This is a genomic window from Caballeronia sp. SL2Y3, assembly GCF_022879575.1.
Taxonomy (GTDB): Bacteria; Pseudomonadota; Gammaproteobacteria; order Burkholderiales; family Burkholderiaceae; genus Caballeronia.
On record NZ_CP084262.1, the window covers coordinates 172,385 to 403,070 of the forward strand.

General features: G+C 63.8%; 178 protein-coding genes and 16 pseudogenes (2 of these 194 cut by a window edge). 114 read left to right on the forward strand and 80 right to left on the reverse strand.

Annotation, left to right across the window (positions count from 1 at the left end; genetic code table 11):
- Positions 1-504, reverse strand: the 5' portion of a protein-coding gene (locus LDZ26_RS19805; protein WP_244851100.1) for a hypothetical protein. 417 nt of this gene lie to the left of the window's left edge; 504 of the gene's 921 nt are visible here — the first part of the coding sequence; the start codon lies at positions 502-504; the stop codon falls past the left edge of the window.
- A gap of 299 nt (positions 505-803) precedes the next feature.
- On the opposite strand from LDZ26_RS19805, the gene LDZ26_RS19810 reads away from it, so the two are divergent.
- From LDZ26_RS19810 to LDZ26_RS19825, 4 genes and pseudogenes are all read left to right on the forward strand, one after another.
- The gene (locus tag LDZ26_RS19810; protein ID WP_244850952.1) at positions 804-1,016 is read left to right on the forward strand and encodes a DUF2964 family protein; all 213 of its coding nucleotides are present in this window, start codon (positions 804-806) and stop codon (positions 1,014-1,016) included.
- An 82-nt stretch (positions 1,017-1,098) separates the two neighbouring features.
- Positions 1,099-1,356, forward strand: coding sequence for an RNA-binding protein (locus LDZ26_RS19815; protein ID WP_244850953.1), 258 nt, complete (start codon positions 1,099-1,101; stop codon positions 1,354-1,356).
- Between the two features lie 69 nt (positions 1,357-1,425).
- Entirely contained in the window at positions 1,426-2,244 is an 819-nt protein-coding gene (ppk2, locus tag LDZ26_RS19820; protein WP_244850954.1) for a polyphosphate kinase 2, read from the forward strand.
- A gap of 48 nt (positions 2,245-2,292) precedes the next feature.
- Positions 2,293-3,998 (forward strand): annotated as a pseudogene (locus LDZ26_RS19825) (SulP family inorganic anion transporter).
- A gap of 120 nt (positions 3,999-4,118) precedes the next feature.
- On the opposite strand, the gene LDZ26_RS19830 reads toward LDZ26_RS19825, so the two are convergent.
- Entirely contained in the window at positions 4,119-4,709 is a 591-nt protein-coding gene (locus LDZ26_RS19830; RefSeq protein ID WP_244851101.1) for a YSC84-related protein, read from the reverse strand.
- 420 nt (positions 4,710-5,129) lie between these two features.
- On the opposite strand from LDZ26_RS19830, the gene LDZ26_RS19835 reads away from it, so the two are divergent.
- The 10 genes and pseudogenes from LDZ26_RS19835 (at position 5,130) to LDZ26_RS19875 (ending at position 13,425) form a co-directional block, all read left to right on the forward strand.
- Entirely contained in the window at positions 5,130-6,230 is a 1,101-nt protein-coding gene (locus LDZ26_RS19835; protein WP_244850955.1) for an AI-2E family transporter, read from the forward strand.
- Positions 6,224-6,370, forward strand: a pseudogene (locus LDZ26_RS19840) (hypothetical protein); the annotation flags it as partial. The gene LDZ26_RS19835 and the pseudogene LDZ26_RS19840, both read left to right, overlap by 7 nt.
- A gap of 123 nt (positions 6,371-6,493) precedes the next feature.
- On the forward strand, positions 6,494-7,327 hold the full coding sequence (locus tag LDZ26_RS19845) for a class II glutamine amidotransferase (protein WP_244850956.1): 834 nt from the start codon (positions 6,494-6,496) through the stop codon (positions 7,325-7,327).
- 334 nt (positions 7,328-7,661) lie between these two features.
- Positions 7,662-8,222 (forward strand): hypothetical protein, encoded by a 561-nt coding sequence (locus LDZ26_RS19850; protein ID WP_244850957.1) that lies wholly within the window; start codon positions 7,662-7,664, stop codon positions 8,220-8,222.
- Between the two features lie 43 nt (positions 8,223-8,265).
- Complete coding sequence (locus tag LDZ26_RS19855) at positions 8,266-8,778, forward strand: MOSC domain-containing protein (protein WP_244850958.1); 513 nt, start codon at positions 8,266-8,268, stop codon at positions 8,776-8,778.
- 373 nt (positions 8,779-9,151) lie between these two features.
- A complete protein-coding gene (locus LDZ26_RS19860; RefSeq protein ID WP_244850959.1) occupies positions 9,152-9,988 on the forward strand; it encodes an alpha/beta fold hydrolase in 837 nt (278 codons plus the stop codon).
- Between the two features lie 561 nt (positions 9,989-10,549).
- Positions 10,550-10,933 (forward strand): annotated as a pseudogene (locus LDZ26_RS25565) (AMP-binding protein); the annotation flags it as partial.
- A 113-nt stretch (positions 10,934-11,046) separates the two neighbouring features.
- Complete coding sequence (locus LDZ26_RS19865) at positions 11,047-12,039, forward strand: AMP-binding protein (protein WP_255775098.1); 993 nt, start codon at positions 11,047-11,049, stop codon at positions 12,037-12,039.
- Positions 12,040-12,298: 259 nt separating this feature from the next.
- Complete coding sequence (locus tag LDZ26_RS19870; protein ID WP_244850960.1) at positions 12,299-12,847, forward strand: TetR family transcriptional regulator; 549 nt, start codon at positions 12,299-12,301, stop codon at positions 12,845-12,847.
- A 236-nt stretch (positions 12,848-13,083) separates the two neighbouring features.
- Positions 13,084-13,425, forward strand: a complete 342-nt coding sequence (locus tag LDZ26_RS19875; RefSeq protein ID WP_244850961.1) for a BON domain-containing protein — start codon at positions 13,084-13,086, stop codon at positions 13,423-13,425.
- A 103-nt stretch (positions 13,426-13,528) separates the two neighbouring features.
- Here LDZ26_RS19875 and LDZ26_RS19880 read toward each other — a convergent pair whose 3' ends face one another.
- From LDZ26_RS19880 to LDZ26_RS19900, 5 genes are all read right to left on the reverse strand, one after another.
- Positions 13,529-14,995 carry a tyrosinase family protein gene (locus tag LDZ26_RS19880; RefSeq protein ID WP_244850962.1) on the reverse strand — a complete coding sequence of 489 codons (1,467 nt, stop codon included), beginning with the start codon at positions 14,993-14,995 and terminating at the stop codon, positions 13,529-13,531.
- 399 nt (positions 14,996-15,394) lie between these two features.
- Complete coding sequence (locus tag LDZ26_RS19885) at positions 15,395-16,048, reverse strand: hypothetical protein (RefSeq protein WP_244850963.1); 654 nt, start codon at positions 16,046-16,048, stop codon at positions 15,395-15,397.
- Positions 16,049-16,064: 16 nt separating this feature from the next.
- Positions 16,065-18,092 (reverse strand): alkaline phosphatase family protein, encoded by a 2,028-nt coding sequence (locus tag LDZ26_RS19890; RefSeq protein ID WP_244851102.1) that lies wholly within the window; start codon positions 18,090-18,092, stop codon positions 16,065-16,067.
- Positions 18,093-18,650: 558 nt separating this feature from the next.
- Positions 18,651-19,832 carry a diguanylate cyclase domain-containing protein gene (locus LDZ26_RS19895; protein WP_244850964.1) on the reverse strand — a complete coding sequence of 394 codons (1,182 nt, stop codon included), beginning with the start codon at positions 19,830-19,832 and terminating at the stop codon, positions 18,651-18,653.
- A gap of 235 nt (positions 19,833-20,067) precedes the next feature.
- Positions 20,068-20,370 (reverse strand): hypothetical protein, encoded by a 303-nt coding sequence (locus tag LDZ26_RS19900; RefSeq protein WP_244850965.1) that lies wholly within the window; start codon positions 20,368-20,370, stop codon positions 20,068-20,070.
- A 203-nt stretch (positions 20,371-20,573) separates the two neighbouring features.
- Between LDZ26_RS19900 and LDZ26_RS19905 the strand changes: the two genes are divergently transcribed.
- Positions 20,574-20,966 carry a hypothetical protein gene (locus LDZ26_RS19905; protein ID WP_244850966.1) on the forward strand — a complete coding sequence of 131 codons (393 nt, stop codon included), beginning with the start codon at positions 20,574-20,576 and terminating at the stop codon, positions 20,964-20,966.
- Between the two features lie 615 nt (positions 20,967-21,581).
- On the opposite strand, the gene LDZ26_RS19910 is transcribed toward LDZ26_RS19905, so the two are convergent.
- The 3 genes and pseudogenes from LDZ26_RS19910 to LDZ26_RS19920 form a co-directional block, all read right to left on the reverse strand.
- Positions 21,582-22,316, reverse strand: coding sequence for a Crp/Fnr family transcriptional regulator (locus LDZ26_RS19910; RefSeq protein WP_244851103.1), 735 nt, complete (start codon positions 22,314-22,316; stop codon positions 21,582-21,584).
- Positions 22,317-22,963: 647 nt separating this feature from the next.
- Entirely contained in the window at positions 22,964-24,505 is a 1,542-nt protein-coding gene (locus LDZ26_RS19915) for a methyl-accepting chemotaxis protein (RefSeq protein WP_244850967.1), read from the reverse strand.
- 28 nt (positions 24,506-24,533) lie between these two features.
- Positions 24,534-25,021 (reverse strand): annotated as a pseudogene (locus tag LDZ26_RS19920) (chemotaxis protein CheW).
- Between the two features lie 343 nt (positions 25,022-25,364).
- Here LDZ26_RS19920 and LDZ26_RS19925 point away from each other — a divergent pair.
- From LDZ26_RS19925 to LDZ26_RS19940, 4 genes are all read left to right on the forward strand, one after another.
- The gene (locus LDZ26_RS19925; RefSeq protein WP_244850969.1) at positions 25,365-27,086 is read left to right on the forward strand and encodes a methyl-accepting chemotaxis protein; all 1,722 of its coding nucleotides are present in this window, start codon (positions 25,365-25,367) and stop codon (positions 27,084-27,086) included.
- Positions 27,087-27,209: 123 nt separating this feature from the next.
- Complete coding sequence (locus tag LDZ26_RS19930) at positions 27,210-27,473, forward strand: hypothetical protein (RefSeq protein WP_244850970.1); 264 nt, start codon at positions 27,210-27,212, stop codon at positions 27,471-27,473.
- The gene (locus tag LDZ26_RS19935; protein ID WP_370650756.1) at positions 27,463-27,900 is read left to right on the forward strand and encodes a response regulator; all 438 of its coding nucleotides are present in this window, start codon (positions 27,463-27,465) and stop codon (positions 27,898-27,900) included. The genes LDZ26_RS19930 and LDZ26_RS19935 overlap by 11 nt, the downstream gene beginning before the upstream one ends.
- Positions 27,901-28,918: 1,018 nt before the next feature.
- Positions 28,919-31,222 carry a filamentous hemagglutinin N-terminal domain-containing protein gene (locus tag LDZ26_RS19940; protein ID WP_244850972.1) on the forward strand — a complete coding sequence of 768 codons (2,304 nt, stop codon included), beginning with the start codon at positions 28,919-28,921 and terminating at the stop codon, positions 31,220-31,222.
- A 158-nt stretch (positions 31,223-31,380) separates the two neighbouring features.
- Here LDZ26_RS19940 and LDZ26_RS19945 read toward each other — a convergent pair whose 3' ends face one another.
- From LDZ26_RS19945 to LDZ26_RS19960, 4 genes are all read right to left on the reverse strand, one after another.
- On the reverse strand, positions 31,381-33,366 hold the full coding sequence (locus LDZ26_RS19945; RefSeq protein ID WP_244850973.1) for a hypothetical protein: 1,986 nt from the start codon (positions 33,364-33,366) through the stop codon (positions 31,381-31,383).
- Between the two features lie 323 nt (positions 33,367-33,689).
- Complete coding sequence (locus tag LDZ26_RS19950) at positions 33,690-34,760, reverse strand: DUF3443 family protein (RefSeq protein ID WP_244851104.1); 1,071 nt, start codon at positions 34,758-34,760, stop codon at positions 33,690-33,692.
- A 477-nt stretch (positions 34,761-35,237) separates the two neighbouring features.
- Positions 35,238-36,572: a TAXI family TRAP transporter solute-binding subunit gene (locus LDZ26_RS19955; protein WP_244850974.1), complete on the reverse strand. Its 1,335-nt coding sequence runs from the start codon at positions 36,570-36,572 to the stop codon at positions 35,238-35,240.
- A gap of 528 nt (positions 36,573-37,100) precedes the next feature.
- Positions 37,101-37,541 carry a diacylglycerol kinase gene (locus tag LDZ26_RS19960; RefSeq protein WP_244851105.1) on the reverse strand — a complete coding sequence of 147 codons (441 nt, stop codon included), beginning with the start codon at positions 37,539-37,541 and terminating at the stop codon, positions 37,101-37,103.
- A 220-nt stretch (positions 37,542-37,761) separates the two neighbouring features.
- Here LDZ26_RS19960 and bcsB point away from each other — a divergent pair, with 220 nt between their 5' ends.
- The 9 genes from bcsB to LDZ26_RS20005 are packed head-to-tail and all read left to right on the forward strand — an operon-like array spanning position 37,762 to position 52,480.
- Positions 37,762-39,993 (forward strand): cellulose biosynthesis cyclic di-GMP-binding regulatory protein BcsB, encoded by a 2,232-nt coding sequence (gene bcsB, locus LDZ26_RS19965; protein WP_244850975.1) that lies wholly within the window; start codon positions 37,762-37,764, stop codon positions 39,991-39,993.
- A 3-nt stretch (positions 39,994-39,996) separates the two neighbouring features.
- The gene (gene bcsZ / locus LDZ26_RS19970; RefSeq protein ID WP_244850976.1) at positions 39,997-41,181 is read left to right on the forward strand and encodes a cellulose synthase complex periplasmic endoglucanase BcsZ; all 1,185 of its coding nucleotides are present in this window, start codon (positions 39,997-39,999) and stop codon (positions 41,179-41,181) included.
- A complete protein-coding gene (locus tag LDZ26_RS19975; RefSeq protein WP_244850977.1) occupies positions 41,181-45,191 on the forward strand; it encodes a cellulose synthase subunit BcsC-related outer membrane protein in 4,011 nt (1,336 codons plus the stop codon). Before bcsZ ends, LDZ26_RS19975 begins: the two co-directional genes overlap by 1 nt.
- Before the next feature lie 18 nt (positions 45,192-45,209).
- Positions 45,210-47,108 (forward strand): cellulose biosynthesis protein BcsE, encoded by a 1,899-nt coding sequence (gene bcsE, locus LDZ26_RS19980; protein ID WP_244850978.1) that lies wholly within the window; start codon positions 45,210-45,212, stop codon positions 47,106-47,108.
- Position 47,109: 1 nt separating this feature from the next.
- Positions 47,110-47,319: a hypothetical protein gene (locus LDZ26_RS19985; protein WP_244850979.1), complete on the forward strand. Its 210-nt coding sequence runs from the start codon at positions 47,110-47,112 to the stop codon at positions 47,317-47,319.
- Complete coding sequence (gene bcsQ / locus LDZ26_RS19990; RefSeq protein ID WP_244850980.1) at positions 47,316-48,107, forward strand: cellulose biosynthesis protein BcsQ; 792 nt, start codon at positions 47,316-47,318, stop codon at positions 48,105-48,107. Before LDZ26_RS19985 ends, bcsQ begins: the two co-directional genes overlap by 4 nt.
- A complete protein-coding gene (gene bcsA / locus LDZ26_RS19995) occupies positions 48,104-50,632 on the forward strand; it encodes a UDP-forming cellulose synthase catalytic subunit (protein WP_244850981.1) in 2,529 nt (842 codons plus the stop codon). Before bcsQ ends, bcsA begins: the two co-directional genes overlap by 4 nt.
- A 55-nt stretch (positions 50,633-50,687) precedes the next feature.
- Entirely contained in the window at positions 50,688-52,244 is a 1,557-nt protein-coding gene (gene bcsG / locus LDZ26_RS20000) for a cellulose biosynthesis protein BcsG (RefSeq protein WP_244850982.1), read from the forward strand.
- Complete coding sequence (locus tag LDZ26_RS20005; RefSeq protein WP_244850983.1) at positions 52,241-52,480, forward strand: hypothetical protein; 240 nt, start codon at positions 52,241-52,243, stop codon at positions 52,478-52,480. The genes bcsG and LDZ26_RS20005 overlap by 4 nt, the downstream gene beginning before the upstream one ends.
- A gap of 101 nt (positions 52,481-52,581) precedes the next feature.
- On the opposite strand, the gene LDZ26_RS20010 is transcribed toward LDZ26_RS20005, so the two are convergent.
- The 3 genes and pseudogenes from LDZ26_RS20010 to LDZ26_RS20020 form a co-directional block, all read right to left on the reverse strand.
- Positions 52,582-53,046 carry a DUF2269 domain-containing protein gene (locus LDZ26_RS20010; protein ID WP_244850984.1) on the reverse strand — a complete coding sequence of 155 codons (465 nt, stop codon included), beginning with the start codon at positions 53,044-53,046 and terminating at the stop codon, positions 52,582-52,584.
- Positions 53,043-54,383 carry an NAD(P)H-binding protein gene (locus tag LDZ26_RS20015; RefSeq protein WP_244850985.1) on the reverse strand — a complete coding sequence of 447 codons (1,341 nt, stop codon included), beginning with the start codon at positions 54,381-54,383 and terminating at the stop codon, positions 53,043-53,045. The genes LDZ26_RS20010 and LDZ26_RS20015 overlap by 4 nt, the downstream gene beginning before the upstream one ends.
- Before the next feature lie 533 nt (positions 54,384-54,916).
- Positions 54,917-55,804, reverse strand: a pseudogene (locus LDZ26_RS20020) (LysR substrate-binding domain-containing protein); the annotation flags it as partial.
- A 108-nt stretch (positions 55,805-55,912) separates the two neighbouring features.
- Between LDZ26_RS20020 and LDZ26_RS20025 the strand changes: the two are divergent.
- The 4 genes from LDZ26_RS20025 to LDZ26_RS20040 all read left to right on the forward strand — a co-directional run bounded on the left by LDZ26_RS20025 (position 55,913) and on the right by LDZ26_RS20040 (position 59,324).
- Entirely contained in the window at positions 55,913-56,782 is an 870-nt protein-coding gene (locus LDZ26_RS20025) for an aldo/keto reductase family oxidoreductase (protein ID WP_244850986.1), read from the forward strand.
- A gap of 310 nt (positions 56,783-57,092) precedes the next feature.
- The gene (locus LDZ26_RS20030; protein ID WP_244850987.1) at positions 57,093-57,818 is read left to right on the forward strand and encodes an SDR family NAD(P)-dependent oxidoreductase; all 726 of its coding nucleotides are present in this window, start codon (positions 57,093-57,095) and stop codon (positions 57,816-57,818) included.
- Between the two features lie 137 nt (positions 57,819-57,955).
- Complete coding sequence (locus LDZ26_RS20035; RefSeq protein ID WP_244850988.1) at positions 57,956-58,348, forward strand: helix-turn-helix domain-containing protein; 393 nt, start codon at positions 57,956-57,958, stop codon at positions 58,346-58,348.
- A gap of 226 nt (positions 58,349-58,574) precedes the next feature.
- The gene (locus tag LDZ26_RS20040) at positions 58,575-59,324 is read left to right on the forward strand and encodes a glucose 1-dehydrogenase (protein WP_244850989.1); all 750 of its coding nucleotides are present in this window, start codon (positions 58,575-58,577) and stop codon (positions 59,322-59,324) included.
- A gap of 100 nt (positions 59,325-59,424) precedes the next feature.
- Here LDZ26_RS20040 and LDZ26_RS20045 read toward each other — a convergent pair whose 3' ends face one another.
- The 3 genes and pseudogenes from LDZ26_RS20045 to LDZ26_RS20055 all read right to left on the reverse strand — a co-directional run.
- A complete protein-coding gene (locus LDZ26_RS20045) occupies positions 59,425-61,050 on the reverse strand; it encodes an MFS transporter (RefSeq protein ID WP_244850990.1) in 1,626 nt (541 codons plus the stop codon).
- 97 nt (positions 61,051-61,147) lie between these two features.
- Positions 61,148-62,752: an ABC transporter substrate-binding protein gene (locus tag LDZ26_RS20050; protein ID WP_244850991.1), complete on the reverse strand. Its 1,605-nt coding sequence runs from the start codon at positions 62,750-62,752 to the stop codon at positions 61,148-61,150.
- Positions 62,753-62,925: 173 nt separating this feature from the next.
- Positions 62,926-63,138, reverse strand: a pseudogene (locus tag LDZ26_RS20055) (hypothetical protein); the annotation flags it as partial.
- A gap of 305 nt (positions 63,139-63,443) precedes the next feature.
- Between LDZ26_RS20055 and LDZ26_RS20060 the strand changes: the two are divergent.
- The 20 genes from LDZ26_RS20060 to tagF all read left to right on the forward strand — a co-directional run bounded on the left by LDZ26_RS20060 (position 63,444) and on the right by tagF (position 90,689).
- Positions 63,444-65,066, forward strand: coding sequence for an ABC transporter substrate-binding protein (locus tag LDZ26_RS20060; protein WP_244850992.1), 1,623 nt, complete (start codon positions 63,444-63,446; stop codon positions 65,064-65,066).
- 1 nt (position 65,067) lies between these two features.
- Positions 65,068-66,006 carry an ABC transporter permease gene (locus tag LDZ26_RS20065; protein WP_244850993.1) on the forward strand — a complete coding sequence of 313 codons (939 nt, stop codon included), beginning with the start codon at positions 65,068-65,070 and terminating at the stop codon, positions 66,004-66,006.
- On the forward strand, positions 66,003-66,845 hold the full coding sequence (locus LDZ26_RS20070; RefSeq protein ID WP_244850994.1) for an ABC transporter permease: 843 nt from the start codon (positions 66,003-66,005) through the stop codon (positions 66,843-66,845). Before LDZ26_RS20065 ends, LDZ26_RS20070 begins: the two co-directional genes overlap by 4 nt.
- On the forward strand, positions 66,842-68,593 hold the full coding sequence (nikE, locus tag LDZ26_RS20075; protein ID WP_244850995.1) for an ABC transporter ATP-binding protein: 1,752 nt from the start codon (positions 66,842-66,844) through the stop codon (positions 68,591-68,593). The genes LDZ26_RS20070 and nikE overlap by 4 nt, the downstream gene beginning before the upstream one ends.
- A 622-nt stretch (positions 68,594-69,215) precedes the next feature.
- On the forward strand, positions 69,216-70,229 hold the full coding sequence (locus LDZ26_RS20080; RefSeq protein ID WP_244850996.1) for a hypothetical protein: 1,014 nt from the start codon (positions 69,216-69,218) through the stop codon (positions 70,227-70,229).
- Positions 70,230-70,323: 94 nt separating this feature from the next.
- The gene (locus tag LDZ26_RS20085) at positions 70,324-70,827 is read left to right on the forward strand and encodes a DUF3455 domain-containing protein (protein ID WP_244850997.1); all 504 of its coding nucleotides are present in this window, start codon (positions 70,324-70,326) and stop codon (positions 70,825-70,827) included.
- An 83-nt stretch (positions 70,828-70,910) separates the two neighbouring features.
- A complete protein-coding gene (gene tssA, locus LDZ26_RS20090) occupies positions 70,911-71,933 on the forward strand; it encodes a type VI secretion system protein TssA (RefSeq protein ID WP_244850998.1) in 1,023 nt (340 codons plus the stop codon).
- 37 nt (positions 71,934-71,970) lie between these two features.
- Positions 71,971-72,495: a type VI secretion system contractile sheath small subunit gene (tssB, locus tag LDZ26_RS20095; RefSeq protein ID WP_244850999.1), complete on the forward strand. Its 525-nt coding sequence runs from the start codon at positions 71,971-71,973 to the stop codon at positions 72,493-72,495.
- Positions 72,496-72,505: 10 nt separating this feature from the next.
- Positions 72,506-74,023, forward strand: a complete 1,518-nt coding sequence (gene tssC / locus LDZ26_RS20100) for a type VI secretion system contractile sheath large subunit (protein WP_244851000.1) — start codon at positions 72,506-72,508, stop codon at positions 74,021-74,023.
- 50 nt (positions 74,024-74,073) lie between these two features.
- The gene (locus tag LDZ26_RS20105; RefSeq protein ID WP_014193150.1) at positions 74,074-74,565 is read left to right on the forward strand and encodes a type VI secretion system tube protein Hcp; all 492 of its coding nucleotides are present in this window, start codon (positions 74,074-74,076) and stop codon (positions 74,563-74,565) included.
- 13 nt (positions 74,566-74,578) lie between these two features.
- Positions 74,579-75,082 (forward strand): type VI secretion system baseplate subunit TssE, encoded by a 504-nt coding sequence (tssE, locus tag LDZ26_RS20110; RefSeq protein ID WP_244851001.1) that lies wholly within the window; start codon positions 74,579-74,581, stop codon positions 75,080-75,082.
- Positions 75,079-76,941 carry a type VI secretion system baseplate subunit TssF gene (gene tssF, locus LDZ26_RS20115; RefSeq protein WP_244851002.1) on the forward strand — a complete coding sequence of 621 codons (1,863 nt, stop codon included), beginning with the start codon at positions 75,079-75,081 and terminating at the stop codon, positions 76,939-76,941. Before tssE ends, tssF begins: the two co-directional genes overlap by 4 nt.
- Positions 76,926-77,942 (forward strand): type VI secretion system baseplate subunit TssG, encoded by a 1,017-nt coding sequence (gene tssG, locus LDZ26_RS20120; protein ID WP_244851003.1) that lies wholly within the window; start codon positions 76,926-76,928, stop codon positions 77,940-77,942. The genes tssF and tssG overlap by 16 nt, the downstream gene beginning before the upstream one ends.
- Before the next feature lie 4 nt (positions 77,943-77,946).
- Positions 77,947-80,556: a type VI secretion system ATPase TssH gene (gene tssH, locus LDZ26_RS20125; protein ID WP_244851004.1), complete on the forward strand. Its 2,610-nt coding sequence runs from the start codon at positions 77,947-77,949 to the stop codon at positions 80,554-80,556.
- Positions 80,543-82,516: a type VI secretion system Vgr family protein gene (locus LDZ26_RS20130; RefSeq protein ID WP_244851005.1), complete on the forward strand. Its 1,974-nt coding sequence runs from the start codon at positions 80,543-80,545 to the stop codon at positions 82,514-82,516. The genes tssH and LDZ26_RS20130 overlap by 14 nt, the downstream gene beginning before the upstream one ends.
- 9 nt (positions 82,517-82,525) lie before the next feature.
- Positions 82,526-83,953: a type VI secretion system-associated FHA domain protein TagH gene (gene tagH / locus LDZ26_RS20135; protein WP_244851006.1), complete on the forward strand. Its 1,428-nt coding sequence runs from the start codon at positions 82,526-82,528 to the stop codon at positions 83,951-83,953.
- A gap of 8 nt (positions 83,954-83,961) precedes the next feature.
- On the forward strand, positions 83,962-85,296 hold the full coding sequence (gene tssK / locus LDZ26_RS20140; RefSeq protein WP_244851007.1) for a type VI secretion system baseplate subunit TssK: 1,335 nt from the start codon (positions 83,962-83,964) through the stop codon (positions 85,294-85,296).
- Positions 85,297-85,324: 28 nt separating this feature from the next.
- On the forward strand, positions 85,325-86,659 hold the full coding sequence (gene tssL / locus LDZ26_RS20145; protein WP_244851008.1) for a type VI secretion system protein TssL, long form: 1,335 nt from the start codon (positions 85,325-85,327) through the stop codon (positions 86,657-86,659).
- Positions 86,656-90,165 (forward strand): type VI secretion system membrane subunit TssM, encoded by a 3,510-nt coding sequence (tssM, locus tag LDZ26_RS20150; RefSeq protein ID WP_244851009.1) that lies wholly within the window; start codon positions 86,656-86,658, stop codon positions 90,163-90,165. Before tssL ends, tssM begins: the two co-directional genes overlap by 4 nt.
- The gene (gene tagF, locus LDZ26_RS20155; protein ID WP_244851010.1) at positions 90,162-90,689 is read left to right on the forward strand and encodes a type VI secretion system-associated protein TagF; all 528 of its coding nucleotides are present in this window, start codon (positions 90,162-90,164) and stop codon (positions 90,687-90,689) included. The genes tssM and tagF overlap by 4 nt, the downstream gene beginning before the upstream one ends.
- A 2-nt stretch (positions 90,690-90,691) precedes the next feature.
- On the opposite strand, the gene LDZ26_RS20160 is transcribed toward tagF, so the two are convergent.
- The 8 genes and pseudogenes from LDZ26_RS20160 to LDZ26_RS20195 all read right to left on the reverse strand — a co-directional run.
- Positions 90,692-92,059 (reverse strand): serine/threonine-protein kinase, encoded by a 1,368-nt coding sequence (locus LDZ26_RS20160; RefSeq protein ID WP_244851011.1) that lies wholly within the window; start codon positions 92,057-92,059, stop codon positions 90,692-90,694.
- Positions 92,060-92,061: 2 nt separating this feature from the next.
- The gene (locus LDZ26_RS20165; protein WP_244851012.1) at positions 92,062-92,955 is read right to left on the reverse strand and encodes a DUF3365 domain-containing protein; all 894 of its coding nucleotides are present in this window, start codon (positions 92,953-92,955) and stop codon (positions 92,062-92,064) included.
- A 29-nt stretch (positions 92,956-92,984) separates the two neighbouring features.
- Positions 92,985-93,809, reverse strand: coding sequence for a hypothetical protein (locus LDZ26_RS20170; protein ID WP_244851013.1), 825 nt, complete (start codon positions 93,807-93,809; stop codon positions 92,985-92,987).
- 103 nt (positions 93,810-93,912) lie between these two features.
- Positions 93,913-94,908 carry an anti-sigma factor gene (locus LDZ26_RS20175; RefSeq protein WP_244851014.1) on the reverse strand — a complete coding sequence of 332 codons (996 nt, stop codon included), beginning with the start codon at positions 94,906-94,908 and terminating at the stop codon, positions 93,913-93,915.
- A 161-nt stretch (positions 94,909-95,069) separates the two neighbouring features.
- A complete protein-coding gene (locus LDZ26_RS20180; protein ID WP_244851015.1) occupies positions 95,070-95,981 on the reverse strand; it encodes an anti-sigma factor in 912 nt (303 codons plus the stop codon).
- On the reverse strand, positions 95,978-96,523 hold the full coding sequence (locus LDZ26_RS20185) for an RNA polymerase sigma factor (protein ID WP_014193166.1): 546 nt from the start codon (positions 96,521-96,523) through the stop codon (positions 95,978-95,980). Before LDZ26_RS20185 ends, LDZ26_RS20180 begins: the two co-directional genes overlap by 4 nt.
- A gap of 166 nt (positions 96,524-96,689) precedes the next feature.
- Complete coding sequence (locus LDZ26_RS20190; protein ID WP_244851016.1) at positions 96,690-97,757, reverse strand: catalase family peroxidase; 1,068 nt, start codon at positions 97,755-97,757, stop codon at positions 96,690-96,692.
- Between the two features lie 146 nt (positions 97,758-97,903).
- Positions 97,904-98,044, reverse strand: a pseudogene (locus tag LDZ26_RS20195) (helix-turn-helix domain-containing protein); the annotation flags it as partial.
- Positions 98,045-98,458: 414 nt separating this feature from the next.
- On the opposite strand from LDZ26_RS20195, the gene LDZ26_RS20200 reads away from it, so the two are divergent.
- Positions 98,459-98,641 carry a hypothetical protein gene (locus LDZ26_RS20200; RefSeq protein ID WP_244851017.1) on the forward strand — a complete coding sequence of 61 codons (183 nt, stop codon included), beginning with the start codon at positions 98,459-98,461 and terminating at the stop codon, positions 98,639-98,641.
- Between the two features lie 77 nt (positions 98,642-98,718).
- On the opposite strand, the gene LDZ26_RS20205 is transcribed toward LDZ26_RS20200, so the two are convergent.
- The 3 genes and pseudogenes from LDZ26_RS20205 to LDZ26_RS20215 all read right to left on the reverse strand — a co-directional run.
- Positions 98,719-100,698, reverse strand: coding sequence for a PhoX family phosphatase (locus LDZ26_RS20205; RefSeq protein WP_244851018.1), 1,980 nt, complete (start codon positions 100,696-100,698; stop codon positions 98,719-98,721).
- A 585-nt stretch (positions 100,699-101,283) separates the two neighbouring features.
- Complete coding sequence (locus LDZ26_RS20210; RefSeq protein ID WP_370650759.1) at positions 101,284-101,688, reverse strand: hypothetical protein; 405 nt, start codon at positions 101,686-101,688, stop codon at positions 101,284-101,286.
- 10 nt (positions 101,689-101,698) lie between these two features.
- Positions 101,699-101,947 (reverse strand): annotated as a pseudogene (locus LDZ26_RS20215) (LysR family transcriptional regulator); the annotation flags it as partial.
- A gap of 250 nt (positions 101,948-102,197) precedes the next feature.
- Between LDZ26_RS20215 and LDZ26_RS20220 the strand changes: the two are divergent.
- The 3 genes and pseudogenes from LDZ26_RS20220 (at position 102,198) to LDZ26_RS20230 (ending at position 105,334) form a co-directional block, all read left to right on the forward strand.
- A complete protein-coding gene (locus LDZ26_RS20220) occupies positions 102,198-102,596 on the forward strand; it encodes a hypothetical protein (protein WP_244851019.1) in 399 nt (132 codons plus the stop codon).
- Between the two features lie 474 nt (positions 102,597-103,070).
- Positions 103,071-103,981: pseudogene (locus LDZ26_RS20225) on the forward strand (LysR substrate-binding domain-containing protein).
- 84 nt (positions 103,982-104,065) lie between these two features.
- Entirely contained in the window at positions 104,066-105,334 is a 1,269-nt protein-coding gene (locus LDZ26_RS20230) for an MFS transporter (RefSeq protein WP_244851020.1), read from the forward strand.
- 110 nt (positions 105,335-105,444) lie between these two features.
- Here LDZ26_RS20230 and LDZ26_RS20235 read toward each other — a convergent pair whose 3' ends face one another.
- The 3 genes from LDZ26_RS20235 to LDZ26_RS20245 form a co-directional block, all read right to left on the reverse strand.
- The gene (locus tag LDZ26_RS20235) at positions 105,445-106,743 is read right to left on the reverse strand and encodes an MFS transporter (protein ID WP_244851021.1); all 1,299 of its coding nucleotides are present in this window, start codon (positions 106,741-106,743) and stop codon (positions 105,445-105,447) included.
- Between the two features lie 71 nt (positions 106,744-106,814).
- The gene (locus tag LDZ26_RS20240; RefSeq protein ID WP_244851022.1) at positions 106,815-107,585 is read right to left on the reverse strand and encodes an enoyl-CoA hydratase/isomerase family protein; all 771 of its coding nucleotides are present in this window, start codon (positions 107,583-107,585) and stop codon (positions 106,815-106,817) included.
- A gap of 49 nt (positions 107,586-107,634) precedes the next feature.
- Entirely contained in the window at positions 107,635-109,143 is a 1,509-nt protein-coding gene (locus LDZ26_RS20245) for a CoA-transferase (RefSeq protein WP_244851023.1), read from the reverse strand.
- A 207-nt stretch (positions 109,144-109,350) separates the two neighbouring features.
- Between LDZ26_RS20245 and LDZ26_RS20250 the strand changes: the two genes are divergently transcribed.
- The 4 genes from LDZ26_RS20250 (at position 109,351) to LDZ26_RS20265 (ending at position 113,082) form a co-directional block, all read left to right on the forward strand.
- Entirely contained in the window at positions 109,351-110,031 is a 681-nt protein-coding gene (locus LDZ26_RS20250) for a TetR/AcrR family transcriptional regulator (RefSeq protein WP_244851024.1), read from the forward strand.
- A gap of 186 nt (positions 110,032-110,217) precedes the next feature.
- Positions 110,218-110,988: a 3-ketoacyl-ACP reductase gene (locus LDZ26_RS20255; RefSeq protein ID WP_244851025.1), complete on the forward strand. Its 771-nt coding sequence runs from the start codon at positions 110,218-110,220 to the stop codon at positions 110,986-110,988.
- A 15-nt stretch (positions 110,989-111,003) separates the two neighbouring features.
- The gene (locus LDZ26_RS20260) at positions 111,004-112,167 is read left to right on the forward strand and encodes a dihydrodipicolinate synthase family protein (protein WP_244851026.1); all 1,164 of its coding nucleotides are present in this window, start codon (positions 111,004-111,006) and stop codon (positions 112,165-112,167) included.
- A gap of 69 nt (positions 112,168-112,236) precedes the next feature.
- A complete protein-coding gene (locus LDZ26_RS20265; protein ID WP_244851027.1) occupies positions 112,237-113,082 on the forward strand; it encodes a sugar phosphate isomerase/epimerase in 846 nt (281 codons plus the stop codon).
- 261 nt (positions 113,083-113,343) lie between these two features.
- On the opposite strand, the pseudogene LDZ26_RS25600 reads toward LDZ26_RS20265, so the two are convergent.
- Positions 113,344-114,756, reverse strand: a pseudogene (locus LDZ26_RS25600) (methyl-accepting chemotaxis protein); the annotation flags it as partial.
- Between LDZ26_RS25600 and LDZ26_RS20275 the strand changes: the two are divergent.
- A pseudogene (locus tag LDZ26_RS20275) lies at positions 114,745-115,402 on the forward strand (LysR substrate-binding domain-containing protein); the annotation flags it as partial. The pseudogenes LDZ26_RS25600 and LDZ26_RS20275 sit on opposite strands and share 12 nt — an antisense overlap.
- Before the next feature lie 297 nt (positions 115,403-115,699).
- Positions 115,700-116,485, forward strand: a pseudogene (locus LDZ26_RS20280) (zinc-binding dehydrogenase); the annotation flags it as partial.
- Between the two features lie 136 nt (positions 116,486-116,621).
- On the opposite strand, the gene LDZ26_RS20285 reads toward LDZ26_RS20280, so the two are convergent.
- From LDZ26_RS20285 to LDZ26_RS20325, 9 genes are all read right to left on the reverse strand, one after another.
- Entirely contained in the window at positions 116,622-117,404 is a 783-nt protein-coding gene (locus LDZ26_RS20285; RefSeq protein WP_244851106.1) for an SDR family oxidoreductase, read from the reverse strand.
- A gap of 28 nt (positions 117,405-117,432) precedes the next feature.
- Positions 117,433-118,893, reverse strand: coding sequence for an FGGY family carbohydrate kinase (locus LDZ26_RS20290; protein ID WP_244851029.1), 1,461 nt, complete (start codon positions 118,891-118,893; stop codon positions 117,433-117,435).
- Between the two features lie 10 nt (positions 118,894-118,903).
- On the reverse strand, positions 118,904-119,986 hold the full coding sequence (locus LDZ26_RS20295) for an ABC transporter permease (RefSeq protein ID WP_370650750.1): 1,083 nt from the start codon (positions 119,984-119,986) through the stop codon (positions 118,904-118,906).
- 19 nt (positions 119,987-120,005) lie between these two features.
- On the reverse strand, positions 120,006-121,553 hold the full coding sequence (locus LDZ26_RS20300) for a sugar ABC transporter ATP-binding protein (protein WP_244851030.1): 1,548 nt from the start codon (positions 121,551-121,553) through the stop codon (positions 120,006-120,008).
- Positions 121,550-122,185, reverse strand: coding sequence for a DUF2291 family protein (locus tag LDZ26_RS20305; protein WP_244851031.1), 636 nt, complete (start codon positions 122,183-122,185; stop codon positions 121,550-121,552). Before LDZ26_RS20305 ends, LDZ26_RS20300 begins: the two co-directional genes overlap by 4 nt.
- 74 nt (positions 122,186-122,259) lie before the next feature.
- Positions 122,260-123,204, reverse strand: a complete 945-nt coding sequence (locus LDZ26_RS20310) for a D-ribose ABC transporter substrate-binding protein (protein WP_244851032.1) — start codon at positions 123,202-123,204, stop codon at positions 122,260-122,262.
- A 48-nt stretch (positions 123,205-123,252) separates the two neighbouring features.
- Positions 123,253-124,050 (reverse strand): GolD/DthD family dehydrogenase, encoded by a 798-nt coding sequence (locus LDZ26_RS20315; protein WP_244851033.1) that lies wholly within the window; start codon positions 124,048-124,050, stop codon positions 123,253-123,255.
- Positions 124,051-124,064: 14 nt separating this feature from the next.
- On the reverse strand, positions 124,065-125,009 hold the full coding sequence (locus tag LDZ26_RS20320; RefSeq protein WP_244851034.1) for a transketolase family protein: 945 nt from the start codon (positions 125,007-125,009) through the stop codon (positions 124,065-124,067).
- The gene (locus LDZ26_RS20325) at positions 125,002-125,856 is read right to left on the reverse strand and encodes a transketolase (protein WP_244851035.1); all 855 of its coding nucleotides are present in this window, start codon (positions 125,854-125,856) and stop codon (positions 125,002-125,004) included. Before LDZ26_RS20325 ends, LDZ26_RS20320 begins: the two co-directional genes overlap by 8 nt.
- 178 nt (positions 125,857-126,034) lie before the next feature.
- Between LDZ26_RS20325 and LDZ26_RS20330 the strand changes: the two genes are divergently transcribed.
- On the forward strand, positions 126,035-126,802 hold the full coding sequence (locus LDZ26_RS20330; RefSeq protein ID WP_244851036.1) for a DeoR/GlpR family DNA-binding transcription regulator: 768 nt from the start codon (positions 126,035-126,037) through the stop codon (positions 126,800-126,802).
- A gap of 282 nt (positions 126,803-127,084) precedes the next feature.
- Here the strand turns inward: LDZ26_RS20330 and LDZ26_RS20335 are convergent, their stop codons facing one another.
- The 8 genes from LDZ26_RS20335 to LDZ26_RS20370 form a co-directional block, all read right to left on the reverse strand.
- Positions 127,085-128,503: an aspartate aminotransferase family protein gene (locus LDZ26_RS20335; RefSeq protein WP_244851037.1), complete on the reverse strand. Its 1,419-nt coding sequence runs from the start codon at positions 128,501-128,503 to the stop codon at positions 127,085-127,087.
- 44 nt (positions 128,504-128,547) lie between these two features.
- Positions 128,548-130,026 carry an NAD-dependent succinate-semialdehyde dehydrogenase gene (locus tag LDZ26_RS20340; protein ID WP_244851108.1) on the reverse strand — a complete coding sequence of 493 codons (1,479 nt, stop codon included), beginning with the start codon at positions 130,024-130,026 and terminating at the stop codon, positions 128,548-128,550.
- A gap of 130 nt (positions 130,027-130,156) precedes the next feature.
- Positions 130,157-130,636: an Lrp/AsnC family transcriptional regulator gene (locus LDZ26_RS20345; protein ID WP_244851038.1), complete on the reverse strand. Its 480-nt coding sequence runs from the start codon at positions 130,634-130,636 to the stop codon at positions 130,157-130,159.
- The gene (gene doeB / locus LDZ26_RS20350) at positions 130,636-131,664 is read right to left on the reverse strand and encodes a N(2)-acetyl-L-2,4-diaminobutanoate deacetylase DoeB (protein ID WP_244851039.1); all 1,029 of its coding nucleotides are present in this window, start codon (positions 131,662-131,664) and stop codon (positions 130,636-130,638) included. The genes LDZ26_RS20345 and doeB overlap by 1 nt, the downstream gene beginning before the upstream one ends.
- A 4-nt stretch (positions 131,665-131,668) precedes the next feature.
- Positions 131,669-132,886, reverse strand: a complete 1,218-nt coding sequence (gene doeA, locus LDZ26_RS20355) for an ectoine hydrolase DoeA (protein ID WP_244851040.1) — start codon at positions 132,884-132,886, stop codon at positions 131,669-131,671.
- An 11-nt stretch (positions 132,887-132,897) separates the two neighbouring features.
- Entirely contained in the window at positions 132,898-133,902 is a 1,005-nt protein-coding gene (locus LDZ26_RS20360; protein WP_244851109.1) for a cyclodeaminase, read from the reverse strand.
- 5 nt (positions 133,903-133,907) lie between these two features.
- Complete coding sequence (eutB, locus tag LDZ26_RS20365) at positions 133,908-134,870, reverse strand: hydroxyectoine utilization dehydratase EutB (protein WP_244851041.1); 963 nt, start codon at positions 134,868-134,870, stop codon at positions 133,908-133,910.
- Positions 134,871-134,945: 75 nt separating this feature from the next.
- Positions 134,946-136,343, reverse strand: a complete 1,398-nt coding sequence (locus tag LDZ26_RS20370; protein ID WP_244851042.1) for a PLP-dependent aminotransferase family protein — start codon at positions 136,341-136,343, stop codon at positions 134,946-134,948.
- 235 nt (positions 136,344-136,578) lie between these two features.
- Between LDZ26_RS20370 and ehuB the strand changes: the two genes are divergently transcribed.
- The 4 genes from ehuB to ehuA all read left to right on the forward strand — a co-directional run bounded on the left by ehuB (position 136,579) and on the right by ehuA (position 139,729).
- Complete coding sequence (gene ehuB, locus LDZ26_RS20375) at positions 136,579-137,433, forward strand: ectoine/hydroxyectoine ABC transporter substrate-binding protein EhuB (RefSeq protein ID WP_244851043.1); 855 nt, start codon at positions 136,579-136,581, stop codon at positions 137,431-137,433.
- 49 nt (positions 137,434-137,482) lie between these two features.
- Entirely contained in the window at positions 137,483-138,166 is a 684-nt protein-coding gene (ehuC, locus tag LDZ26_RS20380; protein WP_244851044.1) for an ectoine/hydroxyectoine ABC transporter permease subunit EhuC, read from the forward strand.
- Positions 138,163-138,831, forward strand: coding sequence for an ectoine/hydroxyectoine ABC transporter permease subunit EhuD (gene ehuD / locus LDZ26_RS20385; protein WP_244851045.1), 669 nt, complete (start codon positions 138,163-138,165; stop codon positions 138,829-138,831). The genes ehuC and ehuD overlap by 4 nt, the downstream gene beginning before the upstream one ends.
- 73 nt (positions 138,832-138,904) lie before the next feature.
- Entirely contained in the window at positions 138,905-139,729 is an 825-nt protein-coding gene (gene ehuA, locus LDZ26_RS20390) for an ectoine/hydroxyectoine ABC transporter ATP-binding protein EhuA (protein ID WP_244851046.1), read from the forward strand.
- A gap of 160 nt (positions 139,730-139,889) precedes the next feature.
- Here the strand turns inward: ehuA and LDZ26_RS20395 are convergent, their stop codons facing one another.
- The gene (locus LDZ26_RS20395; RefSeq protein ID WP_244851047.1) at positions 139,890-140,759 is read right to left on the reverse strand and encodes a LysR family transcriptional regulator; all 870 of its coding nucleotides are present in this window, start codon (positions 140,757-140,759) and stop codon (positions 139,890-139,892) included.
- A 120-nt stretch (positions 140,760-140,879) separates the two neighbouring features.
- On the opposite strand from LDZ26_RS20395, the gene LDZ26_RS20400 reads away from it, so the two are divergent.
- On the forward strand, positions 140,880-142,271 hold the full coding sequence (locus LDZ26_RS20400; RefSeq protein ID WP_244851048.1) for an MFS transporter: 1,392 nt from the start codon (positions 140,880-140,882) through the stop codon (positions 142,269-142,271).
- Between the two features lie 92 nt (positions 142,272-142,363).
- Entirely contained in the window at positions 142,364-143,482 is a 1,119-nt protein-coding gene (locus LDZ26_RS20405; RefSeq protein ID WP_244851049.1) for an FAD-binding oxidoreductase, read from the forward strand.
- An 83-nt stretch (positions 143,483-143,565) separates the two neighbouring features.
- Here the strand turns inward: LDZ26_RS20405 and LDZ26_RS20410 are convergent, their stop codons facing one another.
- Together LDZ26_RS20410 and LDZ26_RS20415 are read right to left on the reverse strand one after the other, a co-directional pair.
- Complete coding sequence (locus tag LDZ26_RS20410) at positions 143,566-144,318, reverse strand: aldolase (RefSeq protein WP_244851050.1); 753 nt, start codon at positions 144,316-144,318, stop codon at positions 143,566-143,568.
- A gap of 64 nt (positions 144,319-144,382) precedes the next feature.
- The gene (locus LDZ26_RS20415; RefSeq protein WP_244851051.1) at positions 144,383-145,702 is read right to left on the reverse strand and encodes an aspartate aminotransferase family protein; all 1,320 of its coding nucleotides are present in this window, start codon (positions 145,700-145,702) and stop codon (positions 144,383-144,385) included.
- Between the two features lie 171 nt (positions 145,703-145,873).
- On the opposite strand from LDZ26_RS20415, the gene LDZ26_RS20420 reads away from it, so the two are divergent.
- Both LDZ26_RS20420 and LDZ26_RS20425 read left to right on the forward strand, forming a co-directional pair.
- Positions 145,874-147,214 carry an FAD-binding oxidoreductase gene (locus LDZ26_RS20420; RefSeq protein WP_244851052.1) on the forward strand — a complete coding sequence of 447 codons (1,341 nt, stop codon included), beginning with the start codon at positions 145,874-145,876 and terminating at the stop codon, positions 147,212-147,214.
- A gap of 27 nt (positions 147,215-147,241) precedes the next feature.
- Positions 147,242-148,819 (forward strand): aldehyde dehydrogenase family protein, encoded by a 1,578-nt coding sequence (locus tag LDZ26_RS20425; protein ID WP_244851053.1) that lies wholly within the window; start codon positions 147,242-147,244, stop codon positions 148,817-148,819.
- A 165-nt stretch (positions 148,820-148,984) separates the two neighbouring features.
- Here the strand turns inward: LDZ26_RS20425 and LDZ26_RS20430 are convergent, their stop codons facing one another.
- A complete protein-coding gene (locus tag LDZ26_RS20430; RefSeq protein WP_244851054.1) occupies positions 148,985-150,121 on the reverse strand; it encodes a branched-chain amino acid ABC transporter substrate-binding protein in 1,137 nt (378 codons plus the stop codon).
- 165 nt (positions 150,122-150,286) lie between these two features.
- Here LDZ26_RS20430 and LDZ26_RS20435 point away from each other — a divergent pair, with 165 nt between their 5' ends.
- The gene (locus LDZ26_RS20435; RefSeq protein ID WP_244851055.1) at positions 150,287-151,090 is read left to right on the forward strand and encodes an IclR family transcriptional regulator; all 804 of its coding nucleotides are present in this window, start codon (positions 150,287-150,289) and stop codon (positions 151,088-151,090) included.
- Positions 151,091-151,153: 63 nt separating this feature from the next.
- Here the strand turns inward: LDZ26_RS20435 and LDZ26_RS20440 are convergent, their stop codons facing one another.
- The 6 genes from LDZ26_RS20440 to LDZ26_RS20465 form a co-directional block, all read right to left on the reverse strand.
- Entirely contained in the window at positions 151,154-152,002 is an 849-nt protein-coding gene (locus LDZ26_RS20440; RefSeq protein WP_244851056.1) for an IclR family transcriptional regulator, read from the reverse strand.
- Positions 152,003-152,076: 74 nt separating this feature from the next.
- The gene (locus tag LDZ26_RS20445; protein WP_244851057.1) at positions 152,077-153,618 is read right to left on the reverse strand and encodes an AMP-binding protein; all 1,542 of its coding nucleotides are present in this window, start codon (positions 153,616-153,618) and stop codon (positions 152,077-152,079) included.
- Between the two features lie 23 nt (positions 153,619-153,641).
- On the reverse strand, positions 153,642-155,423 hold the full coding sequence (locus tag LDZ26_RS20450) for an ABC transporter permease subunit (protein ID WP_244851058.1): 1,782 nt from the start codon (positions 155,421-155,423) through the stop codon (positions 153,642-153,644).
- A gap of 9 nt (positions 155,424-155,432) precedes the next feature.
- Positions 155,433-156,494, reverse strand: coding sequence for an ABC transporter ATP-binding protein (locus LDZ26_RS20455; RefSeq protein WP_244851059.1), 1,062 nt, complete (start codon positions 156,492-156,494; stop codon positions 155,433-155,435).
- A 10-nt stretch (positions 156,495-156,504) separates the two neighbouring features.
- The gene (locus tag LDZ26_RS20460; protein WP_244851060.1) at positions 156,505-157,566 is read right to left on the reverse strand and encodes an ABC transporter substrate-binding protein; all 1,062 of its coding nucleotides are present in this window, start codon (positions 157,564-157,566) and stop codon (positions 156,505-156,507) included.
- A gap of 51 nt (positions 157,567-157,617) precedes the next feature.
- The gene (locus LDZ26_RS20465) at positions 157,618-158,379 is read right to left on the reverse strand and encodes an enoyl-CoA hydratase/isomerase family protein (RefSeq protein ID WP_244851061.1); all 762 of its coding nucleotides are present in this window, start codon (positions 158,377-158,379) and stop codon (positions 157,618-157,620) included.
- A gap of 689 nt (positions 158,380-159,068) precedes the next feature.
- Here LDZ26_RS20465 and LDZ26_RS20470 point away from each other — a divergent pair.
- Positions 159,069-160,277: a S9 family peptidase gene (locus tag LDZ26_RS20470; protein ID WP_244851062.1), complete on the forward strand. Its 1,209-nt coding sequence runs from the start codon at positions 159,069-159,071 to the stop codon at positions 160,275-160,277.
- A gap of 278 nt (positions 160,278-160,555) precedes the next feature.
- Here the strand turns inward: LDZ26_RS20470 and LDZ26_RS20475 are convergent, their stop codons facing one another.
- A complete protein-coding gene (locus LDZ26_RS20475; protein ID WP_244851063.1) occupies positions 160,556-161,500 on the reverse strand; it encodes a LysR family transcriptional regulator in 945 nt (314 codons plus the stop codon).
- Between the two features lie 104 nt (positions 161,501-161,604).
- Here LDZ26_RS20475 and LDZ26_RS20480 point away from each other — a divergent pair, with 104 nt between their 5' ends.
- From LDZ26_RS20480 to LDZ26_RS20495, 4 genes and pseudogenes are all read left to right on the forward strand, one after another.
- On the forward strand, positions 161,605-162,372 hold the full coding sequence (locus tag LDZ26_RS20480; protein ID WP_244851064.1) for an SDR family oxidoreductase: 768 nt from the start codon (positions 161,605-161,607) through the stop codon (positions 162,370-162,372).
- A gap of 144 nt (positions 162,373-162,516) precedes the next feature.
- Positions 162,517-163,043 (forward strand): annotated as a pseudogene (locus tag LDZ26_RS20485) (PLP-dependent aminotransferase family protein); the annotation flags it as partial.
- A 368-nt stretch (positions 163,044-163,411) separates the two neighbouring features.
- Positions 163,412-164,206: an SDR family NAD(P)-dependent oxidoreductase gene (locus tag LDZ26_RS20490; protein WP_244851065.1), complete on the forward strand. Its 795-nt coding sequence runs from the start codon at positions 163,412-163,414 to the stop codon at positions 164,204-164,206.
- A gap of 191 nt (positions 164,207-164,397) precedes the next feature.
- Complete coding sequence (locus LDZ26_RS20495; protein ID WP_244851110.1) at positions 164,398-165,090, forward strand: alpha/beta family hydrolase; 693 nt, start codon at positions 164,398-164,400, stop codon at positions 165,088-165,090.
- 37 nt (positions 165,091-165,127) lie between these two features.
- Here LDZ26_RS20495 and LDZ26_RS20500 read toward each other — a convergent pair whose 3' ends face one another.
- From LDZ26_RS20500 to LDZ26_RS20515, 4 genes are all read right to left on the reverse strand, one after another.
- Positions 165,128-165,718, reverse strand: a complete 591-nt coding sequence (locus tag LDZ26_RS20500; RefSeq protein ID WP_370650751.1) for a hypothetical protein — start codon at positions 165,716-165,718, stop codon at positions 165,128-165,130.
- Positions 165,719-165,728: 10 nt separating this feature from the next.
- Entirely contained in the window at positions 165,729-166,913 is a 1,185-nt protein-coding gene (locus tag LDZ26_RS20505; protein WP_244851112.1) for a zinc-dependent alcohol dehydrogenase, read from the reverse strand.
- A gap of 295 nt (positions 166,914-167,208) precedes the next feature.
- On the reverse strand, positions 167,209-167,556 hold the full coding sequence (locus LDZ26_RS20510; RefSeq protein ID WP_244851066.1) for a hypothetical protein: 348 nt from the start codon (positions 167,554-167,556) through the stop codon (positions 167,209-167,211).
- Positions 167,557-168,648: 1,092 nt separating this feature from the next.
- A complete protein-coding gene (locus tag LDZ26_RS20515; RefSeq protein WP_244851067.1) occupies positions 168,649-169,326 on the reverse strand; it encodes a GntR family transcriptional regulator in 678 nt (225 codons plus the stop codon).
- Between the two features lie 255 nt (positions 169,327-169,581).
- Here LDZ26_RS20515 and LDZ26_RS20520 point away from each other — a divergent pair, with 255 nt between their 5' ends.
- From LDZ26_RS20520 to LDZ26_RS20535, 4 genes are all read left to right on the forward strand, one after another.
- Entirely contained in the window at positions 169,582-169,740 is a 159-nt protein-coding gene (locus LDZ26_RS20520; protein ID WP_244851068.1) for a hypothetical protein, read from the forward strand.
- A gap of 174 nt (positions 169,741-169,914) precedes the next feature.
- On the forward strand, positions 169,915-171,204 hold the full coding sequence (locus LDZ26_RS20525; RefSeq protein WP_244851069.1) for an MFS transporter: 1,290 nt from the start codon (positions 169,915-169,917) through the stop codon (positions 171,202-171,204).
- A 49-nt stretch (positions 171,205-171,253) separates the two neighbouring features.
- Positions 171,254-172,546 carry an FAD-binding oxidoreductase gene (locus LDZ26_RS20530; RefSeq protein ID WP_244851070.1) on the forward strand — a complete coding sequence of 431 codons (1,293 nt, stop codon included), beginning with the start codon at positions 171,254-171,256 and terminating at the stop codon, positions 172,544-172,546.
- A 127-nt stretch (positions 172,547-172,673) separates the two neighbouring features.
- Positions 172,674-173,612: a glyoxylate/hydroxypyruvate reductase A gene (locus LDZ26_RS20535; RefSeq protein WP_244851071.1), complete on the forward strand. Its 939-nt coding sequence runs from the start codon at positions 172,674-172,676 to the stop codon at positions 173,610-173,612.
- 147 nt (positions 173,613-173,759) lie between these two features.
- Here LDZ26_RS20535 and LDZ26_RS20540 read toward each other — a convergent pair whose 3' ends face one another.
- Both LDZ26_RS20540 and LDZ26_RS20545 read right to left on the reverse strand, forming a co-directional pair.
- Complete coding sequence (locus LDZ26_RS20540; protein ID WP_244851072.1) at positions 173,760-174,647, reverse strand: alpha/beta fold hydrolase; 888 nt, start codon at positions 174,645-174,647, stop codon at positions 173,760-173,762.
- A gap of 24 nt (positions 174,648-174,671) precedes the next feature.
- A complete protein-coding gene (locus LDZ26_RS20545) occupies positions 174,672-175,580 on the reverse strand; it encodes an alpha/beta fold hydrolase (protein WP_244851073.1) in 909 nt (302 codons plus the stop codon).
- 86 nt (positions 175,581-175,666) lie between these two features.
- Here LDZ26_RS20545 and LDZ26_RS20550 point away from each other — a divergent pair, with 86 nt between their 5' ends.
- Positions 175,667-176,053 carry a MerR family transcriptional regulator gene (locus LDZ26_RS20550; RefSeq protein ID WP_244851074.1) on the forward strand — a complete coding sequence of 129 codons (387 nt, stop codon included), beginning with the start codon at positions 175,667-175,669 and terminating at the stop codon, positions 176,051-176,053.
- A 272-nt stretch (positions 176,054-176,325) separates the two neighbouring features.
- Here LDZ26_RS20550 and LDZ26_RS20555 read toward each other — a convergent pair whose 3' ends face one another.
- Positions 176,326-176,655: a helix-turn-helix transcriptional regulator gene (locus LDZ26_RS20555; protein WP_244851075.1), complete on the reverse strand. Its 330-nt coding sequence runs from the start codon at positions 176,653-176,655 to the stop codon at positions 176,326-176,328.
- Positions 176,656-176,743: 88 nt separating this feature from the next.
- Here LDZ26_RS20555 and LDZ26_RS20560 point away from each other — a divergent pair, with 88 nt between their 5' ends.
- The 3 genes from LDZ26_RS20560 (at position 176,744) to LDZ26_RS20570 (ending at position 179,846) form a co-directional block, all read left to right on the forward strand.
- Positions 176,744-177,841 carry an NADH:flavin oxidoreductase/NADH oxidase gene (locus LDZ26_RS20560; protein WP_244851076.1) on the forward strand — a complete coding sequence of 366 codons (1,098 nt, stop codon included), beginning with the start codon at positions 176,744-176,746 and terminating at the stop codon, positions 177,839-177,841.
- Between the two features lie 172 nt (positions 177,842-178,013).
- Complete coding sequence (locus LDZ26_RS20565) at positions 178,014-178,247, forward strand: MarR family transcriptional regulator (protein ID WP_244851077.1); 234 nt, start codon at positions 178,014-178,016, stop codon at positions 178,245-178,247.
- Between the two features lie 300 nt (positions 178,248-178,547).
- Entirely contained in the window at positions 178,548-179,846 is a 1,299-nt protein-coding gene (locus LDZ26_RS20570; protein ID WP_244851078.1) for an NRAMP family divalent metal transporter, read from the forward strand.
- A gap of 116 nt (positions 179,847-179,962) precedes the next feature.
- Here LDZ26_RS20570 and LDZ26_RS20575 read toward each other — a convergent pair.
- Positions 179,963-180,182 (reverse strand): annotated as a pseudogene (locus tag LDZ26_RS20575) (ABC transporter permease); the annotation flags it as partial.
- Between the two features lie 472 nt (positions 180,183-180,654).
- Here LDZ26_RS20575 and LDZ26_RS20580 point away from each other — a divergent pair.
- The gene (locus LDZ26_RS20580; protein WP_244851079.1) at positions 180,655-181,209 is read left to right on the forward strand and encodes a hypothetical protein; all 555 of its coding nucleotides are present in this window, start codon (positions 180,655-180,657) and stop codon (positions 181,207-181,209) included.
- Between the two features lie 33 nt (positions 181,210-181,242).
- Positions 181,243-181,782 (forward strand): hypothetical protein, encoded by a 540-nt coding sequence (locus tag LDZ26_RS20585; RefSeq protein ID WP_244851080.1) that lies wholly within the window; start codon positions 181,243-181,245, stop codon positions 181,780-181,782.
- 900 nt (positions 181,783-182,682) lie between these two features.
- Here LDZ26_RS20585 and LDZ26_RS20590 read toward each other — a convergent pair.
- Positions 182,683-182,879 (reverse strand): annotated as a pseudogene (locus tag LDZ26_RS20590) (glyoxalase); the annotation flags it as partial.
- Between the two features lie 224 nt (positions 182,880-183,103).
- On the opposite strand from LDZ26_RS20590, the gene LDZ26_RS20595 reads away from it, so the two are divergent.
- Entirely contained in the window at positions 183,104-186,292 is a 3,189-nt protein-coding gene (locus LDZ26_RS20595; protein WP_244851081.1) for an EAL domain-containing protein, read from the forward strand.
- A 224-nt stretch (positions 186,293-186,516) separates the two neighbouring features.
- Positions 186,517-186,741 (forward strand): annotated as a pseudogene (locus tag LDZ26_RS20600) (methyl-accepting chemotaxis protein); the annotation flags it as partial.
- A gap of 305 nt (positions 186,742-187,046) precedes the next feature.
- On the opposite strand, the gene LDZ26_RS20605 reads toward LDZ26_RS20600, so the two are convergent.
- The 3 genes from LDZ26_RS20605 to LDZ26_RS20615 form a co-directional block, all read right to left on the reverse strand.
- Entirely contained in the window at positions 187,047-188,144 is a 1,098-nt protein-coding gene (locus LDZ26_RS20605; protein ID WP_244851113.1) for a branched-chain amino acid ABC transporter substrate-binding protein, read from the reverse strand.
- Between the two features lie 175 nt (positions 188,145-188,319).
- Positions 188,320-189,675, reverse strand: coding sequence for an amidase (locus tag LDZ26_RS20610; RefSeq protein ID WP_244851082.1), 1,356 nt, complete (start codon positions 189,673-189,675; stop codon positions 188,320-188,322).
- 5 nt (positions 189,676-189,680) lie between these two features.
- The gene (locus LDZ26_RS20615) at positions 189,681-190,364 is read right to left on the reverse strand and encodes a DUF2848 domain-containing protein (RefSeq protein ID WP_244851083.1); all 684 of its coding nucleotides are present in this window, start codon (positions 190,362-190,364) and stop codon (positions 189,681-189,683) included.
- 186 nt (positions 190,365-190,550) lie between these two features.
- On the opposite strand from LDZ26_RS20615, the gene LDZ26_RS20620 reads away from it, so the two are divergent.
- The 3 genes from LDZ26_RS20620 (at position 190,551) to LDZ26_RS20630 (ending at position 193,984) form a co-directional block, all read left to right on the forward strand.
- Entirely contained in the window at positions 190,551-191,495 is a 945-nt protein-coding gene (locus LDZ26_RS20620) for a LysR family transcriptional regulator (RefSeq protein WP_244851084.1), read from the forward strand.
- A 29-nt stretch (positions 191,496-191,524) separates the two neighbouring features.
- On the forward strand, positions 191,525-192,067 hold the full coding sequence (locus LDZ26_RS20625) for an ureidoglycolate lyase (protein WP_244851085.1): 543 nt from the start codon (positions 191,525-191,527) through the stop codon (positions 192,065-192,067).
- A 498-nt stretch (positions 192,068-192,565) separates the two neighbouring features.
- Entirely contained in the window at positions 192,566-193,984 is a 1,419-nt protein-coding gene (locus LDZ26_RS20630) for a hypothetical protein (protein ID WP_244851086.1), read from the forward strand.
- Positions 193,985-194,155: 171 nt separating this feature from the next.
- On the opposite strand, the gene LDZ26_RS20635 is transcribed toward LDZ26_RS20630, so the two are convergent.
- Complete coding sequence (locus LDZ26_RS20635) at positions 194,156-194,368, reverse strand: hypothetical protein (protein WP_244851087.1); 213 nt, start codon at positions 194,366-194,368, stop codon at positions 194,156-194,158.
- A complete protein-coding gene (locus LDZ26_RS20640) occupies positions 194,343-194,708 on the reverse strand; it encodes an EAL domain-containing protein (RefSeq protein ID WP_244851114.1) in 366 nt (121 codons plus the stop codon). Before LDZ26_RS20640 ends, LDZ26_RS20635 begins: the two co-directional genes overlap by 26 nt.
- A gap of 607 nt (positions 194,709-195,315) precedes the next feature.
- Between LDZ26_RS20640 and LDZ26_RS20645 the strand changes: the two genes are divergently transcribed.
- The 14 genes from LDZ26_RS20645 (at position 195,316) to pelG (ending at position 217,855) form a co-directional block, all read left to right on the forward strand.
- The gene (locus tag LDZ26_RS20645; protein ID WP_244851088.1) at positions 195,316-200,136 is read left to right on the forward strand and encodes an autotransporter outer membrane beta-barrel domain-containing protein; all 4,821 of its coding nucleotides are present in this window, start codon (positions 195,316-195,318) and stop codon (positions 200,134-200,136) included.
- Positions 200,137-200,343: 207 nt separating this feature from the next.
- On the forward strand, positions 200,344-201,654 hold the full coding sequence (locus tag LDZ26_RS20650) for an SGNH/GDSL hydrolase family protein (RefSeq protein WP_244851089.1): 1,311 nt from the start codon (positions 200,344-200,346) through the stop codon (positions 201,652-201,654).
- A gap of 176 nt (positions 201,655-201,830) precedes the next feature.
- Positions 201,831-202,130: a hypothetical protein gene (locus LDZ26_RS20655; protein ID WP_370650752.1), complete on the forward strand. Its 300-nt coding sequence runs from the start codon at positions 201,831-201,833 to the stop codon at positions 202,128-202,130.
- A 122-nt stretch (positions 202,131-202,252) separates the two neighbouring features.
- Entirely contained in the window at positions 202,253-202,537 is a 285-nt protein-coding gene (locus tag LDZ26_RS20660) for a hypothetical protein (RefSeq protein ID WP_244851090.1), read from the forward strand.
- 214 nt (positions 202,538-202,751) lie between these two features.
- The gene (locus LDZ26_RS20665) at positions 202,752-203,357 is read left to right on the forward strand and encodes a response regulator (RefSeq protein WP_244850354.1); all 606 of its coding nucleotides are present in this window, start codon (positions 202,752-202,754) and stop codon (positions 203,355-203,357) included.
- A gap of 200 nt (positions 203,358-203,557) precedes the next feature.
- Positions 203,558-203,737, forward strand: a complete 180-nt coding sequence (locus LDZ26_RS20670; protein ID WP_159834173.1) for a CsbD family protein — start codon at positions 203,558-203,560, stop codon at positions 203,735-203,737.
- Positions 203,738-203,821: 84 nt separating this feature from the next.
- On the forward strand, positions 203,822-204,283 hold the full coding sequence (locus tag LDZ26_RS20675; RefSeq protein ID WP_244850356.1) for a response regulator: 462 nt from the start codon (positions 203,822-203,824) through the stop codon (positions 204,281-204,283).
- Positions 204,284-204,449: 166 nt separating this feature from the next.
- Entirely contained in the window at positions 204,450-207,371 is a 2,922-nt protein-coding gene (locus tag LDZ26_RS20680; RefSeq protein ID WP_244850358.1) for a bifunctional glycoside hydrolase 114/ polysaccharide deacetylase family protein, read from the forward strand.
- Positions 207,346-211,773, forward strand: coding sequence for a tetratricopeptide repeat protein (locus tag LDZ26_RS20685; protein WP_244850359.1), 4,428 nt, complete (start codon positions 207,346-207,348; stop codon positions 211,771-211,773). Before LDZ26_RS20680 ends, LDZ26_RS20685 begins: the two co-directional genes overlap by 26 nt.
- Before the next feature lie 49 nt (positions 211,774-211,822).
- Positions 211,823-212,368: a penicillin-binding protein activator LpoB gene (locus tag LDZ26_RS20690; RefSeq protein WP_244850360.1), complete on the forward strand. Its 546-nt coding sequence runs from the start codon at positions 211,823-211,825 to the stop codon at positions 212,366-212,368.
- Between the two features lie 4 nt (positions 212,369-212,372).
- Entirely contained in the window at positions 212,373-213,839 is a 1,467-nt protein-coding gene (locus tag LDZ26_RS20695; RefSeq protein ID WP_244850361.1) for a PelD GGDEF domain-containing protein, read from the forward strand.
- Between the two features lie 82 nt (positions 213,840-213,921).
- Positions 213,922-214,890, forward strand: a complete 969-nt coding sequence (locus tag LDZ26_RS20700) for a lipopolysaccharide N-acetylglucosaminyl transferase (RefSeq protein WP_244851115.1) — start codon at positions 213,922-213,924, stop codon at positions 214,888-214,890.
- Positions 214,887-216,479: a GT4 family glycosyltransferase PelF gene (gene pelF / locus LDZ26_RS20705; RefSeq protein ID WP_244850362.1), complete on the forward strand. Its 1,593-nt coding sequence runs from the start codon at positions 214,887-214,889 to the stop codon at positions 216,477-216,479. The genes LDZ26_RS20700 and pelF overlap by 4 nt, the downstream gene beginning before the upstream one ends.
- Positions 216,480-216,484: 5 nt before the next feature.
- Positions 216,485-217,855, forward strand: a complete 1,371-nt coding sequence (pelG, locus tag LDZ26_RS20710; RefSeq protein ID WP_244850364.1) for an exopolysaccharide Pel transporter PelG — start codon at positions 216,485-216,487, stop codon at positions 217,853-217,855.
- Positions 217,856-217,861: 6 nt separating this feature from the next.
- Here the strand turns inward: pelG and LDZ26_RS20715 are convergent, their stop codons facing one another.
- Positions 217,862-218,785 (reverse strand): LysR family transcriptional regulator, encoded by a 924-nt coding sequence (locus LDZ26_RS20715; RefSeq protein ID WP_244850366.1) that lies wholly within the window; start codon positions 218,783-218,785, stop codon positions 217,862-217,864.
- 114 nt (positions 218,786-218,899) lie between these two features.
- Between LDZ26_RS20715 and LDZ26_RS20720 the strand changes: the two genes are divergently transcribed.
- The 3 genes from LDZ26_RS20720 (at position 218,900) to LDZ26_RS20730 (ending at position 221,605) form a co-directional block, all read left to right on the forward strand.
- On the forward strand, positions 218,900-219,643 hold the full coding sequence (locus LDZ26_RS20720; protein WP_244850368.1) for an SDR family oxidoreductase: 744 nt from the start codon (positions 218,900-218,902) through the stop codon (positions 219,641-219,643).
- A 197-nt stretch (positions 219,644-219,840) separates the two neighbouring features.
- Positions 219,841-220,293, forward strand: a complete 453-nt coding sequence (locus LDZ26_RS20725; RefSeq protein ID WP_244850370.1) for a DUF2231 domain-containing protein — start codon at positions 219,841-219,843, stop codon at positions 220,291-220,293.
- Between the two features lie 25 nt (positions 220,294-220,318).
- Positions 220,319-221,605, forward strand: a complete 1,287-nt coding sequence (locus LDZ26_RS20730; RefSeq protein WP_370650757.1) for a sorbosone dehydrogenase family protein — start codon at positions 220,319-220,321, stop codon at positions 221,603-221,605.
- An 85-nt stretch (positions 221,606-221,690) separates the two neighbouring features.
- Here the strand turns inward: LDZ26_RS20730 and LDZ26_RS20735 are convergent, their stop codons facing one another.
- The gene (locus LDZ26_RS20735; protein WP_244850372.1) at positions 221,691-221,882 is read right to left on the reverse strand and encodes a hypothetical protein; all 192 of its coding nucleotides are present in this window, start codon (positions 221,880-221,882) and stop codon (positions 221,691-221,693) included.
- 1,017 nt (positions 221,883-222,899) lie between these two features.
- On the opposite strand from LDZ26_RS20735, the gene LDZ26_RS20740 reads away from it, so the two are divergent.
- The 3 genes from LDZ26_RS20740 to LDZ26_RS20750 all read left to right on the forward strand — a co-directional run bounded on the left by LDZ26_RS20740 (position 222,900) and on the right by LDZ26_RS20750 (position 226,021).
- Positions 222,900-223,961, forward strand: coding sequence for a sugar-transfer associated ATP-grasp domain-containing protein (locus LDZ26_RS20740; protein WP_244850374.1), 1,062 nt, complete (start codon positions 222,900-222,902; stop codon positions 223,959-223,961).
- 102 nt (positions 223,962-224,063) lie between these two features.
- Positions 224,064-225,365: a 3-oxo-tetronate kinase gene (otnK, locus tag LDZ26_RS20745; RefSeq protein ID WP_244850376.1), complete on the forward strand. Its 1,302-nt coding sequence runs from the start codon at positions 224,064-224,066 to the stop codon at positions 225,363-225,365.
- Complete coding sequence (locus LDZ26_RS20750; RefSeq protein ID WP_244850378.1) at positions 225,362-226,021, forward strand: aldolase; 660 nt, start codon at positions 225,362-225,364, stop codon at positions 226,019-226,021. The genes otnK and LDZ26_RS20750 overlap by 4 nt, the downstream gene beginning before the upstream one ends.
- Positions 226,022-226,037: 16 nt before the next feature.
- Here the strand turns inward: LDZ26_RS20750 and LDZ26_RS20755 are convergent, their stop codons facing one another.
- On the reverse strand, positions 226,038-229,031 hold the full coding sequence (locus LDZ26_RS20755; protein WP_244850380.1) for a response regulator: 2,994 nt from the start codon (positions 229,029-229,031) through the stop codon (positions 226,038-226,040).
- A gap of 261 nt (positions 229,032-229,292) precedes the next feature.
- Here LDZ26_RS20755 and LDZ26_RS20760 point away from each other — a divergent pair, with 261 nt between their 5' ends.
- Together LDZ26_RS20760 and poxB are read left to right on the forward strand one after the other, a co-directional pair.
- Positions 229,293-230,363, forward strand: coding sequence for an SDR family oxidoreductase (locus LDZ26_RS20760; protein ID WP_244850382.1), 1,071 nt, complete (start codon positions 229,293-229,295; stop codon positions 230,361-230,363).
- Positions 230,364-230,444: 81 nt separating this feature from the next.
- On the forward strand, positions 230,445-230,686 hold the start of the coding sequence (poxB, locus tag LDZ26_RS20765) for a ubiquinone-dependent pyruvate dehydrogenase (RefSeq protein ID WP_244850384.1). 1,480 nt of this gene lie beyond the right edge of the window; 242 of the gene's 1,722 nt are visible here — the first part of the coding sequence; the start codon lies at positions 230,445-230,447; the stop codon falls past the right edge of the window.

A 230,686-nucleotide genomic window follows, 5' to 3' on the forward strand; every position in this document is an offset into this window, starting at 1 on the left:
GTTGAGCACGCCGTCTTCGAGGAATTGCAGGTTCGCATCGGCCACATGGTTGAAGACGGTTTGCGCGATGCGCAGGTCGCTTGCCACGCGGCCCACCATGCCGTTCACGATGGGCCGCAAGCGCAGTTCGTCGGTAATGGGGAAGTCCCAGCCGATGCCTACCGTCGTGCTCGCCGTGTTCCATTTGGTCGGCACGGGACGCTCCTGATTGCCGTCCGTCGCGATGAAGGTCGGATCATAGCGGCTATAGGCGACCGTGCCTTCGAGATAGAGAGGAAACGACCTGCTGAGGGTAAAGCCGCCGCCGAATTGCGTCTGACCGAATCCGGGGTTGCCGGTCGTGCCGCTATTGATGGAGAGCGAACTCGTGGTCACGTCGGGCACGGCCGTGTACGACATGATGGCGAGCACTGCATCCGCGTACTGCTTGACGTTCGCGCCGACGAATGTGCGGCCCGGCGTCTGCGGTGGCGCGTTCTGAGCCTCTGCGTGATCCATCGGCATCGAGAGAACGAACGAGAGCAACGAAGCCACGAATCCATGCAATCGGCCGTGCTTGAGAATCGCGTTCGGCATGTTCGGCCTCTGTTGGAATGCACGGCTGTTCAAGTCGTGCCTGCATCCTTTCGCGCCGCGCGCGGCGCTCGCAGGACCTGCGCAGTGGCTCCATTTCAGTGGCAATACGCTAGCAATTTAGTCCAACGCGCCGAACGCGCCAAGCGGATTGCAGCAAGTGTGTCCACAGGACCACTCAGAATTTCCTAAACTGAAGTATCCGATGCATGGCAACCGTGGAGGCATGGATGAGACGAACCGAGCTTCGAAGCGTGTGTGCCGCAATCGGCGTTTTCATCTGGCTGGGCGGACTGTATGCCACGATTCATGGTCTTCTGTATGACACCGCGTCCGAATTTCGCTATGGCATGTTGGCGCTCGCCATCGGCATCGTCATATTCGTGAGCGCGCTCAATCCGCTCACGCAGCGCAAATCGAAGACGCGGGACGAACACGGTTGATTCGTTAAGCGCATCACACAGCGGGCGCGCGGCTCGTCGAACTTATTTGGCTGTAACCGGTGCATTGAGGGAGGACATTGCGATGAGTGATCTCTGGCTAGGCAATGTGGAACCGACCACGACGGACGATGAGATCCGCGAGTTTCTTTGCAAGTACGGGTTTCCTAGCTTCGATGCCATCGAGCGCGTTCCCGGCACCGGCGAACGTCCCGCCGCGGTCGTGAGCTTCCATTCGCTTGAGCCGCACATGTTGCGCGCGCTGCAACCGCGCGTCCACAACATGTTCTGGAAGGACCGCACGCTCGTGGTGCAGGTCATGCCCGAGCGCAACGAAACGTGAAGCGCGTGCGTCGCTTGAATCGAGCGCCGCGCTTGAGTGCAGAGCGAGTACCAATGGGGAGCCAACGCGATGGAAGACAAGGTTGCCGGGGAATCGGAAGGCGCGCGCACGGGAAATCGTCTGAGCGGGAAGCAGTATGAGAAGGAACTCGCGCGCCTGCATGTAGAACTCGTGAGGTTGCAGCAGTGGACCGTGCATACCGGCGCGAAAATCTGCGTGGTGTTCGAGGGACGCGACGGCGCGGGCAAGGGCGGGACCATCAAGGCACTCACGGAGCGCGTGAGCCCGCGTATCTTTCGCGTGATCGCGCTGCCCGCGCCCACGGAGCGCGAGAAAACACAGATGTACTTTCAGCGGTATATCCCGCATCTGCCGGCTGCAGGCGAAATCGCGCTATTCGACCGCAGCTGGTACAACCGCGCGGGGGTGGAGCGCGTGATGGGCTTCTGCACGCCCGAGCAAGTGCAGACCTTCCTCAAGGGCGTGCCGCTCGTCGAGCGCGCGATCATCGACTCGGGAGTGATTCTGCTGAAGTACTGGCTCGAAGTGAGCGAAGAAGAGCAGACCCGCCGCCTCGAAGCGCGCATTCACGATGAGCGCAAGATCTGGAAGCTCTCGCCGATGGACCTGCGCTCGTATAGCCGCTGGTACGACTATTCGCGTGCGCGCGACGACATGTTCGCCGCCACCGATACAGACGATGCACCGTGGTACGTGGTGCGTTCGGACGATAAGCGGCGCGCGCGCCTCAATCTCATCAGTCACCTGCTTCAGAACATCCCTTACACCGCGCTTCCCCGCGAGAAAGTGAAGCTGCCGAAAAGGCAGAAGGCGGAGGGTTATCGCGAGAGCGATCATCCGCTCAGGTACGTGCCCGAGCGGTTCTGAAGTCTGTTTCCGTCGACACCGCACCGCCCGCTCACCGAGGGAGCCGCCATGCCGGAACGCGCATCCGCCGCTCGCGCCAGCCGCGCCGGGATGATTCCCGAGTGGCTGTCGCACTACGACAGGCAGTGGGCGCATGCGGACGTGGTCGCGGGCGCGACGGCTGCGGCTGTCGTCATTCCGAAGGCGCTCGCTTACGCGACGATTGCAGGCTTGCCCGTGCAAGTGGGACTCTATACAGCATGCGTGCCGATGCTTATCTATGCGCTCACGGGCGCGTCGCGGGTGCTGAGCGTCAGCACCACCACCACGCTTGCGATTCTTGCGGGCGATACGCTCGGCATGAAGACCAGTGCAGGCGATCCGCAGATGCTCGCGACCCTGAACGCCACGCTCACCGCTCTCGTCGGCGGCATGCTCCTGGCGGCGGCGGTGTTGCGGATGGGCTTCGTCGCGGACTTCATTTCCGAGCGGTGCTAGTGGGATTCAAGGCAGGCGTGGCCATCGTGATCGTCGTGGATCAGTTGCCGAAGCTATTCGGGATTCATTTCCCGAAGGAATCGTTCTTTCACAACGTGGCGTCGTTGATCGGCGGCCTGCCGCACGCGTCGCCGGTCACGATGGCGCTGGCCTTCGCCAGCATCGCCGGGTTGGTCGCGTTAGAGCGATTCGTGCCGCGTGCGCCGGCGCCGCTCATCGTCGTCGCGGCGGCGATCGCGGCCGTCGCCGTTTTCGGCTTGCGCTCGCATGGCGTGGAGACCGTGGGCGCGGTTCCCGCTGGACTGCCCTCGTGGGTGAGGCCGGACCCGGCGCTTGCGCTCGCGCTCTGGCCGCACGCACTGGGCATTGCGCTGATGAGTTTCACCGAGAGCATCGCGGCGGGCCGCGCGTTCGCACGCAACGACGAGCCGCCGCCCAACGCCAACCGGGAACTCTTCGCGACAGGGATTGCGAACGTCGGAAGCGCGCTCTTCGGAGGGATGGTATCCGGAGGCGGCACGAGTCAGACCGCGGTCAACCGGCAGGCCGGCGCGCGCACGCAATGCGCGCAGATCGTCACGGCACTCATCGCGCTCGCCGTCATGCTGATATTCGCGCCATCGATGGCGTTGATGCCGCACGCGACGCTTGCCGCAGTCGTCGTGTTCTATTCGGTCGGCCTTTTCAGCGTGGCCGAATTCCGCGCGATCCTGAGAGTGCGCAAGACCGAGTTCGTCTGGGCGCTCACCGCATGCGTGGGCGTCGTGTTGCTGGGAACGCTCGCGGGCATTGTCGTCGCTATCGTGGTCTCGCTGCTGATGCTCGCGCATCAGGTGTCGAATCCGCCGCTGTACGTGCTCAAGCGCATACCCGGCACGAACGTATTCCGGCCTGCGTCGCCCAGACATCCCGACGACGAAACGTTTCCCGGCATGCTCCTGCTGCGCCCCGAAGGACGAATCTTCTTCGTCAACGCGCAGCGCGTGGCCGACAAGATCCGTCCGATCGTTCAGGAATCCGATGCAAAAATCGTCGCGCTGGATCTGAGCCGCGTTTTCGATCTCGAATACACCGCGCTCAAGATGCTTGCGGAAGCCGAACAGCGCCTCAGCGCAAACGGCACCGTGTTCTGGCTCGCGGGCCTGAACCCGAGCGTGCTCGACAGCGTGCGACGTTCGCCGCTTGGTGAGTCGTTAAGCGAGGCGCGGATGTTCTACAACCTGGAGCATGTCGTCGCGAGGTATCGAGACACCGTTGCGACGAGCGAGGCGCGCTGACCGCGTCGATTCCCCGCGCCCGTGGAGCTCGATGGCGTAGCGGACCGCAATCCGCGCATGCCGAGCATGCCGTCGATGCCGGTGCTACGCGATCTCACGCTCTCGCAACCCGATGCGCTCTTATTCGTCCAGTCGGCTTACTTTCGTGCCCTGTAGCGAAGCATCGGCCATCAGGCCGGCGTTCGTCAGTACTATCGCATTCACCGGCTTGGTGGCCGTGGTGGTATCGATCTTGCCGTTCGCGCCCATCTTGAGAAGCGCCACCGATGCATCCGCTCCCGCCGACCACCCTTTGGAATTGCGGAAGCTATCGAGCGCGTCCTGCGTCATGAACAGGAAGATGAGTGCCTTCGATTGCGCGCCCGCCTGCAGCCCGAAGGAGCCGGAAGTCGTACTGTAGTAGCCGACGGTGTGGCCGCCTACGCGAAGCGCGCCCTTGCCGTATTCCGCGCCGACCACCAGGCCGGCCTGGAGCACAGACGGAAACACGAGTACCCCACGGGCCTTGCCGACGAGTTCGCGCGACCCGGGAACGGTGGTGTAGAGCCGCTGGATCGTGCTGTCCACATCGGCGTCGATGGAGCGCCGCTGATCGGCGGCACCCGCCGCTTGTTCGGTGCCCGCGTTTCTGTTCATGGTGCAGCCATTCAGTGCGAGGCAACTGAGCGCGAGGACGGCGGAAGATGCCGTCACGAGAATTCGTCTTTGCATCATGGTTTCCACCGTTTGGCTAACGAAGCATTGAATGGAGACACGGGGGTGCAACAAAAGTTATAGCACATGGACCCGGAACCGCGACCCTCGCTTGCCCCTAGGGCGCGTTAAGTTGTGCTGTGAATGCCATGCGCGTGTCGCGGTTCGTTTTTCTCCGCGATGAATTACATCGTAAGGCTTCCCATCAGTGCGTTACAGTGATTTCTTGGAGAAGTCGGACTGTCCGTCCTAGACTTGGACGGGGAACGCTTTCTCAAACGCCTCTGCGCGTGAATGTCCTGTCCGCGTCGTGTCATTGGTGGTCGTATGTTGTCGTAGCGGCACTGTTTGCGATCCGGCGCGCTAATAAGTCGATGATCCCGCCAACAGTGGCTAGCCGTGCGTCACGCTCCGCGGCAAGCCGCGAGGAGGCACGAAATGCTAACGCCCGTTACCGAACGCACGCTCTCGCGCGAGCTGCTCGATGTCCTGATTCGCGCCGGTCTCATCGCCGTTCTAGCCGTCTTCTGCTTTCGCGTCTTCGTGCCGTTCCTCAACCTGATGGTCTGGGCGCTCATCCTCGCGGTCACGCTGTATCCGCTACAGGTGAAACTTCGCGGCCCTCTCGCGGGCAGAAACGGCCTCATCGCGTCGCTCATCATTCTCGTCGCGTTCGCTGTGATTCTGGTGCCGACGTACCTGCTCGGCGTCGCGATAGCGAATTCGATGGAACACGCCATGTCCGTCATCAGGAGCGGCACGCTGCAAATTCCGCCACCGGCGGAATCGGTGGCCGCGTGGCCGCTCGTGGGCCGGCATGTCTACGACTTCTGGGCGCAGGCGTCCACGGATATCACCGTTCTCGCGCAAAAGTTCACGCCTCAACTGAAGCAAGCGGGTCTCGCGGTGCTCGGCACGATTACGGGTCTCGGCGCGGGACTCGTCGTGTTCTTCCTGGCTTTGATCGTCGCCGGAATCTTCATGGCTCACGGCGAGAAGGGCTATCAAAGCGCAGTGTTGATCGCATCGCGGATTTCGGGACCGGAGAACGGACGACAGATCGCCGATCTGTCCACGGCGACAATCCGTGCCGTCGCGCAGGGCGTGGTCGGCATCGCGTTCATTCAGATGTTGTTGATCGGCATCGCATTCATCGTGATGGACATTCCCGGCGCCGGTCTGCTCGCGCTGGCCGTGCTGCTCATCGGCATCATGCAGCTTCCCGCGACCTTCATCACACTGCCGGTCATCGTTTATGTGATGCTGACTCAGGGCTTCAGCGCGGCGACGATTGCTTTCGCGGTCTATGTCTTCATAGCGGGCCTCGCCGACAACGTGCTCAAGCCCTTGCTGCTGGGCCGCGGCGTGGCGGTGCCGATGCCCGTGGTGCTGATCGGCGCGCTGGGCGGCATGGTGACGGGCGGGGTGATCGGACTCTTTATCGGCCCGGTCATGCTCGCAGTGGCTTACAAGCTCTTCTGGCGTTGGGTGAAGGAGCAGCCTGAACGCGAGCCGATCGTGCAAAAGGAAAAGGTTTGACCGGCGCAGTCATCACCGTCAAGGCCGTTCAGGAACTGCAGCGCATCAACGGACGCTACGCGCTCGTGACCATGTGCATCGGCGGCGGGCAGGGCATCGCGAGTGTCTTGGCTGAGCGCCAAGCGCGGCACACATCCTGAGACGAAGGCAGCGCGCGAACATTCGGTGTATCGTCGATGCTGCCGGCGCGGCTCGAACTGATCGTCCGGCCCGCTGCGGCAGACATCGGCGGCCGACTCACGCCCCCTTCCACAGGAACGATCATGTGCCGCTGGCTCGCCTATTCGGGCAACCCGCTTCAGCTCGAAACCGTGCTCTTCAACGCGAAGCATTCGCTGATCGACCAGAGCCTGCATGCCCGGCTCGGCCAAACCACCACCAACGGCGACGGCTTCGGAATCGGATGGTACGGACATCCGACCGACATTCCGTTTCGCTATCGTTGCATTCAGCCGGCGTGGAGCGATCGCAACCTGCGCGAAGCCGCGCGCGCCATCCACGCGCCGCTGTTCGTCGCGCACGTGCGCGCGGCGACCGGCACGCCGTCGCAGGAAACGAACTGTCATCCCTTCCGTTACGGCCGGTGGCTCTTCGTGCATAACGGCCTCGTGCGCAACTATCCGGTGTTGCGCCGCGATCTGATGGTGGCGGTCGCGCCCGAACTGTTCCCGTCGATCGAAGGATCGACCGATTCGGAAGTGCTGTTCTTCCTCGCGCTGACGTTCGGGCTGGCGCATGCGCCTGTGACCGCGCTCAAGCGGATGGTGGCATTCGTCGAGGACACCGCGCGCCGCCATGCCGTGGCGGACCCGCTGAACATGACGGTCTGCGCGACCGACGGCGAGCAAATCGTGGCAGTCCGCTATTCGAGCGAAAGACAGTCGCGCTCGCTCTTTCACAACACGTCGTTCCGCCACTTGCACGAGTTGTATCCCGACGATCCGCGCATCGCGATGGCCGGAGAGGATGCGTTTTTGGTCGTGTCCGAGCCGCTCGCCGATCTACCCGGCTGGTGGCAGGAGATTCCGGAAAGCACCGTGGTCGTCGCGCAGGGCGGCGAAGTCGAGCAGTTTCCGTTCGAGCCGCAAGCGGCTTGAGTCGTGCGTCCGGACGCGCGGTTTAACGTCTGATCACTGCGCAGCGCGGGCGTAATTGTCGGGCTTTCCTTCGTGCATCCGCGATGCTTGCATTCGATTAAAGCGGCCCGCCTCAGGCACGATCACCAGACGTATTCGACTTAACTGCGTTCGACTTGATCGGCGGCGCGCTTGTGCTGTCGATCGCATTGCGCCCAGTTCGACTCCGGCCTCGCGTTTCGTCGCGCCGACCGCCGGCCCGCGCGAATCCGCATGATGACTGGCGCCACGCGCCTCGCATCTTGGGCACGCGCCATGCTCCCTGCCTCAGCCTCAACATCTAAAGCGAAGCGGCATGAACATCGTCTGTGTGGCTTGGGGGTCGTTGCTATGGAACCTGAAAGGGTTCCCCATCGACGGGGAATGGCGCGAGGGCGGTCCGCTGCTTCCGCTCGAGTTCGCGCGCCATTCGGACGGCGAGATCGTGAGCCTCGTCGTCCTCGAATCAGGACCCCTGCAACCCACGTTCTGGGCGCGGGTCGCTCTCGACTCGCTCGACGCCGCGCGTGAAGCGTTACGCGCGCGCGAGGATGTACGCGCCAATGTCGTCGATTGGATCGGGAGCATTCCCGCGCCTCACGGCATGACGTATCCGCAGTCGCATGCCATCGCGTCATGGCTCGAACGCAACGGCGCGGACGCCGTGGTCTGGACCGCGCTGCCGCCCAAATCGCGCGAGCGCAACGGTCGCATGCCGAGTGTCGATGAAGCGGTGACCTATCTCCGATCGCTCGGCGGAGATGAACGCGACCGCGCCGAAGCCTATGTCCGGCAATCGCCCGCCGGCATTCGGACGCCGTTTCGCGAGCGCTTCGAGGACGTGTTCGGCTGGACGCCGACAAGCGCCGATAGCTGAAGCGCGCGAGAATGGCCGACTGCCGCGCTGCGCTCATTCACCGATGCCGCTCAATCCCGATTCCCCTCTGACTCGCCTCATGCTCGCGCCGGTCCGCTCGGGCCATGTCGTCTGGATCGGCCTGCGCGCCGCGCGGCGCGCGCCGCTCTTGGAAGTGCGCTCGGTTCACGCATCGACAGACAAGGGGCTCGAAGGCGATCACTACAGCCGCACGCGCGGCAACCGGCAAGTCACGCTGATCGCAGCCGAAAGTCTGCGCGCCATCGCCAGTCATCTCGGGCGCGAGCATGTCTCGCCACTCGACCTTCGTCGCAACATCGTCACCGAGGGCATCAACCTCAGCGCGCTGAAGAACCGGCAGATCCGCATCGGCAGCGCGGTTCTTCTCGTGACGGGCGAATGTCATCCCTGTTCGAGGATGGAAGAAACGTTCGGCGTCGGCGGATACAACGCCGTGCGGGGCTTCGGAGGCGTCACGGCGCGCGTCGTCGAAGAAGGCATCATCGAGACGGGCAGTGCGGTCGAGCCGGTCGGTGTTCTGGCCGGCGCATCGTGAGTCAACCGGCTCGGTGCTGGTGCATGAAAGGCCCGGCAATCATGCAGAGATCGCCGGACCGGTGAGAAAGCGCACCGCCTCCGAGCGCGTCGACGTGTTCGTGCGCAAGAGGCCGCCCCGGTCATTGCGTATGCGTTCGACATCGCATCTTGCCCGACTCCGGTATCCGGACACCTGCGTTGCAAGGTACGTGGCACCAGTGCAACAATGCATTGCATCCGCCGCTCTTCCGTCAAGATGCCGGCGTCCGTAATCTCCCCACATCGCGTTGCGCACTTCGTCGTACCAGCCGCCACTCACGGTAGCGGCTGTCATATTGGCGCCGGAGAATGATTGCCGGCTCATGCTCTATAACGTCAAAAAGGAACCGACCATGCCGTACGTCACAACGAAAGACAACGTCGAAATCTTCTACAAGGACTGGGGTCCGAAGGATGCGCAGCCGATCGTCTTCCATCACGGCTGGCCGTTGTCTTCCGACGACTGGGACGCGCAGATGCTCTTCTTCGTGCAAAAGGGTTATCGCGTGATCGCTCATGACCGGCGCGGTCATGGCCGCTCGACGCAGGTGTCGGACGGGCACGACATGGACCACTACGCGGCGGACGCCTTTGCCGTCGTCGAGGCGCTCGACGTGCGCAACGCGGTGCATATCGGCCATTCGACGGGCGGCGGCGAAGTGGCGCGGTACGTGGCGAAGCACGGCGAACCGGCGGGGCGCGTGGCCAAGGCCGTGCTCGTCAGCGCCGTGCCGCCGCTCATGCTGAAGACCGAAGCGAATCCCGAAGGTCTGCCGCTCGACGTGTTCGACGGCTTTCGCACGGCGCTCGCCGAGAACCGCGCGCAGTTTTTCGTCGATGTTCCCGCGGGCCCGTTCTACGGATTCAATCGTCCGGGCGCGACCGCGCATCAGGGCGTGATCCAGAACTGGTGGCGCCAGGGCATGATGGGTAGCGCCAAGGCGCACTACGACGGCATCAAGGCGTTCTCCGAGACGGACCAGACGGAAGACCTGCGCGCCATCTCCGTGCCGACGCTCGTGCTGCACGGCGAAGACGATCAGATCGTGCCCATCGCCGATGCCGCGCTCAAGTCGATCAAGCTGCTCAAGAACGGCACGCTGAAGACGTATCCCGGCTTCTCGCACGGCATGTTGACGGTCAACGCGGAAACGCTCAACGCCGACCTTCTCGCGTTCATCCAGTCCTAAGCGACGGATGTAGCCGACAGATGTAATCGACCCATGCCGGGCTTGCGCAAGCAGGCCCGCGCTGGACGCGGCGGCGCGCGGCTCGGTAACAGGGTTGCGGCTGCCGCGTTCGTCATTCAGGCACCCCTTCGCGCCTTCGTGTCTCGGCCGCATAATCCGCCAAATAAAATCCCGAGCTCGCGACAGGCTGCGCCGCTCCTGCTTAAGCACGCGCTCATCCATTTCCGCTGCCGCGTCCCCCCTATTTACGGGTGGGCGACGCAGAACCGTATCAGCGTATCGTTGTATCGGTTCGCGCATAACGGCGGCGCCCGCTCCGGCGAGCGAGCGTCAGCCTTCGGCCGAGGCAACGCGTGCGGCAGACGCCTGCCAGGTCCGGACGCGGCACTTCCTCGAAAAGATAATGGAGACATCATGAGCGGTACGAATTCGGGAACTCTGGTTCATCGCTTTCTGCACTGGGAACAGGCGCAACCCGATGCGATCTATCTGACCGAACCGACGCCGGACGGACAGGTCGTCGACTATACGTGAAAGGACGTCGGCGACGAGGCCCGGCGCATGGCCGGCTGGCTGCGCTCGTTACAGTTGCCGCCAGGCAGCTCTATCTCCATCGTGGGGAAGAACAGCGCGCACTGGATCATCGCGGATCTGGATATCTGGCTCGCTGGGCACGTTTCGGTGCCGCTCTATCCCACGATCAGTCCCGATACCGCCCGATACGTCTTCGAGCATTGCAACGTGCGCGTGGTATTCGTCGGCAAGCTCGACGGCTTGACCGATGCATGGAACGCCATCGCCAAGGTCGTTCCTGCGAACGCGCGGCTCGTCGGGCTGCCGATGTCGCCGCCCACGCCCGAAGCGTCGTGGTGGAGCGATATCGTCGCCGACACCGCGCCGCTTGAAGACGTGCATCTGCCGTCGCCAGGCGAACTCGCGACGATCATCTACACCTCGGGCAGCACCGGGCGTCCGAAGGGCGTGATGCACAGCTTCGCCACCATCTTCGGTACGCCACGCGCGCGGGCGACTTCTGCGGCTACACGCCGGCCGAGCGCGTGCTCTCCTATCTGCCGCTCGCGCATACGGCCGAGCGTTCGTTCGTGGAGGCCAATTCGCTGTGCTACGGCTTTGGCGTGTTCTTCAACGACAGCCTCGCCACCTTCGTACAGGATTTACTGCGAGCGCGGCCCACGGTCTTCATCTCCATGCCGCGCCTTTGGACGAAGTCTTATCAGGGCATCTGCGCGAAGCTGTCGCCAGAGCAACAGGCGTTGCTGCATAAGGACACACCCGAAGCCGGCGCGCTCAAGCGCCAGATTCTGACCATGCTCGGCCTGGACGCAACGCGGCTTGCGTTCACCGGCTCCGCGCCGCTGCCGGAGGAGATCACGAATTGGTACCGCGCGCTCGGGCTCGAACTACTGGACGTCTACGGGATGACGGAAAACTTCTCGTATTCGCACTACAGCCGCCCGGGCCTGGTGCGCCTCGGGTATTCGGGTCAGGCGATGCCCGACGTCGAATGCAGGATCGCCGAGAACGGGGAGATCCTGTTGCAATCGCCCACGATGATGCTCGGGTACTATCGCCAGCCCGACCTGACCGCCGAGAGTTTCACGGAAGACGGATTCTTCAAGACGGGCGATCGAGGCGAACTCGATGAGATCGGCCGCCTGAAGATAACGGGTCGCGTGAAGGAGATCTTCAAGACGAGCAAGGGCAAATACGTGGCGCCCGCGCCGATCGAAAACCGGCTGAGTCATCCGAAGGTGGAAGCCGTCTGCGTCACGGGGCCGGCGTTCGCGCAACCGTTCGCGCTCATGATGCTGTCGGCGGCGGCGCAGGGTGAGCTCGACGCCCCCGCGACGCGCGAGGCGTTGCGGGCGGAACTGCGCGCGTTGCTTGAAAACGTGAATGCGACGCTGGAAGACCACGAGAAGATGGACTTCATCGTGGTCGTCAAGGATTCGTGGCGGATCGACAGCGGCCTGCTCACGCCGACGATGAAGATCAGGCGCGGCAGTCGACTTAGCGCGTGCCGGTACTGACCGGCATGGTGGCAAAGAGAGCCGATGCTGCCGCCCCTCGAAACGAGGGGTGAACGCGCGCGCGGCTGCCTATAGTTGGAGCGGACGTGCCGCAGGTCGGAGCGGACGTGTCGCAGGCCGCAGCGCAAGAACGCGGCCGCCATCATCGGGGGCGGGGATGCATCGAACGGATTGTCCAGGGACACTGGCCGGGCACGACTGCGTGGTCCGCGTGAAGCGGCCGCCGGGGCTACGCAAGGCGCCGCGCCAGGCGCGCTCCGTGGCGCTCGTCACGGCATTGAAGGAGACCGGCCGCAGCATTCTGGAAAGCGAAGGGCGCGAAGCGCTGACGGCGCTGCGCGTGGCGGAAAGCCCGGGCGTCGCCATCAGTTCGCTCTACGAATACTTTCCGACCATGGATTCGCTGATCGGCGCCGTGTTCGACGACTACCGCAGGGAATCGCGCGATGCACTGCTCGCGGCGATCGCGGCGTTGCCGGCAAGCGCGACGCTGTTCGACGGCATCCTGCTCACGCTGACGGTCGGGCTCGGCGTGCATCGCAAGAAGATGCTGCTCGATCCGGCCTGCAACGCGCGCTCGATTCACTACGACGAACTCGTGCGACTGGATCTCGTGAAGGCGGAGGATATCTGGCATCCGGGCGCGACGCCGACACGAAGGGCGCGCTTCGAGTCCGAAATCCGCGTGCGGGATGCGAAAAAGGCGCGGTTCATGGCGCTTCACACGTTACTGGCGCTGCCCCGCGCGATGGTGCTCGATTTGCTCGCACGAATGATTCATGCGCTGCTTACGACCGCATCGCGGTAAGGCGCGGCCTTCCGTACCGCGCTGATCAGTCGCGCCCCCTATTCACGAGGGGGCGGGACAGCGGTCAATGCGTCTATGCTTGCGGTGCAAACAGGATCGTAGGCGACGGCGTTTCGCTGTACGAATGAGTTCGCGTTCGACAGCGCGCGCGTTGCCGGTCCAGCGTTGAAGCACATCTGCCGCGCTTGCTTTGGCTGGCGCGGTCATTTCAGGGGAACATGGTGAAGCAATTGAAGATGTACTTCCTTCTCCCGGCCTTGTGCGCGACCCTCGCCCTGTCGCATGCCCACGCCGCGAGCGACGTTCCCGCGAGCGCCGAGGCCGCCTCCGCCCCTCGTCAGCAAGACAAGGCCGCTGATCGCGCACTGCGCAAGGACGTCATCCGCTCGCTCACTCGCACGAAGGGGCTCAACACTGCGCGCATCACGGTGCGCGTGAAGAACGGCGTCGTGATGCTGCAAGGGTCCGTTCCCAACCAGTCGGAGATCGACCTGGCGACACGCGCGGCGTGGAGCACGCCGGGCGTCGCGTCCGTCCGGAACAGCCTCACCATCCAAGGGCCGATGGGCAGCGAATAGGCTCGCGCGTTCGCGTGACGAAGAACGCGCGAGCACAAAAAAGCCCGTCGCGACGCAACGGGCTACGGGCTACGGGCTGTTCGCTTCGACGCCGGCAGCAGCTTTAGTTCGGAGTCGTCGAGAGTTCGATGCGAAGTTCGTTCGCGGACATCGCCACGCCCGTCGGCGAATTCGTGCCGTTGACGCGCACCAGCGAGACGACGACCTGCTTCAGTTCTGCGGGCGACAGGCCTTGCAGCGCATCGTTCGCAGGCAGCGTCAGCGTGCCGCCGGCGTGATGCATGGCCGCCGACACCTCGAACGGTCCGATCGTTCCCACGAAGCGGGCTTGCGCGCTCGGATCGGCGTCTCCGGCAGACGGCAAGTTGACGTACACGTTATAGAAGTAGCCGCCTTGTTTGCCGAGCGACGTGACCATCATCGAGTCGAAGACGATGTTCACATACTTGGCCTGACCGGGCGCTGCCTGGGCGTTCGGGCTGGCGCTCGTGGTCGCCGATGTGGCCGCCGAAGTGGCCGCCGAAGTGGCTGCGGTCGACGTCACCGCCGTTTGCAGAGCCGTCACATCCGACGATGCCAGCGTGACCGCCGCGCTCACCGAGCGTTCAGTGAGCTTGAGATTCGCCACGCCGCCGAGCGAGCGGCGACCGTTCGCGATGGAGCGCGGCCCGGTCGCGCTGAAATTGCCGATGGTCGGACGGGTGCGGATCGGCGGAATCTGCGCCTGCACGCGGATGATTCTCCCCTCTTGCGCGCTGGGCGGCATCGACGTCGGCAACGCGTTGCTCGCGTACGAATAACCCAGCGCCGAGGGCTGGTACGTCTTCGACTTGGATATCGTGAGTCCGGACGCGTATGTGAACGAGCCGCTCCAGTAGGAATCCGTCGGCGCCGGGTAATTGGTTCGCGCGAGGCCCGCCCAACCGTCGAACAGGCGGTCGACGTTCGCATGGTGCAGGTAGAAGATCGGATCGGTCGGCGACTGCATGTCGGCCATCCATCCACCGATAATGTCGTGTACCGGATTGTGCGGCGCATTCTCGAACGACGCTTCGTACGAATTGCTGGTGCCGCGCTGGAAGTTATTGACCTGCGTCGAGAACGGCGCCATGGTCAGCGCGTTATAGACGTTCGAGTTCACGCGGCCGGACACGTATAACGGATTACCCGTCGCGCTATCGAGAAATTCGGTCGGAATCGTCGGATGCGCGTAGTAATCCCAATAAGGCAACGTGAGCGAACTGTCTCCACTGACGGTTCGCAGCTGCTGTTCGAAATAATACAGATAGCCTCGGTGCCACGCGAAGAAGTACGGCTTCATGTGCGGGCAGTAGTTCACATGCACGTTCACCCAGTACGCCCACGAAGTGGGCTTGCTTGCGTCGGTGACGGCCTTCATCAACTTGATGGCATTGAGAAACGACGCATATTGGGGCGTCGTTTTAAACGTTTGCCATTCGAGGCGGACATGGCCCGTGGTAGCCATGCTGGGAATGGGAAGCGACATCAACGCCGCAGCGGACGCAGAGCTCTTCAGGAAGGTCCGGCGACTATAGGGGTTCTTTGCCATCTTGATTCTCCTGCGGCTAAATCGATGTATTGTGCGCGGGCACGCGTTAGGGGCCGTGTGCACTGGCAGATGCACAAGGCGAGATCATGAGTGCGGTATCGGACCGACCGGACATACGATACCCGTCATCGCGCGCGCGGTAAGCCGCAGTTGGCGCCGGAATGTGGCACGCCGCACAATGTTCGGTTGTGCGGGGCGGCGGGTGAAGGGGATTTGAAGGGAAGGGCCCGGACAGACGCGCAATCCGACCGGTCGGTCGGATTAGTGTGCCGCGGCGCTCGCGCAACGCTTTGTACGTGTGCGCTTCGCTAATCCGCCACTTGGATTTGCAGATGAAAGACCCGCAGGCCCGCTCGGCTCTTGTATTCGTTCTGTTGAGCGGGCGGGCCTTAGGCGGGATCAATCGTTGTCAAGCTCGGCATTCGCATCATTGCGCACGAAGCCGGTATCGTGTAGTTGGAAGGTATCGTGCGGTAGACGTTCACGATCGACCGCAGTCACGCGCCACACGACGCCCTGCGCGCCGGACCAGATCACGAGCGGCAAGCGGTCCTTCTCGCTCCAGCAGACGCGATGCGTCTCGCCCGCCTGCTCGATCCCATACCACCTGCATGTCGCCAGGGGCGCGTCGATCTTGGGCGGCGCCTCGGCCGGCACGATGCGGTACGCGCCGACCGGATGCCGCAATCCGTGCGACAGATCGAACCAGTCCGAGAAGCGCCCCAGACGCACGAGGTTGTTCCGGTCGATGCGCGTCGTGATGCGCTTGTCGTAGTCGACGACGATCATCTGATAATCGGTCGGGTCCGAAGCATCGCGAATCACGTACGTGTCGACAGCATCGTCGGTGCGGCGGCGCAGGCGCGACTCGCCATCGCGCCAGACCTGCATCGTGTGCAGGCCGTCGCGCGCCGAATACTTCACCGTGAAGTGCAGCGTCGGCGGCTCGCCCTGCGCGGAAAACGCGGATTCGAAGGTCGGCGCATGCGCCTTTTTCGGCGCGGCGTGCGCGGAAGAACAGATCAGAAACGCGCCGCACAGCGATGCGAGCATCGCCGCGCGGCCGCGCTTAATGGCGAATGGCCTTGGCATAGTCGAAGTAGCGATAAGTCTTGTTGTCCACGGTCAGATCCTTGACCGCGAGGTTGATCGTGTAGGTGCCCTGCGCGAGAGACGTGTCGGCGGTGGCGCCGGTCGGGTCCGTGGGCAGCTCGAAGCGCAAGCCCGTGGCGACCGAAGGCGGCGTGACCACCGACGCCGCCACGCTCGGCGTCGCGCTGCTCGCGGCATTTTTGAGCGATTCGTTGATGATGCGCCCGTCGGCCTGCGGCATCGACAGACCGAGCAGATAGGCGACCGTCGGCGCGACATCGACGTTGCCGGTCGGCGTGCTGACGACCGTCGACGGCTTGAACGACGGACCGTTCGCGATCAGCGTGTTGTGCACGTCGTTGACGCCGAAGCTGCCGTGCATGCCGCGCTGTCCGCCCACGCTCTCGAACTCGATGCCGGGCATGCCTTGCACGCTCGTCTGGTCGTCCCACGTGAAGCTCGCGACCACGTCCGGCTGGCCGTTGTTCTGGCGCTGGGCGTTTTCGAGGTTCACCATCGACATCGGCAGGGTGCCCGGCAGGTTGCCGTAGCGGCTATCCACGAAGATCGCGCCGAACTCTTCGCGCTGTTGCAGCACTTGCACGAGCTTGCGAACGGTGGCGGGATCGTGGCCCGGCACGTAGAAGTAGTCGGAGCCGCCGTTCGCCGCAATGACGATGCCGTTCGCCGGCAAGCTGCCGACCGCCGGCACCTTGAAGCTCGCGACGGGCGTTGGCAGGTTGGCGCTGATCGCCTGATATTTCGTGTTGGCCGCGCCGCACAGCGTGCCGGTCGTATCGTTCTTCAGAGGCACCGTGGGCGTGCCGTTCGCCGTCAGACCGTACATGGCCGACGTGACGCAGCCCGAGCCGTCGTAGGCGTTGAAGCCGCGGAAGGTGAGGAGGTCGGCGGAGCGCACGTCGCCGGAAAACGAGTAGCCGTTCGCGTTGACGGCGCCGAGCGCGGCGGCGTCGGCGCCGCTCGTCGAGCCGTTGACGGGGCTGCCCGAAGGCGGCGTCGCGGACGGCGTGATGGCGCGCAGCGGATACAGCGCGAGCGGACCCGACACGCTCGAATGCCCGTGGTCCGATACGACGACGATATTGGTCGTCTCGTAGAGATTGTTGGCTTTCAGGCCTGCGATCAGCTCGCCGAGCCGCGCGTCTTGCGAACGCAGGCCGGCCTTCATGTTCGACGTGCCGGGACCATAGCCGTGCTCCACGTTATCCGGCGTGCGGAACCAGATGAGCGACAGCATGGGCTGCTTCTTCGGCAGGATGTACTGCGTGAAGACGGACATCATGTACTTGTTGGCCGCGTCTTCCGGCGCGCCTTGCGTCGTGTCGGCGCTGTCGCGCGCGGCGACCGTGAGCTTGCCTGCCGGGTCGTAGGCCGTGGTGTTGAACGTGACGTAGCCGGCGCGCGCGGTCGGATCGCCGTTGCTGGAAGCGAGCGTGACGGCGTCGTTGCCGGAATAGCCGAACACCGTATTCTTCGGCACGGCGATGTTCGCGGCCTGAAGTTCGGAGACGAGGCTGCGCGGCTGCACGGTGTTTTCGTCGAGGAAGTAGCCGCCCTGATTCAGGTTCTGAATGTACGCCGCGCCGGATTTGCCGATGGCGGCCGTCACGATGCCGGCGGCCTGCGCGGTGGCAAACAGGCTTTTGACGAGCAGCAACTGGCCGCCGTAGTAGTTATTGAGCGTGGTCAGGACTTGATAGTCCTCGGTGAACACGGGATCGACGTAATCCTGACTCGCGCCCGAAGCCGACTTGCCGACGGGGATCGTGTTCGACGCGCCTTGCGGCGGCGTCCAGAAGGTATTGCCGTAGAAGCCGCTCGTCTTCGGGAACGAGCCCGTCGCGAACGACGAGCCGTTCATCATCGTGAAGGTCGGATACGTCGAGTGATTGTCGGTGAAGTTGACGCCGGCCTGACGGAGCGCGTAGAGATTCGGCGTATCCGCTTGGGTGACCGAGTCAGGGCGCAGCCCGTCCCACACCATGATGACGGTGCGCGTGGCCTGCTGAGGGTTCGGATGCGACGCATCATGTCCGCCGCAACCGAGTAAAGACACACTGCCCACCAGGGCCATCGACCAGAAACGCAGGCTCGCCATTCGATTTGCTCCGTTAGTCTTCAACATCGTTTAGAGCAGCGAGGCTAAAGACGCAGGATTACAAGGAAGTGACAATGCTTGCGATTGTCTACTTCGGGCGCTGGGGGGATGGGAGCGATACGTTGAATGGACGCTGGAGGCGTCGAGTGCGATGCTTCGGGCGAAAGAGGAGTCGAGACTTAGCTCTTGCCTTTGTGTGTCTGTCCAGATTGGACAGGATCAATGCTCAGTGCACGCGAACGCCCAGATGGAACCGATGACCATTGCCATCGACCTGGCCAAGCGCTTTTTCCACATTCACTATGTTGAGCCTGAGACTGGCGCGATTTACCGCAAGCTGCTCAAACGCGCCCGAGTGAGACGCGCGGCAAATTGCTCTAGCCGCTGTGAGTTTGTCCGTTAGAACGTCCCCGCCAGCGCTCGGATGCCGACGCACGTAGGCGCTTATGCAAGCGCCATTGCTGAACCCGTGTCGCTGAACCGATAACCTCCGCCGGCCCGCTTCGCTTCATACATCGCCGCGTCGGCCCTCTTCAGAAGGCCCCCAAGTGACTCGCCCGCCGCCTCGCGCGTGGCGATTCCGATGCTCAAGCCGACCGGTAAGAAGTCATCGGCCAGCGGCCGGACTGCGGAAAGAAGCCGGTTGCATAGATGGCCGATCTGCTGACGATTCTCGAGTCCGGGGGCGATAAGAACGAACTCGTCTCCGCCGACTCGGGCAAGGGTGTCCCCTGAGCGCGTGACATCCCTAAGCAGGTCGGCGACGCGGCGCAGGAGGGCGTCTCCGGTCGCATGGCCCAACTCGTCATTGACGGACTTGAAGCCATCGAGGTCGATAAATAGTGCGGTGACGGGACCGCCAGCGTCGCTCGGGCCGTCCTTCAATTGATCCAGCGTCCGGTCGAGCTCCCGCCGATTCGGCAGTCCGGTCAATGCGTCGCGGTACGCTGCGCGACTCATCCGCTCGGTGCCACGCACTACGCCCCGGAATGCCCTCCGTTGCATCCTGAAAGCGAAGGCGAGCAGTGCTGCGACGGCAACCAGTAGCCCGGCAAAAGCAAAGCCGGTCAACTCGACACGGACAGTCTCGTCAGCAAGCCCCGCAACTCTCCTGTCCTCACACTCGGCGGCAAGCTGGGCGATCTGCTCGCGTATCCGGTCCATGGATTCCTTGCCTGCATTGGTCCTCACGACGCGCATCGCATCGTTGTACCGCCCGTCTCTTTCAAGCTCGATCGTCAGCGTGAGCTCGTCCAACTTCTTCTTCAGATCCGCGCCAATGTCTTTCAGCGCCGCTTGCTGCTGCGCGCGCCGCAGTGACTGAGTCAATTCCTGCAGCGATGTCAATGCTTGAGCTTTGCCACTCTCGAACGGGTCGAGATAGAGTTGGCTGCCGGTCAAAAGATAACCACGTTGACTGGTTTCTGCCCGCTCGACGCCGCTGAGCAGAGCGTTGCTTTGCTTGATAAGGGCCGAAGCGCGGTTCTCCAGGCGAACATCGTCGATGACCGCGCGCGCCTGAAACACCGATGCGATCGCGCAGGCTATGAGCACGGCGACGATGACCGCGTAGATCATCATGGAGCGCCGGTGCTCTACGGCGATGGTTTCTCGAATGTCAGTCATTTTTGTCGGAAAGGACCCGCCACTGATTGCGCGCGACCATACCGATTTTACTGTCGGACCGCACAAACAGAAGGGCGAATAGGCAGGTTTTCCACTGTTTTCTCGCGACGCCGAGAGAGAATCAGGAAAGTGTTACCTTCTCAGTGGTTTTCGCCAGCTGACCGACACCGACTCGGGCTAACGGCAGTGCAAGCTGGCGCGCTCGAAACGGCGCGCGACGGCGAGGCGAAGTCAGCTACGCATGTCGAAATACTTTGCCGACCAAGCTGTCATAGTCGGCGGGTTCAGTTCGGACAATCGATACGATCATCTGTGCGAACGCGGTATCCGGCAGCAGCTCATTCGCCAATACGCGTGCGGTACGCAGCGAGACGACGTTGCGTACGGGCTGCGGATTCATCTCGTCGCTAATGGAGAATATGAATCGGTGAAGCTCGCCTGAGTCCGATTCTGCGGCTTCGTGAGCGTGGATCGTCGCTTTGACATGCATCGTGACTCCTTCTCCTTTCGTCGCGAACAACCTGATCAGTCTGAGCATAGACGATTCCTGGACGACGCGCGTTTTGGCCAAACGCCGGCGCGGTTCGCTCGCCCGCTATCCGCAACGTTGGCTGCATGACGCGCTTGGCGCAGCTCTTCTCCTCAAGGTTTCCGTCGTATTGCCGATATTCACGTGCCGACGAAGAGCGCCATCCGCGATTCGTCGCGCCCGATAACAGATAACAACACCGACGAGGGGTTATGAAGAAGTTCGCATTCGCCGCTGCTATTGCCGCAGCCACTTTCGCACTGGCTGGCTGCGCCGGCACCGGTAACGATTCGCTGCGCTCGGAAACAGAGGCGACCGTGTCGACGAAAATCGTCGACGGCAAGACAACGAAGGACGAGGTCCGCAGCATGTTCGGATCGCCCCTGAAAACTGAGTTCACCGACGGGGGATTGGAAATCTGGCACTATGAGCTGACCAAGCTGCATTCGGATGCAGTCAACTTCATTCCGGTCGTCAACCTCTTGGGCTCCAGCGCGAGCGGCAAGAAGAAAGAGTTGGTCGTTCTGTTCTCCACCGATAACATCGTGAAGCGCTATTCGATGAGCGAATCAGTCGTCTCGCACAAGACCGGCATTTTCAATTAGGAACAAGGCGCGAGACGCTAGGCGCCCGGAGCAGCCGCTCGCGCGGATATTCTGGGCTGTCCGGCTTGGTTCGTTCGGTCCCGAGGGCGGAGTGCTTTGAAGCTGAAAGAATCCAACCACTGGTCCCGGGCGCGCGCAAAATCGACAACCACTGCATAAGGAACAACGAAATGCCCCGACGCTTTCTCACTCTGCTGATCATCGTCTCGGCGCTGGTCGGGTTGTCGGCTTGTAATACGGTCGCTGGTTTCGGGCGGGATGTCACTGATTCGGCGAACGCCGTTAAGCGCGTCGTTTTCTGAATCGCCGCCGCATTGCTTGCTGACGGCGGCGAGGGGACTGGACGGCGCTTCAGTGTGCTCGTGAACAACGTCTGATGCAGCGCGCAGCCTGGCGATGACGGCCATGGTTCTTCGAACGGGCCGGGTTCTGCACCGACTCAACGCCGTTTAGTCAAATACCGCGGCCAACTCCGGGTGACCGCATAGTCTCGACCCGGCCGGTAAGGTGGCCACCGGCGGGAAAACCCACCGTACGAGGTAACGCGAGCGATAGCTGCGTCATTAGCACGAGACAAGGCGCGAACCCCGACGCGCCGTCTCATAGTTAGGTATCCTACGCAAGTGCATCCGCCTGACGCGTCCCCGGCAGCATCCGATCGAACTCGCGCTTGACGATGCCATAGCACTCGCACGAGCGCGCTTCGAGGGCCGTCCGGTCGAGCAGCTTGACGCATCCGCGCGTGTTATGGACAAGCCCCGCGTCGTGCAGCTTCCCGATCGCTTCGGTGACCCCTTCGCGACGCACACCGAGCATGTCGGCGATCGATTGCTGCGTGACTCGCATCTCGTCCGACCGTACACGGTCCGCTTGAATCAGGAGCCACCGGCACACTTGCTTGCTCAGCGCGTGATGGCGATTGCACGCGGCGGTCTGGGCCACTTGTGTGAGCAGCGCTTGCATATACAGAAGCGTGATGCGCCGGAGCAGGTCCGAGCGGCCGAAGTGCTCTCTGAGTGCGCTGGCGGTCATGCGGTACGCCGACCCTGCTACCTGTACCTGCACGCGCGCGGGCATGGTGTCCCCGCCGGTCAAAACCGGCACGCCAGTCATGCCTTCGCGTCCGATTGCCGCCACTTCGACGCTGCCGCCGTCTTCCATCGTGTGCAACATCGTGATGACTGCTGTCGTCGGGAAGTACACGTGGTGGATGCGTTTGCCCGAGTCGCAAATAAGCTGCCCCGCGCGCAGCTGAACGAGTTCGAGGTCTGCTGCTACGAGTTCCCATTCCAGCGAGGGAAGGGCGCCCAGCAAATGATTGCCGTGAAGGTCCGACTTGAATGTCAACATTTGGTCTCTCGTCTTGTCGCGCTGTACTTTATTTCGGCCGCGTTCCGTATTCGGATCGAGCGATTCGATCCGCCGAAGTCTTGCGGCCGACCCCGTAGCACCGTCGCGCTGTCCGCTTTCGAACGGAACGCGCCATTTTTTATGTGCCTGCTCATACATAAGCGAGAGCCGTGCCAAAGCTCATACCAGGAGGGGATTAGGCCGACAGTCACCGGCGCGCTCCGGTCGCTGTGCGCGGTTTTGATTCATTCGTGATTCGTCGAAAAGGCACGCGATAGGGGCATCGCTCCGCGCTTTGCACGATATGGTCGAGTTAAAACGTTTGCGGAACCTTGTTACTGCGGAAAATGGCGTGAGGAGGCGGGTAGGGAGGAACTTAATGAGGCGTTTAAGAACGTTGCAAGGACGGTGGCGATGTCCGGGCGCGAATAGCTACCTGTAAGCCTCGCGGCCCCGAGGCGTGCGATACGTGCATCGAGCAGAAATGTTGCATTCTTGCGCGATGCAGTCTCCTCGGCGACCGAGGGTGCTGATGCTCCTCGTTCGCGACGCGAAGGCGGCGTGCGCCTCGCGAGTCAAGACCGCTGGCGTGCGAGAACGCCAATCCTTCCCCGCACGCGGTACTAGAGGCGCGCCCTGCTGTCCGCTCAGGCGGCCGTCTTGAAGACGGACATCGTCGCGCGCAGTGTTTCGGCCTGATCCTGAAGGGAACCGGCAGCGGCCGCCGCCTGTTCGACGAGCGCGGCGTTCTGCTGCGTGACCTCGTCCATCTGGCTGATGGCCTGGTTCACCTGCTCGATGCCGCGGCTCTGCTCGTTCGATGCAGATGCGATCTCGTCCATGATGTCGGTCACCTTCTGAATCGCCGAGCCGATCTTTTGCATCGTCTCGCCCGCGCGGCCAACGAGTTCCGTACCGTTACGCACGCGCGAACTGGAGACTTCGATCAACTCGCGAATCTCCTTCGCCGCCGTAGAGGAGCGCTGCGCGAGGCTGCGCACTTCGCCCGCGACCACAGCGAAGCCGCGGCCCTGCTCGCCGGCGCGCGCCGCTTCCACCGCAGCGTTCAGCGCGAGGATGTTCGTCTGGAAGGAAATCCCTTCGATCATGCCGATGATCTCGCCGATCTTGTGCGAGCTTTGCTCGATCTCGGCCATCGTCCCCACGACGTCGCCTACGATCGTCGCGCCTTCTTGCGCAACGTCGCGGGCATTCCCCGCCAAGCCGCTGGCCTGACGCGCGTTTTCAGAGTTGTGCTTCACCGCCGCGGTCAGTTCCTCCATGCTCGCTGCGGTTTCTTCGAGCGATGCCGCCTGCTGCTCGGTGCGCGATGACAAGTCCGTGTTGCCGACAGCTATTTCACGGCTTGCGCTCGCAATGGCGTTCGCGGAGGTCTTCACGCTGTCGACCGCGCCGAGCAGTTGAGCACGCATGCGAGCCATCGAATACATGAGGCTCGAGCGGTCGTCGGGCGCCGTAGCGACCTCGACCGCGAGATTGTTGTCCGCGATCTGGTTCGCGACTTCAGCGGCGTATGCCGGTTCACCGCCCATCGAGCGCAAAATGCCGCGATTCAGGCGCAACACGACAACGCTCAGCACAACAGCCATCACCGCAAGCGCGCCGATGCTCCATTCGAGCGACGCGTAGAACGACGCATCGATGTCATCGATGTAGACACCGGTGAGAACGAACCAGTCCCACGGCTGATACACCGACACGTAGGACATCTTGGGCTGGACTGCATTGGTGCCGGGTTTCGCGAACGAATAGTACATGTAGCCTGCGCCCTGGCGCTTGCCCACATCGATAAGCTCGCGGTACACGTAGAGGCCGTTCGGGTCCTTGAAATCCATCATCGTCTTGCCGACGAAATCCGGCTTGAAAGGATGCACAAGCACTTTGGCCTGTGAATCGAACACGGTGAAGTAGCCGTTGTCACCGAAGCGAATATCACGGATGGCGTTGAGCGCGCCTTGCTTCGCTTGATCCTGCGTGATCGCGCCGCTACTGGCCTGCTGGGCGAATTCACGAATGATGCTGTTCGTGACTTCGGTGGCGTGCTTGATGTCTAGCTGCGTCTGTTCAGTGCGGATCGAGCGCATGCGCAATGCATCGGCAATCGAGACTCCGGCGAGGCATACGAGGCAAAGCAGCAGAGGAAGCCAGAGTTTTTTGGAGAAGGTCATGTCGTTAGCGGGTGGGTTCGTTGGCGTGTCAGGCGGTAACACTTTCGATCAGCGACATTTCTTCGCTGGTCACGAGTTTCTCGATGTCCATCAGGATCAACATTCGGTTGTCGATCGTCCCGATGCCGGTGATGTAGTCGGTGTCGAGCGTCGAGTTGAAGCCCGGCGCAGGACGAATCTGCTCGGGCGTAAGCGTCTGCACGTCCGATACGCCGTCAACGACGATGCCGACCACGCGGCCGGCCACGTTGAGCACGACGACAACCGTCTGTTCGTCATACGCGGCGCGCTCCAACTCGAATTTCAGGCGCATATCGGCGATCGGCGCGATCACCCCGCGCAGGTTGATCACGCCCTTGATGAACACGGGTGCATTGGAAACGCGCGTCACCGCGTCGTATCCGCGAATTTCCTGGACCTTGAGAATGTCGATGCCGTACTGCTCCTGGCCCAGGTTGAAGATGAGAATTCCTGGCCGCCCGCTTCGGGCGCACCGTGTCTGTGATCGCTGTTCATTTCCGCAAGTGCTGGTTCGAGGGTACTCGCGCACCCACACCCCAGGGCGGACGCGCGCCGTAGTTTCAGACAACGGCATCGTGGAAAGAAACTGAACAGCGCGCCGCACGTTTCTAAGTTCTCCGGCTGGGTCGCAAACTTTGCGACTCCCGATCAGCCTGTCCAGCGGCAAGGACCACGAGATCTGTGGCGCAAAGGCTCGCGGCACGCACTGCGGCGTTGTTCCTGGCAATAGTTACCGCAGAACACCAATATATCGGGCGGCGGTGAACCGTTTGTCCTCGACTGTTGTGCGTGCGTTGCCGATAACCATTGAAATGCAATCGCCACTAAAGGAGCTCACATGCAGTTCAGGAATATCCGCATCGCAGCCAAGCTCGGTATCGGCTTCGGCATCGCCCTGTTGTCGCTGTGCTTGATCGGCGGCTTGGCTTTGCTTCAAGTCTCGCGGGTTTATCGAGGTACGGAAGACATCGCGCAGAACTGGTTACCCAGTGTGCAAACGCTAAGCGATATTCGCGCATCGGCGAACGCCGTCAGACGTGCGACGTTGGTGATGGTGCTGACGACCGATGCTCAGGAGAGGGAAAGACAAGTGCAGAAGCACACCGATGCTCTGCAAGCGCTCAACAGCGCGATCTCCAAATATCAGACGATGGTGTCCTCGTCGGAAGAGAAGCAGGTCTTCGACGATCTGAAGGCCGCGTTGTCGGTCTACCTGACGGCCGACGCAAAAATCGTTTCAATGGTACGCGACGGCGATGGCCACTTCGACGAAGTTCGCCTCCTTGCTGGAAATGAATCTTCTCTTCTCTTGGCACCGGTGATGGAGTTGATCGACAAGGATGTCGCGATCAACAGAAAGGGCGCCAACGATGCGGCCGACGCGGCCGCCAGTAATTATCACAGTACCTTTGTTGTGACGGCGATTTTGCTGGTGCTCGCCTTGCTCGGCAGCGTCGGCGCCGCCGTGCTGATCACGCGCTCCATCGTGGCGCCGATTCGTCGCTCGGTACAGGTGGCAGAGACTGTCGCCGAAGGCGATCTGACGTCCGTGATCGTCGACGACGCGAAAGACGAAACGGGCCAATTGTTGCGTGCACTTCGCAACATGAACGAGCGTCTGTCTGACCTCGTCGGTCAGGTCCGCACGGGAAGCCAGAGCATCGCCACCGCGTCTGCACAGATCGCAGCGGGCAACACTGACCTCAGCCAGCGAACCGAAGAGCAGGCCGCGTCGTTGGAAGAGACGGCCGCGAGCATGGAAGAACTGACCTCGGCGGTGAAGCAAAACAGCGAGAACGCCATGCAGGGCAACAAGCTCGCATCGAACGCGTCTGAGCTAGCGGAACGCGGGGGCGAGGTCGTTGGCCGTGTTGTCGAAACGATGAAGGAAATCAGCGCGAGTTCGTCCAAGGTGGCTGAGATCATCGCAGTGATCGAGGGCATCGCCTTTCAGACGAATATTCTTGCGCTGAACGCGGCTGTCGAAGCGGCTCGGGCAGGCGAGGAGGGGCGAGGCTTCGCCGTCGTAGCCGGTGAGGTGCGCACGCTGGCACAGCGAAGCGCAACGGCTGCAAAGGAAATCAAAGACCTGATCGGTGCATCGGTCGATAAGGTCAGCGTCGGCTCGCAGCTTGTCGAAGAGGCGGGCGAGACAATGACCGAGGTGGTGACGTCGGTGAAGCGCGTCGCGGACCTGATGGGCGCGATCTCCGCGGCTTCGACGGAGCAGCACGCGGGCATCGAACAAGTCAACGTAGCCGTCTCGCAGATGGACGAGGTCACGCAGCAGAACGCCGCGCTCGTTGAACAAGCCAGTGCCGCCGCGCAGTCGATGGCGCAGCAGTCCGGTGCCCTGCGCGATGTCGTCTCGATCTTCAAGGTCAACGACGCCAGCAGCTTCGAACAAAAGCCGGTGGCCGCACGCTCGGAACCGGTGTTGCCGGCGGCGAGCGCTAGCGCAAAGTTGGCTCGACGGTCGTCGTCGCCTTCCCAACGCCCCAAGGCGGCCGTTGCAGCGGAATTCGCATCCGCCGACAGTGGCGATTGGTCGACGTTCTGATCGCGGAGGCGCCTCATGTCGCTAAAGACTGACGGCCCGAGGCCAGAGGCGCATTCTTCCCTGTTCCCGCCTTCCGACGAAGGACCGCAGAGGGATGTCGCGATTCGTCATGAGATGGGTGACATGGTCAAGCAACTGCATGAACTTCGTCGTCGGCTCGAGGAGATCGACGGCAAGCTTGCGCGGGACGCGGTCGAGGCGGTCATCAGGGCCTGCTTCCAACTAGACGAATTTCTGCGGTCATCCGGCACTTCGCCCGGCGGCGGGGTCGAGACAGGCCTCGCCATACGTCCGCGCGCAACTACGCAGTTGACGCCGCGTCAGGCCGCGCTCGCGCAGTTGGAACGGGCGCACAAAGAGAAAGAAGCATCAACAGATAAGGAGTAAGGAAATGCGGTTGCTGGTAGTCGATGATCTGACCACGATGCGCAGCTTGATTCGGAAGATGCTGAAGACGATCGGTTACACCACCATCGAAGAAGCAGTCGATGGCATTCAGGCGCTCGACAGGCTGAAAGAGCAGCGCTTTGACCTCGTCATTACTGACTGGAACATGCCCAATATGGACGGGTTGACCCTGCTGCAGGAAATTCGCAAGTCCGAGCATCACGGTGACGTACCGGTGCTGATGGTGACTGCCGAAAAGAAAAGAGAGAACGTGCTGGCGGCAATTCAAGCCGGTGCTAGCGGCTATGTCGTGAAGCCCTTCTCCGAGGCTGCACTGGCCGACAAGCTGGCGCAAATTGCGCCGCTTCCGAAAACCGATGCCGCCGAAGATCGCGGCTCAGCGGTCTTCGGTGCTGTCTTTATGTGACTACGTCGTCAGCGTAAGCCGGCATTCGTACGACACGAAGCTATGGCACGGCGGACGGCGGACGGCGGAGGCTCGCCGACCGTCGTTCGTTCAAAGGATGGCTGGTTTCGTTAGATACGCACGCCGCGGATAGCGGCGCGTCTGCGCGCGTCGTCGCATGAGACGGGGACCAGTCTGGCCTGCGGCATAAGGTGGCCGCTGATCTTGCGAATGATGCTGAAAATCCGTGACATCGCGCACCTCGAACGTTCGTTTCGGGAAGAAGCGGGCATTGGTGACCGCCTAATTGCGATGTCGGCCGCCCCATGCTGTTTCTTTAGAACTACCGACGGCTGTTAACCCTTACTTCCGCCGCCGCCGAGAAGGCCCCGGTTGCGCGGCCCGAGATCGACCAACGGCGGTTGCGGTCAATCGTCGTTGTTTTGGCGCATTGCTTTCATTTTCGGCGTCTGATTTTGCAGGCGCGTTCTGATAGCCGCGCCTGTCGCATCCCGACGAAACGGTGAAGAGCGTCCTGGCCTACGTCATCGCGTGTCCGCACACGAAATACAGGAATAAATCGCTGGGACGCGGTTTGCATCGACTATAAGCCCGCGTATCCGAATCCCGGCAAGAACCGCGTTGTTATACCTTTGGGTTTTTGTATAGTAACCAGCGCGAGGCGAGGCGGCCGCGATTTACAGCGCATATGCCAAGACTGACCCTCGGGGCACGCCTTCGCCGTTTCAGTACAAGAGCGCACCTGGCAACGGCGCGCGCTGGTCTGGGACGGTCGTTCGCTAACGCTACGCTACTCGAAGCATCCGCGGCCCGGTACTGGATGTAAGCGTTCTTTGTTAGTAGGCTATTAGAGGGCGGCGTCGCGCAAAGCCGCGCTTTTCGCCAATGCGCTTCGACGTTCCGCCCCGCAGGGGGCTGCGGAGGATTTATGCGCTTCAGTCGCTTGATGAGAAACGCGTACGTCGAACGGCAGCGCCGCCGTTTGCCGCCTTTCACCTCATCGCGGATGAGTACGGCGGTGCGGATCGCCTTCATCGCCGGCATCGCGAGCGCCGGCGCCCATGCGGCGCAGCCGCTGCCGGTCGGCGGGGCGTTCGTCGTCGGGACGGGCAACATCGCGCAGAGCGGCAACGTCCTGACCGTCACGCAGTCGGGGTATCGGGGCATCATCGAGTGGAAGGGATTCTCGATTGCGCCGGGCCATACAGTGTCGATCGCAAACGGCTCCGGCGCGACGCTCAACCGGGTCATCGGCAACGATGTCTCCGCCATCTACGGCACGCTCAAGGCGACCGGCAGCGTGTGGCTCATCAATCCGCACGGCGTGCTCATCGGGCCGAGCGGCGTGGTGTCGACGGGCGGGCGCTTCGTCGCCTCGACGCTCGATGTCAGCAACGACGACTTCAACGTCTCTTACCAGACCTTGTTCAAAGGCACGTCCAACGCGGATGTGGTCAACCTCGGCAAGATCAGTTCTTCCGGCGGCGACGTCTTTCTGATCTCGGCGCACAAGATCCTTAATGCAGGCACGATCGAGGCGCCCGCCGGCACGGCGGAAATGGCGGCGGGCCGCACGGTCAGTCTGGTGGACAGCACCTATGGCCCGCAGATCGGCGTCGCGGTCGGAAGCGGCGCGACCGTGACCGACTCCGGTCCGGTGCGGGCGGCGCTCATCAATCTGCAGGCGGCAGACGGCAATATCTTCGCGCTCGCCGGGCGATCCGGCGCATTGCGCGCCACGGCCACGGCCACGCGCGGCGGCCAGGTCTGGCTGGTCGCGGAAACCGGCACCGTGGATGCGCGCGGCGCGGCCATCAGCGCGCATGACGCGGACGGCACGGGCGGCGCGGTCAACGTGAGGGGCAGGAACGTGCGGATCGGCGGCGCGCAGATCGACACATCGAGGATAGAGCTCACCACTGCGGACTTCGCGATCGACGCACCCACGGCGCAAACGCTCGGCGCGAGCCTGAGCGGCGGCGCATCCGTGACCGTGAACGCGGACGGCGCGGACGGCAAGTTCGGCGCGAACGGCGAGGGCAACATCGACGTGGGCTCGAGCCTTCGCTGGACCGGCGCCGCGCCGCTTCAGTTGCTGGCTGCGCACTCGCTGAGCATCGCGCCGGGGGCGACGATCGCCAACGAGGGCAGCGCATCGCTCACGCTGAATGCGGATGCGCATGGCTTCGACAAAGGCGGCAGCGTGACCAATCGCGGGACCATCGACTGGTCGCGCAGCACAGGGATCGTATCGGCGTTATACGACATCAATGGCAGCTATACCGCAGGCACGGTCCGCACGAATGCGGCGTGGCGGCCCGCACCGTTCAGCGGCCTGCTCACGCAATACACCGCGTACAAGCTCGTCAATAGCGCCGCCGATCTCAGCGCGATAAAGAACGACCTCGCAGGCACGTATGCGCTCGGCAACAGCCTCTATGTTCCCAATGCAGGTGACGCCGCCAATATCGGCACGGCGGCCGCGCCTTTCGCCGGACAGTTCGACGGCATGGGACACGTACCGACGGTCGCGAACATGTCGGGCGGAACGACGACCGGCCTGTTCGGCGTGATCGGGCGGGGCGCCATCGTGCGCAACTTCACGCTTGCCGAAGCCAGCGCGAGTTCGGCGGGCGGCGCGGTCGGGCTGATCGCAGGCGAGAACGATGGGCGCATCGTGAACGTCGGCGCAACGGGCGAAGTCACCTCCACCGGTAGCGGCGGCCGCGCGGGCGGTCTGGTCGGCATCAATCGCGGCACCGTCGAGCAGGCCTGGACGGGCGTGACCATCGACGGCGCGGGCACGGTCGGCGGGCTGGCCGGACAGAACGACGGCACCGTGCGCCAGTCTTTCGCGGAAGGAAGGATGACGGCGGGCAATCAAGCGACGCTCGGCGGACTCGTCGGCCAGAACAATGGCCACATCACGCAGTCTTACGCGGATGCGACGCTGTCCGGCGGCGCGGTTGTGGGCGCGGTTGTGGGCGGGCTGGTCGGCGCGAATCGCGGTGGCATCTGCCAGTCGTATTCGGAATCGACCTTCACGCCGCCGGCGGGCACGAAGGCGGGCGGGATTGCCGGCGGGATTGCCGGGACGAACAGCGGGCGAATCGCCGGGAACGTGTTCTGGAACAAGGACGCGTTCATCGCGGCGGCGGGCGTGGGATCGGGCAACGCGGTGCCGGCGTCGAGCGGGCTGACGAACGAGCAGATCGGACAAACTTCCAGCTACGGCCCGAGCTGGAATTTCAGCGCCAATGGCGTCTGGTCCATGCCGAGTTCGTACACTGGACCGTATCTGCGCTGGTTCTTCGGATCGTGAGTGCATCTGACCGGGGCCGTCGCTCGTTGCCGCCAGCAGCGGCGCCATCAGGTCGCTGACCGGCGTTGAGACTTGCGGATGCACCTCTGCTTTTTTATGACGGCTGCCGAGCGACGACGATGCACCCGTCGCTCGGGCTGGCCAGTCCCCGACGACTCTTACTGCGCTGCTACGGTGTTCGCAGAAACCGGCGGCGTACCCACGCGATAGCATGAAGGAATGGACTTCGCATCCGGACGCTGGTACACGAGCTTGTAGCCGTTTGTCCCACTGGCCCATGACGCCTTCGATGCGAAGGTCAGCACGGGACCCGCGCTGTTGCTCGAACTCGCCGTCCGCGTGATGACGAGCGGCGCGAGCACCGGATCGGCCTGCACCTTGTCGGCATCGATGATACGGCGCACGTGCGAGAGGCTTGCCGCGTACCAGTCGGCTTTCATCGTCGCATTCTTGATGACGAAAGGGCGATACGCCGGTCCGGCATAGTGACTGTCGATGATCATCCAAGGGTCCGTGTCCGCCGATCCGCCTAGCTCGGATACCGGCACGGCCTTGCCATCGGGGGTCATCAGGTACGACGCGAGGTCAACGCCGAGACGCGATCCGACCTTGCCGAGCGTATCGAGGCCGAAGTGCGCCGGATCGCTCGCCCTGAGTTCGCTGTAATGCTTGCCGGTCCAGGTGATCACGTGCGAGACGTCGTAGCCGTCCGCCGTCGTGACCGTGCCGACGTCGGCCGAAACCGTCGCCTTCTGCGTGATATAGAGCAGGTCGCCCGGCTTGAGATAATCGACCATGCTGGCGATGTTGCCCTGGTTGATGTCCAGCAACACGCCCGGCTCCTGCTGTCCCGAACTCACCAGCGGATCGTCGCCGGTGGAGCATGCCTGCGAACCGATACCCGTTTCGAGGTTGTTCGTTGCCTGCGTCAGGCCGGCGAAGTTGTACACCCATGACGTGAAGTCGGAACAATCGACGCCTTCCCACTGAATCTCGTCGCTCTTCGTCAAACGCGCGAGGCTCTGCGATCCATCGGCGCGACGGTTCGCCGTGCAGGTCATCTTGGACGTGCTGCCACCGGAAGTACCGCCGGAAGAAAAGTTGCGGAACTTCCCGGGCGACGTCGGCGGCAGCCAGCCGGGAATGTGATGGTGGCAATAGTTGATGCCCTGATCGACCCAGTAGTTCTCCACGGCCATGACGAGCTCGCGCTGGAACGCGCCGACATCGCTGCCGCAGGCTGCGGCCGTGACCGGGCCGTAGCTCGCGGCGAACGGCCCCCACGTGCCGCCGTTGGCGAAGCTTTTCCAGTTCGCCACGGTGACGCCGTTTCCGAGCTGTGCCTGAACCTCGTTCTTTCGATTGGCGAAGAGCGTGCCGAGCTCGCTCAGGAGCTTGTCGCGATCCGTACACGCCGCGCTGCTGACGGACACCGAGGCCGCATGGCCCGGGATCACGTTCTTGAGCGCCGACAACGTCTTGATGCCGGACTTGTTGCGAGCGCCGCCGACGTAAGCGGCCGCGGCCGTGGTAATCGCGCAGTTGCCGCTGACCGGTGCGTCGAGCGAGCCGTCCGCATTGATGTTGCCCGCACCCGCGTTGCATTGCGCGAGGGTGTCGCCGTTGCCCGCTTGCGCGACGATATTCTGCGTGCTGTCGACGACCGAAAGGCCGAGCGACGTGCGGCTTTGTGATTCGGCGCCGAGCGCGAGGGCCATCTTCGCGCCGTCCGAAACATCCGTCGTGGCGCCGGTCGAGACGAACGTCGGCGCGGTCTCGCCCACGTCGATATCGCCCGCGAACGCGTTCACACGCGACATTGCCGACGCGATGTTGTCGGCCGTGAGGCCGCCCGCGGCGCGCGCGTCGGCGACGACGGCGTTCGAGTACATGGAGACCACCATCTGCGAGGGCGCGGTCAGATACACCGCGTCGAGTTCGCCGTTGAGTGTAGTCGTGACGCCCGTTGCTTCTTCCTCGTAAGAACCGCCGGTGACCCGGACGAACACCGGATAGTGCAGTGCCGATTTGAGCACGAAGGAGCCGTCGGCTGCGGTGGTCGTCGTCGTGACCGGCTTGTCGGACACGGTGCCGTCCGCCGCGAGCTCATGGACTTCGACCGTCGCGTGACTGAGCGGACCCATGTAGACACTGCCGGCGCTGGACGGCCCGGACCCGCCGCCGCACGCGACAAGGGCGGAGCATGAGAAGACGGCAAGCGCTGCGGTACTGATAAGGGTTGGCTTCACGATTTCAGAGCGATCATAAGTGGGTTGATTGAATGGCGATGCGCTCACGGTGCGCTCGCCAATTTCGTTTCCCTGATGAAGCGATCGCCTCTCCGATGCGCTTTTCAGTTTCCGAACCATGACGACCTTAACGGCGTGCGGATTATCGACTTGAGGCTCGTGCGAACCGGTCCGGCACGATGTCGCTGGCGAAGGTGTAATTCTTTCCGGCGAACGCGTTACGGAAAGACTGCATCGGAGAACGCGTAATAGGCATTGCCCGACCCGCTGGAACCATCAGTCATCCGAACGAACACTTTGCGTCCGACGAAAAAGGGCATGCCCCAGACAAATGCGCGCGAGTCCTGGTTAGCGACCATGGCGACGTTTCTGAATGCGCCGTTGCCGCTGCGCACCAGACTGGCCGAATCGCCGACGCGGAACTTCGCGGTCGCATCCGTCGTTTGGCCCTTCAGCGTCGCGGAGAACTCTGCTTCGGGCGTTGCGCACCAGTGGGAGCCGCACTCGCGCGCTTCAGCCGGCGAAGTGGCGAAGTAATATTCTTCGGTGCCGGTATCGAAGTAGCTTGCGGAATAGGACTGCCCGTTCCAGACCGTGGTGAAGGTTCCATCCGGCGCGAGATCGACCACGTTGGTCACGTCGAGCGCATTGTTCGAGCGCGTTCCAATGCCGAGCGTAAGCGTTCCCGGCGTGGCGATGGCGCCTGACGCTGGAACGGGCTGGACGTCGAGCACGTAGCCATTGTTGTCGGAGGGAAGTGCCGCGATCGGATGAACAACACGGAAAGTCGCCGGCACCGGCTTCGCAATGGGCGTGCATCCATCCACGGTGCACTCGTAATATCGCGGTGTCCTGAGCGAAATGAAGCATGGGTCCTTGCAGTCATTCAGGGAGACCGCAGCGATGCCGAGTGTTCCGTTCGACGTCGGCTTGCCGCCATTCAAACAGGAGTCGGGGCGTGGATGATCCGCATATGATGCGCTTGCTTCATCGACGATCTGGATCGGAACACTGGATGCCTGCATCGCAGCCAATCTGAGATCCACGCGCGTGACGACTCCCCACGCAGCCGAGGACACGAAGCGATAGCATTCCGCCAGCGCATGAGCGTCGGGTCCTGCCGTCGCGGGGAAGAGTTCAGGATGCTTGAGCGCCGAGCGCTGCAATCTCAAGCCGACGGAGCCCGTGTCCACCATCACGTTATCCACCGTCTCGCACACGGACGTGCCGGGCACGCAGACTGTCACGCTGATCAAGGCCCGGTTGATGTCGTAGTTCGGCGTCTGCACGCTCAACGGTATGACGTTGTCGGCAAGAGCGGTCGCAGCGTTGGACGAATTCGTCGCGACGATGGTCGGGCCGGGTCGACCGGTGGCGGCTGCCGCCGGACCCGATGCACCCGCAGCAGATGTCGCCCCCGTCGAGGAGGTCGCGTTGGCCGCCGCAGCGTTCTCGTTCGACGGCGTAGCCGAGCTTGCTCCGCACGATACGAGAAAGGGAAGCGCGAGAATAACGAGGGTGCCGAGGAAACGTCGCATGTCTGTTCATGTCCGGAATGATGGCTGCGCCCCGGGCACGGACCGGGCGGTTCGTGCCGTCCGTGACATCGGTTGCAGTGCCGCGCATATCGTCGGAAGAACGTGCGCCGCTTCGATGCTTCGGGAGATTGTCCAAAGCCTTCCCGGTATAACGGCCGCGCGCACGGTGGCTTGAGCTGGTGCGCGAGGTGCCGCGCATCGCCAGGTCGCTTCGCGGCGCACCGGCGGTCAGGCATGGACAGGACGTTCTATCCTGGCGCCAAGTCGTGTCCTCACCAGGACGACGTGTTCCCGCAAGATATAGAGCGCATCGGCGTAGGCAAGCGGAAGCCGTATTGCGTCCAGCGACCGTTCGATGGAGACCAGTTCCGCAAGCAGCGCCTCGCGGCTGTGCTCAGCGGGCAGCGCGAGCGCCTTGCGCTCGACCGCCAGCAGACACCCGTAGAACCGGTAGATACGTGATCGGATCCGCCAGCGGTATAGCGCGGGAACGAGCCGAAGCGCCGGAACGATGAGCACCATGAGCGGCAGAAGCAGCAGCAGCGCGCGATCCGTCGCACTTGCGAGCCAGAAGGGCAGCGTGCGATACAGGTAGCTCTTTCCGGAACGGTAGTAGCGAGTCGCCTCTTCGCTGATAGGAAAATCACGCGCGATCGGGTTCGGGAACTGTCCTGCACGCTGCATGATCGTCGATTTTCCATGGACTTCCTGTGCCGCCTCGATGAGCAGATCGGACAGCGCCGGATGCAGCCCCTTGCGCGCCACGAGTTCGACCGTCGGCGCGATGAGGTGCACCGTCTGCGACGGAACGCGCCGGCCGAGATCGAGTATGCCGGGCGGCAGGTCCACCTCGTCGAGATAAGAAAAGCGCCGCGTGTATGCGGGTGCTTCGGCGAAATCCATCAGGGAGATGCCCGGAACCTTGTACAGACGCAGCATCAGCGCGCGCGTGGCCGAATCTCCGCTCAGGATCACGGCATCGGCTTCGCCATCGACGAGCTGAGTGGCGGCCTGAAGCCCGTCGGTCGAGAGCAGGGTCGTGTCGGCGCCGGGCGTTACGCCGTTCGCCGCCAGCAGTCTGAGCGACAGCTCGCGCGTGCCGCTGCCTTCACGGCCGATGGCGATGCGCTTTCCGCTCAGTTGCGACAACGACGTCATGAGATTGCCGCGATAGAACACCAGCAACGGCACATAGGTCACGCTGCCGAGCGACATGAGTTCGGCCGCCTGCTGGTCCCGGGCGACGCCGCTCTGAACCAGCGCCACGTCGACTTGCTGGGCCGGATCGAGCAGACGTTCGAGGTTCTCGCGTGAACCGTCGGAAGGCACGACATTGAGCGTGATGCCGTAGCGCGCGAGAACTTTGGCGTATTGCTTGCCCATCCAGAACAGCGAACTGTCGGGCTGACCGGTACTGATGGTGATGCTGCGCGGAACCGCCGGTCTCAACAACCAGCAGACGAGCATCATCGTGACGACGACCGACAAGATGCCAAGCGCGATCTTGCCCGGAAGGCTGTGCGCAATCGTTTTCCCGGAGCGCCATAGGTTGAGAGCACGCATCACGTCACGTCTTGCGTCGGCCAGGTGGCGGACAGGCTGATGATCTGGCTTCGGTGAGGATGTGGGCGATCATGGCGTCGGAACCGGTTCTCGGGTGGCTGTCACAACGACAGCGGTTCCCTCGTCTCCGAGGCGGCCATCTGGCATGACAAGTTCATCGGGAGAGCTTAAGGCACTCGTCGCCCCGGCGATGTGCCGAACAGGCGCGGAAAAGTGTCGTTGATTGCGCATTCTCCGGTCGCGGGCCGCCGCAGCGACCGCGCCGCAGGCGCCGAGGCGGTAGACGCAAACTGATCAGCGGAGCGGCGCAGGGCGCCTCAGGATCTGCGTGCAGCGCGCGCCACCTGCCGGCAATACATCGATACAGCGAGAGCAGCAGCCGACGGCTCCCAATGCCTCGCTCCTCCGACATCCGTTCCCGAACGCCAGATTACAAAATCAGCGCTATCGCTCCACGAAGTTTTGCGACCGATCTCAAGTTTTGCGACCTCCCGCCGAAATACAGACATCTATCCGGCCACGTGGGAATCACAGATGGGTCCTTATCCATCGCCACACCGCCGGACCGCAGATCAGAGCCCAGGTCATCGCGCTGATTGCGATTGACAACGTGACCGCCGCGCTGCCGCAGTCTTTCGCCCGCCCCGACAGCTCGTGCCGTTCGAGCGAGATGCGGTCGATCGCCGCCTCGATGCTCGAATTGATCAGCTCGACGAGCAGTACCAGCAGCACGGACGACGCGAGCAGCACGCGCTCCGTGGTGGCGACAGGAACGAGAAACGCAATGGGCAGCAGCACGATGGCCACGCACACTTCCTGACGGAAGGCGCTTTCCTCGCGCCAGGTGACGGCAATGCCGTCCCACGAATGACGCAGCGCGAACAGCCCGCGCAGCAGCCCGCGGCGTTTGACGATGGCGCCTTCGCTGGCGGATGACGACGAGTGGGTGGAAGAAGTTGGCCGGACCATGACGCGACGTGGCGGTTGTTTGTTCGAAGGATGTTTCAAGGATGCCCGAGTTGAACCGAACTGTCCGACATTATGCGTTTGTTTCGCCCGCTCTTTCGCAGCACCGGCGAGGAAATCCATTCACGACGCCTCGCGCGGCCGCCATCGCGCCCGCACCCGTCGCCACGACGCCGAACAACGGCCGCGCGGCGCGCGCCCGAGACATCTTCCCGATTTGCCGATGAAATCCGTTGTCCGCTTATGCCTGTCGCTGGCGCTGGCCGCCTGCGCGCTCGATGCCGCTGCCATTGCTCCCGCGCCCGTCGCGAGCGCCAGTGAAAACGTCGGCGCCACGACCGCCCACATCCCGTTCTCCGCTCTCGGCGCGTGGCAGGCGCTGCAGTTGCGCGGCATCGAAGACGCGCGCTCGGTATCGCTCGGCGTGCGGCTCGATCGCGTCGTGACGGGCGCGCATCTGCGGCTGCGCTACACCTATTCGCCGGCGCTGGTGTTCCCGCTGTCGCACGTGAAGGTGTCGGTCAACAACGAAGTCATTGCCACAGTGCCGTTCGACAAGGAGCACGCCGGGTCGATGGTCACACAGGACATCCCGCTCGATCCGCGCCTTTTCACGGATTACAACCAGTTCGGGCTGCGCTTCATCGGCCATTACACGATCGACCACTGCGAAGATCCGGCCAACACGGCGCTCTGGGTCGACGTGAGCCCGACGAGCCAATTCGTGCTCGATACCGCGCCGATCAAGCTGCCGAACGACCTCGCATTGCTGCCCGCGCCGTTTTTCGATGCCCGCGATGTCAGTCGCCTCACGCTGCCGTTCGTGCTGCCCGCGTCCGCCGACAGCGCGACGCTCAGAAGCGCGGGCGTGCTCGCGTCGTGGTTCGGCGCGCTCGCCGATTACCGGCAGGCGCGCTTCCCGGCGCTGAACGCATTGCCCGCCAACGAACATGCGGTCGTCATCGGCACGCGCGATCGCTTGCCGGCGGGCGTCGAGTTGCCGCGCATCGACGGGCCGACCATTCTCGTCGCCGATAACCCGGCCTCCGCCGATCGCAAGCTGCTCGTCGTGACGGGCCGCAATGCAGCCGAAGTCGATGACGCCGTCTACGCCCTCGTGCTCGGCCGCGCGGCCATGTCCGGCGCGTCGGCGAAAGTGGCGCGCGTCGACATCGGCAAGCCGCGCGAGCCCTACGACGCGCCGCGCTGGATGCCGACGAATCGCCCGGTCAGCTTCAAGGAACTCGTCGGCGATGCGTCGCAACTGCAAGTGTCGGGAAGCACGCCCGACGCAATCCGCCTGAACCTGCGCGTGCCCGCCGACCTGTTCTCGTGGAACGCCGCAGGCGTGCCGCTGAACTTGAAGTATCGCTATACGGCGCCGACGGTGCAGAACAACTCGTCGCTGGCCGTGGATATCAACGATCAGCTCGTCAAGTCGTTCCGCCTGCCCGTCGCCAAAGCCGACGACAGCGAGGGCCGCATCCAGTTGCCGCTGATGTCCGGCGCGAACAGCGGCGCGGCGAACGCGCTCGACATTCCGGCGTTCCGCGTCGGCAGCTCGAACCAGCTGCAACTGCGATTCGCCCTCGATTCGCAGAAGACGGGCCTCTGCGCGAGCGTGGCGACCAATCCGGCGCGCGCGGCAGTCGATCCGGATTCGACCATCGACTTTTCCGGCTTCGTGCATTACGCGCGCATGCCGAATCTCGCGTACTTCGCCAACAGCGGCTTCCCGTTCACGCGATACGCGGATCTCTCGCAGACGGCCATCGTGATTCCCGACCGTCCATCGCCCGCCGAACTCGAAGCCATGCTCACGATGCTCGGCCACATGGGCCAGTGGACCGGCTTGCCGAGCCTGCGGGTGACGATCGCGCGTCCCGGCGACCTGCCCGGCGTCGCGCAAAAGGATCTGCTCGTGATCGGCGGCGCGCCGTCGTCGCCGGTGCTCGCGCGCTGGCGCGATGCGCTGCCGCTCTCCATCGCCGATTCCGCGCCGAAGAACGACGGCGTCACGCGGGCGTCGTTCTCGGTCCGGGAGCAGTGGCGTGACGGCAAGCGTGTGACGAACGGCGGCGCGTCGCTCGATCAGAGCGGACCGCTCGCCGCGCTCATGGGCTTCCAGTTGCCGGGCGAAAAAGGGCGCAGCGTGATCGCGCTGGCCGCGACCGAACAGGGCCGTCTCGACGATCTGCTGGACGTATTCGAACGTTCCGAGCGCATCACGCAGGTGCAGGGCGACGTGTCGCTCGTGCGGCGCGGCGGCGTCGATAGCATGCGCGTGGGCGACACCTATGTCGTCGGCTATGTGCCCTGGTACGCGAAGCTATGGAGCCACGCAGTCGGGCATCCGGTGCTGCTCGGCCTTCTCGGTGCGGTCTCGGGCCTGCTGCTCGCCGTCGCCGCGTTCGCCGCGCTGCAGGAACTGGCCTCCCGCCGCAAGGGACTTTGAGCGATGACGCGCGTTTTTCGACGTCTGCGACGCGCGGTCGCGATCGCGGTGGCGGCGCTTTGCGCCAGCGCCGGCGCGACCGCCAGCCCGACCGCCAGCCCGACCGACAGCGCCGCGCCGCTTGCCTGCCAGCCGTCGTGGCCGCGCTGGGAAGCGTTCAAGAGCGGCTTCGTCTCGAAAGACGGCCGCGTGACCGACGTCGGCTCGGCCGATGAGCGGACGGTGTCGGAAGGGCAGTCGTACGGGCTCTTTTTCGCGCTCGTCGCCAATGATCGCGCGAGCTTCGACAGGATTCTCCACTGGACGGAAGACAACCTCGCCGCCGGCGACCTCACCGCCCGCCTGCCCGCGTGGCTGTGGGGCCGCGACGCATCCGGCACGTTCGGCGTGCTCGACGCGAACGCCGCATCGGACGCCGATCTGTGGATCGCCTACGCGCTGCTCGAGGCGGGCCGCGCGTGGGGCGAGCGCAGCTACACGGCGCGCGGCGCATCGCTCGCGCGGCGCGTGCTGGACGAGGAAAGCGCGATGCTGCCCGGGCTCGGCCTCACCGTGTTGCCCGGCCCGACCGGGTTTCATCCGTCCGCGGATTCGTGGCGCGTGAATCCGAGCTACGTTCCGCTGCAAGTCATTCGCGGCATCGGCGCGCGTCTTGCCGACGACGCCCGCTGGCCGCGTCTTGCCGCCTCGTCGGCGCGGATGCTGGCCGAGACCGCGCCGCGCGGATTCTCGCCCGACTGGGCGCTGTACCGGGCGCATGACGGTTTCCAGCCCGACGACGACACGCACGCCGAGAGCGCCTACAACGCGATTCGCGTCTATCTGTGGGCTGGCATGCTGGCATCGTCGGACGATGCGCGCGCCGCGCTGCTGCAACGGTTCACGCCGTTCGCCGCTTACATCGGCGAGCATGGCGCGCCGCCCGAACGTGTCGATACGCGCACCGGCCGCGCCGGTCCGAACGACGGCAACGCGGGCTTCTCCGCCGCCGCCGTGCCGCTGCTCACGGCGCTCGGCGAGACGGGCGTCGCGGACGCGCAAGCCGCCCGGGCGGAACAAGAAGCCGCGCCCGGCTACTACACGAGCGTGTTGACGCTGTTCGGCCTCGGCTGGCGCGAGGGACGTTATCGCTTTACGGCGCAAGGCGCGTTGCAAACGGCGGCTTCGCAGTGCGGAGGCACTCGCTGATGCGCGCGCTTCCCACCACCTCTCGCACCCCGCTTCGCACCCGACCGGGCCTGCTGCCCGCCGCGCTGATGTCGGCGAGCGTCGTGTGCGCGGTGCAGCTGCCCGCGACGAGCGCCCATGCTGCCATCCCCGCCGCCATCCCCGCTGCCGGTCGCGTTGCCGGTCACGATGACACCACGCGAGCCGATGCGCTTGCGCTGCCGCCGCTGGCCGGACGCCTCTACGGCACCGCGCGCGCGTGGGCGAACCGCCATCGCGACGATCTCGCGTTGCAGGCCGTCGACAAGGCATTGCTGATCGCGCCGGACGACCCGCGCCTCTTGGCCGAGCGCGTGCGCGTCCAGTTGCGGCTCGGCCAGGCGCAGAAAGCGCAGGCGACGCTCGCGCGCATGAAAAACGCTGCGCCCGAGGCGCGCCTCACGCGGCAGGTCGACGACGAATATCGCGTCGCGGTCAGCGGACGCGCGGAGTTGGCGACCATCCGGCTGTTGTCGCGAAGCGGCCAGTCGGAAGAAGCCGCGCGCCGCCTCGTCGCGCTCTTTCCGAACGGCGCGCCCTCCGGGGCGCTCGGCGCGGAGTATTACCAGATGATCGCCGCGACGCCCGCGCGCCGCAGCGAGGCGCTCGATGCGCTGCATCGCCGGGTCGCGGCCGATCCCGATGACGTCGACGCCGCGCTGACGCTCGCGCGCCTTTTGAACGCCAGCGACGCGACGCGCGCCGAGGCGAACCGCATCGCCTGGAAACTGGCGACGCGCACCGACACCGACCGCAACGCCGCGCTCGACGTCTGGCGTCACGTCTTGCAGTCGGCGGGCGCGGACACCGCGTATCTGCCGGCGCTGCGCGCGTATCTCGTCGTGGTTCCCGACGACACCGAGTTCAGGGACCGCGCCGATCTGCTCGACGCGCGCATCGAAGCGCAGCGAAAGCTGGAGCGCGATCCCGATTACATCGCGCAGCAGCGCGGCCTCGCTGCCCTCGAACGCGGCGATCTCGCTGCGGCCGAGCCTTTGCTCGCGCGCGCGGCGGCGGCCCGTCCGGGCGATGCGCAAGCCGTCGGCGGTCTCGGTCTCGTGAGGATGCGCGCGGGCCAGCGCGACGAGGCGCGCGCACTATTCGAACGCGCCGCCACGCTCGCGCCCGACAATCGCGGGAAATGGCAGGCGCTCGCCCGCACGGCGCAGTTCTGGGGCACGCTCGCGCACGCGCGCGACGCCGCCGGCGCCGGCAAGCCGGCCGATGCGGCACGCTACGCGCGCGAGGCGCTCGCGATGCAGCCGGGCAACGCCGACGCAGAGCTTCTGCTCGCCGATGCGCTTCTCGCGCAGGGCGACTGGCGCGCCGCCGAACCGATGCTGCGCGCGCAAGTCGATGGTCCCGCGCCGAGCCTGTCGGCGCTGCGGAGCATGCGCACGCTCCTCGAAGCCACCGGTCGCGGCGATCAGGTCGGCCCGCTCATCGAGGCGCTGCAGAGCCGCTTCGCCGCTGCCGACGATCGCCAGAGCCTGGTCGCGATGCGCGCCGATCTCGTTGCGGCAAGCGCCCAACGCTTCGCGGAACGCGGCCTCAACGGTCCGGCGGCGCAGCAGTACGAAGCCTCGCTGCGGCTCGAACCGAATCAGCCGTGGACGCGCTTCGCGCTCGCCCGCATCTATCGGGATCTCGGCTTGCCGCAACTGGGCCGCGCCGTGATGGACGACGGCCTCGCGCTCGATGCCGCAACGCCGATGCGTTACGCGAGCGCGCTGTATCGCAATTCGACGGACGATCTCGCCGGCGCGCAAGCCGTGCTCGCGCTCGTGCCGGATGCCGAGCGCAACGACGCAATGCGCGCGCTCGCCCGCAATCTCGACGCGCAACAGGCGTTGATCGACGCCCGCGCCGCGTACGCGCGCAACGATGCGCGCGCGGCTCGGGCGGCGCTCGCGCGCGCGCAATCGGAGGCAAGCGACGATCCGAACATGCTCGCGTCGATCGGCTCGGTGTATATCGATCGCGGCGAGACGGCGCGCGGTCTCGCGCTGCTGCGCGACTGGATGGCCGCGCATCCGCAGGAAACCGACATCGATGTGCGTCTGCGCTACGGCGATCTGCTGGGTGCTGCGCGGCGTGAATCCGAACTCGCCGACGTGCTCGCGCACGTTCGCCGCGCCGGCACGCTGACGCCGCGCCAGTCGGAACGGCTCGAGGACCAGTCGCTGCGCATGGCGCTGCGTCAGACCGACGACGCCATCGCGAGAGCCGACTATGTGCGCGCTCGCGCGCTGCTCGCGGCCGTGAGCGACGCGGGCCGCCGCGACCGGCGCTACGCATTCGAGCTCGCCGACCTTGCACGCGCGCAAGGCGACTACGCGGCGGCGCGCGCGGCGCTCGCGCCCGTGCTGGCGGCAGCGCCGGACGATGCCGAGACGCAGCTCGCGCTCGCTCGCGTGCTCGGCGACAGCGGCCGCAGCGGCGAGCGCCGCGATGCGCTCGCTCTCGTGCGCCGCGTGGTCGATGCCGCGCCGCCCGACGATATCGACACGCGCCTGTCCGCCGCACGCCGGCTGTCGGCGCTGCGCCGCCCGCAGGACGCGCAGGGCATCGTGCAGCCGCTGCGCGTCGCTTATCCGGCGCGGCCGGACGTCACGTTGCAGGCGGGACGCGTCGCCGAAGACCTCGGCGATTACGCGGATGCGGCGTCGCTGTATCGGCTGTCGATGGATCAGGAGCGCGCGTCGGGCAGCGCGTCGGGGAGCACGACTTCCTTCGGCACGCCCGCCGGCGCAATCCGCCTGACGCCCGCGCAGGAGGCGTTCGACGATCTCGGCCAGCGCCGCAATCCGGAAGTGGAGACCGGCTGGATTCCCGCCTACAAGTCCGGCGATGCCGGCGTGTCGGAGTATCACGCGCAACAGGTGCCGGTCTACGCGCAGATTCCGTATGGCTATGACGGGCATTTTTTTGTTCATGCCGATGCGGTGCATCTGGATGCGGGGACGCTCGATGTCAGCGGCCGCGGCGGGTCGACCATACCGTACGTCGTCAACACGTTCGGCACGACGGCGGGCTTTTTCACCGACGCGGCGGCGCTGCGCAGTTATGCGGCGGGCGCCGTCACCTCCGGCGACCTGCACCAGCACGCGAACGGTCTCGGCGGCGGCGTCGGCTATCTCTCCGACAAGTGGCGCTTCGACCTCGGCTCGACGCCGCTCGGCTTTCCCGTGCATTACCTCGTCGGCGGCGCGCGTTACCGGTTCGATGCCGGCCCCGCGAGCTTCTCCGTGTCGGCGTCGCGCCGCCCGGTGACGAGCAGCGAACTCGCCTACGCGGGACTCACCGATCCGCTCACGCACGCGGTCTGGGGCGGCGTGCGGCGCGACGGCGTCGATCTCCATGTGGGCGCGGATATCGGCCGGATCGAAACCTTCGCGGATCTCGGCGTCGGCGCGCTGACCGGGCGCAATGTCGCGAGCAATCAGGAATTCACGCTGCGCACGGGCTTCAGCGTGCCGGTGTATCAGCGCGCGACGATGCGCGTGCTGACCGGTCTCGTTGCCAATGCGTGGCATTACACGGACAACCTGCGCTACTACACGTTCGGGCAGGGCGGCTACTACAGCCCGCAGCGGTATCTGTCGCTCGGCGTGCCGCTCGAATTCATGGGCAAGCGCAACGGCTTCATGTGGGACGTCACGGTGACGGGCGGCGTGTCGAATTCGTACGAAAAAGATTCGCCGTACTTCCCGAACGGGCTTCCGTCCGTGGCGGGTCTGTCGCCGGTGGATGTCAGCCAGCTCAAGTTCAGCGGCGGGTCTACGCAGGGCGTGAGCTTCTCCTATGGCGTCGCGGCGACCGTCGAATATCGCGTGAATCCGCAACTGGCCATCGGCGCTCGCGTGAGCATCGATCATTCGCATGACTACGCGCCGAGTTCCGGCATGGTCTACGCGCGCTTCGCCTTCTCGGCGCGCAAGGACGATTACCGCATCAGCCCGCAGCCGGTGCGGCTGTATTCGAGCTATTGACCGGCGCTGGAGGAACGGATGAACACCGATCTGAATCGATCCACGGGCGCAACCGGGAAAGCGGGCGCTGCATCGCCGCGTGCGCCCGGCGTGCTGTCGGCGCTCGCGCAGTTCGCGCGCTCGCGCTTGTTCCGCGATGACGACACGACCTGCCGCGTCGGCATAGACGCGCTGCCCGACGATCTCGCGACGCTCGAGCGCGGCGCGCTGTACGCGGTGCAGGCCGCGCCGCGTTCACCGGAATGCGATGCGCTCATCTGGGAAACGGTGCGCTCGGCAGGCCCACGACCGACGACCGTCGTGCTCGCGCGCGAACGTGGCGACGCTGCGGCGCGCCTTCGCGAACTGGGCTTTGCGGGCTCGGCGACCGCAGGGTGGCCGCGCCGGCTCGATGTGCTCGCCATGCCCGACGAGCACGAGGATAGCGCCGCGCAGACGCAGGCGCACACGCAGACGCCGCAGGCGCTCGCGCGTCTCATCGGCGGCTTGCTTGCGCTCAGGCGCTTCGGCACGCGGCGCAATGCGCTTTACATCGTCGAAGGCGCGCAACGCTGGTTCACCTGGAGCGATACGGCGGCGCTCGCGCGCGAGGGGCGCCTGCTCGCGGACTGGTGCGCGACGCGCGGCGTCACGATGCTCCTCCTGCTCGGCGACGATGCCGCCGCGCCCGGATCCGATACCTCGCCCGATTTCGACGAGGCCGCCGACAAACGGAGCGGACGCGAGCTGAACGGCGCGTGCGCGGGCGTGGCGCGCGTGCAGCGAGCGAACGGCGAACTGCTCTGGCAGGTCGACTTCTGGCGCGCCGGCAAGTCGCTCGTGACGGGCGACGTTCGCGCGTTGCGCTTCACCGGCGATGGCCGGCTGAGCGTCGCGCCGGCGGACACGCAAGGGGGGGCGATGCGGATCGCGCACGACGAAGACCGCGTCGTCGTGTGCCGGGCCGTGACCGGCGACGAGCCGTGGGTGCCGCGCAACTGGGAAGTGCTCGACGACCGCGATGCCGTCGTGGCGGCCTGCCGTGACGCGCGCGCCGCGACGGTCGTGCTTGCGCATCGCAACGGCGCGCAACTGGAGCAACTGTGCGAAGCCGTGCATGTGCTCAGGCGCCGCAGCGGCCGCGCGCTAAAGATCGTCGTGGTAGAGCGCGGCGAGGTGTTGCGTCACCAGTACGAACTGCTGATGCTCAGCCTCGGCGCGAACGCGGTCGTCGCCCGCGACACGCCGTTTTCGCGGCTCGAATCGATATTGCAGTCGGTGCAGGGCCAGCTTTATACGCGTGCGCTGATGCCGGACTACCGCGCGGCGCTCGCCGCATCGCTCGCCGATGCCGCGCTCGGTTATCTGAACGCCGCCGCGTTCTGCGCGCAGGCGCAGGCGGCCCTGACACGCGGCGCGATCCTGCGTCTGCCTCACGTGCTGGCGAAGCTCGCGCTGCCGCCGTCGCTCGCCCACGTCGATGCGCTCGGTCATTGCCGTCCGCGCCGCGCTGGCGACGTTTTCACCGCCGATGCCACGCATGTCTACGTCTTTCTCTTCGGCTGCCGGCTGTCCGATGCCGACAACGCGCTCGCGCGCATCTTCACCGCGCCGGTGGCAGGCATCGCGGAAAAAGTGACGTATTTCTCGAACGACGGCATTGCCGCCGAACTGGATGCGCTCGACGCGGCCAACCGGCGCGCGCCGCTCGCGGACTACAGCGATCTGTTTGCGAGCGCGGCGCCTGCCGGCCAGCCCGCCGCGGCCGTGGAACCCGAGGCCGTGCGCCGCGCCCGCGCCGAACTCGACGCGCTGCATGAAGTGCTGGAGCACGAAGCGCGCAGGCAGCGCGCGGACCTGGCCGTCGATAGCAAAACCGCGACGCACGCGCGTCGGGCCGTGCCGGCCCGCATGCCCCTCGTCGAACCGGGAAAGTGATATGGGAACCTTGCTGCTTTTCGCCGCCATCGGTGCGCTCGCGGGCGCGCCGCTCTGGTTTGTCTGGCAACGGCGCGGCGCGCGCGGCGGCCTGATCGCCGCGCGTCATTTCGATCCGCGCGACGCGGCGCCGTGCCGCATCGAAGCCGTCGCGCTCAATGGGCGGCTGCTGCCCGATGCCGATGGCGCCCGCCCCGAGGCGAAAGCATGAAGACCATCGCCGTAGTCTCCACCACGGGCGGCGCGGGCCGCACGACGGTCGCCGCCACGCTCGCGGTGCTGCTCGCGCGGCGTGGCCGCGATGTCGTCGCGATCGACTTCGATTGGCAGAACATGCTCGGCGCGTGGCTCGGGCTCGATGCGTTAGCGCCGCGCGGCATCGGGGAGGCGCTTTTGTGCGCATCGGACACATCGGGTACATCGGACACATCGGGCGCCTGGGAACACACCTGGCGCAACGACGACGGCGTGCTCTTCGTGCCGCACGGCCAGCTCACGCTCGATGAGGCCGCCGCCTGCGATGCGCGTCTCGCCGCGCATCCGCAATGGCTCCGTCACGCCATCGCGCAGATCGCGCTGCCGGCGAGCGGCGTCGCGGTGATCGACACGCCGCGTTATCCGTCGCGTCAGGCGCAACAGGCCGCGTGCGCCGCCGATCTCGTGCTGTGCGTGTGTCCGCCCGATCCCGCCGCCTGCGCGACGTTCGTCGCCCATCTGCCCGCGTTGCTCGATGCGTGCCGCGATGTGCGCATCGTCGTGAATCGCCTGAATCCGGCGCGCGAAATGCAGCGTGATGTCCTCGCGATGCTGCGCGCGGCGGCGGGCGGCGTGCCGGTGGCGCAGCGCATCCACATGGAAGCGGCGCTGCCCGAGGCGTTCGCGCGCGGAGCGTGGCTGATGGACGAAGCGCCGCATACGCAGGCGTCGCACGATCTGCACGGCCTCGCGCATCACGTCGATGCGTGGCTCCCCGCGCTCGAAGCGAGTATCGCGGCATGAGTGCGACCAACGTGAAGACGCGCCGCGAGCGCGCCGTCGACTGGATCGCGCAGGGGCTCGGCTTGCCCGCGCAACGCTCGCCGCTCGACTGGTGCGTGCGCCTTTTCTTCAAGCCGCCGCGCGATTCCCGCCGCGACGTGGCCCGCGAGTGGATGCGCGCGTTCGTGCTCGCGTGGGCGCGCGAGTGGGGCGTCATCGACGTGCGCGATCCGTGGGCGTGGTGCATGCGCGCGTTCGTTCGCGCGCCGCGCGAACGCGGCCGGCCGATGACCGCGCGCGCGGCGCGCGTTCTCGATGCGGTGGAACGAATGCTGACGCCGTTCGTCGTCGCGATCATCACCGCGAGACGCGCCATCGACGCGCGCATCGACCGCCTGCCGTGGGCACGCGTCGGCGCGCGCCTCGAAGGCGGCGCGACACGCATCGGGCGTGTGCGCTGGGCGCTTCCCGCCATCACCACGCTCGGCGGGCTGATCTGGCTGACCGTCGGCACGTCGCCGCTCGGGGCGGGCGGCCAGTTCGCGTTCTTCGCGGTGCTCGCGGGCTTCGCGCTGATCGTTCGCCGGCTGCCGGGACGCATGCCCGTGCTGATCCTCGCGGCGCTCGCGATGCTCGTGACGGCGCGCTACATCTGGTGGCGCACCACGCAGACGCTCGACTTCCGCACGCCGATGGAGGGCATCGTCGGTTATGCGCTGTACGGGGCCGAAGCCTATACGTGGATCGTGCTGCTGTTCGGTTTCGTGCAGACCGCGTGGCCGCTCGAACGGCCGGCCACGAGGCTGCCGGACGATCCTGCCGACTGGCCGAGCGTCGATGTCTATATTCCGACGTACAACGAGCCGCTCGCCGTCGTGAAGCCGACGCTTTTCGCCGCGCAGGGCATCGACTGGCCCGCGGACAAGCTGCGCGTGTATCTGCTCGACGACGGGCATCGCCCGGAATTCGAGGCGCTGGCGCGCGCGGCGGGCATCGGCTACATCACGCGCGACGACAACAAGCACGCGAAGGCGGGCAACATCAACCGGGCGCTCGCGAAGACAACGGGCGAATACATCGCCATTTTCGACTGCGATCACGTCCCGACGCGCTCGTTTCTGCAGGCGACGATGGGCACCTTCTTCGCCGATCCGAAATGCGCGATGGTGCAGACGCCGCATCACTTCTTCTCGCCCGATCCGTTCGAGCGCAACCTCGGCACGTTCCGCCGCGTGCCGAACGAAGGCAACCTGTTCTATGGCCTCGTGCAGGCCGGCAACGACCTGTGGAACGCCACGTTCTTCTGCGGATCGTGCGCGGTCATCAAGCGTGCGCCGCTTGAAGAAATTGGCGGGATTGCGGTGGAAACCGTGACCGAGGATGCACATACGGCGCTCAAGCTGCACCGGCGCGGCTACACGACGGCGTATCTGCCGACCGTGCAGGCGGCCGGTCTCGCCACCGAAAGTCTCGCGAGCCACATCAAGCAGCGCACGCGCTGGGCGCGCGGCATGGCGCAAATCTTTCGCATCGACAATCCGTTTCTCGGGCGCGGGCTCAACTTCTTTCAGCGCCTCTGCTACGGCAACGCGATGCTGCATTTCTTCTACGGCATTCCGCGTCTCGTCTTTCTGACGATGCCCATGTGGTACCTGTTCTTCCAGATGTACTTCATCAATGCGGCGGCCACGACCATCGCCAGCTTCGTGCTGCCGTACATCGTGATTGCGAACATCGCGAATTCGCGGATGCAGGGCAAGTTCCGCCATTCGTTCTGGGCGGAAGTGTATGAGTCGGTGCTCGCGTGGTACATCGCGCTGCCGACGACCGTCGCGTTCATCAGCCCGAAGCATGGCAAGTTCAACGTGACGGACAAGGGCGGGCGCATCGACGAGACGTACATCGACTGGGCGATGAGCAAGCCGTATCTGTTCCTGCTGGCGCTCAATGCCGTGGCGATGTCGGTGGGCGTCGTGCGCCTCGTCTGCGGCGCAGGCGACGAAGCCGCGACCATCCTGATGAACGTCTTCTGGACGCTCTACAACCTCGTGATGCTCGGCGCGGCAGTGAGCGTGGCGCGCGAGGCGAAGCAGGTGCGCGTGACGCATCGCATCGCGATGACGATGCCTGCGACCCTCGTGCTCAACGACGGCAGCATGATCGCGTGCGCGACGAGCGACTATTCGACGGGCGGGCTCGGGCTCGTCGTGCCGCCGGACAGTCTGACGCTGAAGACCGGGGATGCGCTGGGCGTCATCGTGAGCCGGGGCGAGCGGCAGTTCCATTTTCCGGTACGCGTGACGCGGCTGGCCGGCGCGCATCTGGGCCTGAGCTTCGAAAAACTCACGCTCGAAGAGGAGCGTCGGCTCATGCAATGCACGTTCGGCCGCGCGGATGCGTGGGTCGAATGGGGCGAGCGCGCCGAGCCGGACGCGCCGCTCCGCGGGCTGAAGGAAGTGCTGCTGATGGGCGTGGAAGGCTATGCGCGTCTTTTCGACGGCGCGCGCCGGGCGCTGATTTCCGGACTGACGCCCGAGCGGCGCTAAAGGTTTGTCGCTCGGAAGCCGTAGATGAGGCAGCGATCGCATACTCTCAAACACGATGACGTTCTGGAACCTCTATTTCATCAGCAAGCTGGCGTTGTTCTCGACCGGCCATCTGAAGCCGCTGTGGCTCGCGAACATGGCGTTCGCGCTGGCGCTCGCGATGAGCGCGCCGCTGCGTGTGCGGTCGTGGCGCGCGGTGCGGCTCATCGCGGGACTGGCGGTCGGCTTGCCGCTGATGTATCGGGAGGCGAACGTGCCGCCGTTCGGGCGCATCGTCGAAGAGTTCGGCAATCTCAGCACGTTCAGCTTCGGCTACTGGCTCGAATTGTTGCCGCGCTTTCTGCCGCCGATGTTGGTCGGCATCGCGCTGTGCGGGCTCGTCGTCTATCTGATCGTCAATCGATGGCTGCGCGTCGCGACCTTCGTGATGCTCGCGCTCTTCGTGTTGCCGGCGTGGCAGGGCGCGAGCGAGGTTCTCGCCCGTATTCACGCCGCGCCGACGCAACCCAGCGTGGTCGCAACTAACGGTCCTTCCGCTCAACCCCTGGACTACAACGCGACGCTCGCGGCGTTCCGGGCGAAGGAATCGCAACGACAGGTGAGCTTCGGGCATCTGTCGTCCAACGCGAGCGAGCAGTTCGACGTCATCGTGCTGCATATCTGCTCGCTGTCGTGGGACGACCTCGATGTGGCGAAGGCGCGCAACCATCCGTTCCTGTCGCACTTCGATTATCTGTTCACGAACTTCAGCACGGCGGCGAGCTACAGCGGCCCGGCGGCGATTCGCGTGCTGCGCGCTTCATGCGGTCAGGAAGCCCACGCGGACCTGTACAAGGACGCGCCGGCGCAATGTCATCTGATGGCCGATCTCGCGCAGGCGGGTTACACGCCGCAGGTCACGTTCAATCACGATGGCCACTTCGACAACTTCACCCAGCTCGTGAAGGACAACCTGGGCGTGCCTAATGTGCCGTTCGTTTCCAACGCCGCCGCGCCCGTCGCGATGCACGCGTTCGACGGCTCGCCGATCGCCGACGACTACGGCACGCTCGCAAACTGGTATGCGCAGCGCGCGCAGACGCCGGGGCCGGTCGCGCTGTACTACAACACGATCAGCCTGCACGACGGCAACCGCCTGCCCAACAACAAGCTGTCGAGCCTCGAGTCCTATCCGTTGCGCGTGAACAAGCTGATGAGCGATTTCGACAAGTTCGCGGACCTCATCGCGCAGTCGGGGCGCCGCGCGGTAATCGTCTTCGTGCCGGAGCACGGCGCGGCGCTTCGCGGCGACAACAATCAGGTCGCGGGCCTTCGCGAGATCCCGACGCCGAGCGTGATCCACGGGCCGGTCGGCGTGCGGCTCGTCGGCTTCTCGGGCAATCATGGGCCGACGACGGTCATCGATCAGCCGACGGGGCATCTCGCTGTGGCGCAGCTGTTGGCCAACCTCGTGTCGGACAGTCCGTTCAAGCCGGGCGTGACGCTGTCGCAATACGCGTCGAAACTGCCGGAGACGCCGATGATCGGCGAAAACGAGGAGACCGTGACCATGAAGACGGCCACGGGTTATGTCGTGAAGACGCCGGATGGCGTGTGGGTCGAGCAGAAATGAACGACAAGGTAACTGCGGTTCCCGCGATAGCCGTCCGCGCCGTCCACGATGTCGACGCGCTCGCGCAGAAGCTGCCCGGGCTGGACCCGGCGCGCTATTTCGACTCGCAAGCGGACGAGGAATATCGCGCCGCGCTCACGCGATGGCCGGTGATGGCGCGGTTGATGAAGCTCGTTCCAACGGCGACGACGGCTTCCGACGAGATGGCGCGACTGGTGAGCGACGAGGCCGGCTAACGCAAGCCCTCATCGCGGCCCAAAGGCTGGTTGCCGCTCTCCTCCGTGAAAGTTGGCGTGCTCTGCCACGTCAGATAGTGCGAACATCGCGCTTCTTCGGTTCAAACCGTCTTCGTCACCATCAGCCAGAAGATCGCGAGAAACGCGACGAAGGCGAGCACGCCGAGCATCGTCCAGATTGCCATGAGCCGCCAGAAGCGCCGCGACAGCTTCGCTTTCGATGCCGCGCAGTTCCGGGCTTCGGCTGCGATCAGGACCTGCAGCCATACGACCGGCAGCCAGCACGCAATCGCGAACACATAGAGCCCGATAGACCAGGCGAGCCACGGCGTTCGCATCGGAAAGCCGACGAGCCGCATCATCAAGTAGCCGGTAAGCGGCTGGATGACAGCCGTCGGCGTCGTGAACAGCCAGTCCGCCAGAACAACGAGACGGCTGACACGCGCCACCGTGCGCGCATCCCGCGCGAGGCTCGTGCTTAGAAGGAAAAACGCCGAGCCTATTCCAGTGCCGAACAGGACAGTGGACGACAGGACGTGCAGCCACTTGATCGTGAGGTATGTCACTTTCGATTCCTGCGATCCAGTTGCACCAGAAGGACGAGGGCCGCCAGCATCGGCAGGTTCTTCGAGAGCGGGCCATACGGATGCAGCCAGAACTCAGGCAGGCGCCAGCTAATGAGGACAGTGTAAAGAATGATCAATGCAATCTGGCAGTGCCACAGGCGCGTGCGCGGACCCAGACGCCGGGGCCACCACAGCGACAGGCAGCCGAGCAGCAAATCGAACAACGCAGCGGAGTAGAGCAGGAACACTCGCGTGCCGGCCGGTGCCCCGACCCTCTGAAGAAGATGGAGACTTTCCGCTCGCGGGTAAAGCCATGCCGAGACGATCGCCGTCCAGATCCAGACCGCCGCAACCGACGCGATCAGCAACGGAATAAGCCATGTCAGTTTCGCCCGTACGCCAAGGCTCTCCGGCATTGCCCGCAGTTGCGAGAGGGGTCGAGGGGGCCTGCCGAGCCATCGCGTCATGCCGTCGGCGGATGCAGTATTGCCACGTTCGAGCATGCCGATCGAATCGCTACTGACGAACCCGCCCGGTAGCCGTTCGCCGATTCGCGCGCTTATTCGCACGAGAGACATCGGCAAGGAGACGAAGCGCGGCGCGCTTGCGCCCGCGAGTCTCGCGAGCACCGCGAGGTAGCTTCGCATCGTCATCGGTTCAGGGCCTACGGCGGCGACCGTTTCGCTGACGGCATCGGTTGCAAGGGCGCCTCTCATCACCAGCTCGACGACGTCATCGACGTGTACGGGTTGAATGCGCTGCAAGCCACGCCCCGGCAGCGGGACGACCGGCAGCGTCGACCATGCGCTGAGGAACGTGGTGCTGGCTCCCTCGGGCGCAAACACAAGGGACGGCTGCACGATCAGCGATGAGACCGGCGACGCGCGCAATGCGTCGTCGGCTGCGCGCTTGGTGAGGTGGTAGCTGCTTACGGCATGCTCGTCCGCGCCGAGGGCCGATATCTGCACGATCCGCCGCACTCCGGCGCGCACCGAGGCGTCGAAGAGCAGGGCAGGGGCGTCCGCATGCAGACGTTGGAAATCGTGGCCCGTGCGATCGCTGAATATGCCGACTGCATTGATCACCACATCGACGCCTTCGAGAAGCGGTATCAAAGTTGCTTGATCGTGGACGTGGGCGAAGTCGAGCGTGACGAACCGGAATCCTTCGTTCGCACGTGCGTCCGCTGGCGGGCGCCTCGCGCAGCAGATGACCGAATGCCCGCCCGCGCGCAAGGCCATTGCGATGCGCGAACCGAGAAGGCCGGTAGAACCGGTAAGGAATATAACCATGACGCTGGGCATCGATCCGAAGAGAGACATCTTGTGGCCCGGCATTATGGCCGGGCTGCTGTCGACGGCGGCGCTCGCCGCGTGCGGGCGCCTGCACGGCACGCGCGCCGCGGCCCCGGTGAGCGCCGTCAGTCACTGGGTCTGGCCGCAAGAAGTGAACCAAACGGCGCGCCCCGAGCCGAGGCACTTCCTTACCGGTCTGGCTATCCATCAGATCATGTCCATAGGATGGGCAGCCGGGAACGCGCTCGCCTTCGCAGCGGTGCGCCGTTCGCTGGGCCATAGGCAAGCGCAAGCGCACCGCCGACGGATTGCCTTGGCGGCCGCTACAACGCTCGCGGCGGCGGCTAGCGACTACGTGGTCATGCCCAAGCGTTTCACGCCCGGGTTCGAATATCACTTGCCGGTTGCGCATATCGCGGCGGTGTACGTCGCCTTTGGAGCCGGGCTCGTCGGACCTTTTCTGTTCTCGCGCGCGTCTCGCGCTTCGTCTGCTGTTTAGCCAGCGCATACGCGCAGCTTCCCCGCAGAGGGGCGAAGTCCGCGCGTATTTCTCCGAGGACGCGCCACATGCGATCGTTTTCCTTCAGCCAGTCGATGAACGCGCGCAGCGGCGCGGGCACGTGCCGGCGTCCCGGATAGTACAGAAACGGCCCGGGAAACGGCTGTCTCCAGTCGTCGAGTATCGGCACGAGCGCGCCGCTTTCAACGTGCGGCTGCAACATCTCCGCGAACAGATGGATGATGCCGAGCCCCTCGATCGCTGCGTCGATCATCAGGCCCAGTGCCGCGCCGGGGCGCACCACGAGACGCGACGGCGGATCGATGCGCACGACTTCGCCATTGCGTTCGAACTGCCACGCGGGCCGCGCGCCACTCGAGAACTGGCCGCGCACACTGCTATGCGCGAGCAGATCGCGCGGATGTCCGGGCGTGCCGTGCGCCTTCAGATAGCCGGGCGAAGCGGCGGTCGTGAAGTGCTGGATGCGCGGGCCGATCGGCATCGCGATCATGTCTTGTTCGAGCTTGTCGTCGTAGCGGATGCCAGCATCGCAGCCGATCGACAGGACATCGACGAAGCCGTCTTCCACCATCACTTCCACGCGAATGTCGGGATATGCCTGCATGAACCCGGCAAGCAGCGCCGGCAGTAGCGTGCGCGCAGCGCTCGCGGGCACGTTGAGCTTCAGCGTGCCGCTCGGCGAATCGCGATAGCCGTTCAGCACATCGAGCGCTCTTTCCATCTCGCCGAACAACGGCGACAGCGTGTCGATCAAGCGCTGACCCGCCTCCGTCGGCGACACGCTGCGCGTCGTGCGGTTCAACAAGCGCAATCCGAGCTTGGTTTCGAGCCTGCGCACCGCGATGGAGAGAGACGACGCCGATACCCCATTGGTGCGGGCCGCGTCGCGAAAGCCGCCTGCGCGGGCGACGGACACAAAGGCAGTGAGATCGTTCAAATCCACATCAGGACCGTTTCGTTTTTTGAACAACCCGTGCACGTTAGCCCGATTTATTCAACGCCACAAGCTGGAGATAATGAGCGCCATCAAACCAGCCACCGGAGCGATGCAATGAAAAAGACCTATGAGTTTGCGGGACGCGAAGTGAATCGAATGGGTTACGGCGCGATGCAGCTTGCAGGACCGGGCGTCTTCGGCCCGCCGAAGGATCGCGCGGCCGCGATCGCCGTGTTGAGAGAAGCCGTTGCTGCGGGCGTGAATCATATCGATACCAGCGATTTCTACGGCCGGCACGTCACCAACCAGATCATCCGCGAGGCGCTGCATCCGTATCCGTCGAATCTGACGATCGTGACTAAAGTCGGCGCCATGCGTGACGACAAGGGCGGCTGGCTGCCCGCGTTCGAACCCGACGATCTGCGCCGGGGCGTCGAAGACAATCTTCGCAACCTCGGCGTCGATGCCATCGACGTGGTCAATCTTCGCATCATGGGCGACATTCACCGGCCGACGGAAGGCTCGATCGAACCGCAGATGCATGCACTCGCCGCGATGCAGCAGGAGGGCATGATCCGCCACATCGGCTTGTCGAATGCCACGTCGACGCAGGTGCGCGACGCGCGAAACATTGCGCCGATCGTATGCGTTCAAAATCACTATAACCTCGTGAATCGCGATGACGACGCGCTCGTCGATGAACTGGCGCGGGAACACATCGCGTATGTGCCGTTCTTTCCGCTCGGCGGCTTCTCGCCGATCCAATCGGATGCGCTGTCGCATATCGCAGCGCGTCTGAACGCCACCGCGATGCAGATTGCGCTTGCGTGGCTGCTGCATCGATCCCCGAACATGCTGCTCATTCCGGGCACGTCGTCGGTGACGCATTTGCGCGAGAACCTGAAAGCCGCCGATATCGCGTTGAGTGACGAGGTGTTGAGGGAACTGGACGCGATAGGGGGCGCTGACGCGCGTTCGGCATAAACGACGTGCTCAACTCGCAAGACGATTCGGCTGCCGCGCGCGCGAAGCACTTCGAGCGGATGTGTGGACGCGCGTGGCTTCGTAGAGGACATTGCATACCGGCGAACCCATGCAGTGACGTGCCCACACGGGGTTTAGTTGCGTATACCGGGGTGCCCTAGTGTAGCTTGTATATCTTCAAGGCCCATTCAAAGGAGGCGTGATGACCGCTACCGATGTCCTGTTTCGTCCTTTCCGTATCGGCGCGATGAAGCTGGCGAACCGCATGGACATGGCACCTGTTTGTCATTTGCAGTAAATGTGAGGACATATGAGCAACCTTCATGGAAAGATCGCCGTTGTGGTCGGCGGCAGTGGCGGCATCGGTGGAGCAATCGCAGAGCGGTTCGCGGCGGACGGCGCCACAGTGTACGCCAGCAGTCGTCGCGTCGAAGAGAGAGAGGTCGCGCTCGGGGCCGGAAGGCTGCGTACGCGCCGCGCCGATGCATCCGATCTGACGTCGCTCGCTGCCTTCTTTGACGCGGTGAGGAGCGAGGCCGGACGAGTGGACGTGCTCGCCGTCAACGCCGGCATCTCAGAGTTCGCGACTCTCGAAGACATCAGCGAAGAACATTTCGACCGGACCTTCGACGTCAACGTCCGCGCGCTGCTGTTCGCCGTGAAGGCGGCGACGGCGATCATGCCGGACGGTGGCTCGATCGTGCTCGTAGGCTCCATCGCGGATGAGCTCGGCACCAAGGGCTACGGCGTCTACGGGGCAACCAAGGCTGCTGTCCGCTCGTTCGCGCGGACCATGGCCAATGAGCTGGCGCACCGCAACATCCGCGTCAACGTCGTAGCACCAGGACCAATCGACACCGCGATGATGGCTGCGGTGTCCGACGACGTGCGCAAGACGCTGATGGAACGGATTCCGCTTGCGCGTTTGGGTCGTGCCGAGGAAGTCGCATCGGCGGCGTTGTTCCTCGCCAGCGACCAAAGCAGCTTTATCACTGGAGCCGAGCTACCGGTCGATGGCGGCATGGCGCAGGTTTGAGCTGCGCCGCTTTCCGAAGGACATGGCGCTGCCACTCAACAGCGAGCAGCTTCGTCGCCGATCGAGCCGGACGGCAGAGCGCGCGTCTCAACTCGCAAAAAGGCACTATATGGTCTTCAGATATCGACACGCACACCATGTCCAAAGACGTTCTCGACCTGCCGCTCGATGTCACCGCGACTCGGCCCATCCTGGAACATATCGCCAACAAGTGGACGGTGCTGATTCTGAGCGTCCTCTGCACGCAGCCGGCACGGTTCAACGACCTCAAGCGCCGCCTGGACGGCATCACGCCCAAGGCCTTGTCCGAGGCATTGAGGCGTTTGGAGCGCAACGGCCTTATCTATCGCAAAGTCCTGCCGACGCAGCCGATCGGTGTCGAGTACACGATCTCCGCTCTAGGCTGCTCGCTACGCGAACCCTTTGCTGCACTTTACAACTGGTCGCTGGCCAATGGCTCCGCACTGAAAAGAGCACAGTGTACCTATGACGCTTCCAGCAGGAACGAAGAGTTAAGGAAGAAGATTTAGAACATGCTTGTCGTCCCGTACGCGGGACGGCAACGCGCATCGAGCCGTCCTCAACTGATGCGCCGTTCATTCCCCGGCGTCATATCGATAGCATCATCTGGATTATTCGTTTGAGCCGAGGAGTGTGTTCGTCGCCACCTACTATCTCTCGCGATGCACCGCCCCTATAGTCGCTTCAACATCACGCAACCCATGTTGACGGTCGAACATCCAATCAAGGACTGATATGACGAAGCTACCGGGAAAGATCGCCGTAATCACGGGCGGAAACAGCGGCATGGGCTTGGCGACGGCCCGACTCTTCGCTAAGGAAGGAGCGAAGGTCATCATCACAGGGCGCCGCCAGAAGGAGCTCGACGAAGCGGTGAAGAGCATCGGTGCCGACGCGGAAGGCGTGCTGGGCGATGTCTCCAAGCTGTCGGATCTGGACAAGCTTCACGATCACGTGAAAGCCAAATACGGCCGCGTGGACATCATCTTCGCGAACGCGGGTCTGGGTTCGTTCGCACCGATCGATCACGTTACGGAAGCGCACTTCGATGAAACATTCAACGTCAACGTGAAGGGTACTTACTTCACGGTGCAGAAGCTTCTTCCGCTGGTGCCGGACGGTGGAACGATCATTCTGAACGCGTCGATTGCATCGTCCACCGGTATGGAAGCGTTCAGCGTTTATTCGGCCACTAAAGCTGCGGTGCGTTCGTTGGCGCGCACGTTGACGGCGGATCTCAAGGCACGCAAGATTCGTGTGAATGCGATCAGCCCAGGTCCTATAGATACACCGATCTTCGGCAAGGCCGGCCTAACCGACGAACAGATCGAAGGCTTCAAATCGGGGATTGCTGCGCAGGTGCCACTGGGCCGCATTGGTCTCTCGGAAGAAATCGCCAAGCCGGCGTTGTTCCTGGCATCCGACGATAGCAGCTATATCTCGGGCATCGAACTCACCGTCGATGGCGGGATGGCACAAGTCTAAGAGAACGCGGCAGGTGCGCGGCATCGGGCGTTCCCCAACGGAGCAGTCACGAGTCGACAGTGCGCACTGGCATGTTCGACGTCACGCGACGGCAATTCCATCACTCGCGGCGCTGAATAGTCGCCGTCGCAATTCCCGCTCCGGCGAACGCGCACGCAGCCGCGACCAGCGCGACGGCGCGTAGCGCGTCAGCAATGGCGTCGGCGTCGGCGCGTGCGACCGGTAGCGCATGTCCACCGCCCGTTGCTGTCGCAGACTCGATTCCAGACTGCAACGACGTCGCAGTCACCCGTGCATTCTGCGGCACGTGCAACGCGTCGAGCCGTGCCGACAACGCCGCGTGGTGCGACCAGACGAACACAATGCCGAGCACGGCAATCGCCAGCAGGCTAGCCACGCGCGCAACAGCGTTGTTGATGCCCGACGCAATGCCCGCACGGTCGGCCGGCACCGAATCCATGACGGTCGTGGTCAACGGCGCGACCGTGATGGTCATCCCGAGCCCAAGCACGGTCAGCGCAGGGAAGAATCCGGCCCAATAGCTGATGCCCGCAGATGGCAGCGCCAGCAGTGCGAAACCGATTCCGGCGACGCTCGGCCCGGCCGTCAGCAGCAAGCGCGAGCCAAAGCGGCTCGTCAGTCCGCCGGTAAATCGCGAGAGCAGACCGATGATGACGGGCGCCGGAAGCAGCGCGGCACCCGCTTGCGTCGCCGTGTAGTCATGTGCGCGGATCAGCGTGAACGGCAGGAAGAAAAATACGCCACCCAAGCCGAAGTAAAGCAGCAGTGTCACAAGATTGGCGCCTGCGAAATCTCGCGAGCGAAAGACGTCGAGCGGCATCATCGGGTGACGGCTTTTCGCCTCGATCCGCACGAATACGGCCAGCACGACGAGACCGGCGCCGATTGCGGACAGTACGAACGGATCGGCGAACCGATGCGCGGCCGCGTCGGTGAGGCCGTATGTGAGCGCGCCAAGTCCTGCTGCCGCGCAGAGCGCGCCGGGCCAGTCGACTTGTCGAGGCCCATCGAGCCTGCGGCTATCGGGCACTGACAAGATGGCGAGCGCAATCGTCAGCGCTGCAAGCGGCACGTTGAGGAAGAAGATCGCTCGCCACGACAACGCATCGACGAGCCAGCCGCCTGCTACCGGCCCCACCGCCGATGTAATCGCGCCCGCGCCGGCCCAAGTGCCGATTGCACGCCCGCGGGCTTCGCCTTCGAATACGGCGCCTATGATCGCAAGACTGCTCGGCACGAGCATTGCGGCGCCGATGCCCTGAAACGCGCGCGCGGCGATCAGCGCATGGACGGTCGGCGCCAACCCGCAAGCGGCCGACGCGAGCGTGAACAGCGAGATGCCCGCAATGAAGATCGTGCGGCGGCCGAAGTGATCGCCCATTGATCCGCCCACCAGCACGAGCGCCCCGAGAAAAAGCAGGTATGCATTCACCACCCACTGCACCGCCTGGACGCTCGCGCGGAAGTCAGTCTGAATGGCGGGCAGCGCGACATTGACGACGGACCCGTCGATGAACGCCATGCTCGACCCGAGGATCGTCGCGGCGAGCGCGAGACGCGTGCGACGGCAGGGACGGTCCACTCTCGTTGGCTGCGAGCGAATGAAAAGCTCGTCGCACGGGGTTCCCTGCGCAGGCACGGCGCACGGCTTTCTCGGCTCGCTGTCGAGTAAATCCCGGTTGACCAAGTTAGCCCCCGCTCTCATCGATGCTCAGTAGCATAACAATGCAAGGCGACGCGAAGCAGCAGTTCTTAACCTCCGACTCCAACTGCAACTCGTAAGAAAGCCCGGGGCAGGCCATTCATTCAAGCGTTATGCCATCGAACCGATGGCCGCCGAGCGGACTGATCAAGTATCCGTGCACCCGCTTGGAGATGGGCTGGAACGTGTTAGCGTGCGCGATCGGCGTGTAAGGGACCTGGTCCTTGAACACGACCTGCGCTTCTTCGTAGAGCTTCGTGCGCGCGCTCTGATCGGTGATGAGCCGGGCTTTCGAGAGCAGATCGTCGAATTGCTTGTTGCACCATTTCGCCATGTTGCTGCCGTGCACGGCGTCGCAGCCGAGCGTCGTGCCGAGCCAGTTGTCGGGATCGCCATTGTCACCGAGCCAGCCGTAGAGGATGGCGTCATGCTCGCCATTGGTCTTCGCGCGCTTGTTGTACTCGGCCCATTCGTAAGTCACGATGTTCGCCTTCACGCCGATCTTCGCCCAGTCGGACTGGATGAGTTGCGCCATCAGCCGCGCGTTCGGGTTGTAGCCGCGCTGCACAGGCATGGCCCAGAGCGTGATGGCGAAGCCGTCGGGAAAGCCTGCCTCTTTCAGTAACGCTCGCGCGCGTGCCGGATCATAAGGCGCGTCCTTCAACGCCTTGTTATACGACCATTGCGATGGCGGCATCGGGTTGGTGGCGACCGTCGCGGCGCCTTCGTACACGGACTTGATGATCGCTTGTTTGTCGATAGCCATGTCGAGCGCGCGACGCACCTGCACGTTGTCGAGCGGCTTGTGCGTTGTGTTGTATCCGACGTAAGCGACGTTGAAGCCCACGCCCGACAGCACCGCGAGATTCGGCTTCTTCTTCGCGCTCGCAATATCGGCCGGCCGTGCGAAAGACGTGACCTGGCATTCGCCGCTCTCGAGTTTCTGTTCGCGCACGGCGGCGTCCGGTGTGATGGAGAAGACGAGCTTGTCGATGTGCACGTCCTTCCGGTTCCAGAAGGTCGGATTGGCGTCGTAGCGAATCGTCGAGTCTTTCTGATAATCGCGGAAAACAAACGCGCCCGTGCCAACGGGCTTTTGGTTGAAGTCCTCCACGTTGCCCGACTTGAGCAGTTGCGCGGCATATTCCGCCGACACGATGGATGCAAACTCCATCGCCACATTGCGCACGAACACGACGTCCGGCGTCCTGAGCGTAAAGCGCACCGTGTACTCGTCCAGCTTGTCGACAGACGCGATGTTCTTGTCGTAGCCGAGGTCGGTCAGATACGGAAAGCTGACCGGATGCGCTTTCTGAAAAGGCTCATTCGGGTCGATCATGCGCCTGAACGTGAACACGACATCGTCCGCATTGAAGTCGCGCGTCGGCTTGAAGTAGGACGTCGATTGAAACTTCACGCCATGACGCAGATGGAACGTGAACGTCTTCGCATCCGGTGACGCGTCCCAAGTCTCGGCGAGACCCGGCGTGAGATCCAGCGTGCCGCGCTTGAACTCGACGAGTGTGTCGAAGACGGCGTGCGCGCCGGCATCGAAGTCCGTGCTGGTCGTGTATTGCGCGGAATCGAATCCGGCGGGACTGCCTTCGGAGCAGAACACGAGCGTCTTGCTTGCTGCTTGCGCGGATTGCGGCGCGCACGTGAATGCAGCGAGGGCGGTAAGCGCGGAGAGGGCGACGGAACGCATCGGCGCGGCCCATGCACTGCGTGTTGCGGCGATTGTTGTCATTGTCGCTTTGGCACGAGAAGGGTTGTCATCCCGCGTGAGAGCGGGGTCGATCGCGTACTTTACCAACAGAAGCAATTACGCACATACTCCGCCGCTGCAAAAGAGGTAGATGTGTGGATTCCCAACGATCATCAACGCAGACATGGATCGTCAACGCGATAACCGGCGTCGGCGATAGCAGCGATCGTTCGATAGCCGGTGCCGACGCGTGTCGATGCGTCGCCCGCGGCAAGCTGATAGACGCCCGACAGATACACGTCGGTACGCTTCGACAATGCGTAATCGACGCCCAGCGTGAACTGATGCCAGCGCGGCTTGAGCGTCGCGCCGTTCGTGCCCGCAAGGCGCGCGTGATATCGATATGAAACCTCATTGGTTATCGCTTGACAAAGGCTGCACTAGAATGGGCCGCCGAATCTTGCCGACAAGTTGCAAGGCTAGGCGTCGACTATGTTTATGAACTTTGCTTCGTTGCCTCAAATGTCATGTCGACCGTAAGCTTTTCGATCTATCGCGATGCCGCCCGCCTGTCTGCACGCTGCGCCGGACGACGCTAAGGGCTGCGCGCATCGCGTCTTTTTGTCTGCTCGGGGAATTCCATTCGATGAACGTAAAGCGACCAGCGCTCACACGCGCTTTGGCCCTAGTCATGACGATCGCTTCAACCGCGGCGATCACCGCGTGCAGCAAATCGGAGTCCGCCACATCCGCGCATGCGGCCGCAAAACAACCGGCGACCGGCGGCGATCTCATCTGGGGCGTGACGACCGAACCCGCTTGCTTCGATCCGCATCGTTCATCGCAGCAAAACTCGTTCTGGGTCATCCGCAATTACATCGATTCCCTCGTCTCGAAGCGTACCGACGGCACCTACGCGCCGTGGCTCGCGAAGTCGTGGAGCATTGCCGACGACGGCAAGAGCTACACATTCCAGCTGCGCGACGACGTGAAGTTCACTGACGGCTCGCCGTTCAATGCTGAAGCGGTGAAGGCCAACTTCGACTACATCCTGAAGAACGTCAGCACGACATCGGCGTCGGCGTCGCTGCTCGTCGCGTTCGATCACGTCGAAGTGGTGTCGCCTTACGTCGCCAGGCTCGTCATGAAGCAGGCCGATTCCACGACGCTCGAATCGCTCTCCAGCGTGAAGCTCGGCTTCATCTCGCCGAAGGCGCTCGCCGAGAACAAGAACCTGTGCGGCGGGGGACCAGGTATCGTCGGGACAGGGCCTTTCGTGTTCAAGTCATATCAGCGTGGACAGCAGGCGACCTTCGAACGCAATCCCGATTATCGATGGGCGCCCGACAATGCGGCGCATCGCGGACCGGCCTATCTCGATCGCGTCACTTATCGGTTCTTGCCTGAGGCGGCCGTGCGAACCGGCGCGCTGAGTTCGGGGCAGGTCGATCTGATCGAAGGCGTGCAGCCCACAGACATCGCCGTATTCGACAAGGTCGATGGCTTCCAGTACGTGCACGGTCCGTCCGCGACGACGTCGTTCACGCTGAACATCAACTACACGGTGCCGCCTGCCAACGACGTCCGCGTGCGGCGCGCGCTGCGCGACGGCTTCGACCTCGACGCCATCGTCAAGAGCGTGTATCTCGGCACGGTGCGGCGCGCGTGGTCGAACATCGGTCCCGACAATCCGGACTACGCGAAACAACTCGAAGGTTCATGGGGCAACAAGATCGCCGACGCGAACCGTCTGCTCGACGAAGCCGGATGGACCGCGCGCGACAAGGACGGGTTTCGCACCAAGGACGGAAAGCGGCTAACGATCGAAGTCGGCTATCCCCAACCCTACGTCCGCGACAGCCGTGACGTGCTTATCCGTGCAGTGCAGTCGGCGCTGCGGCAGAACATCGGGCTCAATCTGGACCTGCGCATCACGACTGCAGGCGACTTCGCCAATCAGAAGGCGACCGGCGTGTGGTTCATCTATCCGAACACGGACAATCCGTCCGATGTCGCGATGGAACTGTGGGACATGCTCGGCGACAAGGGCTTCCTCTATAGCGCCATTCCTGCCTCCGACAAGAAGATCACCGGCGACATCGACCGCGCGCGCCTGATGCCGATCGGCGATGAACGGCGCAAGCTGCTCGGCGAGATTCAGGCACGCGCCGTCGATCAGGCGTTCATCGTGCCGCTGTTCGCGCCGGTGTATCACCTCGCGTCGAAGTCGAACGTGCATGGCATCGGTTTCGAGCCGCAACTCGACGGCCCGGCGAGCGCTTACGACATCTGGATCGACAAACAGGGAGCGTGAGATGCGCAGACAGATTGCGACGCGCCTGATGACAGGATTGCTCGTGCTGTGGCTCGCGGCGTCGGTGGCTTTCGTCGCGATACATGCGCTGCCGGGACGCATCGAGGACGTGCTCGCGGGCGATCTCGCGTATCCCGGCTTGCGCGAGGCGATCGCCGCGCAATGGGGCCTCGATCACAGTCTGCCGTGGCAATACGGGCAATTCCTGCTGCGGCTCGCGCATGGCGACCTGGGCACGTCGTTCGTGATGCAGCAGCCGGTGCTCGATCTTCTGCGCAGCCAGCTTTGGCCGACGATGCAACTCGCGTTGTCTGCCGGCGCGCTCGCGCTCGTGCTCGCCATTGTCGTGGCGACGGTGACGGCGGGCGGGGAGGGCACGCGCGGGGCGTGGGGCGCGCTCGGTGCGCGATGCGCGTCGCTGATCGAGCTCACGTTCACGTCGACGCCGGTGTTCTGGCTCGGCATGTTGCTGCTGATCGCGTTCTCCTTCCAGTTGCGGCTCTTTCCCGTATCGGGCGCGAACGGCTGGCGCGCGCTCGTCCTGCCCGCCGTGACGCTGGCGTTGCCGACCGCCGGGATTCTTTCGCAGGTGATGCGTGAATCGATTGAAGCGGCACTGGCGAAACCATTCGTCACGACGATACGCGCGCGCGGCGTGTCCGAACTCGTTCTGCGCGCGCGCCATGTGCTGCGCCATGCGTTGCTGCCGGTCGTGACGCTCGGCGGCTGGCTGATCGGCAGCCTGCTCGGCGGCGCGGTCATCACCGAGAAAATGTTCGGCAGGCCTGGCATCGGCAGCGTGACGCTCAACGCGGTGACATCGCAAGACGTTCCGGTGGTGTTGGCCGTCGTGCTGATCGCGGCGTTCGTGCACGTCGTCATTTCGACGTTGCTCGACATCGCCTATCTCTTCATCGATCCGAGGTTGCGCAGCCAATGAGCACCGTGATACGTACCGCATTCGCGCGGGGGCACGCACCGCTACCCGCGAGCGTGATGATCGCCGTTGCGTTTCTCGTCGCGCTCGGCATGGCGATGGCCTTTCCGCGCATCGTGACGCCGTTCGATCCGCTCGCGAGCGACGTCGCCGCGACGCTGCAGCCGCCCGACGCGCAGCACTGGTTCGGCACCGATCGCATCGGGCGCGACGTACTTTCCCGCGTGATACACGGCGCGCGCTATTCGTTGCTGATCGGACTCGCGAGCATGATCGTGAGCCTTGCGATCGGGCTCGTCGTCGGCCTCTTTGCGGGCTTGTCGAACCGTCTCGCCGATGAAGCCGCGTCGCGCGTCTTCGACGTGCTTTCCGCGTTTCCGCCAATCCTGTTGTCGCTCTTCGTCGTGACCTTCCTCGGACAGGGCATCGTCAATATCGCCATTGCCGTGGGCATCGCGGGCATTCCGAAGTTCGGGCGCGTGCTGCGTTCGCAGGCGCTCGTCGTGCGCCACGCGGATTACGTCACGCACGCGGTGAGCTTCGGTCTGTCGCGCATGCAGATTTTCTTTCGCCATGTGCTGCCGAACGTGCTCGTCGCGGTGCCGGTCATCGCGACGATCGATATCGGCAGCGCAATCATCGCCGTGTCAGGGCTGAGCTTTCTCGGGCTGGGTCCGCAACCGCCGACGCCCGAGTGGGGCGTGATGCTCGCCGAAGGACGCGACGTGTTGCGCGTCGCGTGGTGGCCGAGCGTGTTTCCGGGCATGGCGATCACGTTGACCGTCTTGTCGTTCGCGGTCATCGGCCGCTTCCTGCAACGCAAGTTCGAGGTACGCGCATGAACGCGCAGGCATCGGTGACGGATCGGCCGCTGGTGGAGATTCGCGGGCTGTCCATCGGTTTCGCGAATGCGCACGGCGGCACGCCGCTCGTGCAGGGCGTCGATCTGACGATCCGGCCCGGCGAATGCGTCGCGCTCGTCGGCGAGTCCGGCTCGGGCAAGAGTCTCACGGCGCGCAGTCTGATCGGTCTGGCGGGGCGCGGGGCGCGGATTATCGCGGAACGCTTCGAGATCGCCGGACGCGATGCGCTCGCGTTCACCGAGCGCGACTGGCGTGGCTTGCGGGGTCCGTTCGCAGGACTGGTGATGCAGGATGCGCTCGTCTCGCTCGATCCGCTGCGCACGATCGGCGCGGAGATCGAGGAGGTGCTCGCGCATCATCGCGTGCTGCGCTCGCGCGCCGAAAGACGTGCGCGGGTGCAGGACGTGATGACGGATGTGGGCATTCCCGAACCGGCGATGCGTGCCCGGCAATACGCGCACGAACTCTCGGGCGGCCTGCGACAGCGCGCGCTGATCGCGTCGGCGATCGCGGCCGGCCCGGCGCTCGTCATCGCGGACGAACCGACCACCGCGCTCGATGTGACCGTGCAGGCGCAAGTGCTCACGGTGCTCGGCGAGCGTCTCGCGCAGGGCGTCGGCGTCTTGCTCATCAGCCACAATCTTGCGGTGGTCGCGGGCATCGCGGATCGCGTGCTCGTGATGCACGGCGGCAAGGTCGTCGACAGCGGCGCGACGCGCGACGTGCTGCAGCATCCGTCGCACGACTACACGCGGCAGTTGCTGGCCGCGCAGCCATCGCTTGCGTCGCGCGGGCATCGGCTGAGTTCGGCGCGCATGGCGGTCGCGACGCGCACAGCGATGCCGGCGATTGTGCGCGATCAGCTGCCGCCTCGCACGGCCCCGTCTGACCGCGCGGTGCTCGATGTGGCGGGCATCGGCAAGACCTATGGACGGCGCGGCGGGGGGCGCGACCAACGCTTCACCGCGCTCGACGATGTGTCGTTTCGCGTGCGCGAGGGCGAGGTGCTTGGCATCATCGGCGAATCGGGATCGGGCAAGAGCACGTGCGGGAATATCGTGCTGGGGCTGCTTACGCCGGATCGCGGGGCCGTGCGTTTTCTGGGGCGTGAATGGAACGGCGCCGGTATCGGCGAGACGGCGCGTAGCGCGCTGCGCTCGCGCATGCAATATATCCCGCAGGATCCGTTGAGTTCGTTCGATCCGCGGCATGCCGTGCGCGAATTGCTGTTCGAGGGGCTGCATTCGCGAGGTCTTTCGAAGGCCGCGGTCCTCGATCGCAGCGTCGAATTGCTGGAGCAGGTCGGGCTGAGTGCGGCGTATCTGGACCGACGGCCGGCGTCGCTTTCTGGCGGGCAGCGGCAGCGCGTGGCGATCGCGCGGGCGCTTGCGCCGGAGCCGGCGCTGATCGTCTGCGACGAGCCGGTTTCTGCGCTCGATGTCTATGTGCAGGCGCAGGTGCTCGATCTGCTGGTGTCCCTGCAAGCCCGGCATGCGACCGCGCTGCTCTTTATCTCGCATGACCTCGATGTCGTGGGCCATCTGTGCGATCGAGTGCTCGTCCTCAAGTCCGGGCGCGTCGTGGAGGAAGGCGACGTGGAGGCGGTGTTCGCGCATCCACGGCACGCCTATACACGATTGCTGACGGCATCGGCGCCGACTTTGCGGCATGAGCGTGATGAAACACACGATGAGGCCGTATCCCTCGCGCGAGAACCGATTCCTTGACGCGGGGCGTCATGGGTGGCGCGTTTCAATCACGGTTTCGACAATCGGGCCGGAACTACGAACGGCCAGGTCTAGTCGGGATTGGGTGGTGCCATCCGAAATCCGCCTACCGGAAAACGGTCATTCGCCGGGAGCAGGCAGCTCTGACAACGTACAGCCGACGCAGGCGGCTGGGGTTCGAAGCGATGTACACACAGACGCGTGCCAACGCGTGGACCTCGTCAGCACGAGAGGCAGAAGGCGCTCTGTCAGCGCACCGGTAGGTCCGCGCTCGTCCGTCGACCTAATCCGACAAGATAATTAGCATAACGAACGAACCAACAATCGCCACGTCTATGTAGCCTACATGGCCGCGCGGCGGTGACCGAGACGCCGGCCGCGCAGCTTGTGGTGCTCAAGTCGGGCATGTATTCGCAGGCCGGTGTTCGTGCGCATCTTGGGCTGGCTCGTCCAGTGCGATAGCCGTGGCGATGAGTTCCAACTACGGGCTCTTGACGTTCGAAAGTCTAACGCGGTCGGCGTATTCGCCGGACTCGAAAGCCGAGAAATGAGCCGAGAGTACACGGAATAAGTTTGCCCCGTCGGATGTTCTGAATGTGCCATCTGAACGGAGGAACGCGAATTGACCGATGAGAAGCGTAACGCCACGCCCGCTGACATAAGCCCCGATTCCCTTGACCGATTCGCCAGAAAGACCGCTTCCGCATTGCGCGCACGAGTCGCCGAGAAACCGCAGCGGGGCATGTTCGGCAACGGTGAACTCTGGCGCAGACATGAAAGGGACAATGGACAGATCGAGTCCATCGACAAGCTCTCCCGCGCGAATCTCGCTCGCCTACGCGCCAACCTGAAAAGGCTCAGCCCGCTCGAGCACGACTTCGTTACGAAGTTCGACAAGCGGCCGTTCTACGCGACCCACTTCACACCTGCGGAGCGTGACAGCGGCGGGGAAACGACGTTGTATTCGCGCAAGAAGCTGATCGAACAGCGCATCACGTTCGACCTGGCACATTCGCAGGCAGCCGATCTCGCCCAGGCGGCCAACGACGACTACGTGTTCTTCTCGCTCGAATGTGGCCGCACGCCCAAGAAGGCGAGCAGCCGGTTCGGAGACGTGCTGTACCGTTTCGATCTTGCATCCTCGCGGGTCGGCTCGCGCTTCGAACATGCGTGGCTGAGCCTCAACGACATGGTCGCACCACCCGACAACGGTCTCCGGCGCCGCGTTCCCGGACTCCCTGAGAGCGATTACCGGACGGTCAATAACGCAGTCGACCTTTACAACAAGCCGACCTATGTCTTCTCGGGCGGCTCGATGATGGTGGGCGTGGCGTTATCGATCGTGGAACTCACGCGCGACTTGAGCGTGGATTCGCAGCGCAAGCTCCTTTCCGCGCTATCCGACGATGACACCGACAAAACCCTGAACGGCCTGTTCAGGCCGGAACTCAAGCTGGCGCGGTTCCTCATCACCGACGAGTTCGAAAAGCATCTGGATGAGACCGGCGGCGCCGCACCGCCGTCGCCTTCGTCGCCTCCCGCATCGCCGACCTACATGGACATTCTGGACGCGTACCACGGTGGGCGCAGTCCCGGCTCGGATTCGGACTCGGCCTCGAATTACAGCCAGGATTAGATGGAATAGCCTTCGGGGCTCGGGTGTTATGAAAGGGCCAGCGCAAGTCCCACACGCGTGGCGGCTTCCAAACAGGGATTCAGGAGAGCACGAGATGAACGGTCTGTCACGCACCATGCACGCCTTGAGCGGCGTCACTTTCATGATCGTCGCGTGCGGCCCGGGCGCACAGGCGGCGTCGATCGATTTGCCCGATGCCCAGCCGCTGTTGCGAACGACTGCGTCGGGCGAGCAGATCTACTCATGTGAATATGACGCGGACCGCGTGCTCGGCTGGCTTTTCAAGGTGCCGCGCGCCACGCTTTCCGATGAGAGCGGCGCACCCGTCGTCGAGCATGGGGCGGGACCGTCCTGGCAAGCCGGGGATGGCAGCCGGATCGAAGGCCGCGTGCTGGCGCAGCGTCCGAGCAAGACGCCGAACAGCGTCCCCGAACTGCTGCTCGAAACGCGCTCGACGGGCACGCCGGGATTGCTTGCTTCGGTACGTCGCGTGCAGCGCGTCGATACGATCGGGGGCGCGAAGCCGCAAACATCGTGCACGCAGGAGCACGAGTTGGCCGGTTCTCCTTATACGGCCACCTACATCTTCTATCGATAGAGCATCCCGTCGAACCTGCATCGGAATAAATCGTTATTAGACGATTAGGACAACGTACTGAACGATCGCATCCCAAAGCTGACATGAACACCGAGCTCATTACCCATCAGAGCTGGAATCGCTGGCTCGCACCGCTCACGGACGCTGCCCCCTGCGGGCCCGACCTCGAGTACGACCCTCAGTTTCGCGAGTTCGAAGAGGCGATCGAGGGCCGTCCGGAAGCAGAGTATGGCGCGACGCTCGTCGCCGCAGTGCCGCCCGACTGGACCGTCGTGGACTCACTCGGCACGGCGCTGATGGAGCGCACACGGGACCTGCGTGTGATCGTGCCGCTGGTGCGTGCCCGTCTGGCTCGCCAGGGCGTCGAAGGACTGAGCGATGGCCTCGCGCTCACGGTCGCGCTGCTCGAACAGCAATGGCAGCACGTGCATCCTCAACTCGATGCAGGCGACGCCGACGATCCCACCGCGCGCGTCAATGCGCTTGCCGCATGCGTCGATCCCGCTGGCTTGCTGGCCGAACTGGCGGACACGCCGCTGTCGGGCCAGGGGCAGCCGGTCACGCTGCGCGAATGGGCATACGCCAGCGGCGATGCCCACGCACCCGATGGTCGCGCGGTGCGCACCGCGTCGGAGATCGAGGCGGCGATCGCGGCTACACCTGAAACATCGCTGCGCGCGAAGGCTGCATTCGATGCCGCGGCCGCTCACGTCGAGGCCATCGAAGCGCTTCTGTCGGCGCGTGTCGATGCGGCACGGACGCTCGATCTCGCTCCGTTGAAGACGCTATTGGAGCGGGCAAGAGCGCTTTTCGCCGGGTGTCTCGGGAATCGCGCGGATGCACCCGTGCCGGGCGAGGGCGTATCAATGGCGGCCGGCGCGGGCGATGTCATCAACAGCCGCGCCGACGTGGCGGCGACGCTCACGCGCCTGTGCGAGTACTACGCGCGTCAGGAGCCCGCGAGCCCCGTGCCGCTGCTGCTCGGGCGCGCCATCACGCTGATCGACAAATCGTTTGTCGATCTGATGAAGGACCTCGCGCCGGAAGGGCTGGCGCAACTCATCCAAGTGGTCGGCGTATCGGCAGTCGAGTCGTTGGACGACTGAGCCTCACGCCGCGCTTTTCAACCAGGAGCACTGACAGATGGCCAAAGAGAGCAGTCAGAAATTCATCGCGCGCAATCGCGCGCCGCGTGTGCAGATCGAGTACGACGTCGAAGTGTACGGCTCGCAGAAGAAAGTCAATCTTCCTTTCGTGATGGGCGTGCTGTCCGACTTGTCGGGGCAGCCGCAGGAGGACCTGCCGCCTGTCGCGGAGCGCAAGTTCTTCGAGATCGATATCGACAACTTCGATGAACGCCTGCGTTCGATGAAGCCCCGCGTCGCCATGCAGGTCGACAACACGCTGACGGGCGAAGGGAAGATCGGCGTCGACATGACCTTCGAGAGCATGAACGACTTCGAGCCCGCCGCGATCGCCCGCAAGGTGGAACCGCTCGCGAGGCTGCTCGAAGCACGCAGTCAGTTGCGCAACCTGCTGACCTACATGGACGGCAAGACCGACGCCGAGAACCTCGTCGCGCGGCTGCTCGAAGACCCGGCGCTCATGAGTTCGCTGGCCGCCTTACCCAAGCCCGGCGAGCATGCCGAAACCCAGGATACCGAATAAGGGAACGACGATGGCAGAAACCAACTTCGATCAATCCGTCGAGCGCGATGGGCAACCAGCCTACGAAACCGGCGACGCAAGCCCGTCCGGCGAGTTCCAGCAACTCCTGCAGAAGGCGTTCCGTCCTCGCTCGGACAAGGCCCGCGAAGCGGTCGAAAGCTCGGTGCGCACGCTTGCCGAGCAGGCGCTGCTCGACACGCAGCGCGTGTCCGACGATGCGCTCGCGACCATCGAAGCGCTGATTGCGCGTATCGACGAAAAGCTGAGCGCGCAGATCAACGTGATCCTGCATGCGGAGCCTTTTCAGAAGCTCGAAAGCGCATGGCGTGGCCTTCACTACCTCGTCACCAACACCGAAAGCGACGAGAGTCTCAAGCTGCGCGTGATGAACGTCTCGAAGGAAGACCTGCACCGTTCGTTGCGCAAGTACAAGGGCGTGGCATGGGATCAGAGTCCGCTCTTCAAGCGGCTCTACGAAGAGGAATACGGCCAGTTCGGCGGCGAGCCGTACGGTGCGCTCGTGGCCGACTATTACTTCGACAACAGCGGCCCCGACGTCGATTTCCTCACGCAGATCGGCAAGGTGTCGGCGGCGGCGCACGCACCGTTCATCGCCGGTGCGGATCCTGCCGTCATGCTGATGGATTCGTGGCAGGAGCTTGCGAACCCGCGCGATCTCACCAAGATCTTTCACACGCCCGAGCACGCCGCATGGCGGTCGCTGCGCGATTCCGAGGACTCGCGCTACATCGGCCTCGCCATGCCGCGCTTCCTCGCGCGCACGCCCTATGGCGCGAAGACGAGTCCGGTCGACGCGTTCGATTTCGAGGAAGACACGGCGGGCACGGATGCATCGAAATACGCGTGGGCGAATGCCGCCTATGCCATGGCCGCCAACATCAACCGCTCGTTCAAGACGTGGGGATGGTGCTCGCGCATTCGCGGCATCGAGTCCGGTGGCGCGGTCGAGAACCTGCCGGTCCATGCGTTCCCGACCGACGACGGCGGCGTGGACATGAAGTGCCCGACCGAGATCGCCATCAGCGACCGCCGCGAGGCCGAACTCGCGAAGAACGGTTTCATGCCGCTCGTGCACCGGAAGAATTCCGACTTCGCGGCATTCATCGGTGCCCAGTCGCTCAACAAGCCGATCGAGTACGAAGACCCCGACGCCACCGCGAACGCGAATCTGGCGGCGCGTCTGCCGTATCTGTTCGCGTGCGGCCGCTTTGCGCATTACCTGAAGTGCATCGCGCGCGACAAGGTGGGCAGCTTCAAGGAGAAGGACGAGATGCAGCGCTGGCTGCAGGACTGGATTCTTCAGTACGTGGACGGCGATCCCGCGAACTCGTCGGAAGAGACCAAAGCGCGCCGGCCCCTGGCCGCGGCGGAAGTCGTCGTCGAGGAAGTGGAGGGCAATCCGGGCTACTACACGTCCAAGTTCTTCCTGCGGCCGCACTACCAGCTCGAAGGCCTGACGGTGTCGTTGCGGCTCGTCTCGAAGCTGCCTTCCGCAAAAGCCGCCTGAACGGCACGCACTCTTTAGCGCAGTCAATCAATTCTCGATAAGGAAACCTCATGGCAGTCGATATTTTTTTGAAGCTGGACACGGTCAAGGGCGAATCGCTGGATTCGAAACACAAAGACGAGATCGACGTGCTCTCGTGGAGCTGGGGCCTGTCGCAATCGGGGACCATGCACCTCGGCACGGGCGGCGGCGGCGGCAAGGTCGCGGTGCAGGACCTGACCATCACGAAATACACCGACCGCGGCACGCCGTCGATCATCTCCGCCTGCGCCACCGGCAAGCACTTCCCGACCGGCAAGCTCACGGTGCGCAAGGCGGGCGGCACCAAGCCACTCGAGTACTACACCATCGAGCTCGAAAAGATCATCGTGACGAACTACGCGACCGGGGGCTCGGACGCCGAAGATCGCTTCACGGAGACGGTGACGCTCAACTTCGAGAAGTTTCACGTGACCTATCAGCAACAGGACCCGAGCACCGGGTCGGCGCAGGGCGGCGTGGTGGAGAGCAAGTGGAACATTCCCGCCAACGCGACCGCGTAAGCGAGGCATCCGCATGAGAAACGCGGACAGAGTGCGGCCGTCGCTGCTCGACCGTCTGACCGATCATGCGCCCGGCGCATCACGCGAAGGGCGCGAGCACCGGGCCAGTTCGGCGCGCGCGCAACGCCTGAGCGTGATGCGCGATATCGGCTGGCTGCTCAACGCGCAGGGTATCGCGTCGGCGCAGGATATCGCGCGTTTTCCGGAAGTCGCCGCATCGGTGCTCAACTTCGGGTTCGCGGACCTGGCCGGCAAGAGCGCGTCGAACGTCGATGTCGGACGCATCGAACGGCTGATGAGCGACGCCATCAGCGCGTTCGAGCCGCGCATCGTGCCCGGCACGCTGCGGGTGCGCGCCATGCAGTCGGACGACGCGGCCATCCAGCACAACGCGCTGGCCTTCCTCGTGGAAGCGGATCTGCATGCGCATCCCGTGCCGGAGCGCCTCTATTTGCGCACGGAGCTGGATCTGGAAGCAGGCAAGGCCAAGGTATTCGAAGGAGCCATCGAGCGATGAACCCCGACCTCATCCAGTACTACAGCCGCGAACTGCAGCATATCCGCGAAATGGGCGGGGAATTCGCGCAGGCGTTTCCGAAGATCGCGGGACGGCTGGGCCTCGAAGGCTTCGAATGCGCCGACCCTTACGTCGAGCGTCTGCTGGAAGGTTTTGGCTTTCTCGCCGCCCGCGTCCAGATGAAGATCGACGCGGAGTTTCCACGCTTCACGCAGCATCTCGCGGAACTGGTCTATCCGCACTATCTCGCGCCGACGCCGGCGATGACCGTCGTGAACGTGCAGCCTGACTTGACGCATCCCGCTCTCGCCGAGGGCGTGTCCGTGCCGCGCGGCACCGCCTTGCACGGCCGGCTCGACGGTGAACGCGCGACGCGTTGCGAATTCCGCACCGCGCATGGGTTGACGCTGTGGCCCGTCGAACTCTCGGCGGCGCGCCTCTTCACGCATACCGGCGCGATGCCGGGCATCGAAGCGCGCCTGCCTCGCGGCGTGAAGGCGGGCCTGCGTCTGACCTTGCGCGCGGCCGGCGGGCGCAAGCTGCGCGACCTGGCGATCGAGCGTCTGCCCATTTATTTGCGCGGCAACGATGGCGTTGCCGCGAAGCTCTACGAGTTGCTGATTGGCTCGACGCTCGGCGTCGTGGCGGGCGATGCCGTGCTGCCGGCCTCCGCGCTGCGCCCGCTCGGTTTCGGTGACGAGGAAGCGTTGCTGCCGGTGAGCGAGCAATCGTTTCCGGGCTATCGGCTGCTGCAGGAGTATTTCGCCTGCCCGCAGCGTTTCATGTTCGTCGGTATCGAGGGACTGCGTGCTCGACTGGCGCGTTGCGACAAGAGCGAGATGGAACTGATCGTGCTGCTGTCGCGCGCGGACACCGCGCTGGAACAGGTCGTCGATCAGGCGAATTTCGCGCTGCATTGCACGCCCGCGATCAATCTGTTCCCGCGCCGCGCCGATCGCATCGCCGCGACGGGCGAGCAGTTCGAATATCACGTGGTCGTCGATCGCACGCGGCCGCGCGACTTTGAGGTCTTCCGCATTCAGGGCGTGACGGGATACCGTGCGGGCGGCGGCGAGATCGCATTCCAGCCGTTCTACCGCATGCGCGATCTCGGTATCGACGATCCCGATGCCGCGTTCTTTCAGGTGCGTCGCGAGAAGCGTCTGCCGTCGGCGCGCGAGAACGAGCGCGGCGTCCGGCCTGCGGCGCGTTCCTCCTATGCGGGCAGCGAAACGTGGATTGCGCTCGTGGACACGCGTGAGTCGCCTTATCCCGCCGATCTTCATCAGCTCGGCATCAGCGTGCTGTGCACCAACCGCGATCTCACGCTGACCATGCCCCTCGGACGCGGCGAGACCGATTTCACGCTGGAACTCGAAGCGCCCGTCGCGGCCGTGCGCTGCGTGGCCGCGCCGAGCCGTCCGTTGCCTTCGTACGCGCAGGGCGCGGTCGCATGGCGGCTGCTGAGCCATCTGTCGCTGAACCACGGCTCCCTCGTGGACGATGCCGACGGCAGCGGCGCGCGCGCCATGCGCGATCTGCTCGCGCTCTACGCGCCCGAAGGCGACAGCGCGGCCGCGCGTCAGATCGATGCACTGCGCTCGATTCGCTCGAACGCAGTCACGCGCCGGTTGCCCTCGCGCGGCCCGATCGTATTCGGGCGCGGCCTCTCGCTCGACGTGCTGCTCGACGAGAGCGGATTCGAAGGTGCGAGCGCGTTTCTGTTCGGCGCGGTGCTCGCGCGCTTCTTCGAGCAATACGCCTCGTTGAACGCCTTTACGGAAACCATCGTGTCGTCGGTGACGCGCGGTGAAATCATGCGCTGGGCGCCGGAGAGCGGACGATGCCGGACGCTGTGACCTTGTTCGAACGCTTCGCCGCCGATGCGAACCGCTTCGATTTCTTTCAGGCGGTTAGGCTCATCGACGCGGCTCATCCGGCCTGCCCGCGCACCGGCGCGTCCCTGCGTCCGCGCGACGATGCGGTGCGCTTCGGCCAGGAACCGGAGTTGATCTTCTTTCCGACCACGCTGAAGCAATTCGTCGGCATGCAGGCGCAGCCGCCCAGGCTCGTCGTCAACTTCTTCGGCCTGCTCGGACCGAACGGCCCGATGCCCACGCATCTGACCGAATACGCGCGCGATCGCGCGCGCAATGCCGGCGATCCGACCTTTGCGCGCTTTCTCGATGTGTTTCATCACCGCATGACGTCGCTGTTCTATCGCGCATGGGCGGCCGCCCAGCCGGTCGTCAGTCTGGATCGCCGCGACGACGATCGCTTTTCGTCCTACGTCGGCACGGTGTTCGGGCTCAATCAGCCGTCGCTGCGCAACCGCGACTCGGTGCACGACTTCGCCAGGCTGCATTTCGCCGGGCTGCTGGCGGGGCCGACGCGCCATGCCGCCGGCTTGCGGCTGGTGCTGTCGCGTTATTTCGGGCTGCCGGTGCAGGTGACGCAGAACGTCGGTCACTGGCTGAAGCTGCCCGACGAGGCACGCTCGCGGCTCGGCGCGCCCGACGACGCCGCGCGCATGGGCGTCGGCACGATGCTCGGCGCGCGCGTGTTCGATCGCCAGCACAAGTTCCGCATCGTGCTCGGCCCGCTTTCGCTGCACGACTACGCGCGTTTCCTCCCGGATGGCGCGAGCCTCGTGCGCCTGGTCGACTGGGTGCGCTTCTATGTGCGCGACCCGCTCGAATGGGACGTGAATCTGCAATTGCAGCGCGCGGACGTCCCGCGTCTCGCGCTCGGGCGGCATCGGCGACTCGGCTACACGACGTGGCTGCATGCGCGCCTGCCGAGCCGCGACGCGACGCAGCTCATGCTTCGGCCGCTCGCCTCATCTCATGCAAAGGACTAGCTCAATGGCAGACATCAGCCGTGCCGTCATGTTCGGCAAACTCGACACGCTCAGCTTCCGCGCGATGGAAAGCGCCACGACATTCTGCCGTCTGCGCGGCAATCCGTACGTGGAGATCGCGCACTGGCTGCATCAGGTATTGCAGTTGCCGGATTCCGATCTGCATCGCGTGATCCGCCATGCGGACATCGATCCAGCGGTGCTTGCGCGCGATCTGACCGATGCGCTGGACCGTCTGCCGCGTGGCGCGTCGTCGGTGACCGATATCGGCGCGCAACTCGAAGAAGCGGTGGAGCGCGGCTGGGTGCATGCATCGCTGATGTTCGGGGCGCACACGATACGCAGCGCGCACGTGCTGGTTGGCATGTTGCGGACGCCCGCGCTGCGCAACGTCTTGCGCGGCATCTCGCGCGAGTTCGACCGGGTCAAGGCGGACGATATCGTCGAGCGTCATGCCGATCTGTTCGACGGTTCGCCCGAAACGCAGGCGCAGACGGCGCCCGCGCCGCAGCCTTCGGCGGACGCGGGCGCGCCGCAGGCGAACGACGCGCTGCAACGCTTCACCGTCGATCTGACCGACGACGCGCGCTCAGGCAAGCTGGATCCGATCGTCGGCCGGGACGAGGAAATCCGCCAGGTCATCGACATTCTCATGCGCCGCCGGCAGAACAACCCGATCCTCACGGGCGAGGCCGGCGTCGGCAAGACGGCGGTCGTGGAAGGGCTTGCGTTGCGCATCGTCGCGGGCGATGTGCCGCCCGCCTTGCGGCACGTGAGCCTGCGCACGCTCGACGTGGCGCTGCTGCAGGCGGGCGCGGGCATGAAAGGCGAGTTCGAGACGCGTCTGCGTCAGGTGCTGGATGCGGTGCAGTCCGCACAGAAGCCGGTGATCCTCTTCATCGACGAGGCGCACACGCTGATCGGCGCGGGCGGCGCGGCGGGCACCGGCGACGCGGCGAATCTGCTCAAGCCGGCGCTCGCACGCGGCGTCGTGCGCACGATCGCGGCTACGACGTGGTCCGAATACCGGCGGCATATCGAGAAGGATCCCGCCCTCACGCGGCGTTTTCAGGTCGTGCAGGTGCATGAGCCCGACGAGACGCGCGCGGTGACGATGATGCGCGGCATCGCGGCTGCGCTCGAGGCGCATCACGGCGTGCAGATCCTCGACGAAGCCGTCGAGGCGGCGGTGAGGCTTTCGCATCGCTATCTGCCGGCGCGTCAGTTGCCCGACAAGTCGGTGAGCCTGCTCGACACCGCCTGCGCGCGGGTCGCCGTGAGCCAGCATGCGACACCGCCCGCCGTCGACGATGCAAGGCGGCGCATCGGGACGCTCATGACCGAACTCGACGTCATCGCGCGCGAGGCCGCCATCGGCATCGATACCGCGGCACGGCACGAAGCGGCATCCGCGGACTTGCAGGTTGCCAACGCCCGTCTGGCGGCGCTCGAAGCGCGCTGGCATGCCGAACGCGGCATGGTCGAGGACATCCTCGCGCGCCGCCGCGCGTTGCGCGAACACGCGCGCGGCGCCGATCTGGACGCGCTGCGCGAACGTCAGGCGCAACTCGCCCTGCATCAGGGCGAAGCGCCGCTGATCCTGCCCGGTGTGGATCGTCACGCGGTCGCGGCGGTCGTTCAGGACTGGACGGGCGTGCCCGTGCTGGACATGCTGAAGAACGAGGTCGGCAATGTGCTGCGTCTCGACGAACTGCTCGACAGGCGCATCATCGGGCAGCACCACGCCACGCGCATGATCGCGCGCCGCGTGCAGACCTCGCGCGCGGGCCTCGACGATCCGAACAAGCCCGTCGGCGTGTTTCTGCTGGCCGGGACCTCGGGCGTCGGCAAGACGGAGACGGCGCTCGCGCTCGCGGAGGCGCTCTATGGCGGCGAGCAGAATCTCATCACCATCAACATGAGCGAGTATCAGGAGGCGCATACCGTGTCGCTCCTGAAGGGCGCGCCGCCGGGCTATGTCGGTTTCGGCGAGGGCGGCGTGCTGACCGAGGCGGTGCGCCGCCGTCCGCATAGTGTCGTGCTGCTCGACGAAGTCGAGAAGGCCCATCCGGATGTGCACGAACTGTTCTTCCAGGTCTTCGACAAGGGCCACATGGACGACAGCGAAGGGCGTTCCATCGATTTCCGCAACACGCTCATCCTGCTGACCACCAACGCGGGCACCGACTGTATCGCGGAACTGTGTGCCGACCCGCGGACGCCCGCGCCGATGGAGGTGATCGAGCGGGAACTGCATGCGCAACTGCTGCGGACGTTTCCGCCCGCGCTGCTCGGGCGCATGGTGACGATTCCGTATTACCCGCTTTCCGGCGACATGCTGCGCGCCATCATCCGGCTGCAACTCGGGCGCGTGGCGGAGCGCGTGACGAGCAGGCATCGTGTGCCGTTCACTTACGACGATGACGTCGTCGCGCAGATCGCGCTGCGCTGTACGCGGCTGGAAAGCGGTGGCCGCATGATCGACGCGATTCTCACCAACAGCGTGCTGCCGCGCATCAGTACGGAGTATCTGTCGCGCGTGATGGCGGGCACGGCTCTTTCGCGCGTGCATGTGGGCGTCGAGGACGAGGAGTTCACGTATGCCTTCGACTGAACGCCATGTGCGCCTGAATTGCGCGGCGCTCGGCGGCGATGCCGTGTTCCTGCGCATGTCCGCCAGCGAGGCGCTCGGGCGTCTGAGCCGGTACGAGATCGCTTTTCTTTCGACGCGCAACGACATCGATCCGGGCAAGGTGCTCGGGCAGGACCTCACGGTGACGCTCGACTATCCGGCCGGCGGTTCGCGCGAGTTCAACGGCATCGTGACGACGCTGCGTCTGCTGATTCCCGGCGACAGCACCAAAAACCGCATGGCGCGCTACGAAGCGATCGTGCATCCGCGCATGTGGCTGCTCACGCGCGCCGCGCACCGGCGCTTCTACCATCAGCGCACGGTGCCGCAGATCGTGTCGAAGGTGCTCGAATCGTACGACGTCGATTTTCGCAACGCGTGCACGGCGAGCTATCCGCCGCTCGATCATTGCGTGCAGCACCGCGAAACGGATTTCGATTTCGTCAGCCGCCTGATGGAGCGCGAAGGCATTCACTACTTCTTCGAGCACGAAGGCGGCAAGCACACGCTCGTGCTCGCGGACTCCGGCGCCGAACACCGGCCTATCGCGCATTACGGCACGGTGCCGTTTCAGGCATGGGACACGCCGCGGCAGGACGAGGAGTGCGTGTATCGCTGGGTATCGGGCGCGACGCTGGAAACGGGGCGCTACGAAGTCAACGATTACGACTTCGAGAAAGCCTCCGTCAGCAACAGCGAGGGGCTCGTCGCCCGGGCCACGCGCGGCGCGCCCTATGACCCGCCGCGCTATCTGATGCAGGAACATCTGACCGGGCATCTGTCGGCGGGCGACGGCGAGCGGCTTGCGCGTGTGAACGTCGAGATCCATCAGACGCAGAACGATTCGATCGAAGGGCGCAGCACGGCGCGCGGCATCGCGGCCGGCGGCCTGTTCCGTCTTCGAGATCATCCGGCCGGCGCGCAGAACCGTCAGTATCTGGTGATCGAGAACCACGCGGAGATCGTGTCGGATGCCTATGTATCTTCGGACGATCCGAGCCGGCCGCTTTTCGATTGCCGATTCCGGGCGATCCGCGGCGACACCACGTTCCGCTCGCCGCGCGTGACGCCCGCGCCGCGCGTCGCCGGACCGCAGACCGCCGTGGTGATCGGGCCGCCGGGAGAGGAGATTCTCACGGATCAATACGGCCGCGTGAAGGTGCGGTTCCACTGGGAACAACTGACGCAGACCGACGGTGCAAACCCGCTCGACCGCTGCTGGGTGCGCGTCGCGCAAGGCTGGGCCAACCGGCGCTGGGGCGCGATGTTCCTGCCGCGCATCGGGCAGGAAGTGCTCGTCGATTTCGTCGAAGGCGACCCGGACAGGCCGGTGATCACGGGCGCGGCTTACAACTCGACCAACATGCCGCCGTATGAGCTGCCCGCGCAAAGCGCGGTTTCCACCGTGAAAAGCCAGTCGACCCAAGGCGGCAACGGCTACAACGAAGTCCGTTTCGACGATCGCAAGGGCAGCGAGCAGATGTTCTTTCACGCCGAGCGCGATCACGAAACCTGGATCAAGAACGACGCCCTGATGAACGTGTCGGGCGAGCGCCACGTGAGCATCGGTGGCGACGAGTTCCGCGCGACGCGCGGCGCGCGCAACGATTCCGTCACGGGGCGGAGCACGTCGCGCGTGCTCGGCGGCGTGTCGGCGGCGAGCATGACGACGCACGACCAGTTCGTCGGCGAGGCGTATTCGCTGGAGGCGGGCGCGGCGGTGCGCATCAAGGCGGGTGCGGCGGTGGAAATCGAGGCGAGCGCGACCATCGCATTGCGCGCCGGCGCGTCGTACATCCTCATCGGTCCCGAGACGATCGAGATGTCGAGCTTTCCGATTCCGGTCGGCCCGGGCGTGCCGCCGGTGCCGCTCGCCATTCCGCCCGCGCCGCCGGCGCCGCCGCGCGATGCCGACGATGGCGCCAGCAAGGGCCGCAAATAGGAGATCACGATGACACTGACGCTGACAGTACGGGGCGGCGAAGGCGACGAGCGCGCCGCGCCGCATACGATGGCAATCGACGAGACCGCCACCATCGGGCGCGCGCCGGAGTGCACGCTGGTGCTGGGAGATGCGCAGCGCGGCATCTCGCGCATTCAGGCGTGCATCGAACGCCGCGGCGATACCTACGTTCTGGTCGATGCCGGCAGCAATCCGACGCTCTTGAACGACGAAGCGCTCGGGGCCGGGCGCGAAGCGGTCCTGTCGAACGATGACCGTATCGCGATCGGGGCTTATACGCTGGTCGTGTCGGTGGACACGGTGTTCGCCGTCGGCCAGACGCTGATGACGCAGCCCGCGCCGTCCGCGCCTGTTCCGTCCGCGAGCTTGCCGGCCACGCCGGAATTCGAGGCGCCGCCGCCCGCGCCGCTCATTCCCGACGACTGGAACGCGCCGCACGACCGCACCGCGCCTCACGCCGGGCCGGGCGACGACGATGCCCCATTCACTCCCGACCCGCTTGCCGCGACGCCGCTCTTGCGCGAACCCGGCAACTTCGGCGGCGATGCGAGTCAGGCCCTGATGGATGCGCTGAGCGGTGCCGATCCTCTACGCGACGCAGGCGCGCCGCGCGCACCTCGGGTTGAGGCGGCGGTGTGCAGTCTGGAGCACGTCTCGCCGGAGCGCGTCATGTCGGCGTTGCCCGCTGTGCAACCGCCGCACGAGTTGCGCGATGCGCCACCATCTGCATGGAACGGCGACGAAGCCCACGACGAAGCCCACGACGAAGCGGACGACGCAGCGCACGACGAAGCGGACGACGCAGCGGACACGCCGCAGAACGAAGCGGCGCTGCTCGATGCGTTGCTCGACGGCCTCGGCGTCGAACGTGCCGACGTCGCGCACATCGCCGCGCCGGACCTCGCGCGCCTGATCGGATCGATGCTGCGCACGGCCACGCAGGGCGCGATGTCCGTCCTTCGTTCGCGGGCGATGACCAAGCGCGAAACCCGCATGGCCATGACGATGATCGAGGAGCGCGACAACAATCCGCTCAAGTTCTTTCCGGACGCCGATCGCGCGTTGACGCAGATGCTCGGCGCGCGGGGCCGTGGCTACCTTGCGCCCGACGAAGCCATGCGCGCCGCGTTCCACGACATCCAGACGCACGAACTGGCCCTCATCGCCGGCATGCGCGCCGCGCTCGACGACGCCATGGCGCGCATCGAACCTGCCGCCATCGAACGCTCGCTCGATGCGCCGGGCCGGTTCCACGCCATCGTCGGCAATCGCAAGGCGCGGCTGTGGCAGCGCTACGTCAAGACCTGGGAACGCGTGTCGCGCGACACCGGCGACGACTTTCAGCAGCGCTTCGGCGAGCCGTTCGGCCGTGCGTATCAGGCGCAGCTCGATGCGCTGCAATTCTCGAAAGACTGAGTCAGCTCATGTACTGGAACAACAAGGTCATCTGGTCGGAGGGCATGTTCCTCCAGCCGCAGCATCTGCAGCAGCACGACCGTCACGTCGAGGCGCTGCTCGAAGGCCGCGCGGGCGCGCTGCGTCCCTATGCGTGGGGCTTCACGAAACTCGAGATCGACGAGGCGCTGCTCAAGCTCGGCAAGCTCGCGCTCCGATCCGCAGCCGGCGTGCTGCCGGACGGCACGCCCTTTCGCCTGCCCGCCGACGACGACCTGCCCGAGCCGCTCGAGATTCCCGAGAACGCGGCGAACGTGACGGTCATGCTCGCCTTGCCGGTGCGACGGCCCGGCTCGCCGGAATCCGGCGGCGGCGAGCACGCGGACAACCTCGCGCGTTATCGCGCAGGCGATGTCGAAGTTCACGACAGCAACGACGCCGATGCGCTCCCCACGTTGCTGCAGGTTGGCAAGCTGCGTCTGCGCCTCGCGCTCTCGCCCGACGTCGCGCATGCCCATGCGTGCGCCGGGGTCGCCCATGTGATCGAACGCAAGAGCGACGGCCGTGTGGTGCTCGACGACGGATACTGCGCGCCGTGTCTCGACTATCGCGTGGCCGGCAAGCTCGCGCGCTTTGCGACGGAGCTGGCCGGCCTCTTGCAACAGCGCGGCGAAGCGCTTGCGGGGCGGCTCGCGCAGCCCGATGGCGCGGGCATGGCCGAGATCGCCGATTTCCTGCTGCTGCAGATCGTCAACCGGGCGCAGCCGCTGGTCGCGCATTTCAACGCGCTGAGCGGGCTGCATCCCGAGGCGCTTTATCGGGTGTGCATCGGCCTCGCGGGGGAGCTTGCCACGTTCAGTCAGGCGGGCCGCAGGCCGCCGGAATTTCCCGCGTACCGGCACGAACGGCTGAAGGAGAGCTTCGAGCCGGTGATCGCCGCGCTGCGGCTCGCCTTGTCGCGCGTGGCCGATCCGCAGGTCGTGTCCATTGCGCTGGAAGAGCGCCGCTACGGCCTGCGCGTCGCGCTGGTCAACGATCGCGCGCTCTTCACCGGGGCGACTTTCGTGCTGGCGGCGCGCGCTCAGGTGCCGACCGACACGCTGCTGTCCGGGTTCGGCAGCCAGGTGAAGATCGGCAGTATCGAAAAGATCCGCGACCTCGTGAATCTGCAATTGCCCGGCATTGCGCTGCGGGCGCTGGCGGTCGCGCCGCGCCAGTTGCCGTTCCACGCCGGCTACAGCTACTTCGAACTCGACGACAAGAACGAAGCATGGGCGACGCTGGCGTCTTCCGCCGGCATGGCGCTGCACGTCGCGGGGGAATTTCCCGGCCTCGCGATGGAACTCTGGGCAATCCGGCACTGAAGCCACGCCGTTTGAAGGAAGCCATTCCATGTCCAACGACACCCACCCGCCGCTCGACGATGCGGTGTTTCTCGACGCGGCCCAGACCATCCGGCTGCCGACGCCCGGCCGCAAGCGCGAGCCCGCGACGAACACCGGCGCGCCGCCCGCGACGACGGAAGCGCCGCTCGCGCCGCTCGACGCCTCGATCGCGGGGCGCAATCCGCTCCTGCGCGCGGCCAGTCCGCTGCTCGAACTCGCGCTGCCGCTACGCCGGCTCGCGAGCCACCCCGATCTCGAAGCCCTGCGCGCACAGCTTATCCAGATGGTGCGCAGGTTCGAAGCCGATGGCCGCTCGTTCGGCGTGCCCGATGCGCAGCTCGGACCGGCCCGCTATTGCCTGTGCACGTTCATCGACGAAGCCATTGCCGCCACGCCGTGGGGCGCGGGCGTCTGGGGCCGCCGCAGTCTGCTCGTGACGTTTCACAACGAGGCATCGGGCGGCGAGCGGCTCTTCGTCATCCTGCAACGGCTGGCGCAAACCCCGGCGGTGGAGATCGACACGCTCGAACTCATCTACGTGATGCTCGCGCTCGGCTTCGACGGGCGCTATCGCCTGATCGAAGGCGGCAAGCGTCAGCTCGACGAGATTCGCGCCCGCCTCGAACAGATGATCCGCGCGCAGCGCGGCGCGGTGGAACGGGCGTTGTCGCCGCACTGGCGGCCCGCCGACCGCGAACGCAAACGGCTGCTCGGCTTCCTGCCGCTGTGGGTCGCGCTCGCGCTCGCGGCCGCCGTGCTGATGACGGCGGGCCTCGTGCTCGGCCTGCGCATCAACGCATTCTCGGACCCGGTGTTCGCCGCGATGCGCACAATCCGGGTCGCGCCCGCGCCGGTGCTCGCCGACAAGACGAAGGCCGCACCCAAGCTGGCCGCCGCGCTGAGCAGCTTCCTCGCGCCGGAGATCGCGCAGGAGCTGGTGACGGTCGGCGAGTCGGCGGACCGCACGACCGTCACGCTCAACAATACGGCGCAAGGCGTGCAGATTTTCGCGTCGGGCAGCGCCGATCTCGATGCGCATTTCGCCCCGCTCGTGCAGCGCATCGGCGAAGCCTTGCGTGACAAGCCGGGCAATGTCGTCGTGATCGGGCATACGGACAACCAGCGCATCGTGTCGGCGCGCTTTCCGTCGAACGTGGCGCTGTCGCAGGCACGCGCGGACACGGTGCGCGCGATGCTCGCCGCCAAGCTGCCCGATCCCGCCCGGGTCAGCGCCGAGGGACGCGGCGACACGGAGCCGGCCGCATCGAACGATACGGCCGCCGGGCGCGCGCGCAATCGCCGCGTGAGCATCGACATTCTTTCGCCGGGAGCCGCACCATGAAGTGGATCGATACCCTGAAGAAGCCTGCTGTCGTCTCTTTCGCCGGCGTGCTCGCGCTGGCTGCGCTCGTGTGGTTCTACGGGCCGCTCGTCGCCTTCGACGGACGCGCGCCGCTCGACAGCGCGGCGCGCCGGTGGCTCGCAATCGCGCTGATCGTCCTGTGCTGGGCCGGATACTGGGGCGTGCGGTATGCCAAGGCGCGCATCGCCGGGTCGAAGTTCGTGCAGGGTCTTGTCGCCGATGCGCTCGATCCCGCGCGGCGCGAGCCGGACCCCGCGCGCCAGGCCGCCGATGCCGAACTCGCCACGCTGCGCACGCGTTTCGAAGACGCCCTCAGAACGCTGCGCGAAACGCGCGGCGGCGCGAAGCAGGGCGTGGCCGGCTGGCTGAGGCCGCGCCGCGAAGCGCTCTACGATCTGCCGTGGTACATGTTCGTCGGCGCGCCGGGGGCGGGCAAGACTACCGCGCTTGCGAACTCCGGCCTGCGCTTTCCACTGGCGGACCGGCTGGGCGCGCAGGCGGTGGGCGGGGTCGGCGGCACGCGCAACTGCGACTGGTGGTTCACCGACGACGCCGTGCTCCTTGATACCGCCGGCCGCTTCACGACGCAGGATAGCCATGAAGAAGCGGACCGCGGCGCGTGGCTCGGCTTCCTCGCCCTGTTGCGCAAATATCGTCCGCGCCGTCCGTTGGATGGCGTGATGGCCGTAGTGTCCGCCGCCGATCTGCTGCAGCAGTCCGACGAAGCGCGCGCCGCGCATGCGGTGACCATCCGCGAGCGTCTGTCCGAACTGAACCGGCAACTCGGCGTGCGTCTGCCGGTGTACGTCGTCGTCACCAAGAGCGACATGCTTGCGGGCTTCTCCGAATACTTCGACGACTTGGGCCGCGACGAACGCGAACAGGTCTGGGGCGTGACGTTTCCGCTCGCATCGAATCAGGGCGAAGGCGAGGCCGGCACACCGCTCGCGCGCTTTCCCGACGAGTTCCGTCTGCTTCACCGGCAGGTGCAGGATCGCGTGCTGCAACGCATGCAGCAGGAAACCGACGTGCGCCGCCGCGCGCTGATCCATTCGTTCCAGCAGCAGTTCGCGGGCATCGAGCAGGCGTTGCAGCGTTTTCTCGACGATGCTTTCGGCGATTCGCGCTTCTCCCGCGCGGCTTTGCTGCGCGGCGTCTACTTTACTAGCGGCACGCAAAGCGGCCGTCCGCTCGACCGCATGATGAGCGCCATGGCCGGCTCGCTCGGACTGCGCCGAGAAGTCGTGATGGCGGATGCGTCGAGCGGACGCGCCTACTTCGTCAAGCGGCTGCTGCGTGACGTGATCTTCGCGGAGCAGGGCATCGCGGGTACGGATGCGCGCACGGAACGGCGGCGCACGCGCTTTCAGCGGGTCGCCGTCGGCCTGATCGGCGTGTCGCTCGCGGCCGGGCTGGCCGGACTGATTGCCAGCGACCGGCAGAACCGGCGTTTCGTCGAGGAAAGCCGTCAGCAGGTCGCGGCGCTGGCGGAACGCGCGAAGCAGACGAGCGCCGGCGATAGTCCGCTCGCCGTGCTGCCGCTGCTCGATGCGGCGCGCGATCTGCCCGGCGGCGACGCCGAGCGCGCCTCACACGATCCGTCGTGGTGGGCGGGCTTCGGGCTCGATCAGCGCGAGAAGCTCGGGCGCGAAGCCGAGCGCGTCTATCAGCGGCTGTTGCGGCAGACCTTGCTGCCGATCGTCGTGCAGCGCATGGAGGACCAGTTGCGCCACGCCGGGTCGGAAGATACGGCGACGCTCTACGAGGCCCTGCGCGCGTATCTGATGCTGGGCGACCCGGCGCACTTCGATCCCGACGCACTGCAGGTCTGGGCAATGCGCACCTGGCGGCAGGGCGCCATGAAGGACGCGAGCGACGGTGAGCGCGCCGACATCGAACGTCACCTCCAGGCGCTGTTCAGCCGCGGACAGTTCGATTCGAACCTGCCGCTCGATCAGAGCCTGATTGCGCAGGCGCGCGCCGTGCTGAATCGCGTGCCTCTGGCGCAGCGGCTCGACGGACGCATCCGGCAGCAACTCGCGCAGCAGCGCCTGCCGGAATTCACGGTCGCGAAGGCGGCGGGTCCGAGCGGACAGATCGTGTTCGTCAGAAAGAGCGGCGCGCCGCTCACGCAAGGCATCGACGGCGCCTATACGCGCGAGGGTTTCGCGGCGTTCGAGCGTCTGCGCGAGGCGGCGCTCTCGAATCTTCCCAAAGACGACTGGGTGCTCGGCAACGGCCAGACCCGCGCCGGCGCGCAGGATACGGACGCGTTGCGCACCGCGCTCACGCGCCTCTATAGCGACGAAACCATTCGCCAATGGGACGCGCTGCTGGCGGATATCGGCGTCGTGCCGTTCGATGCGCCGGACCAGGGCGCCCGCATGGCAAACCTGCTCGGCGCGCCGAATTCGCCGCTGCGCGCGTTGATCGAGGGTATTGCGCGCGAAACGCGCTTCGCCCCGCCCGCCGCGCCGCCCGGCAAGCTCGACACGCTGCGCAAGCACATCGGCGTCGAGACGGACGCGCCCGCCGCGCCGACGCTCGTCGACACACATTTCCAGGCGCTGCACGATCTCGCCGGCGCACCGCTCGACGACTATGTCAACGCGCTGAAGGACGCCGCCGCGACCTTGCAGGCGGAAGATACCGCGCGCAGGCAGTCCCTGCCGCTGCCCGCGACCGCGCCGCTGGACCGGCTCAAGCTGATGTCGCAGAATGCGCCCGCGCCGCTTGCGGCCATCCTGCAGGGCGTCGCCGGCAACGCCGATACCGTGCAGATCCGCAGCCAGCGGGCGCAGTTGCAGTCCGCGTGGGCGGCGAGCGTCGCGCCGGCGTGCCGGCAGGCGCTCGACGCTCGCTATCCGCTGGTGCGCGGCGCGACGCGCGACGCAGCCCCCGACGATTTCGCGCGCGTGCTCGCGCCCGGCGGCCTCGTCGATACGTTTTTCCAGCAGAATCTGCAGAGCCGCGTCGACACGTCGGGGGCGGTGTGGAAGTGGCGTCCCGACGCGAAGGCGCTCGGCTTGTCCGACGACGTGCCGGTGCAGTTCCAGCGTGCCGCGATGTTGCGCGAGGCGCTGTTCCGCGACGGCGGCCGCGATGTCTCCGTTCGCTTCACGGCGAAAGTCACGTCGCTCGATCCGTCGGTGAAGCGCTTCGTGCTCGATATCGACGGCACGCAGCTCACCGCCTCGGGCGACGCGCCCAACGCCACGGCCGAGTTTCGCTGGCCGAGCGGCAAGGGCACCGGGCAGGCCCATGTCGAACTCGATCCCGCCGACGGCACGCCACTGCGCGCCGACGGACCGTGGGCGCTGTTTCATGTGTTCGACGCAGCGCGCGTCCAGCAGGCCGGGCCACCCGATCGCTTCAGTGTGTCGTTCGATGGCGGGAAGGTCGTGCTGTCGCTCGTCGCCAGCAGCGTGAACAATGCGTTGCGCGCGGGCGTCCTGAATGCCTTCCGTTGCCCGGCTTCGTTATGAGCGCGGGCTTCTACGGCAAGGTCCGCACGCACGGAGACTTCGTCGGGCGCGGTTTGCCGGACTCATTCGTGAAAACCTGCGACGCCTGGTTGCAACGCGGCCTTCTGACGGCCCGCCAGCGCGCGCCGCACGAATGGCTCGAAAGCTATCTCGCCATGCCCGTGTGGCGCTTCTGCGCCAGTCCCGACATATTCGACGAACGCGCGTATGCCGGCGCGCTGATGCCCGGCATAGATGCGGTGGGGCGCTATTTCCCGCTGATCGTCGCGCGGGAAATCCACGGCGCGTCGTGCGCCGTCGATTCCCCGTGGCACGAAGCGGCGGCTGCCCTCGCGCTGTCCACGCTCGCGCCGTCGTTTTCAATGCGTGCATTCGAGGCGCGGCTTGCCGCACTGCCTGCACCGCCGTTCCGTGAAACGACGTGCCATGGCGGCAGCGCGTGGTGGACGCAAGCGGGCGAAAAAGCGCATCGGCACACAGGCGCGCTGGACTCCGGCTTGTTCTTGCGTCTGCTCGGCGACTGACGCTAGCCGCCCGCGATGCCCCATTCGCGCCGCAAGGTTTCGCGATGCTCATCGGGCACGGCGTCGAGCAGACGCGCATGGAAAGCGGGCAGATCGGCGGATTGCGCGGCGGCGCGGCGCGCGACGATGCGCGCGACCGGACCGAGAAAAGTCGTGAGCCGCGCGGCGGCCTCGTTCACGCTTTCTGCGCTGACGGTCTGCGCCCGTGCGCCTGTCGAAGGCGGCGTACCGACCGCAAGGCGCATCAGCAGCGCATCGAAATCGCGGCGCGCTTCGTCGGTCGGCAAATGGGCGGCGAGCCGCCCACGCAGCGTATCGATGTCGGCCGCGTCCGCGCAGGCGCGGCGCATCAGCAGCGATGCGACCGGACCCACGTGGCTCGCGAGGCGCTTCTCGATTTGCGCGATCATGTCCGGCGCGAAGGCGGGCGGCGCATCGAGCGCGGCGGGCGCATCGAGCGCATCGAGCGCGGCGGGCGGAACGCGCGCGGCGATCACCGTGCGTTCGGCATCGTCCTGTGCATCGGCGGCGAACGCGGCCAGCACTGCGTCGCGCCATTCGCGCGCCGAAGCGAAGCGGGCTTCGGGGCGCTTCGCCATGCCCTTCATCACGAGGGCGTCGATATGAGCAGGAACGCCGCGGGCGACGCTCGACGGAAGCGGCGGCATGTCGTCGAGAATGCCGCGCATGACCGCCGCCGGCGTGCCGGTGAACGGGCACACGCCGGTGAGCATTTCATAGAGCACGACGGCGGCGGAGAACAGGTCGGCGCGCGCATCGACGGTATCGCCGGTGAACTGTTCCGGAGACATGTAACTCGGGGTGCCGAGCAAGGTGCCTGTCTGTGTGAGCGCCGACGTGTCGAGACGGGCGATGCCGAAATCGGCGACCTTGCATTCGCCGCGCGGCCCCATCAGCAGATTGGCCGGCTTGATGTCGCGATGGACGATGCCGGCCTCGTGCGCATAGTCAAGTGCATCGAGCAGTTGCGCGAACCACCGAAGGGCGCTCGCCGGATTCATCGACGTTGCCGTGCGCGCGTGCCGGGCGAGACGCGCGGCGAGGCTTTCGCCGCGCACGTATTCCATCGTGATGAAGGCGATGTCGTCGGCTTCGCCGTAGTCGTAGATCGCGACGATGTTCGGATGCACGAGACGTCCGGCCGCGCGGGCTTCGTTCAGAAAGCGCGCCGTCAGTTCGTGCGCGGCCGCGGCGTCGTCGGTGGCAAGGCGGTGCAGCGTCTTCAGCGCGACCTGCCGCTCGATCTGCGGATCGAACGCGAGATAGACGATGCCCATCGCCCCGCGCCCGAGCACGCGCTCGATGACATAGCGTCCCAGCGTTGCCGGCACGTCATCTGCCGATGGCATGACTAGGCCTGCTCTTCGTCGAGCATGCGGAACGCTTCGACGAGGCTCGTCCGCATGCGGCCGAACGACACCGCGAGCGAGGCGATCTCGTCCGACCCGCGGGTTTGCAGAATGACCGTGTCGAGCTTGCCGAGGCTCATTTCATCGGCGGCATGGGACAGCGAGCGGATCGGCCGTGTGATCAGCACATGCATCATGACGTTCATCGCGATCAGCAAGACCGCGAACACGCCGGTCAGCGACAGCATGAAGGTGCGCCACACGGCGCGGCCGCGCGCCACGGGTTGCGCCATCGGCACCGAGACGAACTCCGCGCCGATGACTTCGTTCATGGTCCAGCCGAAGCCGTTCGCAGTGCCGTATTTCTCGGTGACCGTCGCGGGCGCGGCCGATGGCGTGCTGTGGCACTGCATGCACGCGGCATCGGTGATGCGGCTCGGGCGCGCGAGAAACAACGCTCGGCCGCCGGGCGCATCGCGTTCGCCGGAAAGCGTTTTCAGTTCCGGGTGATCGTGCAGATGGCGGATCACATCCGTTTCCCAGTCTGTCGGCCGGTCGCGCGGATTGGTCGGGTTGAGCATCGTCGACTTGTAAGAGAAGTTCGGGAAGTCCTTCTCCAGCAGATTCAGCATTTCGATGGCGGAGAACGCAGGAATCGATTCGGGAACGAAGCGGTACTTCACCTGAGTGGCGAGCAGCGGCGTGATGTGCGCGGCCGTGTAGTTCTGCATCGACGATGCCGCGCTCGCGAGCACGTTGGCATCGTGCACGGTTTCTTCGAGCGCCTGCTTCTGGAGCAGGCGGTCCGACACCGCGCCGACCGCCACCAGCGCGACCGCGAAAATGACCAGGAACACAAGGTTGAACTTGACGCTGAGAGACAGTCTGAGCTTCATGACGATGACATGGTGATGGTAGGCAGAGCTTATGGATGACGCGTTCCCGCAGCGTCGAGGCGTCGCGGCGGATGGAGCAGGGCGCGCCAGTCGGGCAGTGCCTTCAGATTGGCATCCACGTCGCGGCGAAAAGCGGTGTCGGCAAGACGCGAGCGGAAGCGCGCAGGGAATGTCCTGCGTTCTGGCAGGCTGCTGACGAGCCACGGCGAGATGTCGCCGTAAGCCACGGCGCGCGAAACCGGCGCGCTCTGCGACGGCTTCGCGGGCGCAAGCGGCTGCAAGGCGTCGCGAAAGGCGACGGGCATATCAGCGAGAAACGCGCTCGATGGCCGCGCTGCCTGTTGCGCGCCGGCATGCGCATCGAGCGTGACGAAACGGCCGCTCGCGAGCGTCACGGGCGGTTTGGCCGGGAGGGTCTGCGTGCCGGTTTCGCTGAAGATGTCGACGGCGTTCGCATCGTCGCGCGCGAGCACGATCGCCGCAGCGCCAACGCCGATGTCGAGCGCGCCGCGCTCGGTGTCCACATGCGGCGTGGCGCATGCGTGAAGGGCGCACGGTGCGGCGGCCACCTTGAGCCAGCCGTCGAGCAGCGCGACGTGCGCATCCGCGGCGAGCATGACGCGGGTGCGCGCGCCGAGCGCGAGCAGCGTGCCGTGTTCGTCCTGCAGGTGCACGACGCCTTCACGTGATTCGAGGATATCGGCTTCGTGCAGGCTCGCGCCCGCGTTGAGGTCGCTCAGGCGTGTTCCGCGAATCACGCTGACGGGCGCATCGGCGCTCGCGAGCGTCCATCCCGCGTAAGCGGGCGACGCTGCCGCTGCGGCAATGACAAGTCCTGCTGTGCTGAAGGGCAATCGATGAAGCATCCTCGCCGCCAGTCAATGCGTTGTGGTCCGGCGGACGCCGGTCTCATCAACACAACAGTTGGGAAGCGCGGTTATTCCGTACTGTCTCGCTTCAGCCGGACGATGCGACGAGCGTGCGCATACCGTCCGCGAGAGCGAGCGGCGGCGCGACGGCGCCGAACAGCGAGGCGGCGTCGCCCTGCGCGAGGCTGCGCGCCAGCCGGTTCAGCGCCGCGTCGCCCGATGCGCCGATCAGCGCATAACCGATGTGCGCACGGCGCCAAGTGACGACCGCCATGGAAGCAACGGTGCGATCGGCGGGCATCGCGTCAGCCTGCGCTTCGTGCATCAGGCACAGGGCGACGGGATTGCCCTGCGCCGGAAGGTAGACGATCTGCACCAGCGGCCGGCCATGAAATTGCAGGCGCTGAACGCGCTTGAAGGTGAGGCCATACGCGCGCAGGTCGGGAATGTGGATGTCGAGCCGGTCTTCCTGGCGAATCTTGTCCAGCGTCGTCTGCGAGAGGGCCGCATCGGCGTCGACATTCGCCAGCGTTTCCCGGCTGTAAAGCTGTTGATAATGTGCGGCGGCCTCGACCCAGGGTGCGGCCGCCGGGTCCGTGGATGCATGAGCGGATGCATGAGCCGATGCCTGAGCCGATGCCTGAGCGCCTTCCTGATGCGGCACGAGTCGGGCATCGTCGTAACCGAAGCGCAACGCGAAGCCGCATGCGAGTGCGCCGGCGAAGAATGCCGCGGCGAGCCAGCCGGCCGCGGCGGCCCGGACCCGCGCCGTCGCGTGCCATCCGCGCGCGCCGATGTTGCTGTCGTCGTTGGCGCCGGCGCCGCGCCCGCTGTGAGCCGGCCCCGGCGTGTCGAGCCGCGCGGCCTGCGCGATGCCGTCGATCATCCGTGCGAGCGATGGCGGAACCGGCGGCAGTCGCTGATGCGCGAAGGCGTCCGCGTACGGCAGCTTCGACGTTTCGAGGCGTTTGACACGCAACGCCGCATCGGGCGATGCGGCAAGCAGGCGCTCGAGCGCCGCGCGTTCAGGCGCGGGCAGCTTGCCGTCCACGTAGGCCAGCAGTTCGATGTCGTCCGGTGTCATAGGGCTTTCAAGCGCTGTTCGCGGCGTATTGTGCAGCGCGGTCTCACGCGCTGTCCGGCGAACCGGACGCGCATCCCACGCCCCCCGGGATACGCGGGGCTAATCACACAACACCCGGAAGCGGTGTTTATTCCACGCGCTAAAAAGGAAAGCGCGGCGCATCACCCGGCCAGATTCGCCGGCCCGTGCGAGGCCTCGCTGAAGAGCGGCGCCATATCGAGTTCGGAGATGCGTTTGCCGAGCGCGTCCAGATCGACGTCGCCCGCCTGGCCGATGAGCGCATAGCTCATCTCGCCCTGCCGCCAGGTCGTCACGTCCATGGCGTCGACCGTGCGGGACGCGACCGTCTCGTCCGGCCGGGCATCTTTCATTACGCACAGCGCAATGGGCGGCCCGTTGCGCGGCAGATAGACGATCTGCACCAGCGGCTTGTTGTTGAAGCGCAGGCGCTGCACCGACTTGAACGTGAGGCCCGCGCTGCTGAGGTCCGGCACGCGTAGCGCGATGCGGTCTTCGCGGCGGATATCGGCCACGACGCGGGCGGCGGTGGCCGGATCGTCTTCGCGATAGCCGACCGTGTCGCGCGTGTAGAGCTTCTGATAGCCGACGGCGGCGGCGATCCACGGAGAGACATCCGCGCTCGCCATTTGCGCGCCGCCGGGCTGCGGTGAACCGAGTAGCGAACTCAAATGGACAAACTGGCCGGCCACGAACGCGCCCGCGACGCACGCCGCGGCGAGCCACACGGGCATGCGGCGCAGCCGCGACCGCACTGGCGCGGCAGGAACGGGCGCGTCGTCAGGATTGGCAGGTTCATTGGCGGCGGCGGGCGCGGCCTCGGCGGCCCGATGTGCCTTCACCATCTGGTCGATGTTGAGCCGCAGGCTCTCCGGCACGGGAGGCAGAGGCTGCTTCGCGAACGCGTCCGCGAACTCGACTTTCGAGGCACGCAGGAGCGCGACTTTCTTGCGCGCTTCCGCGGATTCGCGTAGTTGGGCTTCGACGGATTCGCGCTCCTCCGGAGAGAGTCCGCCGTCGACATAAGCGAGAAGTTGAGCGTCGTCGGCCATCATGCGAACGAATCCTTGTGAGTCGGAGCGGGGCGAGCCTTGGGCGTCTGCTCCCCGAACATGGCGCCGATCGACTGCCGGGCGCGCGAAAGGCGGCTCATCACCGTGCCGATGGGAATCTCCAGCGTGTCCGCGGCCTGCTGATAAGAGAAACCTTCGACCGCGACGAGCAGCATGACGACACGTTGCGCTTCAGGCAGGCGCTCGATCGCGTCGACGATCTGCCCGTGCATCAACTGCGTTTCCGGGCTTCTGTCGACCGGGTCGGGCAGATTTTCGAGGAAATCGTCGTCCCACTCGAAGCTCGCCCGCTTGCGGACGCTGCGCGCGCGCAGTTCGTTGATCCACGTCGAATGGATGATGGCATACATCCAGCTCAGGGGCGCGGTGTCGGGTTGAAGCTGATGTGCGCGTTCGAGCCCGCGCACGCACGCGCGCTGCACGAGATCTTCGGCATCGTGCTGGTCGCCCGAAAGACGAAGCGCGAATGCCCATAGGCGCGGCAGCATGTCAGGAAGCATGCCGGGCAGGTCTGCACCGCTCATTGAACGTATCTCTCCATGATCCCCGGGCGGATCCATGCCGCGCGTGCTGTCGCGATCGTGGTCGATCGTCTCCTTGCCGGCACCGGCGCGAGGTACGAACCGCAAAGTTTAACTTGGGATGAAACACGCGGCGCGAAGGCTTTATTCCACGCGTTCTCTCATTTCTTCAACGCACGTTCGCACGGGCCTCCTCGGCCGTGCGGCGCCTGAACGACTCGGCGTAGGCCGCGGCGCGTGCGGCGAGCAACGGGTCGCCGGAGGGAGCGATGCCTCGGGGCAGCACGGTCGGATCGAAATTGACGTCGCGGCATGCGCCGTCGATCTGGGACTCGGCGGACGTGATGACGAGCGTCCCCGCGTCGATTCGATGCGCTTCGCGTTCGGCAGGCCAAGCGCGCGTCGCATCGTCGACAGGATCGCCCGGGCCGGCCGGCGTCAGCATCAAGCGCCACTTGACGGGATGCTCGCGCAGCCGCGTGCGCAGGTCGTGCGCGAGAAAGTCCGGATCGCGCGTTGAATTCCGGCTGGCGTCGAAGGGTGCGTAGGGCGTTTCCGGCGTCACGCTCCAGCGCACGAACCGAGTGGCATCGTCCGAACCGGTGAAACGGAACGCGTTGATGCTGTAATAGTTCGCGTTGTAGAAGGCCGACGACGGCGCATGCGCGGCAAGCCAGTCGCGCAACGCGTTGGTTTCCGGGTGCCGTGCGAAGAACGCGTTCAGCCTGGCGGGATCCGCGCGGCCTGTGCGCGGGTCGGGCCGCATGGCTTCCTGCTGCTCGAACACGGCTTGCGGCGTGCGAACGGCGAAGACCGGCGCGGAGTTCATGCCGGTACGCCATTCTTCTCCATTGCGCATCATGAAGCGCAGCGCGAAGCTGCGCACGGTGGTGGCCGCGTCGTTTTCCGCGGGATTGCCGCCCGGCGCGGAGAAGCGCCCCGTGACCGGCGTGCGGCCCGGTTGAAAGACCTCGGCACGCGAGAGCGCCGCGCCGTTGCCGTTGCTGTCGAAGTAGCCGCTTACACAGATTCCCTTGGCATGATTGCGACGGAACCCGAGGTGCCTGCCGCTCGAGTGCTCGAATGCGTCGATCAGGCGTGCGGGCGAAAGCGCCGGTGCCGTACCGGGCCAGGCAATCCACCCGGCGACCCACGCGAACGATACGACGACCACGGTGAGCGCTGACGCGATGAAGGCGCAACCGATGACGAATCGCGCAGGCGGAATTCGGGGCATAACGCAGAGCGGACTACGCGACTGATCAGAGCGAAAGGCTGTCGAGTATAGAGTAGCCCGTCCGAACGCGCAGTCTGCGCGCGCTGCGCCTGGACTTCGTCTTGCAGCGACATGAGGCCCGCCTACGCGAAGCTCGCTGCTTACGCGAGGCGCTCGACTTGCCGCACGCTCAAGTCCAGCCGCTCGGCGGCACGTCCGGGTTTGAGCCGCACCTCGGCGACGGCCTGAATCACCTTGAGTCGGTCCAGTTCGCGCATCGACATCGTGATCGTCCCAGTCGAGTTCACGGTCCGCGCTCCAGAAACGCTTGTCTGGCCACGAACCTACGGCAAAATGCGACATTTCTACTTAGCAGAAACACGACATTTGAACTTGGGACCTACAGTCCGAGCGACGCTAATTTGCATTATGTAAAGCCGAAGTTAGAAACGTAAAGGGCGCGCGCTGTCTCAGTCCATGATCGGCCATGAGCCTCCGGTCGTGGCCGATAGTCAGTTCGATCAGCCAAGGTCCCGTTTTAGCTCGCTCAATGGCGCGTCCTAATCGCTCAAGTTACGCTTCCCGCGCGAGGCGTGCTTCCTCAACCGCGACAATCGCCAGGCCAGCAGGCCGCCCCGCTACACCGATACCGATACCGAGACCGATGGAGCCGCGCAATCGCCGCGAGGTCCATTGAAGAAATGGTCTTCGGCTACAGGGACATGATGGTCACGCCGGCGGCGGTCCGGCACGGGGACGCGTCTGCCGCGACGGCGCGAATGCAAGATTTGAACGGGATAGAGCGTTCGGTGCGCCTGGCCGGCGAGTTACCGAACGTGGAAGAAGCGATCCGTTATGCGATTGCGGCCGGCTTCGAATACATCGATTACGAGCAAAGCTGCTGAATTCTGCGAGGCGCGTCGCGTCCGCGACGCACCTCGAAGCTACGCATTGAGGGAAGCGTTGCGCTTCTCCTGGCCCGTCAACTCAGCTTGACCGAGGTTGCATCGGCGGTCAGATAGCCCACCGCCGCGCCGTAGCGATCCTTGTAGTTCGCGCGGATCAGCGGATCGAGCGTCGCCTGCACCTTTGAATGCAGCGGCGTTTCCCAGTCGCCCGCATGCTGGAAGTTGCTCATGATGTAGGTCCAGCCGTTGATCTCGTCGACCGCGTGCAGGCCCGTCGATTCCGCGCCCGACGGCGCCGACAGAATGCGCGACAGCGACTTCGTATCGACGTTGTAGGCCCACAGGAAGTTGTTGACGTGCCGGCCGCTGTCTTCCCCGATGAACAGCGTGCGCAGCTTCTCGGAGAACTTGAGGTTATCCGGATTCGCGATGCGCTCGGGGTTGCCGATGTTGCCGAGCGCATCAGCGGAAATGTCTTCGCCGACGAGCGCGGCGGGCGCGGCCATGTCGACCGGAACCCATTCGCTGTTGATCGCCGCGCCGGTCAGATCCTTCTGTCCGCCCTTCAGATTGAACGCGTACACCGCGCCCGAGTTGATGGTCTTGTCGACGGCGAATTCGGCCGCGTGCGCGTCGCCTTTGACCATCGACTTGACGATCTGCGACATCGCCGAGTAGACGATCTTGTCCTTCGCGTTGACCGTCGTGCCCTCGAGCTTCGTGAAGCACATGCTCGCACCGCGCAATGCCGCGTAGCGATGCGTCTCCAGAAACGCGGCCGCCTTCTCCATGCCCGGCTTGATGCGAATCCAGTTGAACGCGCCGTTGTAGTTGATGCGCGTATAGCTCGCATCGAGCGTCGCGCCGATGGTCGCATCGCTCACGACATCCATGATGTCGGAGAGCGTCAGCGTATTGGCGAGGTTCTCGATTTCATCGCTCGTCGCGTGGCCGAGGCTCATCCACGTCAAATTGGCCGAGCCCGCGCCCGCCGATGACGTCATCGCGCACTTCGCGACGTAAAGCGTGCCCGCGGAAAGATCCGCTTCCTTGTCCGCGACGAACATGAAGACGCCGCCGTTGGTCGCGTCGTCGCCCATCATGACGGTGCGCTTGTCGGGCATCACTTGAATCAGCTCGTGCGAGATGCGGCCGAGGCAATAGTGCTTCTTGATCGTGCCGGTGCCGTCCGGGTTGACGGTGACTTCGGGCACATGACCGTAGTGATACGGACGCGCCTTCGCCTGATCGCCGTAAAGGTTCTGGCTATACGCGAGGAACTGCGCGTCCTTCGAGCCGAGCGCCGCATCCGGCTCGTACTCTTCGCTCGACAAATGCGTGTTCCACGGCGAGAGGCTCGCGCCGCACGTGATCCACAGACCGTTCGCCTTCGACGTATCGACGTTCGCGTAGCTCACGAGCGTCAGCTTGCCAGTGGCCGGATCCTGATCGAGCGTCAGCACCGCGATCGGCGACGGCAGGCGGCCGTACATGCTCGCGGCATTCTGGTCGCGCGTCGTGTATTCGAACTGCACGACGGCGAACACGGCGTTGCCCTTCACGCCCTTGACGGTCGTCTTGTCGAGTTTGATGAGCGACGTGCCGTCCGGGCAGTCCGAGAAAAACTGGCGCTCCTTGCCCGCCACTGACTTGTCGATGATCGGCTGATTGTCGATGTCGAAATAGCCGCCCGCGACGATGGTGCCGCCGGCCGTGTTCGGCACCACATCGCCCGTCACGAAGAACGGCTGATACGCGAGCTTGTACGCGCGATTGCTGCCGTCGCTGAAGTTCACGGTCATGGTCGAGCCGACGGTGGTCTTCGCCATCGCCGCGGGATCGGCGAGTGTCGGCGCGGCCATGCTGCTGAACGTCGCCGTGGTGAACGCAGCCGTCGACGCGGGCGCGGACGCGTTCGTCGCCGCGTTGCTGTCGCTGCCGCCGCATGCGGTGGCGAGCAGCGAAGCGGCGGTCGCGCCGCCGAGCGGCAGCATCGGTGCGCCGGCGAGAATCTTGAGAGCTTTGCGGCGGGAGAGGTCGAGCGGCAGCGCCATGTGTGGTTCGAGTCCTTGATCGTGGGTTTGTACCGGCGATGAATGTCCGTGCTTCGGGCCGTTGCAGCCCGACGTGCCGGTTGACGCGCTACTTTAGGAAAGAAATGTGAAATCTTCTTGACAGGACGCTGTAATTTCTCGATCCCTTGAGGCTTTTTCTTACGCTTGCGCTCATCATCACCGACTTGAGAGACCCGAGTGCAATGAGAAAACATGTTGCACTTTATGGTCTGCTTTTGGCCTTCATCTCGGCTGTACCGGCGCTGCCCGCAGCAGCCGCCGACCTCTCTCCCATCTCCGATTTCGGAGCCGGCGAGCCGGGCCCCTGATCAGCGCCGCAGAAAGCGCCCTGCGATCGCTGACTTAGGCGCCCGCCGGCCGTAGTACGCAATGAGACTGTCACCACTCGCAGAACGGCAGGATGCGGGAAAGCGGTGTGCGGGTGACACTGTTGCTTCCGCTTCGAGCGCAATGAAAGTGTCAATTCGCCTGAGGCCGTATTGAATCTGTCACTTCGCATCGTGAAACCTCAATTCGTCTCTATCGCAATGTCGACACACGAACCTCTCAGCGTTACCTGTTCATTCACGCGTATCGCCACTCGAAGCTTTCCGCCGTCCGCGTGACGGTTCCGGCCGACGTCTCGGCGAAATGCGCGGCGAATATCGTCGCGCCCGTACCGGCTGCATGGGCGGGCAGACGCGCTCGCGACGCACGCGCCCGCTGCTGGTCGAGACAGAACATCGAACTCAATTCCGGTCGATGCACCTGCACGGCGCTGTGCATCACGTCGCCGGAAAAGAGCGCCGTTTCGCCGCGCGAGCGAATCTCAATCGCCATGTGCCCGATGCTGTGCCCAAAGGTCGGCATGAAGCGAATGCCGTCGAGAATCTCTTCGCCCTCGTCCGGTACGACGCGCGCCTGACCCGATTCGATCACCGGCAGCACGCTGTCTTCGAACACAATACGACGCGATTCGCCCTCCGGCATGAAAAAGTACTCGCGCTCTCGACATGGCGGCATCGACGCGGTCGAGAATCTCGCGCGCCTCGGACAAATAGGCCTCGCCAGCGGGCGTCAGTTTCAGGCCGCGCGGCGTTCGTTCGAACAGCGTTGCGCCGATGGCGTCTTCGAGATCCTGAATCTGCCGGGATATCGCCGGTTGCGTGACGTGCAGGTGGTCGGATGCCGCGCGCACGCTGCGCAACTCGGCGACAGCGATGAAATAGCGAAGATGCCGAAGCTCCATGTTCGTGTCTGCCCGATATCCGCGCCGTGATTCAGCACATCGCTCAGTTCGGCATAGTGGCTGTATCGCACGTCCGCGCCGAGCAGCGCGAGTTGCGACACGCGCCAGTCCACGATGCCGATGAGGTCGCGCCGCCAGCCGCCTGCACGGACCCGGCTCCGAAAGCGATCCGTCGTGCCTCTGTCCCGAGATTATCGTTCCAGTTTGCAGTCCCAAGTATCTCGCGGAGTTCGGACCGCTCGATGCACCGATGCGCGCCGAAGCTCACGCCTACATTCATCTCGATGTGACCACGCACTCATGGGCGGATTTTCATCGCGCGACGGGGCTTTCCGACAAGGGCATCGGCGAGGCGGTGCATCACACGGACCCCGGTCTCGCCGTGCAATGCCCGATGCTCGGACAAGGCGTCGTGCTCGGCTGGCTGCTCGCCATCGCGGCGCCGCTCAACGAAGGCAAGATCATTCCCGCATGGGACCGGTATATCGAAACGGGCTGCCACTACGTGCTGGAATATCGTTCGTCGAATCCATCGGATGCCATGCGGCAGGTCGCGTGCTGGCTCATCGAGAAGATAAAAGAGGAAGTGGAGCGCGCGCGAAGCGTGCTCTCGGCGATGAACGCCGTATCGAAGAACATGAAGTCGTAACGCGCACCCTACGCTCACGAATATTCGAACGACGCCGCTAGACCGAAGCGGCTCACGCGCATAGCCTTGCGCGGGCGATCCGACCTCGCTTCTCGAAGTGACCGCACCCGACGTCGACGAACTCGTGCTGCCGCTCCAGCGCTGGCTCGTGCCGTCGGCGGCCGTGCACTATTCGTCGCGGTCGCGGTATATCAAGCATCCAGTCCTGATTCCGATGCAGGCCCCTCGACGCGTTCGTCGTATCGGTGATGTCGTGCCTCGGCATGACGTACATGCAGGGCCTCATGCCCAGAACGCCGCGCGCGGCAACGGCGCTATTCATCAACGCATAGCGCTCGGCGCCACGGTGTTATCCATCGATCCGCCCCTCCGCGCTCATTCCGAAGCGTTCGCCAGCCGGCCGAGAGCGCGGCGACAAGCGGCGCCCTAACGATGGCAATATAGACGCACACGCCGTCGATCCCCTACGCCGACATGCCCCAGCGCCTGCCACCGCTCAATGCCCTGCGTCTCTTCGAAGCCGCTGCGCGACATCGCAGTTTCAAGCTCGCCGCCGCCGAGCTCAACGTGACGCCTGGCGCGGTGAGTCACGGCATCGGCGCGCTGGAAGACATGCTCGGCGTCGAGCTGTTCATCCGCGAGCCGCGCGGACTGTCGCTGAGCGCGGCGGGCGAACATTATCTGCCGTACATCGCCGAAGCATTCTCGCTCGTTGCGATCGGCACGCAGACGCTGCCCGGCAAACACAAGCGCCGCACGATCGCCGTCACCTGTGCGCCGACGCTTGCCGCGCGCTGGCTCGTCCCGCGCCTCGCGGATTTCCGTGCGCGCTGGCCCGACATCGATATCACGATAGACACTTCGCGCCGTCAGGCAGGCTTTCCCGTCGATGGCTTCGATTTCGGCCTGCGCCTCTCGCGTGGTCCCGTGGATGGCGCATCGTGGCAGCGTCTATTCGGCGAGCGGCTAGTGCCCTTGTGCAGTCCGTCATATCGCGCTTCGGTGACGGGCGCGGACGGCGTGCCCGATCTGGCGCGCGCCGCGCTCATTCATGTCGATACGGCGAGCGAGGACTGGCAGGCGTGGATGGACGGCGCGGGCATCGACGGCCTCGATCTGCACGGCGGCCTGCGGTTCGATACCGTTCAACTCGCCTTCGATGCCGCCGCGGCCGGACTCGGCGTAGTCGTCGGCCGTCGTCCGCTCGTCGATCGCGAGCTGGCGGCGGGCACGCTCGTGCAAGCCTCGGCGACGAGCGTCGAGGCGCAAACCGCTTACTGGCTCTGCGAGACGCCGCAAGCCAGCGCCGCGCGGACACCGCCGCGTTTCGCGACTGGCTGACCGAGCAGGCGGCGGAGTTCGTCGATAGCAACGGCGACGGTTGAACTGCGCTCATCTGCCCGCGAAAAGTTTTCGTTTGTCGGCACGGGCGTTCGTTTGCGACGATGGCCGCAAGGAGGATTTGCGCCATGCCGTCACTGTCGAACATTGCGAACACTACGAACACGAGCCGCGCCACAACCTGGGTGCTGATCGGCGCCGCCGCGCTGATACTGAGCGCCGCGATGGGCGTGCGCCAGACCTTCGGGCTTTTCATCGGGCCGTTCTCCTTCGACCGCGGCTTGCCCGTCACGCTGATCGCTTTCGCCATCGCGCTACATAACCTCGTCTGGGGCTTCGCGCAGCCGTTCGCCGGGGCCGCCGCCGACCGATACGGCGCCGCCCCCGTCGTCGCGATGGGCGCGGCCACGTTCGCAGCGGGCCTCGCGCTCGCGGCCGCCGCGACTTCCGGATGGATGCTCGTACTCGGGCTCGGATTGCTCGTTGGCATCGGCATCAGTTGCACGAGCTTCGGTGTCGTGCTCGCGACGGTCGGACGCGTCGCGTCGCCGCAAGCGCGCAGCGTCGCGATGGGCCTCGCGAGCGCGGGCGGTTCGTTCGGGCAAGTGCTGATGGTGCCGTTCGCGCAGGAAGTCCGTGTGCATGCGGGCGTGGCGGCGTCGTTATATGTCCTCGCCTTCGTGCTGCTTCTTGCTGCGCCGCTCGGCATCGTGCTCGATCGCGCGAGCCGCCGGAGCAACGCGTCGATGGCCGTGCCGGTATCCGGCGTGAACGAATCGCGCGCGATGCCGTTGCGCGAGACGTTGGCGTATGCGTTGCGTCATCGCGGTTATCGGCTGCTGACGCTCGGCTTTTTCACGTGTGGATTTCAGCTCGCGTTCATCGCGACGCATCTGCCGGGCTATCTGCTGCTCTGTCACATGCCGGTCGGGCTCGGCGCGACGGCGCTCGCGCTGATCGGCTTCTTCAACATGATCGGCAGTTGGGCATGCGGGTGGATCGGCGGACGCTGGCGGCAACATTACGTGCTCGCGTGGCTCTATCTGATTCGCGGCGGCGCGATCGCCCTCTTCGTTCTGCTGCCGACGACAAGCGTGTCCGTCGTGATCTTCGCCGCGGTCATGGGGCTGACGTGGCTCGGCACGGTGCCGCTCACCAACGGGCTGATCGCGAAGGTGTTCGGCACGCGGCATCTCGGGACGCTGTTCGGCGTCGTGTTTCTGAGTCATCAGCTCGGATCGTTTCTCGGCGCATGGCTCGGCGGCTATGTCTTCGACACGACCGGCTCTTACTCGCTGATCTGGGGCGCCACGGCCGTTGCGGGGCTCGTTGCGGCGCTGCTGCATTTTCCGATCGATGATCGGGCGGTCGGCGAGGCGTCGCTTGTGGCGTCTTGATGCGCGGACGCCGCATCACCTACCCGCAGCAGCTACGAACGAGGGGCTTGTCATTGCCGCCTCCCGAAGCTCATGCAGCAACCGGGAGGCGCTTTCGAAGAGCCTTAACCTTAGCCTTGAGCGGTCGGCGCAAGCTGCGCGATATCGATAGCCTTGCTCGACGAACGGATCACTCGCATTACGATCCACGCCAAAAGATAGGCTGAGCCGCAGACTACGAACAGCACGTTGTAGCCCGCATTGATGTGGCCGAGCATCTTGAAGTGATCGAGCACTGCGCCGACGACCAGCGGGAAGAGCGTCGCCCCCAACGCACCAGCCAACCCGCCAATCCCAACGACGGAGCCAACCGCTGCCTTCGGAAACATGTCGGAGGCAGTGGTGAAAAGGTTTGCCGACCATGCCTGGTGCGAAGCTGCCGCCAAACTCAACAGGCCCACCATCGTCCACATGTTGTCGATGAACGGCGAGAATGCGATCGGCATAACAAGGAACGCAAACACAAGCATGGTAGTCTGTCGCGCCTTCGTCACAGACCAGCCGCGCTGAATCAGCTTGGACGAGATGAAACCACCACCAATGCTGCCGATTGAAGTCGCGACATAAACTATCACCAGCGGAAGGCCGAGGGTCTTCAGGTCGAGGTGAAAGCGCGAGTTGAAATACGACGGCAGCCAGAAGAGCATGAACCACCAGATCGGGTCGGTCAGCAGCTTACCGGCGAAGAACGCCCACGTCGGACGCAGCTTGAGCAACGTGAACCAGCTTACCTTTTGAGCCGCGGGAGTAGGAGCCGAATCTTCGCTGATGTACGTGAGTTCGGCTTCGTTGATCCTCGCGTGCTTCGCCGGCACCTGATACATGAAGTACCAGAACGCCAGCCAGACGAATCCCGTCATGCCTGTGATGAAGAACGCGGCTTCCCAGCCATACGTTGCAGCCAGCCACGGCACGGTGGCCGGTGCCGCGACCGCTCCGATACTGGTGCCGGAAGTCAGAATGCCTACCGCAAGTGCCTGCTCTTTACGCGGAAACCACTCCGACACGCTCTTCACAGCGCAGGGGAAGCTGCCAGATTCCGAGATGCCGAGCAGGGCACGCATGACGCCAAAGCCCATCGTGCTGCGCACGAGTGCGTGCCCGCAGGCGGCGATACTCCATACCAGAACACATACGCCATACCCGATCTTGACGCCGAATTTATCAACCATTTTGCCGGACAAGACCATGCCGATTGCATAGCAGGCCGTGAACACCATGACGATGTAGCTGTATTGCGTTTCAGTCCAGTCGAACGTGACGGCAAGCTCGGGCTTGAGCAGGCCCAGCACCTGACGGTCCAGGTAATTAATCGTGGTTGCGAAAAAAAGCAGCGCGCAGATGCGCCACCGGATAGCTGTACGGTCCATGATCGACTCCTGTCTCCTGAGGTGCTTGATCCGCTGATGCGGCTTACATGACTGCGTGGTGGATTCGAGGTTCAACGGAAAAATGCATGGCGTTTTTCGCGGAATGCGGCGACGCCTTCGATTGCATCGGGCGACGCTTTGCATACCGACGCGGCGAGTTCGTGCGCGTAGTCGTGCTGGCCCGTCTCCATCATGCGAACGAGGCGTTTGCCAACCGACAGAGACGTCCTCGATCGTTTGATAAGCGTCTCGCAGACAGCATCGACGCGGCTGCGCAGGTGCTCGGCTTCGACGGCTTCATTGATCACCCCCCAAGCGACAGCGGTTTCGGCAGAGATTGGCTCACCGAGAAGGATCAACTCGCGCGTGCGGGTTGCGCCGACGAGTTCGGAAAGCCGCGCGCAGCCCATCCATCCGGGGATGGCGCCCACCGATGCTTCGGGAAAGCCAAGCTTGGCCTGTGTGCTTGCATAGCGCAGATCGCACGTCAGCGCGAGTTCGAATCCGCCACCGAGCGCGCTGGCAGAAAGAACAGCGATCGTCGGTTTGTCGAGTTCCGCGATTCGACGGAAGACACGGTTTCCTTCCCGGATGAAGCGGGTGCCCATCTTTTGCGGATCGATATCGCCCCACTCGTTGATATCTGCGCCGCTGCAAAAGAAACGCGGACTGGTGGTTTCGATCTTCAGCACGCGGATCTCATCGTTTCGCTCGACGTCTGCCACGGCGCGATCGATGTCATCCAGCATGTCCAACGTCAGCGCGTTGTGACGCGAAACTCGGTTCAGCGTAATGGTGGCGATGCTACCGTTTGCTTCGTAAAGGATGTCAGTGTCAGACATGAAGAACCTCTTCTTCCGAGAATCGAATATGAGCGGCAGTTGATCGGGCTTAGTGAGCCGGGGCGTTTTCGAGCAGGCGCTCATCGATAAGCGGCGTGAACTCCATGCGCGAGAGCACGTCGCGATGCATGTCGAGGCCCTTGGCCACCTCGACCAGGCACACGCCGAGCGCATCGAGTCGAAATACCGCGCGCTCTGTGATGTAGAAGACTTCCTTGCCGTCGAGACGCGCCTGCACGCCGCTGAAGGTTACGTGTCGCACCCTTTTGACGGCCTTCGGCACCGATCCCGGCGAGAGAATTTCGAGGGCATCCCCGTTGCGGTCCACACGCAAACCCTTGGCCTCGAAAGCCCCGCAAAAAACGAGCTTTTTCGCGCCTTGCGCGATGTCCATGAATCCGCCCGGACCGACAACGGTCGAACCGAGCTTTGAAACGTTCACATTGCCCTCTTCGTCGAACTCGCCCATGCCGAGGAACGTCACGTCGATCCCACCGCCGCTATACCAGTCGAATTGATCGACGCTCGGCACGATGGCGTCGGCGTTACGCGCCGTACCGAACATCGCGCCATCGAGCATCGCGCCGCGGTGGATACCCTGTTCGACGGAACCCCAGTACTCGTCGCCGCGACCTTGGGTGGCCAGAACCGCCGGGATGGCGCCCGGAAAACCGAAGCCGAAGTTCACGGATTGATTGGACCCAAGCTCCTGCGCAGCGCGCTCGGCTACGATGAGGCGCATGCCATCGGGCATCTCAGTGTCAGGCGTCTCGCCGAGCTTCTCGCCGCTCAACGTTGCGTCGTATTCGCTAATCTGGCACTGACGTTGAGTTGGGATCTCGACGGTAAAGTCGACCATGACGCCGGGTACGCACACCAGGCGGGCGGGAACGTGGGAGCGCGGTCGCGATTTGACCTGCGCGACGACTTTCCCGCCGCTGTTGTGCGCGGCCAGAGCGACAGCGTAAATATCGAGGTCTGCCGGTTCGTGACGAGTCGAAAGATTGCCCCTATCGTCAGCGCTCGACGCCATGACGATCGAGAAGTCGATCTTGAGTGGCTTGAAGCGGAGATACTCTTTACCGTCGATCTCGATCAGTTCCACCAGATCTTCGGTCGTCGCGGCATTCAGTTTGCCGCCGTCCAGACGCGGATCGACGAAGGTTCTTAGACCGACACGCGTGATCACGCCCGGCCGACCCGCGCCGATTTCCCGAAACAGCGTTGCAATGACGCCACCGGGAAAGCTGTAGCCCTCGATCTCGCCGTCACGAGCCAGCTTCTGCATCGCCGACGACCATACCCAGTGGCCGCCGATCACGCGCTTGACCAACCCCGCGTGGGCGAGCCGTCCGAGGCCGCTGCCTTGACCATCACCGACGCCGAGCGCATGAACGACCGTCAGGTTGCGGGGATGACCCGTTTCCAGAAATCGAGCTTCGATCGCCGCGAGGATGGCGTCCGGCTCAAGCAGGCCGCCGCCTGAGCCGGTGATCGCGATCGTCGCGCCGTCGAAAATCGATGCTGCGACTGCCTTTGCGCTGGTCCACTTGTTCACATCGCCTCCTGTGCTGATCTGCAAATTGCTTATTACCGAACCGGATCGTTACTTGCGAAGCATCGTAGAGCAGGGAGAAGCGACGTTCAAGAGAGAAAGAACCGAAATCGGGTTTACGATAACGATGGTGGAAAACACCCGCCGAATGCGCATTGCAACGTGCAGGCGTTGTCAGTTACCGTTTAACTTTGGTTTTGACCCATCGATATGCAGACCCCCATCGAACCGACCGCAAAGGCGCGCGTCCCAGAAAAGCGCGCGCGTGCCAAGCGGCTGCGTGATCCGATTCAGACGCAGGCCAAGATCCTCGCAGCAGCCAAAGCAGAGTTCGCCAAGGTGGGCTTGGGCGGCGCCCGCGTCGAGACGATCGCCGAGAAAGCCGGCGTCAATAAGCGGATGATCTACGAATACTTCAAGGGGAAGGAGGAACTGTTTCAGACGGTCCTTGAAGAGATGTGGACGGATATCCGGACTGAAGAAAGAGCGCTCGGCCTGGACCATCTTCCGCCAGTCGAGGCCATTCGAACGTACGTGACGTTCACGTGGAACTACTACTTGAAGAACCCCGAGTTCATGTCGCTGGTGAACAGCGAAAACCTGCACCGGGCGCGGCATGTCAAAAAATCAAGACGCTTCAGCGAATTGCATCGTGGCTTCGCCAGCATGCTGCAGCAGATCCTTGATCGCGGCGTGGCGTCGGGCGACTTCAAAGCCGGCATCGATGCCAGCCAGTTGCACCTCACTATCGCCGCGCTCGGCTATTACTACCTGACGAATCGCTTCACCGGCGAGGTCATCTTCGGCTTCGATTTTGTCTCGAAGGACGCCCTCCAGAAACGCCTCGACTTCAACCTCGAAACAGTCTTCAGCCTTTTGCGCCCGCGTTGATTGCGGCGCACCGCCTCGTCACTTTCCGTTCTCTTCACCGCACGGGTTTTCCTGATTGTTAGGGAAAACCCTTTTTTGACAGTGCGCTCCGACGGGTATTAAATAACGAACTGGATCGTTACTTACGGTGTGACTCGCAACCCGTGAGGCGACATGTCAGGAAAAGCCACGCGGGAGATGACACACATGGAGCAATGCCAAGTCGCGCTGATTACGGGCGCTCGTCGCGGCATCGGTCGCGCAATCGCACTAGAGCTTGCCGACGCTGGATTCGACGTCGCCATCACCGACGTCGAGCCATCAGAGGAGCTGGTGGCCACGCGCGCCGACATCGAACGGATTGGTGTGAAGTGCGTGGCGCTGACATCGAATCTCGCCGACATTGCGCACCACGACGCGCTCTTTCAGGCGGTCGAAGAGGCGCTCGGTCCTGTCACCTGTCTGGTCAATAACGCTGGCGTGTCCGTCATGTCGCGCGGTGATCTTCTGGACGTCACACCGGAAAGCTATGACCGCTGCTTGAACGTCAACACGCGAGGCACGTTCTTCCTGATGCAAGCGTTTGGTCGGCGTCTCGCTCAGGCATCGCAGTCAGCCGTCAATCGCTCGATCATCACGATCTCTTCATCCAATGCCGTCGCGGCGTCGCCTCAGCGCAGCGAGTACTGCGTCTCGAAGGCGGGACTGTCGATGGCCACCACTCTATTCAGTTTGCGGCTAGCTGAATTGGGGGTCAGCGTATTCGAAGTGCAGCCGGGCCTGATTGAAACTGAAATGACAGCGCCGTCGAAGGCGCGTTACGACGCGCTGATGGAGAACGGATTGACCGCCATCAAACGATGGGGAACACCCAACGAAGTCGCACTGACCGTGCGTACGCTGGCAACGGGTGGCCTACCGTTCAGCGTTGGTCAAGCGATCCGCGTCGATGGCGGTCTCCTTGTTTCTAAATACTGATCCGAGATTCAAGCCATGCATATCAAGCTTCCAACCCTGGACGGCGCACTCGTTGACTACCGTCTGACTGGCACTTCGCTGAAAGTCGCCAAGCCAGAGGCACCGTTTAACCGCATCGCCTATTCTGCGGCACACGTGGTTGCCGATCCGCTGCGTAGCGGCGAACTCGGCCAGCCATGCGCGATCGACTGGGACCGGACCATTGAATACCGCCGTTATCTTCTCGAGCAAGGCCTGGGGATCGCGGAGGCGATGGATACTGCCCAACGCGGCATGGGCCTGTCATGGCACTCAGCGAAAGAGCTCATTGTCCGCACGCTGAATGAAACGCGCGACATTCCCGGCGCGCTGATCGCCTCAGGTTGCGGCACTGATCACTTGCCGGTAAGCGACGCGCACTCGTGCGAGGATGTCATCAAGGCCTACCTGACCCAAATCGAGAGCGTCCAACGCGCGGGCGGTCAGATCATTTTGATGGCGAGCCGCGCCCTCGCGCGCGTGGCAAGGGATGCAAAAGACTACATTCGTGTCTATCGCGAAGTGCTGTCGGCGTGCGACGAGCCCGTCATTCTGCACTGGCTGGGCCAGGCGTTCGATCCCGAGCTGGCCGGTTACTGGGGCCACGCCGACTTCGAAAACGCGGCGAAGGTTTGCCTCGAAGTCATCGCCGCGAATGAAGCTAAGGTCGATGGCATCAAGATTTCGTTGCTGGATGACGCGAAGGAGATTGCCTTCCGCCGTCGTCTTCCCGATTCTGTGAAGATGTACACCGGTGACGACTTCAACTATCCGGCTCTTATTGCGGGTGACGAGTTCGGTTACTCGCACGCGCTGCTTGGCATCTTCGACGCGATCGCGCCTGCAGCGTCGCAGGCGCTGACCGCGCTCGCCGCAAACGATCTGGCTCGCTACGACGAACTGCTCGCGCCAACGGTGCCGTTGTCGCGTCACATCTTTCGTGCCCCGACGCAGTACTACAAAACCGGGGTTGTTTTCCTCGCCTACCTGAATGGGTTCCAGCCGCACTTCTTCATGTTGGGCGGACATCACGGCATGCGGCCGCCTGCCTATTTGGCCGAGGTCTTCCGACTCGCCGATCGGGCGCACCTACTCAGAGATCCCGAGTTAGCCGTCAACCGTATGCGGGCGGTCATGACCACGCTCGGATGCGCGGAATAAACGCAGAGGCCGCCTGTTCGGCGGTGTTCTCTTAGATAAGCAATCCTCAACGACCGCTGGACTGGCGACATGAATTCTCTGCAGCTTACCCGTTGCTCCGTCAACACCGCCACACTCGGACATCGCGATCCGATCGACGTGACGATCGATCGAATCGCCGCGGCGGGGTTCGGTGGAGTGGCCCCTTGGCGTCATGAAGTCGAAGCCGCCGACGTCAGCAAGATTGCCAAGCAGATTCGTGCGCTCGACCTCAAGGTCACCGGGTACTGTCGGTCAACCTACTTCCCTGCTTCGACGCGCGAGCAGCGCCAGGCCAACATCCAGTCGAACGTTCGGGCACTCAACGACGCGGCCGAGCTGGATGCTCAATGTTTCGTGATGGTCGTGGGAGGTCTGCCCGAAGGTAGCCGCGACCTATCCGCTGCGCGCATGCAGGTCCAGGACGGCATCGGCGCTTTGATGGAAGAAGCCCGCAAGGTCGCCGTTCCATTAGCCATTGAGCCGCTCCATCCGATGTATGCGGGCGAAAGATCGGTGGTCAGCACGATCGATCAGGCCCACGCCATCGCGCGCGAGCTCGATCCGAATAACAATGGCTTCCTCGGTGTCGCGGTCGACGTCTACCATTGCTGGTGGGACCCGCACTTGGAAAGTGCGCTTACTTCGATCGGCAATGACAATCGCATTCTGGCATATCACGTTTCCGATTGGCTCGTTCCGACGACCGATTTGCTGCTTGACCGCGGCATGATGGGGGATGGCGTGATCGACCTGAAGCGCTTCCGGCAGAGCCTCGAGAACGCGGGCTATAACGGTATGGTCGAGGTCGAGATTTTCTCGCGCGACAACTGGTGGAAGCTGCCGCCCGAGCAGGCTTTGCAGACATGCGCGGAGCGCTTGCAGTCGGTGTGCTGAGAGTCCATCCCGCAACGTGTCAGTTCTCTCAAATGCGCACTGCAGGCATTCGTACGAAGCGTGCGGCCAACCGCCAAGCATTAGCACGCCGCTCGCTGCACCACTTGCCATGAGCCCTCAGCAGAACGATCATTGGTACAGCGCGGCCCACAGGATGCGGTCTGCGCTGCGCCATCGGGGGAGTAAGCGCCGGCTGCAGCGGCAGCCAAGCACCTCCCGCCGCTCAGCGCACCCTCTCTCACTGCAGCATTACAACTGGCCCACCTTGAAGACCGAAACGGCCCGGCGAAGGCTGTTGGCTTGCTCCGCCATTGCCTGTGCCGCGGCGCTCGCTTGTTCGACAAGAGCGGCATTCTGCTGAGTCACTTCGTCCATCTGGCTGACGGCGACGTTCACCTGTTCGATACCGCTGCTTTGCTCATTGGATGCGGAGGCGATGTCGCCCATGATGTCGGTCACGCGTTTGACCGAGCGCACCAATTCATCCATCGACTTGCCGGCGTCGAGCACGAGCGACGAGCCCGCGTTCACATGGTTCACCGAGCTGCTAATCAGGTCTTTGATTTCCTTGGCAGCAGTAGCGCTGCGCTGTGCGAGCGTGCGCACCTCTCCAGCGACGACCGCGAACCCGCGCCCTTGCTCGCCCGCGCGGGCGGCTTCGACGGCTGCATTCAACGCAAGAATATTCGTTTGGAACGCAATGCCTTCGATCACTGCGATGATTTCCGCCACCTTCGATGAGCTCTCCGAGATGTCACGCATCGTCGAAGCGACGCGCTGCACGACGTCGCCGCTTTCGGCCGCTGTGCCGGACGCCGACGTCGCAAGCGAGCTCGCCTGCAGAGCGTTTTCGGTGTTCAGTCGTACGGTAGAGGTAAGTTCCTCCATACTGGACGCGGTTTCTTCCAGTGATGCGGCCTGCTCTTCTGTTCGTTGTGACAGGTCAACGTTGCCCTGCGCGATCTCGCCCGCAGCTACCGAAATCGATTCGGCCGACGTCTTGATACCGGCGACGACTATGCTGAGTTGCCTGCGCATTCCCTCGAGGGATGCCATAAGACTGCTGTCATCGCTTCCCGCAAGATTCATTGCGATGGTCAAGTTGCCTTCCGCGATTTGCCGCGCCATTTCCTGGGCCTGAGCGGGTTCCCCGCCGAGTTGCTTCACGATGCTGCGAGTGATGACTATCGCGGACACGAGACCGGTGAACAAAGCCAACGCAACGATCGAGCACATGGCTATGCGGATCGATTTGTAGGACGCAGCCGCTTCTTTTGCAGCCTGATCGTTGAGTTGGTCTTCGAAAGACGCAAGTTCACTTAGATGGCCAAGCCATACGGACTGCTTCGGTCTCGCCTCTTCGAGAAGGACCTTGGTCGCCGCATCGGCATCGTTGGCCAGGCCGAGGGCACTGGCCTTGGCAAGCAGCGGAACTGCTGCCGCTTCATCTTCCTTTATTGCGGCGAACAGCGCCTTTTCTCGTGCAGTCGTGCCGGGATTAGCGTCGAAGGTCTTACCGAGAGCCTGATATGCACCCGCGTAAATGGCCTCTTGCCGTTTGATACGTTCCGCCTCCTTGACCATCGAAGGCATATCGGTCAAGAGCGCGAGGTTTCTAATGGCAATTGCGCGATCCTGCACCGACGATTTCATCTCGTTGGCTATCCGCGCGTCGCGGTGTCGCTCGAAATGCGCAGCGAGAGCACGATTCAGCGCTGGGTGTCGTCGGGACACTGCGACCTGGGCTTCGCGACGACCACGCCGGACGCGTTCGGCGTGATGAGCGTGGAACTGTATGAACTGGCCGGGTTATGCGCGTTGCCGGCGCATCATGCGCTTGCGGCGCGCACGCGGATTCGCGCGGCCGACTTGCGTGGCGAACGGCTCATTTTGCCTTCCTATGCCGACGACACGCGTGCGGCGCTCGATCGTGCGCTGCGTCCGGCAGGCGTGGATCAAGTGCCCGCAGTCGAGACGCCGTATGGCGCGACCATCTGCGCGCTCGTGGCGCGCGGCGCGGGCGTGGGCATCGTCAATCCGCTCGCGACCGTGGATGCCGATCCGGCGCGCATCGTTTTCCGTCCGTTCGCGCCGGAAATCTGGTTTCGGGGCTTCACGCTTTATCCGCAGTCGCCGGGGGGCAACCCGGTGGTCGGCGCATTCCTCGAACTCGTCCATGAGGAGATGGCGGCGTTGAAGCCGGGCGCGCTCACGTGACGCTGGGCATGTTTCGACCTATTTTCATCGCGGTCGACGCAGGTGCCCCTCGATCGTCTCCGTGAGCGGCGACTCTCCTCAGAAAGATATCAGCGTACGGTGAGAAACAGGATCTGGACGATGACCAGGCTAGCACCCTATGCGCCTCACCCTTGTGCACTCAAAGCACCGACGCAAAAGAAGCGGCTTGCGCTGGCCGGTTCAAGTTCTTACCGGTGGAAGAAAAAATATTCAAAAGCATCGTTCTTGTACAAGCGTGCTTGCATCCCCCGTTAATGCTGATATGGGGTCCAACACGCGCATACAGACTCGTCTCCCGGGGGCACTGTGCACGGTTGAAGCGAGACACGCATTAGCCCTCAAGGCTTTCTGCGCCGCATCGAGCGCGGCGGACTTTGGCACCCACGCCTTCGGCGGCTATGCCGGGGCGCACGCGCAATACGTGCGGGTGCCGTTTGCCGACAACGACTGCTTCAAGATTCCCGACGGCGTCGCGGACGAGACCGCGCTGTTTCTTTCCGATGCTGCCCCGACCGGCTACATGGGCGCTGACTTCTGCAACATTCAGCCGGGCGACACCGTCGCCGTCTGGGGCTGCGGCGGCGTCGGGCTGATGGCGCAGCAAAGCGCGCGTTTGATGGGCGCGGAACGGGTCATCGCGATCGACCGCTTCCCCGAGCGGTTGCAGATGGCGCGCGAGCACGCCGGCTCGGAAACGATCGACTATACGAAAGTCGACAGCGTCCTCGACACACTCATGGAAATGACGGGCGGGCGCGGCCCCGACGCTTGCATCGACGCAGTAGGGATGGAGGCGCATGGCACCGGGCCGCAATACGCGTATGACCGCGTCAAGCAGGCCCTGCGTCTGGAAACGGACCGCGGCCAGGCGCTGCGTGAAGCCGTCATGGCCTGCCGCAAAGGCGGCACGCTGTCGGTGCTGGGCGTATACGGACTGATCGACAAGTTTCCGATGGGCGCCATCATGAACAAGAGCATGACGGTGCGCAGCGCCCAGCAGCACGGGCAAGCGTATATGGATCGGCTGCTCTCGCACGCGCAAAAAGGCGAGCTGAACCCTGCTTATCTCGCCACTCACCGCTTCTCGCTGGAGGAAGCGCCACGCGGCTACGACATGTTCAAGCACAAGACGGACGGCTGCGTCCGTGCGGTGTTCGCACCGTGAGTTTGACGTACATGGCACGTGCCGGCTGGGCATTCCTTATCGATGCCTCGCGTGCGGGAGCGGCAACGGAGGTGGCGCCCTCGTTGATGAACTGTGCCGGCTTAGTCCCTTCCGTGACTCAAAGAGTAAGCCAGCATCACGACATGAACATGCCACCGTCCACATTGACCGTCTGACCGGTGATGTACGCGGCGTCGTCCGAGGCGAGGAATGTAACGAGCCCCGCCACATCGCCGCCATTGCCGGCACGCTTCATCGGAATGTTCGCGACCCATTCGGCCATCAACTCGCCGGGTTTGTAATCGCCGAGCAGCTTGCCCCACGCTTCGTCGTTATACGACCACATGTCCGTCGTGATGATGCCCGGACAGAACGCGTTCACCGTGATGCCGGTCGGGGCCAGTTCCTTCGCGAGACTCTGCGTGATGCCGAGCACGCCGAATTTGCTCGCCGCGTAATGCGGCGTGTAGACGAAGCCCTGCCGCGCCTGACCAGACGCCGTGTTGATGAGCCGCCCCGCTTTGCCTGCGCGCAGCATGCGTGTGGCCGCTTCCTGGCAGCACAGAAAAACGCCCTTGGTATTCACGGCCATGACCTTGTCCCACTCGCTTTCAGTCAGGTCCGGCAACTTGGCGATGGTGATGACCCCCGCGTTCTGCACCGACACGTCCACTTCGCCGAGCTTGCTCGCGACTTCCTCATACAGCGCGACGACCTGAGCCTTATCCGTCACGTCCGTCTCGACGGACAGCGCCTCGAAGCCCGATTCGCGCAAACGCACCGATGCATCATGCACGCTCTTCTCGTTCGCGGTCACGCACACCTTCGCGCCTTCCTGCGCGAAGCGCTCGGCAATGGCGAGACCGATGCCACGGCTGCCGCCCGTCACGACCACGACTTTGTTCTCGAACCGCTTCAATTGTTGCGCCACTGAGATTCTCCGGGAGTTAAAGACGCTCTATCCATCGCAGCCATTGCGCGTGATTCGCCGCGGCGGCCTCAACACCGCTGCCCGGCTCGACGCGTCGTGCCACGACGCGTTGCGTCTGCCAGTCTTCGAGCGACGCCACGATGCCCGCCTGATACGCCGCGAGCGCAGCCGCGCCCGACGCTGAAATCTCGCTGACCGCAAGCGTGCTGACCGGCCGATTCAACGTATCGGACAGATATTGCAGAAGGAACGGACGCTGCGTTAAGCCGCCATCGAGAAAGAGTTGTGCAAGCGGCACGTCGGCCGCCTGCTCCATCACGGTGATGACGTCCTTGATCTGATAGACGATGGATTCATACGCCGCGCGCGCCACATGCTGCCACGACGTCGAAAAGTTGAGCCCGACGATCTGCGCGCCGCCCGGGTATTTCCAGTGCGGACAGCCGATGCCCGAGAACGATGGAATCACGAACACGCCGCCGTTGTCGTACTCGGTGAACGCCTGCTCGGCCTTGGCGAAATCGTCGAACAGGTTGAGCTTTTCCTTGAGAAACGCAGGCGTCGATCCTGCGCTGATGATGATCCCTTCTAGCGCGTAGTCCACGCGCTTGTCGGTAGCGAAGCAGAGTGTCGAGACGAGGCCGTGTTCGGGCTCGCGCGCCTTCCCGCCGACGTTCATCATGATGGACGATCCCGTGCCCATCGTCGCCTTCGCGACGCCGGGACTCAGGCACCCTTCGCCGACGGCGGCGGCGTGTGAATCGCCGATCATCGAGAGGATAGGCAATGGCGTGTCCAGCAGCCCGTCGAAATCGGTCATGCCGAAGTCGGACGCAGACGGCCGAAGCTCGGGCAAGCGCAGTCCTTGCAGGCCGAACGTCTCGATGAGTTCGCGATCCCACTCCAGCGTGCGAAGATTGAGCAGCATGGTGCGCGACGCATTCGTCACGTCGGTGCGATACGCCGCGCCGTTCGTCAGCCGGTACAGCAGCCAGCTATCGACCGTACCGAAGTACGCGTCGCCTGCCGCGATATGCGCGCGCACGCGTTCATCGTTTTCGTTGAGCCAGATGAGTTTGGTGCCTGAAAAATACGGGTCGATCAGCAAGCCCGTCTTTTGCGCGATGAGCGGCTGCAAGCCGTCGCGCTTGAGCCGTTCGCAAATGCCCAGCGATCGCTGGCATTGCCACGACACACCCGGCACGATCGGCTCGCCCTTCGCGTTCCATAACACGACCGTCTCGCGCTGATTCGAGATGCCGATGCCTGCTATGTCGCCTTTGAAGCTGCTCAGGCACTCGGCCACAGCCTTGAGGACGGACGCGTACAGCGCATTCACGTCCTGCTCGACGAAGCCCGTGCGCGGCGTGGTGCATGAAACCGGCGCGAACCCGCGTGCATGAACCTGCCCGGTCTGGTCGAAGACGAGCGCCTTCGTGCCGCTCGTGCCCTGATCGATGGCGAGAATATGGCTCATGGTCTAGTCCTCACGCGGTCAGCGAAACCATGCGCGACTGCAGGCGCTGCTGCAACTGGTCGATGACCACGGCGAAGATGATGACGAGGCCCTTGATGACCATTTGCCAGAAATCGCTGATGCCGCACATCACCATGCCGTCGCCCAGAATGCTGATCACGCACGCGCCGACGACGGAGCCGAATACCGTGCCGCGTCCGCCCATGAGCGCGGTGCCGCCGAGCACGACCGCCGCGATGGCGTTCAGTTCGTACGTCTGTCCCGTCAACGGGTGCGCCGTCTGCAACTGCGCCGTGATGACGAGTCCCACGATCGCCGCGCAGAATCCCGAGAACATGTAGACGAAAAGCTTCACGCGATTCGTTCGGATTCCCGAAAATCTTGCCGCTTGTTCATTGCCGCCGATGGCATAGATACGACGGCCGAGCGGCGTCTTTCGCGCGACGAAGATGGTGATGGCCGCGAGCACCAGCATGATCCACACCGGCATCGAGAGGCCGAGAATCGTGCCGTTGCCGATGAATTCGAAGCCCGTGTTGCCGAGTGCGGGATTGCCTTCGAGGTCCGCGAACGTGCTGCCGTTGTTGACGAGCAGCGCCGCGCCGCGCACCACGTAAAGCATGCCGAGCGTCGCGATAAACGGCGCGACGTTGAGCATGGTGATGAGATAACCGTTCACGGCACCGATTAACGCGCCCAGCAAACACGCGATGATCGTCACGCCCAACGGATTGAAGAACACGACGTGATGCCCGATCTTCACGCCTTCGAGCAGCAGATATCCCGCCGCCATGCCGCTAATGCCGACGATGGAGCCTACCGACAAGTCAATACCGCCCGTCAGGATCACGAGCGTCATGCCGATGGAAAGAATCGCGACCACGGTGACGTGCTTCGCCATGATCAGCAGGTTGCCGGTCGAAAGAAAGCTCTCGGTGGCGAGCGAGAACACGATGATGATCGCGAAGAGCGCGATAAAGATGCGCAGCTTCAGCAGATTCACCGCGATGCGCGACGCCACATAGGCGCCGTGCCGGTGGTGCTTTGCATGCACCGGCGTGACCGGCGGGTTGCTGCTGTTGGGTGTATTCATGGTTCGGATCTCGGTTGCCTCACACTACGGCCGTCGCGGGCGTCGAAGCCCGCACGATGCGTTCGCTGTCGAATTGGGGCCGGTCGAGCACGGCGGTCAGCTTGCCGCTCGCCATCACGAAGACGCGGTTGGACACGGCCATGGCTTCGTCCAGTTCGGATGTCGCGTAGATCACGGCGATGCCCGAGCGCGCGAGCAGGCTGATCGTCTTGTAGACGTCTTCTTTCGCGCCCACGTCGATGCCGCGCGTTGGCTCGTCCATCAGCAACACTTTGGGCTTCGTCAACAGCGCCTTGCCGATGACGACCTTCTGCATGTTTCCGCCGGATAGCGACGTAATCGGCGCATCGACTGACGCAGCCTTGATGGCGAGTTTCTTCACGATGTCGTTGGCCGCTTCTACTTGTTTGTCGCGCGTGAGCGCGCCGACGAAGCGTCGCGTGAACTTGCCGAGGCTGGAAAGCGTCATGTTCTCGAGTATGGTCATCAGTTGCACCATGCCCTGCTTCTGGCGATCTTCCGGCACGAGCGCGATGCCCGCTTCGATGCGCCTCGGAATCGGCAGGTCTTCGATGGCCTTGCCTGCGAGTTCTATTTCGCCGAGCGCGAGGGGATTTGCGCCGAGCAGCGATTCGAGTAACTCGGTGCGGCCAGCGCCCATCAGTCCGTAGATGCCGATCACCTCGCCGGCACGCGCGGTAAAGGACACGTGATCGACCGCGTAGATCCCATTCGAACGCTTGAGCGCGAGGTCTTTCACCTTCAGCACTTCGCGGCCGATTTCGTGCTGCTCGAACGCGAAACGCTTCTTCGAAGAGCCGACCATCGCTTCGATGATCCACGGAATGTCGATGTTGGCGATATCGTTCTCCGCCACGAGCCGCCCGTTGCGCAGCACGGTGATGCAATCGCCGATCGCCATGATTTCTTCGAGGCGATGCGAGATATAGATCACCGTCACGCCCTCTTCCTTGAGCTGGCCGATGATCTTGAAGAGAATCTCGACTTCCGTCTTCGAGAGCGCGGAAGTCGGCTCATCCATGATGAGCACCTTGATATGCTTCGACAACGCCTTCGCGATCTCGACGAGCTGTTGCTGACCGACGTACAGATCGCCGAGCCGCGTGCGCGGATCGATCGCGATGTTCAGCCGGTCGAGCAGTACTTTCGCCTGATGGTTCTCCATCTTCGAGCGGATCACGCCCGAGTTCGTGATCTCGTTGCCAGCGAAGATGTTCTCCGCCACCGTCATGTCCGGAAAGAGATTCAACTCCTGAAAAATGATGCCGATGCCGTGCTGCTCGGCGCTACGCACATCGGTGATCTGCGCGAGCTTCTCGTCGATCCAGATTTCGCCCGAGGTCGGCGTTTCCGCGCCCGCGAGCAGCTTCATCAACGTGGACTTGCCCGCGCCGTTCTCGCCGATCAGCACGTTGACCTTGCCGCGCCGCACCTTGTAGTCGACATCGACGAGCGCCGCCGTGCCCGGATACTGCTTCGACAGCCCGCGCGTTTCGATCACGTTGACGGAGTTCATCGTGCGGGCGTTGTGCTGGTTCTCGTTCATTTCCAGGCCACCGGAATCGCGCGGATTTCGCCCGCAGGCTCGCTCCAGGTGCTGTACACGGCGGAGACATCGACCGCATCGCCCACCTTCAGCTTCAGCGAACTCTGCACGCGCGCCACGACGAGCTTGTTCAATTCCTGGCCGAACGCGGCAAAGCGCGTCTGGTCGTCGAAGTCACTGTATTTGACGCCGGGAAAGCCGTCGCGCACGCCCGTGCCGATCACGACCGGACCCGTTTCGAGCGCGACCTGTACCGGCTCGCCGCCGTTCGCGGACGTCACCTCGACATACGCCTTGCCGACGCGCGACGTCGAATCGATCTTCGTCACCTTGCCCTGCACGCGCAGCCAGAAGTTGCACGGGAATGCATTGCTCTGACGGAAGCCGTATTGCTTGCAGGCATCGTCGAAGTTCTGATTCAGCGCGCTGATGACCTGCGCCGCGGGTTTCGCGTTCTTGTCCGCGTAGGGGACCAATTGATCGTTCAGGATCTTCGCAGCGTCCGGGCCCTTGTGCTGCCCTTGCGCGCGGATATCCGCCAATTCGGTATCGGTGACGACGTGGCACGCCGACAAGCTGGCGACGCAAAGCATCATTGCCAGCCGCCAGCGCGCGAATACGGGATGAACCATGACGACCTCGACCTCACATGACAAGCCATGTGCGGGCGCAGCCCTGCGGCGCCCGCACGGAGCAACAACGCGTATTACTTGTTGTAGTAGAAGTCCTTCACGTGCGACGCGTTGTCTTTCGTAATGAGAATGCCGCGCGTGAGTTGACGCTCCGGCTCGCCGGTCTTGCCGGTTTTAATGTACTTGTCGAGCAGATCGACGCCGTGAATGGCGATGCCCTGAGCCTGCAGCATGACGGTCGCCTTCAGCTTGCCCGCGAGCACGGAGTCGCGTTCGTCGTTGCTGCCGTCGATGCCCATTACGGTCACGTCCTTATGCCCCGCCGACTCCAGCGAAGCAATCGCGCCGAGTGCAACGGGGCCATTGCCGCAGATCACGCCCTTGATGTTCGGATGCTCTTGCAAAATGGAATCCATCGCCTGCTTGCCGGGCAACAGTGCGCCCTTCGCATCCTGACGCGCGACCATCTTCAAATCGGGATATTGGTCCAGCACCTGATGGAACGCCTGCGAGCGCGTCACGCAGTTCTTGTCCGCGAGGTTGCACGTTAGTTCGACGTACTCACCTTTTTCGCCGATGGCTTCCACGAAACGCTGCGCCACTTCGGTACCCGCTTGCAAGTTGTTATGGCTCAACTGCGCAATGGCGATGCCGTCCTTGGGAATCTCGCGGTTGATCAGCACCACAGGCACTTTCTTGTCCGCCGCTGCGCGCACCGTCGCGACGCTCGCGTTTGAATCGGCGTTATCGAGAATGATGCCCTTCACGCCCTTGCCGATGACGAGATTCACCAGTTCGTTTTGCTTGTTCACGTCCTCGCCATGCGAGAGCACGATGGTGTCGTAGCCGAGCTTCTTCGCTTCTGCATCCGCGCCCTTCGCTTCGGCTGCGTAATACGGATTGTCGAGCGCATTCACGAGAATCGCGATGGTGCCTTGGCCTGCTGCATTGGCGGTGGCGGGCAACGCGGCGGCGAACGAAACGGCCACCGCTGCTGCAACTGCAAGCTTCTTCCACATGTTGTTGTCTCCGGTTTGTTTGTCTTTCTTCGACAGCGTTGGACTGGCTCAGGCGATCGTGTAGCCTCCGTCGATCATGATGTCGGCGCCCGTGATCATGTCGGCGCCGTTCGAGAGCAAAAAGAGAATCGCGGCGGCGATCTCATCGGTATAGGCGAAGCGTCCGACCGGAATCAGCTTCTTCATGTTCTCGCCCTTCTCGCCTTCCCAAGCGGCCGCGCCCATCGGCGTCAAGACGACGGTCGGCGAGACCGTGTTGACCGTAATGCCGCGCGGCGCCCATTCCTTGGCGAGCACCTTGGTCATGCCGATAAGGCCCGCTTTCGCCGACGTATACGCGCAATGCTGATCGATGGCGACGGTCGCAGCCTGCGACGCGATGTTCACGATCTTGCCGCCGTGGCCGCTTGCCAGGACCACGCGCGCGAAGTGCTTCGAGCACAGGAAGGGACCAGTGAGATTCACGCCGATCTGCCGCTGCCATTCGTCGTAGCCGATGTTTTCCGCGGGCGTCAGCGTGATGCAGCCTGCGGCATTGACGAGCAAGTGCAGATCGCCGAAATGGTCGCGAGCCGCTGCAATGGCCTTCTCGACGTCGGCCTCATGCGCGACATCGCACGGAAAGGCTTTCGCGTTGTTCGCGCCGAGTTCTTCGATGGCGGCCTGCACGCGCGGTTCTTCGAAGCTCGGATAGAGAATCGCGACGCGTGCGCCCTTCGCGATCAGCGCGGCATTCGTCGCCATGGCGATGCCGCCGAGCCCGCCCGTCACCACTGCCACCTTGCCATCGAGCCGGAAGTCGAAGTCCACGCCGTGGCGCAACGACATGTCGTACTGAATGCTCATTCCCGTCTCCTCTTTTATTGAACGCAGTGCGCGCGTACGGCATTTGCGATACCAGCCGCGTCGATGCCATAGTGTTTGCGGATGCCCTTACGCGTGCCGTACTTCGCGAATTCGCCTTCGGTGATGCCGAGCGTCGTGAGCGGCCGCCCGATCTGCCGCCGCGCCATCAGCAATGCGACAGTCGCGCCGATACCGCCGTGCAGCGAATGCTCCTCGACGGTCACGATGGTCTCGTGACGCTCGATGATCGAAGCGAGCGCGTCCTGATCCAGCGGCCGAAGCGACGAAAGGTTCACGAGCGTCGGATTCGCGACGCCCTCTTTTTGCAAGGCTTCACACGCGTCGAGCGCCTCGCCGACGACCGATCCCAGCGCGATCACCGCGACTTTCGCCCCTTCGATCAGCACGTCGGGACGGCCCGGCTCGAAGCGGTACGACTCGTCATGCACCACAGGAAACTTCGCGTTGTCGAGGCGGATGTAGACAGGTCCGTCTACCGATGCCGCATAGTCGATCACTTGCGCGACTTCTGCCTCATCGCACGGCGCGAAAATCTGCACGTTGCCGAAGCCGCTCATGATCGACAAATCGTCGATAGCGTGATGCGTCGAAGCAAGCGGCCCGTACGCGACGCCCGCGTTCAAGCCGAGCATCTTGACGTTGGTCGCGCTGTAACAGACGTCGTTCTTCACCTGTTCGTTGGCGCGTCCGACGAGGAACGGCGCGGCATTCGCGGTGAACACGATGTGTCCGCCGAGCGCGAGCCCCGCCGCCATGCCGACCATGTTTTGCTCCGCGATGCCTACGTTGATGACGCGGTCCGGGTAACTTTCGAGGTACGGCCCGATCTTCGAGGTCGATGTCGAATCCGCGACCATCACGATGATGTCCTGGCCGGCCGCAGTCAGCCGGCTGATCGCGTTCACCGCGCCGTCGCGCAAGTCAGCGAGTTCACGCATGGTCGAGCTCCTTCAGCGCCTGCTTGAGTTGGTCTTCGTCGGGGAACTTGTGATGCCACGCCGGCACGTTCTCCATGAACGACACCCCGCGGCCCTTGATGGTGTGCGCGATGACGACTTTCGGCTTGCGATTGTCGTAGTCGAGACTTTCCATTAGTTTCCAAATGGCATCGGGCTGGTTTCCATTGACGTCGTGAACCTCGAAACCGAAAGCACGGAACTTCTCGTCGAGCGGGTCCAGGTCCATGATGTTGTGCGTGAAGTCGGCGAGCTGAAGCCGGTTGCGGTCGACGATCACGACGAGGTTCGAGAGTTCGAAATGCGCCGCCGCCATCGCGGCTTCCCAATTGGAGCCTTCTTCGAGTTCGCCGTCGCCGGTCAGCACGAACACGCGGCCCGTGGCGCCTTCCGTCTTCGAAGCGTGGCGCTGCTTCGCCATGGCGAGCCCGGCCGCAATGGGAAAGCCGTGACCGAGACCGCCGGTATTGACGGTGACGAAGGTGGGCAACTTCTGGCGCACCGGATGGCCCGGCAGACGCGAATCGTCCTTCAGATACGTGAGCAGTTCTTCGTCGTTCAGCCACCCGAGTTCCGCGAAGCAGGAATAGAGACCGCCGACCCCGTGACCTTTGCTCAGAATGAATTCGTCATGCCAACGCACCTTGCGCTCGGCGTCGACCTCATAACGCATCACATGAAAATAGAGTGCCGCGAGAATGTCGGCCTCCGACATGTCGCCGCCCGTGTGACCGCTCTTGGCCGTCGCGTTCATCACGCAGATCTTCTTGCGGATCTCTTGCGCCCGGCGATGAAGCGCGTCGCCGGACTGCTTGAAGGGGTTTTCCATTCCCTGCTCCCAGACTTCCCGTTTGCTTAGAGCCAGTTTCTTTTAGTTTCGTTAGAAAAGTCAAAGAGAAATAGAAACAAAAGGGAAAACACCTAGTGAAGCACCACCGATCTTCTGATCAGGCACAATGCGCATTAGAGAGGCGCCTTCATGCAGCGCCTGCGCAGGAAAATAAAAAATGGATCAACGAACCCGGACCGAGAAGATTTTCGAACGCGTGCAGACCGCGAAACTGGTGAAGCTCTCAGAGCTTTCCAGCGAATTCGGCGTGTCGATGCCGACGATCCGCAAGGACATCGACGAGTTGCAGCGGCTAGGACGCGTCGAGCGCGTGCACGGCAACGTGCGGCTGAAGGCAACGCAAAGCGACGGCGCGCGGCGCAGCTACGAAACGCCCGTGCTGCCGACGAGTCCTGAGAAGGCGATGATCGGCAAGAAGGCAGCGAGCCTGATCGAGAACGGCGATTCCGTGATCCTGGATTGCGGCGCGACCGCGACGGAACTCGCAAGGAATCTGCTGGACAGGCAGAACCTTCGCGTGGTGACCAACGCGCTCAATATCGCCATTCTGCTGGGCGCGGAGCCGACCAATCGCGTGATGCTCACGGGCGGCATCTTCAAGCCGGAGACGATCGCAGTGTCGGGCGAGAAGGCCTCGACGTTCTTCGAGGGCATGTTCGTCGACAAGCTGTTTCTGGCGGCAGGCGGCGTGTCGATGGAGTCGGGCATCTCGTATCCGGACTTCATCGACCTGCACGTCAAGCGCGCGATGATCGATGCGGCGAAGACGGTTTACCTGCTGGCGGATTCGAAGAAGTTCGGCAAGCGCGAGTTTGCGGCCTTTGGTGCGATGGATAGCATCGACTACCTGGTGACCGACAACGGCCTTGAAGCGCCTTTCGTCGAGTGGCTGCGCCGGAACGGGACGGAAATTATCTACGCGTAGAGCGGCAACGCGCTCGTTCTGCCAACCGCGCTCACTGGAGCGCTAATGCGCTTCTGAATTGTGCTCGCCTCGCCCGATGGAATAGCGACGCTTGTCGCAATTTCCCTAACTGCTCATCGCACAACGAGTATGGGCGACGGCTGGCAGCCTCGCGGCGTCGCTATGCGCCGTTGCGGTTGATGCGCTGAATGCAAGCGCAGCCTGATCCTGGCCGCAGCAACGAGGGCGCGCACACGCGGCGCCGCAGGCCAGCGGCGACCGCGCGGACGTTTAGTGCTCCCCTTATAGCGTCGTGCTAGCCAACGCCGAGCCGATGACTTCGTTGGCGACCACATCGACTGCCTGCTTGACAATGCCGACGATCTCATCGACTTCCGCGCGCGTCGTGATCAGCGGCGGCGCAAAGCCTAGGATATCGCCGTGCGGCATCGCGCGCGCGATCACACCGCGTTCGAGCGCGGCGGCCGACACCTTTGGACCGACTTTCAACGCTGCATCGAACGGCGTGCGGCCTTCTTTGTCCTCCATGAATTCGAGCGCCGCCAGCATGCCCGCGCCTCGCACTTCGCCAACGAGCGGATGTGAATCGAAGGCCGCGTGCAATTGCTGCTGCAGGTAGGCGCCGACATCGGCGGCGTTCTGGGTCAGCTTCTCGCGCTCGAGAATATCGAGGTTGGCAAGCGCCGCAGCCGCGCAGATGGGATGACCCGAATACGTCCAGCCGTGGCCCATCGGCCCGAACTCCTGCGAGCCTTTCTCGATGACGTCCCACACCTTCTCGCCGACGATCACGCCCGAGAGCGGCGCATACGCGCTCGTCAGGCCCTTCGCGACGGTGATGAGGTCCGGCTTGATGCCGAAGTGCTGGGCGCCCATCTTCGAGCCGAGACGGCCGAAGCCGCAAACGACTTCATCGGAGATCAACAGAATGTCGTGCTTGCTGAGTACTTGTTGAATCGCATCCCAGTAGCCTTGCGGCGGCGCAATGATGCCGCCCGTGCCCATCACCGGTTCGGCGATAAACGCAGCGATCGTATCGGCGCCTTCCTTTGCGATCAGCTTTTCGAGTTCGTCCACGCAATAGCTCGTGAATTGCGCCTCGCTCATGCCGGCCGGCGCCTTGCGATACCAATGAGGGCAAACGGTGTGCTTGATGCGATCCACCGGCAGATCGAAGTGCTGGTGAAAGCTCGGCAGGCCCGTGAGACTTCCCGTCACGATTCCCGATCCATGGTAGCCGCGTTCCCGCGAAATGATTTTCTTCTTGTTCGGACGGCCGAGCACGTTGTTGTAATACCAGACGATCTTGATTTGCGTTTCGTTCGCATCCGATCCCGACATGCCGTAGTACACCTTCTTCATGCCTGCGGGCGACCAGTCGATGATGCGCGAAGAGAGTTCGATGATTGCCTCGGTCGAGTGGCCCACGTACGTGTGGTAGTACGCGAGTTTCTTGGCCTGCTCATAGATGGCATCGGCCACTTCGGTCCGGCCATAACCGATATTCACGCAATAGAGGCCTGCGAAAGCATCGATGTAACTCTTGCCCTGATGATCTTCGATGCGAATGCCCTTCGCGCCCCTGACGATCTTGCCTGGCAGCGCACCGCTCGCGTGATCGTGGGCGTGCGTGGACGGGTGCATGAAATGCGCGCGGTCGTCGGCGAACAGTTGTCCGAGCGTTGAATGTTGTTGGCTCATGTGCTTCTCCTTGGATCTCGATTCGTGTCTTTGAGGAAGTCTCTTCAGGCTGCGCTCGTGAGCGGAAGCCCCAGGTTGCCGAGGCAGAAGTATTTGGTTTCGACGAAGGGTTCGAAGCCTTCCGCGCCACCCTCGCGTCCGAGTCCCGACGCTTTCATGCCACCGAAAGGAATCGGCGCGCCGGTGAACTTCACGCCGTTGACGGAAATCATGGCGAAGTCGAGCCGGCGCACCAAGTGGAAGATGGTGTCAATGCGCGTCGCGCAGATGTATGCGGCCAAACCGTATTCGGTGTCGTTGGCACGGGCCACGACTTCATCGAGGCTATCGAAGGCGGACACCGCCGAAACAGGCGCGAAATTTTCCTCGTCGTAGATCCGCATGCCTGCCTCGGCTTCCGCAACGACGGTTGGTTCATAGAACCATCCGCCGCGCTCGTGGGGCTTTCCCCCGGTGACGATGCGCGCGCCGCGCGCTCTCGCGTCTTCGATACGCGCAACGGTCGCATCGAAAGCGGCCTGATGCATGAGCGGCCCTACGTCGACGTCCGTTTCGAATGCACTGCCGACCTTCAGCGCCTTCACTGCTTCGCTGTAGCGTTCGACGAAGTGCTCATAGACCGGACGTGCAACCAAAATGCGGTTGGCGGCGCAGCAGTCCTGACCGGACGTCTGGAACTTCGCGCCTACCGCCAAGCGCACGGCCTGTTCGATATCGGCATCGTGGGTCACGATAAATGGCGCGTTGCCGCCCAGTTCCAGTGCGAGTTTCTTGATGCCTGCCTGCGCGGCCGTTCGGGCAACGAGGCTGCCCACGCGCGTCGAGCCGGTGAAGCTGACGGCACGCACGCGCGTGTCGCCGACGAGCGTTTCCATCGCCATCTGAGGCTCGCCGATGACGACGTTGAAGACGCCCGCCGGAAACCCGGCTTCTTCCGCGAGTTGCGCCAGTGCGATGGCGGAGAACGGCGTCTCGTGCGCGGGCTTGACGACGACCGTGCAGCCGGCGGCAATCGCCGCGGCTGCCTTGCGCGTGATCATCGCGACGGGGAAATTCCAGGGCGTGATGAGTGCGGCGACGCCGACAGGCTCCATTACGGTGCCGAGATGCGCGCCATCGATATGCGTTGGGATCGTGCGACCCGCCAGACGCTTCGCTTCGTTCGCGAACCAATCGACGAAGCTCCCCGCGTAGGCTATTTCGCCTTTGGATTCGGCAAGCGGCTTGCCTTGTTCCAGCGACAGAATGCCGGCGAGATCCGCCTGATGCCGCATGATGAGCTCATGCCAGCGCAACAGCATGGCGCTGCGCCTTTGCTGCGGCACCCAGCGCCATGACTCGAATGCGCGATCGGCTGCATCGACGGCGCTGACGATCTGCGGCTGATCGAGCATCGGAACATGACCGATCACTTTCTGATCCGCCGGATTCGTGACCGCGATCGATGCGGCGCTGTCGCTATGGACCCAGCGGCCGTCGATATAGCAGTGCGATTTGAAGAGTACGGGATGTCCGAGCAGCATGTCGAGGTCTCCGGTGGGAAAGATGCGTTCCATGCATCCACTTTAGGCTTCAGACGCTCCGGAATTTTTCGTTTCGCCCCTATTCCGTTGAGGTTTTTTCTGTTTTGCTGGCCATCTGCCTGCTGTTCTTTCAGAGCACCTCTTCAGCCCAGTCGGGGGGGCCCTCGGCCACGTTCTTGACCACCTTGGTCACGATATAGGTGAAGTAACGTTCGATGCCGAGTTCTTCGACCAGCAACGAATCGATAAAACGCTGATAGTGATCGATGTCTCGCGAGACGACATGCAGCACGTAATCGACGCCGCCGCCCGTCGCATAGCACTGCACGATTTCGGGTGCCGCGCTGACTCGCTCTTCGAAGCGGCGCATGTCGTGGGCGGTATGGCGCAACAGCGACACTTCCACGACGATACGGCTGCCCTTGAAGGCAGCCGTCCAGTCGATCTCGGCGCGATAACCTTTGACGAGACCGCTTTCCTCGAGCTTCTTGACACGTTCCCACGCAGGCGAGACCGAAAGATTCACCTCTTCTGCAAGACGGGATTTCGTCATGCGGCCATCCCGCGCGAGGATGCGCAGAATCGCGAGATCGTATCGGTCGAGCTTCATCACGCCGCGGGAACAGGAACATCGCGCTCGACGATCTCGGCGACGACCGCTACCGTATCGCCCAACTGGACGAGACCGGGGAAGTGACGCGCCGCGAGCACTCCGGCGCGCTTCGCGGTGTATTCGACGGGCTCGGCGCCAGAGCGCGCGATGCCATGAATGCGCGCGAGTACGTCGCCCGCTTGCACCATGTCGCCCAGATCGCGGCAAAGCTCAAGCAGGCCTGTGTGCTCGCTCGTGGTGAAGCAGCTCGCGTCGGGCATATCCAGCAGCGTGGTCGTGCGCGCTTCGCCGCTCTTGGCCGCCTGCCTTTCGACGATACCCGCCTGAGCGAGGAACCCGCGGACGCCGCGCTCTGCGATGGCAACACTTCTTGCCGTGGACGAACCGCCGCCGCCCAGCTCCGTCGACACGAACACCTTGCCTGCTTCTTCCGCCGCGCTGTCGTAAAGACCGGAACTGTCGAGTTCGAGCATCCGCATGGAATATGGCGCTCCGAACGCACGCATGGCGGTCTCGCAGCGCGCCTGCTGTGCCGCATCTTCCAATACGTGGATGGCCGCGAATGGAAGAAAATCCAGCGTGCGGCCGCCCGCGTGAATGTCGAGCACGTAGTCCGCGAGCGGCAATAGATGACGCTGGAAATAATCGGCGATCTTCTCCGTCACCGTGCCGTCGGGTTTGCCGGGGAAGCTGCGATTGAGATTGCCTGCATCGATCGGCGATGTGCGCGTGCCTGCACAAAACGCGGGGTAGTTCATGAACGGCACGATGATGACGCGGCCGTTCACGCCCTCTGCCTTCAACGTCGATGCGAGCTTCGATAGCGCGATCGGCCCTTCGTACTCGTCGCCGTGATTGCCCCCCGTGAGCAGCGCAGTCGGTCCATCTCCGCGCTTGATGACAGTAACGGGAATCATCACTGCGCCCCATGCCGAGTCGTTGCGCGAATACGGCAACTTCAGGAAGCCGTGCTGAACACCCTCGGCGTCGAAGTCGACGGTCGGACTGATCGGTGACGCGCGCATCGTGCTACTCCTTCACGAACAATTTGCGGGGCGTATTGCAGAACGTTTCGACGCCCGTATCGGTAATCAGGATGCTTTCCGTGATTTCGAGGCCCCAGTCGTCGAGCCATAGGCCCGGCATGAAGTGAAACGTCATGCCGGGTTCGAGGACAGTCTTGTCCCCCGGACGCAGGCTCATGGTGCGCTCGCCCCAGTCCGGCGGATAACTTGCGCCGATCGGATAGCCGCAGCGGCTGTCTTTTTCGATGCCCGATTTGCGCAGCACGGCAAAGAACGCATGAGCGATATCTTCGGTCTTGTTCCCCGGTTTCGCCGCAGCGAGGCCCGCTTCGATGCCTTCGATCACGGCCTTCTCGGCATCGATGAAATGCTTGGGCGGCTTGCCGAGATAAACCGTTCTGGACTGCGGACAGTGATAGCGTTTGAAGCAGCCGGCGATCTCGAAGAACGTGCCTGCGTTAGCCGAAAATGGCGAGTCGTCCCAGGTAAGATGCGGAGCCGCCGCATCGGAGCCGGTCGGCAGTAAAGGGACGATCGCGGGGTAATCGCCGCCGTGGCCTTCGATACCGGTGATGCCTGCCTCATAGATGTGCGCCACGAGGTCGCTCTTGCGCATGCCCGGCTCGACTTTCTCGAGAATGCGCGCGTGCATCTTCTCGACGATGCGCGCCGCCACGCGCATGTATTCGATCTCTTGCGGCGATTTCACTGCACGCTGCCAGTTGACGAGCGCCGTCGCATCGACGAATGTAGCGGCGGGCAAATGCTGTCTGAGCGACGCATAGGCCTTCGCGCTGAAGTAGTAGTTATCCATCTCGACGCCGATGCGCTTTCTGTCCCAGCCCCGTGCCGCGATGACTTCAGTGGACAAGTAATCCATCGGATGGCGCACCTGCGACTGCACATAGTGATCCGGGTACCCGACAATGTTGTCGTGCCCCATGAACACCGTGCGCTTCGCACCGTTGGCATCCTGCCCGCGTCCGTACCAGACGGGTTCGCCATCGGTTGCGAGCAGCACACACTGATGCACGTAGAAGGACCAACCATCGTAGCCCGTCAGCCACGCCATATTGGTCGGATCGGTCACGATCAAGAGATCGATGCCGGCCGTCTCCATCGCTCGCCGCGTCTTCGCGATGCGAGCAGCGTATTCGCTGCGCTCGAACGGCAGGTGTACCGCAGGCGCCTCGCGTTCTCGTTGTTGCTTGATTTCGGACATCGTCCCGTCTCTCAAAGCGTCACGTCGTTGTGGAAAATGGTGCCTGCCTTCGCAGCGCGCGCCCGCTCCAGCGCAAGCGCCGCGATGGCGGTGTCCTGCGCGCCGGTGCCGGTCAGATCGCAAAGGGTGACTTGTTCGTCGCTCGTACGGCCGGGCGCTTGTTGCGCGATGACCTGTCCGAGCTCCGCGAACGATGCATCGGCTTCGACCACGCCTGCTGCGATGGCGTGATGCAGTTCGCCGAGCACGCGCGTTTGCTGGACGCGATCGCAAACATAGAGCGCCTTGGCGAATACGTCGGGCGCGATCTCGTTCTTGTGCTCGGCATCCGAACCCATCGCGGTGATGTGCAAGCCGGGCTGCAGATCGCGTGCATGAATCAGAGGCTCGCGGGTCGGCGTCGTCGTGATGGCGATATCGGCGTGTTCTAGCGCATCGCCGACCGTATCGGCAACATCGCACGGCAGACCCGTGCATTTGCGTGCGTATTGCGCTGCGCGGTCGCGCTCACGCGCCCACACGGTCACATGCTCGATCTCGCGCACAAGACGCAGCGCATCCAGTTGCAAGCGCGCCTGTTCTCCGGCGCCGATGATCGCCACACGCTTCGCATCGCGACGCGCGAGCCATCGCGCGGCCACCGCGCCCGCCGCCGCGGTGCGTACCGCGGTGAGATAGCCGTTGTCCAGCAACACCGCTTCGGTCAGTCCCGTCTGCGCGGACAAGACCAGCATCAGACCGTTCAGACTCGGCAGTCCCAGCGAGGGGTTATGGAAGAACCCCGGACTCACCTTGATGGCGAAGCTCGTAAAGTCCGGCAAATAGGCGGTTTTTACGTCCACTTCGCCTGCATGCCGTGCAATGTCGAGACGCAGGACGGGCGGCATGACAACCGCTTGGGTGGCCAGCGAACGGAACGCGGCCTCGACCTGCGCGATCGCATCGAGGTCGAGCGGCACAAGCTTGCGAAGTTGCGCTTGCGAGAGCAGAAGAGTGGATCGGTCGAGGGCGGACATGGAATTCACGCAGCTCCAATCAGACGGCGGTGTGTGTCGATATCGATGTTGCAGCCGCTAACGACGATCACGATGGGCCCTCGTGAACGCACTTCGCCATCGAGCACGGCTGCGATGCCGACCGCCGCCGCCCCTTCGACGACGAGCCGCTCCTGGCGATATGCGTGCGCAATGCCGGCGGCAATCGATACCTCGTCGAGCAGAATGACGCGGTCGATCAACTCGCGGGTCATGGCAAAGGTATGCTGGTTATCGAGGCCGACGCCGCCGCCGAGCGAATCGGCGAGCGTTTCCAGTTCATCGACATAAACAGGCGCGCCTGCCTTCAGACTGGCATGCATGGCCGCGCCGCGTTGCATCGACACGCCGATCATTTCTGTCGCTGGCTGAATGCGCTTGGCCGCGAACGCGACGCCGCTGAACAATCCGCCGCCCGACAATGGCACCACGATAGCGGCGACATCCGGCAGGGCTTCCAATATCTCCAGGCCGATGGTCGCTTGCCCCGCGATCACGCGCGCATCGTCGAAAGGCGGCACGAACGCATAGCCTTCCTCGCGTGCAAGACGTTGCGCCTCGAGCTGCGCATCGTCCTGACTTTTGCCGGCGATGACGACGCGCGCACCGAGCGCAGCGACCGCATCGACCTTGTTTTTCGGCACCAGCGAAGACATGCACACCGCCGCTTCGATACCGAGTGCACGCGCCGCATGCGCGACAGCGCGGCCGTGATTGCCGGTGGATGCGGTCACGACGCGCTTGCATCCCTCATCGGCGATCTGCGCGAGCGCGTTGGTCGCGCCTCGCAGTTTGAAGCTGCCGGTGGGCTGGAGCGTTTCGAGCTTGAGATGCACAGGCACGCCCGCCACTTCGCTGAGCGACGCCGACTGCACGAGCGGCGTCACGAGCGCCCGCCCTGCAATGCGTTGGCGAGCGCGATAGACATCGGCGAGCGAAAGTGCGGACATATCGGCTTGGTTGCTGTTCGTTGATCGATGCAACCGAGTCTAATGTCCTAAAAAATCGATTTCGAATGTCCTAGTTCAATTGAAATCGTGCACGTGCGGATATTGTTCGAAGACCTCACGCATCGTTTCGACGGCCATGCGGAACGTGCGCTCACCGACTTCCGCGCCGACGCACAAGCGCACTGCATTGGGCCGCTCGGCGCCGCGCACGAGGAACGGATCGGGCGAAGTAACCGCGATGTTCCGGTTGCGCAATTCGCGCGTGATGCGCTCTGCTTGCCATTCGCCCGGTACGCGCAGCCATGCGGACAATGCATTCGGATGGCTGCCCAGCAGATATTCCCCGAGCAACTCGCGTACGACGCCCTGACGTGAGGCGAGCCGTTCTCGCTGAATATCCACGAGGCGTTGCGCCGTGCCGTCCATGATCCAGCGCGAGGAGACTTCCGCTATCGGCGATGTCGCCATCCAGCAGCTCACGCGCAGCACGCTTTCGGCGCGCAACGCAAGACGGCGCGGCACAGTCATGAAGCCCGTACGCAGACCGCTCAACACGGACTTGGTCATGCTGGTGCAATAGAACGCGAGTTCGGGAATGAGACTCGCAATGGGCGTCTGCGTCTTGGCCGGCAGCGCGCCGTATACATCGTCTTCGATGACATACACGCCATACCGCTCGGCGATCCGCGCGATCGCACGGCGGCGCGCGTCAGGCATCAGCGCGACGGTAGGATTGTTCAGCGTCGGCGTGCACACGAGCGCGCTGACACGTTCGCTGTCGCAGACTTCTTCGAAATGTTCGGGCCGTATGCCGTGCTCGTCGATTTCAAGACCCTTGAGCGTAAAGCCGAGGACGTTCGCCGAGCCGATGACACCGTGATCCGTGAGGCTTTCGCATAACACGGTATCGCCCGGACCGACAGTCGATGCCAACGCCAGGAAAATGGCATGCGCAGCTCCGTTGGTCACGAGCAAGGAGTCGACGCTCGCCGGCATGTTGAGCGTCGCGAGCCATTCGACGCCCGCCTGGCGATGGTTCTCGAACCCGGCAATGGGCCTGAAAGCGCGAATCCACGGTTGGTCTTCGATGGTCGACAAGGTCGCGCAGACCTTGCGCCACATCGCATCGTGCTCGGGCGTGTGGACGATACGCGCGATCGAAAAATCGACCACGGACCGCTCGGCCGTATCGAGCATGTATTTGGACATGGTCTCCGTCACGCGCGCCGTGACGAAGCTGCCGCGTCCGACTTCGCATCGGATCAGGCCTTGCCTTTCCAATTCCTTATACGCGTTGGTGACCGTCTGGACACTGATTTTCAGATCCGCCGCCACGTCGCGCTGCGGCGGCAGACGCGCGCCCGAAGCGAGCGTGCCGCTTTCGATGTCCGCCGCCATGGCCTTGACGAGCCGCTTGTATTTCGATTGCACGCCCTGCACGCTGCGCACGGCGTCGCGCCATCGTCCGTTCACGTCGCTGCTCCCTTGATGCCCGCTTAGTTTCCGCACGTGCCCAATAGTGGCGCAAAACTGCCCTGGAAAATAATTGTCCTAGAGCAATCGGAACATATATATGGCTTTGTATTCTGCGTTCGTGGCTGCGTTGCAAGGCGGTCTCAGGCACCTGAGGCTTAAGGGTTTTCTCCGATGTCGCGGCGTCATGCGGCCTCATTTCTGCAAGCTAAGACACCATACGAACGGGATTAATATGAAGACGAAGCGACTGTCTGGCATTCTGGTAGCGGCTTGCGTCGCAACGGCGAGCTTCACGGGCTATGCGGCGAGCGCAGGCGCTGAAACGACGCTGCAGCGCATTCAGCACACGGGCGAAGTTCGCATCGGCTACGCGAACGAAACACCCTTTGCCTTCACGACAGCCGACGGCACGGTGACGGGCGAATCGCCCGAAATCGCCAAGAAGGTGTTTGCCAAACTCGGCGTCAAGAAGGTCGATGCGGTGCTCACCGAATGGGGCGCCTTGATTCCGGGTCTCAAGGCGGGCCGCTTCGATGTGATCGCGGCCGGCATGTACATCACGCCGGAACGATGCAAGCAGGTTGCTTTCGCTGACCCGCAGTACCAGATTCCAGACACGCTGCTGACCATGAAGGGCAATCCGAAGAAGCTACACAGCTATGCGGATGTCGCAAAGCAACCGGACGCGAAGCTCGCGGTGATGGCGGGAACAGCGGAACTCGGCTATGCGCGCGAAGCCGGCATCAAGGACGATCAGATTCTGCAGGTGCCCGACACGACCGCGCAGCTTCAGGCCGTGCGCGCTCGCCGGGCGGATGCCGCTGTCGGCACCGCGCTGACCATGAAAGGCCTTGCCTCGAAGGGTGGACCGCAAGTCGAAGCCATGGGCCAGTTCAACGACGATCCCAAGCACACCGGTTATGGCGCGCTAGCCTTCCGTCCCGAAGACACCGACTTGCGCGATGCCGTGAACAAGGAACTGCATGCGTGGCTCGGCACGGACGATCATCTGAAGACCGTCGCGCCGTTCGGCTTCGACAAGTCCAATCTGACAACGAAGAAAGCACCCGAACTCTGCGCCGGCTGACTCTGGCATCGAGGCGCGTGCCGCGTGAATCCATGAGCGAGGAAATGTCATGAGTGACCTCACTGAGCTTCTGCCCTTGATGATGCAGGGCACGCTCGTCACGATCCAGATCGCCATCTTCAGTATCGTGCTGGCGATCGTCATGGCGAGCGTCGCCACTGTGGTGCGCGCCGCGCCATACCGGCTGCTGAGATGGACAGGCAACGCCTATGTGGAGATTTTTCGCGGCACGTCGCTGCTCGTGCAATTGTTCTGGCTGTTCTTCGTGCTGCCCTTGCCGCCGTTCAGTCTAAAGTTGACGCCGTTCACCGTCGCGATCGTCGGGCTTGGCTTGCATTACGGCGCATACGGTTCCGAGATCTTGCGCGGCGCATTGCGTTCGGTCCCGGGCGGGCAGTATGAAGCGGCGCTTGCACTGAACATGCCGGCATCGGCAAGGCTGCGCCGGATCGTGCTGCCTCAGGCGATGATCAATGCATTGCCGCCCGCGACCAATCTCATGATCGAGTTGCTCAAAGGCACGTCGCTCGTGTCGCTCATCACGCTGTCCGATCTGACTTTCCGCGCGCGCCAGCTCGACGAAGCGACCTTCAAGACCGCCGAGATCTTCGGGCTTACGTTGCTCATCTACTTCGTGCTTGCGCAGATCATCGCGACCGTGATGCGCTATTTCGAGCGACGTGTCAGCAGTCACGTGGCCGTGCGTCGTGCCATTCCGAGGGCCGCGTCATGACCACCATCAGCCAATTGTTCGATGTGAAGTATGCACTGCATATCCTCCCCGAACTCGCGCGCGCAGCGACGTACACCATCGGCATCACGCTGGTGGGCTTCGCCATTGCGCTGGTTTTGGGCCTCGTGCTCGCCATTCTGCGGCGCAGCGACATGGCGCCCGTTGCAAGGACCACGGCGTTCTTCATCGAGTTCATACGCAGCACGCCCTTGCTGATCCAAGTGTACGTGCTGTTCTATGTGGCGCCGCTCTATGGCCTCACGATGTCTGCGCTGACAGCCGGGACGATCGGCATTGCGGTTCACTACGCCTGCTACGTGTCGGAGGTGTATCGCGCGGGGCTCAACGGTGTTGCGCGCGGGCAATGGGAAGCGTCGTGCGCGCTCTCGCTCTCGCCGTGGCGCACGTATAGCGGCGTCATTCTTCCGCAAGCCATACGTCCGGTGATTCCCGCGCTCGGGAACTATCTCGTCGCGATGTTCAAGGACACGCCTGTGCTATCCGCGATCACAGTCGTGGAACTCATGCAGCAGGCGAAGAACATCGGCTCGGAGACCTTCCGGTATCTGGAGCCGATCACCATGACCGGCATCTTCTTTCTCATCATCAGCGTGACCTTCGCCTCGGGCGTGCGTCACCTCGAACGACGCGTGCGCTTGCCGTGATGCAAGACGCGACGCGTGCTGAACACTCGAACCCGGCGGACGGCGCACGGAAATGGATCTTCAGGAGCAGCAGATGAAACGAGACCTCGACCCCGCACTTGGCGCAGCGGCCCGCGCCAATGCCGACGCGCCGATCGTGCGCTTCCGAAACGTGACGAAACGCTATGGCGCATTGACCGTGCTGGATGGCCTCGACCTCGACATTGCCCGCAATGAAAAGGTGGCGATCATCGGGCCGAGCGGTTCAGGAAAATCCACGCTGCTGCGCGTGCTGATGACGCTCGATCCGCTGACCGATGGCGTCATCGAAGTCGATGGAGAACCGCTGACCCATGAAATGCGCGATGGAAAGCTGACACCCGCGTCGCCGCGGCACGTTCGCAAGGTGCGCAGCAAGATCGGCATGGTGTTTCAGAGCTTCAATCTCTTCCCTCATATGACGGCCTTGCAGAACACCATAGAGGCGCCGATTAGCGTACTGGGCCTGTCAAAAAAGGAAGCCACCGAACGCGCACGAGAACTCTTGTCGATGGTCGGCCTCGAAGAGAAATGCAACCACTATCCGTCACAGCTGTCGGGCGGGCAGCAGCAGCGCGTTGCCATTGCCCGCGCGCTTGCAATGCGTCCGAAGGTGATGCTCTTCGACGAAGTGACCTCTGCGCTCGATCCGGAACTCTGTGGGGAAGTGCTGAGTGTGATCCGCCGTCTTGGCGCGGAGCATGACCTGACGATGCTAATGGTCACACATCAAATGGGGTTCGCCAGGGACTTCGCCGATCGCGTCTGCTTCTTCTCTGCAGGAAAGATTATCGAGCAGGCGCCGCCGCAATTGTTTTTCTCCGCGCCGCAGCATGAGCGGACGCAGCAGTTTCTACGTGCGGTGACGGAGGCGCTTTGAAGGCCGCCTCCCTCAACCGGAGCTTGGGGAAGATGCGTTGCCCAAGAAGATGAGCGTGACAGACCGTACCGGCAGCGCCGGCAAGACGAAGCAGCTTAGCGCCAAAGCCAGTATTGCCGAGAGATACATGTTCGTCGTCTAACTCCATTTGTCGCCTCAGTCATGTCACGGCAGCGAGAGCCATCTCGATGAGCTGCTGCTGTTCTGCAGTGGCATCCATATTATGTTTCCGCAAAATCATGAATAGCGAAATTGGATCGGGCGGATCCAACGCGATCTGATGGACCGTACATCCCGTTTCCTTGACCAATGGCTTCGCCAAGAAACTGGGTACAACGGCCCAAGCTCCGTTTCGCAACATCGGCGCCAACATATGTGCTTTCTCGACCCAGTTCACGTGCCGCAACAACCCGCGCCGAACGCGCCATAAGTCGAACTGAGGCGACCACGGCAAATGAATTTCTCGGGATGAATCGAGATCCGCCATGTCGAGAGCCTCGGGCAACGGGACCGTCCCCGACGCAGCATGGACCACAAGCATCGCGTAGTCCCGTATCTTCGTTGCAACGAGATCGACGTGGTCGGATGGCGTCAGAGTGAAGGCTACGTCCAAATGGCCAGAAGCGACGCGGTTCGCAAGCTGGAAATAGCGCGAGCTTTCCATGTGCAGTCGGACGGGCGGTGTCGCATCGCGGAGCGCAGCGACAAACGGGGGAAGCACGTTGATTGCGACGGCATCCACCGAACCGACAGCAAGGTGCCGAACCTGGTTGGCCTGAAGTTGCTCGGCCTCTACTTCCAGCATCTTCCACCGTTCAGCGATGTCGAGAAAACGCTCACCCGCGGAGGTCAGTGAGATTCCCCGCGCTCCCCTCGAGCGCCGCAACAGAGGCTGCCCTATCCGGCGCTCCAGTGACTGGATGCGATAGGAGACCGTCGACTGTGTCGTAGATACGATCTCGGCCGCCTGAAGCAGACTCCCCGACCGTACCACCGCCAGGAAAGTGTTGATCTCCTCGCTGAGCAGCATATCGAGCCCTTCGATATTTGATAAATAAATTCCGACGTTGACCGATATTGTGCCGGACCTTAGCTTAGTCGAACAGCGAAAGAGTTTCGTACTGGTTCGATAACGTCTGGAGACGCGCGTATGGCAAAGGCACTCGTCGGCATCGAAGAATTACCTACGAACGGCTTCCATAAAAGGATTGCCATAGTGGCGGCTGGCGGGCCGTTCTGTGACGGCTACCTGCTAGGGATCATCGTTGTAGCGCTGCCTTTCATAGCCAAGGACCTTGCTCTAAGCGCGGTCCAGATCGGCCTGATCGGCGCGTCGAGCCTCATTGGCATGTTCCTCGGCGGCGTGGTTTTCGGACCCATGACGGACCGCTTCGGCCGCCAGAAGATGTATGTGCTGAATCTTGCTGTATTCGTTATCTGTTCACTCGCGCACCTGTTCGTGCATGACATGACGACGCTGTTCGTGCTTCGCTTCGTTATGGGGGTTGCGCTCGGGGCGGACTATCCCATCGCGACCGCACTCGCAGCTGAGTTCCTGCCACGGAAGCTTCGCGGGCCGGTGCTCGCGAGTCTCGTTCTTTTGCTCTGGGTCGGATACACCTTGAGCCTTGCAACGGGTTTGATCGTCAATGGCAGCGAAAGCGGCGTATGGCGCTACGTTCTTGCGAGCGCTGCTATCCCCTCGGCGGTTTTCTTATTGCTGCGCCTCAACATCCCCGAGTCGCCGCGGTGGCTGATCTCCGCAGGACGCGTAGAGGCGGCCCGTCATATCGTGGCACAGCATCTTGGGCCGCTCGTCGACTTCGATGCGCTCGTTGCTGAAACACGCGTTAGCACTACCCGGCGTGGCCTGGGACTGTCCAAAATCCGCGAACTGATTTCGCGAGGCTACGGACGTATGCTGGTGTTCTGCTCGATCTTCTGGATGTGTCAGATCGCGCCTTCCTTTGCGATCAAAACGTTTCAACCAATGCTGTTGCAGTCGCTCGGGGTAACGCAGCCGCTCGCCGGATCGCTCGTGATCATTTCGTTTGCGATCGTCGGAACTGCAATCGGCATGTTCGTCGTCAACCGCATCGGCCGGCGCACGCTTTGTCTCGCATCGTTCGTTCTTGCAACGCTCGCACTCTTTCTTCTGGCGACGCCGATGTCGAGCATTGGCACGATTGCAATCGGTCTGTTCATTCTCTTCACCGTGGCCGAAGCTGCCGGTTCCGGGCTGCAATTCATCTACCCGAACGAGGTTTTCCCGACTGATCTTCGTGCAACCGGCATGGGACTCGCAATGTCTGCGAGCCGCATAGGCGCCGCGGCTGGAACATTCCTTCTTCCTACAGTGCTCGTGCGCTTTGGAAGCGCTACTGGGCTGCTCATTGCGGGCGGGATCAGCCTGATCGGCCTGCTTGTATCCGTTCGCATGGCTCCCGAGACACGTAACGTCTCGCTTGGCGCGGTGAACACGCCGGGCGGGGAAACGAGCGTCGCCGAACGCTCACTGCAGCGAAGAGAAGCTCGCAGCTGATGCGCAGGGACGCCGTACATCTCTACGCCGTACATCTCCAAGGCACATCAGTCACAGCAACTTAAAGTCACAGCAACTCACAGTTAATCTCTATGAATTCCGCACCTAAAGTCGTAATCGTCGGCGCTGGCATTATCGGCACGACGCTCGCTTATGATTTCGTGAAGCGCGGCGCGCGCGTCACCGTGCTCGACAAGAACGAAGTCGCTAAAGGCGCCACGTCGGGATCATTCGCGTGGATAACGAACCAGACGAAGTTCCGCAACGCGGACTCACTCGGCGAGCGCGATGCGCAGCATTACTTCAATCTGCATCGACTTTCGCATCTGCGCTGGCGTTACCTGCAAAGCGAAATCGACGGTCTGCCGATCCGCTGGTCGGGGTGCATTCAGAGTGCCGAGCCCGGCACTGAGGCAGCACTGGAACTCGCGGCTGAACTGGACCGGCGCCAGCGCTGGGGCAGCCCGACGTACCGCGTCACCGCGGCCGAGGCACGCGAGATAGAGCCGGGGTTCGAACCGGGAGCGGAGACAGACATCCTGTACACGCCCGACGAAGGAATGATGTCCCCGGTGCAACTGACGTCGAAGATGCTCGATGCTGCGGTCGCACGCGGGGCTGAGTACTCCCCACACGATGCGTATCGAGGCTTCTCGAAGACAGGCAGCGGTTATGTGATACAGAGCGAACGCGGCAAGCGCGATGCCGATGTTCTGATCTTCGCGGGCGGCATCGAGAACCCGGCACTCGTCGAAGGTACGCGGCTCAAGGCCCCGCTCGTTCACAGCACAGGGAGCGTCGTTCATCTCGGACCGTTGCCACGCATATTCGATTCGGTGATTCTTGGCGCGCATGTTCACGCGATCCAGCGCATCGACGGTCGCGTGGTCATCGCAAAGCACTTCTCGGGTTCGCCCGTTGGCGATCCAAGCACGCCCGATCCCGAAGAACTCGTACGTGTAGCGGCGCGAGTGCTTCCGGGCTTGAAGAACGCCGTTGTCGAGAAAGTCACCGAAACGCGGCGCGTGATTCCCGCTGACGGACTGCCCGTCGTGAGCCGTGACGAAGCGTTGCCAGGCGTGCTTTCCATCACGACGAATGCAGGCATCAGTCTAGCCGCCGCACTGTCGCAACTCATCACAACCGAATTGCTCGACGGCGCGACGGTCAGCCTATTGGACCCTTATCGCTCGGACCGTTTTGCCGCCTAGGCCATCCTTGTGAGCCCGCCGAAGTCGGCGGGCATCGAGGGCCTTCTGCTGAAGCGCCAGCGTCGGCTATCAGCCGAAGGTGTTCACGCGGCGTAATCCACAGCAAGACGGTCGACATGGCGTTTGATGCTGGCAAGGTGCAAACGCCCGGCCACCGGCCCGAACGACGACCACTGCTTCGACGTCCGGGCGGCCGTCTCTTCGGCAACGCGGCTTAAACGGCCTTGCGTGCATCGCGCCATGTACTCGTTCTGACAGGCGCGCTCGAGATAGTAGAGATCGTCCCAGGCTTCTCCAATGGATGCGCCAACGACGATCACGCCATGATTCCGAAGAAACGCAATGCTGGCGTTTCCCATGATGGAGGCTATGCGATCGCCTTCGCCGGGGTCGAGGGCGAGTCCGTTGTATTCGTCATCGACGGCAATACGACCGAAGAATTTCAAGGATGCCTGGCTTGTCCACGAAAGCGGCGCGCCCTCGATGGAACACAGGGCTGTCGCGTAAGGCATGTGCGTATGGAAGCAGGCCGTTGCCGAGGGATGCAGCATATGAATGCGCGCGTGGATATGGAACGCGGTGCGCTCGGGCTCGCCCTGGCCGTCGAGAACGTTTCCTTCAAAGTCGCAAATGAGCAATCGCGACGCCGTGATCTCCGAGAACGACAGGCCAAGGGGATTCACGAAAAACAGCGACGGATGCCCCGGTACGACAGCAGACAGATGGTTGCAGATGCCTTCGTGCATACCGAGTTCGGCGGCCATGCGAAAGCAGGCGGCCAGGTCGATGCGCGCTTGGACGATTGCGGGCGCGGTGAAATCAAACGGTCGATGCATCGTCGCTCCTTGCGGCAGTGTCAGGACGAGACGGCAGGGGCCGGCTCCCCGTTCTTCTCTCCTCTCAATGCAGTCCGGCGACGTGGGCGATTGCGTCGTCGGCTGCCTGGAGGATCTGCAGAATATCCGCGTCGGTCATAGGCGTCGACAGCGCCATGAGTCCGTAGCTTGCCGAAAGCACGCCGCGGTTCAGCAGGGCGAGGTTGAACTGGCCGAGCATGCCGGCTTCGTCCGGTAACGGAAACGCGCTTCGGTAGTCGATGACGTCGCGCGCGGTGAAGTGCACTTTCAAAAGCGAACCTGCGCCGACTGCCTTGCCCTTTACACCATGTCTTTCGAAAGATGCGTTGAACCCGTTTCGAACGCGCTCGCCGATCTCATCGAGTCGGGCAAACGCTTGTGCATCGAGCAGGCGGAGCGCGGCAATGCCGGCGCGCATCGAGATGGGGTTCGCGGAGAACGTGCCGCCATGCGGAAGCGCCGGCTTTCCGTTCGACGGATCGAAGACATCCATCACATCCCGCCGCCCCCCAACCGCTCCGACCGGGAAGCCGCCGCCGATGACTTTGCCGAAGGCGGTCAAATCCGCCTCGACGTCCCAAAACGGCTGCGCGCCGGCATAGCCCAGCCGGAACGAGATCACTTCGTCGAATATGAGCAACGCGTCGATCTCGCGGGTCGCTTCTCGTAGCGCCTGGATATAGCTCTTCGTCGCAGGCACCAGACCCGCCCGGTTCGGCATTGGATCGACCAGCACTGCGGCCAGTTGTCCCCTGTGGGCGCGAATAAGCTCGCGCGCTGCCTCCGGATTGTTGAACGGCAGCACCACGATGTCGTCTGTCACGCCGCTCGGGGTGCCTTTCGCATAGGCAACGGAGGCCGGCGCGCCGTTGCCCCAGTTGCCCGGATTCGGGTCCAGACTGACCTCCGCATAGTCGTACGACCCGTGATAGGCGCCTTCGACCTTCGCGATCTTGGGGCGGCCAGTGAAGGCGCGGGCGGCCTTCATCGCCATCATCACGGCTTCCGTTCCGGAGTTGGTAAAGCGCACGGTCTGCACTGAGGCAACGCGCTGAACCAGCATCTCCGCGAGTTCCACTTCGGACTCCGTGGGCAGCCCGAAACACGTGCCGAGTTCCAGTTGGCTGCGCACCGCCTCGTTGATAACCGGATGAGCGTACCCGTGAATCTGCGACGTGAAGTTGTTGATGCAATCGATGCGCTCGTCCCCGTCGAGATCCCAGACGCGGCAGCCCTGCCCGCGCGCCGCATAGAGCGGATATGGCTTCATGTACACGGTCGTTCTCGTATTGCCGCCCGGCAACGAGCGCTTGGCTTGCTCATGAAGCAACCTCGACGCCGACAGATCCGATGGGTAAAGCATAACTTACTCCTATTCCGTTTTTCGGAATGAAATTTCGATATGTGTCAATGCTACCACTTGGAACTCGGTCGAAGCAAAGCGTTGTTTGCCGATTGACAGCGGAAAATCCATCGCCCACACTTCATACAGAAATCGAGAATGTATTCCGAAAGTCGGAACGAACAGGGAGCAATGGTGGCAATTCAAAAGCAGGTCGACCCTGCGACGGCCGCGGGCGTGGCGGCCGACCCATACTGGTGGAAGGCCGCGCCACTCGCGGCCGACGAAGGCGCTGACAACACGTTGCCTTCCCGTGCGGACGTCGTCGTGATCGGCTCGGGATTCACCGGTCTCAATGCAGCGTTGACTATTGCCCGAGGCGGCAGGTCCGTCGTTGTCGTCGAAGCTCGGGCATTAGGTCATGGCGCAAGTACACGGAACGCCGGTTTCGTCAGCCGCGCCTTCAAGCACAGCTTCCAAAGCATCGTGAGCAAATACGGGCTGACGTTTGCGAAAAACCTCTACGGAGAGCTGGATGCCGCCGCGCGCTCGGTGGAGACACGCATCCGCGACGAGAACATCGACTGCCTCATGAAGGCCAACGGCCGGTTCATGCCTTCGGCAAGCGAAACTCATCTGACCGAGATGCTTCGCGATCTGGAAATGCAGCGCAAACATCTGGGCTTCGAGTTCACAGCCGTCTCGCGTGCGGGGGTGGCCGACGAACTGGGAACCGACCGCTATGTAGGCGGCGCGGTCATTCACGGATTGGGCGGGCTGCATCCGGGCCTGTATCACGCCGGACTGCTCCGTTCAGCCAGGGCGGCCGGCGTCACGCTGAAAAGCTTCACGGAGGTCACGGCTGTGCACGGCGAGCAAGGACACTTCGATGTTTCGACATCGTCCGGCTCGATCAAGTGTCGCGACGTTGTTATCGGCACGAACGGATACACGCGCGGGCTCCTGCCCTGGCTGGACCGGCGGCTCATTCCGTTCGATGCCTTCATGATCGCCACGCGCCCTCTCTCCGGCGCGGAAATGCGGCTGGCCCTCCCCGGCGGCAAGGTGGCCATCGACTCGAACCATAACGCGCTCTTCATTCGCCCTTCACCGGACGGCACGCGCGTCCTGTTCGGCGGTTTGACGGGTTCTCGGCCAGGTCCGGCGGCTCAGAAGGGCGAGCGACTATCCAGAATTCTCGGCGGTCTCGTGCCCTCTCTGGCCGGGACCGCCATCGATCACAGTTGGACCGGCAAGTGCGCGGCGACCTTCGATCTCTTCCCGCACATGGGCTGCCACCGAGGCATTTACTTCGCTGCGGGCTATTGCTTCGTCGGCATTCCGATGGGCACGTATCTCGGGACGAAGATCGGTCAGGCGGTCCTGGGCCAGCGTGAAGCCGCGAGCATCTTCGCGGACAAGTCTTTCCGCACTCTTCCCTTCTATAACGGACAGCCCTGGTTCGTGCCGCTCGTCACCCGTTACTGGCAGTCACTGGACTCGCGTACACGGTCGGGCGTTCTCGCGTCGTAAAACCCGCAACAACCTGGAGAAGCAGACATGAGCAACACCTTCGACTTCCCGCGGGTCGTCTATGCCAACCCTGGCGTGGACCTGACCGCGCTGCATGACTACCTCGATCAAGAACTGCCCAAGTTCAAGGCGAGCCTCGCAGGCAAGAAGTATCCAAACAGGATCGGAGCGCAAGACAGTTTCGATGGCGAGCCTTTCACTGTCTTCAGCCCTATCGACGGCAAAACCGATCTCGGCACCTTTGTCGCGGCATCGGCGGCTGCCGTGGACCAGGCGGTGCATGCAGCCGGGGCAGCGTTTCCGGCGTGGAGCGGCCTCGGCTGGCAGAAGCGAGTGGAGATCCTTCGGAACTGGGCGAATGTGCTCGAAACCCGAAAATACGAGCTTGCGATGGCCGCGCTATTGGAGGTCGGCAAATCGCGAAGCGAAGCGCTAGGTGAAGCCGACGAGATCCTCGACATGGTTCGATACTACTGCTCGGAGATCGAACGGCACGACGGCTACACGACGCCTCTGAACCGCGCGCTTCCGACCGAAAGCACCATCAGCATTCTTCGCCCGCTCGGCGTGTTCGCCGTCATCTCGCCCTTCAACTATCCGGCGGCGCTTCTCATCGGCATGTCTACCGGCGCGCTTGTCACGGGCAACACGATCGTGATGAAGCCGTCGGAAGGCTGTTCGCTGACCGCGCGAATCGTCATGGAGACGCTCGAGGAAGCCGGGGTTCCGGACGGCGTGGTCAATCTCGTTGCCGGAGGAAACGATACGGGCCGCGAATTGATTGCGCACAGCAAGATTGCAGGCGTTGCCTTTACCGGCTCCTATGAAACGGGCATGCATATTTTCCGCTCGGTGAACGCGGGCAGTTATGCCAAGCCTGTTATCGCCGAGATGGGCGGCAAGAATCCTGCCTATGTGACGAAGAACGCCGACCTCGACAAGGCCGCGCAAGGCGTAGCGCGTTCCGCCTTCGGGCTGCAAGGTCAGAAGTGCAGCGCCTGTTCCGTCGTCTATGTCGACGAAACCGTGGCTGATGACTTCGTCCGGCGTTTGCAGGCGTACACGCAAAAGCTCGTCGTCGGAAATCCCGAACACCGGGAAACGTTCATCGGACCCGTCTACAATCAGGCCGCCGCACAACGAATGACTCGCGCGCTCGAATCGGCGCAGGCGAGCAATAGCGTCGTGTTCGGCGGCAGGCGCGCCGATATCTCGCCAGAGCTGAGCGGCGGACACTATTTCGAGCCGACACTCGTCAAGGTCGAAAAAGGTCATGTTCTCACCAAGCAGGAGCAGTTCGTCCCGCTCCTCGCCCTGCGCACATTCAGTCAACTGGATGAAGCAATCGCCGAAGGCAACGACGTGACGTATGGACTCTCAGCCGGCATCTACACCGAGGACAGAGCCGAGTTGGAACAATTTCTCAACAGTGCAGAAGCCGGCGCGCTATATGCGAACCGGCCGGCTGGTGCAACGACGGGCGCATGGCCAGGCGTTCAGAGTTTTTGCGGCTGGAAGGGTTCGGGTGTGACATCGAAGGGAGGACTCGGGCCGAATTACCTTCCGCAGTTCATGCGCGAACAGTCCCAGACCATTCTCGGTTGATCTGGGGCCGAGTCGTTGCCCATTTGGGCAGCGACTCTTGGAGAAATACGCTATTCGATCGCCGTACCGACCGATCCAATAGCCGATTCGTGAATAGGTGTCCTAAATTGCCTGGACAAGCCGAATCGCATGAAGTATCGACCGAGCTTGTCCGCGACATCTGTCTCAGTTCACGCTGGCCGCCATGGGAACCCACTTGTTGTCCTGAACCTGGTACAGCGTCGATACCGGCCTTTTGAGGTCGCCCGCCGCGTTGAACTCGATCTTGCCCGTTACGCCCTCGACCGAGATCTTGTGAAGTGCCTCGATGACGGCTTTCGAGTCCGTCGTGCCTGCAGCCTGCATGGCCTTGATCGCAGTCCACGTTGCATCGTAGGCAAAAGGCGCGTATGCGAGCACGTCCTGCCCGTATTGCTTCTTGTATTTCGCGATAAACGCGGGGCCTTGCGGCAGTTTCGTCAGCGGCTGGCCGTACTCGTACGCTTGGGCGCCCTCCGCCGCGCTTCCCGCGAGCTTGAGGAACACGTCGTCGACGATCCCGCCACCGCCGAGAAACTGAGCCGGCATGTTCAACTGCTTCATCTTCTTGACCAGGTTGGCCGAAAGCTGGTCGAGGGCGCCGAAGTAGACCAGGTCGGCCCGCTGTGACTTGAACACGGTAAGCTGCGAACTGAAGTCCACTGCCTTGTCATTAGTGAATTCGCGCGCGACGACCGTACCGCCTTCAGCTTTTACCGCTTTCTCGAACTCGTCGGCCTCGCCCTGGCCGAACGCGGTGCGATCGTCGAGAATCGCAATGCGCTTCGCTTTCAGTCCCTTCACCGCGTACTGCCCCGCCAGGGCGGCGTTCTGGGCGTCCTGCGGAAGCGTCCGGAAAACGTTCGTCAGTCCGCGTGACGTGATGCCGGGCGCGCTGGCTGCCGGCGTAATCATCGCGACGTTTGCGCGCGCGTAAATGGTCGATGCAGGAATGCAGATACCCGAGTTGAAGTGGCCGATGACCACGGTCACACCGTCGTCGACCAACTTCTGCGCGGCCTGCACGCCAATACGCGGATCCCCCTGGTCGTCCTGGCTGTCGAGCACGAAATGAACTGTCTGTGCACCGACCCGGATGTTCTGCGCATTCGCCTCGTCCAGAGCAATGCGGACGCCGTTCTCGATGTCCTTTCCATAGGCAGCAGAGCCCCCGGACAGCGGCGCTCCGAGTCCTATCTTTACTTCGATATCGGCCGCCCATGCCGCTTGCACAGCGAACGCAAGCGCCGTCGGGATCAGGACGCGAGACAACACGGATTTCATTGAGTTCTCCAACTGAGTTCCGAAAAGCGGGATTGCGTTCCGGTCTATTAGCATCCTATTCGAAAAAAAAGTGGGTGCATATATAGGGGAAGCGTTGATCGCCCGCTTTGGAACGTTGTCGCCGCTCAAGGCGTTGGGCATAATGGAATCGTTCCGAAAAACGGTATGAAAATGGACATCGACTCAGCCGCACGGGCTTCGAAAAGCGAAGACAAGCCACTTGATCGTTACTTCCGGATTCTGGAGGTGGTATGCGCGTTCCCTTCCGGGATTGGCCTCGCGCAGGTTTCGGAGATCGTCGGGTTGCCCAAAACAACGGTTCACAGACTATTGCGCGGCTTGTTGGAAAGCGAAGTGCTGGAGACAAGCCCAGCGTCGCCGCTGCTCTACATCCCGGGGTCACGCGTGCGCCGCCTGTTGTATTCGAGCGCGGGAGCAGATTGGGTCGAGAAACTGACGCGCGTCGTTCTCGGCGAAGTCGCCGAGCAGACGGGTCAGACGTGTTTCGTTGCGAAGTTCGAAGACCTAAAGATCCGCTCGGTGGCGATGGTCACGCCCAACGATCCGGCAAGCGGGTATGTCGTGCCCGGCCGCCAGTTGGCAATGCATGCCGCTGCTTCCGCCAAGGCCATCCTTGCCTTCCAGGAGCCCGCATTGGTGCGGCGCCTCCTGCCCTACCCGCTGCCTCGGCTGACCGACAAGACCATTACCGATACCGATGCCCTTCTGGCCGACTTCTCCCGCATACGTGACGGAGCCTTCGCGGTCTGCAACGGCGAAGATTACGAAGGCTTCGGCGGCCTGGCTTTGCCAATCCATTTGCCCGATGTCGGCGTCATTTTCAGCGTGGCGCTCACTGGCGGCATCTCGTCCCTGCTCGGCGAAAGACGCGAGGAGCATCAGCGCACGTTGGCACTGGCGGCAAAACGGCTTACCGTCGCGATGTCCACAGGCGCCGAAAAAGCCTGACGATGGCTGAGTGCGATCTCAGCTAAGCGAAGACCATCCCGGACCTGCTGCGCGGCCGCTTCCCTATTGCACTCGTCGGCGCGTCGAAATGGCCGATGCGGTCGAGATGACGAGGTCGGCAACGCGACGTTCATCGCGATCCGTGTTCCAGCGTGAGCGCGCCACAGCGATATTCACCGCGCCGATACCGCGCCCGTGCGCGTTGGTGATCGCGGCAGCGGTCGAGACATCGCTCACGAAGTATTCGTCTTCCGTATGCGCGTAGCCCTGCTTGCGGATCTGTTCTATCCGCTTCTTGATCTTCTGCGGTTCATGCACCGTCGATGCCGTGTATTGCACGAGATTCGAGCGCGACAGGATATCGTCGATATCGCCGTCGTCGAGTGTCGCAAGAATGGCGAGGCCCGGCGCCGTGCAATACGCCGGCAAGCGCGAGCCCGTAATCACGTGGGCGTTGAAAACGTTGCGGCTCACGATGCGCAGCACGAAGACGATGTCCGTATCGTCCAGCACGGTGAGATTGGTCGCCTCTTCGGTTTCGGAGCCGAGTTGCTGGAGGTACGGCGTGGCACGACTGACGAGGTCGTTCGACGTGAGATAGTGGTACGTGAAGTCCAGAAGGCGCGGCGACAATTCGTACTTGCGGCTGTCCGGATCTTTGAAGAGATAGCCGAGTGCACTCAGCGTATAAGTGAACCGCTGCGTGGCGCTCATATCGAAGCCTGTCAGCGACGCGATTTCCGAGAGCGACAATTGCCGCTTCGTGCCGTCGAAAGCCGTCAGCACTTTCATCGCTTTTTCCACGGACTGCACGTAGAGCGAAGACGCGCTCGGGTCCGCCGAATCACCGCCCGCCTTCTTTGCGGGCACCCGGCGCCTGCGCGTGGCTGTGGATTTGGATTCGTCGCTCATCGCTTTCATGTTGTTGCTGGACGCCAAATTATCACATAGCGCCAGAACGTCATCTATATGAGATACGCCCGCGCTCACGCTCGCGCGGCCGCGAGCCGATCCCATGCGTCGTCCACATTACGCGGCAGAAGATGCTTGCGGATGCGTTCGCTCGCCGTCAGTTCGAAGCCCGGCACCGCGCGGTAATAGCGCGGCAACTGGAAACTGGCGAGCCGTTCGCGCGCCCACGCGTGCAGCGTTTCCCATTCGACGGGCGCATCCTTGAACTGCACGTTGAGCAAAATGTCCTGCTCGCCGATGGCCGATGCCACACCGATCGCGGCGCTTGCGCGCACTGCCGGATGCGTGGCGAAGACCCGTTCGATTTCCCACGCCGATACGTTCTCGCCGCGCACCCGCATGCTGTCCGTCTGCCGCCCGATGAAGAAAAGATCGCCATCGGCATCGCGGCGCGCGCGGTCTCCCGTGTGCAGCTTGCCGTTGCGCAGGGCGGCGCGAGTCGCATCGGGATTCTTCAGATAGGCCGGCAGAAACGTCGCTTGCACCTTGCTCGACAGCACGATCTCGCCGGCTTCGCCCGGCTTCGCAGGAAGGCCGTTATCGTCGAGCAGTTCGACCTCGATCCACGGCAGCGCGCGGCCGATGGAACCCGGCTTGCCCGTCACGTTCAGCGTCGCGAAGCTCGCGCATTCGGTCATGCCGTAGCACTCGCGCAGACGCACGCCGAGGCGCGATTGAACCGCTTCCCACGCCGATGCGCTCACCCCCGCGCCCCACGCGACGCGCAACGTATGCGCGGCCGGCTGCGCGGATTCGGGCAGCCGCATGAGAATGTCGAGCACGCCACCGAGGTAATGCAACTGCGTTGCGCCCGCGCGCTCGACCTGCGACCAGAAGCGCGATGCGGAAAAGCGCGGCACCGCGTGCAGCGTGACGGCTTCGAGAAACGGCAGCAGCAGCATCTGTGCGCCGCCGATATGGCACAGCGGCTCCCATAGAAACAGCCGGTCGCCTGCGCGCACATCTGCGACGCGCAACGCGGCCTCGCTTGCAATGCGCATCATGCGATGCGTGAAGATCACGCCTTTCGGCGCGCCGGTCGTGCCCGACGTATAGATGATGCACAGCGGATCGTCCCCGGCGATGGCGGGCGTCGCGAAGGCGTCGTTGGTATCGCCCGGATCGAACGCCGGCAAGCGCGTGCGGCGCGCGCGACCGCAGTCGATGACGGCGGTCGCTGCATCGAATTCGTCGTCGACGACGAAGAGCTTCGGCTCCGCATGCTGCACCAGATATTCGAGGGCGGCCGCGCGCAGCCTCGTGTTCACCGGCACCCAGACCAGGCCGCTCAGCACGAGCGCGTAGATCAGGTGAATATGCTCGGCGCTATTGCCGAGCATCACCGCGACGCGATCGCCCGCGACGAGACCCGCGTCGGCGAACCAGCGCTGCAATTGCGCGATGTGCCGCGACGCTTCCGCGCACGTAATGACGCGTTCATCGAAGTGGACGACGGTGCGCCCGGGTGCGGCGCGCAAGCCCGCGGCAAGCAGCGGCGCGCAGTCGAGATCGTCGTCTGCGTGGCGATGCGCGAAGTATTCGGGGTATCGGTGCATGTCTGAAGCAGATAGGAAGCCAATCAGCGCGCGCGGCGCTTGAGCCAGGAGGACACCGCGACCACCAGCGCGATCAGCACGATGAGCGTGGTCGAGACCGCCGCCAGCGTCGGTGTGACCGCGAGCTGAATGTCGTCCCACATTTGCTTGGGCAGCGTCGAGTTGATGCCGCCGCTCACGAAGATGGCGATGGTGAGATCGTCGAAGGAGACGAGGAACGCGAACAGGAATGCGGCTGTCACGCTCGCCATCAGAAGCGGCAGCACGACCGACGTGATGCGCCGCAACGGCGATGCGCCCATCACGCGCGCGGCGTCGTCGAGCCGCCAGTCGAAACGCTGGAAGCCCGCCGCGAGCGTGACCACGACATACGGAATGGCGAGCACCGTATGACCGATCACGAGGCCGAGGTTGGTTCCCGTGAGCCCGAAACGGCCGAACAGATACAGAAGCCCGACCGCCACGACGATGCGCGGCACGATCAACGGCGCGACCAGCAGCGCGAATACCGGCTTGCTCGCGCGGCGCGGCATGCGCGTCATGGCGAGCGTCGCGCCAAAGCCGAGCAGAAGCGACAACAACGCGGTGCCGAGTCCGACTTCGAACGAACGCACGATGGCGCTGTGCCATACGGGCGATTCGAGAAAGGTGCCGAACCATCGCGTGCTCACGAGCTTCGGCGGAAACGCGATGTAGTCGCTCTTCGTGAACGCATACGGAATGACCGACAGCACCGGCACGACCAGCATCGCCATGATGACGCACGTGTACAGTCCGAGCGGGCTCGCCGCGCGTGCGGTCGTATCCGCGTGGACCTTGCGGCGCATGAGGAAAGGCGCGAAGAAGCGCCCTGCCGCGATGAGCACCCGCAGCCTCAAGCCTGCCGCACGGGAGCCGCGCGAGCGCTCGGTGACTTCGCCTGTCAGCGAGGTGAGTCCGACCATACGGTCATAGACGAAGAAGATGACGATGGAACAGACCAGCAACACGGTCGAAAGCGCGCCGGCGAACTTCATGTCGAAGAGCTCGAGCACGGACGAAATCACGAGCTGCGCGATCATCGTTTCTTTCGGCGAGCCGAGCAGCGCCGGCACGATGAAGAAGCCGAGGCTCGAAATGAACACGAGCAAGCCCGCCGCCGCGACGCCCGGCGACGACAGCGGCAGAAACACGGTGAAGAAGCTCGTGCTGCGATCGGCGCCGAGGGTTTCGGCGGCCTGCGCGAGGCGCTCGTCGATGCCGCGCATGACCGGAAGCATGGTCATCACGGCGAGCGGCAGCATCGAATGCACCATGCCGATGAGCACGCCCGTCAGCGACGGAATGGTGCCGCTCGTCTCGCGGACGAGGCCGAGCGACAGCGCGATGGTCGAGAGTACGCCGGTCTTCGACAGCAGCAGCATCCACGCGTAGGTCTTGACGAGATAGCTGGTCCAGAACGGCAGCATGATCCACAGCAGCCAGCGTTCGCGCACGCGCTCGGACAGACGGCTCAACAGGTAAGCGACCGGATACCCGAGCAGGATGGACAGCGCGGCCGTCAAGAACGAGATGCCGAAGGTGATCCCCAGCACCTTCGCGTAGACCGGCGTGCGCGCGATGCGCTCGAACTGCGCGAAGCCGATCTGCCCTTCCGCGCTGACGAGGCCGCCTTGCAGAATCTCGCCCACCGGCACGATGAAAAACACGAGCAGAAAAACGAGCGTCGGCAGAATCGGCAGGATGCGCAGCGAGCGCGCGATCCACACCGAACGCCCGCGCCGCGATGCCTCGTTCTCGCGTTGCGCATGCAGTGCAAGGGTCATGACATGTCCTCAGGCGGAGAGCAGCGTCGTGCGATACGGGTCCCACACGAGGCCCACCCGATCGCCGATGCGCGGGCTCACGCTACGTTCGCAGCGCACGGTGAGCGCGCTGCCGTCGTTCATCGCGAGTTGCACGCGCGTGTCGCTGCCGAAGAACACGACGTCGGCGATCGTGCCGTCGACGAAGCCGCTTTGCGGTTCGACGAGACGCGGCGCTTCAGGACGCACCAGCAAGGTATGACGCGCGGCAGGTCTGATCGACGCCCCGAGCGGCAACGGAATGCGCCCGCCCGCCGCGAGCAGGATCGGCTCGCCGCCGCTCCCGCGCGCGTCGTCGAGCGCGCCTTCGAGCAGATTCGAGTGTCCGATGAAACCCGCCGCGAAACGCGTGGCGGGACGGTCGTAGAGATCGGCGGGCGTGCCCACCTGTTCGACGCGCGCCTGATTCATGAGGCAGATGCGGTCGGAGAGCGTCAGGGCTTCGTCCTGATCGTGCGTGACGTAGACGAAGGTCGCGCCGAGCTCCCTGTGCAGGCGGCGTATCTCGGCCTGCATGTGCTCGCGCAGTTTCTTGTCGAGCGCGCCGAGTGGTTCGTCGAGCAGGATCACCGATGGCCGATACGCGAAGCACCGTGCCAACGCGATACGTTGCTGCTGTCCGCCTGACAGCTCCTTTGGAAAACGCTTCGCGTATTCGGTCATGCGCACCATGGCGAGCGATTCGTCGACGGCCGTGCGCACTTCGTGGCGTGATTTGCGGCGCATGCGCAAGCCATAGGCGACGTTGTCCCACACGCTCATGTGCGGAAAGAGCGCATAACTCTGGAACACCATGCCGATGCCGCGCTTGCCCGGCTCCGTGTGCGTCACGTCGCGCCCGTCTATCTCGATGCGTCCCGCACTCGGCGCGACGAGACCCGAGATCATCTGCAACAACGTGGTCTTGCCCGAACCCGAGGGACCGAGCAGCGTCAGGAACTCGCCCGCCTGCACGGCGAGGTCCGTCGGTTCCAGCGCCGTCGTGTCGCCGTAGCGCTTGGCGATGCCGATCGCCTCGAGTTTCGAGCTCATCGTCCGCTCCTCAGGAAATGATCCACGAATTGAATCGTTCGGTGACTTTCTGCCGGTTCGCTTCCCACCATTGCGGACTCGGCAGCTTCATGTCCCTGATGTTGTCCGGCGCGGTCGGCAGGAGCGTCGCGCGGTCGCGGCCGATGGTGTCGAACGCGCGCTTGTTGGTCGGCCCGTAGGCCAGCGTGCGCGTGAGCAGCGCCTGGCGCTTCGCGTCGGCGCAAAAGCGCACGAACTGCTTCGCCGCATCGGCGCGCGGCGTGCCCTTCGGAATGCCCCAGCCTTCGATCGAATAGAGACCCTGGTTCCACACGATCGCGACCGGCGCGCCCGCATCCTTCGCGGCTTGCGCGCGGCCGTTCCAGGTCGAGATCATGTCGACGTCGCCGCTCTGGATTGCCTGCATCGCCTGCGCGCCGGAGGTCCACCAGATGTCGATGTGCGGCTTGATCTTGTCGAGGCTCCTGAAGGCGCGGTCCACGTCCAGCGGATAGAGCTTGTCGAGGGGCACGCCATCGGCGAGCAGCGCCTGTTCGAGCGTGTCGAGCGGACTGCGGCGCAGGCAGCGGCGGCCCGGAAATTTCTTGACGTCCCAGAAGTCCGCCCATGACTTCGGCCCGTTGTCCTTGAACTTGTCGGCGCGATACGCGAGCACCGTCGAATAGACGTCCACGCCGAGCCAGTTCGGCGTGATGGCCTCCGGCATGATGTCCGGAAAGTCGCCCGGCTTGAGGCCGATGGGTTCCAGCAGGCCCTTGGACTCCAGATACGGAATGTCGGCGGACAGCGTGAGCGTGGTCACGTCCCACACGTAGTTCTTCGTCTGCACCATCGCGGCGAACTGCGCGACCGGCTGCGATTCGCGCGCGACGCTCACGACCTTGATGCCGGTGGCTTTCTCGAACGGATCGTAGAACGCTTCGCGATAAGCCGTCGTGTACGGTCCGCCCGGGTCCGACACCACGATCTGCTTGCTCTCTGCACGCGCGGCGAGCGGCATTGCGCCGGCGACGGCGAGGGCGCCCGCGCCGTGCAGAATGCGGCGGCGCGTCGGGTTGAAGTCTTGCGTCATGTTCAGGTCTCCCGCACTGGGATTAAGAGGAACGGCCCGCTTCAGCCCGATTTACTTCGCGCGCTTCTTGAAGAATTCTTCCATCATGCGTGCCGGCTCCCCGGAGTCGTACGCTTCGCGCTGGATGCGCATGCCCGCTTCGATGCAGTCGATGAAGCCCGGCTCCGTCATTTCGCGGAAACGCTGCTTGTCCAGACGCATGGCGACGGGCGGCTTGGCGGCGAGCTCGGTGGCGATCTCCAGTGCCTTTTCGAACACCTTCTCCTCCGGCACGAGGTGATGAATCAGGCCGATGCGATGGCATTCCTCCGCGTCCATCAGCCGTCCCGTGAGCGTGAGTTCGATGGTGCGCGACATGCCGAGCATCGAGTTCATGATCCACGGACCCGTGGTGCTGGCGATGCCCGCGTTGATTTCCGGCTGGCCCATGCGCACGCCCGGATGACCGACGCGGATGTCCCCGAGCAGCGCCACTTGGAACGCCGAGCCTGCGGCCGTGCCGTTGAGCGCCATGACGAGCGGCTTCTTGAGGCCACGCAGTGCGGCGTAATAGCGCTGCCATTCCTTGACCCATGCCACGGCGCGCTCGCCGTCGAAGTCGTGCGCTTCGGACAGGTCCTGTCCCGCCGAGAATGCGCGGTTGCCCGCGCCGGTCATGATGATCGCGGCCACTTCATCGTCGCCGTTGTAGCGGTCGAGCGCGTCGATGATCTTGTTTCGCATCGGCGTCGTCCACGCATTCAGGCGCTCCGGACGATTCAGCGTGATGACCGCGACGCGGCCGTGACTCGAGAACAGAACGTCGTCGTCCATAGTTATCGCTATGCAATAGTTGATGGTAGATTTCAATATATCCGTATCAAAAATACGGTGCAAGCGGGTTTACGCGGTTGGCGGCGAGCCGGATTTCTCGGTCGCTGCCTTGGGAAGAGAGAGTTGATGCGTCAGCTGACATGCACGCGTAGCGTGCTCCGGACTGCGCCGCCTATGGCGTGACGAGCGGCCGCACGCTGACGGCCTTTCGGGAAGTGTTTGAAGTGCTTGATGGCACCGTGACTGAATCCGACGCACGCGGCGACGGTCCGTAGTCGGATCAAAACCCATTGCTGCTCTGAACGGCCGGCAGTCGACTGGCGCCGGAAGCTCCATTGCGGAGAAACTCGCGCTGGAGCCATCTGTCGTATCGCCGTGTAGCAAGTGTTGCCTATCCCACGAACGCCTTGGAAATGTATGGCGGCAGTGTGCGCCGCTTCATATAACCATTTCAGAGATAAATCGCGGACGCTGTGGTCATTGGCAGGTCGGTCACGCTAGAGCGGGGTGCGTCGCTTGACGAGAGTTGCCGGCTCCCTCGGCGGGTCACTAGCGTACATTGGCGCCTGGTACCTAGCGGCGAGCAGCGTTCGAGACAGATAGAAGATGGCTGTCGACGCCACGATCCAAATCGCCGACGACCGACGAGCCGATCTGTCGATGGTCAGTGATTGCGAGGCGAGCGAAAAATGACTGCGATCTTCAAGGATGAGCTTCACGATCAACTCGGAACGTGGCCGCTTGGGTACATTCCATACGGCGGTGCGGACTATGGAGAGATCGAGGCTATCGCACGTGCGGTTGGTGACGGAGGCGATAGCGACTTCCATGATGCGTGGACCGCAGCTGCAGACCGCATGATGGAGGATGGACACCGTGCCGAAGCAGAGGGACATCGGGCAAGCGCGCGGGAGACCTTCCTGAGGGCCGCGTGCTTTTACGGCAAGTCGTTCCATCCATTGTTCGGTCGGCCGGTCGATCCGCGTGTAATTGCAGGTTCGCGAAAGCAGATCGCGGCGTTCGAGCGTGGACTGGCGCTGAGCGAGGTGCCAATTACCCCGCGCCATATCCAGTTCGAAGGGAACTCGCTGCTTGCCTACGTCATACCAGCACAAGGCCGCGCCCACGGAGTCCGGCCACTGCTGATCTTCAACAATGGCTACGATGCCACGATCACCGACCTGTTCTTTGCTTCCGCAGTCGCCGCGTCAAGAAGAGGCTATCACTCGTTGATCTTCGACGGTCCGGGCCAGGGCACGACTTTGGTCGAACATGACGTCAAGCTCAGGCCGGACTGGGAAACGGTGATTGAAGCGGTAGTGGATTTTGCAGAAGCGTTGCCGAACGTCGATCCGCGAAAGATCGCGCTGTGCGGATGGAGTTTGGGTGGCTATCTGGCGCCACGTGCGGCGTCTGTCGAGCGTCGTCTTGCGGCCTGTGTTGCAGACCCCGCGCTGCCCTCCGTGGCGGATGGCTTCCGCGCTTACGTCATGCGGCTCGGCGCGAGCCGTGATGAGGCGGCAAACCTGGGTGAGATGTCTGCGGCGCTGATGGAACGACTGACGCAGATCGTGGCGAACGACCGGAAGCTGTCTTGGAGTGTCGTGAAACGCGGCTACTGGGTGAATGGCGCTGCAACGCTGCGAGAATACCTGGCGTCAGTCGAGAATTACACGATGGATGGGCGCATCGAAGACATCCGCTGTCCGACCCTGTTCACACTGGCCGAGAACGATACGCTCGCCGCCGGAACCCAGCGTTTCTTCGATGCATTGCGGTGTCCAAAGACGCTGGTTCGCTTCAGCAGCGATCAGGGTGCGGGCGAGCATTGCGAGATGCGCAATCGCTCGCTGGTGAACCGGCGTGTGCTGGATTGGTTGGATGGGGTGCTCGATTAGGTAACAAGGCATGCGCGTTTGAATCGACTATCGCATCGACAGGCCGTGACGACCTGTTCAGCGGCTGCTCTTGAGCGGCCCGAATGTCGCCTGAGGGTCGGGTTGCGTCAGCCCCGCCCTCGAAACCATCGCCAGAAAGCGGCCGGTGGAATTCCGCTTCCCGAAAACGGCCTGCCGTCAGCACGCTCCCGACCCGCAACGGCCAGCCGTGGTTTCCTGAAGCGGCCGTTCACGGTCGCACATCCAACCGATGACCGCGTATGCCTCGACAACGAGTGCTAGGAAGCATGAGCCTGCACGAGCACGTCCCACGGCGCGGGAGACGGAAAGATCTCCTGCAAGAATCCGACAAACGCTCTCACCGCCGGATTGCTGCGGCGGCTCTCGGGCCACACTGCATGCAGATGGAATCGGTCATAAGCGAACTCATGCAGCACGGGTACGAGTTCGCGCCGTCGAACGAACGGCGCCGCGATATACGTCGTCGAGATGCCGATACCGGCGCCGGCCGCCAACGTCACGGCGATCGCGTCGCTGACGTCGATAATCAAACTCGACGCAGGCGTGAACTCGATGAGCTTGCCGCCCACGTCGAATGGCCACGCAGCCTCCTGTCCCGTCGACTGATATCTGAAGTTCACGCAATCGTGTTGCATGAGATCGTTGGGATGCTGCGGTGAGCCTCGGTCCCGCAGATATCCGGGCGACGCGAACGCGCAGATCCGATGCGGAGCAAGACGGCGCGCGATCAACCGCGTGTCGCCGGGATCGCCGACGCGAATGGCGACATCCACGCCCTCCTCGATCAGGTCGACGTATCGATCGCTCAGGCGCACGTCGACGGTCACTTTCGGATGTTGCCGTCGAAACGCGGGCAACGCGGGCGCAAGGATGTTCACGCCGACGGGCAGCGGCGCCGTCACCTTGAGCGTTCCGGCCGGCTCCGCGCGTGCGGCGGCGACGCCTTGCTCGATACCTTCCGCCTCGCGCAATAGGCGTTGCGTGCGCTCCAGAAGATCGCGTCCCTCCGGCGTCAGCGTCAGTGAGCGCGTGGTCCGGCTGAACAGCCTGAGCCCGAAATGCTGCTCCAGCCGCTGGATGCTCTTGCTTATGGCCGATGGCGAAACGGACAGCGAACGCGCGGCAGCCGTATAGCTGCCAAGCGATGCCGCACGCGCGAAGGCGATCAGCCCAGTTAGTCTTTCGACAGCGATTTGTTCCATGATGGCATCATTAAAACGAACCATAGCCTGATTATCAAGCTGCATTTCGCGAATTAACCTTCTTCCATCGACGCCACACCGGCGAAGTCAACGAGGAGAAGGACATGAACGCGAATACGAAAGCGCAGGACGAAAAGGCCACGGAAGTTCGCAACGGCGCACTGGCGGGGAAGACCGCACTCATTTTCGGCGGAACGTCGGGGATCGGGCTCGACGCGGCGCTTCAGGCGCAGCGCGTGGGCGCGGAGGTGATCGTCGTGGGAAGATCGGCGGATACGGCTCAACGCGTCGCCGCGCAACATGGCTTCGCCGGCTGGCGCGCAGCCGACGTAACCGACGCAGATGCGCTGCAACAGGCGGTCCGCGACATTCCGAAGGTCGATCATCTGGTCTTGCTGGCCGGCACTTTCGTCGCGGGGACGGTGCGCGAGGCGGACGTCGCGCATCTGCGGAACGCGTTCGAGGAGCGCATCTGGGCGGCCGTGCACGTCATTCGCGCGCTCGGCGACCGCTTGAGCGCCGATGGCTCGATCACGTTCATCTCGGGCAGTCTCGCCGACCGTCCGAACGCCTACGGCACCGCGGTGCTCGCGGCAGCATCGGCTGCGATGGAAGCGCTCGCGCGCGGCCTCGCGCTCGAACTCGCGCCGGTGCGCGTCAACACGCTGTCGCCCGGTCCGATCGATACGCCGATCCTGCGCAAGGCGCTTGGCGACGCGTGCGATGCGGTCGTCGCAAACATGGAGAAGACGCTGCCGCTGCATCGTCTCGGCACAGCCAGCGAAGCCGGCGCCGGCGTGGTGTTCCTGATGACCAATGGCTTCATGAACGGAGCCACGCTCAACGTCGATGGCGGCGCGCGCCTCGTGTAACGCCCAGGCCAACGGAGTCGCGCCGAAGGAATCATGTGCCCGGATAGAGCCGCAGTGCCGCGCGCCGCACAATCACCTTGCGCGGGCCAAATGGCAACGGCCGGACCTCCCAAAGCGGCACGTGAAGTGCGCCTGCGTTGGGTGCCGAAACTGACGTATCACATCACGGGTCTTTCGAAACCTTCGGCGCGGGCTTGCGCGTCGCTTACCTCAAGACGCCGACGTCGAGGTAGACGCAGCGCATCGCGGGTGCCTTGCGCGCGACTACCGTGATGCCCAGCCCTTTTACGGTTCTGCTCGCGACACACTGGATCAACGATGGAACGGCACTGGACGTACTCGACGCGATTCGCGACGAAGCAATGGCGCGTCAGGCAATCGCAGCGCAAGCACTGAGCGGTTTGCCGTTCGATGCGAATGCTCACGGCTTCCATATATGGCTGCCTGTGCCGGCTACCTGCGACTGGAGCGCGTCGGAGCTCGCGCCGCAGCTGCGCAATCAGGGAATCGGCGCGGTGGCGGGCGCCGCGTTTTCCACGGACGGCGATCCGCCGAACGCGTTGCGGCTGTGTCTGGGGGGTCCGCAGAATCGGGAGGATTGTCGTGAGGCATTAACGCGGCTCGTCAATATGCTGGACGACCCGCATCATCTGCATACGCCGATGTTGTGAGGTTCGGGTGGTTGGTGGGCGGGCGGCACAACGGGTTTCAGTCGCTTCGCTTTCGCGGGGTCGAAGAAGCATGATTGGCGACAACGTGTATGACGAGGTTCACATGTCGCGTCGCCCTGACGTCTCAGTTCCTGTCGGCAAAGGTGGGCGCCGTGTCGAATGTCCGGCTCAGTGTCGCTCGCTCAGCGCGTTGTATTCGAAACGCACGACGAGGACGTCTTTGCGGATCGCCACCATCTCGTAGACAATGCCTCATCAGGTCGGCAGACGGGACGACGCCACGGAGCCGGGCCTGGCGAGGTCATAAGCACCCTCCATGGCGCACCGTCCGCATCGTCGTCACAGTGATCACTCAAAACAGGATTCAAATGGCAACTTCTAGCGAGAACTCTTCGGGACAAGGACGTTACGCGAGCTATCCCAGCCTGGTAGACCGCGTCGTGCTCATTACGGGCGGCGGAAGTGGCATTGGCGCTTCGTTCGTCGAGCACTTCGTTGCACAAGGCGCACGTGTGGGCTTTCTCGACATCGACACCAACGCGGGAACGGCTCTGGCCGATTCGCTCAGTGACGCGCGCCATAAACCGCTCTTCGTCGCCTGCGACGTCACCGACATTCCCGCGTTACACGCGGCCATTGCCGAAGTACGGGCTGCATTCGGACCGATCGAGGTGCTCGTGAACAACGCGGCGAACGATCGCCGCCACGCGCTCGCCGACGTGACGCCCGAGTCGTTCGATGCAGGCGTTGCGGTCAACGTGCGGCACCATCTGTTTGCAGTGCAGGCTGTGGCCGAGGATATGAAGGCCGCACGGGCGGGCTCGATCATCAATCTCGGCTCGCATTGCTGGATGCTCAAGAGCAGCCAGTTCCCGGTGTACGCGATGAGCAAGGCGGCAGTACAGGGCCTGACGCGCGGGTTCGCCAAGGACCTCGGCGCCTACGGAATCCGCGTGAACACGCTTGTGCCGGGCTGGGTGCTGACTGAGAAGCAGCGCAAACTGTGGCTCACCGACGAAGGCCGCGAAGAAATACAACGCGGCCAGTGCATCGACGAGGAAATGGAGCCTGGCGATATCGCTCGCATGGCGCTTTTCCTCGCGGCTGACGACAGCCGCATGATCACGTCGGAGGATATCCTCGTGACAGGTGGCTGGTCGTGATGGCCGACTTTTCCTGGGCGATGTCGCCCATTGACGAGCGGTAGTGGCATGTCGACTTCCGAGGAAAGCCTGGCCGATCGTGAGACCGCGTTCGCGACCTGGCGCAACCGAGGACGGCCGGAATGTCGTCGACGATTAGAGCGGAATCGTCGACTGACCGCTCTTGGCCGCAACGACGCGACCTGAATACGATGGACGACCCAAAATCGCTTTCCCTGGCACTGCCCGACGGCTCTACGGTCTCTGCGCTTCTCCAAGTGCCGAAGGACGCGCGAGCCTTATATGTGTTCGCGCACGGTGCCGGGGCGGGCATGCAGCACGCCGGTATGTCGTCATTGGCCGACGCGCTCGCGGCGGTCGATGTCGCCACATTGCGCTACCAGTTTCCGTACATGGAGCGGGGCTCAAAGCGGGTAGACTCGCCGGCCGTGGCGCATGCTGCCGTGCGGACAGCCGTCGCAGAGGCCCGTCGGCGGCTGCCAGCCTTGCCGCTCTTCGCGGGAGGCAGATCATATGGCGGTCGCATGACGTCCCAGGCGCAAGCCATCTCTCCGCTCGACGGCGTGCGTGGCATCGCGTTCGTCGCGTTCCCGCTGCACCCGGCGGGCGCGCCCGCCGTGGAGCGGGCACAACACCTCGCGGACGTCGCGGTGCCGATGCTCTTCCTGCAGGGCACGCGCGACAAGCTGGCCGAGCTTCACCTGCTGAGGCCGGTCGTCGAGACGCTGGGGGCACGCGCCACGCTGCATCTGGTGGACGACGCAGACCATTCGTTCCACGTGCGCGCGTCCTCCGGCCGGACCGACGCGGACGTCGTGCTCGAACTCGCACGGAGGATGTCCGAGTGGTTCTTCGCCGAAGCAGAGTTGGTCCGCGCGAACTGAGCAATCGCAGGAATGCTTGTAGCCGCGCGCGACTGGATCAATAACGCGAGCGGCGTTTCCGGAGCAACGCGATTCCGCCAACAACCGCCGTGGCGATAAGCGCCTTGCGCACCAGCCCGGCAGGGTTATAGCGCAGCTCAGACCGGATGCCCATTTCGCCGAGGACATTGGGTACGTGGCCGTGCCGCAGGTCGTCGACGATGCCTTCCACCACGTTGACGCGGTCGGCGGCAATCAGCATCAGCCAGTGGCGGAGATCGTTCTCAGGCAACTTGTAGGCAACGCGCCTTATCGCACCCGACAGCCATTTCGGCGGCTGGGCGGTACCGAAGAGCGGCGTAATGCCCGGCCGTTCCGGCGAATAGAACACTTCGACGGTCTGCGCCTGCTGTACCGGCTGTCCCTGCGGCACGTGAATGAAGCGTGGCGGCGTGCGCTCCATCGGGATGGCTGGACGGTTCTTGTGGTCGAGGTCCGAGCCCCAGCCGGGGATGCGCTGCAGCTCATCGCGGGGCGGACTGTGCCGGTTAAGGTCGTAGTCCATCTGGCGCTCGCAGTCGACGCGTCCGTGGTGTTGCGGGTTGCGCCTCTGCTCGGCAAGATCGCGGCGCGCGATTTCGTTATCCATGGCTGCTCCTTTAGTGAGCGACGCTGGTCACCATCGAGCGCGCCGAGCCGGCACGCGGAGGAATCAGCACAGGTTTGATGCAGTTGTCGTACTTGCTCGCGAAGACGTGGTACGCGTCCGAGGCCTCTTCCAGCGGCACGCGGTGGGTAATGATCTCCTTCGGGTTCAAATGTCCTTGGCGAATGTGTTCGATCAGATGCGGTACATGGCGTTTGACCGCCGCCTGGTTCATCCGCATGGTGATGCCCTTGTTCAGCGCGTTGCCGATTGGGACTGCGTTGAAGGTCGGTCCGTAGACGCCAACGATCGACACGTTGCCGGCCTTGCGCACCGAGTTGATGGCCCAGAACAGCGCGGTGGCCGAACCCGCTTGCAGCATGGTCCAGCGCCCGGTCAAAGTTTGAGTCAGGCTGCCCGCCGCCTCGCAGCCGACCGCATCGATGCAGACGTCCGCGCCCAGCCAGTCCGTCATCTTCTTGATGTGCAAGGCCACGTCGCTCACCTCGCGAAAATTGACGACTTCGCAGGGAGCGTAGCGGCGCACGAAGTCGAGCCGGTAATCGATATGGTCGACCACGATCACGCGCCCGGCGCCGAACAGCCAGGCGGATCTGGCGGCGAAGATGCCTACCGGCCCGGCGCCGAATACAACCACGGTATCGCCTTCATGAATGTCGCCCATCTCGGCGGCCTGGTAGCCGGTCGGCAGCGCGTCCGTCAGCAGCACCGCATTGTCGTCGTCGATATCGTCGGGCACCTTGTACGGTCCCACGTCGGCCATCGGCACGCGCACGAACTCGGCTTGGCCGCCGTCGTAACCGCCGGTGGTGTGCGAGTAACCGTAGATGCCGCCCACCGCAGTCGCTTCGGGGTTCGTGTTGTGGCAGTTGCTGTATAACTCGCGCTGGCAGAAAAAGCACGAGCCGCAGAACAGGTTGAATGGCACGAGCACGCGATCGCCCGGCTTGACGGTCTCGACCGCGGACCCCACGTCTTCGACAATGCCGACGATTTCATGGCCGAAGGTGTGCCCGATGCGCGTATCGGGCACCAGCCCATGGTACAGGTGCAGATCCGAGCCGCAGATGCAGGCGCGCGTCACGCGGACGATGGCGTCGCCTGGATGCTCGATCAGGGGATCCTGCTTTTGCGACACACGGATGCGGTACGGTCCGCGAAAGTTTGTGGCTAGCATAAAACCTCCGTCAGGAATTCTCCACGATCCCGCACATGCGTTCGCAGTACCGTGGCGTGGCTTATCGTTGAGCGAAGGCGGTGTTGCAGCTACGCCATCGCAAGCGCTCAACCCCAAAAGAAGTAGCGGTCGTGCGTTCTATTCCTGCCTCCGTGTGTCGCTGTTGCTGCCGGCCACGGCTCGCACGACCCGGAACTTCTCGCATTCGTCGTGCCGTCTTCGCAGCGTTGTCCAGCTGCTCAATCGAACTTGATATATCGATGAAGCATCCCGGAGCGGGATGCCGTTCGGGCTTTCAGTGCGTATCTTGCTTCTGAGAATTGAGCCACCGTTGCACTGCTCCTAACAGGCGCATTCGGCGATGCTTGCCTTGCTCCCGTTCGCCCGGTCGCGCATGAACGGACTCTCCCCGCTCAGCCACATATCTCTTTAGAAAACGCTCAAGGTCATCAGGCGTTGGATGCGTGCCCCATTCGCTTCCTTCTGCAACCGAACTCAAAGCGATCCATGAGTCAGGAGGACCAATGTCTTCTACGACCGCTCCGTCGCTCGTGATACGGATCCGACCGGCCGACACGTCGAAGTCGGCCGCGACTTCCTGATCGCCTGCCGTCACTACCGCTGCTACCGTCTTCATCTTCATAGGACCCCACGCGTCCATGCGCTCGCACTGGTAAGGCGACAACGCCTCGACCAGCGTAGAACGGCAAAAAAGGCCGTGGTGCCGATGCATCCTTTGAAAAGTCGTCGGTCTCCGACTCGACTACTGCGAGCGAACATCGGTGATACGCGGAATACGGCTTGCTGCCCTACTAGGCAACATCGGAATGGATGAGGTGACTAACATCGCAGAAGACACTCCCAACGTAGAAGCACAGGATCAGAGCAAACAAAATTTGCCCAATAGAACTGGCTCCCTTCGCGGTCGAATCGACCCCGTTAGAAGGCGAATGCTTCTGGAATGGACAGGCTTATTCGAGCGGCGCTTTCATCTGTACTCCGTCAGGCAGACTGATGTGCAACCGAGGCTCGTGGTGGCCGGCGGGAAGCTGCTGATCGACCGCGTGCGGAAATAAAGCTCGCTTTCCCCGACAAAGACGTAATGACGTAATGCGTGCTTCATGCTGAGCCGCAGAAGGGATGCACAGGACGGGTGGTTCACCGGTCGTCGGGCGATTTTTCAGGCGGCAAACGAAGCGTGGTGCGGGACATAACAAGCCTCGGTGTATCACGTGTGTGCTACATGTAACACCACCGCCTGCAAATGGAGCACTGCACGAGCGGAAGCGGCTCCTTCAAAGGCGCCCGGCAGATCGGGCTCGTCGAGAAGTGGGCATGCTCGCATCATCGAATCGCAAATGCACTCGCGGTTCGATGGAATGCCGAGAGCTTCGGGCCGGCTGGCGAAACCCGTGAAATTTTGCCCATTCGTCGATGGGCGCACTCATTAGAAGCACTAACGAACGATCATGGTCTCTATGTCAAGCAAGCCATACCTTTGATCGGTTCTGAGCCTATCGGTTATGCCTCGTCCTATTCGTTTTCGTCGTCATAAAGGACAAGCGTGTCCGACCGTAGGCGCGGCGAGCTTCGGCGATATAGAACGACGGTGCGGGTTTGCGTCCCGTGCGGCGCGGACCGTTGCGTTGCGAGCTAACTGTAAAGTCCGCTCCTTGGGTGTTCTGCGCGTTGCGCACTATCTCATTGCCGCGAATCGCCATGGCGTTTCGCATCTTCAATCCTTTCGCCGCCGCGTGCCGAAGTGCAGATCCACCACGCTGCGGATGTGATACGTCATCTCCGCGACCCCAATGGTCGCATCTCGCCGTTCAAGCGCGCTCACCACACGCGAATGTTCGTCTATCGAATGCCTGAGCCAGTTCCGCACCTCGTATTCGCGTCCGCGTGTGAGGCGAATCTTCTCGTGAATCGCCGTCAGCTGCTGCAAGAGAAGCCCGTTGCTCGCACCTTCCGCGAGCGTCAGGTGGAAAGCCGTGTCGCATGCCGAGAATCGTTGCCGGTCGTTCGCGGCCAGTGCCTCGACTTGCCCCGCGATCGTCTCGTGCAGACGCGCGACGATGGCGTCGTCGGCTCGCTCCACACATAACCGGACGGCCGTGGTTTCGAGGCTTTCGCGCACTTCATACAGCTCGCGAATGTCTCGCGGCGTGAGGTGCTTCACCTGATAGAAGCGCCCCTTGCGTTCGACGAAACCTTCGTCGAGCAACTGCCTCAAGGCTTCACGCACCGGCGTGCGGCTCACGCCATAGTGCGAGGCGAGTTCCTCTTCCTGCAACGGCGCGCCTGCCAGCAGCCGCAATTCGAGAATCTCGGCCTTGATGCCTTCGTACACGCTGCCGCGCAGTGGCCCGTTAGCCACGGCGCTTTGCGGCGGCCAGTCGTCTTCCGACATCGCTTTCCTCAATCGATCAAGTCCATCGCGCTATGTTGTCTGTATACCGAAGCCAAGAGTCGCATGCGAAACATACGGCAAAAACCACCTGATTTTGCTTGTGAGGGATTTTTTATATGGTTAGTGTATACCGAACGCGGCATGCGTTCGTAGAGCGACGTCGGCGCGCAACGATTACCGCGACAGCACGAGCCGGAGCCGGGCCTGGTCATCAATATCGGCTGCATGGGCCGGGGCGTCGCGCTCGAAACCGCGATGGGCGATGCGCTCGCCCGCTACACCCTGACGCGCGACGCGAAAGCGCTGCCCTTCCCGCTGACCCGCATCGCGCCCATTCCTTTCCACGGTTTGCAGCGGCTTTATCTCGCGGCGGTGGTCAGCTGGTATCGCGTGCGCGATGCGGGTCTGCTTTGATTGCGGCGTTGCGCTGGCTTTCCAAACACGCGGCTGCGCGCCCGACGGTGCGCTTGAATGGCTGTTCATGCTCTGCCCAGTACTACCTCGTCTATTGAACAGTGACGCGGACATCCGCGTTGCACAACGGCATCCGGCGGCCGCCCCGTCCGGTCAATACTGCAAAGGATGAATATGTTGAACAAAGCCAGCACCCTCGACGCCCCCGCCGTGGATCAGCCCGCTCCGAACCGCTTGCGGGACGTCGTTGCCGCGAACTTCGGCACCTTCTTCGAATGGTTCGATCTGCTGGTGTACGCGATGTTCGCGATCACCGTGTCGAAGTTGTTCTTCCCGACCGGCGACGGGCAGTCCGCGCTGCTGCTCAGTCTACTGACCTTCGCGAGTTCGTTCGTCATTCGTCCGGTCGGCGCTATCGTGCTCGGCGTTATCGCCGACAGGCGCGGACGGCGCTTCGCGCTCAGTCTCGCGGCGCTGTTGATGCTGCTGGGCACGGCGGCGATTGCCGTCGTGCCGACCTACGAGCACGTCGGCTTTCTCGCGCCGGTCATCCTGGTCGCCGGACGCCTGCTGCAAGGCTTCTCGGCAGGCGGGGAATTCGGCGCCGCGAATTCCTTTCTGACCGAGCAGGACAAGAGCCGCATGGCTTTCTTCGGCAGCCTGCAGTTTTCCGCGTCGGGTCTCGCGGTACTGACGTCGTCGCTGTTCGCCTATTGCATCAACCACTATCTGACGACCGAACAGGTCAACTCGTGGGGCTGGCGCCTACCCTTCGTCTTCGGCTGCCTGATCGGACCGGTGGGCCTGTACATCCGCCGCAAGGTGAGCGAAACGACGGCCTTCGAGCAGACCCGGAAGACCGAACTCTCTCCGCTGCGAGAAACCGCGCGTTCGCACAAGTCGGCGGTGCTGATGGGTGCGATCATCGCCGGTGCGGGCGGACTCGCGAGCTTCATCAACATCTATATGCCGACTTTCGCGATCAACAATCTCGGCGTCACCAAGGATGCGGCCTTCGCCTCGTCGATCGTAAGCGGCATCGTATGCGTGTTGATGCCGCTGGCCGGCGGCATGACGGCCGACCGCTTCGGCACGGTGAAAGTGATGCGTGTCGCGCTTGTCACCGGCATGGTGCTGATCCTGCCGCTGTTCTACATGCTGACGCGGGCGCCCGGTCCGGTCACACTCGTCGCGTTCCAGTGCATTCTCTCGCTCGTCTTCTACAGCTTCTATTATTCGCCGCTCGGCTCGCTGCTGTCGCAGCTCTTTCCGGCAAGCTGCCGCACGACAGGCGTGTCGCTCGCTTACGTGATCTCGATGACGCTCTTCGGCGGCCTCACGCCGGTGGTGACGAGTATGCTCGTCAAGGCGACCGGCAGCATCATGTCGCCGGCGTGGTATCTGATCGTCGTCTCGTCGCTTGCGCTCTGCGGTCTCGCTGCGAGCAGGAAACGCGTGGTCTGATGCGTCCATTCCGGCGCCACCGCCCTCTCGGTCATCTGGAGCTTTCTCGTTGAAACCCGATCTACCCAAGCAAGTGTCCGTCGCCATCGTCGGCGGCGGGATCATCGGTGTAAGTTGCGCGTACGCGCTGGCCCGCAGGGGCGTAGACGTCGCCGTATTCGAAAAAGGCACGGTGGCCTGCGAGCAGTCGTCGCGCAACTGGGGGTGGATACGCAGCGTCGGCCGCGACGTCCGCGAACTGCCCTTGTCGATCCTCGCGAACAGCATCTGGAAGGAGATTCAGGCGAAAGTCGATGTCGGCTACCGCACCACGGGTCTCGCCTATCTCGCCGCGTCCGACACCGACATGGCCGCTCATGAGATGTGGCTCGACGCGGCCCGCATGAAGGGCGCGCAGGCGCGGCTCGTGCGCGGCGAGGAACTAGCGAAGCTGATTCCACGATCGAAGCGGCCATGGGCCGGTGCGCTGTACAGCGCAACCGATGGCGTTGCGGAGCCGCTCGCCGCCACGCGCGGCATCGCCGGACTGGCCGTGGCGAACGGAGCGCGCATCGTCGAGCACTGCGCGGTGCGCGGGCTCGACGTGGCGGCAGGACGCGTCGCGGGCATCGTGACCGAGCACGGTCTGGTGAGATGCTCGGACGTCGTACTCGCGGGCGGCGCGTGGTCGCGGCTCTTCTGCGGCAATTGCGAGATAAATTTCCCGCAACTCAAGGTGCATGCCTCGGTGATGCAGACCGCACCCATCGATGCCGGGCTGGACCTCGCCATCAACGGCGGCGATTTCACCTGCCGCAAGCGCAGCGACGGCGGCTATACGGTGTCGAAGCTCGGCGCATCGGTCGCGGATCTCACGCCCGACAGCATTCGGCTGAGCACGAAGTTCATGCGCGCCTGGCTCAGTGAGCGCAAATACCTGAAACTTCGCCTGGGCCGGCGCTTCTTCGAGGAGCTTAAAGTTCCGAGGCGCTTCGGTCTCGACCGTCCGTCGCCGTTCGAAGCCTGCCGGACGCTAGATCCGGTGGCCAACCTGCCGATGCTCAACGACGCGCTCGAACGCCTGAAGGCGACCTTCCCGAGCTTCGCGGGCGCTTCGATTCTTCGCACGTGGGCGGGCATGATCGACGTGACGCCGGATGCCATACCCGTCATCTCGAACGTGAAGACGCTGCCGGGCTTTCATCTTGGCTCGGGCTTCTCCGGACACGGTTTCGGCATCGGGCCTGCGGCCGGAGAAATGCTCGCCGATGTGGTGACGGGCGAGCGTCCGCCCGCCGATTCGGGCGACTTTGCCCTCGACCGGTTTTCCTCCAGGGATGTCGGCTTCCGCGTGTCACGGTGATGTACTGTCGCACCGTCCGCTGCGGAACGTCGGACGAACCTTCGCCTCGTTCACGAAGAAGTTTCGGGGCGAATGGATGCGGACGTCGCCGACGATCACATAGACTCGCGTTAGGAGAGGCGCTTTCATGTTGTTACTGGTCAATTCGGGCGGCCCCGCCGCTGTCGGCGAGTGGCAGGATCATTTCGCCGAATGCATGCCCGAGCTCACGGTTCGCGGCTGGGACGATCCGGAGGTCGACGACGCCCAGGTGGACTTCGTGCTGGTCTGGGAACCCACGGCGGGCCGTATCGCGCGCATGACTTCGTTGCGGATCGTGTTCAGCGCCGCCGCGGGCGTCGATCACATCGTCTCGGACCTGTCCGTGCCCGCGCATCTGCCGATTGTGCGAATGCTCACGCCCGAAACCACCGAGCGCATGTCCGACTATGTGATGGCCGCATGCTTCGGCATCGTGCGGGAGTTCCCGGCCCTTCACGAAGCGCAGCGGCAACGCCGGTGGAACGACGACCTGATCGGCATTCGTTCGAGCGAAACGACAGTGGCGGTGCTCGGACTCGGCGGACTCGGCGCGGCCTGCGCGCAACGTCTCGCGAGCAACGGGTTTCAGGTCAGGGGCTGGTCCCGCACGCCCAAGACGCTCTCAGGCGTGATGTGTTTCGACGGTGACGCCGCGCTCGATACCTTGCTGGCGGACGTGCACATCGTGGTCAATCTCCTGCCGGACACGCCGCAGACGCGAAAGATGATCGACGCCGCTTTTCTCGCCAAGCTGCCCGCGTGCGCTTCCATCGTGAACGTGGGCCGGGCACCGCAGGTCGTGCTCGACGACGTCCTCGCCGCTCTGGACGCAGGCCGCCTCCGCAGCGCCTGGCTCGACGTATTCGACAAGGAGCCGCTCGATAGCGGCAGCCGGCTCTGGTCGCATCCGCGCGTGATCGTTACGCCCCATGTCGCTTCGCTGCCTTCCCGCCGAGCCCGCGCGCGGCAGGTCGCGCAGGGGCTGCGCGACTGGCTGGAAGGGAAACCCCTGCAGCATGTGTACGATCGGACGCTCGGGTATTAGATGCGTGGCCATGGGTCATCTACGCCGCGACCGCAGACGGTGCAAAGTCCAGGGCGTCAAGAGCGAGTGCGAGACTGCCACAGACACGTGTCGCGCCGATGCCAGAACACGGGAAGCGAAGCGTCAGTCTCGGCCGAGAACCCAACGCTAGAACTTTCCGCCCATGAATTGGGTAAGAGACGTCAACACCTCATTCGGCGCATCCTCGGGAAGCAGATGGCCGCCGGGCAACCCCTTTCCCGTTACGTTCGTTGCCCATCGGGACCAGGCGTCGATGGGAGATTCGCTTCTCGCCTGCTGCTCCCTCTCACTCCACAGCACCAGGACCGGACACGTCAGTTTTCGGCCCGCTGCAAGATCGCTCGCATCGTGCTCCAGGTCCTCGGATGCCGCGGCGCGATAGTCTTCGCATATGGCGTGGCGCACGTTCGGATTCCTAAACGATGTTCGATACGCGTCGAGGGCCGAGGGATCGATCCGCTCGAGACCGCCCGCCATCTTCTTGAGCGCAGTGTCGAGATAAGCGTCGGGATCAGCTGCAAGCATCCGCTCCGGCAGATCGCCCGGCTGCGCCAAAAAGAACCAGTGCCAGGCGTTGAGCGCGAAGGTCTTGTCGACGCTCGCGAACGCATCGAGCGTAGGTATGACGGTCAGCGATGCATACGCGGCGACGCGCTGTGGATGATCCAGCGCGAGACGGTATCCCGCGCGAGCGCCGCGGTCGTGCCCGACCACGGCGAATCGTTCGTGCCCGAGCCGATCCATCAACGCCACGAGCGCGCCGGCCACGCGACGTTTGGTCCATCGAGGCTGATCGTTGCGGGTCCGGCTGTCGCCGTATCCCGGCAGATCCGGCACGATGACCGTGTGCGACCTCGCGAGCGTCGGAGCGATCAATCGCCAGGCAACGTGCGTTTGCGGGTAGCCGTGCAGCAACAGAACCGGCGATCCGGTCCCGCCGATCCTGCCGCGAAACGAGACATCGCCCGCCTCGACGTCGAGCCTCGCCACGCCCGGAAAGAAGTCCTGCGCCATGGTTATTCCCTCGTCAACGTGACTTCATAGCTGCGACGCCGACCTGACGAACTCGGCCAGATCGCGATTGAAACGCTCGGCTTCCTCGATGAACGGCGCGTGACCCGAGTCCGCATACACCTTGCTGACGATGCGCGGATTCAGCTCGGCAGCCCGAGCCAGCGTCGCGTGCGTGTCGACCAGTGCGTCGTGCCCGCCGTAGATGAAGAGCAGCGGGACGCGCGCCTTGCCGAGCCCCTCTGCAGCGAAGACCGTCATCGTCGGCACTTCCTTCTGCATGTCCCACGATGCCATCGCGGCATTCGCGAGCAGCCGGTCGAATGTTTTTGCGTCAGGCCCATGATTGAAACACAGACCGACGAACGTGCGCTCACCGTCGAGATGCGTCTTCAGATCCGGCGAATTCATGTCCCGATAGACGTCGGGAAGATCCACGATCTGACCCGGCGCAAGTTCCACCACGCCGTCGACATACACGGCCCCCGCGATCGCGCGATCGCCATGCTTCGCGAGATAGTTCGATATCACCACACCGCCGAGCGACCAGCCGACCACGACGGGCTTGCGGGCGTGCGATCCCTCGATCACCGCTGCAAGGTCGTCCCCCCAACGGTTTCCGTCGTGATAGGGCTCGGCGCCCGATGGCTTGTCCGACAGACCGTGGCCGCGCATATCGTAGGTAATGATCCGGTACTGGCGCAGTTCGGCACTCTGCACCTGCGCGTCCCAGTTCAGGCGGCTGCCGAGCAGCCCATGCACCAGAATGATCGGCCGGCCGTTGGGGTCGCCGCTTTCCTGAACCGCCAGCTTCACGCCATCCGTCGATGTAAGCGTATAACTGCTCGGTGCTGCGATCGCGTGAGGTACGGAAGCAAACACCGTCGCCGCAAAGAACGCGGACATCAAAAAGCGAGGGAACGTTCGTAAGCTCATTGCCTTTCCTAAGAGAGTGTCAGTGCGCCTAGTCTCAACCCTTACACTGATGTGAGAGTCAAGCGAATCGTGCTAACCTGCTTTTCATGAATGACACGCCTTCACAGGAACTGCTGACGATTGGACAACTCTCGCAACTCACCGGCGCGAGCGTACGATCAATCCGGCATTACGATGAACACGGTCTTCTCGCCTCGATACGTGCGAGCAATGGCTATCGCATGTTCCCGAAGAAAGCAGTCACGCAGGTCAAGCAGATTCAGCGCATGATCGCGACCGGTTTCACTATCGACGATATCCAGGGCTTTCCGGACTGCATGCTTCTGATCGAAGGCGCACGCTCTTGCGATCAGATCACCGACGTCCAGCGCGTAAGGCTCGAAGCTATCGATCGTCAGATCGCGGACCTCGAAAGGCGCCGCGCGCGGCTCATCAAGACCTTGCTCGAAGGTGCGGTGCCGCCCGTCGAATGACGCGGGCAGCCGACATAACGGCAGACGGATTCAATGAGTCTATCGCGCGTCTCTCTGAAAACCTGTCCGATCAGTCCTGGAAGGAATTGGATGCGTTTCTACTCGAGGCGAAGGATTGGGAAAAGTGTGATTGAGTGGATATTGCTCTACGCAGGAAAATTAAGCAGCCATCGCGCTGTGCGCCTGATATTCACGTTAAGGACAACTCAATAGTTCCATGACACGAACAGGACCTTGATCTACAACGTCGGCGGAAACCCTTCAGTCGACTCTCACGACGCTTCGCTCACTACAGGATTGCTGACGATCTGCTTGATGACGGCCTCCATCAAGCCGGGAAAGCGGGCATCCAACTCCGCGCGCCGCAGTGAATTCTGATGCACGGTGCCGGCAACGCGCGTGCGCACCAAGCCCGCTTCGCGGAGAATCCGGAAATGATGCGAGACACTCGACTTAGGTCGACCGCCGTCAAGCTCGCCGCAGGTGGCCTCGTCTACCGTCGATAGTTGACAAACGATCTCGAGGCGCACCGGGTCGCTAAGAGCGTGAAAAAGCCGCCCGAGCGTGAAGTCCTCGGCGACCGGATGGGTATAGGCGCGCATTGTGCAAACAGTAGTGGGTTCTGCGATACTCGCTATTTCGATGTTTATCGAAATAACGTACAAGCCTCACGAACGGGAGTTTAGCCTGATGTCCGCATTATTTCAGCCCTACAAGCTCAAAGATGTTTCCTTGCGCAACCGCATCGCAATTCCGCCGATGTGCCAGTACACCGCCGAAGACGGTTTGATCAACGACTGGCACCGCGTGCACCTGGCCGGGCTGGCACGTGGGGGCGCGGGGCTGGTGATCGTCGAGGCAACGGCCGTGTCGCCCGAGGGCCGGATTACGCCGGGCTGCGCGGGCATCTGGACCGACGAGCAGGCGCAGGCGTTCGCGCCCGTGGTCGCATCGATCAAGGCAGCGGGCGCGGTGCCGGGCATTCAGATCGGTCACGCGGGCCGCAAAGCCAGCGCGAACAGACCGTGGGAAGGCGACGATCACATCGCCGACAGCGATCCCCGGGGCTGGGAAACGCTCGCGCCCTCGGCGATCCCCTTCGGCGGCGGTCTGTCGAAAGTACCCAAAGCGATGACGCTCGACGACATCGCACGCGTTCGCGAAGATTTCGTCGCCGCTGCCAAGCGAGCGCGTGACGCGGGCTTCGAGTGGCTCGAGTTGCACTTCGCGCACGGCTATCTCGGCCAAAGCTTCTTTTCCACGCACTCCAATCAACGCGACGACGCGTACGGCGGCAGCCTCGAGAACCGCAGCCGCTTCCTGCTGGAAACACTGGCCGCCGTACGCAAGGTGTGGCCGGAGCACCTGCCGTTGACGGCGCGTTTCGGCGTGATCGAATACGACGGCCGCGACGAAGAAACGCTCGCTGAGTCGATCGAACTCGCGAAGAATTTCAAGCGTGAGGGACTGGACATGCTGAGCGTCAGCGTCGGCTTTTCCACGCCGACCGCGGCGATTCCGTGGGCGCCGGCCTTTCTCGCGCCGATCGCGGAGCGCGTGCGCCGTGAGGCTGATATCCCCGTTTCGTCGGCATGGGGCATCGATACGCCCGAACTGGCGGACCGTTCGGTGAAGAACGGGCAACTGGATCTGGTGATGGTTGGCCGCGCGCATTTGGCCGATCCGCACTGGCCGTACTATGCGGCGAAGAAGCTGGGTATCGAGCGTCCGTCGTGGACGCTGCCCGCACCGTACGCGCATTGGCTCGAACGCTATGCGGTTGCGTGAGTTTGAGCGTCGGTCGTGATGTGCTGATCTGTCGTTTGCCCTGAGCGCGGTGCGTCGGGGCAGACGGCACGTTGGTCTCGCTTGCCCGCGCGCGCCCGACGCTCAATCCTTTTCCTATGCACGGCCGGGCTTTCTCATTCGTCGCCTGAATCGGATCCATACGTTCCTGTTCGTGCAGGAAACGAGCAAATTCAACATCACGCCAGTGCAGTACAGCTTGCTCACGGCGCTCGAGTCGCTCGGCGAGATGGATCAGAACTCGCTCGCTGTCGAAGTCGGACTGGAGCGATCCAGCGTCGTGGAAGTGATTCAGCGCCTCAACGCGCGCGGGCTCGTCAGCCGCACGCAGGCGGAGCATGACAAGCGGCTGCGGCTTGCCAGGCTCACAAGCGAACAACGCGGATAACCTCGTACCCTTCCGGCTGCCCGACAGCCAGTTGCTCGCGCAGGACGAAAGCGAAGCCGACGCCACGTGAACATGACGCCTCGCCATCGTACGCTTCAACGCGCGGGACGCGTCTTCTATCCGCCGAGCGACACTCGCTAAGACGCGCCTACTGTCGCGGATCATTCAGTCCAAGGCGTCTTACGTCAAGCTTGGTTTGGTGAGGCCGCAAACCCGCGGCGGGCGAGACTGCATGCCAGTCCTCCACGGGCTAGGAACGGTTCATGCGCGCGCTCGATGGAAACGCCCACGAGTGTTCTCATGTTCATTCCTCATAAGAAGCCGACAACGGACAGCAACATACGAGGAAGCGCGCGCCGCGCGCATTCATGGTCGGCGCATGTCGGCCCGGGACTCGTCACAATCGCGTCGGACAACGATCCCAGCAGCATAGCCACTTACACGCTCGCGGGCGCGTGGTATGGCTTCGACCAGCTCTGGGTCTGCGTGCTCTCGTACCCGTCGACCGTCGCACTGCAACTTATCGCGGCACGCGTCGCCGCGATCACCGGGCGCGGCCTCACTGCGAACATGCGCAAGCACGACTGGCCTCCGTTCTTTTACTTCGCCGTCGCGCGCTTCCTGATTGCCAATACCTTGAACATTGCCGTCGATGTGCTCGCGATGGGCGCCGCACTGCGCGCATTGACTGGCGGGTCCCTCGTCTGGCTCACGCTGCTGTCCGGCTGCGCAGCGCTCGTTCTGCAATGGAACATCGCTTATGCAAGCTACGCGAGGTTCCTCAAATGGCTGACACTCGCGATGTTCGCGTATGCCGGCGTCCTTCTGCTCGTCGATGTGCCCTGGCATGCAGTCGCAATGCGAATGTTCATTCCGCGCGTGGTCTGGTCAGAACACTATGTGACGACGCTGATCGCTGTGTTGGGCACGACGGTCAGCCCCTACTTGATGTTCGCGCAAGCCGAACAGGAAGCGCGTGACATCAAGAAGAGCGAGGTTTCCCGGCGGCAGGCATTGGATCGAAAAATGGGCGGCATGCGGCGCGAGGTAGTGCTCCGGACCTTGCTGTCCAATGCAGTTTCGGTGTGCGTCATGGTCGCAGCGGCCGCGACGCTGCATCTCATGCAGTCGACGCCTCCCGGCGAGTTCGTGCAACTGGATCGCGTGCTCGAGCCGCTCGCGCATGGACATGCGGGGCACGTGCTCGCTCTCGCGCTTCTGGGATCGGCCCTTCTTGCGCTTCCGCCGCTGGCGGGCTCGGCTGCGCAGGCGGCCGCGAGTTCATTCAACTGGGAGAACGGCGAGCGGCGCGATACCCGAATCGCGCGGCTGCTCGCCGGGACGATCGCGCTCGGCATTGCGGTCGCCGTGGGTCTGACGTTCTTTCATGTCGAGCCTGCGCGAGCGCTCTACTGGAGCGCGGTGCTCAACGGTATGACCGTCACACCCGTTCTCGTTCTGCTCCTCATGCTCAGTTCGAGCCGTGAAGCCATAGGCGATCTCGCTGCGCACTGGGCTTTGCGCGCGCTCAGCTGGCTTGCGGCGCTAGCGACCGCAGCGGCGCTCGTCGCGCATTTCGTTCTGGAGTTCATGTCATGATGAATCTGCGCGCTGCGTCGAAGGCGGGACACGGTGGCATCAGCGCCGCGGCGCTAGTCCACACCCGTTCGAGAACAAGTTCGAGGAGGCGGAGCCCGTTCTGACTTGGCTCGCGGCATGATGTCCTGCACGATGCGCGGTAAACTCTCGCGCGGTGTCGCGCTTCCCGACAAGCATCTGCAAAGGAAGCAGCACGAGAACGATAAGCATGCCGAACTGAGGCATGCTGCGCGCAAGTGTCGCGAGGTAAATTTCCATGGATGTCGTCGCGAACAAATGATGAATCGTGCCGCAAACGAACAGCAAGTCTGACGCATGCACCGGCACATGCAGCATCCATTCGATGCTCTTGGTATTAGAGTCCTTCTGCAGACAGTGTTCGATCGAGACTCTCCCACCAACGCTGCCCCGGGCGGAAGTTTCGTCTAGCGACGCCTCCATGTTCGATAGCGTGCCGGCACCTCTGATGCCTGTTCCGATGGATTGTGGCCTTCTCGCGCTTGTGCGCCTTGTCCCAGGTCAAATCAACGCTGAACTCATACGACGCCCGTATCATCGGCGGTCGCGCCGTTTATCGGGCCACCTACACCTCGTAGCCAGATATCGCGTCGTTGATTCAGATCAAGGGCCATGCGCGCGCGCCCCTTACCCTTCAATCCTGTAGGCCCTAACGCCTACCGTCATTACGATACTTGCCTGACTGTCGGCGGCTGCACTGAGATGCGTCGGAACCTTTACGAAGCACTTCTGCAAAGCGTGAACGAATCGACTCAGAGCAGTGATGCCACTCAGCGACGGGAGATGCTCCATGCTTCAACGCCTCTTCGTGCTTATCGTAACGATCCTGGCCACCGGAGCTTCCTATGCGGACGACTTCGCCCCGGAGCAACTGGGCCGACATACCGAACATAGGCAACGGTTGAAAGTCTTCGATGCGCGCGGAGCGGTCGTCGGACTACTTGCTGCAAACGGCGGTGACGATGGCGTCTATTTGCGGATCAACGGAGCCGTCGCCTTCGCTCCTGTCAGGCATTGGACCAACGGTGGCACGTTCAAGCCGTACCTACCATCGCGTTTCCAATGGTCTGAAAGCGGCGCTGTTTTCTTTGAATCTACAGATTGCACGGGCAGTCCGGCCATCGGGGCGCTCATTTCCGGAATCAGACCATCCGTAGTTGTGCGAACTAATGTCGAGGCGGTCCTCTATGTGGCGGGAGACACGAACGCCAGTCCCGTCGAGGTCCGCTCAATTTCGATGGATTCGCTGTGCAGCCGAGCCGCCGGGGCGCGTCCGCTTCTTCGAGCAGAGGCTACTTTCTCGCTGACGCAACACTATCCCGAGCCTTTAATCATCGGCTATTGAGTATGTAAGGGCCGATGCTCCCGGAGTTCAAGCATGCGTTTCCCGATTGTCTTAACGATACTGCTGACCATTTCTCTCCAGAGCCTTGCCGAAGACGGCGGCCGACGCAACGAACGGCATTTCGGGCGCCATAGCTATCTGAAGGTATTCGACGCGCGAGGACAGTTGATTGGTCGGCTTGGCAATAATGCCAGCCAAGAAGGTGTCTTTTTGCGAGTGGACGGTGCGCTAGTATTCGCACCCGTGCGGCATAAGCAGCTGTCATCGGACCAGTGGTCGGCGTCGCAATTCGAGTGGAGAGATGCTGGCGTTGCCTCGATGACAACGGACTGTGTCTCCATTCCAGGTAGCTCGACTGCTGCATCGCCGAGGCCCGTACTCCTGATAAGGCAAGGCCCCGAGGTGACAATGTTCATCGCAGGAACAAACGACTCAGGCGGCGTGTCGGGTAACGACTCTTATTGGCGCCGAGGTTGCGCCCCGGGCAGTTCGCTGCAGGCGGATGAGTGGGCTCCGCAAGCGTCTTATTCGCTCACCGAGCATTACCCAGAGCCGTTATCGATCCGTTACTGAGCGGGCGTCTGTGCTCCTAGAGGCGAAAATGTATCGAATCTCATATGCCGTGATACTGATCTCCTCCGCTGGCCTGGCATTCGGTCATCGGAGCAACCCGGGCGAAACAAGCAACGTGGTGCCACATGTCCTTGACGCGCAAGGCCCGGAAATCGGCGAGCTCACAACGTTTGCCGGGCAAGACGGCGTGCGCTTTTCGGTCGGTCAGGCGACGGTTGTCATCCCGCTGCAGCGAAAGTTCTCGCCGGACAACAGTCGACGCCTGTCGGCCACTCAGTTCGAGTGGCAAACCGATCTTATGCTCGACTATGAGTCTTCGGATTGCAGTGGGGACCCAGTGGTCAATAGTTCGAAGGGTCCGTGGCCTGCCGTCGCGTTCCGTGAGGGATCCACCGTGACAGTCTATTTTCCGCGCGACGTTCCGCAGTCGGCATTCGAGGTGCGGTCAAGCAGACTGCAAGATTCCGGGGTGTGCCAGACCTATAAGGTACCGCTGAAGAACGCTGTGGGGGCGTGCTCGTTATCACGGAAGGTCACCCGGAGCCACTCAGCATAGACTAGCCTGAGCGCCAGCAACTGCTGCGCCGTCCCCGATGCGCGCCGCGACTATCGGTCTCGTATAAGGTCCTGACGGATGCGTTAAGCGCCTTGCTCGATTCGTCGATGCTTTCACGCTTGCAACGGCCAAATCGAACTCGCGGCCGCAATGTCCCAAATAAGGCGCGAGCTATCCCGGCGCACTGGTTTCCGTCGCGTCGTTCCGCCACGACCCCACCGCCGCTGTGCAGACCGTGCAAGCCTTGCTACATAGAACGCGGGAACGCGGCTGGGGGACGAGTCGTCGATGTCTCGAGTCTCGTCGTGCTCGGTACCGCCTTCGCCCAATGAGCAGTTACCCTGCTTCTGCTCCGTCATGAACTTACCCGCCGGCGCGTTCGCGTTCTTCTGACGGCGGTGATGCCGTCAATGCCGCCATCCACCGCCCATTCGGCGAACACGGTCGGACCCGGCTCGAAATCGCGCGGCTGCCATTCGGGCGTCAGTTGATCTTCGTCTGCGTAGTATGCGATTAGACCGCCCGCTGGATTCTTGAAATGCCCACAACCGACACGCCCTCCGATAACGCGTGCGCACCGTCAACGCGCATGTGCGCACTACTATAGTGAAATTCAATCCAACGCTAAAGTTCGATAGCGGAGCGCCGTAAATGTCGATGTATCCGGCTGGCTTTTTCCGAAGCCGGCGCGCCCATCGCCCGAACGCACGAGGTCCCGTTGATGCATCGTTCTTTTAACAGCCGGCACTGCACCGCTCGCAGGCGATGAACACCAATCACTTCTTCCGCCTGCTCGCCCGCCTCCGCGTGGGCCACAAGCTGCTGCTGATCTACCTGTTGGACCTGAGCGCCGTCATCTATATCAGCGGCATTCTGATCCACGAGAAATATCTCGCGATCGATTTCTCCAACAAGGAGATCGTCGGCAACGCGTATGTGCGGGTCGTGACGAGCGCGCTGATCGATGTCACGCTGACGGGCGCAGGTCAGCGCCTGCCCCCCGCCGCATGGCGCGCGACGATCGATCAACTCGCCGCCGCCGAAGCGCAATACGGCGAGCCGCTGCAAAGCGCCGCGCTCAATCGCACCTTGCGCGATGCGTTGCAAGCACTGTCGCTCGACAGGCAGCCGGACGCCCCGACAAGCCACGCAGCGCTCGACGCATGCCGCGAACTGATCACGCGTATCGGCAATCAATCGAACCTGATCCTGGACCCCGACCTCGACAGCTACTACACCATGTCACAGTCGATCCTGCGCTATCCCCCGCTGATCGACGCAGTCAACGGCATCGGACGCCACCTGCATGAAGGACGCACCGCGCGCTCGCGTGAAGAAGTGCGTACGCGTTACCTCGTGCTCGAAGGCCAGCTCGACGCCGCGATGCAGGGCCTGCGTTCCGACTTCGCAGAAGCGGCCGCGGCCAATCACGCGCTGGACGCATCGCTTGCGCCGTCGATCTCGCGCATGCGCGCAGCGGTCGATGCCTTTCGTCATGCGGCGCGCGTCGTCGTGGACGGCGACAGTGCCCCAGACGCCGCGACGCTTTCTCTTATCGATACTGCGCAGCAATCGGTCATCGCCAATGCGAGCACGAGCTGGCGCATAACAGGAGCGAACCTCGATCGACTGCTGCGTGCTCGCGTGGAAGGACTGTTCTCGAAGATGTGGTTGCATCTGGGCACTGCGCTCTCCTTGTTGTGCGGCATTCTCGCGATGGTGTACTTCGTTGCCCAGCAGATCTCCTCGCCGCTACGCAAGCTGGCGCGCGTGATGGATACGGTACGGCGCACGGGCGACCACTCGCTGCGCGCTACCTGGCACAGTCAGGACGAGATCGGCCAACTGGTGCGCGGCTTCAATGACATGCTCGCGCAGCTCGACCACGAACGCGACGTGCAGAAGGAACTCGCAGCATCGACACGCGCATCGGCCGCGCAATATGCGCTGGTAGAAGCGACGCCCGTGCCGATGGTCGTCACTGCGATTCCCGGCCATGAAGTGCTGCACGCAAACAAGCCCGGCCTGTTCTGGCTCAACGGCTGCGCGACGGACCCTTGGGCGTTCGGGCTGGATTCATCGACACGCGCGCGATTCTTCCAGCAATTGTCCGACCGTGAGGCCATCAATGAATTCGAGGTTCACTGGAAGGCCACCGCGCAGCCGACATGGGCGATGCTGTCCGCGCGCCGCCTCGATTTTCAGGGGCGCGACGCCATTCTGACCGCCTTCACGCCGATCAACCAGATCAAGCTCATGGAGCAGCGCCTGGAATTGTGGGGCCGCGTGTTCGAGGCGTCCTCGGAAGCGATCGTCATTCTCGACGCTCACGCGCGTCTCGTCACGGCGAATCCGTCCTTCTATCGCGCGACTGGGTATCGCAACGACGATGTCGTCGGCAAGCCGCCGGCGTTCATCGGCCCACAGGAGGACGGGGACGAACGCGCGATGATCGCGCGGATCGTGGATCGCTGCGAACACAGCGGGACCTGGAACGGTGAAGCGCAAGTGCGGCGCCGCCAGGGCAGCAACTATCCCGCGTGGCTCATGGTGAGCACGGTGCGCGACAAGAAGAGCAGCGTGTCGCATTACATCTGCACGCTCATCGACATCACGGACCGCAAGAAAAGCGAAGCGCGCATCCAGTTTCTCGCGGAACACGACGTGCTCACCGAATTGCCTAACCGAGCACTCTTCGGCGCGCGGCTGAAGGCGGCCATCGCTCGAGCGCAGCGCGCGCAGCAACGCGCCGCGGTGTTGTTCATCGATCTCGACCGCTTCAAGAATATCAACGACTCCTTGGGGCACCATGTCGGCGACGGGCTGCTGCGTTCTGTCTCGCGGCGGCTCCTGCAGGGCGTGGGCGCCAACGACACGGTGAGCCGTCTCGGTGGCGACGAATTCACGGTCATTCTCACAGGCGTGAGCAACGCGAGTGACGTGATGCACATCATCGAGCGAAGGCTCGTCACGCTGCTGCGCGAGCCGCACGAGGTCAGCGGCAAGACGCTGCAGGTAACGTGCAGCGTCGGCGTGGCGCTTTATCCCGACGACGGCGCGGACATCGACACGCTCATGCAAAACGCCGATGCCGCGATGTATCAGGCGAAAGCGGAAGGCCGCAATCTCGTGAAGTTCTTCTCGGCGGATATGGCGGAGAACGCACGCTATCGGCTTTCGCTCGATGCGAGCCTGCGCACCGCGACCGAGCGCGGCGAATTGCGGCTTGTGTGGCAGCCGTGTCTGGATGCGCGGACCGGCGCGCTCGCGAGCGTCGAAGGACTCCTGCGATGGGATAGCCCGCTGCTCGGCAACGTGATGCCGTCGCAATTCATCTCGGTCGCCGAAGAAACCAAGGTCATCATTCCGATCGGCGCTTGGGTGATCGAGGAAGCGTGCCGGCAGCTCGCTGAGTGGCGCGACAGTGCCGGGCTTGCGATCAGCGCATCGGTGAATGTGTCGGCGATCCAGCTGCGCCATCCCGAACTCGTCGGTGTGATCGAGCGCAGCCTCACGAGGCACGGCGTGCCGCCGCATTGCCTCGAACTCGAAATCACGGAGACTGTGCTGATGGATAGCGCGGAAAGCTACGTGGAGGCGATCGATGCGATTCGCTCGCTCGGCGTGAAACTTTCGCTCGACGACTTCGGCACCGGCTATTCCAGCCTCAGCTATCTGAACCGATTCGCGCTGGACCGGCTGAAGATAGACCGCGCGTTCGTGCATGACATGCTGGATGCGCCCGCCGACCTCGCGATCGTGAAGGCGATCATCGATCTCGGGCACGAACTGAAGCTGCGCGTGGTCGCGGAGGGCGTCGAGAGCGCGCACCAGGCGGATACGTTGCGCGGCATCGGATGCGATGAACTGCAGGGCTTTCTGTTATCGAAACCCATGCCGGGCAGCGCGTTGCCTGCGTGGTCGGAAGCGCTCATGGCGCGCGAGGAGGCGTGAAGAGACGCGAGCCGCATGGCCGCGCCGCCGGGACCGCGCCTGGTGCCAGTCTCGGTCGGCTGCGTGCGTTTGCTTCGAGTTGCGTATAAGCCTCCGACGCCGCCGAGTCGTTGATGAATTCTTCTCGAGTTGATAATTCAGGAGCTTGAGCGTGGCCTAGACGGCGGCAATGTTCCCAGCTCGATGACGAGTCAGTTTACATTACGGACTACCGAATATCGCCCAACGCGGCATCGCAAGAGCAGCGCACCGGCATCGAGCAAGTCAACATGGCCGTCACGCAGATGGTCGAAGTCACGCAGCAGAACGCCGCGCTCGTCGAACAGGCCTCGGCTGCTGCACACGCGCTCGCCGAGCAGGCGAGTTCGCTGCGCAATGCGGTCGCGGTGTTCAAGTTGCGTGGCGATGGCCATTGCACGATCAATGATGCGACGCCGAAGCCTGCGTGATCCCATCGACGCGCACTACTTGGCGCAACGTCGCGCCGCACAGTAAAGAGCAGTGCGCGCGTCGTCTCCGCGCCGGCAAGCGACGTGAGGACGGCCTGGGGCTCGGGTAAGTGAGAAGCGAGGCTCGGGAGGTCCGGCAGCAACGTGCGCGATCGGGAAAGCGGTTAGCGCTACCGTTACGATCGCGACACCGATTGCCGTTTCGTGCAGCCGCCACAGTACCGGGCGATTCTCCATTTCGCCGCCCAACAAGCAGATTCGAAGTCTGAGCGGCGCCAACCCGTTCGATGCACGTTGCCGCGCCATCACATGCGTATGACGTCCATTACGGTTTTCTTCTTGTCTTTGAACTGATAGATGGTAATCGCCGCATCCTTCAAGTCGCCACGCGGATCGAATGAGATCTTCCCAATCACGCCGTCATACTGCGTGACGGACATGGCCGCCAAGACCTTAGTGCGCTCGACCGAGTTGGCGCGTTTCATTGCGTCGTAGATCACGTAGACGGCATCGTAGGCGAACGGCGCATAAGCATCGATGGGCACCTTGTAGCGCGCGGTGTACCGACGCTCGAACTCCTGCCCTTTCGGCATCTTCGACAGCGCGAGTCCGGCTTCGGAACACACTACGTTGCTGATCGCGTCGCCCGCGAGGCCCACCATTCTTTCCGTGCATGCGCCATCGCCGCCCAGCACTCTCGCCGTCATTCCCAGATTCGACGCCTGTTTCGCCAGCGGCCCGGCCGTTGCGTCGGAGCCGCCGTACATGATGACGTCAGGCCGCAGCCCCTTGATCTTCGTCAGGATCGCGCGAAAATCCGTGGCCTTGTCATTGGTTGCCTCGCGCGCGACGATCGTGCCGCCGTTGGCCTTCACTGCTTTCATGAATTCTTCGGCGAGGCCTTGACCATAAGCCGTCGAATCGTCGATCACGGCGATGCGTTTCGCGTGCAACGAACTGAACGCGTAACGCGCGAGCGCCGGCCCTTGCAACGCATCGGTCGCCACTACGCGGAAGGTCGTCTTGTACCCCTGCTGCGTGTAGGCAGGATTGGTCGAGCCTTGAGAAATCTGCACGACCTGGGCTTCGCTATAGATGCGCGACGCGGGAATGGATACCCCCGAATTGATGTCGCCGACCACCGCCACGACGCCCCCGTCGACGAGTTTTTGCGCGACCTGCGTGCCGGTCCGCGGATCGGCGGCATCGTCCTGCGAGTCGAGTTGCAAACGCACTGGTTTCCCACCGATCATTGGCCGCTGGCTGTTGATTTCGTCGATGGCAAGGCGCGCAGCGTTTTCGCTGTCCTTGCCCATGTTCGCGAGCTGTCCCGTGAGCGGGGCAGCGTGGCCGATCAGCACGACAGCGGGCGTTGCATCGGCAGCATGCGCCGCAGTCTGCATGGCGGCCAGCGCGACGACACTGGCCAGAGAGCGAAGGTTTTGATTCACGGTCTGCCTCACATCGGTTGAAGAAGTTAGATCGAGCGCTGAATATGCTGCGCGACTGAAACCCAGTATTCGTGGGCCGAAAATGCGCGTCCAACTAGAAATTTTTTGTGCCGCCGATAAACAAACGTTATGCGGGCGCGACATCCGCGCGTTGGCGAAGCAGCGCTTCCACACTGCGGCCAATCGCGAGAATCGACGCATCGGCGAGGGCCGGGCCGCAAATCGAAAGACCCACGGGCAGCTCGTTCTCGTCATGGCAAGGCAACGTCAGCGCGCAGCCGTCCATGAAATTGACGACGCTAGGATTGCGCAGCACCTTCGCGTTCATCGCGAAGAACGCGGCATCGTCGCGGTCGACCTGCGCGATGGCGGGCGGCACCACAGCGACGGTCGGCAGCAGCCATGCATCGAAATGCGCGAGCCGCGCGCGCGCGTCGCGGACGAAGCGTTCACGCGCGGCCAGCAGATCGATATAGTCGGCGGCGCTGCGTCCTTGCCCCGCGAGCAGACGCTTCAGCACGCGAGCGTCATAAGCATCGGCGTCACGCGCAACATGCTCGCGATGCCATGCCCATGCCTGCGCAGCAGTGATGCCCGCGAGCGGATTCCCGCCCGCCACTTCGTGCAATTCCGGAAATGCGAAACGCTCCACCGATGCCCCCGCGCGCCGCAGCATCCCGACCGCGCGGTGGAATGCCGTCGTCACTGTTTCGTCGAGATCGTCGGCGACGTAGTCATACGTGACGCCGAACCGCAGCCTCTCGAGCGGGCGCGGCGCGGTATCGAGGGCTTGCCCGGAAATCACGCTGTCGAGCAGCGCGCAACAGTCGACACTGCGCGCGATTGGACCGACGGAATCGAACGATAGCGACAGCGGCACCGCGCCATCGAGTGGCACGCGCCGCGCGGTCGGCTTGAATGCGGTCAGCCCGCAAAACGCCGCAGGAATGCGAACCGAGCCGCCCGTGTCCGTACCGAGCGCTGCTGCCGCGTGCCCGAGCGCGACCGACACCGCCGCGCCCGAACTCGAACCGCCCGCGAGCAGTCCAGCGTGAAGCGGATTGACCGGCGTTCCGTAATGGGGATTCATGCCGAGGCCGGAGAACGCAAACTCGCTCATGTTGGTGCGTCCCACGAACACCGCGCCCGCTTCGCGCAGCCGGGCAACGGCCGCCGCATCGCGCACTGCGGGCGGGGCACCGCACAGTACTCGCGAGCCGGCTGTCGTCACCTGTCCTTTGATGTCGAACAGATCTTTGATTGAAAGCGGGACACCGGCGAGCGCGGAAGGGACATAGCCGCGCTCGCGAAACGCGTCGCTGGCGTCGGCCGCTTCGCGGGCCGCCAACCGGTCGATATGCGTGTACGTTGCGCCGCCGTGTACGAGATCAGCATCGATAGCCGCGAGGCTCGCGTCGAGCAGTTCGCCTGCGGAGAGGCGCTTGGCCGCCAGCGCCTTGCTGTATTCACGAATAGTCCGCATCGCCGTCACTCGATATGTGCGAGCGCATCGACGCTGTAGCGATGACGCAAGCTGCGCCGGAGCACGGGATCATGCAGTTCCAGTTCATACGCGCGCGCGGTCGTAAGTGCACCGAGGACGGGCTGCGTGCCGCAGAACATCACCGTTCCAGGAGGCATCGACATCGAGCCGAACGCGCGCGAGATCAACGACTCAGGATGCATCAGGCGCGCGAGCGTGCCTTCCTGATAGCGAATGCGCTCATTGTTCGCACCGATGCGCCAGCTGCGGGCAATCAGCGCGTCCCAGTGCGCGGCGACCTCCGAGTAACGCCACAGCGACTTGCCGAGTGGCTTCGCGCATATCTGCTTCGACACGGCGACGTCGAATCCCTCGACTTTGCGGTCGGTATGATCGGACCCGATGCCGACCAGCAATCCGTCCGTTTCCGTCTGCAATAGCACGACCTCCACTTCGCCTGACGAATGTCCTCCTATCACTTCGATGCTGTCCGATGTGGTCAGCAACGCGGGCGCGACTTCATAAAAGCAGGGCACCCTCGACGGTCTGCGCACGCCGATCGCTTCCAGTTCGCGGATATGATGCTCGACTTCAGCCTCGTCTCGCCCCGCCCAGCCCGCGATCACGAGACGGCGCGCGCTGATTTCAACGGGCGTCCCGCCCTCGATTTCGCATGACACTTTGTTCATTGCAACCTCCTCTGTCCTGACAATCGTTGGCCCCTGCATCCAGGGGCTTTCGTTGCAGAGTGTTGGCACGCGCCGCAGGCGTGTCCAACAAATTAATGTTGTTGCGCCGTCGAATATTTTCTTGTCACGTGCCGCGAGACGCGGCGCTACACTCAGTCATCCGTGCTTGCATGCTCAGGGTGGTGAATGAATCTGCGCTTTCTGGAAACGTTTGTCTGGCTGGCGCGGCTGCGCAGCTTCCGGCTGACGGCCGAACGCCTGCATGCCACGCAAGCGGCCATTTCGAGCCGCATTTCAGCGCTCGAACAGGAACTGGGCGTGCGGCTCTTCGAGCGCGGTCCGAAAGAAGCGACGCTGACACAGGACGGCAGCAAGGCGCTGCCGTTCGCCGAACAGATTCTGAAGCTGAACCAGGCGATGCTCGCAAGCGTCGGCGATCGTTCGAAGGTGTCGGGTCTGCTGCGTCTTGGGGCGATCGAATCGATCGTACACACGTGGCTACCCGATCTGCTCAAGCGCATTCGGAACGAGTATCCGAATCTCGTGATCGAGCTGACCAGCGATACGTCCGCGAACCTCTCTGCGCAACTGGCGAACGGCCATATCGATGTGTCGTTTCAGACGACAAGTGTTAGCGGCGCGGATATGACCAACGTGCCGCTCGGCAGTCTGCCGATGCGCTGGATGGCGAGCCCCGTGCTCAATCTGTCTGCGCAGGCGCTGACCGAAGACGAACTGGCCGCGTATCCCGTCATCAGCTTCGCGCGTCACTCTCCACCGCATGAGTTTCTCACAAGCCTGTTCGCGGACAGCGGCGACATCCACGTGCAGATCAACTGTCTTTCGTCGGTGGCGGCGATCATCCGGCTGGTTGTCGATGGCTTCGGCATTGCGGTGCTGCCGCCCGCATTCGTGATGCGCGAACTGGAGGCGGGACAGTTGCAATTGCTGCAGGTCACGCATCGCGTGCCTGCATTGCCGCTCGTCGCCGCCTATCGACGCACGCCCGACAGTCTGCTAGCCGAATCGATCACGCGGCTCGCGCTGAACGTCGTGCTCGATTTCAGTCTGAAACATGGACCCGAGTTCGCGCTGTTCCCGCCATCGGACGACGCGCTGGGGTCCGCCTGAGTGATCTATTCATCCACGAGTACGCTGACATGCTGACTGCAACCTCCATTGCCATCGAACCGCTCGACGCGCAACGCTTGGAACCATATGGCTGGCTGCTGGGCAAGCCGGTGCGCACCGACGGCGACGCGCCTGCGTTCCTCAGTCCCGCATCGGACTTCTGGCGCGAGCATCTGTTCGACACCGGCGCGAAAGGGGAAACGGAAATACTCTGGGTGGTGTATCGCAATCGCAACGTGGAGGTCGCTTCGCTCGAATTACATCGTCTGACTCAGCAGGCCATCGTGCCGTTGACGGCGCCTGTCGTGCATATCGTCGCAACAGCGCTGGAAGATGGCGAGCCCGATCTGTCGTCGCTGCGTGCATTCGAGATTACTGTCGGCAAAGGGCTTTGCATGCGCCCTAACGTCTGGCACGCAACGCGTGTGATGAGTAGCGAGGCCACATGTCTGATGCTGACCCGCCCCTCGACTACCTACGATCTCGTCGTTCATCTCAAGACGGGCGCGCCAGCTTGCGAAAGCGTGATCAAGGCTATCGACCGCCGTACGCTCGAACTGAGTACGTTCTGAACAATCGGGCGCAAGCAAGGCGTTCGCGTAGTACGCGGACGCCGCGAACGGCGTGAGTAGTCACTGCCGACTGCCGCTTCCGGGAAGCAAAAACTCCAATGGCCGCTTCGAAGGGCTAAACCGTCGCCCGCGACATGCAGCCGGCAGGGGGCGATCAGTCGTTTGGCGAATCGTTAGGGTTCCTCCAGCGACGCGACGCTTGCGGTTCCACTCATCTCGCGCCAAGGCGGCCACGTCGAGCGACGAACGCGGGACCCTATCGGTTTCCGGAGCGAGCCGGGATCGGTCTACCCCCAGACGGGCGTAGAGCACCCTGCGAAAGGGGGACTACTTTCTTTCGGCCGAAGGTCTATCGTTTTGAATGTCACCGGCTTTCGTTCTTGCCCGTCGGTAGGCGCGTGCCTTCGAATGCGTGAATCGGCGACGACGACCGCCACCCGCACCTGGGAGTGATTCGCGATTCGCTGGGCAACCGAACTTCTATCGAAAGGAAATGCCATGAGCTCCATACCTGTGAATCCGGTACCGGGAGACACCAGCGCGTCTTCTTCATCGGTAACGCCGATCAAGCCCACAACAGAGCCTGCGCCGTCAGGCACGTTCGAGCAGTCCAGATTCCCAGCGGAGCAACTCATTCTTCAGCGCGACCTCAATGAAGTGCTGCTATTGCTGGACTTCATTTCGGGACGTCCGGACGTGCACATTTGGGACATTGGAGACATCAAGTATCCGGTTCGGCAGGGTGCCGAGGCGAACGCGAACGCTGACAACGGCAATCGCGTAACGAGTCCGCCGGCCGTGCTGCCGCCAATCGAAGTGATCAGACGAATATGCGCGTTGCGTTATCCGCCGGAGCCGAATCAGAGCCTGAACGATCGCGCCGACGACGCCGCCTTGCTTCTATGCGTGAAGGACAAGGTCAACTCGATTGCTTATCCCGCGAACGGGGTCACGATTGCCTACACCTACATGTTCCTCGAAGAGAGGTCCAGGCCGAAGCACCACTCGCCGACGCCGCTGCAGGACGGCGTGACGCTCGACAGAGAGACTCGCGCGGTCGTCGCGAGGTCGGCATATCCGGGGCTCATCCCGAGCGCGAAGCGCTTCCGCTGCTTTCACAGGAACGTTTCGCGTGTCGGCGCGGCGGTCACCGTTTTCTCCGCGATCCTGCTTTGGCTCGTCGTGTACGGCTTGCAATTGACGTCCCGCTTCGAGGACGACCAGAAGAGCACGGCAGATCTGACCAGCCAGATTTACGCGGCAGTCGACAAGGAGAATTCGTTGCTCGCGCAGGACAAGCAGAAGCACGACAGCGTACCCGTGCGTTGCGATTCGAAGATCGATCAGCAGAGCAGCCAGATCCGGCTACTGTGCAACCGCTGGTCCTACTATCAGGCGCGTTACGAGAAATCCATCAACGATGCGGCGGCATTCGCCGAGACAACGCCGTCGTCATGGCTCACCATGCCGTTTCCAATTTCCTCGATGCTGCTCACGAAGAACAAAGGCGGCAATGCTGTGGCGGCGCAGGAAAACATCCAGTCCATCACGCTGGTTCTGTCCGCCTACGCGAGCTATGTATTGCCGGTGCTGTTCGGCCTCGTCGGCACGATTGCCTCGTTTTTGCGCGATATCAGCGACCGAATCACGCGCAGCATTCTGGCGCCGCGCGATGAGACGCTCGCTATCATTCGCCTGATCCTCGGCGCCATCGCAGGGCTCGCCGTCGGACTGTTCTTCACGCCAGGCTCAGTGGCGCAGACTGTGAGTTCCGGCTCGGGCGCGCTCACCCTTTCCGCGTCGGGAATCGCATTTATCGCCGGTTATGGCGCGGACGGCTTCTTTCGGATGATCGATGCGATGATCGTGCGTGTCTTCAGCCTCGATCGACCGGACAAGTCGGCGCATGCGAAGTAAGGAGGGGAAAGCGCCAGCGACGGCCTCATAGCCGAGGGAGATGGATAATGCACGCGCCATCCCGCGCGTTGAAACACCCGTGCCGGCTGCGGTCTCGAGTACGCGTGACGGGTCGACCGCGCTTGCTCGAACGCGGTGCCTGCCGCGTCGGTGCATTGGGGCATAGAGAGGCTATTTCCAAAGTAGTCGATCCCGCCGTTTGTACGCGTCGGCGAGGGCCGCCTCGAAGGTCGCCAGAATTTCCCTGGAAAGCTCCAAGTCGATGCCGCCAAAGAGCGGATACGCGAGGATATGGTTGCGCTGCCTGAGCATCCGATGTTCCCACTTAGCTATCTCCGCCTCAGCTTTGGCAAGCTCCCTAGTCGCTATTTCCTCGGGGATCATGATGTCGTCCTTTCGTCCACCCTTTCTGTTTTAAGCAATCGCAGGGCCACATCGGCGAGAAGCGACGTGAGTACCCGTCGCGGCATGGGACCGCTCTCACGCCTAATGCTTGCAAAGCGCGAATGGCGGTCTGTGCCAAAACGTGGTCGTCCATCAATGCGCTCTCGGTGAGTTCGAGTTGCAAAGCCGAACGCGGGACGGCGTGGCGGCGCAACGCTTTGTCTACGAGCTCGATGATGCCGGTGTCGCCCAACTGACGCGCAGATACATTCACAGACAGACAGAGATTGCTGGCTCCCTCGCGATGCCAAAGCCCAAGGCGCGCGAGGCCGCAATGCATCTCGCTGGCCGACGTGAATGAGTCCACGAGCCGCCGAACTTACTTGAACGCAGCGTGACCGCATTTAGCCTTCACATCAGGACGACGCGCCCTTGGCTGAAACCTACGGCAAGCGCTATCGGGCATATTCGCAATCACCGAGCGCGCCCTTTACACGCATCGCCGTTGCCTCAAATGAAGCAATACGGACCAATCGTTGTCCCGCCTCATGCGCGAATCGCTGCGGCGCCCAACACGCGCGTTTACCTATACTGCCATTGCTCATTGGCCGTCGCGCAGGGTTTCCTATGACCCCGTTCCACGCCCGGGCCATACATTGAAACAGCGGCGCGCATCGTTGCGTTCCCGCGTAACAGTGTGAGGCGATGGTATGTGCACACAGCGAAATAATAAGCATATCTATGTAGTTAACGCTGTTCCGGTCCGCCCTCTCGCCGCGGCGATCCTCATCGGGCTTCCGTTTCCCCTCCACGCGCTGACGGTAATTACATCGAGCGACACCTCGCAGACGCTTTCGACTGATTCCGTTTATCAAATCGAAGCGGGAACGGTCATCACGACCACGTTTCAGAACGCGATCAATGTCGACGGCATTGCTCCCGTCACGATGACAAACGGAGGCTCGATAACCAGCTCGGTCGACAACGTGGCCGCCGCCGTGCGATTCAACGTGCCCGGCACGCTTTCCAATCTTTCATCGGGGCGCCTGCTCGGCAACACCTTCGGCGTCGTGTTCAACTCGGGAGATAACAACGCGCTCTCCAATCAAGGCGACATCAGCGCGCGCGCCAGTCACGCCGTTGCCTATCAGTCGGGAGCGGGCGGCGTCGTCGACAATTTCGGTACGTTGAACGGTAGTCCGTCGATAGGCACGACACCCAACGGCGTCTATCTGCAGACGTCCGGTCATGTGGTGGTGAACAATCACGCTGGCGGCGTCATCAGAAGCGGCACGGGAGACGGGACGTATGGGGTCGGTGTACTGGCCGATGCCGGATCGATCACCGTCAACAATGACGGGCTGATCGACGGATATCACGAAGGCGTCGGTGTGAAAGGAGCCAGTTCGGCGAGCGTGACCAATAGCAGCACCGGCACCATACGCGGCCATATCAGCCCGGGCGTGACGCTCGGGCCCGGCGGCACGCTCGACAACCGTGGCGTTATCTCCAGCTGGTCCCAATCGGCGGTCTTGATGAGCGGCGCAAACGGTACGGTGACGCTTGGAACAGGATCGGTTCTGAACGGCGGCAACGGTGCGGACGTGCTCAGCCTCGCGCCCGGCAACGCGATCATCCTGAGCGGCTCGGGCACCGAGACAGGCAGCTTCAATGCCAATTCGGCGTCCAATGGATTCGCCACCTTGAGCGCGGTTGCAGGCAGCAATTGGACACTCAACGGCTTCGTCAAGATGTCGAATCAATCGTCGGCGGCTGTCCTCGTGGACGGAACGCTGACACTCGCCAACACATTGACCAACGACGTCGGTACCACGACGGTATCTCCCGGCGGCGTGCTCACGCTGGGCACGGGCGGCAATAGCGGCAACGTGACAGGCAACCTCGTCAACAACGGATTGCTGCGCTTCAATCGCGGCGACGTTTTCAGGTTCGACGCCACGCTAGCCGGGGGCGGCACGCTGATGCAGATCGGCAACGGCACGACGTTGCTATCGGCCGCCGGTTCGTCGCAAGGCGCTGTGAGCGTGAACTCCGGGGCGCTCTGGCTGGCCCAGCCGGGCGCGTTTTCCGCGAACACGTATACGACGCAGACGGGCGCGCTAACCGTCATCTCCGCCGATTCGACATTGGCCGTCGCCAACAGCTTCACTCAGCAGCCGGGTTCTACGCTCATCGTGGGACTGCGCACGGCAGAGCCGGTCATCACTGCGTCGAGCGGCACGCTGGACGGTGCGCTGCTGATCAACGGCTTCGCCCCTTCGGTGCCCGTGTCAGCGACTGGTCTTTTGAATACGGTATTCAACGTCGTGCATACATCGAACCAGGCGGGCCTGTCCGGGGACTTCACCAGCGTACGTTTCGGAGGATCCAGTCCTGTCGACTATCTGATACCGGTAGGCGCGAAGACGCTCGACGCTCGGGATTACGACGTCCGCCTCGGCCTGACGTGGCGCGCGGGTGCAGCGCAGGGGAACGGCACATTCACGCTCGCCAGCGCCACGGATACTTTTAACGTCGACGTCCCGCTCATCGATCAAGCGGGATCGTTCGCCAGCGGTTGGGATGGTCGCACGCTGACGAAGAACGGCGCCGGCCTGCTGATTCTCTCGGCTGCGAATGCCTACACCGGCGCAACGCTCGTCAACGATGGCATTTTGCGAACCGACGTGGCGAACGCCCTCATCAACAGCGGGAGCGTCAACGTCGGCAGCAGCGCGACGCTCGACCTCGCCAGCCTGCCGCAGCAGATCAACAACCTGAGCGGCAGCGGCCGCGTCCTGCTCGGCAGCGCGAACCTGACCGCACAGAACTCTGCCGACTCCGCTTTCGACGGGGCAATCGTCGGCAGCGGCCGCCTCATCAAAAGCGGCGCCGGGGCACTGGCGCTCGGTGGCATCGACACCTACAGCGGCGGCACGGATGTGCTGGCGGGCACGCTCGTCGCGCAACGCAGCGGGGCGCTCGGGAGCGGCCCGGTGAATAACGGCGCAACGCTGCGCCTCGATTTCGCGAGCGCGGGCATCGTGCCCAACGTGCTGTCGGGGCCGGGCGCGCTCGTCAAGAGCGGCGGCGGCGCGGTCGCGCTCCTGGCGGCGGGATCGCAGCAAGGCAGCGTATCGGTCGATGCAGGCGCATTGGGCTTCGTGCGCAGCGGCGTCTTCACGACCACCGGCGATTTCGTGACGGCACCCGGCGCGACGACGCTGGTCTCGTCGCAATCGCAACTGGCCGTCGGCCGCAATTTCTCGATGAACGGCACGCTGGACAGCATAGCCGGCGCGGCGGACCCGGTCATCGAAGCGAATACTGCATCCATCGCGCCGAATGCAATATTCAATCTGGCGGGCTATTCGGCGCCCGCGTCGGCAAGTGCGCACGAACTCGCCAACGGCGTGTTCACGGTGATTCGGGCCGCGTCGCCCGGCGGTCTCACCGGAACGTTCGGCGCCACGCGCATCGGGGGATCGGTCAGCGCACCGGATTTCCTGACTTTGACGAGCGGCTACACGCCGCAGACCTTCGTGGTCGCCGTCGCGCCGACGTGGTACGCCGGGCTGAGCGCAACGCCTCAATCAGCCAACGGCGTGTTCACGTTGCCGGACGCGGGCGATTCTTTCGACATGGACATCGTCCTGGCCGATCAGGCCGCCAACGCCACGACGGGCTGGGACGGCAAGACGCTCACCAAGGCCGGCTCCGGCACGCTCCAGTTGTCGAAGGCGAACACCTATACCGGCGCCACTTCGGTGACTGGTGGAAAGCTCGTCGCGGGTGCGCCGGACATCATCGCGCGCAGTTCGCAACTGAGCGTGGCCTCGGGCGCCACCTTCGACCTCGGCGGCTTCGCTCAACACGTGAACAATCTCACCGGCGCGGGCAGTGTCGCGCTCGGCGGCGCGGCGCTGAACGTCAACGGCGCGGCCGATTCCACATTCAGCGGCATCATCAGCGGCGACGGAAGTCTCACGAAAACCGGCGCAGGCACACTGACGCTCGCGGGCGATAACACCTTCGCGGGGGTCACGACCATCGGCGCCGGCACGCTGCAATTGGGCGCCGGGGGCGCAAACGGGAGCGTCGCGGGCGATATCGTCGATGACGGCACGCTCGTATTCGATCGCAGCGGCAACGTCACGTACGGCGGCGCGATCACCGGATCGGGCGATGTCGTTCAGCAAGGCAGCGGCACGGTGACGCTCACCCGCACGCACACCTACGGCGGCAACACGGCGGTCAACAGCGGCGCGCTGGTGCTCGCGGGCGGCGCGCAACTCGCGAATACCCGGCAAGTGACGATCGCGCCCGGAGCGACCTTCGGCGGTTACGGCGCGGTGGGCGGCAGCATCGTCAACAACGGCATTTTCGCCGTCGCCGATGCCGCGCCCGGCTTCGCAAGCGGGCCGGCCGGTCAGTTCGCGGTAGGAGGCGCGCTAGTCAATAACGGCGAGATTCGCATGGCCAGCCCGGCGCCCGCGAGCGTACTGACCGTGAACGGCAACTATGCGAGCAATAACGGAACGCTCGCGCTGTCCACCGTGCTCGCAGGCGATGGATCGGCCACTGACCGGCTGATCGTGCGCGGCGACACGTCCGGTCAGACGCGCGTCAAGGTGACGAACGCGGGCGGCGCGGGCGCGGCGACGACCAAGGGCATCGAGATCGTGGAAGTCGATGGCCAGTCGAGCGGCGTCTTCAAGCTCGACGGCCGCCTCGTCGCAGGCCCCTACGAATACGTATTGCAGCAAGCCGGCGGCGACTGGTATCTGCGTTCGCTGTCGGACGGCCCCTCCCCCGCGCCGCGTCCCGAGCCCGGCGCGTACCTGGGCAATCGACAGGCGGCGGCCACCATGTTCACGATGACGCTGCATGACCGCGCCGGTTTCGCCGATCCCTTTGCCGCGCAGCACGAAGGCGGCGGCGCATCGACCGCGTGGGCGCGCACGCGCGGCGCGCATGTCGACGGCGAAGCGGCGGGCGGAAGAATCGGCGAATCGACCGATACGGCCATCGTCCAGGCCGGCATCGACGTGCTCAACCGCGTACGCGACGGACATCGCTGGCAAGTAGGCGTCATGGCGGGCTACGGCTCGTCGACGACGGATGCAAGAGCGCGCAACAGCGGCGCGCAAGCGCGGGGCAACACGAATGGTCTGAGCGGCGGCCTGTACGCGACATGGCACGGCAACGCGTACTCTCTAGCCGGTCCTTACGTCGATACATGGCTGCAGTACGGCCACTTCGACAACAGCGTGAAGGGCGATGCGCTTGCCGGCGAAAGCTACGCGAGCCACGTGTGGTCGGCATCGGTGGAAGGCGGCTGGGCGCTTCCGCTCGGTCAGACGTCGACGGGTCCGGTGTTGCTCGAACCGCAAGCGCAACTGGTCTACAGTCACTATCACGCGGACGATCACACCGAGTCCGGCGGAACAGTAATAAGCACTCCGAACAGTAGCAACTGGACGACGCGGCTCGGCATGCGGCTCTTTCATGCGCCGGGGTCGACGGCCGCACCGGGATGGCTGCCCTTCGTCGAAGTGAACTGGCTGCACGACACGCGAGTGGCGAGCGCGGCGTTCAACGGCTTCACGGTGTCGCAAGACGGCCCCAGGAACCGCTTCGAAGCCAAGATCGGTGCGCAAGGGTTGATTGGCCGGCAGTGGCGCGTGTGGGGCAACCTCGGATATCAGCAAGGCGCGGGCGGCTTCCACGCATATGAAGGCTTGCTCGGCGCGCGCTACGTCTGGTGAAGGCCTGGCCTTCGTCATACAAACGAAGCAACGGCCTTACCGCCCTTCTTCAATTGACATGCGCTTCGCGGAAAAAAATGCCTGTTTCTTCGGCTCTCATGTCTCTCATCGTGCCGGGGGTAAACGATAGTGACATCGGTCGATGTGTCGTCCATATTTACTTCGTTTTCCTGATGTACACAAACACGAACGAATATGGAGGGACACATGAAAGACGCATTCTTTCCGCACGCCTCATGCCGCGTGCTGGCCGCGTGCAGTGCGGCCTTGCTGATGCTCGTCGCGCCCCTGGCATCGGCAGACCGCCCGGATGCAGAAGCACGAGACGGCTGGGTCGCTACCTGGACCGCCAGTCCCGATCGCAACAACAACATCACGACGCCGCAGAACTTTCCTTCCGCGACGACCATTCGTCAGATCGAGCACGTGAGCGTGGGCGGCGATCGCGTGCGCGTCAGGCTCACGAATGAGTTCGGCACCGCGCCGGTGACGGTCGGACCGGTGCATATCGCGTTGTCTGCCGGCGGCGCGAAGATCGCGCCAAACACGGACCGCACGCTGACGTTCGGCGGCAAGACGACCGTGACGCTGTATGCAGGCGCGCCGATTTTGAGCGATCCCATCGACATGCGGCTCGCGCCCTTGTCGGACGTTGCGATCAGCCTGTTCCTGCCCGACGCCACGCCCGCTTATACGGTGCATCAGCTCGCCGTGCAGAACGCCTATGTGTCGAGCGGCGACAACACCGCGGCGCCCGACCAGCCTTCTCCTCACAAGTATACGAATCGCTTCTTTTTATCTGCAATCCTAACGGATACGGATCGCCCGACGCCTGCCGTCGTCACCTTTGGCGATTCGATCACGGACGGCTATGCGTCGACCGTCGATGCGAACCGGCGCTGGCCCGACAATCTCTCCGCGCGCCTCAACAGCGGGGGACCGCGGCGCGGCTACGCGGTGCTGAACCAGGGCATCAGCGGCAATCGCGTGGTGAGCGACGGCGCGGGCGTGAGCGCGCTCGCGCGGTACGACCGGGACGTGCTGAGTCAGTCGGACGTCAAGTGGGTCGTGTTCCTCGAAGGCATCAACGACATCGGCTGGCCGAACACCGCGCTCGATCCTTCCGGACGCGTGGTGTCTGCGGAAGAGATCATCGACGGCTACCGGCAGATCATCGCGCGCACGCATCTGCGCGGCATCAAGATCATCGGCGGCACGCTGACGCCCTTCCGCAACGCGCTGCAAGGCACCGCCAACGAGGGCTACTGGACGCCGCAAAAAGAAGCCATCCGTCATGCGGTGAATCAATGGATTCGCACGAGCGGCGCGTTCGACGCAGTGGTCGATTTCGATGCGGTGCTGCGCGATCCGGCGCATCCCAACGACATGCAGGCGGTGTACGACAGCGGCGACCATCTGCATCCGAACGACGCCGGATATGCGGCGATGGCCAACGCAATCGACCTGTCCTTGCTGCTGCGGGGCAACGGCGACCGGCGCGGTGATGGGGGCGAGTGATCCGCCCTGAGCTTGATCGTCGCGGTGGCTTACGCCCTGCTGCGACGATCACGCGGCATGCTCCAGGCACCGCGTTTCGGCTCGTCCGCCCTCGCTGCACTTTCAGCAAGAACGCGCAGAGCCCGACATACTATCGAGCTTGACGTCGCCCGAATCAATCGTCCGGGCCAGCGTCGGTGTTGCGGCTTGTCACACCATCGTCCTCGCAATCGGCGACGATAGCGGCTCGCACCGCAATCTCATGTGAGCGTCGCTTACCACCAGTCAACGACATCGACGCGCTCGAAGCGCGGCTCAAGGGCGCAGCACCCGCGTGGCTCGCGTTCGACATGCGTCTGATGATGCAGCGTTATCTGGAGGACGGCGCGGTAGCGACGCCGCAGCAGATCGAGCGCACGACGTCGCTTCTCGGGCGTGCGCCGCGGTCGTATCGCGACTTCGCGGCGGAGACCGCGAGCGAATGGGCAAACCAATAGCGCGTCTTCGCCGATGAGAGCAGCGCGACGCGCAAGCCGCCGCGCTGCGGCACAACGATTGCATTACACGGCACCGGCCTGCATGACTTCCTGCGGGTGACCATCCTATTTCGAGAGGACCTATGAAGACGGCAAAGATGAGCATTCTCGTTTCCGCACTGGTGCTGGCCGTATCGGGCGGCGCGTTCGCGCAAGGTTCGGGCGGCGGCCTGCCGGGCGGCAACGGCGCGGGCCAGGGGGGCGTCGGCGTCGGAACGCCGAACGGCAACGGCGAAACCGGCTCGCCGGCCGGCCCGACAGGCAAGCATGCGACGCGCAAGCACTCGAAGAGCAAGAAAGCGAACCTCTCGGGCGACGGCTCCACGGGGTCGAGCGGCTCCACCGGCTCGGCCACGACGACGCAATAAGGCTTCGTTTTTCTCGGCATTGTCGAATCGGCCGACTTTCGCTCAGGAACTGTTCCGCCCCGTCGACAAACAAGGGCGGATCTGCCGCGCGGCCCACCTCGGCGGAGCCGGTGGCCACGACCACGTGCGCACTGCTCCCCGACAAGGATGAAAGCGAAGGTCACGCCTTGCGCGGTCAGACCTTCTTCCCACGATGCGTCGGACGCCTGCCGCCATGACGTCCATCTTCGACATGTGCCAGCAGACGCCCAACGTGCCCTACCGCGCGCGGCCGGGCGGACTGGGCATCGGCCTGTTGCTCGTGCGGCAACTGGCGCAACTGCACGGCGGCAAAGCCGAGGCCTTCTCGGATGGCGAGGGACGCGGAACGCGCTTCGCGGTGTCGCTTCCCGCGGATACGTCATTCGTGCGCCGGCAGCCCGGCGACATGCCCGCCGATCTCTCCGTGTTCAGGAACCTGCGCATTCTGCTGGTCGAAGATCCCGAAGAGTCCCTGACCGCGATGGCCGACCTTCTGTCGCTGTACGAACCGCACGTGGTTTCATCGGCGAACGGGGACGATGCGCTGCAGAAGGCGTCGCAAACGCAGTTCGATCTCGTGGTTACCGATGTCGGCTTGCCGGACATGGACGGTTATCAGCTCGTCAGTGCGCTGAGAAAACTGCCCTTGTGCGCGGCGATTCCCATTGCGGCGCACGGGCCGTCCGGTCGCGGAGGAAGAAGCGCTCGCGCAAGAGCCGGATGCGACGCGTGTCTTGCAAAGCCGTTCACTTTGCAGGCCTTGGCGGATGTCGTCCACCGTCTCCGCCCTGGTCGATGAGTTCAACGGCCGCACGCGAGAAGGCCAGGCGCCTCCTTGCAAGAACTGCCCGAATTCGCCGTGAAAAGCGCTCGTTTCCACCAGCTTCGACAGTCGTGAACCCTGTATCGCTCGGGCTTTTGCGCATCACGAATAACAGGCCCGATCCTTGCTCATACAAAACCGTGGTCAACCCCCACGTAACCGATAGGAGAAACACCATGAACAAGGACCAGGTCAAGGGTACTGCCGAGAAGGTGAAGGGGAACGTCAACGAAGCCGTTGGCAACATGACAGGCGACACCAGCCAGGAAGTGAAGGGCCAGGTGCAGCAGGGCGTAGGCGAAGCCCGCAAGCAGTACGGCGACGTGAAGGAAGACGTCAAGAAGGACCAACGCTAGACGCCCGTCCCGCAGCCATGCGGGCTTGATCAACGAGCCGCGTGCCGGACCGACGCGGCTTTCGCACATGTGGGGCGCGGCGTAATGCGCGATGATTTTGAAGTTTCTCCCAAGTGTGCGATCTGGACACGCCGCCGATGCCATGGCGCGCTGCCGCCTCGCGTGCTTGTCGTCGACGATTATGTCGATACGGCCGACGCCATCGGGATGGTGCTGGCCATCGATGGCTTTCCGACCGAAGTCGTTTATAGTGGCCGGCAGGCCATCGAGGCGTCGGAACGCTGGCGGCCCGATATCGTGCTCTTGGATATCTGGATGCCGGATTTGTCGGGATTGCAGGTCGCCGCCTACCTGCGCGCATCGACCACACTCGAACAACCGGTACTGGTGGGCCATTCGGCGCTTTCGACACCCGGCGACCTGCAGGCAGCGAGGCAAGCCGGTTTCGATGCCTACTGCGCCAAGCCGACGGACGCGGACAAACTCGCCCCGTTACTGCGTTATCTGTGCGACGCCGACGCTCCTTACAGTGCGCCGCCCGTGTGACACATTGAACAGGACTCCATGCAAACCGTGAAGGCCCGAGCGATATGAAACCAACGCACATTCACTCCGAGCCCGTTTCAACAGAAGGAGCCGCCGACCGGGCCGGCCCCTGCCCTGCATAATGCGCGTGCCTGGCGTTGACGTGCGACGCAGCCTTTGGCGCAAGATGGCGGCACTCGTAGCTGCTTCGTTGACGTTCGTCTGCGCGCGCGCCGATGACGCGATGCCCTCGATCGCGTTGTTCTATGGCGCGCCGGTGCCGGTCGGGCAGCTCGCTTCGTTCGACCACGTCGTCGTCGAACCGGACAGCGGCTTCGATCCCGCCGCGCACGCGCCGGCTTCCGGCTCGTCGAAGTGGCTCGCCTACGTGAGCGTCGGCGAAGTGACGCCTTCGCGCGCCTACTTCAAGGACATGCCGCCAGCGTGGCTCAAGGGCAGCAATGCGGCGTGGGCGTCGCGCGTCATCGACCAGACCGCGCCCGGGTGGCCGCAGTTCTTCGTTCAGCACGTCATCGCGCCGCTGTGGGACAAGGGCTATCGCGGCTTCTTTCTCGACACGCTCGACTCGTATCAAACGATCTCCGCAACCGACGACGAGCGTTCCCGCCAGCAAGCCGGACTTGTCGCCGTCATTCGCGCGCTGAAGGCGCGGTATCCCGAGGCGCGGCTCATCTTCAACCGTGGCTTCGAGCTGATGCCCGACGTGCACGATCTGGCCTATGCGGTCGCGTTCGAGTCGCTGTATCGCGGGTGGAATCAGGCGAAGAAGCGTTACGTCGCGGTGCCCGAAGCGGACCGCGACTGGCTGCTGGCGCAAGCCCGGACATTGCGCGAGCGATACGGCCTGCCGGTGCTGTCCATCGACTACTGCCCGCCCGCGGACCGCGCCTGCACCAACGACGCCATCCGCCACATCAGCGCGCAGGGCATCATTCCGTATGTCACCGACGGCGCTTTGCAGACCGTGGGAACCGGCCCGGCACGCGCGGCATCGGCGACGAGCGAAAGCGCCGCGCCGCTGTCCGCATCTGATATCGCCTCGCAGCGCGACGTGCCGCGCACGATCCTCGTCGTGCAGAACGTGCAGCCCGGCGCGAGCCTCAACGTGACCGCCGGCGTGCGTTACGTTTCGATGCCGCTCAACTGGCTCGGCTACCGCATCGAGTTCGCGGATATCGCCAAGCCCCTGCCCGAGGGCGACTTGTCGGGCCGGTACGCGGGCATCGTCATGTGGCTCGACTCGCCCGCGCCGAATCGCGCGGCGTTTCACGACTGGCTCGAAACGCAGGTCGATCATCACGTGCCCATCGCGATGCTGACGACATTCGGCATCGACATACACGGCGACCTCGCGCAGAAGCTCGATCTCGTGCCCGTTGCGGGCCGGCCGGGCAATCGTTTGCGCGTCGAGTCGATGGACGCGTCGATGATGGGCTTCGAGATGAAGCCGCAGCCCGATCCGCACGATACGACCAACGTGCGCGCCGGCCCGCGCAGCCATTCGCTGCTCAGGCTCGCATCGGCGGATGCGGGCAACGACTTCGCGATCGACGCCGCCGCGATCACGCCGTGGGGCGGCTACGCGATGCGCCCGTTCGCCGTCTTCGACATGCCGATGTCGAACGAAGCGCGCTGGGTGCTGCAACCCATACGCTTCTTTCGCGCGGCGCTGCGCCTGCCCGACGACATGCCCGCGCCCGATCCCACGACGGAGAATGGCCGGCGTCTACTGATGACGCATATCGACGGCGACGGCCTCGCCTCGCGCGCCGAATTCGACGTGAACGGCGGGCCGATGAAGGTCTCGACATCCGCCCCGCCGCAGTATTCCGGCGATGCGCTCTACAACGTCATCCGTCAGTTCGGTCTGCCGACGACCGTCTCCGTCATCGAAGGCGAGATCTCCGACGACGGTCCGTACCCGAAGGATGCGCCGCGCCTGCGGGCGATCGCGCGTGAACTCTTCGCGCTGCCGAACGTGGAGATGGCGAGCCACACGTACACGCATCCGTTGCAGTGGATGCGCGTGACCGGCCTGGGCAAATCCGGCGGCGACACCGACACGGCCGAGGGCGGCAGCCGCGCGAACTACAACGGCCTGTCCATCGACATTCCCGGCTACCGGTACGACACCGACCGCGAGATAGCCGGGTCGATCCGCTATATCGACCGGCTCGCGCCCGCCGGCAAGCGCGTGAAAGTGCTGCTGTGGAGCGGCGACTGTCAGGTGCCCGCGCCGGTCATCGAGGCGGCGGACCACGCGGGCGTCTACAACATGAACGGCGGCGACACGCTCATCACGAAACGCTATCCGAGCTGGGCCGCCATCGCGCCGCTCGGCGTGGACAAGAACGGCTTCTTTCAGGTGTTCGCGCCGAATCAGAACGAGGAGGCGTACACCGCGCTCTGGCAGGGTCCGTACTACGGTTACGAACGCGTGCTGGAGACCTTCGACATGACCGAGCGCCCTGTCCGCTTCAAGCCGGTCGATGTCTATTACCACATGTTTTCGGGCACCAAGTACGCGTCGGTGAAGGCGTTGTCGGACGTGTATCGCACCCTGTCGGCGCAACCGCTGATGCCTGTCTACGTCTCCGAATACGCGCAGAAGGTGCTGGACTTCGAGCGCATGGACATTTCGCGCGACGGCGAATTCTGGCGCATCCACGGCAGCGGCGCGCTGCGCACCGTGCGGCTGCCCGAAGGACGCGCGCCCGATCTCGCGAACGCCGAAGGCGTGGCGGGCTATCTGCCGGGGCCGGGCGGCGTGTATGTGCATCTGACGGGCGCCGATGCCCGCTTTCGCGTGATCGACGCCGCGCACGCCGCCAAGCTGCCGTATCTCGCGGAAGCCAACGGCGTGATCGATCACTTCGCGCGCACGCCGCGAGGCTTCTCGTTCGATCTCGCGTCGCATGTTGCGCCGCGCTTCGCCATCGGCGGCGAGGCGCGCGCGAACGCTTGCATCGTTAAGGCGGATGGCCGCCCGCTCGCGCCCGGCATGGCACAGGGACGGCGCGTGTATTCGCCGTCCGGCTCGGCTCACGCAACGAATTCCGTTCATGTCGATGTCGTCTGCGCAACCTGACCGCCAGCGGCTTTTCTCGCCGTTCGTCGTCGCGGCTTTCGGGCTGCTCGTCGGGCTCATGCTCGTGCTCGCGTTTCCTCGCGAGCGGCTCGAAGAGCGGCTGCTCGAGGGCCGCCAGGTCGATACGCTGACCGTCGCGTATCTCGAAGCGTGGCTGCGCATCGAGCCGGACAACGCCGAAGTGCTGACCGAGCTGACGCAGGAGTATTTGAAAGCGCAGCGCATCGCGGATGCGCAGAAGATGCTGCGCCGCCTCTCCGTTTCGTCCGATCCGCAGGCGCAGTCGAGCGCGCTGCGCACGCGCATCGACCTCGCCGAGACGCAGGCTTATGCGCTCAGGCCGGGCGATCCGGCCCGCGCGGCGCGGCTTGCGGAACTCGACGCGCTGCTCGCCGAGGCGCTCGACAAGCCGTGGGATGCCGCGCAGATCGAAACTTACGCGAAGAAGGCGCGCGCGCTGAACGACAGTGCGCTCGCCGGGCGCTACTACGAGCGGCTCGCGCAGATGGAGCCGGCGCAAGCGCCGCGCTGGCTCGCAGAGGGCGCGCGACTGAAGCTCGCCGCAGGCGACTACGCCGGTGCCGCCGATGCGTTCTTCGCGGCGCAGGCTCACGCCGCGACGCGCGACGACGAGCGGCGCCTTTTCCTGTCAGCGTTGCAGGCGTTGCAGTCGGCCAACCGTCCCGCCGATGCGTTGGCCGCCGCCGACGCGCATCTTGGTTTCCTCGCGCGCGACCGCGAGACGCTGCGCTATCTGACGCGGCTCGCGCTCTCGGCGGGCCGGCCGGATATCGCGGACCGCTACGCGCGACGCCTGCTCGACATGTCGTCGCGCGAGCGGCGCGACGGCGGGGCGAGGCTTGCGGGGTGGCGTCGGGGGAGCGAGGCGTTCGCGTCGGGCAAGGGCGTGAGGGATGCGGTAATCGCGGGGAGCGCTCTGCCCGTTGTAGCCCCGGCGAACGGGGTGAGCATGGCGAGCGTGGCGAACGCGGGGACTGCCGGGAGCGCGGCCAGTGCCGCGAGCGCAGTTAGCGCTACGAGAGTGGTGAACGCGAACAGCAAAGAAAATTCAGTGATTGAGGGGAGCGCTGCGCCCGCGGCAATCCCGGCGAGCGTGATAAGCGCGGCGAACGCGGGGACTGTCGAGAACGCGGCGATCGCGGGGAGTGCAGCGAGCGCAAGGAGCGCTCGGAGCGTGGTGAACGCGAAGAGCGTAGAGGATGCAGTGGTCGCGTCTAACGCTCTGCGCACGGAAATTCCGGCGGGCGCGGTGAGCATGGCGAGCGTGGTGAACGCGGGAACGGCGGGCAACGCCGCGAGCACGGCGAACGCTACGAGCGTGGTGAAGGCGGCGAGCGCGAAAAGCGCGGTGAGCGCCGGTAACGCGGCGAGCGCGAGGAATACTCCGAGCGCGGTGCGCGCAAGCTACGTCGTGAGCGCGTCGCCTGCGACAAGCGCAGCAAAAAACACGACGAACGCAACGAAGCCCGACACCGTCCTGTGCACACGCGCCTGCATGGCCGGCCGCCCCCGCGACGCCTTCTCGATCCTCCGCGTAGCGAATCAGGAACCGTCCGCGCCCATCGAAGCATCCGACTACGAACTCGGCTTCAAAGTGTTCCTTGCCAACGGCGATCTCGCGAGCGCCCAGCGCGTCGCGCAGGACGCAGTGAAGCGCGACCCGGCATCGACCGAATGGCGCGAGCGGCTAGCTCAAGTCGCCGAGTGGAATCACGCGCCGGATGTCGCGCTCGCCAACTACCTCGCGCTGGCCCGCGCGCGCAACGACGAGCGCGACTGGAAGCAGGTCGAGCGCCTAGCGCCCGCGCTCGGCGACAACGACGCGATGCTCGCCGCCGCCATCCACGAAGCGGACCGCGCGCCGGGCGACATGAAGCAGCTCGACCGCGTGGTGAGCGCGTACGAAGCGCAGGCCGATCCCGACGCCGCGCTGCGCTTCCTGCAAGCCCGCGCGAACGGCGCCTATCGCCGGCCGGTGCTGGAACGCTACGCCCGGCTCGCCGAACGCAAGGGCGACGACGACCTCGCCATCGCGACCTACGAGCGCCTGATGCGCGAGTTCGGGCCCGATTCGGCATACGCGCTCAAACTGAGCCTGATGTACTACACGCGCACGCAGTTCGACCGCTCGCTCGCCGTGCTCGATTCGGCAAAGAGCCGCGCTCCTGCATCGGATGCCGACTTCTGGCGCTTCTACGCGATGCTCGCAACCGTCGATCAGCAGGACGGCAAGGCGCGCGAAGGTTACGGCAAGCTCGTGCAAGCGGGCGTCGCGACGCCCGACGATCTCTCCGCGATGGTTTCGGCGTACGACGATCAGCCGCTCGAAGCGGGCCGCATCGCGGAGTTCGCGTATCGCAAGACGGGCAACGAGCGCCTGCTCGAACTCGCCGTCTACGACTATCTGCGCTCGCGCGCGACGGGCCGCATCCGCGCGTTGCTCGGCTCGCTCGATCCGGCGTCGCTCGCCTCGGCCGAGCGCTCGCCGCGCTTCTTGCTCGCTCGCGCGCAATACCTGCGCCGCGCGGGCGATCCCGACGGCGCGCTTGCCGACACGCGCGCCGCCGCCGCGCTTGCTCCGGGCGACGACGAGGCCCGCGCCGCGCTCATCTGGGCGCTCAACGAACGCGGCAGCAATGCGGAACTGCGCGCCGCCCTCGCCCGCCACGCGCGCGATGCCGAGCGCGACAGCACGCTCTGGGCGCCGTATGCGGCGTCGTATCTGCGTCTGGGCGACGCACGCGGTGCGCTCTCCATGATGCACAAGGAAGCCGCCTCGCGCCGCGACGACCCGCTGTGGGCGCTCGGCTATGCGGACGCGCTGGAATTGAACGCCCGCATCGACGACGCCTGGCGCGTGCGCAATGCCGTGTGGAAAAAGCAGATGGCGCAGCGCGCGGCGGGCAAACAGCCGGTCACGCTCGACGACGAGCAGCGGGAAGACCTGCGCGCGCGCATGGTCGGCCTCACGGACCAGTTCGCGGGCGGCGACGCATCGCGGCAAGTGCTGATCGAACTGCTGCGGGCCGATGGTGGCGACAGTGCAGGCGACCAACCCGCGCCACCGCCCTTCGGTTTCACCGACGACGCGATGCAAGGCGTCGCGCATCGCGAGGAGAAGCGGCGGCGCGTCTACTCGGCGGTGGCGCGCGAGGCCGCGCTCGGCTGGCTGCAAGCGCACGACGCCTACGACGCCGAAAGTCTGTGGCTGCTGCGCCAGTACATCGACAGCGCGACGCGTCCCGTGTATGCGGAAGTGACCATCGCGCTGGCCGAGCACGACCGCGCGACGCTCAATCGCCTGCTCGATACCGAAGCCGACTGGATTCCGCGACAGAATCGCCTCGACGCCGAAGCGACGACCGGGCGTTTCGGCGACGTGCAGACGCATGCATACGAGCAGCAGTTCGCGCTGCCCGACGACGAAATCGTCAATCAGATTCTGCGCGAGCAGTTGCTGCGCAACGCGCAGGCCATTGCGCCGCGTTTTCGCGTAGTCGAGCAAGGCGGGCTGTCGTACACGGAGGCGGGCATCGGCGCGGGCTTGCGGTTGTCGCCGACGCAATCGCTCGCGCTCGATTACGCCGAGCGCAATCAGCACGGCGACACGTCATTGCCGAACGTGCCGCGCCACGACCGCCAGTTGTCGCTCGCGTGGCGGCATCTCGGCCTCGACGACACCGAGCGCGTGAGAATCGGCCGGCGCAACGCGCTCGACGACTTCACCACCTTCCGGCTCGACGGCACGCTTTTCGAGCAGCAGAACCTGAGCTTCAACTACGCGCTGGGCTTCAATCAGATGGCGACGGAAACGAGCCAGCTTATTGTCGGCGGCGTGAAGCATCTGGCGAGCGTGGGCGTGAATTATCGGCCGGACGCGCATGTGTTCGCGGGCGGGCGCGTGGAATATGCGCGCTTCTACGGACAGGACAAGTCGTTCCTCGGCACGGGCGCCGTCGCGGATTTCAACGCGGGCTACAAGCTGCGCGTCGACTACCCGGACTACACCGTTCGCGCCGTGCTCACGCACGGGCAGTACAGTGCGTCCGGCAATCCGGGCGGACAACTCGCGCGGCTGTTGCCGACGGGCGCGCCGCTCGGCGCGCAGCAGTTCATGCCGCAGACCTTCACGCAGGAAGGCCTGCTGTTTTCGTTCGGCGACGATCTGGAAGAAGGCTACACGCGCGCGTGGCGGCCGTTCTTCGCCGCCGGGCCGATCCACGATTCGAATCAGGGCTGGACGGCGCAAGTGCGCGTGGGACTGGCGGGCAGCGTCTTCGGCAACGATCAGGCGACCATGTATTACGAGCACGCCGGGGTCACGTCCGGCCGCACGCAGGCTTTCACGGAGTACGGCGTGCGCTATCGCTGGCTGTATTAGCCGCGCGGTCGCGTCACGGGCATCGAAAAACGAGGCAAGCGGAGCACACATGAAAACGACACGACAATTCGAACGATGGGCGGGCCTCTTGAGCAGCGTGTGGGTCGCGCTCGCGTTGAACGCCTGCGCGGTGGTGGATCGCAGCGACAACGCAAGCGCCGCGCTCGACAAGCACGCAAGCTGGACCGTGCTGCCGATCACCAATCGCACGGAAACGCCGCAGGCGGGACTGCGCGCGTCGGCCATCGCGCAGAGTCTGCTGACATCGGGCGGCGTGGCGCTCACGCGCTATCCGGATAGCGGCGACGAGGAAACGCTCTTCGATACCGCCAAGCCCGGCATCGACACGAAGGCGCTCGCGTGGGCGCGCTCGCAGAATGTGCGCTATGCGTTGACCGGCACGGTAACGGAATGGCGCTACAAGGTCGGCGTGGATGGCGAGCCCGCCGTGGGCCTGACCTTCGATGTCGTCGATGTCGCAAGCGGCAAGGTCGTCTGGAGCGCCGCTGGCAGCCGCACCGGATGGAGCCGCGACGCGCTCTCGGGCGTCGCGCAGAAGCTCGAAAAAGAGCTGCTCGGCGCGCTGACGAAATAACGCCATGGGTACCGTGGACGGCAAACCGCAGGCATCGGCCAAGCCGGGCGGCGCGGCGCGCCCGCGACGGCAACGCGCGGCGCAAAGCGGGCAGTCGGTCTCGCGCGACATGCCGTGGGCGCGCGTCATCGCGCCTTCGGGCATCTCGGGCAGGCGGGCGGCGTTCATCGCGATGGAAGTCGCCGTCGCGACCGTCGTCATGGCGGGCGTCTGCTGGTTCATCGATCCCGCCGATCCGCTGCTGTTGCGCACGGGCTTCGGGTGGGTGTGGCTGCTGCCGGTCGTCTTCGCGCTGCGCTACGGCACGCTCGCCGGCATGGCAAGCGCGCTCGTGCTGCTGCTCGCGTGGTATGTGTCGGACGCGGCCGGCCCGCCGCACCCGCACGCGGTCTTTCCCGGCAGCTTCTTCTTCGGCGGATTCGTGCTGACGCTTCTATGCGGCCAGTTCGGCGATATCTGGATCGGCCGTCAGCGGCAGGCGCGCATCGCCAACGACTATCTCGCCGAGCGTCTTTCCATTCTCACGAAGAACCAGTTCCTGCTGCGCCTGTCGCATGAACGGCTCGAACAGGACGTGCTCGCGCGTCCCGCCACGCTGCGCGATTCGCTCGCGCGCCTGCGCACGCTCGCGCTCAACGACGAGGACGACGGCCCGCTCATCGGCGCGGCGCGCTTTCTGAAGACGGCCGCGCAGGCGTGTCAGCTCGAAACGGCGAGCCTCTTCGTCTGGAGCGGCAACACGGTGCAGACGACGCCCGTGGCGAGCGTCGGCGAGCCTTTCACGCTCGATCTCGCCGATCCGCTCGTCGCCGAGGCGCGCGAAACGCTCGCGCTCACGCATCCGGAATCGAGCGCGGCATCGGGTGCTGCGGGTGCCGCAGGCGCGGAAGCGAACACGCGATACCGCGCCGTCGCGCCGCTCGTCGATGCAGGCGGCCGGCACGTCGCGCTGCTCGTCGTCGAGCGCATGCCGTTTCTCGCGATGACCCGCGACAACCTTCAGTTTCTGCTCGTGCTCGGCGGCTACTACGCGGACAGCGTGCGCCACGCCGAGATCAGCCGTTCGGTGCTGCAGGCGTTCCCGCGCTGCCCGTACGACTTCGCGCTGGATTACGCGCGCCTCGTGCGCCTGTTGCGCGATACGGGCGTGGAGTCGTCGCTCGTCGCGCTCGTCTTCGATGCGAGCGAGCTCGGCGTCTCGCTGCACGAACACGTGCTGCGGCTGCGGCGCTCGCTGGATGCGCAATGGCCCATCGTCACGCCGACACAGCGCGTCGTGCTCACGCTGATGCCGCTCTCCGGCGAAAGCGCGGTCGCGGGCTATCTGCTGCGCATCGAAGAAAATCTGCGCGCGCAATTTGGCACGGACTTCGAATCGGCCGGCGTCGCGACGCATTCCATGCGTCTTTCCGCCGATTCGCCGATCGACGCGCTGCATCACTTCCTGAGGCTTTGTCATGCCGACGCGTGAGCGGCCGATCCATCGCCCAACGGCGTGGCTGGCGTGGCTCGCGTGGCTGGCCGCGCTGCTCGGCGTCGCGGTGCAGATCGGCATGTTCGTGCTCGCCTCGCGCGCCGGGCCGCCGACGCGCGTGCTGCTCGCCTGCCTCGCCGCGCAGGCCGTGGCGGCCACGCTCCTCGCGTTCGCGTGCTGGCGGACGCTGCCCGCGCGCTATCGCTCGAAGGGCGCGTGGTGCTATCTGTGGCTCCTCGTGTTCGCGGTGCCGGTCGGCGGGGCGCTGGTGTCCGTCGGCGCGATGGTGCTCGCGCTCGCGTTGCCGCGCCGCGTGACGGCGAAAGGCATCGCCTATATCGAAGAGCCGGAGTTCGCGACGCATCTGATTCCGCATGTGTCGTACGGACGCGGCGCGCGCCTCAAGGCCGAGTTGCAGAACGCGGAAGCGGCGACTTCCCTGCGCATGACGGCGCTGCTCGCCATGCAGTCGATGCCCGCGCACACCATCAGTCCGCTGTTGCGCGGCATGCTCGCCGATCCGCTCGACGATATTCGCCTGCTCGCCTACGGCATGCTCGACAGCCAGGAGAAGCGCCTCACGCAGCGCATCCTCGCGCAACGCCCTCGCCTGTCTGAACCGCTCACGCCGCGCGAGCGTTATGAAGTGAACAAGACGCTCGCCGAACTATACGGAGAACTAATCTACGCGCATCTCGTGCAGGGCGACGTGTATCGCAACGCGGCGGAACAGGCCGATGCCTACGCGGCCGCCGCGCTCGATATCGAACCGGCGGACGCGGCGCTGTGGCGCATGCGCGGGCGGCTCGCGCTGGATCGCGGCGACCTCGACGCCGCCGACATGCTGCTCGAACGCGCGATCCAGCACGGCTTCGCGCGCGACCGCATGCTGCCTTATCTGGCCGAAGCCGCGTATCTGCGCGGCGACTTCGCCCGCGTCAAGACGCTTCTCGGACAGATGAGCCCGTCCGCGGTCCTGCCCGTCATGAAGCCCGTACTCGATTACTGGCGCGGCTCGCTCGCCACGCTGCGCAAAGGCGTCTCATGAACGCAAACATCGCCGATATTCCGCATGAATCGTGGCCCGCGCTGACGACGACGCTCCCGAAAGCGCCGCGCGCCGACGTCGTGCTGCTGCTCGAAGGCACGTTCCCGTATGTGAGCGGCGGCGTGTCGAGCTGGGTCAATCAGATGATCCGCGCGTTTCCGGACCTGAGCTTCGCGCTGTGCTTTCTCGGCAGCCGTCCGCAGGATTATCCGAAGGCTTCGTATGCGCTGCCGGAGAACGTCGTGCATCAGGAGAACCACTTTCTCTACGACTTCACCGCGAACCCCGAAGCGGCGAAGCGCTGCGGCGATCGCGCGGCCTTCGCGCAATCGGCGGATCTGCACGAAGCCATGCGCAATCCCGCGATGCGCGCCGCGGCCGGCTCCATGCTGCGCGACATGCTGAAAGACCTCGCGCCGGACGGCCGTCTTTCCGAGAGCGAATTCCTCTACTCGCGCGAGGCGTGGAACTACGTGACGGAGCAGTATCGCGAGCGATGCACCGACCCTTCGTTCGTCGATTATTTCTGGACCGTGCGCGTGATGCACAAGCCGCTCTGGCTGCTCGCGCGCATCGCCGAAGGTCTGCCGGATGCGGGCGTCTATCACACGGTATCCACCGGCTATGCGGGCTTTCTCGGCGCGCTCGCGCACTATCGCACGGGCCGCCCGCTGCTCGTGTCGGAGCACGGCATCTATACGAAGGAACGCAAGATCGACCTGTTTCAGAGCCAGTGGATACGCGACAACCGCAGCATCTTCGAGCGCGACGTGTCGCAAGTGGGCTACTTCCGCGATCTGTGGGTGCGCTTCTTTGAAACGCTCGGGCGCGTGTGCTATGACGCGGCCGACGACATCATCGCGCTCTACGAAGGCAATCGCCAGCGGCAAGTGGCCGACGGCGCGCCCGCGCAAAGGACGGCGAGCATTCCGAACGGCGTGAACCTGCCGCGACTCGCGCCGCTGCGCGAAAAGCGCGCCCCCTGCGTGCCTAAGACGCTGTGCCTGATCGGGCGCGTGGTGCCGATCAAGGACATCAAGACCTTCATTCGCGCGATGCTGACCGTGGTGCGCAAGGAACCGCTCGCGGAGGCGTGGATCGCCGGACCGGAAGACGAAGACGTCGAATACGCGAAGGAATGCCGCAGCCTCGTCGAAAGTCTCGGGCTCGAAGGCAAGGTGAAGTTTCTCGGCTTCCAGAAGATCGAAGAACTGCTGCCGAAATGCGGCGTGCTGGTGCTCAGTTCCATCTCCGAGGCGCTGCCGCTCGTGGTGCTCGAAGGCTTCGCGGCGGGCGTGCCTTCGGTGACGACGGACGTCGGCTCCTGCCGACAACTGATCTACGGCCTGCCCGGCGAAGACGCCGCGCTCGGCGCAGCGGGCCGCGTCGTGCAGATCGCCGATCCGCGCGCGCTCGCCGACGCCGCGCTCGATCTGCTCGACGAGAACAACTGGCGCGCGGCGCAGGCGGCCGGCATCGCGCGAGTGGAACGCTTCTACACGCAGGAGCGGATGGTCGGCGCGTATCGCGTGCTGTACGAGCGGCTGATCGGCGGCGAAACGACGCGCGAAACAACAAAGGACACCTAAACGTCATGGCGGGAATCGGCTTCGAACTGCGCAAGATGCTGCGGCGCGACACGCTCGTCGGGCTGATGCAGGCGTATGCCTACGCGGGCCTCATCAGCGCGGGACCGTGGATTCTGTCGATCATCGGCATGCTGCTGATCGGCGTTCTGAGCCTGCCGTTCGTGCTGCCGACCGGACTCATCACGCAGTTTCAGGTGTCGGTGACGTACCTCATTTCGCTGTCGCTCGTGCTAACCGGGCCGCTGCAACTCGGCTTCACGCGCTTCACCTCCGACCGCCTCTTCGAGAAACGCGCCGACATGGTGCTGCCGAACTATCACGGCGCGGCGCTCGTTTCGACCGTCGCGGCGACGCTGCTCGGCGGCATCGCGGTCGTCTTTCTGTTTCGCGATCAGTCAGCGGCGTATCGTCTGCTGATGCTCGCCGGCTTCGTCGTGATGAGCAACATCTGGCTCGCCACCATCTTTCTCTCCGGTATGAAGCAGTACATGTCGATCCTGTGGGTGTTTTTCATCGGCTATACGCTGACGGCGGGCGCGGCGATCACGCTGAACGTGTTCGGCCTGACGGGGCTGCTCGGCGGCTTCGTGTTCGGGCAGACGGTGCTGCTCGCGGGCTTGCTCACGCTCATCTATCGCGATTACACGAGCGACCGCTTCATCGCGTATGACTTCTTCTCGCGGCGATACCGCTATCCGACGCTGATGGCGACGGGCTTTCTCTACAACCTCGGCATCTGGGTCGACAAGTACATGTTCTGGTACGCGCCGGGTACGGGGCAAACGGTCATCGGGCCGCTGCGCGCGTCGATCATCTACGACATTCCCGTGTTCCTCGCCTACCTCGCGATCATTCCCGGCATGGCCGTGTTTCTGATGCGCATCGAGACGGACTTCGTCGAGTACTACGACGCGTTCTATGGCGCGGTGCGCGAAGGCGCGTCGTTGCAGCACATCGAGCGCATGCGCAACGCAATGGTCGAGGCGCTGCGCAACGGCCTCTACGAGATCGTCAAGGTGCAGGCGACGGCCGCGCTGCTGCTTTTCGCGATCAGCGCGACGCTTCTCAGTTGGCTGCGCATTTCGACGCTCTATTCGCCGCTCCTTTATGTCGATGTAATCGCCGCGAGCCTGCAAGTGCTTTTCATGGGCGTCATCAACGTGTTCTTCTATCTGGACAAGCGGCGCGTGGTGCTGGCGCTCGTCGCATTGTTCGTCGCGTCGAACGTGGTGCTGACGGGACTGACGCTCACGGCGAATCCCGGCTGGTACGGCTTCGGATTCGCAGGATCGCTGCTCGTCGTGGTGCTCGCGAGTCTCGTGTGGCTGGATCGAAAGCTCGATTCGCTGGAATACGAGACCTTCATGATTCAGTGAGCGTGGCTAGCGGGAATCGAGGCGCGCGTCGATGCGGCCGGAGCGAAACGCGTCCACCACGAAATCGACGAACACGCGCGTTTTCGGCGGCAACAGCTTCTTGCTCGGATAGTACAGACTGATCGCGCCGAGTTCGGCGAACCAGCCCGGCAACAGGCGCATGAGGCTGCCTTGCTGGAGCCAGCGCGCGGCGTGCGGCATGGGAATCAGCGCGATGCCGAGCCCTTGCATGGCGGCGGCGGCCATGGCTTCGGGGTCGTCGAAGATCATGCGCGTGCGATGCCGGACGAGACACTGTTCGCCCACGGCGTTGCGCAGCTTCCACGCGAAGACGCGCCCCGACGAAACCGAACGGCGCGCGATGCCGTCGAACGCTTCGAGCTCGGACGGATGCGCGGGCATCGGCTTGTCCGCCATGTATGCGGGCGATGCCGCCACGATCACATGCGCCGGCGCGAGTTCGCGCGCCACGACGCCTTCGTTCAGTTCGATGCCGCCGCCGATCGCGGCGTCGTAGCCCTCGCCGATGAGATCGACGGGCCGGTTGTCGAAATGCACGTCCGGGACGATGGCCGGGTAACGGTCGAGAAATTCGCCGAGGATCGGCACCAGATACTCGCGCCCGAAACCGACGCCCACACTGACTTTCAGCGTGCCGGACGGCGCGCCGTTTTGCTCCGCTGCGTGCGAGATGGCATCGCGCAGCGTGTCGAAGGGCGCGCGCACTTCCTGATAGAAGCTCTCGCCGCTGTCCGTCAGCGTCAGGCTGCGCGTGCTTCGATGAAAGAGCCGCAGCCCGAGCTGCTGCTCCAGCCGCGCGACGTTCTTGCTGACGCCCGCCGGTGTCATCCCGAGCCGGCGAGCCGCCGCCGAGAAACTGCCGGTCTGCGCCGTGACGACGAACGACTCCAGAAAGTTGAACGATTCCACGGCACCCTCGCTTGATACCGCCGGTTGAAACTGCTTGCCCGCATTATGCGCTACCGGACGATGAATCCGACGGCCATACTGGCTTCACTTTCAACCAACCAGCAGGAGCAGATCATGGCAAACAGTCTCAGCGGCAAGATTGCTTTCGTCACGGGCGGCGCGCGCGGCATCGGCGCGGCGGTCGTCAGCCGGCTCGCGGCCGAAGGCGCGGCAGTCGCGTTCACGTATCGCGGATCGGCGGCGCAGGCATCGGCGCTCGCCGCAAAGATCGAGGAGACCGGTGGCCGCGTGCTCGCGATCCAGTCCGACGCAGCCGACGCCGACGCGCTGACCCGCGCGATCGAACAGGCCGCGCGCCACTTCGGCAAGATCGACGTTCTGGTCAACAACGCAGGCGTGCTGTATCTCGGCCCGGTCGATGCCTTCTCGCTCGACGACTTCGACAAGACCGTGGCCGTGAATGTGCGCGCCGTGTTCGTCGCGACGAAAGCGGTTCTGCCGTACATGCCGGCTGGCGGACGAATCGTGAACATCGGCAGCACGAACGCGGATCGCATGCCGTTCCCTGGCGGCGCGGCCTACGCGATGAGCAAGGCGGCGCTACAAGGACTCGTGAAGGGTCTCGCGCGCGATCTCGGCCCGAAAGGCATCACGGTGAACAACGTGCAGCCCGGCCCGGTCGACACCGACATGAACCCGGAGCAAGGCGAGTTCGGCTCCGCCCTGCACGCGCTGATGGCCGTGCAACGGCACGCCAAGGCCGATGAAATCGCCGCGATGGTGGCGTACGTCGCGGGGCCGGAAGCGTCGTTCGTGACGGGCGCGAGTCTCATGATCGACGGAGGCTTCAGCGCGTGACGATCAGTTTCGCCGGCATCGATACGTAAGGGCTGCGTAGAGAATCGTCGGCGTTGCGTCGGGCGAACGGAATCTTGGCGTAAGGCGCGCGCGAAGCGGTGGCTGGACGGAACAAGAGTGGCAGCTTACGGGCACGCGCCATGCGTCGCCGCATGGCGCTTTTCGCCTGTTCCGTTCAATCACAAAGAGGCTCGTTCATGAAACCGATCCGCCCGCGCTACCGCTCGCGCCTGGCCACGGCGCTTTTCGAGTGGCTCAACCCGATTCCGTATGGTCTCTTCGTCGGCACGCTGATCTTCGACATCATCTATGCAATCAACGCCGTCATCTTCTGGGCAAAGGGCGCGGCGTGGCTCGTCACCGTGGGCCTGCTCATCGCGATCATTCCGCGCTTCATCAATCTCGGTCACGTCTGGTTCGGCGGGCGCGGCACGGTCACGAGCCTCGAACGCACCGACTTCTGGCTGAATCTTCTCGGCATCGTCGCGGCGGTGGTGAACGCGTTCGTCCACTCGCGCGATGCCTACGCGATGGTCCCGCTCAGCGTCATCCTCTCGGTGGTCACGGTCGTGCTTCTGAGCGCCGGGCAAGTGATGCTCGCCTTCGACAAGTTCAACCGCTTCAACCTGCCGGAGGCCGTCCGTGAATAACATCATGCGCACAAGCCTCGTTTCGATGGCCGTTGCGGCCTGCCTCGCCGGATGCAACGAGCACGCGTCCTACGAATCGCAGCAGCAGGCCGGCGCGAATCCGCCGCTGCCGGACGCGCGCAACTTCCTGGCCCCGCCGATGCAGGTGCCGAAGCACGTCGGCTGGAAAAGCGGCGAGACGCCCAAGGTCGCGGACGGGCTGAAGATAGAAGGCATCGCGTCGGGGCTGGAGCATCCGCGTCAGGTGTACGCGCTGCCGAACGGCGACATCCTCGTGGCGGAATCAAGTAGTCCTGATGAAGAGCCGGTCACGACGCCGAAGCAGCTCATCGCGGGCATGGTGCAGACCCGTTCGGGCAAGGAAGCGAAAGGCGGCAACCGCATCACGCTGTTGCGCAAGCCCGCGAACGGCAACGGCGAATGGGAGAAGCACGTCTTCATCGACCATCTGCATTCGCCGTTCGGCATGCAACTGGTCGGCAATACGCTCTTCGTCGCCGATACCGACGCGATTCTCGCGTTCCCGTATCAGGCCGGCGCGACGCATATCGACGGCACGGGTGTCGAGCTCGCCGATTTGCCGAGCACCATCAACCATCACTGGACGAAGGCGCTGCTCGCGAGCCCCGATGGCAAGAAGCTGTATGTGGGCGTCGGCTCGAACAGCAACGTCGGCGAGAACGGGCTCGAAGTGGAATACCGCCGCGCGGCCGTGCTGGAAGTCGACATTGCGACGGGCGGCAGCCGCGTGTTCGCGTCCGGCATCCGCAATCCGACCTCGCTGCAATGGGAGCCGAAGACGGGCAAGCTGTGGGCGGTGGCGAACGAACGCGACGAGATCGGCGCGGACCTCGTTCCCGACTATCTGACCTCGGTGAAGGAGCACGCTTTCTACGGCTGGCCGTATAGCTACTATGGACAGCACGTGGACGAGCGCGTGCATCAGCAAAGACCCGATCTCGTCCAGAAAGCGATCAAGCCGGATTACGCCATCGGCTCGCACGTCGCGCCGCTCGGACTGCTGTTCTATACCGGCAACAACTTGCCCGCGCAGTATCGCGGCGGCGCGTTCATCGGCGAGCACGGCAGTTGGGACCGTTCGCCGCTCGCGGGCTATGCGGTCGCGTATGTCGCGTTCCAGGACGGCCAGCCGGTCGGCGCGCCGAAGCCCATCGTCACCGGTTTCGTGTCGGCGGACGAGAAGCAGTTGCGCGGCGCGCCGGTGGGCCTCGCAGAGGACAAGGACGGTGCGCTTCTCATCGCCGACGACGCCGGCAACGCCGTCTGGCGCGTGACCAAGGCGGGCGGTTAGCGCGTCCTTCGTGCGAGAACGAACATGGCGGGCCTTCGTTTCGAGGGCCCGCTGTGTTTTGCGATCGTTGTCGCTCGTTATTGCGTCAGGTGCCTTTCGGGTACGCGATATCGCGATCAGGCGACACGTCGCCCCGATTGCCTCGCTCGCGGCGTGCGGCCATGCGGTGTTGGAGCCAGTCGCGCGCGAGCACGATGCGCAAGGTGCACATTGCGACCACCCAGATGAAGCCCGATGCGGGTGCATCGAACAGGCGTATAAGCGTCGTCCTTTTCATTCACGATCCCCGAGAAACGTGCGGTCTTTCGCATCTTTGCCGGCGTGCTTCGTTTTTTGTCTGGCATGTATCGCGCAGCTGTGCGTTTGTGTTGCGAGTCTAGCCCGGTTGCGATGTTCGCCGTTATCTCTATGTCGAGATGTGAGGGGTCGCGTACGCTTCTGTGTCGGGCTCGGCGCGCATGTGTATGTCGAATTCGGGTTTTCCACGCCGCGTATGCCGGGAAAAGTGCTCGTATCCTCGATTCGCAGTCGCGTGTCTTGATAAAGCGCATTCTTTGTTCGCCTCTCTCTATGTGACGCTTCGGTCCGCGCGACTCTCGCGCAGACACTTCGAGCGTTTGAATTCGGCTTCGGCATTCGGCCGCTTCTGGTTCTTTCGCATTGTCTCGATCGGCGTTGCGTTGCATGCGCATGTGCCGGTCCTCTTTGCTTCCTTCGGATCACTAACGTTATAGATGCATCGAACGTGCGAATTCTTCTACTCCGCTCCGAATCCACGGTCGGCCGGCCGGTTGCGCCGCCGCCTTTGGTCGATCCGTACGCGTCGCCGCCTGTCGGCGCATGCGGCTGGGTCAACGGGGCCAATGCCGGCGTATGCGCGCGGCAATATTCGAACGGATGGGCCTACATCAACGCGGTGTGTCAGTACGACGGCACGGCGTGCGGCGTTGCATCGACTGCGGTCACGATACCGCCTGCAACGTCCGGAAGCCGTTGGTACGACCAATACTGCAACGTGGTGCCTGACGGACGCTACGCACTCGCGGCGGCGACGGCGCTCGTGATCGCGCGCGGCTCGGCAGATGTGTGTCCCTGGCCGAATGACGCGTGCGCGACGCATCGCCGCTTCATATTCGTATGCCAAAAGCCGCCCCATTCGTCTGATCAGGCCGCCCGCCAAAAGCCAGCCGTTTCTCGCCACGATCCCATTCCTTAAGGGTTTCGTCAGTTACGGCCGGTAGGCTCTGCGCTGGATAAAGTCAAACAAACAAAGCTCGATCAGAGCGGAACCACCATGCCCGCACCGTACGTCGCAAGCCTCGTCAAGATCTCGTGGAAGAACCTTTCGCAGCATCGCTTTCACCGGAAGCATGCGCGGGAGGCGCGCGATGTGCTGCGCAGCATCGAGAGCAGGCAGGGCAGGACCAACGCCGGACAATTGCGGCTCGCGGATGCGTACGCGCGCGACGTGCTCGGCGACGCGTGCTATGCGCCGTGGCTCCACGTCTATACGGCGTTGAACGGCCATTTCAAGGAAGGCTGGATTCCGGACAACTACTACGGCTGGATCGTCGTTCCGAAGATGAAAGGCCTGTACGGACAGATGTCGCATCTGAAGCCCGTGTCGCGGCTGCTCTTTCAGGACGACGCATTCCCCGATCTCGGCTACTACGTGAACGGCATCTTCTACACGGCCGATCACATCGCGATTCACAAATCTCAGGTCGCGAACTTCGTTTTCAGCACGACGGACCGGATCGCCTTCAAGCTCGATCACTCGATGCAGGGCAAGGGCGTCTTTCTGATGGACCGCAAGGACTTCGATGCCGAGCGCATCAGCCAGCTCGGCAACGGCGTGCTGCAACGCTTCATCGTGCAGCACGCGACGTTCGACCAGTTCGCGTCCAAGGCGGTCGCGACGGTGCGGCTGACGACGGTCGTCGACGACGCCGGCGCTATCTCGCTGCGCGCCTGCTTCTTGCGCCTCGGCCGGTCGGCGGACACGTATATTCGCCCCGACAGCGAAGTGTGCGTGCCGGTGCATCTGGAGAGCGGGCGGCTTTTCAGCACAGGCTATCTGAGCGACTGGACGCGCGTGGACGCGCACCCGGATTCGAAGATCCGCTTCGACGGCGTGACCTTGCCCGCGTTTTCCAAGTGCGTGGAAAAAGTCATGGCGCTGCACGCGAAGGCGCCGTTCGCGCGCTGCGTCGGCTGGGACTTGACCGTCGATATCGATGAAAACGTGCTCGTGATGGAGTGGAACGCCGAGCATAACGACGTGAAGTTCAGCGAGGCCACGCAAGGGCCGTGCTTCACCGACCTGAAGTGGGAAACGTTGCGGCCGATGGCGTAAGCGTCTTTGCGTTATGGTCTGAGCGAACGCGTGGGTTCACCGTGCATTGCGCCACCGCTTTTGCACCGTTCGCCCGTACAATCGTCGCAACGGAGGTCGCACATGCACACATCCACCCGGCATCCCGTCCTGGGATGCATCGCCGACGACTTCACCGGCGCCACCGATCTCGCGAGCATGCTCGTGCGCGGCGGCATGCGCACGGTTCAGACTATCGGCGTCCCCGCCTCGGACGCGCGCCTCGACGCGGACGCCGTGGTCGTCGCGCTCAAATCGCGGACGATCGAAGCGGCCGATGCCGTCGCCCAATCGCTCGCGGCGCTCGACTGGCTGCGCGCGCAGGGTTGCCGCCAGTTCTTCTTCAAATACTGTTCGACGTTCGATTCCACCGATGCCGGCAACATCGGCCCGGTCGCCGAGGCGCTGCTCGATGCGCTCGCCGGGCAAAGCGGCGCGGACTTCACGATAGCCTGCCCTGCGTTTCCCGAGAACAAGCGCACGGTCTATCGCGGGCATCTTTTCGTCGGTGACGCGCTTCTAAGCGAATCGGGCATGGAGCACCATCCGCTCACGCCGATGCGCGACCCGAATCTCGTTCGCGTCCTCCAACGGCAAAGCAAATCGAAGGTCGGTCTGATCGCGAGCGATACGGTCGCCGCGGGCGCCGATGCCGTGCGCGGCGCGATCGCCGCCCTGCGCGCCGACGGCGTGCGGCTCGCCATTGCCGACGCGCTCACCGACGCCGACCTGCGCACGCTCGGCGCGGCCTGCGCCGATCTCGCGCTCGTCACGGGCGGCTCGGGCGTCGCCATCGGCTTGCCGGAGAACTTCCGGCGCGCCGGACTCATCGAGGCGAACGACAAGGCAGCGGACCTGCCCGCCGTGGAAGGCCCGGCGCTCGTGCTGGCGGGCAGCGCATCGAAGGCGACGAACGGGCAAGTAGCCGAGTGGATCGCGGCGCGGCCGGCGTATCGCGTCGATCCCCGCGCGCTCGCACGAGGCGAGGCGGTCGTCGACGACGCGCTCGCCTTCATCGACGCCCACGCGCCGCAGCCGGTGCTGGTCTACGCCACGGCTTCGCCCGATGAAGTCAAGGCGGTGCAGCAAGAGCTCGGCAGCGCGGCGGCGGGCCAGCTCGTCGAAGATGCGCTCGCCGCCATCGCCCGTGAAGCCCGCGCGCGCGGCGTGCGCAGGTTCGTGGTCGCGGGCGGCGAGACATCGGGCGCCGTGGTGCAGGCGCTCGGCGTTCAGATGTTGCAGATCGGGCCGCCCATCGATCCGGGCGTGCCCGTGACCGTGAGCGTCGGCGATACGCCGCTTGCGCTGGCATTGAAGTCCGGCAACTTCGGCGCGCGCGATTTCTTCGACAAGGCGCTGCGTTACATCGAAGGAGAGCGCGCGTGAGCGACACCGTCATCGCATCGGCCAGCGACGCCAAGTTACGCGAGGAAATCTGCACGGTCGGCGAAAGTCTCTACGCGCGCGGCTACACCGTGGGCACGGCGGGCAACATCAGCGCGCGCTGCGACGACGGCTGGCTCATCACGCCGACGGATGCCTGTCTCGGCCGGCTCGATCCCGCGCAGATCGCCAAAGTGGATGCGCAGGGACGGCACGTTTCCGGCGCGCGGCCCTCGAAGACGCTGGAGTTGCATCGGCGAATCTACGAGGGCAGTTCGGACACGCGCGGCATCGTGCATACCCATTCGACGTCGCTCGTCGCGCTGACGCTCGCGGGCGTCTGGAGCGACGAGGACGTGTTGCCGCCGATCACGCCGTACTACGTGATGAAGGTCGGCCACGTACCGCTCGTGCGATACCGCCGCCCCGGCGACCCGCAGGCGGCGGCCGAAATCGCGGCGCGCGCAGCCGACGTGCGCGCCGTGCTGCTGGAGCGGCTCGGGCCCGTGGTGTGGGAGCGCAGCGTCTCGCATGCGTCGTATGCCCTCGAGGAGCTCGAAGAGACCGCGCGTCTCTGGTTGATGACCACGCCGCGCCCCGCGCCGCTCGACGATGCCGCCATCGACGAACTGCGGCAGAGCTTCGGCGCGCGCTGGTAGCCTTCAACCAAAGAGCCTATAGCGAGCCGTCTCTGGCGGCGTGCCCGTCCGACGCCGATTCGGAAAACTGCGCGAGCACCGCGTTCAGGCTCGCGAGCGTATAAGGCTTCGCCAAAACCGTGCCGATGCTGTCGGCGCCCGCTTCGATCGCCTCGCCGTAGCCGGTCGCATAGATCACGCGCAGGCCGGGCTGCTCCGCCTTGAGCCTGCGCGACAACGCGACGCCGTCCATGCCGGGCAACCCGACATCGGTGAAGAGAATGTCGAAGTCGCCCTTGGCGAAGGAAGCGAGCGCTTCCTCCGCACTGGCGACTGCCGTCACCCGATGCCCCAGCGCCCGAATGAGTTCGAGCGCCATCTCGCGCAATTCGGGGTGATCCTCGACGACGAGCACGCCGAAGCGCTGCGGCAACGGCGCGACCGGAGGCGCGCTCTCCCGTGCCGGCTGCGAACGCGCGAGCGCGACCTGCTTGCGGTTCGACAGCATGTGCCGGATCTTGCGCGCCAGTTGTTCGCGCCGATAAGGCTTGGTCAGCAGTTGCACGCCGGCGTCGAGCCGCCCGCCATGCACGATCGCGTTCTGCGTGTACCCGGAGGTGAACAGCACTTCGATGTTCGGCAAGATCGCCTTCGCGCCTCTCGCGAGCTCGGGGCTGCGCAGCTTGCCGGGCATCACGACATCGGTGAACAACAGGTCGATGGCCAAGCCGCTCTGCAAGATGCCGAGCGCGCTCTCGGCATTGTCGGCCTTGAGCACCTGATACCCGAGCTCGCGCAGCATCTCGACGACGGTGGTCTGCACGGCCCGATCGTCTTCCACGACGAGAATCGTCTCCGTGCCGCCGACGACCGGCGCCGCTGCGAACGACGTGGTCTGCACCAGAGCTTCGTGCGAGCGCGGCAGATAGATCTTGATCGTGGTGCCGTGCCCTATTTCGCTGTAGATCTTGAAGTGTCCGCCGCTTTGCTTGACGAAGCCATACGCCATCGAGAGACCGAGGCCCGTGCCGACGCCTTCCGGCTTCGTCGTGAAGAACGGATCGCATGCACGCTCCATCACTTCGCGCGTCATGCCGGTGCCGGTATCGGAGATGGCCAGCATTACGTACTGCCCCGGTTCGAGATCGGCGTCCGATGCGACGTAGTCGTCGTCCAGCATCGAATTGCTCAGTTCGATGGTGAGCTTGCCGCCGTCGGGCATGGCGTCGCGGGCGTTGATCGCGAGATTCAGCACGACGTTTTCGAGCTGATGCGGGTCGACCTGCACGTTCCATAGCCCGCCCGCCAGGACCGTCTCCATGACGACCGACTCGCCCAGCGCGCGCCTTAGCATGTCGTCCATGCCCGCGACCACGGGCGCGAGGTTCGTGACGACAGGCTGCAACGGCTGACGCCGCGCGAACGCCAGCAGTTGCGAAGACAGTTTCGCGCCGCGCTCCACGGCGCTCGCCGCGGTGTCCACGCGCTCGATCGCCGTCTCGTTGCCGGCAACGGACGCGGACAGTAGTTGCAGATTGCCGCCGATCACTTGCAGGATGTTGTTGAAGTCATGCGCGATGCCGCCGGTGAGCTTGCCGATGGCCTCCAGCTTTTGCGAACGCTGCAACGCGGCTTGCGTCTCTTCGAGTTCGCGCGTGCGCTCTTCGACCAGCGCTTCGAGGCTCGTTTGATAGCGCTCCACTTCGTCCTGCGCGAGCTTTTGCACCGTGACGTCCTGCCCTTGAACGAAGATGCCGGCCACTTCGCCGTCGTTGCCTGCAATGGGCTGATACACGAAGTCGAGAAAGCGCGTTTCGAGCGGTGCGCCGTCGCGCGGCCGGATCATGACCGGCACGGCCTTGCCGACGAAAGGCTCTCCCGTGTCGAACACGCGCGACAGCACTTCGATGAACCCTTGCTCGACCACTTCCGGCAACGCATCCCGCACGCGCTTTCCGACGAGGTCGCGATCTCCTATCAGGCTGCGATACGCCGCGTTCGCCAGTTCGAATATGTGCTCGCGCGTGCGCAGCACGCAGACGAAACCCGGCGCCTGTTCGAAAAGCCGCAGAAGGCGCGCGTTGTCGACGTGCAGTTCCTTCGCCAGTTCCAGCGCGCGGCTCGTGCTTTCCAGCGCCTCGGTGCGCTCGACAATGACCTGTTCCAGTTCGCCTTGCTTGCGTTTGAGCGCCTCTTGCGCTGCGACCTGATCGGTCACGTCGTTGCCTTGCGAGAAGATACCGACGACCACGCCCGCGTCGTCCACGATAGGTTGATACACGAAGTCGATGAAGCGCACTTCGCTCTCGCCGCCCGCGAGAGGGTCGACACGCAACGGCACGGCGCGGCCGACGTACGGGCGGCCTGATCGGTAGACTTCGTCGAGCAGTTCGAAGAAGCCTTGCCCTGCGAGCTCGGGCAGTGCCTCCCTCACAGGCTTGCCGATAATCGGCCTGAATCCCGCGAGCCGATGATGCGCGCCGTTCTGTAGCTGATACACATGATTCGGACCCCGAAAGAAACATACGAAGCCCGGCGCCTGCTCGAAAAGCCGCAGCAACTCGTGATATTCGCGCGTGCGCGCATCGAGCGCCAATGCTTTCTGACGCTCGGCGATCTGCCTCGCTTCATGCTGCACGGTAATGTCGCGCGTGATCTTGGCGTAGCCGACATGGTGCCCCGAATCGTCGAACAGGGAATCGAGCACGACATGCGCCCAGAAACGCGATCCGTCCTTGCGCACGCGCCAGCCTTCCGATTCGAACTTGCCTTCGCGCACCGCAATGTCCAGCGCGCGCGAGGGCAAGTCGGTCGCGCGGTCTTCCTCGGTATAAAACCGTGAGAAGTGCTGACCAATAATTTCCTCCGGTGCATAGCCTTTGATGCGCTCGGCGCCGACGTTCCAGCTCGTGACGAGACCGTTCGGAGAAAGAAGATAGATCGCGTAGTCCCTGACCCCCGCGATCATGCGCTCGAAGTGTCCGCTGCCTGAACCGGCAGAACCGACGAGACCCTGATCGTTGACATCCATGTGGCGACACCCCGGCGCTTCGGCGCTTTTTCGAGTGCTGCATTCTACTGCGCTTGGCAAGCGCTGGCCCGTGCCTGACGGCGTTACGCGAGACGATGGCGTCGCAGCGTTGCGCGTCGAGTAGTTCTTACATCGCCGATGCGGGCAAGAGGGCAGTTTTGCCGGCCGCGTGTCATCGCCATGGCGATATGCACGTCCTCAGCAAGGATCATCGCATTCCGTCACACTGGCACATCGATCAATTCAACCGGCAAGACTGCAATGGACAAACAAGCACTCATCATCGGCGCGACCGGCGTTATCGGACGCAATCTCGCCGAACACCTTCAAACGCATGGCGACTGGTCCATCACCGGCGTTTCGCGCGGCCGCACGCCTGCGCCCGCCGGCGTCGAATCGATCGTCGCGGATCTCACGTCGGCGTCATCGGTCGCGCAGGCATTGAGCGGACGCGACTTCACTCACGTCTTCTTCACCGCATGGTCGCGGCAAGCGACCGAAGCGGAGAACATCCGCGTCAACGGTGCAATGGTCGCGAATGTCCTCGCGGCATTGGGGCCGTCGGGCGCGCTCGAACATGCGGCGCTCGTGACGGGCCTCAAACACTATCTCGGGCCCTTCGAAGCCTACGCCAGAGGCGAGATTCCGGCCACGCCCTTCCGCGAGGAACAAGGCCGGCAGCCCGTGGACAACTTCTACTACGAGCAGGAAGACCGCTTGTTCGACGCAGCGCGCCAGTTCGGCTTCGGATGGAGCGTGCATCGGCCGCACAGCATCATCGGGTTCGCCATCGGCAATGCCATGAACATGGGCGTGACGCTCGCCGTCTATGCGAGCATGTGCCGGGCAACCGGCGAACCGTTCGTGTTCCCCGGTTCCGCCGCGCAATGGCACGACCTGACCGACGTGACGGACGCGCGTCTTCTCGCGCGGCATCTGGAATGGGCAGCGACCTGGCCCGAAGCGCGCAACGAAGACTTCAACGTCGTGAATGGCGACGTGTTTCGCTGGAAATGGATGTGGGAGCGCATCGCCAATTACTTCGGTATCGAGCCTGCGCCTTTCGATGGCGAGACGAGACCGCTGGAAAGCCGTATGCAGCATGCCGCCAAGACGTGGGCCGAGATCGCGGCGCGGCATGCACTGGCAGAGCCGGAAGTAGACAAGCTCGTCTCCTGGTGGCATACGGATGCGGACCTCGGACGTCCGATGGAAGTACTCACGGACATGACGAAGAGCCGCAAGGCCGGCTTCCTCGATTATCAGAGCACACCTGACTCGTTTTTCGCGCTGTTTGATCGTCTGAAGCGCGAACGCATCATTCCGGAGTGAGTTTGTCACGCTGGCTTTTCAGCGACGCCTTCTGAGTCGATCACATCGCGCATGGTGCGCGTTTTCTTCCGAGGAAAGCACATGGCCAAGCATTCAATCGCGGACTATCTGGCAAAGACACTCGCCGCAGCAGGCGTCGAGCGCATCTGGGGCGTGACGGGCGACAGCCTCAACGGTCTCGCGCACAGCCTCGACGCGTTAGGCACCATTCGCTGGATGCATACGCGGCATGAGGAAGCGGCCGCGTTCGCCGCAGGCGCGGATGCCGCGACCACGGGCCGGCTTGCCGTATGCGCGGGCAGTTGCGGACCGGGCAATCTGCA

Bases quoted from the DNA above. Each gene is read 5' to 3' on its own strand.
- LDZ26_RS19810 (WP_244850952.1), top strand. From the start codon at position 804: ATGAGACGAACCGAGCTTCGAAGCGTGTGTGCCGCAATCGGCGTTTTC.
- LDZ26_RS19815 (WP_244850953.1), top strand. From the start codon at position 1,099: ATGAGTGATCTCTGGCTAGGCAATGTGGAACCGACCACGACGGACGAT.
- ppk2 (WP_244850954.1), top strand. From the start codon at position 1,426: ATGGAAGACAAGGTTGCCGGGGAATCGGAAGGCGCGCGCACGGGAAAT.
- LDZ26_RS19830 (WP_244851101.1), bottom strand. From the start codon at position 4,709: ATGCAAAGACGAATTCTCGTGACGGCATCTTCCGCCGTCCTCGCGCTC.
- LDZ26_RS19835 (WP_244850955.1), top strand. From the start codon at position 5,130: ATGCTAACGCCCGTTACCGAACGCACGCTCTCGCGCGAGCTGCTCGAT.
- LDZ26_RS19845 (WP_244850956.1), top strand. From the start codon at position 6,494: ATGTGCCGCTGGCTCGCCTATTCGGGCAACCCGCTTCAGCTCGAAACC.
- LDZ26_RS19850 (WP_244850957.1), top strand. From the start codon at position 7,662: ATGAACATCGTCTGTGTGGCTTGGGGGTCGTTGCTATGGAACCTGAAA.
- LDZ26_RS19855 (WP_244850958.1), top strand. From the start codon at position 8,266: ATGCCGCTCAATCCCGATTCCCCTCTGACTCGCCTCATGCTCGCGCCG.
- LDZ26_RS19860 (WP_244850959.1), top strand. From the start codon at position 9,152: ATGCCGTACGTCACAACGAAAGACAACGTCGAAATCTTCTACAAGGAC.
- LDZ26_RS19875 (WP_244850961.1), top strand. From the start codon at position 13,084: ATGTACTTCCTTCTCCCGGCCTTGTGCGCGACCCTCGCCCTGTCGCAT.
- LDZ26_RS19880 (WP_244850962.1), bottom strand. From the start codon at position 14,995: ATGGCAAAGAACCCCTATAGTCGCCGGACCTTCCTGAAGAGCTCTGCG.
- LDZ26_RS19885 (WP_244850963.1), bottom strand. From the start codon at position 16,048: ATGCTCGCATCGCTGTGCGGCGCGTTTCTGATCTGTTCTTCCGCGCAC.
- LDZ26_RS19890 (WP_244851102.1), bottom strand. From the start codon at position 18,092: ATGGTGTGGGACGGGCTGCGCCCTGACTCGGTCACCCAAGCGGATACG.
- LDZ26_RS19895 (WP_244850964.1), bottom strand. From the start codon at position 19,832: ATGACTGACATTCGAGAAACCATCGCCGTAGAGCACCGGCGCTCCATG.
- LDZ26_RS19900 (WP_244850965.1), bottom strand. From the start codon at position 20,370: ATGCTCAGACTGATCAGGTTGTTCGCGACGAAAGGAGAAGGAGTCACG.
- LDZ26_RS19905 (WP_244850966.1), top strand. From the start codon at position 20,574: ATGAAGAAGTTCGCATTCGCCGCTGCTATTGCCGCAGCCACTTTCGCA.
- LDZ26_RS19910 (WP_244851103.1), bottom strand. From the start codon at position 22,316: ATGTTGACATTCAAGTCGGACCTTCACGGCAATCATTTGCTGGGCGCC.
- LDZ26_RS19915 (WP_244850967.1), bottom strand. From the start codon at position 24,505: ATGACCTTCTCCAAAAAACTCTGGCTTCCTCTGCTGCTTTGCCTCGTA.
- LDZ26_RS19925 (WP_244850969.1), top strand. From the start codon at position 25,365: ATGCAGTTCAGGAATATCCGCATCGCAGCCAAGCTCGGTATCGGCTTC.
- LDZ26_RS19930 (WP_244850970.1), top strand. From the start codon at position 27,210: ATGGTCAAGCAACTGCATGAACTTCGTCGTCGGCTCGAGGAGATCGAC.
- LDZ26_RS19945 (WP_244850973.1), bottom strand. From the start codon at position 33,366: ATGGGTCCGCTCAGTCACGCGACGGTCGAAGTCCATGAGCTCGCGGCG.
- LDZ26_RS19955 (WP_244850974.1), bottom strand. From the start codon at position 36,572: ATGCGTGCTCTCAACCTATGGCGCTCCGGGAAAACGATTGCGCACAGC.
- LDZ26_RS19960 (WP_244851105.1), bottom strand. From the start codon at position 37,541: ATGGTCCGGCCAACTTCTTCCACCCACTCGTCGTCATCCGCCAGCGAA.
- bcsB (WP_244850975.1), top strand. From the start codon at position 37,762: ATGAAATCCGTTGTCCGCTTATGCCTGTCGCTGGCGCTGGCCGCCTGC.
- bcsZ (WP_244850976.1), top strand. From the start codon at position 39,997: ATGACGCGCGTTTTTCGACGTCTGCGACGCGCGGTCGCGATCGCGGTG.
- LDZ26_RS19975 (WP_244850977.1), top strand. From the start codon at position 41,181: ATGCGCGCGCTTCCCACCACCTCTCGCACCCCGCTTCGCACCCGACCG.
- bcsE (WP_244850978.1), top strand. From the start codon at position 45,210: ATGAACACCGATCTGAATCGATCCACGGGCGCAACCGGGAAAGCGGGC.
- LDZ26_RS19985 (WP_244850979.1), top strand. From the start codon at position 47,110: ATGGGAACCTTGCTGCTTTTCGCCGCCATCGGTGCGCTCGCGGGCGCG.
- bcsQ (WP_244850980.1), top strand. From the start codon at position 47,316: ATGAAGACCATCGCCGTAGTCTCCACCACGGGCGGCGCGGGCCGCACG.
- bcsA (WP_244850981.1), top strand. From the start codon at position 48,104: ATGAGTGCGACCAACGTGAAGACGCGCCGCGAGCGCGCCGTCGACTGG.
- bcsG (WP_244850982.1), top strand. From the start codon at position 50,688: ATGACGTTCTGGAACCTCTATTTCATCAGCAAGCTGGCGTTGTTCTCG.
- LDZ26_RS20005 (WP_244850983.1), top strand. From the start codon at position 52,241: ATGAACGACAAGGTAACTGCGGTTCCCGCGATAGCCGTCCGCGCCGTC.
- LDZ26_RS20015 (WP_244850985.1), bottom strand. From the start codon at position 54,383: ATGCCGGGCCACAAGATGTCTCTCTTCGGATCGATGCCCAGCGTCATG.
- LDZ26_RS20025 (WP_244850986.1), top strand. From the start codon at position 55,913: ATGAAAAAGACCTATGAGTTTGCGGGACGCGAAGTGAATCGAATGGGT.
- LDZ26_RS20030 (WP_244850987.1), top strand. From the start codon at position 57,093: ATGAGCAACCTTCATGGAAAGATCGCCGTTGTGGTCGGCGGCAGTGGC.
- LDZ26_RS20035 (WP_244850988.1), top strand. From the start codon at position 57,956: ATGTCCAAAGACGTTCTCGACCTGCCGCTCGATGTCACCGCGACTCGG.
- LDZ26_RS20040 (WP_244850989.1), top strand. From the start codon at position 58,575: ATGACGAAGCTACCGGGAAAGATCGCCGTAATCACGGGCGGAAACAGC.
- LDZ26_RS20045 (WP_244850990.1), bottom strand. From the start codon at position 61,050: ATGAGAGCGGGGGCTAACTTGGTCAACCGGGATTTACTCGACAGCGAG.
- LDZ26_RS20050 (WP_244850991.1), bottom strand. From the start codon at position 62,752: ATGCGTTCCGTCGCCCTCTCCGCGCTTACCGCCCTCGCTGCATTCACG.
- LDZ26_RS20060 (WP_244850992.1), top strand. From the start codon at position 63,444: ATGACGATCGCTTCAACCGCGGCGATCACCGCGTGCAGCAAATCGGAG.
- LDZ26_RS20065 (WP_244850993.1), top strand. From the start codon at position 65,068: ATGCGCAGACAGATTGCGACGCGCCTGATGACAGGATTGCTCGTGCTG.
- LDZ26_RS20070 (WP_244850994.1), top strand. From the start codon at position 66,003: ATGAGCACCGTGATACGTACCGCATTCGCGCGGGGGCACGCACCGCTA.
- nikE (WP_244850995.1), top strand. From the start codon at position 66,842: ATGAACGCGCAGGCATCGGTGACGGATCGGCCGCTGGTGGAGATTCGC.
- LDZ26_RS20085 (WP_244850997.1), top strand. From the start codon at position 70,324: ATGAACGGTCTGTCACGCACCATGCACGCCTTGAGCGGCGTCACTTTC.
- tssA (WP_244850998.1), top strand. From the start codon at position 70,911: ATGAACACCGAGCTCATTACCCATCAGAGCTGGAATCGCTGGCTCGCA.
- tssB (WP_244850999.1), top strand. From the start codon at position 71,971: ATGGCCAAAGAGAGCAGTCAGAAATTCATCGCGCGCAATCGCGCGCCG.
- tssC (WP_244851000.1), top strand. From the start codon at position 72,506: ATGGCAGAAACCAACTTCGATCAATCCGTCGAGCGCGATGGGCAACCA.
- LDZ26_RS20105 (WP_014193150.1), top strand. From the start codon at position 74,074: ATGGCAGTCGATATTTTTTTGAAGCTGGACACGGTCAAGGGCGAATCG.
- tssE (WP_244851001.1), top strand. From the start codon at position 74,579: ATGAGAAACGCGGACAGAGTGCGGCCGTCGCTGCTCGACCGTCTGACC.
- tssF (WP_244851002.1), top strand. From the start codon at position 75,079: ATGAACCCCGACCTCATCCAGTACTACAGCCGCGAACTGCAGCATATC.
- tssG (WP_244851003.1), top strand. From the start codon at position 76,926: ATGCCGGACGCTGTGACCTTGTTCGAACGCTTCGCCGCCGATGCGAAC.
- tssH (WP_244851004.1), top strand. From the start codon at position 77,947: ATGGCAGACATCAGCCGTGCCGTCATGTTCGGCAAACTCGACACGCTC.
- LDZ26_RS20130 (WP_244851005.1), top strand. From the start codon at position 80,543: ATGCCTTCGACTGAACGCCATGTGCGCCTGAATTGCGCGGCGCTCGGC.
- tagH (WP_244851006.1), top strand. From the start codon at position 82,526: ATGACACTGACGCTGACAGTACGGGGCGGCGAAGGCGACGAGCGCGCC.
- tssK (WP_244851007.1), top strand. From the start codon at position 83,962: ATGTACTGGAACAACAAGGTCATCTGGTCGGAGGGCATGTTCCTCCAG.
- tssL (WP_244851008.1), top strand. From the start codon at position 85,325: ATGTCCAACGACACCCACCCGCCGCTCGACGATGCGGTGTTTCTCGAC.
- tssM (WP_244851009.1), top strand. From the start codon at position 86,656: ATGAAGTGGATCGATACCCTGAAGAAGCCTGCTGTCGTCTCTTTCGCC.
- tagF (WP_244851010.1), top strand. From the start codon at position 90,162: ATGAGCGCGGGCTTCTACGGCAAGGTCCGCACGCACGGAGACTTCGTC.
- LDZ26_RS20160 (WP_244851011.1), bottom strand. From the start codon at position 92,059: ATGCCATCGGCAGATGACGTGCCGGCAACGCTGGGACGCTATGTCATC.
- LDZ26_RS20165 (WP_244851012.1), bottom strand. From the start codon at position 92,955: ATGAAGCTCAGACTGTCTCTCAGCGTCAAGTTCAACCTTGTGTTCCTG.
- LDZ26_RS20175 (WP_244851014.1), bottom strand. From the start codon at position 94,908: ATGACACCGGACGACATCGAACTGCTGGCCTACGTGGACGGCAAGCTG.
- LDZ26_RS20180 (WP_244851015.1), bottom strand. From the start codon at position 95,981: ATGATGGCCGACGACGCTCAACTTCTCGCTTATGTCGACGGCGGACTC.
- LDZ26_RS20185 (WP_014193166.1), bottom strand. From the start codon at position 96,523: ATGAGCGGTGCAGACCTGCCCGGCATGCTTCCTGACATGCTGCCGCGC.
- LDZ26_RS20190 (WP_244851016.1), bottom strand. From the start codon at position 97,757: ATGCCCCGAATTCCGCCTGCGCGATTCGTCATCGGTTGCGCCTTCATC.
- LDZ26_RS20200 (WP_244851017.1), top strand. From the start codon at position 98,459: ATGATGGTCACGCCGGCGGCGGTCCGGCACGGGGACGCGTCTGCCGCG.
- LDZ26_RS20205 (WP_244851018.1), bottom strand. From the start codon at position 100,698: ATGGCGCTGCCGCTCGACCTCTCCCGCCGCAAAGCTCTCAAGATTCTC.
- LDZ26_RS20210 (WP_370650759.1), bottom strand. From the start codon at position 101,688: ATGCCGGAGGGCGAATCGCGTCGTATTGTGTTCGAAGACAGCGTGCTG.
- LDZ26_RS20220 (WP_244851019.1), top strand. From the start codon at position 102,198: ATGCGCGCCGAAGCTCACGCCTACATTCATCTCGATGTGACCACGCAC.
- LDZ26_RS20230 (WP_244851020.1), top strand. From the start codon at position 104,066: ATGCCGTCACTGTCGAACATTGCGAACACTACGAACACGAGCCGCGCC.
- LDZ26_RS20235 (WP_244851021.1), bottom strand. From the start codon at position 106,743: ATGGACCGTACAGCTATCCGGTGGCGCATCTGCGCGCTGCTTTTTTTC.
- LDZ26_RS20240 (WP_244851022.1), bottom strand. From the start codon at position 107,585: ATGTCTGACACTGACATCCTTTACGAAGCAAACGGTAGCATCGCCACC.
- LDZ26_RS20250 (WP_244851024.1), top strand. From the start codon at position 109,351: ATGCAGACCCCCATCGAACCGACCGCAAAGGCGCGCGTCCCAGAAAAG.
- LDZ26_RS20255 (WP_244851025.1), top strand. From the start codon at position 110,218: ATGGAGCAATGCCAAGTCGCGCTGATTACGGGCGCTCGTCGCGGCATC.
- LDZ26_RS20260 (WP_244851026.1), top strand. From the start codon at position 111,004: ATGCATATCAAGCTTCCAACCCTGGACGGCGCACTCGTTGACTACCGT.
- LDZ26_RS20265 (WP_244851027.1), top strand. From the start codon at position 112,237: ATGAATTCTCTGCAGCTTACCCGTTGCTCCGTCAACACCGCCACACTC.
- LDZ26_RS20290 (WP_244851029.1), bottom strand. From the start codon at position 118,893: ATGAGCCATATTCTCGCCATCGATCAGGGCACGAGCGGCACGAAGGCG.
- LDZ26_RS20295 (WP_370650750.1), bottom strand. From the start codon at position 119,986: ATGAATACACCCAACAGCAGCAACCCGCCGGTCACGCCGGTGCATGCA.
- LDZ26_RS20300 (WP_244851030.1), bottom strand. From the start codon at position 121,553: ATGAACGAGAACCAGCACAACGCCCGCACGATGAACTCCGTCAACGTG.
- LDZ26_RS20305 (WP_244851031.1), bottom strand. From the start codon at position 122,185: ATGGTTCATCCCGTATTCGCGCGCTGGCGGCTGGCAATGATGCTTTGC.
- LDZ26_RS20310 (WP_244851032.1), bottom strand. From the start codon at position 123,204: ATGTGGAAGAAGCTTGCAGTTGCAGCAGCGGTGGCCGTTTCGTTCGCC.
- LDZ26_RS20315 (WP_244851033.1), bottom strand. From the start codon at position 124,050: ATGAGCATTCAGTACGACATGTCGTTGCGCCACGGCGTGGACTTCGAC.
- LDZ26_RS20320 (WP_244851034.1), bottom strand. From the start codon at position 125,009: ATGCGTGAACTCGCTGACTTGCGCGACGGCGCGGTGAACGCGATCAGC.
- LDZ26_RS20325 (WP_244851035.1), bottom strand. From the start codon at position 125,856: ATGGAAAACCCCTTCAAGCAGTCCGGCGACGCGCTTCATCGCCGGGCG.
- LDZ26_RS20330 (WP_244851036.1), top strand. From the start codon at position 126,035: ATGGATCAACGAACCCGGACCGAGAAGATTTTCGAACGCGTGCAGACC.
- LDZ26_RS20335 (WP_244851037.1), bottom strand. From the start codon at position 128,503: ATGAGCCAACAACATTCAACGCTCGGACAACTGTTCGCCGACGACCGC.
- LDZ26_RS20340 (WP_244851108.1), bottom strand. From the start codon at position 130,026: ATGCTGCTCGGACATCCCGTACTCTTCAAATCGCACTGCTATATCGAC.
- LDZ26_RS20345 (WP_244851038.1), bottom strand. From the start codon at position 130,636: ATGAAGCTCGACCGATACGATCTCGCGATTCTGCGCATCCTCGCGCGG.
- doeB (WP_244851039.1), bottom strand. From the start codon at position 131,664: ATGCGCGCGTCACCGATCAGTCCGACCGTCGACTTCGACGCCGAGGGT.
- doeA (WP_244851040.1), bottom strand. From the start codon at position 132,886: ATGTCCGAAATCAAGCAACAACGAGAACGCGAGGCGCCTGCGGTACAC.
- LDZ26_RS20360 (WP_244851109.1), bottom strand. From the start codon at position 133,902: ATGTCCGCCCTCGACCGATCCACTCTTCTGCTCTCGCAAGCGCAACTT.
- eutB (WP_244851041.1), bottom strand. From the start codon at position 134,870: ATGTCCGCACTTTCGCTCGCCGATGTCTATCGCGCTCGCCAACGCATT.
- ehuB (WP_244851043.1), top strand. From the start codon at position 136,579: ATGAAGACGAAGCGACTGTCTGGCATTCTGGTAGCGGCTTGCGTCGCA.
- ehuC (WP_244851044.1), top strand. From the start codon at position 137,483: ATGAGTGACCTCACTGAGCTTCTGCCCTTGATGATGCAGGGCACGCTC.
- ehuD (WP_244851045.1), top strand. From the start codon at position 138,163: ATGACCACCATCAGCCAATTGTTCGATGTGAAGTATGCACTGCATATC.
- ehuA (WP_244851046.1), top strand. From the start codon at position 138,905: ATGAAACGAGACCTCGACCCCGCACTTGGCGCAGCGGCCCGCGCCAAT.
- LDZ26_RS20395 (WP_244851047.1), bottom strand. From the start codon at position 140,759: ATGCTGCTCAGCGAGGAGATCAACACTTTCCTGGCGGTGGTACGGTCG.
- LDZ26_RS20400 (WP_244851048.1), top strand. From the start codon at position 140,880: ATGGCAAAGGCACTCGTCGGCATCGAAGAATTACCTACGAACGGCTTC.
- LDZ26_RS20405 (WP_244851049.1), top strand. From the start codon at position 142,364: ATGAATTCCGCACCTAAAGTCGTAATCGTCGGCGCTGGCATTATCGGC.
- LDZ26_RS20410 (WP_244851050.1), bottom strand. From the start codon at position 144,318: ATGCATCGACCGTTTGATTTCACCGCGCCCGCAATCGTCCAAGCGCGC.
- LDZ26_RS20415 (WP_244851051.1), bottom strand. From the start codon at position 145,702: ATGCTTTACCCATCGGATCTGTCGGCGTCGAGGTTGCTTCATGAGCAA.
- LDZ26_RS20420 (WP_244851052.1), top strand. From the start codon at position 145,874: ATGGTGGCAATTCAAAAGCAGGTCGACCCTGCGACGGCCGCGGGCGTG.
- LDZ26_RS20425 (WP_244851053.1), top strand. From the start codon at position 147,242: ATGAGCAACACCTTCGACTTCCCGCGGGTCGTCTATGCCAACCCTGGC.
- LDZ26_RS20430 (WP_244851054.1), bottom strand. From the start codon at position 150,121: ATGAAATCCGTGTTGTCTCGCGTCCTGATCCCGACGGCGCTTGCGTTC.
- LDZ26_RS20435 (WP_244851055.1), top strand. From the start codon at position 150,287: ATGAAAATGGACATCGACTCAGCCGCACGGGCTTCGAAAAGCGAAGAC.
- LDZ26_RS20440 (WP_244851056.1), bottom strand. From the start codon at position 152,002: ATGAGCGACGAATCCAAATCCACAGCCACGCGCAGGCGCCGGGTGCCC.
- LDZ26_RS20445 (WP_244851057.1), bottom strand. From the start codon at position 153,618: ATGCACCGATACCCCGAATACTTCGCGCATCGCCACGCAGACGACGAT.
- LDZ26_RS20450 (WP_244851058.1), bottom strand. From the start codon at position 155,423: ATGACCCTTGCACTGCATGCGCAACGCGAGAACGAGGCATCGCGGCGC.
- LDZ26_RS20455 (WP_244851059.1), bottom strand. From the start codon at position 156,494: ATGAGCTCGAAACTCGAGGCGATCGGCATCGCCAAGCGCTACGGCGAC.
- LDZ26_RS20460 (WP_244851060.1), bottom strand. From the start codon at position 157,566: ATGACGCAAGACTTCAACCCGACGCGCCGCCGCATTCTGCACGGCGCG.
- LDZ26_RS20465 (WP_244851061.1), bottom strand. From the start codon at position 158,379: ATGGACGACGACGTTCTGTTCTCGAGTCACGGCCGCGTCGCGGTCATC.
- LDZ26_RS20470 (WP_244851062.1), top strand. From the start codon at position 159,069: ATGACTGCGATCTTCAAGGATGAGCTTCACGATCAACTCGGAACGTGG.
- LDZ26_RS20475 (WP_244851063.1), bottom strand. From the start codon at position 161,500: ATGGAACAAATCGCTGTCGAAAGACTAACTGGGCTGATCGCCTTCGCG.
- LDZ26_RS20480 (WP_244851064.1), top strand. From the start codon at position 161,605: ATGAACGCGAATACGAAAGCGCAGGACGAAAAGGCCACGGAAGTTCGC.
- LDZ26_RS20490 (WP_244851065.1), top strand. From the start codon at position 163,412: ATGGCAACTTCTAGCGAGAACTCTTCGGGACAAGGACGTTACGCGAGC.
- LDZ26_RS20495 (WP_244851110.1), top strand. From the start codon at position 164,398: ATGGACGACCCAAAATCGCTTTCCCTGGCACTGCCCGACGGCTCTACG.
- LDZ26_RS20500 (WP_370650751.1), bottom strand. From the start codon at position 165,718: ATGGATAACGAAATCGCGCGCCGCGATCTTGCCGAGCAGAGGCGCAAC.
- LDZ26_RS20505 (WP_244851112.1), bottom strand. From the start codon at position 166,913: ATGCTAGCCACAAACTTTCGCGGACCGTACCGCATCCGTGTGTCGCAA.
- LDZ26_RS20510 (WP_244851066.1), bottom strand. From the start codon at position 167,556: ATGAAGATGAAGACGGTAGCAGCGGTAGTGACGGCAGGCGATCAGGAA.
- LDZ26_RS20515 (WP_244851067.1), bottom strand. From the start codon at position 169,326: ATGTCGGAAGACGACTGGCCGCCGCAAAGCGCCGTGGCTAACGGGCCA.
- LDZ26_RS20520 (WP_244851068.1), top strand. From the start codon at position 169,582: ATGGGCGATGCGCTCGCCCGCTACACCCTGACGCGCGACGCGAAAGCG.
- LDZ26_RS20525 (WP_244851069.1), top strand. From the start codon at position 169,915: ATGTTGAACAAAGCCAGCACCCTCGACGCCCCCGCCGTGGATCAGCCC.
- LDZ26_RS20535 (WP_244851071.1), top strand. From the start codon at position 172,674: ATGTTGTTACTGGTCAATTCGGGCGGCCCCGCCGCTGTCGGCGAGTGG.
- LDZ26_RS20540 (WP_244851072.1), bottom strand. From the start codon at position 174,647: ATGGCGCAGGACTTCTTTCCGGGCGTGGCGAGGCTCGACGTCGAGGCG.
- LDZ26_RS20545 (WP_244851073.1), bottom strand. From the start codon at position 175,580: ATGAGCTTACGAACGTTCCCTCGCTTTTTGATGTCCGCGTTCTTTGCG.
- LDZ26_RS20550 (WP_244851074.1), top strand. From the start codon at position 175,667: ATGAATGACACGCCTTCACAGGAACTGCTGACGATTGGACAACTCTCG.
- LDZ26_RS20555 (WP_244851075.1), bottom strand. From the start codon at position 176,655: ATGCGCGCCTATACCCATCCGGTCGCCGAGGACTTCACGCTCGGGCGG.
- LDZ26_RS20560 (WP_244851076.1), top strand. From the start codon at position 176,744: ATGTCCGCATTATTTCAGCCCTACAAGCTCAAAGATGTTTCCTTGCGC.
- LDZ26_RS20570 (WP_244851078.1), top strand. From the start codon at position 178,548: ATGTTCATTCCTCATAAGAAGCCGACAACGGACAGCAACATACGAGGA.
- LDZ26_RS20580 (WP_244851079.1), top strand. From the start codon at position 180,655: ATGCTTCAACGCCTCTTCGTGCTTATCGTAACGATCCTGGCCACCGGA.
- LDZ26_RS20585 (WP_244851080.1), top strand. From the start codon at position 181,243: ATGCGTTTCCCGATTGTCTTAACGATACTGCTGACCATTTCTCTCCAG.
- LDZ26_RS20595 (WP_244851081.1), top strand. From the start codon at position 183,104: ATGAACACCAATCACTTCTTCCGCCTGCTCGCCCGCCTCCGCGTGGGC.
- LDZ26_RS20605 (WP_244851113.1), bottom strand. From the start codon at position 188,144: ATGCAGACTGCGGCGCATGCTGCCGATGCAACGCCCGCTGTCGTGCTG.
- LDZ26_RS20610 (WP_244851082.1), bottom strand. From the start codon at position 189,675: ATGCGGACTATTCGTGAATACAGCAAGGCGCTGGCGGCCAAGCGCCTC.
- LDZ26_RS20615 (WP_244851083.1), bottom strand. From the start codon at position 190,364: ATGAACAAAGTGTCATGCGAAATCGAGGGCGGGACGCCCGTTGAAATC.
- LDZ26_RS20620 (WP_244851084.1), top strand. From the start codon at position 190,551: ATGAATCTGCGCTTTCTGGAAACGTTTGTCTGGCTGGCGCGGCTGCGC.
- LDZ26_RS20625 (WP_244851085.1), top strand. From the start codon at position 191,525: ATGCTGACTGCAACCTCCATTGCCATCGAACCGCTCGACGCGCAACGC.
- LDZ26_RS20630 (WP_244851086.1), top strand. From the start codon at position 192,566: ATGAGCTCCATACCTGTGAATCCGGTACCGGGAGACACCAGCGCGTCT.
- LDZ26_RS20635 (WP_244851087.1), bottom strand. From the start codon at position 194,368: ATGATCCCCGAGGAAATAGCGACTAGGGAGCTTGCCAAAGCTGAGGCG.
- LDZ26_RS20640 (WP_244851114.1), bottom strand. From the start codon at position 194,708: ATGCATTGCGGCCTCGCGCGCCTTGGGCTTTGGCATCGCGAGGGAGCC.
- LDZ26_RS20645 (WP_244851088.1), top strand. From the start codon at position 195,316: ATGACAAACGGAGGCTCGATAACCAGCTCGGTCGACAACGTGGCCGCC.
- LDZ26_RS20650 (WP_244851089.1), top strand. From the start codon at position 200,344: ATGAAAGACGCATTCTTTCCGCACGCCTCATGCCGCGTGCTGGCCGCG.
- LDZ26_RS20660 (WP_244851090.1), top strand. From the start codon at position 202,253: ATGAAGACGGCAAAGATGAGCATTCTCGTTTCCGCACTGGTGCTGGCC.
- LDZ26_RS20665 (WP_244850354.1), top strand. From the start codon at position 202,752: ATGACGTCCATCTTCGACATGTGCCAGCAGACGCCCAACGTGCCCTAC.
- LDZ26_RS20670 (WP_159834173.1), top strand. From the start codon at position 203,558: ATGAACAAGGACCAGGTCAAGGGTACTGCCGAGAAGGTGAAGGGGAAC.
- LDZ26_RS20675 (WP_244850356.1), top strand. From the start codon at position 203,822: ATGCGCGATGATTTTGAAGTTTCTCCCAAGTGTGCGATCTGGACACGC.
- LDZ26_RS20680 (WP_244850358.1), top strand. From the start codon at position 204,450: ATGGCGGCACTCGTAGCTGCTTCGTTGACGTTCGTCTGCGCGCGCGCC.
- LDZ26_RS20685 (WP_244850359.1), top strand. From the start codon at position 207,346: ATGTCGATGTCGTCTGCGCAACCTGACCGCCAGCGGCTTTTCTCGCCG.
- LDZ26_RS20690 (WP_244850360.1), top strand. From the start codon at position 211,823: ATGAAAACGACACGACAATTCGAACGATGGGCGGGCCTCTTGAGCAGC.
- LDZ26_RS20695 (WP_244850361.1), top strand. From the start codon at position 212,373: ATGGGTACCGTGGACGGCAAACCGCAGGCATCGGCCAAGCCGGGCGGC.
- LDZ26_RS20700 (WP_244851115.1), top strand. From the start codon at position 213,922: ATGTTCGTGCTCGCCTCGCGCGCCGGGCCGCCGACGCGCGTGCTGCTC.
- pelF (WP_244850362.1), top strand. From the start codon at position 214,887: ATGAACGCAAACATCGCCGATATTCCGCATGAATCGTGGCCCGCGCTG.
- pelG (WP_244850364.1), top strand. From the start codon at position 216,485: ATGGCGGGAATCGGCTTCGAACTGCGCAAGATGCTGCGGCGCGACACG.
- LDZ26_RS20720 (WP_244850368.1), top strand. From the start codon at position 218,900: ATGGCAAACAGTCTCAGCGGCAAGATTGCTTTCGTCACGGGCGGCGCG.
- LDZ26_RS20725 (WP_244850370.1), top strand. From the start codon at position 219,841: ATGAAACCGATCCGCCCGCGCTACCGCTCGCGCCTGGCCACGGCGCTT.
- LDZ26_RS20730 (WP_370650757.1), top strand. From the start codon at position 220,319: ATGGCCGTTGCGGCCTGCCTCGCCGGATGCAACGAGCACGCGTCCTAC.
- LDZ26_RS20735 (WP_244850372.1), bottom strand. From the start codon at position 221,882: ATGAAAAGGACGACGCTTATACGCCTGTTCGATGCACCCGCATCGGGC.
- LDZ26_RS20740 (WP_244850374.1), top strand. From the start codon at position 222,900: ATGCCCGCACCGTACGTCGCAAGCCTCGTCAAGATCTCGTGGAAGAAC.
- otnK (WP_244850376.1), top strand. From the start codon at position 224,064: ATGCACACATCCACCCGGCATCCCGTCCTGGGATGCATCGCCGACGAC.
- LDZ26_RS20755 (WP_244850380.1), bottom strand. From the start codon at position 229,031: ATGGATGTCAACGATCAGGGTCTCGTCGGTTCTGCCGGTTCAGGCAGC.
- LDZ26_RS20760 (WP_244850382.1), top strand. From the start codon at position 229,293: ATGGACAAACAAGCACTCATCATCGGCGCGACCGGCGTTATCGGACGC.